General features: G+C 68.9%; 172 protein-coding genes, 2 tRNA genes and 2 riboswitches. Of the genes, 69 read left to right on the top strand and 105 right to left on the bottom strand.

All coding sequences use genetic code 11. From position 1 onward, the window contains the following. The 3 genes from AC1DF3_RS18325 to AC1DF3_RS18315 all read right to left on the bottom strand — a co-directional run. Window positions 1-158: thiolase family protein (locus AC1DF3_RS18325; protein WP_478140402.1), on the bottom strand; the 158-nt coding region annotated here is incomplete at its 3' end. Window positions 159-179: 21 nt separating this feature from the next. Then, window positions 180-833 (bottom strand): 3-oxoacid CoA-transferase subunit B, encoded by a 654-nt coding sequence (locus AC1DF3_RS18320; protein ID WP_286534771.1) that lies wholly within the window; start codon window positions 831-833, stop codon window positions 180-182. Beyond that, entirely contained in the window at window positions 830-1,531 is a 702-nt protein-coding gene (locus tag AC1DF3_RS18315) for a 3-oxoacid CoA-transferase subunit A (protein WP_286534772.1), read from the bottom strand. Before AC1DF3_RS18315 ends, AC1DF3_RS18320 begins: the two co-directional genes overlap by 4 nt. Window positions 1,532-1,657: 126 nt before the next feature. Here AC1DF3_RS18315 and AC1DF3_RS18310 point away from each other — a divergent pair, with 126 nt between their 5' ends. After that, window positions 1,658-2,443 carry an IclR family transcriptional regulator gene (locus AC1DF3_RS18310; RefSeq protein WP_286534773.1) on the top strand — a complete coding sequence of 262 codons (786 nt, stop codon included), beginning with the start codon at window positions 1,658-1,660 and terminating at the stop codon, window positions 2,441-2,443. A 23-nt stretch (window positions 2,444-2,466) separates the two neighbouring features. Here the strand turns inward: AC1DF3_RS18310 and AC1DF3_RS18305 are convergent, their stop codons facing one another. Both AC1DF3_RS18305 and AC1DF3_RS18300 read right to left on the bottom strand, forming a co-directional pair. Continuing rightward, a complete protein-coding gene (locus AC1DF3_RS18305; protein WP_478140398.1) occupies window positions 2,467-3,351 on the bottom strand; it encodes a CsgG/HfaB family protein in 885 nt (294 codons plus the stop codon). Window positions 3,352-3,481: 130 nt separating this feature from the next. Further along, window positions 3,482-4,831 carry a TAXI family TRAP transporter solute-binding subunit gene (locus AC1DF3_RS18300; protein WP_286534775.1) on the bottom strand — a complete coding sequence of 450 codons (1,350 nt, stop codon included), beginning with the start codon at window positions 4,829-4,831 and terminating at the stop codon, window positions 3,482-3,484. A gap of 168 nt (window positions 4,832-4,999) precedes the next feature. Between AC1DF3_RS18300 and AC1DF3_RS18295 the strand changes: the two genes are divergently transcribed. Next, on the top strand, window positions 5,000-6,226 hold the full coding sequence (locus AC1DF3_RS18295; RefSeq protein WP_478140397.1) for an ABC transporter substrate-binding protein: 1,227 nt from the start codon (window positions 5,000-5,002) through the stop codon (window positions 6,224-6,226). A gap of 10 nt (window positions 6,227-6,236) precedes the next feature. Here AC1DF3_RS18295 and AC1DF3_RS18290 read toward each other — a convergent pair whose 3' ends face one another. After that, window positions 6,237-6,884 carry an N-acetyltransferase family protein gene (locus AC1DF3_RS18290; RefSeq protein WP_478140396.1) on the bottom strand — a complete coding sequence of 216 codons (648 nt, stop codon included), beginning with the start codon at window positions 6,882-6,884 and terminating at the stop codon, window positions 6,237-6,239. 196 nt (window positions 6,885-7,080) lie between these two features. Between AC1DF3_RS18290 and AC1DF3_RS18285 the strand changes: the two genes are divergently transcribed. Both AC1DF3_RS18285 and AC1DF3_RS18280 read left to right on the top strand, forming a co-directional pair. Further along, window positions 7,081-8,556: a metallophosphoesterase family protein gene (locus AC1DF3_RS18285; protein ID WP_286534778.1), complete on the top strand. Its 1,476-nt coding sequence runs from the start codon at window positions 7,081-7,083 to the stop codon at window positions 8,554-8,556. Beyond that, window positions 8,553-12,233: an alpha/beta fold hydrolase gene (locus tag AC1DF3_RS18280; protein ID WP_478140395.1), complete on the top strand. Its 3,681-nt coding sequence runs from the start codon at window positions 8,553-8,555 to the stop codon at window positions 12,231-12,233. The genes AC1DF3_RS18285 and AC1DF3_RS18280 overlap by 4 nt, the downstream gene beginning before the upstream one ends. On the opposite strand, the gene AC1DF3_RS18275 is transcribed toward AC1DF3_RS18280, so the two are convergent. The 16 genes from AC1DF3_RS18275 to AC1DF3_RS18200 all read right to left on the bottom strand — a co-directional run bounded on the left by AC1DF3_RS18275 (window position 12,214) and on the right by AC1DF3_RS18200 (window position 29,063). After that, window positions 12,214-14,784, bottom strand: coding sequence for an ATP-binding protein (locus AC1DF3_RS18275; RefSeq protein ID WP_478140394.1), 2,571 nt, complete (start codon window positions 14,782-14,784; stop codon window positions 12,214-12,216). The genes AC1DF3_RS18280 and AC1DF3_RS18275 overlap by 20 nt on opposite strands. 173 nt (window positions 14,785-14,957) lie before the next feature. Beyond that, a complete protein-coding gene (locus AC1DF3_RS18270; RefSeq protein WP_478140393.1) occupies window positions 14,958-15,725 on the bottom strand; it encodes a class I SAM-dependent methyltransferase in 768 nt (255 codons plus the stop codon). Between the two features lie 17 nt (window positions 15,726-15,742). After that, window positions 15,743-16,615, bottom strand: a complete 873-nt coding sequence (locus AC1DF3_RS18265) for an intradiol ring-cleavage dioxygenase (RefSeq protein ID WP_286534782.1) — start codon at window positions 16,613-16,615, stop codon at window positions 15,743-15,745. Further along, window positions 16,599-17,675, bottom strand: coding sequence for a branched-chain amino acid ABC transporter permease (locus AC1DF3_RS18260; protein ID WP_286534783.1), 1,077 nt, complete (start codon window positions 17,673-17,675; stop codon window positions 16,599-16,601). Before AC1DF3_RS18260 ends, AC1DF3_RS18265 begins: the two co-directional genes overlap by 17 nt. Before the next feature lie 7 nt (window positions 17,676-17,682). After that, entirely contained in the window at window positions 17,683-18,690 is a 1,008-nt protein-coding gene (locus AC1DF3_RS18255; protein ID WP_478140392.1) for a Bug family tripartite tricarboxylate transporter substrate binding protein, read from the bottom strand. Beyond that, window positions 18,687-20,288 (bottom strand): alkaline phosphatase family protein, encoded by a 1,602-nt coding sequence (locus AC1DF3_RS18250; RefSeq protein WP_478140391.1) that lies wholly within the window; start codon window positions 20,286-20,288, stop codon window positions 18,687-18,689. Before AC1DF3_RS18250 ends, AC1DF3_RS18255 begins: the two co-directional genes overlap by 4 nt. Window positions 20,289-20,294: 6 nt before the next feature. Further along, a complete protein-coding gene (locus AC1DF3_RS18245; protein ID WP_286534786.1) occupies window positions 20,295-21,155 on the bottom strand; it encodes a branched-chain amino acid ABC transporter permease in 861 nt (286 codons plus the stop codon). Window positions 21,156-21,170: 15 nt separating this feature from the next. After that, window positions 21,171-21,872, bottom strand: a complete 702-nt coding sequence (locus tag AC1DF3_RS18240; RefSeq protein ID WP_478140390.1) for an ABC transporter ATP-binding protein — start codon at window positions 21,870-21,872, stop codon at window positions 21,171-21,173. Window positions 21,873-21,927: 55 nt separating this feature from the next. Beyond that, window positions 21,928-22,647: an ABC transporter ATP-binding protein gene (locus AC1DF3_RS18235; protein ID WP_286534788.1), complete on the bottom strand. Its 720-nt coding sequence runs from the start codon at window positions 22,645-22,647 to the stop codon at window positions 21,928-21,930. Between the two features lie 5 nt (window positions 22,648-22,652). Beyond that, window positions 22,653-23,912, bottom strand: a complete 1,260-nt coding sequence (locus AC1DF3_RS18230) for an ABC transporter substrate-binding protein (RefSeq protein WP_301807070.1) — start codon at window positions 23,910-23,912, stop codon at window positions 22,653-22,655. Between the two features lie 24 nt (window positions 23,913-23,936). Continuing rightward, a complete protein-coding gene (locus AC1DF3_RS18225) occupies window positions 23,937-25,400 on the bottom strand; it encodes an aldehyde dehydrogenase family protein (protein ID WP_478140401.1) in 1,464 nt (487 codons plus the stop codon). A gap of 53 nt (window positions 25,401-25,453) precedes the next feature. Further along, window positions 25,454-25,915 (bottom strand): nuclear transport factor 2 family protein, encoded by a 462-nt coding sequence (locus AC1DF3_RS18220; protein WP_301807068.1) that lies wholly within the window; start codon window positions 25,913-25,915, stop codon window positions 25,454-25,456. A gap of 120 nt (window positions 25,916-26,035) precedes the next feature. Next, on the bottom strand, window positions 26,036-27,043 hold the full coding sequence (locus AC1DF3_RS18215) for a hydroxyquinol 1,2-dioxygenase (protein WP_286534791.1): 1,008 nt from the start codon (window positions 27,041-27,043) through the stop codon (window positions 26,036-26,038). A 19-nt stretch (window positions 27,044-27,062) separates the two neighbouring features. Continuing rightward, on the bottom strand, window positions 27,063-27,572 hold the full coding sequence (locus AC1DF3_RS18210; RefSeq protein ID WP_478140389.1) for a cupin domain-containing protein: 510 nt from the start codon (window positions 27,570-27,572) through the stop codon (window positions 27,063-27,065). Between the two features lie 156 nt (window positions 27,573-27,728). Beyond that, a complete protein-coding gene (locus AC1DF3_RS18205) occupies window positions 27,729-28,100 on the bottom strand; it encodes a hypothetical protein (protein ID WP_286534793.1) in 372 nt (123 codons plus the stop codon). Window positions 28,101-28,112: 12 nt separating this feature from the next. Next, on the bottom strand, window positions 28,113-29,063 hold the full coding sequence (locus AC1DF3_RS18200; protein WP_478140388.1) for a LysR family transcriptional regulator: 951 nt from the start codon (window positions 29,061-29,063) through the stop codon (window positions 28,113-28,115). Window positions 29,064-29,120: 57 nt separating this feature from the next. On the opposite strand from AC1DF3_RS18200, the gene AC1DF3_RS18195 reads away from it, so the two are divergent. Then, complete coding sequence (locus tag AC1DF3_RS18195; RefSeq protein WP_301807062.1) at window positions 29,121-29,555, top strand: DUF1841 family protein; 435 nt, start codon at window positions 29,121-29,123, stop codon at window positions 29,553-29,555. A gap of 147 nt (window positions 29,556-29,702) precedes the next feature. Here the strand turns inward: AC1DF3_RS18195 and AC1DF3_RS18190 are convergent, their stop codons facing one another. Next, complete coding sequence (locus AC1DF3_RS18190) at window positions 29,703-30,380, bottom strand: c-type cytochrome (RefSeq protein WP_286534796.1); 678 nt, start codon at window positions 30,378-30,380, stop codon at window positions 29,703-29,705. A 130-nt stretch (window positions 30,381-30,510) separates the two neighbouring features. Between AC1DF3_RS18190 and AC1DF3_RS18185 the strand changes: the two genes are divergently transcribed. The 8 genes from AC1DF3_RS18185 (at window position 30,511) to AC1DF3_RS18150 (ending at window position 40,810) form a co-directional block, all read left to right on the top strand. Continuing rightward, complete coding sequence (locus AC1DF3_RS18185; RefSeq protein WP_286525473.1) at window positions 30,511-31,353, top strand: AAA family ATPase; 843 nt, start codon at window positions 30,511-30,513, stop codon at window positions 31,351-31,353. Then, window positions 31,350-31,610: a hypothetical protein gene (locus tag AC1DF3_RS18180; RefSeq protein ID WP_286370025.1), complete on the top strand. Its 261-nt coding sequence runs from the start codon at window positions 31,350-31,352 to the stop codon at window positions 31,608-31,610. The genes AC1DF3_RS18185 and AC1DF3_RS18180 overlap by 4 nt, the downstream gene beginning before the upstream one ends. Window positions 31,611-31,612: 2 nt before the next feature. Further along, window positions 31,613-32,233 (top strand): GNAT family N-acetyltransferase, encoded by a 621-nt coding sequence (locus AC1DF3_RS18175; RefSeq protein ID WP_286534799.1) that lies wholly within the window; start codon window positions 31,613-31,615, stop codon window positions 32,231-32,233. Between the two features lie 6 nt (window positions 32,234-32,239). After that, on the top strand, window positions 32,240-33,427 hold the full coding sequence (locus AC1DF3_RS18170) for a vWA domain-containing protein (RefSeq protein ID WP_286534800.1): 1,188 nt from the start codon (window positions 32,240-32,242) through the stop codon (window positions 33,425-33,427). A gap of 60 nt (window positions 33,428-33,487) precedes the next feature. Then, a complete protein-coding gene (locus AC1DF3_RS18165) occupies window positions 33,488-35,374 on the top strand; it encodes an autotransporter assembly complex protein TamA (protein ID WP_478140387.1) in 1,887 nt (628 codons plus the stop codon). Next, entirely contained in the window at window positions 35,375-39,451 is a 4,077-nt protein-coding gene (locus AC1DF3_RS18160; protein WP_478140386.1) for a translocation/assembly module TamB domain-containing protein, read from the top strand. A 27-nt stretch (window positions 39,452-39,478) separates the two neighbouring features. Continuing rightward, a tRNA-Arg gene (locus AC1DF3_RS18155) sits at window positions 39,479-39,553 on the top strand. A 186-nt stretch (window positions 39,554-39,739) separates the two neighbouring features. Beyond that, window positions 39,740-40,810, top strand: coding sequence for an NUDIX domain-containing protein (locus tag AC1DF3_RS18150; protein ID WP_478140385.1), 1,071 nt, complete (start codon window positions 39,740-39,742; stop codon window positions 40,808-40,810). Window positions 40,811-41,066: 256 nt separating this feature from the next. On the opposite strand, the gene AC1DF3_RS18145 is transcribed toward AC1DF3_RS18150, so the two are convergent. Genes AC1DF3_RS18145 through AC1DF3_RS18120 form a run of 6 tightly spaced genes read right to left on the bottom strand, consistent with a single transcriptional unit; the run spans window position 41,067 to window position 45,570 of the window. Beyond that, the gene (locus AC1DF3_RS18145) at window positions 41,067-41,813 is read right to left on the bottom strand and encodes a lysophospholipid acyltransferase family protein (RefSeq protein WP_286534919.1); all 747 of its coding nucleotides are present in this window, start codon (window positions 41,811-41,813) and stop codon (window positions 41,067-41,069) included. After that, window positions 41,810-43,084 carry a dihydroorotase gene (locus AC1DF3_RS18140; RefSeq protein ID WP_286534804.1) on the bottom strand — a complete coding sequence of 425 codons (1,275 nt, stop codon included), beginning with the start codon at window positions 43,082-43,084 and terminating at the stop codon, window positions 41,810-41,812. The genes AC1DF3_RS18145 and AC1DF3_RS18140 overlap by 4 nt, the downstream gene beginning before the upstream one ends. Beyond that, window positions 43,081-44,043, bottom strand: coding sequence for an aspartate carbamoyltransferase catalytic subunit (locus tag AC1DF3_RS18135; protein ID WP_286370034.1), 963 nt, complete (start codon window positions 44,041-44,043; stop codon window positions 43,081-43,083). Before AC1DF3_RS18135 ends, AC1DF3_RS18140 begins: the two co-directional genes overlap by 4 nt. Further along, window positions 44,043-44,540 carry a bifunctional pyr operon transcriptional regulator/uracil phosphoribosyltransferase PyrR gene (gene pyrR / locus AC1DF3_RS18130; protein WP_286534805.1) on the bottom strand — a complete coding sequence of 166 codons (498 nt, stop codon included), beginning with the start codon at window positions 44,538-44,540 and terminating at the stop codon, window positions 44,043-44,045. Before pyrR ends, AC1DF3_RS18135 begins: the two co-directional genes overlap by 1 nt. Then, window positions 44,537-44,974: a Holliday junction resolvase RuvX gene (gene ruvX / locus AC1DF3_RS18125; RefSeq protein ID WP_286534806.1), complete on the bottom strand. Its 438-nt coding sequence runs from the start codon at window positions 44,972-44,974 to the stop codon at window positions 44,537-44,539. The genes pyrR and ruvX overlap by 4 nt, the downstream gene beginning before the upstream one ends. Beyond that, window positions 44,971-45,570, bottom strand: coding sequence for a YqgE/AlgH family protein (locus AC1DF3_RS18120; RefSeq protein ID WP_286525485.1), 600 nt, complete (start codon window positions 45,568-45,570; stop codon window positions 44,971-44,973). Before AC1DF3_RS18120 ends, ruvX begins: the two co-directional genes overlap by 4 nt. On the opposite strand from AC1DF3_RS18120, the gene AC1DF3_RS18115 reads away from it, so the two are divergent. Continuing rightward, window positions 45,569-47,074 (top strand): cryptochrome/photolyase family protein, encoded by a 1,506-nt coding sequence (locus AC1DF3_RS18115; RefSeq protein WP_478140384.1) that lies wholly within the window; start codon window positions 45,569-45,571, stop codon window positions 47,072-47,074. The genes AC1DF3_RS18120 and AC1DF3_RS18115 overlap by 2 nt on opposite strands. Before the next feature lie 21 nt (window positions 47,075-47,095). Here AC1DF3_RS18115 and AC1DF3_RS18110 read toward each other — a convergent pair whose 3' ends face one another. The 6 genes from AC1DF3_RS18110 to AC1DF3_RS18085 all read right to left on the bottom strand — a co-directional run bounded on the left by AC1DF3_RS18110 (window position 47,096) and on the right by AC1DF3_RS18085 (window position 57,122). Further along, entirely contained in the window at window positions 47,096-53,176 is a 6,081-nt protein-coding gene (locus tag AC1DF3_RS18110; RefSeq protein WP_478140383.1) for a hybrid sensor histidine kinase/response regulator, read from the bottom strand. 16 nt (window positions 53,177-53,192) lie between these two features. Then, complete coding sequence (locus AC1DF3_RS18105; RefSeq protein WP_478140400.1) at window positions 53,193-55,334, bottom strand: methyl-accepting chemotaxis protein; 2,142 nt, start codon at window positions 55,332-55,334, stop codon at window positions 53,193-53,195. A gap of 210 nt (window positions 55,335-55,544) precedes the next feature. After that, entirely contained in the window at window positions 55,545-56,078 is a 534-nt protein-coding gene (locus AC1DF3_RS18100) for a chemotaxis protein CheW (protein ID WP_286534810.1), read from the bottom strand. Between the two features lie 32 nt (window positions 56,079-56,110). Next, window positions 56,111-56,476 (bottom strand): response regulator, encoded by a 366-nt coding sequence (locus AC1DF3_RS18095; protein WP_286525490.1) that lies wholly within the window; start codon window positions 56,474-56,476, stop codon window positions 56,111-56,113. Next, the gene (locus AC1DF3_RS18090; protein WP_286534811.1) at window positions 56,476-56,871 is read right to left on the bottom strand and encodes a response regulator; all 396 of its coding nucleotides are present in this window, start codon (window positions 56,869-56,871) and stop codon (window positions 56,476-56,478) included. Before AC1DF3_RS18090 ends, AC1DF3_RS18095 begins: the two co-directional genes overlap by 1 nt. An 80-nt stretch (window positions 56,872-56,951) precedes the next feature. After that, window positions 56,952-57,122 carry a rubredoxin gene (locus AC1DF3_RS18085; protein ID WP_007838397.1) on the bottom strand — a complete coding sequence of 57 codons (171 nt, stop codon included), beginning with the start codon at window positions 57,120-57,122 and terminating at the stop codon, window positions 56,952-56,954. 111 nt (window positions 57,123-57,233) lie between these two features. Between AC1DF3_RS18085 and thiD the strand changes: the two genes are divergently transcribed. The 3 genes from thiD to AC1DF3_RS18070 all read left to right on the top strand — a co-directional run bounded on the left by thiD (window position 57,234) and on the right by AC1DF3_RS18070 (window position 60,106). Then, a complete protein-coding gene (gene thiD, locus AC1DF3_RS18080; protein WP_286534812.1) occupies window positions 57,234-58,193 on the top strand; it encodes a bifunctional hydroxymethylpyrimidine kinase/phosphomethylpyrimidine kinase in 960 nt (319 codons plus the stop codon). A 147-nt stretch (window positions 58,194-58,340) separates the two neighbouring features. Next, on the top strand, window positions 58,341-59,627 hold the full coding sequence (hemL, locus tag AC1DF3_RS18075; protein ID WP_286534813.1) for a glutamate-1-semialdehyde 2,1-aminomutase: 1,287 nt from the start codon (window positions 58,341-58,343) through the stop codon (window positions 59,625-59,627). A gap of 5 nt (window positions 59,628-59,632) precedes the next feature. Next, on the top strand, window positions 59,633-60,106 hold the full coding sequence (locus AC1DF3_RS18070; protein WP_286525493.1) for a hypothetical protein: 474 nt from the start codon (window positions 59,633-59,635) through the stop codon (window positions 60,104-60,106). Here AC1DF3_RS18070 and purH read toward each other — a convergent pair. Genes purH through dusB form a run of 3 tightly spaced genes read right to left on the bottom strand, consistent with a single transcriptional unit; the run spans window position 60,103 to window position 63,010 of the window. Next, window positions 60,103-61,674: a bifunctional phosphoribosylaminoimidazolecarboxamide formyltransferase/IMP cyclohydrolase gene (gene purH, locus AC1DF3_RS18065; RefSeq protein ID WP_286534814.1), complete on the bottom strand. Its 1,572-nt coding sequence runs from the start codon at window positions 61,672-61,674 to the stop codon at window positions 60,103-60,105. The two genes, AC1DF3_RS18070 and purH, sit on opposite strands and share 4 nt — an antisense overlap. A 6-nt stretch (window positions 61,675-61,680) precedes the next feature. Then, window positions 61,681-61,917, bottom strand: coding sequence for a Fis family transcriptional regulator (locus tag AC1DF3_RS18060; protein WP_028249493.1), 237 nt, complete (start codon window positions 61,915-61,917; stop codon window positions 61,681-61,683). A gap of 34 nt (window positions 61,918-61,951) precedes the next feature. Then, entirely contained in the window at window positions 61,952-63,010 is a 1,059-nt protein-coding gene (gene dusB, locus AC1DF3_RS18055; protein WP_286534815.1) for a tRNA dihydrouridine synthase DusB, read from the bottom strand. 171 nt (window positions 63,011-63,181) lie between these two features. On the opposite strand from dusB, the gene AC1DF3_RS18050 reads away from it, so the two are divergent. Continuing rightward, window positions 63,182-63,655 (top strand): YqaA family protein, encoded by a 474-nt coding sequence (locus AC1DF3_RS18050; RefSeq protein WP_286534816.1) that lies wholly within the window; start codon window positions 63,182-63,184, stop codon window positions 63,653-63,655. A 7-nt stretch (window positions 63,656-63,662) separates the two neighbouring features. Here the strand turns inward: AC1DF3_RS18050 and AC1DF3_RS18045 are convergent, their stop codons facing one another. The 3 genes from AC1DF3_RS18045 to AC1DF3_RS18035 all read right to left on the bottom strand — a co-directional run bounded on the left by AC1DF3_RS18045 (window position 63,663) and on the right by AC1DF3_RS18035 (window position 66,389). Next, on the bottom strand, window positions 63,663-64,337 hold the full coding sequence (locus tag AC1DF3_RS18045; RefSeq protein ID WP_478140382.1) for a glutathione S-transferase: 675 nt from the start codon (window positions 64,335-64,337) through the stop codon (window positions 63,663-63,665). Between the two features lie 8 nt (window positions 64,338-64,345). Continuing rightward, a complete protein-coding gene (gene ychF, locus AC1DF3_RS18040) occupies window positions 64,346-65,437 on the bottom strand; it encodes a redox-regulated ATPase YchF (RefSeq protein WP_286534818.1) in 1,092 nt (363 codons plus the stop codon). Between the two features lie 70 nt (window positions 65,438-65,507). Further along, window positions 65,508-66,389: an MOSC domain-containing protein gene (locus tag AC1DF3_RS18035; RefSeq protein ID WP_478140381.1), complete on the bottom strand. Its 882-nt coding sequence runs from the start codon at window positions 66,387-66,389 to the stop codon at window positions 65,508-65,510. A gap of 142 nt (window positions 66,390-66,531) precedes the next feature. Between AC1DF3_RS18035 and AC1DF3_RS18030 the strand changes: the two genes are divergently transcribed. The 4 genes from AC1DF3_RS18030 to AC1DF3_RS18015 all read left to right on the top strand — a co-directional run bounded on the left by AC1DF3_RS18030 (window position 66,532) and on the right by AC1DF3_RS18015 (window position 70,998). Further along, entirely contained in the window at window positions 66,532-67,647 is a 1,116-nt protein-coding gene (locus tag AC1DF3_RS18030; protein WP_478140380.1) for an FAD-dependent monooxygenase, read from the top strand. Between the two features lie 61 nt (window positions 67,648-67,708). Continuing rightward, window positions 67,709-68,386 carry a DsbC family protein gene (locus tag AC1DF3_RS18025; RefSeq protein ID WP_286534920.1) on the top strand — a complete coding sequence of 226 codons (678 nt, stop codon included), beginning with the start codon at window positions 67,709-67,711 and terminating at the stop codon, window positions 68,384-68,386. Further along, window positions 68,386-70,179 carry a M61 family metallopeptidase gene (locus tag AC1DF3_RS18020; protein WP_478140379.1) on the top strand — a complete coding sequence of 598 codons (1,794 nt, stop codon included), beginning with the start codon at window positions 68,386-68,388 and terminating at the stop codon, window positions 70,177-70,179. The genes AC1DF3_RS18025 and AC1DF3_RS18020 overlap by 1 nt, the downstream gene beginning before the upstream one ends. A gap of 39 nt (window positions 70,180-70,218) precedes the next feature. Next, window positions 70,219-70,998 carry an enoyl-CoA hydratase gene (locus tag AC1DF3_RS18015; protein ID WP_286534822.1) on the top strand — a complete coding sequence of 260 codons (780 nt, stop codon included), beginning with the start codon at window positions 70,219-70,221 and terminating at the stop codon, window positions 70,996-70,998. Window positions 70,999-71,001: 3 nt separating this feature from the next. Here AC1DF3_RS18015 and AC1DF3_RS18010 read toward each other — a convergent pair whose 3' ends face one another. Beyond that, window positions 71,002-72,042, bottom strand: coding sequence for a hypothetical protein (locus AC1DF3_RS18010; protein WP_478140378.1), 1,041 nt, complete (start codon window positions 72,040-72,042; stop codon window positions 71,002-71,004). Next, on the bottom strand, window positions 72,039-72,713 hold the full coding sequence (locus AC1DF3_RS18005; RefSeq protein ID WP_478140377.1) for an RNA polymerase sigma factor: 675 nt from the start codon (window positions 72,711-72,713) through the stop codon (window positions 72,039-72,041). The genes AC1DF3_RS18010 and AC1DF3_RS18005 overlap by 4 nt, the downstream gene beginning before the upstream one ends. 107 nt (window positions 72,714-72,820) lie before the next feature. Here AC1DF3_RS18005 and AC1DF3_RS18000 point away from each other — a divergent pair. The 3 genes from AC1DF3_RS18000 to AC1DF3_RS17990 all read left to right on the top strand — a co-directional run bounded on the left by AC1DF3_RS18000 (window position 72,821) and on the right by AC1DF3_RS17990 (window position 73,476). Next, window positions 72,821-72,897 (top strand) — tRNA-Met (locus AC1DF3_RS18000). Between the two features lie 99 nt (window positions 72,898-72,996). Then, window positions 72,997-73,188 carry a type II toxin-antitoxin system RelE/ParE family toxin gene (locus AC1DF3_RS17995; RefSeq protein WP_478140376.1) on the top strand — a complete coding sequence of 64 codons (192 nt, stop codon included), beginning with the start codon at window positions 72,997-72,999 and terminating at the stop codon, window positions 73,186-73,188. Window positions 73,189-73,191: 3 nt separating this feature from the next. After that, on the top strand, window positions 73,192-73,476 hold the full coding sequence (locus AC1DF3_RS17990) for an addiction module antidote protein (RefSeq protein ID WP_478140375.1): 285 nt from the start codon (window positions 73,192-73,194) through the stop codon (window positions 73,474-73,476). A 38-nt stretch (window positions 73,477-73,514) separates the two neighbouring features. Here AC1DF3_RS17990 and AC1DF3_RS17985 read toward each other — a convergent pair whose 3' ends face one another. After that, on the bottom strand, window positions 73,515-74,678 hold the full coding sequence (locus tag AC1DF3_RS17985) for a glycosyltransferase (RefSeq protein WP_478140374.1): 1,164 nt from the start codon (window positions 74,676-74,678) through the stop codon (window positions 73,515-73,517). A gap of 5 nt (window positions 74,679-74,683) precedes the next feature. Continuing rightward, window positions 74,684-75,568: a UDP-2,3-diacylglucosamine diphosphatase gene (locus AC1DF3_RS17980; RefSeq protein ID WP_478140373.1), complete on the bottom strand. Its 885-nt coding sequence runs from the start codon at window positions 75,566-75,568 to the stop codon at window positions 74,684-74,686. 112 nt (window positions 75,569-75,680) lie between these two features. Between AC1DF3_RS17980 and AC1DF3_RS17975 the strand changes: the two genes are divergently transcribed. Beyond that, a complete protein-coding gene (locus AC1DF3_RS17975; RefSeq protein WP_286534828.1) occupies window positions 75,681-77,402 on the top strand; it encodes a lysoplasmalogenase family protein in 1,722 nt (573 codons plus the stop codon). A gap of 12 nt (window positions 77,403-77,414) precedes the next feature. Here the strand turns inward: AC1DF3_RS17975 and ruvB are convergent, their stop codons facing one another. Next, window positions 77,415-78,470, bottom strand: coding sequence for a Holliday junction branch migration DNA helicase RuvB (ruvB, locus tag AC1DF3_RS17970; protein WP_286525515.1), 1,056 nt, complete (start codon window positions 78,468-78,470; stop codon window positions 77,415-77,417). An 87-nt stretch (window positions 78,471-78,557) separates the two neighbouring features. Between ruvB and AC1DF3_RS17965 the strand changes: the two genes are divergently transcribed. Beyond that, window positions 78,558-78,992, top strand: a complete 435-nt coding sequence (locus AC1DF3_RS17965) for a hypothetical protein (protein WP_286534829.1) — start codon at window positions 78,558-78,560, stop codon at window positions 78,990-78,992. A gap of 9 nt (window positions 78,993-79,001) precedes the next feature. Here the strand turns inward: AC1DF3_RS17965 and ruvA are convergent, their stop codons facing one another. Beyond that, window positions 79,002-79,574: a Holliday junction branch migration protein RuvA gene (gene ruvA / locus AC1DF3_RS17960; RefSeq protein ID WP_286525520.1), complete on the bottom strand. Its 573-nt coding sequence runs from the start codon at window positions 79,572-79,574 to the stop codon at window positions 79,002-79,004. A gap of 33 nt (window positions 79,575-79,607) precedes the next feature. On the opposite strand from ruvA, the gene AC1DF3_RS17955 reads away from it, so the two are divergent. After that, complete coding sequence (locus AC1DF3_RS17955; RefSeq protein WP_286534830.1) at window positions 79,608-80,549, top strand: PhoH family protein; 942 nt, start codon at window positions 79,608-79,610, stop codon at window positions 80,547-80,549. 1 nt (window position 80,550) lies between these two features. Further along, window positions 80,551-81,003: an rRNA maturation RNase YbeY gene (gene ybeY / locus AC1DF3_RS17950; RefSeq protein WP_478140372.1), complete on the top strand. Its 453-nt coding sequence runs from the start codon at window positions 80,551-80,553 to the stop codon at window positions 81,001-81,003. A 57-nt stretch (window positions 81,004-81,060) separates the two neighbouring features. Here ybeY and dtd read toward each other — a convergent pair whose 3' ends face one another. Further along, a complete protein-coding gene (dtd, locus tag AC1DF3_RS17945; RefSeq protein ID WP_478140371.1) occupies window positions 81,061-81,504 on the bottom strand; it encodes a D-aminoacyl-tRNA deacylase in 444 nt (147 codons plus the stop codon). After that, complete coding sequence (locus AC1DF3_RS17940; protein WP_301806901.1) at window positions 81,501-82,421, bottom strand: cation diffusion facilitator family transporter; 921 nt, start codon at window positions 82,419-82,421, stop codon at window positions 81,501-81,503. Before AC1DF3_RS17940 ends, dtd begins: the two co-directional genes overlap by 4 nt. Window positions 82,422-82,556: 135 nt before the next feature. On the opposite strand from AC1DF3_RS17940, the gene AC1DF3_RS17935 reads away from it, so the two are divergent. Continuing rightward, on the top strand, window positions 82,557-83,063 hold the full coding sequence (locus AC1DF3_RS17935; protein ID WP_286534834.1) for a FecR family protein: 507 nt from the start codon (window positions 82,557-82,559) through the stop codon (window positions 83,061-83,063). Beyond that, the gene (locus tag AC1DF3_RS17930; RefSeq protein ID WP_478140370.1) at window positions 83,060-83,671 is read left to right on the top strand and encodes an OmpA family protein; all 612 of its coding nucleotides are present in this window, start codon (window positions 83,060-83,062) and stop codon (window positions 83,669-83,671) included. Before AC1DF3_RS17935 ends, AC1DF3_RS17930 begins: the two co-directional genes overlap by 4 nt. A gap of 20 nt (window positions 83,672-83,691) precedes the next feature. Here AC1DF3_RS17930 and tyrS read toward each other — a convergent pair whose 3' ends face one another. Continuing rightward, window positions 83,692-84,924, bottom strand: a complete 1,233-nt coding sequence (gene tyrS, locus AC1DF3_RS17925) for a tyrosine--tRNA ligase (RefSeq protein ID WP_478140369.1) — start codon at window positions 84,922-84,924, stop codon at window positions 83,692-83,694. Window positions 84,925-85,081: 157 nt separating this feature from the next. On the opposite strand from tyrS, the gene AC1DF3_RS17920 reads away from it, so the two are divergent. Together AC1DF3_RS17920 and AC1DF3_RS17915 are read left to right on the top strand one after the other, a co-directional pair. Beyond that, window positions 85,082-86,434, top strand: a complete 1,353-nt coding sequence (locus tag AC1DF3_RS17920) for a M23 family metallopeptidase (RefSeq protein ID WP_286534837.1) — start codon at window positions 85,082-85,084, stop codon at window positions 86,432-86,434. Between the two features lie 39 nt (window positions 86,435-86,473). Then, a complete protein-coding gene (locus tag AC1DF3_RS17915) occupies window positions 86,474-87,583 on the top strand; it encodes an anhydro-N-acetylmuramic acid kinase (protein ID WP_478140368.1) in 1,110 nt (369 codons plus the stop codon). Here the strand turns inward: AC1DF3_RS17915 and mdtD are convergent, their stop codons facing one another. The 6 genes from mdtD to AC1DF3_RS17885 all read right to left on the bottom strand — a co-directional run bounded on the left by mdtD (window position 87,584) and on the right by AC1DF3_RS17885 (window position 92,462). Then, the gene (mdtD, locus tag AC1DF3_RS17910; RefSeq protein WP_478140367.1) at window positions 87,584-89,002 is read right to left on the bottom strand and encodes a multidrug transporter subunit MdtD; all 1,419 of its coding nucleotides are present in this window, start codon (window positions 89,000-89,002) and stop codon (window positions 87,584-87,586) included. It abuts the gene before it with no gap. A 74-nt stretch (window positions 89,003-89,076) separates the two neighbouring features. Next, a complete protein-coding gene (erpA, locus tag AC1DF3_RS17905; RefSeq protein WP_286370102.1) occupies window positions 89,077-89,448 on the bottom strand; it encodes an iron-sulfur cluster insertion protein ErpA in 372 nt (123 codons plus the stop codon). A gap of 116 nt (window positions 89,449-89,564) precedes the next feature. After that, the gene (gene rpsI, locus AC1DF3_RS17900) at window positions 89,565-89,957 is read right to left on the bottom strand and encodes a 30S ribosomal protein S9 (protein ID WP_183027376.1); all 393 of its coding nucleotides are present in this window, start codon (window positions 89,955-89,957) and stop codon (window positions 89,565-89,567) included. A 12-nt stretch (window positions 89,958-89,969) separates the two neighbouring features. Beyond that, window positions 89,970-90,401, bottom strand: a complete 432-nt coding sequence (gene rplM / locus AC1DF3_RS17895) for a 50S ribosomal protein L13 (protein ID WP_286370103.1) — start codon at window positions 90,399-90,401, stop codon at window positions 89,970-89,972. Between the two features lie 181 nt (window positions 90,402-90,582). Next, a complete protein-coding gene (locus tag AC1DF3_RS17890) occupies window positions 90,583-91,830 on the bottom strand; it encodes a S1 family peptidase (RefSeq protein ID WP_478140366.1) in 1,248 nt (415 codons plus the stop codon). Between the two features lie 8 nt (window positions 91,831-91,838). Beyond that, a complete protein-coding gene (locus AC1DF3_RS17885) occupies window positions 91,839-92,462 on the bottom strand; it encodes a hypothetical protein (RefSeq protein ID WP_478140365.1) in 624 nt (207 codons plus the stop codon). A gap of 135 nt (window positions 92,463-92,597) precedes the next feature. On the opposite strand from AC1DF3_RS17885, the gene AC1DF3_RS17880 reads away from it, so the two are divergent. Next, the gene (locus AC1DF3_RS17880) at window positions 92,598-93,524 is read left to right on the top strand and encodes a 23S rRNA (adenine(2030)-N(6))-methyltransferase RlmJ (RefSeq protein ID WP_286534842.1); all 927 of its coding nucleotides are present in this window, start codon (window positions 92,598-92,600) and stop codon (window positions 93,522-93,524) included. Between the two features lie 12 nt (window positions 93,525-93,536). Here the strand turns inward: AC1DF3_RS17880 and AC1DF3_RS17875 are convergent, their stop codons facing one another. The 4 genes from AC1DF3_RS17875 to ahcY form a co-directional block, all read right to left on the bottom strand. Next, complete coding sequence (locus AC1DF3_RS17875; protein WP_286534843.1) at window positions 93,537-94,208, bottom strand: septal ring lytic transglycosylase RlpA family protein; 672 nt, start codon at window positions 94,206-94,208, stop codon at window positions 93,537-93,539. Continuing rightward, a complete protein-coding gene (metF, locus tag AC1DF3_RS17870; RefSeq protein ID WP_286534921.1) occupies window positions 94,205-95,038 on the bottom strand; it encodes a methylenetetrahydrofolate reductase [NAD(P)H] in 834 nt (277 codons plus the stop codon). Before metF ends, AC1DF3_RS17875 begins: the two co-directional genes overlap by 4 nt. Next, complete coding sequence (locus tag AC1DF3_RS17865; RefSeq protein WP_478140364.1) at window positions 95,016-95,837, bottom strand: TlyA family RNA methyltransferase; 822 nt, start codon at window positions 95,835-95,837, stop codon at window positions 95,016-95,018. Before AC1DF3_RS17865 ends, metF begins: the two co-directional genes overlap by 23 nt. Before the next feature lie 96 nt (window positions 95,838-95,933). Beyond that, window positions 95,934-97,373 (bottom strand): adenosylhomocysteinase, encoded by a 1,440-nt coding sequence (gene ahcY, locus AC1DF3_RS17860; RefSeq protein WP_286534845.1) that lies wholly within the window; start codon window positions 97,371-97,373, stop codon window positions 95,934-95,936. 64 nt (window positions 97,374-97,437) lie between these two features. Further along, a riboswitch (S-adenosyl-L-homocysteine riboswitch) is annotated at window positions 97,438-97,507 on the bottom strand. Window positions 97,508-97,581: 74 nt separating this feature from the next. Between ahcY and AC1DF3_RS17855 the strand changes: the two genes are divergently transcribed. The 7 genes from AC1DF3_RS17855 (at window position 97,582) to AC1DF3_RS17825 (ending at window position 102,763) form a co-directional block, all read left to right on the top strand. Then, window positions 97,582-98,280, top strand: coding sequence for a Crp/Fnr family transcriptional regulator (locus AC1DF3_RS17855; RefSeq protein ID WP_478140363.1), 699 nt, complete (start codon window positions 97,582-97,584; stop codon window positions 98,278-98,280). Between the two features lie 182 nt (window positions 98,281-98,462). Continuing rightward, complete coding sequence (locus AC1DF3_RS17850; RefSeq protein WP_478140362.1) at window positions 98,463-98,858, top strand: hypothetical protein; 396 nt, start codon at window positions 98,463-98,465, stop codon at window positions 98,856-98,858. Further along, a complete protein-coding gene (locus tag AC1DF3_RS17845) occupies window positions 98,843-99,199 on the top strand; it encodes a 2OG-Fe(II) oxygenase (protein WP_478140361.1) in 357 nt (118 codons plus the stop codon). Before AC1DF3_RS17850 ends, AC1DF3_RS17845 begins: the two co-directional genes overlap by 16 nt. A 14-nt stretch (window positions 99,200-99,213) precedes the next feature. After that, entirely contained in the window at window positions 99,214-99,918 is a 705-nt protein-coding gene (locus tag AC1DF3_RS17840; protein WP_478140360.1) for an AzlC family ABC transporter permease, read from the top strand. Then, window positions 99,909-100,184 (top strand): hypothetical protein, encoded by a 276-nt coding sequence (locus AC1DF3_RS17835; protein ID WP_478140359.1) that lies wholly within the window; start codon window positions 99,909-99,911, stop codon window positions 100,182-100,184. The genes AC1DF3_RS17840 and AC1DF3_RS17835 overlap by 10 nt, the downstream gene beginning before the upstream one ends. 162 nt (window positions 100,185-100,346) lie before the next feature. After that, window positions 100,347-101,975 carry a peptide chain release factor 3 gene (locus AC1DF3_RS17830; protein WP_286534847.1) on the top strand — a complete coding sequence of 543 codons (1,629 nt, stop codon included), beginning with the start codon at window positions 100,347-100,349 and terminating at the stop codon, window positions 101,973-101,975. Next, complete coding sequence (locus AC1DF3_RS17825) at window positions 101,975-102,763, top strand: HAD-IIB family hydrolase (RefSeq protein WP_286534848.1); 789 nt, start codon at window positions 101,975-101,977, stop codon at window positions 102,761-102,763. Before AC1DF3_RS17830 ends, AC1DF3_RS17825 begins: the two co-directional genes overlap by 1 nt. Here the strand turns inward: AC1DF3_RS17825 and AC1DF3_RS17820 are convergent. Continuing rightward, window positions 102,750-103,607: a DUF4399 domain-containing protein gene (locus AC1DF3_RS17820; protein ID WP_301806850.1), complete on the bottom strand. Its 858-nt coding sequence runs from the start codon at window positions 103,605-103,607 to the stop codon at window positions 102,750-102,752. The genes AC1DF3_RS17825 and AC1DF3_RS17820 overlap by 14 nt on opposite strands. A gap of 87 nt (window positions 103,608-103,694) precedes the next feature. Then, window positions 103,695-103,913: a SlyX family protein gene (locus AC1DF3_RS17815; protein WP_478140358.1), complete on the bottom strand. Its 219-nt coding sequence runs from the start codon at window positions 103,911-103,913 to the stop codon at window positions 103,695-103,697. Window positions 103,914-103,961: 48 nt separating this feature from the next. Here AC1DF3_RS17815 and AC1DF3_RS17810 point away from each other — a divergent pair, with 48 nt between their 5' ends. After that, the gene (locus tag AC1DF3_RS17810) at window positions 103,962-104,804 is read left to right on the top strand and encodes a GNAT family N-acetyltransferase (protein WP_478140357.1); all 843 of its coding nucleotides are present in this window, start codon (window positions 103,962-103,964) and stop codon (window positions 104,802-104,804) included. 6 nt (window positions 104,805-104,810) lie between these two features. On the opposite strand, the gene AC1DF3_RS17805 is transcribed toward AC1DF3_RS17810, so the two are convergent. The 3 genes from AC1DF3_RS17805 to uvrA all read right to left on the bottom strand — a co-directional run bounded on the left by AC1DF3_RS17805 (window position 104,811) and on the right by uvrA (window position 113,233). After that, window positions 104,811-105,767, bottom strand: a complete 957-nt coding sequence (locus AC1DF3_RS17805) for a Bug family tripartite tricarboxylate transporter substrate binding protein (protein ID WP_286534851.1) — start codon at window positions 105,765-105,767, stop codon at window positions 104,811-104,813. 94 nt (window positions 105,768-105,861) lie between these two features. Then, a complete protein-coding gene (locus AC1DF3_RS17800) occupies window positions 105,862-106,908 on the bottom strand; it encodes a histone deacetylase family protein (RefSeq protein WP_478140356.1) in 1,047 nt (348 codons plus the stop codon). A gap of 520 nt (window positions 106,909-107,428) precedes the next feature. Then, window positions 107,429-113,233, bottom strand: a complete 5,805-nt coding sequence (gene uvrA / locus AC1DF3_RS17795) for an excinuclease ABC subunit UvrA (RefSeq protein ID WP_478140355.1) — start codon at window positions 113,231-113,233, stop codon at window positions 107,429-107,431. Window positions 113,234-113,363: 130 nt separating this feature from the next. Between uvrA and AC1DF3_RS17790 the strand changes: the two genes are divergently transcribed. The 10 genes from AC1DF3_RS17790 to AC1DF3_RS17745 all read left to right on the top strand — a co-directional run bounded on the left by AC1DF3_RS17790 (window position 113,364) and on the right by AC1DF3_RS17745 (window position 121,773). After that, complete coding sequence (locus tag AC1DF3_RS17790) at window positions 113,364-114,278, top strand: LysR family transcriptional regulator (RefSeq protein WP_286529557.1); 915 nt, start codon at window positions 113,364-113,366, stop codon at window positions 114,276-114,278. A 144-nt stretch (window positions 114,279-114,422) separates the two neighbouring features. Continuing rightward, window positions 114,423-114,839, top strand: a complete 417-nt coding sequence (gene madL / locus AC1DF3_RS17785) for a malonate transporter subunit MadL (protein WP_286529556.1) — start codon at window positions 114,423-114,425, stop codon at window positions 114,837-114,839. Between the two features lie 4 nt (window positions 114,840-114,843). Then, window positions 114,844-115,608: a malonate transporter subunit MadM gene (madM, locus tag AC1DF3_RS17780; protein ID WP_286529555.1), complete on the top strand. Its 765-nt coding sequence runs from the start codon at window positions 114,844-114,846 to the stop codon at window positions 115,606-115,608. Between the two features lie 9 nt (window positions 115,609-115,617). After that, entirely contained in the window at window positions 115,618-117,300 is a 1,683-nt protein-coding gene (gene mdcA, locus AC1DF3_RS17775) for a malonate decarboxylase subunit alpha (RefSeq protein WP_478140354.1), read from the top strand. 14 nt (window positions 117,301-117,314) lie between these two features. After that, a complete protein-coding gene (mdcC, locus tag AC1DF3_RS17770; RefSeq protein ID WP_286534855.1) occupies window positions 117,315-117,656 on the top strand; it encodes a malonate decarboxylase acyl carrier protein in 342 nt (113 codons plus the stop codon). Next, the gene (locus AC1DF3_RS17765) at window positions 117,653-118,528 is read left to right on the top strand and encodes a biotin-independent malonate decarboxylase subunit beta (RefSeq protein ID WP_286534856.1); all 876 of its coding nucleotides are present in this window, start codon (window positions 117,653-117,655) and stop codon (window positions 118,526-118,528) included. Before mdcC ends, AC1DF3_RS17765 begins: the two co-directional genes overlap by 4 nt. 11 nt (window positions 118,529-118,539) lie before the next feature. Beyond that, window positions 118,540-119,241, top strand: a complete 702-nt coding sequence (locus tag AC1DF3_RS17760) for a biotin-independent malonate decarboxylase subunit gamma (protein ID WP_286534857.1) — start codon at window positions 118,540-118,542, stop codon at window positions 119,239-119,241. Window positions 119,242-119,250: 9 nt separating this feature from the next. Next, window positions 119,251-119,937: a malonate decarboxylase holo-[acyl-carrier-protein] synthase gene (gene mdcG / locus AC1DF3_RS17755; protein WP_478140353.1), complete on the top strand. Its 687-nt coding sequence runs from the start codon at window positions 119,251-119,253 to the stop codon at window positions 119,935-119,937. A gap of 61 nt (window positions 119,938-119,998) precedes the next feature. Continuing rightward, a complete protein-coding gene (gene mdcB / locus AC1DF3_RS17750; RefSeq protein ID WP_478140352.1) occupies window positions 119,999-120,874 on the top strand; it encodes a triphosphoribosyl-dephospho-CoA synthase MdcB in 876 nt (291 codons plus the stop codon). After that, a complete protein-coding gene (locus AC1DF3_RS17745; protein WP_478140351.1) occupies window positions 120,871-121,773 on the top strand; it encodes an acyltransferase domain-containing protein in 903 nt (300 codons plus the stop codon). The genes mdcB and AC1DF3_RS17745 overlap by 4 nt, the downstream gene beginning before the upstream one ends. Window positions 121,774-121,776: 3 nt before the next feature. Here AC1DF3_RS17745 and AC1DF3_RS17740 read toward each other — a convergent pair whose 3' ends face one another. The 14 genes from AC1DF3_RS17740 to AC1DF3_RS17675 all read right to left on the bottom strand — a co-directional run bounded on the left by AC1DF3_RS17740 (window position 121,777) and on the right by AC1DF3_RS17675 (window position 135,914). Then, on the bottom strand, window positions 121,777-121,929 hold the full coding sequence (locus tag AC1DF3_RS17740; RefSeq protein ID WP_286534861.1) for a hypothetical protein: 153 nt from the start codon (window positions 121,927-121,929) through the stop codon (window positions 121,777-121,779). A gap of 123 nt (window positions 121,930-122,052) precedes the next feature. After that, a complete protein-coding gene (locus AC1DF3_RS17735; protein ID WP_286529546.1) occupies window positions 122,053-123,744 on the bottom strand; it encodes an MFS transporter in 1,692 nt (563 codons plus the stop codon). A gap of 144 nt (window positions 123,745-123,888) precedes the next feature. Continuing rightward, a complete protein-coding gene (locus AC1DF3_RS17730; protein ID WP_286534862.1) occupies window positions 123,889-124,533 on the bottom strand; it encodes a 2-hydroxychromene-2-carboxylate isomerase in 645 nt (214 codons plus the stop codon). Further along, window positions 124,530-124,730 carry a DUF1289 domain-containing protein gene (locus AC1DF3_RS17725; protein ID WP_286529562.1) on the bottom strand — a complete coding sequence of 67 codons (201 nt, stop codon included), beginning with the start codon at window positions 124,728-124,730 and terminating at the stop codon, window positions 124,530-124,532. Before AC1DF3_RS17725 ends, AC1DF3_RS17730 begins: the two co-directional genes overlap by 4 nt. Before the next feature lie 50 nt (window positions 124,731-124,780). Beyond that, the gene (locus tag AC1DF3_RS17720; protein ID WP_286529544.1) at window positions 124,781-125,269 is read right to left on the bottom strand and encodes a YbaK/EbsC family protein; all 489 of its coding nucleotides are present in this window, start codon (window positions 125,267-125,269) and stop codon (window positions 124,781-124,783) included. Window positions 125,270-125,358: 89 nt separating this feature from the next. Further along, on the bottom strand, window positions 125,359-126,279 hold the full coding sequence (locus tag AC1DF3_RS17715) for a hydroxymethylglutaryl-CoA lyase (RefSeq protein ID WP_478140350.1): 921 nt from the start codon (window positions 126,277-126,279) through the stop codon (window positions 125,359-125,361). A gap of 136 nt (window positions 126,280-126,415) precedes the next feature. Further along, on the bottom strand, window positions 126,416-127,345 hold the full coding sequence (locus AC1DF3_RS17710; protein WP_286534923.1) for a 2-hydroxyacid dehydrogenase: 930 nt from the start codon (window positions 127,343-127,345) through the stop codon (window positions 126,416-126,418). Window positions 127,346-127,369: 24 nt separating this feature from the next. Then, window positions 127,370-129,451: an acetyl/propionyl/methylcrotonyl-CoA carboxylase subunit alpha gene (locus AC1DF3_RS17705; RefSeq protein ID WP_478140349.1), complete on the bottom strand. Its 2,082-nt coding sequence runs from the start codon at window positions 129,449-129,451 to the stop codon at window positions 127,370-127,372. Then, window positions 129,444-130,115, bottom strand: coding sequence for a DUF4126 domain-containing protein (locus AC1DF3_RS17700; protein ID WP_286534865.1), 672 nt, complete (start codon window positions 130,113-130,115; stop codon window positions 129,444-129,446). Before AC1DF3_RS17700 ends, AC1DF3_RS17705 begins: the two co-directional genes overlap by 8 nt. Further along, complete coding sequence (locus tag AC1DF3_RS17695; RefSeq protein WP_286529540.1) at window positions 130,112-130,906, bottom strand: enoyl-CoA hydratase/isomerase family protein; 795 nt, start codon at window positions 130,904-130,906, stop codon at window positions 130,112-130,114. Before AC1DF3_RS17695 ends, AC1DF3_RS17700 begins: the two co-directional genes overlap by 4 nt. Next, the gene (locus AC1DF3_RS17690; RefSeq protein WP_286534866.1) at window positions 130,903-131,415 is read right to left on the bottom strand and encodes a DinB family protein; all 513 of its coding nucleotides are present in this window, start codon (window positions 131,413-131,415) and stop codon (window positions 130,903-130,905) included. The genes AC1DF3_RS17695 and AC1DF3_RS17690 overlap by 4 nt, the downstream gene beginning before the upstream one ends. 5 nt (window positions 131,416-131,420) lie before the next feature. Beyond that, window positions 131,421-133,031, bottom strand: coding sequence for a carboxyl transferase domain-containing protein (locus AC1DF3_RS17685; RefSeq protein ID WP_286529535.1), 1,611 nt, complete (start codon window positions 133,029-133,031; stop codon window positions 131,421-131,423). Further along, complete coding sequence (locus AC1DF3_RS17680; protein ID WP_478140348.1) at window positions 133,028-134,731, bottom strand: AMP-binding protein; 1,704 nt, start codon at window positions 134,729-134,731, stop codon at window positions 133,028-133,030. The genes AC1DF3_RS17685 and AC1DF3_RS17680 overlap by 4 nt, the downstream gene beginning before the upstream one ends. 10 nt (window positions 134,732-134,741) lie before the next feature. Continuing rightward, a complete protein-coding gene (locus AC1DF3_RS17675) occupies window positions 134,742-135,914 on the bottom strand; it encodes an isovaleryl-CoA dehydrogenase (RefSeq protein ID WP_286370134.1) in 1,173 nt (390 codons plus the stop codon). Between the two features lie 130 nt (window positions 135,915-136,044). Here AC1DF3_RS17675 and AC1DF3_RS17670 point away from each other — a divergent pair, with 130 nt between their 5' ends. Beyond that, window positions 136,045-137,097: an AraC family transcriptional regulator gene (locus AC1DF3_RS17670; protein ID WP_478140347.1), complete on the top strand. Its 1,053-nt coding sequence runs from the start codon at window positions 136,045-136,047 to the stop codon at window positions 137,095-137,097. 74 nt (window positions 137,098-137,171) lie between these two features. Then, a complete protein-coding gene (locus AC1DF3_RS17665) occupies window positions 137,172-137,375 on the top strand; it encodes a hypothetical protein (RefSeq protein WP_286534870.1) in 204 nt (67 codons plus the stop codon). Between the two features lie 3 nt (window positions 137,376-137,378). Here the strand turns inward: AC1DF3_RS17665 and AC1DF3_RS17660 are convergent, their stop codons facing one another. From AC1DF3_RS17660 to AC1DF3_RS17600, 13 genes are all read right to left on the bottom strand, one after another. Continuing rightward, a complete protein-coding gene (locus tag AC1DF3_RS17660; RefSeq protein ID WP_286534871.1) occupies window positions 137,379-138,755 on the bottom strand; it encodes a patatin-like phospholipase family protein in 1,377 nt (458 codons plus the stop codon). A 10-nt stretch (window positions 138,756-138,765) separates the two neighbouring features. Further along, entirely contained in the window at window positions 138,766-139,458 is a 693-nt protein-coding gene (locus AC1DF3_RS17655; protein ID WP_286534872.1) for an HAD family hydrolase, read from the bottom strand. A gap of 42 nt (window positions 139,459-139,500) precedes the next feature. After that, entirely contained in the window at window positions 139,501-141,381 is a 1,881-nt protein-coding gene (thiC, locus tag AC1DF3_RS17650) for a phosphomethylpyrimidine synthase ThiC (protein WP_478140346.1), read from the bottom strand. An 82-nt stretch (window positions 141,382-141,463) separates the two neighbouring features. After that, a riboswitch (TPP riboswitch) is annotated at window positions 141,464-141,569 on the bottom strand. Between the two features lie 27 nt (window positions 141,570-141,596). Continuing rightward, window positions 141,597-142,562, bottom strand: a complete 966-nt coding sequence (locus AC1DF3_RS17645) for a VTT domain-containing protein (RefSeq protein WP_478140345.1) — start codon at window positions 142,560-142,562, stop codon at window positions 141,597-141,599. Between the two features lie 37 nt (window positions 142,563-142,599). After that, on the bottom strand, window positions 142,600-143,451 hold the full coding sequence (locus AC1DF3_RS17640; protein WP_478140344.1) for a DUF3047 domain-containing protein: 852 nt from the start codon (window positions 143,449-143,451) through the stop codon (window positions 142,600-142,602). A gap of 220 nt (window positions 143,452-143,671) precedes the next feature. Continuing rightward, window positions 143,672-144,112 carry a YchJ family protein gene (locus AC1DF3_RS17635; RefSeq protein WP_286534876.1) on the bottom strand — a complete coding sequence of 147 codons (441 nt, stop codon included), beginning with the start codon at window positions 144,110-144,112 and terminating at the stop codon, window positions 143,672-143,674. Between the two features lie 112 nt (window positions 144,113-144,224). After that, window positions 144,225-145,355, bottom strand: coding sequence for an acyl-CoA dehydrogenase family protein (locus tag AC1DF3_RS17630; RefSeq protein WP_478140343.1), 1,131 nt, complete (start codon window positions 145,353-145,355; stop codon window positions 144,225-144,227). 25 nt (window positions 145,356-145,380) lie between these two features. Beyond that, entirely contained in the window at window positions 145,381-146,010 is a 630-nt protein-coding gene (locus tag AC1DF3_RS17625; RefSeq protein ID WP_478140342.1) for a pyridoxamine 5'-phosphate oxidase family protein, read from the bottom strand. 4 nt (window positions 146,011-146,014) lie between these two features. Continuing rightward, window positions 146,015-147,262, bottom strand: coding sequence for a glutamate carboxypeptidase (locus tag AC1DF3_RS17620; RefSeq protein WP_478140341.1), 1,248 nt, complete (start codon window positions 147,260-147,262; stop codon window positions 146,015-146,017). 47 nt (window positions 147,263-147,309) lie between these two features. Next, complete coding sequence (locus tag AC1DF3_RS17615) at window positions 147,310-148,494, bottom strand: acetyl-CoA C-acyltransferase (protein WP_286534878.1); 1,185 nt, start codon at window positions 148,492-148,494, stop codon at window positions 147,310-147,312. A 33-nt stretch (window positions 148,495-148,527) separates the two neighbouring features. Continuing rightward, window positions 148,528-150,339 carry a bifunctional isocitrate dehydrogenase kinase/phosphatase gene (gene aceK, locus AC1DF3_RS17610; RefSeq protein WP_478140340.1) on the bottom strand — a complete coding sequence of 604 codons (1,812 nt, stop codon included), beginning with the start codon at window positions 150,337-150,339 and terminating at the stop codon, window positions 148,528-148,530. A 15-nt stretch (window positions 150,340-150,354) separates the two neighbouring features. After that, window positions 150,355-151,056: a carbonate dehydratase gene (gene can / locus AC1DF3_RS17605; protein ID WP_286534880.1), complete on the bottom strand. Its 702-nt coding sequence runs from the start codon at window positions 151,054-151,056 to the stop codon at window positions 150,355-150,357. Window positions 151,057-151,102: 46 nt separating this feature from the next. Beyond that, a complete protein-coding gene (locus tag AC1DF3_RS17600; protein WP_286534881.1) occupies window positions 151,103-151,498 on the bottom strand; it encodes a MerR family transcriptional regulator in 396 nt (131 codons plus the stop codon). Window positions 151,499-151,594: 96 nt separating this feature from the next. Between AC1DF3_RS17600 and AC1DF3_RS17595 the strand changes: the two genes are divergently transcribed. The 4 genes from AC1DF3_RS17595 (at window position 151,595) to AC1DF3_RS17580 (ending at window position 155,798) form a co-directional block, all read left to right on the top strand. Beyond that, window positions 151,595-152,656, top strand: coding sequence for an MBL fold metallo-hydrolase (locus AC1DF3_RS17595; RefSeq protein ID WP_286534882.1), 1,062 nt, complete (start codon window positions 151,595-151,597; stop codon window positions 152,654-152,656). Window positions 152,657-152,711: 55 nt separating this feature from the next. Then, window positions 152,712-154,028, top strand: coding sequence for a leucine-rich repeat-containing protein kinase family protein (locus tag AC1DF3_RS17590; RefSeq protein ID WP_478140339.1), 1,317 nt, complete (start codon window positions 152,712-152,714; stop codon window positions 154,026-154,028). Between the two features lies 1 nt (window position 154,029). Beyond that, window positions 154,030-154,929 carry a pseudouridine synthase gene (locus AC1DF3_RS17585; RefSeq protein ID WP_478140338.1) on the top strand — a complete coding sequence of 300 codons (900 nt, stop codon included), beginning with the start codon at window positions 154,030-154,032 and terminating at the stop codon, window positions 154,927-154,929. 98 nt (window positions 154,930-155,027) lie between these two features. Continuing rightward, window positions 155,028-155,798 carry an SDR family oxidoreductase gene (locus tag AC1DF3_RS17580; protein ID WP_286534885.1) on the top strand — a complete coding sequence of 257 codons (771 nt, stop codon included), beginning with the start codon at window positions 155,028-155,030 and terminating at the stop codon, window positions 155,796-155,798. Window positions 155,799-155,810: 12 nt separating this feature from the next. On the opposite strand, the gene AC1DF3_RS17575 is transcribed toward AC1DF3_RS17580, so the two are convergent. The 8 genes from AC1DF3_RS17575 to AC1DF3_RS17540 form a co-directional block, all read right to left on the bottom strand. Next, a complete protein-coding gene (locus AC1DF3_RS17575; protein WP_478140337.1) occupies window positions 155,811-156,692 on the bottom strand; it encodes a M48 family metallopeptidase in 882 nt (293 codons plus the stop codon). Between the two features lie 13 nt (window positions 156,693-156,705). Continuing rightward, window positions 156,706-157,473: a lysophospholipid acyltransferase family protein gene (locus AC1DF3_RS17570; RefSeq protein ID WP_286529499.1), complete on the bottom strand. Its 768-nt coding sequence runs from the start codon at window positions 157,471-157,473 to the stop codon at window positions 156,706-156,708. Continuing rightward, on the bottom strand, window positions 157,473-158,048 hold the full coding sequence (gmhB, locus tag AC1DF3_RS17565) for a D-glycero-beta-D-manno-heptose 1,7-bisphosphate 7-phosphatase (RefSeq protein ID WP_286534887.1): 576 nt from the start codon (window positions 158,046-158,048) through the stop codon (window positions 157,473-157,475). The genes AC1DF3_RS17570 and gmhB overlap by 1 nt, the downstream gene beginning before the upstream one ends. Continuing rightward, entirely contained in the window at window positions 158,045-158,587 is a 543-nt protein-coding gene (locus AC1DF3_RS17560) for a DUF6036 family nucleotidyltransferase (protein ID WP_286534888.1), read from the bottom strand. Before AC1DF3_RS17560 ends, gmhB begins: the two co-directional genes overlap by 4 nt. A gap of 3 nt (window positions 158,588-158,590) precedes the next feature. After that, window positions 158,591-158,905: a hypothetical protein gene (locus AC1DF3_RS17555; protein ID WP_286534889.1), complete on the bottom strand. Its 315-nt coding sequence runs from the start codon at window positions 158,903-158,905 to the stop codon at window positions 158,591-158,593. Between the two features lie 31 nt (window positions 158,906-158,936). Next, a complete protein-coding gene (glyS, locus tag AC1DF3_RS17550; RefSeq protein WP_478140336.1) occupies window positions 158,937-161,078 on the bottom strand; it encodes a glycine--tRNA ligase subunit beta in 2,142 nt (713 codons plus the stop codon). Between the two features lie 4 nt (window positions 161,079-161,082). Further along, window positions 161,083-161,988 (bottom strand): glycine--tRNA ligase subunit alpha, encoded by a 906-nt coding sequence (gene glyQ, locus AC1DF3_RS17545; protein ID WP_286534891.1) that lies wholly within the window; start codon window positions 161,986-161,988, stop codon window positions 161,083-161,085. Window positions 161,989-162,066: 78 nt separating this feature from the next. After that, entirely contained in the window at window positions 162,067-163,134 is a 1,068-nt protein-coding gene (locus AC1DF3_RS17540) for an asparaginase (protein ID WP_478140335.1), read from the bottom strand. Window positions 163,135-163,307: 173 nt separating this feature from the next. Here AC1DF3_RS17540 and AC1DF3_RS17535 point away from each other — a divergent pair, with 173 nt between their 5' ends. The 7 genes from AC1DF3_RS17535 to AC1DF3_RS17505 all read left to right on the top strand — a co-directional run bounded on the left by AC1DF3_RS17535 (window position 163,308) and on the right by AC1DF3_RS17505 (window position 169,863). Continuing rightward, complete coding sequence (locus tag AC1DF3_RS17535) at window positions 163,308-163,985, top strand: TetR family transcriptional regulator C-terminal domain-containing protein (protein WP_286534893.1); 678 nt, start codon at window positions 163,308-163,310, stop codon at window positions 163,983-163,985. Between the two features lie 206 nt (window positions 163,986-164,191). Further along, complete coding sequence (locus AC1DF3_RS17530) at window positions 164,192-164,779, top strand: NAD(P)H-dependent oxidoreductase (protein ID WP_286534894.1); 588 nt, start codon at window positions 164,192-164,194, stop codon at window positions 164,777-164,779. 23 nt (window positions 164,780-164,802) lie between these two features. Beyond that, window positions 164,803-165,669, top strand: a complete 867-nt coding sequence (locus tag AC1DF3_RS17525; protein WP_286534895.1) for a creatininase family protein — start codon at window positions 164,803-164,805, stop codon at window positions 165,667-165,669. A gap of 58 nt (window positions 165,670-165,727) precedes the next feature. Next, a complete protein-coding gene (locus AC1DF3_RS17520; protein WP_286529487.1) occupies window positions 165,728-166,717 on the top strand; it encodes an ABC transporter substrate-binding protein in 990 nt (329 codons plus the stop codon). Window positions 166,718-166,757: 40 nt separating this feature from the next. Continuing rightward, entirely contained in the window at window positions 166,758-167,594 is an 837-nt protein-coding gene (locus tag AC1DF3_RS17515; RefSeq protein WP_286534896.1) for an ABC transporter ATP-binding protein, read from the top strand. Window positions 167,595-167,632: 38 nt separating this feature from the next. After that, a complete protein-coding gene (locus AC1DF3_RS17510; protein WP_478140334.1) occupies window positions 167,633-168,499 on the top strand; it encodes an ABC transporter permease in 867 nt (288 codons plus the stop codon). Between the two features lie 5 nt (window positions 168,500-168,504). Next, a complete protein-coding gene (locus tag AC1DF3_RS17505; protein ID WP_478140333.1) occupies window positions 168,505-169,863 on the top strand; it encodes an FAD-binding oxidoreductase in 1,359 nt (452 codons plus the stop codon). Here the strand turns inward: AC1DF3_RS17505 and lnt are convergent. The 4 genes from lnt to AC1DF3_RS17485 all read right to left on the bottom strand — a co-directional run bounded on the left by lnt (window position 169,860) and on the right by AC1DF3_RS17485 (window position 173,688). Beyond that, window positions 169,860-171,371 (bottom strand): apolipoprotein N-acyltransferase, encoded by a 1,512-nt coding sequence (lnt, locus tag AC1DF3_RS17500; RefSeq protein WP_478140399.1) that lies wholly within the window; start codon window positions 171,369-171,371, stop codon window positions 169,860-169,862. The two genes, AC1DF3_RS17505 and lnt, sit on opposite strands and share 4 nt — an antisense overlap. Before the next feature lie 56 nt (window positions 171,372-171,427). Next, window positions 171,428-172,306: an HlyC/CorC family transporter gene (locus AC1DF3_RS17495; RefSeq protein WP_286529482.1), complete on the bottom strand. Its 879-nt coding sequence runs from the start codon at window positions 172,304-172,306 to the stop codon at window positions 171,428-171,430. Window positions 172,307-172,380: 74 nt separating this feature from the next. Next, entirely contained in the window at window positions 172,381-173,106 is a 726-nt protein-coding gene (locus AC1DF3_RS17490) for a GNAT family N-acetyltransferase (protein WP_286534898.1), read from the bottom strand. A gap of 108 nt (window positions 173,107-173,214) precedes the next feature. Further along, complete coding sequence (locus AC1DF3_RS17485) at window positions 173,215-173,688, bottom strand: Lrp/AsnC family transcriptional regulator (protein ID WP_478140332.1); 474 nt, start codon at window positions 173,686-173,688, stop codon at window positions 173,215-173,217. Between the two features lie 142 nt (window positions 173,689-173,830). Between AC1DF3_RS17485 and hppD the strand changes: the two genes are divergently transcribed. After that, window positions 173,831-174,958, top strand: coding sequence for a 4-hydroxyphenylpyruvate dioxygenase (gene hppD, locus AC1DF3_RS17480; RefSeq protein ID WP_286534899.1), 1,128 nt, complete (start codon window positions 173,831-173,833; stop codon window positions 174,956-174,958). Window positions 174,959-174,984: 26 nt separating this feature from the next. Further along, on the top strand, window positions 174,985-175,791 hold the full coding sequence (locus tag AC1DF3_RS17475; protein WP_478140331.1) for a transporter substrate-binding domain-containing protein: 807 nt from the start codon (window positions 174,985-174,987) through the stop codon (window positions 175,789-175,791). Here AC1DF3_RS17475 and AC1DF3_RS17470 read toward each other — a convergent pair. Beyond that, window positions 175,784-176,671: an esterase/lipase family protein gene (locus AC1DF3_RS17470; RefSeq protein ID WP_478140330.1), complete on the bottom strand. Its 888-nt coding sequence runs from the start codon at window positions 176,669-176,671 to the stop codon at window positions 175,784-175,786. The genes AC1DF3_RS17475 and AC1DF3_RS17470 overlap by 8 nt on opposite strands. A gap of 95 nt (window positions 176,672-176,766) precedes the next feature. Here AC1DF3_RS17470 and AC1DF3_RS17465 point away from each other — a divergent pair, with 95 nt between their 5' ends. Continuing rightward, window positions 176,767-178,458, top strand: a complete 1,692-nt coding sequence (locus AC1DF3_RS17465) for an AMP-binding protein (RefSeq protein WP_478140329.1) — start codon at window positions 176,767-176,769, stop codon at window positions 178,456-178,458. Next, on the top strand, window positions 178,455-179,381 hold the full coding sequence (locus AC1DF3_RS17460; protein ID WP_478140328.1) for an MBL fold metallo-hydrolase: 927 nt from the start codon (window positions 178,455-178,457) through the stop codon (window positions 179,379-179,381). The genes AC1DF3_RS17465 and AC1DF3_RS17460 overlap by 4 nt, the downstream gene beginning before the upstream one ends. Window positions 179,382-179,736: the final 355 nt, after the last annotated feature.

The following is a 179,736-nucleotide window of genomic DNA, read 5'->3' as shown; positions in this document are numbered from 1 at the left end:
ACGTCGCTGACCGCTTGCCAGTCGACGTTCTTGTTGCGTTCCATCAGGGCCTTGAGCGGCACCGCGCCGAGGTCGTCGGTGCGCACGCTCGAGAGGGCGCCGCCGTAGCGGCCGAAGGGGGTGCGAACGGCGTCGCAGATGAAGGCTTGCTGGCTCATGGTGATGTCTCCGCAGTGGGTTCAGATGGCGATCGGCAGGCCGACCAGTTGTTCGAGTTCCGCGTGGCCGAGGCCGTCGACCTTGTCGATCAGCTTCAAGCCCGCAGGCGTGCATTCGAGCGTGGCAAGGTCGGAATAGACCCGTTTCACGCAGCCCAGGCCGGTCAGCGGATAGCTGCACTGGGCGACGACCTTGCTCTCGCCCTTCTTGGTGAGCAGGTCCATCATGACCCAAGTCTGGCGGGCGCCGATGGCCAGGTCCATGGCACCGCCGACCGCCGGGATCGCGCCCTCCTCGCCGGTGCTCCAGTTGGCCAGGTCGCCGGTGGCCGAGACCTGGAAGGCGCCGAGCACGCAGATGTCGAGGTGGCCGCCGCGCATCATCGCGAAGCTGTCGGCATGGTGGAAGAAGGCGCCGCCGGCGAGCAGCGTGACCGGCTGCTTGCCGGCGTTGATCAGGTCGTAGTCCTCGGCGCCGGCGGCCGGCGCCGGGCCCATGCCGAGGATGCCGTTCTCGCTGTGCAGGATGACCTCGCGGCCGGCCGGCAGGTGGTTGGCGACCAGGGTCGGCTGGCCGATGCCGAGGTTGACGACGGCGCCGTCGAAGATGTCCTGGGCGACGCGGGCCGCCAGCTGGTCCTTGGTGCGGCGGGTGTAGGTGGTGCTCATGGTCATGCTGCCTTCCTGAAGCCGCCGGCCTCGGTGGCCACGCGGTCGATCTTCACGATCTTGCTGACGAAGATGCCTGGGGTGACGATGTGCTCCGGGTCGAGCGCGCCGAGTTCGACGATCTCGTGCACCGTCGCGATGGTGCGCGCCGCGGCCATCGCCATCACCGGGCCGAAGTTGCGCGCCGCCTTGCGGTAGACCAGGTTGCCCCAGCGGTCGCCCTGCTCGGCCTTGATCAGCGCCACGTCGCCGCGGATCGGGTATTCGAGCACATGGTTCTTGCCGTCGATCACGCGGGTCTCGCGGTCGCCGGCCAGCTGGGTGCCGAAGCCGGTCGGGCAGAAGAAGGCGCCGATGCCCGCGCCGGCGGCCCGGATGCGCTCGGCCAGGTTGCCCTGCGGCACCAATTCGAGCTCGATCTTGCCGGCGCGATAGAGGCCGTCGAACACCTGGCTGTCGGCCTGGCGCGGAAAGCTGCAGATGATCTTGCGCACCCGGCCCGCCTTCAGCAGCGCCGCCAGGCCGGTCTCGCCGTTGCCCGCGTTGTTGTTGACCACCGTGAGGTCGGTGGCGCCCTGCTCGATCAGGCCGTCGATCAGTTCGTTCGGAATGCCGGCGGTGCCGAAGCCGCCGATCAGCACCGTGGCGCCGTCCTGGATGCCGGCCATGGCGTCGGCGACCGAGCGTGCGATCTTGTCGATCATGGAATCTGTCCCCGGAGTGGAAGAAGAAGGACGAACCCGGCCACCGGAATGACTTCGATGGCCGTCAAATTTGTTCGTATGCCGAACATCTGTTCGTATAATGAATTCTAGAGAAATCCACCCCGCATGGCAACACAGCAGCAATCCCCCTCCGTCCCGGCCCCCGGGGACAGCTACGTGCAGTCCTTTGCCCGCGGCCTGCAGGTGATCCGATCGTTCAGCGCCGGCGCGCCGCGGCAGACGCTGAGCGAGGTGGCGGCCGCCACCGGGCTGACCCGGGCCGGCGCGCGCCGCATCCTGCTGACCTTGCAGACGCTCGGCTATGTGACGAGCGACGGCAAGCTCTTCGCGCTGACGCCGCGAATCCTCGATCTCGGATTTGCCTACCTGTCGTCGATGCCGATCTGGAACCGCGCCGAGCCGGTGATGGAGGCGCTGGTGCAGCAGGTGCAGGAATCGTGTTCGGCGGCGGTGCTCGATGCCACCGACATCGTCTACGTGCTGCGGGTGCCGACCCACAAGATCATGCGCATCAGCCTGGGCGTCGGCTCGCGGCTGCCGGCCTTCTGCACCTCGATGGGACGGCTGCTGCTGGCCGACCTCGACGAAGACGAACGACGTGCGCGGCTCGAGGCCTCGCCGCGCGAAGCCTTCACCAAGCACACGGTAACCGATGTGGGCGCGCTGCTCGCCAAGGTGGCGCAGGCACGGCGGCAGGGCTGGTGCCTGGTGAACCAGGAGCTGGAGGAAGGGCTGATCTCGATCGCGGCGCCGATCGTCGATCGCGCCGGCCGCACCGTGGCGGCGCTCAACATCAGCGGCCAGGCCAACCGGACCAGCGCCAAGGTGATGCAGGACAGCATGCTGCCCGCGCTGCTGGCCGCGGCGCGGGAAATCTCGCGCCTGCTCTGAAGCGAGGCCGCGCGGGGCTGCGCCTACTTGTGGCGGCGCCTGGCGCCGGGTGCCGAGGTCTGCGACGGGGCAGCCGCGCCGTCGACGCCCAGCCGGCCGCCGCCGCCCAGGCCCTGTCCCTGCACGGTCTGCGCCTTGTAGTCGCGCAGCGAGACGACCATCTGGTTGAAGGCGTCCATGAAGGCGGCCGCGATCACCTTGCCTTCGGCGGTCCGGGTGTAGCCGCCGAGGCCGCCGGCACCGCTCATGCCGCCGAGGGCACCGAAGCCGCCGAAATCGGTCTTCGATGCGCTGCCTTCGGAGGCCGCGATCTGCACGCCCGAGCGGTTGTCGATCAAGGTCAGCAGGGTGGAGGCTTCCTTGGTCTTCAGGCTGCCGCCGATGGCGCCGATCAAGCCGGAGTAGCGACCGCCGACCAGGCCGCCGATCGCGGCGCCGGCGCCACCGGCATCGTTGTTGTTGAAGATGACCTCGGGTGTCATGCCGTAGTCGGAGGCGACCATCTGGCCCTTGCCGAAATTGCTGCCGCCGCGCATCTCGCCGCCATCCATCAGCGCCCGCTCGCGGCCCATCGCGTTCATGCCGGCGGCGCTGCGCTCGACGACGATGAAGCAGTTCGACTGCTGCACCAGCAGGCGCAGCAGGTTGGCCGTGGGCGGCAGCTTGTATTGGTCGCGCAGGATGGTGTACCAACCGGCCGACTGGTTCTCGACCAGCGAGACCGTGCCCAACGGCGAGTCGCATCGCTCGAGCTGGCTGCTCGCGCCGCTGCTGCTGCCGCCCGCGGCGCTACCGGTGGCCACGGTCTTGGCCGACTGGCTGCCCATCTGCATGTCGGTGGTCTGGCAGCCGGCCAGCGCGAAGAGGGCGGCCATGGCGGCGGCAGGCGGAAGTCGGGTGAGGATCATTGAACTGGAGGAGACGAAATGCAGGGAAGGCTCAGGCCGAGGGCCAGCCTCTGAGGCGCTCGGCAGTCTATGAAGGCAGCCCCTGCAGGTCTGCGAGAAGCGTCCCGATTTTCTCCAGGGCAAGTCCGATTCAGTCCTTCGCGTCCGGCTCGCTCTGCCGCCGCAGCTGCGCCCGCACATAGTCCACGTGCTGGCGCAGCGTGTAGACCCGGTCGGTGAAATCAAGCGGGAACTTGGTCTGGACGACCTCCTCCTCGATCCGGTCGAGTTGCGCCCTTGCCTCGCGCCGCTCCTGGTCGTCGAGCTTTCGCGAGGCCAGGTCCTGCTCGAGGAACTTGAGTTCGCCGTAGCGGCGGTACAGGCGGCTGCGGCGGCGCCAGCCGATCAGCTCCGGCAGCACGCGGACCAGCGGCACCAGGATCGCCGCCAGCGGAACCAGCAGCAGCAGCAGCCGCTGCGCATAGTTCGCGGCCCAGAACGGGAGGTAGTTCTGCAGGAACGGGCGGCCGTTCTTGAAGTAGCGCTCGGCCTGGGTCGAGAGCGGGAAATCGGTGCCGGTCGGGCTCGGGAATTCGCCCGGCCGGCTGATGATGCTGGGTTGCCGGTGCACCTGGCGCGCCGCCTCGAGCAGCAGGTAGGCGAGCGCCGGGTGCAGTTCGTCGCGCACCACCAGGTTGGCGGTGGTGGCGAGCAGCTGGATGTCCTGGGGCGGCAGGTCGCGCTTCGGGTCGACCGAACCGCGCTTCAGGCTCACGGGCTGGAAGAACGGAAAGCGCCGTGCAAGCCCCTGCACATGGTCCAGCGAGGCCAGCCGGACGCTGCTGTCGGCGAGCAGCCGCTGCACCGCGGGCGCCTCCGGCGCGGCGATCATGATGGCCGCGTCGACCTCGCCGCGGGCCAGCAGGTCGGCCGCCGCCATGCCGCCTTCGCTGACGAAGCGGGTGGCGGGCGGGCCGCCGTCGGTCACGCCATAGACCGCCAGCAGCTCGGTCGCGACCTTGAAGTTGCCGCTCCCGGGAACGCCGACCGCGATGCGCTTGCCGGCCAGCGGCCCGAGGCCGCTGGACAGGTCGAGGGCGGTGCTGAAGATCCAGACCGGCTCGAAGGCGACGGTGGCCAGCGATCTCAGCGGCGTCGCCTCGGGCGGTGCGTCGGGGTCCTGCGCCAGCAGGCCGGTGCCGCCCTGCACGAAGCCCACCGACACCTTGCCTTCGTTGAGCCGCTGCAGGTTCTCGACACCGCCGCTCGAGGGCTGCAGCTCGAGCCGGATGCCGTTGGCGCGCAGGATCTCCTGGTAGCGCTCGCCGAAGCGGTGGTAGGCGCCGTCGGGCACGCCGGTGGTCATCGCCAGCGAACGCGGCGGTGCCGGGCTGATGTCGCCCACGATCGCCCAGCCCAGCGCGGTCAGGACGGCGACGCCGAGGAGCCAGTACAGCAGGCGGCGGCCGGTGGGCAGGACGGGCAAGGTGGGGGGCTTCATGCCGGGGCGCTGGGGGTGAAGGTGCCCGATTCTGCCGCCTGGCCGTGCAAAACCGCACGGAATCGCGCCCGGCAACGCATCGCACCCCGGACAAACACGGACCTCCGGCGCCGACCCGGCCCGCACGATGCGCCCGGCCGAATCCACCACAGAACAAAGGACAGAGACATGAAAAACGCCGTCTTCGCACTCGTCTTCGCACTCGCCTCCCTGGCGTTCGCCGCCCCCGCCGGCGCGCAGGCCACGCCGGGCACCACCGGTGCCATCCGCATCGGCGTGATCGGTCCGCTGAGCGGCCCCTCGGCCGATTTCGGCCTGCCGATGCTCAACGGCGTGAAGCTGGCGATCGACGAGATCAACTCCTTCGGGGGCTACCTGGGGCGGCCGCTCGAACTGGTGATCAAGGACGACCAGGCCAACCCGGAACTCGGGCTCAAGCTTTCGCAGGAGCTGGTCCGGGAGAAGGTGATCGCCACCATCGGCTTCTGCAACACCGGCGTGGCGATGAAGTCGATCGACGTCTTCCAGGCCAGCCGGACGCCGCTGATCGTTCCGTGCACCACCGGCACGCCGGTGACGACCCGGTTCCCGCCGGCCGAAAGCTACATCTTCCGCAACGCGCCGCCCGACGCGATCCAGGCGCCCTTCATGGTCGACGAGATCGTGGCCCGCGGCTGGACCCGGGTGGCGGTCTTCGCCGACACCACCGGCTACGGCGAGGGCGGGCTGCAGGACGTGCGCCGTGCGCTGGCGAAGAAGGGGCTGGAGCCGGCCTATGTCGGGCGCTTCGACCTCGGCGTGACCGACGTGACCGAGCAGCTGAAGGAGGCGCGCAAGGCCGGTGCCGACGTGATCTTCATCTACACGATCGCGCCGCAGAACGCGGTGATCGCCAAGGGCCGCCACGCGCTGGGCTGGAAGGTGCCCCAGGTCGGCGCCTGGGCCTTGTCGTTCCCGCTCTTCATCGACGGCGCCAAGGAGGCCGCCGAAGGCTCTCTGATGGCGCTGAGCTTCGTCGCCGAGCCGACCAACGAGCGGCGCGCCACCTTCCTCGCGCGCTATGCGCGCAAGTTCGAAGGGCCGCGCATCCCGGTGCCGATGGCCGCCGCGCAAGCCTACGACGCCACTTACCTGCTGGCCCACGCGGTGCTGAGCCTGCCCGGCGACCGGCTGGACGGGCCCGGCATCAAGGCGGCGCTCGAAGCGCCCAAGCGCCCCTACTACGGCGTCGTGACCACCTACGACAAGCCCTTCGGCAGCCAGGACAAGGAAGCGCTGAGCGCCAACATGCTGGTCGTCGGCACGGTGAAGAACGGGCAGGTCACTTTCGCCCATGCGGAGGACGCGACCCGCAACCGCATCGTGCAGCGCAAGCAGGCAGCCGGTGGGCTGTAGCCCGGGTGCGCTAGGGCCGCGGCACGAACTGGCCGGCCAGCCAGCGGCGCAGGGCGCCCAGCGGGCGCCGCTCCGGCTGCGGCGGCCGCGGCGCCACACCACGCTCCAGGCGAAGCAGGCCGCCGCCGGGTCCCTGGGCGCAGGTCTGGAAGCCCATCCGGTGCAGGAAGCCGATCAGCCCGGTGTGGGACGCCGGCACGTCGCCGTACAGCCGGCGCAGGCCGGCGTCGCGGGCCGCTTCGAGCAGGCAGTCGATCAGGTGGTCGGCCACGCCCTGGCGCTGCCAGGCATCGGCGACGGCGATCGCCAGTTCGGCGCTGCCCGGCGGCTCGCCGACGCAATAGCGGGCCTCGCCGATGAGCGCCTCGCCGTCGACCAGCGGCAAGGTGGCGACCAGGGCCACCTGGCGCACGCCGTCGACGCTGACCAGTTGCTGCAGCGCGGCCGGTTCGCAGTCGCCGATGCCGGCATGGAAGCGGCAACCGCGCGACCCCTCCGACAGCTGGCCGACAAAGGCGCCGAAGCGCTGGGCATCTTCGGTGCGCAGCGGCCGGATCCGTGCCGGCGCGCCGTTGCGCAAGGTCGCGCTGCGCGGATGACCGACCGCGCGCAGCGACGCGGCGATGGCGACGGCGGGAGAGGTGGGCACTTGGCGCATGGCGTTTCGGCGGGGCTGGTGAAAGGGAGTCCCGAGCTTCGCGCCGGCCAGCCCGCCCGTCCTTAAGGCGTCCTGAAGCGTGCTGAATGCGCACGCCTGCCCTTGCGCTCGCGCGGGAGATTCAGGACGCTTCAGGACGGCTTCAGGACGCCGCGCGCGCCAGCAGGCACAGTCGCACATCACCAGGAGCCCCGCCTTGAGCACCCCCCGCTACGTCTGCCTTTCCGACCTGCATCTCGGCGCCGGCTACAGCACCCTCACCTCGACCGACGCCGAAGGCCGTCCCGACCCGACCCGGCCCAGCGCCACGCTGACGGCCCTGGGCCTGGCGCTGCGGCAACTGCTGCCCGCGCTCGGCGACGGGCCGCCGCCGACCCTGGTCCTGCTCGGAGACGTGCTCGACATGGGCCTGTCGCCGATGGGCAGCGTCGCGGCCGCTTTCGACTGTTTCGTCCAGGCCGTGATGCTCGATGGCGACCGGCCGCTGTTCGCGCCGCGGGTGCTGTGCGTGCCCGGCAACCACGACCACCACCTGTGGCGCATCGCCCAGGACCAGCACTTCCAGGACAGCCTGCGCGAGGGCCGCATCGAGAGCGACCTGATCGCCCACACGGCGCTGTTCCAGGATCCCGATGCCAGCGGCATCCCGTCGCCGATGCTGACCGGCCTGATCCACCGCCATCCGGCGCTGAGCGAGACCCGGGTCGAGATCGCCTATCCCAACCTCGGCCTGATCGACGCCGGGCGCCGTCGCTGCGTGGTGCTGCACCACGGCCACTACGTCGACCCGATGTACCGACTGGTCTCCGCGCTCGATGCCCAGGCGCCGGGTCTCCACGGCCGCGGCCCGGCCACGATGGCGCAGCTCGAAGCGCGCAACGGCGCCTGGGTCGATTTCCTCTGGTCGGACCTCGGCAGCGCCGGGCTGACCGGCACGGCGGCCACGACGCTGTACGAGGTCATGCGCGACGGCGGCGCCTCGCAGCGCTTCGCGCAACGCCTGTCGGCCCTGCTGGTGGCCCGGCTCGGCACGCGCTTCGGCCTCAGCGGCAGCATGCCGATGCTGCAGGGCATCACGCTCGACCAGCTGCTGCTCGGCCTGCTCGACGCGACGCTGGGCCGGGGCGCCGAGTCGCAGCGCGACAGCTACCTCGCCCTGATGACCGCCGGCGACGTCGCCGACCTGCGCTGGTTCCTGTCGGGCCCGGTCAAGCTGGAGCTCGAGCGCGCCGGCCTGGAGCCGTCCGGCCTCGATCTCGCCTTCGTCTTCGGACACACCCACAAGCCGTTCCAGGACGAGCTGCCGGTGGCGGGCTTCGGCCAGCCGGTGCGCGTCTTCAACACCGGCGGCTGGGTCATGGACCAGCCGACCATGACCTCGACCCAGGGGGCCGCGGCGGTGTTCATCGACGAGGCCCTGAACCTCGCCTCGCTGCGGCTCTTCAACGATCCGGTCAACGGCCGCATGGCCCCGGTGCAGGCGCAGGGCGTGGGCGGCTTCGGCGACCGCGACAACCCGATGCTGGCCGCACTGGCCGCCGGGATCGAACGAACGGCGCCGGCCTGGCAGGTCTTCTCGCGCTCGGCGCAGACGGCCACCGAGGCGCACGCCGCCCGGCTGCTCGACAAGTTCTTCCACGTTCCCGGCCGCAACCCGGCGACCGCCCCATGATGAAGCGACTCGCCCGACCGCTGTCCCAGCTGGCCTCTCACTACACGGTGGTCGTGGTCGGCTCCGGCTACGGCGCCGGCGTCGCCGCCTCGCGACTGGCGCGCGCGGGCCAGTCGGTCTGCGTGCTCGAACGCGGCCGCGAAATACTGCCCGGCGACTACCCGGACGACATGGCCGGCGCCCGGGCCGACATGCAGGTCGACGGCGCCCGCGGCAAGCTCGGCGCCGCCGACGGCCTCTACAACCTGCACCTCAACGACGACATGCTCGCGATGGTCGGCTGCGGCCTCGGCGGCACTTCGCTGATCAACGCCAACGTCGCGCTCGAGATCGACCCCCGGCTGTTCGAGGCCACGCCCTGGCCGGCGCCGTTCCGCAACGACCCGGCCCTGCTCGACCCCTACATCGCGCGTGCGCGGCGGATGCTCGACCCTTCACCCTACCCCGACGACTACCCGCCGCTGAACAAGCTGCAGGCGCTGGAGAAGTCGGCCCGGGCGATGAAGCGCCCGTTCGAGCGGCCGCCGATCGCGGTCAACTTCGCCGACCAGCTGAACCCCTTCGGCGTCCCGCAGCCGCACTGCACCTTGTGCGGCGACTGCACCAGCGGCTGCAACGTCGGCGCCAAGAACACGACCTTGATGAACTACCTGCCGGATGCGGCGAACCACGGCGCCGAGATCTTCACCGGCGCCCGGGTCAGCCACGTCGAGCGCGAGGGCGAGCGCTGGCGCGTGGTCTTCGACCCGGTGGCGCTGCGCGGCGAGAGCGCGCCGGCGGCGGACGCGCCGCGCAGCGTGACGGCCGACATCGTGATGCTCGGCGCCGGCGCGCTGGGCTCGACCGAGATCCTGCTGCGCTCCAGGGAACGCGGGCTGGCGCTGTCGGACCGCCTCGGCACGCGCTTCTCGGGCAACGGCGACGTGCTGGCGCTGGGCTACGACAACGACTGGCAGGCCAGCACCGACGCCGCCGGCAACACGGTCCGCAGCCCGATCAACGGCGTCGGCACCGGCCGCAACAAGCTGGCCCCCGCCGACCTGCCCGGGCCCTGCATCACCGGCGTGATCGACCTGCGCGATGCGCCCGAGGTCGGCGACGGCCTGGTGATCGAGGAAGGCGTGATCCCCGGCGCCCTGGCGTCGATGCTGACGCCCGCCCTGTTCTTCGCCGACGCCATGACCGGCGGCGAATTCGCCTACGGCGCGGCCCAGGCCAAGTCGCGCCTGCAGGATGCGCAGGCGATGGGCGAGGCGGTGCAGCACCCCGGCGAGCTGGCGGCGGCGGCCTACGGCGGCGCAGTGGCGCGCACCCAGACCTACCTGGTGATGAGCGTGGACGATGCCGGCGGCCGCCTGCACCTGCAGGACGACCGGCTGCGCATCGACTGGCCGGGCGCCGGCACCCGCCCGGTGATCGCCAAGGACCACCAGTGGCTGCGGGCCGCCAACGAGGCGGTCCAGGGCCAGTTCATTCCGAACCCGCTGTGGAGCGAGCCGCTCGGCCACAAGCTGATCACCGTGCATCCGCTGGGCGGCTGCGGCATGGGCGACAGCGCGGCCGACGGCGTGGTCGACCACCAGGGCCGGGTGTTCGCGGGGCGCGACGGGCAGGCGGTGCATGAGGGGCTGCTGGTCTGCGACGGCGCGGTGCTGCCGGGCGCGGCGGGCGTCAATCCGCTGCTGACGATCAGCGCGCTGGCCGAGCGCGCCTGCCAGCTGCTGTGCGACCGGCGCGGCTGGACCCTGGACCTCGGGATGGCGCCGCGCGGACCGATGCCGGCGTCGACCGGCGCCGGGGCGCCGCCATCGGGCCTGCTGCGGCGAGCCATCGACAAGGTCGAGGCCGGCGCCGTCGAACTCGCCAAAGAGGCGATCGGCGCGCTCATCCGCAAGGACCCGGCGCTGCTGAGCCCGAGCTTCCAGTTCACCGAGACCATGCACGGCTGGATCAGTACCGACGCGGTGCTGCCGCGCACCGGCCCGCAGCAGCGGCTGGCGAGCGACTACGAGGTCGCCTGCGCCTGGGGCAAGGCCCGGGGCCAGGCGATGCGCTTCGATCTCACGATCCACACCGCCGACCTCCACCAGATGGTGTCGGACCCGACCCACCCGGCCACCATTTCAGGCAGCGTGACCTGTCCGGCGCTGTGGAGCGAGCCGATGCCGGTGGCCAGCGGCGTGTTCCACCTGCTGCCGGCCGATGCGCAACGGGTCGAGACCTGGACCATGACCTACGAGATGGTGCTGCGGCGCGGCGACTCGCGGCTGCGCTTCAAGGGCCACAAGGTGCTGCACCAGCGGCCCGGCGCATCGCCCTGGACCGACACCACCACCCTGTTCGTGCGGGTCTACGACGGCGACGGCATGGCCGGACGGATGGTGGCCCAGGGCATCCTCACGCTCGACCTCGAGGACCTGCTGTGGCAGGCCTCGACGGTCGAGGTCAAGCCGCCGGCCAGCCTCCCCGGCGTGCTCGAAGCGCATGTACCGGCGGCCGAGCGCGCCATTGCCAGCGCCTACCTCGCCCGCTTCGGCGCCTTCTTCGGCATGACGCTGTTCCGGGCCTACGGCGGGCTGCTGGCCGACCTGCACAACTTCCCGGCGCTCGACCTGGCGCAGCTGCCGCGCCGCGCCCTTCGCGCGCCGGCGCCGGTGGCACACAGCGTCGAGGTCGGCGACGGCTTCAGGATCAGGCTCACGCGCTACGCCGGCGGCACGCTCGGGCCGGTGGTGCTGGCGCCGGGCTTCTCGGTCCGGGCCTCGTCGTTCGCGACCGACACGGTGGACCAGAACCTGGTCGAGGCGCTGTGCGCGCGCGGCTACGACGTCTGGTTGTTCGACTACCGGGCCAGCCCCGATTCCGGCAGCCCGATCGCGCCCTACACGATCGACGACATCGCGCGCACCGACTGGCCGGCCGCGGTGCGCTTCGTCCTGCAGGCCACCGGCGCCGCCGACCTGCAGGCGATCGCCCACTGCGTCGGCTCGATGAGCCTGCTGATGGCGCTGCTGGACGGCATGACCGGCGTGCGCTCGCTGGTGTCCTCGCAGCTCACGCTGCACCCGGTCACGGGCTGGCTCAACGATGCCAAGGCCGACATCGGCCTGGCCCGCGTGCTCGAAAGCTACGCTCCGCTCGACGGCCGCTTCGACAGCGTGCCCGGCAGCACCGAGCTCGACCGCGAGATCGACACCCTGGCCTTCAAGGTGCCGGTGCCGGACGGCGAGCAGTGCAACAACCCGCTGTGCCATCGCGTGTTCTCGATCTTCGGCGCGTCTTATGCGCACGCGCAGCTCAACCACGCCACCCACACCGCGCTGGCGGAGATGTTCGGCAGCGTGGCGCTGCATCCCTTCGAGCACCTGAGCCTGATCATGCAGCGCGCCAAGGCGGTCGACAGCGCGGGCCGGGATGTGTATGTCACGCCGGCCAACGCGCCGCGGCTGGCGCTGCCGATCTGCTTCGTGGCCGGGGCCGACAACCAGTTGTTCTTCCCGGAGGGCAGCCTGCGGACCCAGGCCTGGCTGTCGCGGCTGAACGACCCGTCGCTCTACACCCGCCATGTGTTCGAAGGCTACGCCCACATGGACCTGTTCGTCGGCCGCAACGCCGCGCGCGACGTCTTCCCGACGCTGATCGCGCAGCTCGAAAGTGTCAGCCCGGCAGCGCGCTGAGGCCGGCCGAGGCCAGCCCGATCGCGGCGTCCTCGTCGAGGCCGGCGCCTTCGAGGCGCCACGCCGCCAGCTCGGACGGCGGGTGGACGGCGCCGACCAGCGCCAGCGTGGCCTCGAGCATGCGGGTATCGGCCCGGCTGCGCACCTCGCCGCGGCGGGCCCTCGCCGCGTCGTCGCAGCCGATCAGCAGCGCGGCATCGCGCAGCCGTCCCTGGCGCGCCGCCAACAGCGCCAGCATGCCGGAGAAGTGCCGGATGCCCAGCGTGCGCCGGCACTGCGGCAGGCTCAGCATGACCTGGGCCTGCGCCTCGGCCAGCGAGCCCTGCACCGTGAGGGCATGGGCGTACCAGTTGTGGGCGAAGGCCAGCATCTGGGCATCGGTCAGCGGCGAGCGGCGCAGATGCTCGATCACGGCGCGGAACTGGTCGACCGCCTCATCGATGTGGCCGATCTCCTGGTGCAGCGCCGCCAGGTTGTTGAGCACGTAGAACCGGGTGCGGGCATCGCCGCCGCTGCGCACCAGCGGCAGCGCCTGGGCGAAGGCGGCCAGCGCCTCCTCGGTGCGGCCCTGGTAGCGCCGGACCATGCCGCAGTTGTAGAGCCAGAGGCCGCGGAAGCCGTGCATCGCCGGCGCTTCGATCAGCGCGCGTCCCTGCGCCAGGTGGCGCTCGGCGCTCTCGAAGTCGGCGGTCACGGCCGACACGTAGGCGCTCATGCACAGGGCGATCACCAGCCGGCCGTGGGCCTGCTCCTGCTCGAAGATGGCGCGGGAGCGCTCGAGCAGCTTCTCCCGCTCCTGGGCGTTGACCCCGCCGTGCAGGCCGATCATGGCCAGCCCACCGCAGAAATCCGCCACCACGAAAGGGGCGGTGCGCGCATCGACCAGCGGTTCGGCCATGCGCATCCAGCGCACGCCCTCGCCGTAGCGACCGGCCTGGTACATGAGCACCGCGGCGGTGTTCACCAGCTCGAGCGCCAGCGCCGGGTCGCCGCGCTCGCCGCAAGCCCATTCGATCGCGCTGCGCAGGTTGTCGACCTCGGGGATGCAGGTCATCACCCACTGGTCCATGGTTTCGAAGCCCATGCACCCGGCGCGCTCCGGACGGTCGATCGCCACCCGCATGCAGCGCGCATGCCAGGCCCGCAGGCGCTCCCATTCGCCGGCCGCCTCGAGCTGCTCCCGGGCATAGGCGCGGGCGCTCTCCAGCAGGCGGTAGCGTGGCGTGGCACCGGCCTCCAGCACCACCATCGACTTGTCGATCAGGTTGCCGAGCAGGTCGACCACGGCCCAGGCATCGATGCCGTCGTCGGCCGCCACCTGCTGCGCCAGCTCGAGCCCGAAGCCGCCGACGAAGACACCGAGCCGGCGGAACACCGTGCGCTCGAGCGGGCTCAGCAGCGCATGGCTCCAGTCGAGCGTGGCGCGCAGGGTGCGATGGCGCGACGGTGCGTCGCGGGCGCCGTTGTTGAGGATCCGCAGGCGCTGGCCCAGGTGCTGCCGCACCCCCGGCACGCCCAGCAGCGGCACCCGGGCGGCCGCGAGCTCCAGGGCCAGCGGCATGCCGTCGAGCGCGCGGCAGATGGCCACCACCGCCTCGAGGTTCGAGGCGTCGAGCCGGAAGCCCGGCTGCACCGCAGCGACCCGGGCGGCGAACAGCGCCACCGCGCCGTGCGCCGCGGCGTCCGCCACCTCGGCGTCGGCCGGCACGGCCAGCGTGCCGAGGCGCATCGAGCGCTCGGCCGACAGCCGCAGCGGCTCCTGGCTGGTGACCAGGATGTGCAGCTCGGGCAGCGCCGCCCCCAGCTGGCCGACCAGCGCCGCGACCGGCTCGATCAGGTGTTCGCAGTTGTCCAGCAGCAGCAGTTCGCGCCCGCGCAGGCGTTCGGCCAGCTCGCGCGCCGGGTCGGCGTGGCCGGGCAGGCCGATGCGCAACGCGCGCGCCACCGCGCCCGGTACGGCGCCGGGGTCCGAGACATGGGCCAGCTCGACCATCCAGGCACCATCGCGGAAGCGGTGCGCCAGGTCGCGGGCCAGCGCCAGCGCCAGGCTGGTCTTGCCGATGCCGCCCGCGCCCAGCAGGCTGACCAGCCGATGCTCGCGCACCAGGCCGCGCAGCTGCGCCAGGTCCTGGTCGCGCCCCAGCAACGGCGGCAAGCCGACCGGCAGGTTGCCGAATTCGGAGGGCAGCGCCACGGACGGCGGCGCGACCGCGGCCCGGGCCGCCGTCCGGTCGGCGGCGGGCGCGTCGTCCAGCGCAGCGGCGAAGCGATAGCCGCGGCCCGGCACCGTCACGATGGCCTTGGCGCCGAGCAGCTTGCGCAGCGCGCTGACCTGCACCTGGAGATTGTTTTCCTCGACCACCAGGTTGGGCCAGACGAGGTCGAGCAACTCGTTCTTGGTCAGCATGCGCTCGCGGTGGGTGACCAGCGCCAGCAGCACGTCGAAAGCACGGGCGCCGAGCTGGACCGGCTCGCCGCCGACCCGCAGTTCGCGGCTGGCGGGATTCAGTTCGGCATGGTCGAAGCGATAGACCGACTCAGTGGCCTGCATCCGCCACCCCGGTCACCCCGCCTCCGGTGCCGCGCACCGTGCCCATCCCGATTCCGACTGCCATGTCCGCTCCTGTTCGAGGGCGCGCATGTCCCGCCCGCCAGGCTGGGTTTGTAACTGATTGCGCGATCCTGCACATCATTGTCCGGGCACCTGCGCCCGACGGCGCTGGCTCAAGCCGGCTTGAATGCGCTGTACTCGGAAAAAATGCCGAGTTCGACGTGTCGCTTGACGTCCTGGAAACCGGCGGCGCGCAGCGCGGCCAGCACCGATTCAGGCGCGATGCAGGCCTCGATCGTGTCCCAGTAGTAGCGCCACAGTTCGGCCGTGTCCTGCCCCCGCGCCACCACCTTGGCGATCAGCGGAACCACGCCGCGCATGTAGCCCTTGAGCACGGCCGTTCCGACCCGGCCCGAGGGCTTGGTGATCTCGAGCACCAGCAGCCGCCCGCCGGGGCGCAGCACCCGGAAGAATTCGGCGAAGGCCGCATTGACGTCGGCGATGTGGCGCAGCGCGTAGCCCATGCTGATGAAGTCGCTGCTGGCATCGGGCCGCGGCAGCGCCTCGGCCCGGCCGCGCACCAGCGTCACGCCCGGCAGCGCCACCTGGCCCATCATCCCGGGGCTCGGATCGACACCGACCAGCTGCCCCTGCGCGCCGATCAGCGCCAGCGCCTCGCGCGCCACCAGCCCGGTGCCGATGCCGACGTCGAGCACCTGCGCGCCCGCCGCGAGGCCGCCGCGCTGCAGCGCCGAGCGCCGGTACCAGGGGCCCGAGCCGAAGGCGAGCACCCGTTCGATGCGGTCGTAGTCGGGCGCGGTGTCGTCGAAGATCCGGCGCAGGAACTGCTCGTGCTCCGCCTCGTCGGCGTAGTAGGCCGGCAGCGGCGTGTGCGGCGCGAGCGCCTCGGGCGAAGGGTGCGGCGAGCCAGGACTTTGCATCGGTCCATTATGGCCATTCACCCGGCCACCGCCGCCGGCTCCAGCACGAAATCGAAATTCAGCGTGTGGAACGGCGTCGACAGCACGCTGCCGTCGGGCCCGGCGCCGGCCGGGTGCGAGGCGAAGTCGCCGATCAGGGAGCTGCGCACGCCGAACACGGCATCGCTGTCGAGGTAGCGGTCGCCGTCGCGGAACACGTGCGTGATCAGCGTCTCGTAGCCCGGCGCCTGGATCATGAAGTGGACATGCGCGGGGCGCCACGGATGGCGCTTGGTGGCCCGCAGCATCACGCCGACCGGGCCATCGGTGGGGATCGGATAGGCCACGGGCATCACGCCGCGGAACCACAGCCGGCCCTCGCCATCGGTGCGGAAGACGGCGCGGCCCTGCGGCCGGTCGAGGCCCGTCCGCTGGACGTCGTAGAAGCCTTCGGCGTCGGCCTCCCAGACATCGACCTCGGCATCGGCCACCGGCTCGCCGTCGCGCCCGCGCACCACGGCCCGCACGAACAGCGGCTCGCCGGCGGCGCCGCCCGAGATGTCGCCGCCGAGCGGGAGCCGGGGCGCGCCCTGGACGTGGAAGGGGCCGAACACGGTGGCCTCGGTGGCCTGGGCGCTCTTGGCATGGTTCATGGCCACGGTCAGCATCGACAGGCCCAGCGTGTCGGACAGCAGGATGAACTCCTGCCGCTTGTCATCGCACTTCTGCCCGGTCGCGGTCAGGAACTCGATGCCGGCGGCCCACTCGGCCTCGGTGAGCTTCACCTCGCGGGCGAAGTCGTGCATGTGGCGCACCAGCGCCGACATGATCTCCTTCAGCCGGGGGTTCTCGCAGTCCGCCATGCGCTCGAGCACGGCGGCCGTGATGGTGTGTTCATTGATGTTTCGCATGGGGATGGAGCTCCAGGTCGGTGGGACGTCTGAGGGGCATCGAACGTTTCGGGACCGGCGCATCATGCACTGCCAGCCGCCGCTGGGTCGGGAACAGCGACCAGCCCCAGCGCTGCTGCGCATAGCCCCACAGGCCCTGCTTGAAGAAGATGGTGACGACGATCGCCAGCAGGCCCAGCCCGAGCAGGTACCAGGTGCCGTAGTCGCTCAGGAACTTGTTCAGCGCCCAGAAGATGAGGGCGCCGACCAGCGGCCCCTCGATCCGGCCGATGCCGCCGATCACCACCATGAAGATCGCGAACGCGGTCCAGTTGACGCTGAAGGCGGCATCGGGGCTGATGCGCAGGTTGCCGACGAAATAGAGCGCCCCCGCCAGGCCGGCGCCGAAGGCCGCGACCACGTACACCGCGAGCTTCATGCGCGCCACCGGGATGCCCTGCGACTCGGCCGCGACCTCGTTGTCGCGGATCGCCAGCAGCGCCAGCCCGCGCTTGCTGCGCAGGAACAGGTAGACCAGCGCGATCGCCGCCACCACGCAGGCCAGCGCCATCCAGTAGGTGGTGCTCTCGCGGGTCGCCTTGTCGATGCCGCGCAGCGCGGTGAGCGAGGTTCCCGAGCCGCCGCCCACCGCCGACACGTTGGCGAAGCTGAGCCGGAACACTTCGGCGATCACCCAGGTGCCGATCGCGAAGTAGCCGCCCGAGAGACGGAACGCGACGAAGGACACCGGCACCGCGATCAGTCCCGCCGCCAGCGCGCCGAGCGGAATCGCGACGAACGGATTGAGACCCGCGAAGTTGCCCAGCATCAGCATCACGTAGCCGCCGAAGCCGAAGAAGGCCTGCTGCCCGATGCTCACCATGCCGCCGTAGCCCGCCAGCAGGTTCCACATCATCGCGAAGATGAAGTAGCAGGCGATCTCGACGAACTCGCGCATCCAGCTCGATTCGCCCCAGAACGGCAGGCTCGCGGCGAGCACCGCCAGCACGACGCCGACGACGCCCGCCGTGCGGCTCATCGCCGTGGCGCGCTCGACCGTGAAGGGAAGCGGAGGCGTCATGGCGAGTTCAATCCAGTTGCAGGTTGATGCGTTCGGCCACCTTGGCCCAGCGCTGGCTCTCGGTCTGCAGGCGCTGTGCCGCCTCCTTGGGGGTGTTCGCGAGCGGCTCCAGGTCGAGCGTCGCGAGGCGCTCTCGCACCTCGGGCGCGGCCAGCGCCTTCGCCACCTCGACTTGCAGACGGTCGACCACCGCCGGTGGCGTCGAGCGCGGCATCGCCATCATTTCGGCAAAGCTCGCCTCATAACCCTTGGCGCCGGCCTCGGCGGCGGTGGGCACCGAAGGCTGGCTCGCAAGCCGCTTCGAGCCCGACACGACGATCGGCACCAGCTTGCCGTCCTTGATCAGCGGACCGACCACCGGCGACGCGAGAAAGCCGCAGGGCACCGCGCCGCCAAGCACATCCTGCATTGCGGGGCTCGGCCCGCGATAAGCGACATGCTGCATGCTCGCGCCGGTCGTCGAAAGCAGCATCTCCATCGCCATGTGGCCGGGCACGCCGGGACCACCCGAGGCATAGCTCATCGGCGTCTTCTTCGCGGCGGCGAGCAGTTCGGGCAGCGTCTTCACGCCGACGGAGGGATGACACACCAGCTCCTGGCTGAAGCTCGCGAGCTGCGTCACCGGCGCGAAGTCCTCCTTCGGCTTGAACGTCAGCTTCTTGTAGAGATGGGGGTTGATGGTGAGCATCGTGTCCGGCCCCACGAGCACGGTGTGCATATCGTTCGCGCGCAGCACTTCCTGCATGCCGATGTTGCCGCCGGCGCCGGGCTTGTTGTCGACCACCACGGGTTGGCCCAACGCCTTCTGCAGGCTCGGCTGGATCAGGCGCGAAATGATGTCGCCCGGCGCGCCGGCCGGAAATGCGACCACGAGGCGCACCGGCTTGGTGGGCCACGCCGCATCGGCGGCCGCGGCGCCGAGCGGCAGCATCGCAGCGGCGGCAAGCGCGACGGTCAGGGGTCTGGCAATGAAACGCATGATGTCTCCGTTATGGGTTGTCGTCGCAGCGCTCACCACGCGCCGATCAAGATGCCGGCCTCTCGCTCGCGCCTGTTCCAGGCCTCGATCGCAGCCGGCGCGATGGTGGGAAAACGGTGGCGCGCGCGCAGCCAGGCGAAGAGACGCGCGAGCATCTGCTCGCGCACCGCCGCATGCGCCGGGTCGCGCCCGAGATCGACCAGTTCCTGCGGATCGGACTCCAGGTCGAACAGCATCGGCGGCAGGTCCTCGAAGTGCACGAACTTCCAGCGCCGGTCGCGCAGCATCGTCATGTGGCAGCGGTCGACCGGTTGGCCGATGGGCAGGCGAACCGCGTCGCGGAAGGCGTAGCTGTTCTCGCAGACGACGAAGTCCTTGCCTTTCGCATCTTCATGCGCGTGCACCAGCGGCAGCAGCGATTCGCCTTCGAGCCACTGCGAGGGCCGATCGATGCCCAGCGCTTCGAGCACCGTCGGCACGATGTCGATGCACTCCACCAGCGCATCGCTGACCGTGCCGCGCGTGGCATTGGCCTCCGCGCGCGGATCGGCCACGATCAGCGGCACGCGCACGATCGGCTCGTGGAACAGCTCCTTCTCGCCGAGCCAGTGGTCGCCGAGGTAGTCGCCGTGGTCGCTGGTGAAGACGACCAGCGTCTCGCGGTCCAGGCCCTGCGCGCGCATGAAGGCGAACAGGCGGCCCAGCTGGTCGTCGACCTGTTTCACCAGGCCCATGTAGGTCGGGATCACGGTGCGGCGCACCTCGTCGCGGCTGAAGCTCTCGCTCGCGGTGTCGCGACGGAAGCCTTCGAGGACCGGATGCGCGTTCTGCCGCTCGGCTTCGCTGCGCACGGCGGGCTGCACGTCGTCGGGTCCGAACATCTCGTGATACGGGGCAGGAACGACGTAGGGCCAGTGCGGCTTGATGTACGACAGGTGCAGCACCCACGGCGTATCGCCGGCCTCCTTCATGAAGTCGATCGCGCGGTCGGTCGTGTAGGGCGTCTCGCTGTGCGGCTCCTCGATCGCCGCGGGCTTGTCGGCCCAGCGCATCTGCCAGCCGCTGAGGATCTCGCCGTTCGGCCCCCGGCCCGAGTTCGCGAAGTCGTGCCACGGGTTGTCGGACTCATAGCCGCGCTCGCGCAGCCAGTCGCAGTAGGCGTTGCCGCTGACCTTGAAGCCCGGCGGCCAGATGCCGTCGTCGCGGGCATAGGGCTCGAAGCCGCCTTCCATCGCGAGGCGTCCTTCGCCTTGCGAGACATCGATGCCGAGCCGCTTCGCGCCTTCGAGATCGGCTTCCACATGCGTCTTGCCGACCAGCGCGCACCGCACGCCATGCGGCCGAAGATGCTCGCCGAGCGTCTTCTGTCCGACCGAGAGCGGCACGAAGTTCCACATCGCGCCGTGCGTGCTGACATAGCGCCCGGTGTAGGTCGACATGCGCGACGCGCCGCAGACCGAGCCCTGCACATAGGCGCGATCGAATCGAACCCCGCGCGCCGCGAGCGCGTCGATGTTCGGCGTGTGCAGGCGCGGGTGGCCATAGCACGAGAGGTAGTCCGCGCGGAGCTGGTCGCACATGATGAACAGCACGTTGCGCAGCGGGCGGGAGGAAGAGGAGGAATTTCCGGTCATGTCCGTTCAGCCCACGGTCTTCGGGAAAAGCCCCTGCGGCCGCAACACCAGCACGCCCAGGAACACCAGATGTCCGACCCAGATGCCCCAGCCCGGATCGAGACGGAAGCCGATCTGCTGCGTGATGCCGAGGATCATCGCGCCCGCCAGCGTGCCCCAGAAGGAGCCCATGCCGCCGATGATCACGGCCTCGAACGCGAAAAGCAGCAGCAGTGGGCCGTCGGAAGGCGACACCGTCGTACGCATCCCTTGCAGCGCGCCGGCGATCGCGATGAGCACGAAGGCGATGGCGGTTGCGAGTGCGTAGACCTTCTTCGCGTTGAGACCCATGAGCTCCGCGATCTCGCGGTCGTCCGACACCGCGCGGAACGAACGCCCGAGTGCGGTGTTCGCGAACAGCCATTGCAGGCCGCCGGTCGCCACGATCGCGACCGCGAGCACGATCAGCGGCAGCACGCCGACCGACAGCGATTCGCCCAGGTGCAGGCCCTGCGTGTTGAGCCCTCCCGTCTCGATCGAGCGCGGGTCGGCGGAGAACAGTTCCAGCAGCAGGTTCTGGATCACGATCGACAGCCCGAAAGTCACGACCAGCGAGGGCAGCGGGTCCTTGCCCAGCGTGCCGTTGAGCACGTAGCGCTGCAGCACGTAGCCGAAGCCGAAGGCCACCGGCAGCACCGCGAGCGTGATGAGAAGCGGCGCGTCGCCGAAGAGCGCAGTGCCCGCGATCACCGCGAAGGCGCCGAGGATGATGAAGTCCCCCTGCGCGGTATTGGTCAGCCGCATCACGCCGAACATCAGCGACTGCCCGAGCGCGAACAGCGTGTAGAGGCCGCCGAGCAGCACGCCCTGGACGATGGTTTCAAGCACTTCGATGACTCCCGCTCACAGCCCGAAATAGGCCTGCGAAATCTGCTCGCGCGTGAGCGCATCCGAGCGTCCCTGCAGCGATACGCGTCCTTCCTGCAGGTAGTAGATGCGCTTCGACACGCGCTGCGCCATGGTCACGTCCTGCTCCACGATCACGACGGTCATGCCTTCGCGAACCAGCGTGGGCATCGCGGCGTAGATCTCATGGATCACGATCGGCGCGAGGCCGAGCGAAAGCTCGTCGCACAGCAGCACCTCGGGGTTGCTCATCAGCGCGCGGCCGAGCGCGACCATCTGCTGCTGGCCGCCCGAGAGCGCGGTGCCGGGGTTGTGGCGCTTCTCGGCCAGGATCGGAAACAGCTCGTAGACGCGCTGCATGTTCCACGGTCCCTTGCGCGCGGTGAGTCCGCCCATCTGCAGGTTCTCCTCCACGCTCAGGCTCGGGAACAGGCGGCGGCCTTCCGGCACCATCGCCAGCCCGCGCCGCACGATCTCGCCGGGCGGCAGGCTGCCGATCGCCTCGCCCTTGAAGCGGACCGCCTCGCGCGGCGCGCGCACCAGCCCCGTGAGGCACTTGAGCAAGGTCGACTTGCCCGCGCCGTTCGCGCCGATGACCGCGACCACCTCGCCTTGCGAGAGCGAGAAGTCGACGCCGAAGAGCGCTTGCGCGTCGCCGTAGAACGCCGTGAGGCCCTGCGTGTCAAGAAGCGCCGTCATAGAGAAACCTCCGCGCTGCGCGCTGCGGTATTCGCCTTGGGAGCGGCCCGGCGGCTCATGCTTCCACCCCCATGTACACGCGCCGCACCTCGGGATCGTTCATCACCGCATGCGGCTCGCCTTCCGCGAGCTTCTGTCCGAAGTTGATGACGAAGAGCCGGTCGGCCAGCGAGAGCAAGGCATGCACCACATGCTCGATCCAGATCATGGTCACGCCGCGCGCCTTGATCTGCTTGAGCTCTTCCACGAGCTGCTTCGCCTCGGGCTCGGTGAGACCGCCCGCGATCTCGTCGAGCAGCAGCAGCTTCGGCCGCGTCGCCAGTGCGCGCGCGAGTTCGAGGCGCTTGCGATTCAGCAGCGTGAGCCCGCCAGCCGGCCTGTTCGCGTGCGGCATGAGGCCGGTCTGCGCGAGCACTTCGTGCGCGGTCCCCCACGCGTCCTGCTCACGCTCTTCGGCGCCGAAGCACGCGGCGGTCACGAGGTTCTCGAACACTGTCATGTTGCCGAAGGGCTGCGGGACCTGGTAGCTGCGGCCGATGCCAGCGTGGCAACGCTGGTGCGGCTTGAGCGCGGTCACGTCGCGGCCTTCGTACTCCACGCGGCCGGCATCCACGCGCGCGTCGCCCGAGATCAGGTTGAACAGTGTGGTCTTGCCCGCGCCGTTCGGCCCGAGGATGCCCAGCGTCTCGCCTTCGGTCACCGCGAGCGAGATGTCGTCGGTGACCTTGAGCGCGCCGTAGGACTTGCTCACGGCATGGAGGGACAGCAGCGGCATGGTGCTCAGGTGGGCATGGCGCGCAGCGCGCCGCCCACGGGGATGTTGGGCGCAGCCTCGTTGCTCACGATGGTGAGTTCGTACTTGAACTTCTGGCCCTTGCCCCATTGGCCCAGCACCAGCGGCGTCTTGCTGACGTTCTTGAACGGACCCTGTCCGCCCCACTTCACCGGCCCGACGACGGTGTCGAGCGAGGTCGCGGCCACCGCGTCGCGCACATCCGCGGCCTTCGTCGACTTGGCACGCGAGAGGGAATTGGACGCCACCTCGAACAGCGCATGCGCGAAGCCGATGGGCTGCGTCCACTGTTTCTTCGTGCCGGCCTCGTAGGCCTCGGACAGCGCCTTGGCGCTCTGCTTCGTCAGGCTCGACGTGAAAGGATGCGAGGGGCTCCACCACACCTCGGTCGACAAGCCATCGCCCAGATCGCCCAGCGCCTCGATCGCGCCCGGGAACAGCAGCGCCTTGCCCAGCGTGATGATCTTCGGCCGCAAGCCCTGCTGGCGCGCCTGCGTGAGGAAGGTCTTGGCATCGGGGGGGATCACCACGCCGGTGACGATCTCCACCCCAGCGTTCTTGAAGGCCGCGATCTGGGCGCTGAAGTCCTGCGTGCCGTTCTGGAAGCGGCCCGGATCGACCAGCGTGAAGCCCATCTGCGAGAGCGGCTTCGGAAAGCCGAGCTCCTTGTCGCCCCAGGCATTGCCGTCGCCGTCGTTGGGGAACAGGCCGCCGACCTTCTTGTTGGTCGGCACGGACTTCCAGCCGCTGGTGAAGTTGGCGATGACGTCTTCCAGGCCCCAGAACAGGTGGTAGGTCCAGTTGAAGCCCTTGGCCGGATCGCCCTTGCGGCCGAAGAACCAGGGCTGCCACGGCACCACGCTCGAGATGCAGGGCAGCTCGTTCAGCTCGCAGGCGTCGCTGACCGGGTTGGCCGTCTCGGGGGTGCCGGCGGTCAGCACCAGCGCCACCTTCTCTTTCAGGATCAGGTCGTTGGCGACCTCGCCGGCGCGGTTCGGATTCGACTGGCTGTCCTTCAGCACGATCTGCACCGCGTACTTCCTGCCGCCGACGGCGATGCCGTCCTTGAAGGCGGTCTTCATCTGGTCGATGACCCACTTGTCGGCCTCGCCGAAGGGCGCCAGCGGGCCGGTCTGCGGCGAGACGTAGCCGATCTTCAGCGTGTCGGCCGCGAACACCAGCGGCGTCGCACCGCCGGCGGCCAGGGCGGCCGCGGCCTGCGTGAACTGTCTGCGATTGAGGGTCATGGGAGTCTCCTTCTGTTGTTGTCTTCAGCGCACGAAATGGGGCGGAATCTCGGCATCGACGTTGATCCACACGCTCTTGACCTGCGTGTACTCGCGCATCGCATCGAAGCCCATCTCACGGCCGTAGCCGCTCTGGCCGACGCCGCCGAAGGGCGAGCCCGGATTCACGCGCTTGTAGCTGTTGACCCAGACCATGCCGGCGTGCAGGTCGCGCGCCACGCGATGGGCGCGCTGCAGGTCGCGGGTCCACAGGCCGCTGCCGAGGCCGTAGTCGGTGCCGTTGGCGATCTCCATCGCCTCCTCGTCGCTCTTGAAGGTCAGCACGGTGACGAAGGGGCCGAAGACTTCTTCCTGCGCCACGCGGTCGCGGTACGAGCTCGCACGCACGATGGTCGGCTCGACATAGCAGCCGCGTTGCAGTTCGCCGCCCGGCGCCTTGCCGCCGGCGAGCACTTTGCCGCCCTCGCCCTTTGCCACTTCCACGTAGTTCAACACGCGCTCCTGGTGTTGCGCGCTGGTGAGCGGACCCATCTCCGTCGCATCGTCCAGCGGATTGCCGAGGCGGATCGACTTGGCGAGCGGCAGGAACTTGTCGAGAAATTCGTCGGCGATCTTCTCGTGCAGCATCAGCCGCGAGCCCGCGATGCAGGCCTGCCCCTGGTTGTGGAAGATGGCCCATGCGCTGCCGTTGACCGCGGCGGGCAGGAAGGCGTCCTCGAACACGATGTTCGGTCCCTTGCCGCCGAGCTCGAGCTGCACCTTCTTGAGGTTGCCCGCGCTTGCCGCCACCACGCGCTTGCCGGTCGCGGTGCTGCCGGTGAAGGCGACCTTCGCGATCTCGGGATGCTCGGCGATGTATTGCCCCACCACGTGGCCCAGCCCCGGCACCATGTTGACCACGCCATCGGGCATACCGGCCTCGGCCATCAGCTCGACGATCTTGAGCGAGCTCAGCGGCGTGATCTCGGCCGGCTTCATCACGATGCAGTTGCCGGCCGCCAGCGCCGGTGCCATCTTCCAGCTGGTGAACATCAGCGGGAAATTCCACGGCACGATCTGGCCGACGACGCCGACCGGCTCGCGCAGCGTGTAGTTGAGGAAGCCGGCCTCGACCGGGATCGTCTCGCCCTGGAACTTGTCAGCCATGCCGCCGAAATAGCGGAAGCAGGCGGCGGTGCGCGGCACGTCGAGCTTGCGCGAATCGCGGATCGGATGGCCGGTGTCGAGCGATTCCAGGCGCGCGAGCTCTTCGCCGTGGGCCTCGATCAGGTCGGCCAGCCGGAGCAGGATGCGCCCGCGGTCGGCCGCCGCCATGCGGCTCCAGGCCGGGAAGGCGCGCTTCGCGGCGGCCACGGCGCGGTCGACGTCGGCCTTGCCGGCCAGCGAGACCTCGGCGATGGTCGAGTTGTCGTGCGGATTCAAGGTCGCCAGCGTCTCGCCCGACTCGGCATCGACGAAGCGGCCGTCGATGAAGAGCTGGTGGCGGATCGGCGTCTTCAGGCCGGCGGCCTGCTGGATGTCTGCGAGGGTCATGGAGTGATTCACTTGGTGAGCCAGGGGTAGCGGGCGGTGTCCTTGCCCGCGTAGTCGGGGTCGAGGTAGATGAAGCAGCGCTGGATCAGCCAGTCGCGGATCTCGAAGACGTCGCACCAACGGCCCGCGCCCCATTCGGGCACGCCGGCGCGCCACGGGCCATCCGCGTGCTCGCCGAAGCTGGTGCCTTCGCAGGCGAACAGGTCGCTGCCCGAGAAGATCCAGTTGAAGCCCGCGTAGTCGTGGCGGATCGACTTGCCGCGGCTGCCGACGTCGCCGAACAGCTGGCCGATCTGCGCCTTGCCGGTCGCCAGTCCCCACTTGGGGAAGTACACCTGGGCGTCGTCGGCGAACAGGTCGAGGATCGAACCGCCGCTGGAGGTGACGCCGCCGTTGTCGTAGGCCTTGAGGTATTCGAGGGCCACCGACTTGCGTTGCTCGTCGGTCATGGTTTGACGGGTGAGTGCCATGGTGAGTCTCCTTCTTCGCTGCTGACGTGAGGGCGCACCGGCGCAGCCGGTCGGGGCTGCCGGAATCAGGTCGCTTCGCTCCGAGCGCCGCCCGGTCTCCGCGCGGCCTCGGTATCCGTCCTAGAACTGGACCGGGATTTCCGGGCTCTCGCCCTTCTGGATCTCGTAGACCAGGCTCGGCGAGCCGTTCTCCCAGACCAGCAGCATCGAGCGCTTCGGGCTGAAGCCCTGGTGGCGGCAGTAGGCAGGCATGGCGGCCATGTCGCCGGCCTTCATGATCACGCGGGCCATCGGCCGGCCGGTGTTCTTGTCGCCGCAGTCCCAGTGGATCTCGTCGGTCATCTGGAAGAACCATTCGACCCGGTCATTGCCGTGGATGATCGGCAGGATGTGCTCCTCGGTGGTCGGGCACATGTAGCTGTGCTTGACGACCGAAGTGAAGCTCGGGTTCCAGGTGACCTGCGAGCGGCTCAGGAAGCCGAAGAGATTGAAGGCGTGGACTTCGTTCTCGAAGCCTGGCTCCGGATGCAGTTCGGGCTGACCCTGCGGCACGTCGGCGAAGGCGCGGTTGACCGGCGCGCCGCGCTCGTCGCTGCGCAGGTCGAGGTCGCCCTTGAGGCCGACGCAGCGCGTGGCCAGCTCGCGCGCCCGGGTGATCTTGGCCGTGTTGTTGCCGTTCTTGCGGCCATAGGGCGAGCCGGTTTCCTGCGGCGCGGAGAACGGGTCGAAGCTCTCGTTGGTCCAGTCATCGAGCATGGCCTCGAAGGTGGCGCGGATCTGGGCGGTCGGGAAGTTCTCCAGCAGGTCGATGCCGGCGTCCTTCATGGTGCCGTTGAAGCTGCCGGCGTAGAGGTCGACCGACTGGTAGTGGTTGACCGTGCCGACCACGTCGTCGAAGTTGACCCAGCCGTAGAAGAAGCCCCAGGCGACGTCGCGCATCAGGGCGCGCAGGTAGTTGCCGATGTCCATCGTGTGGCTCATCGGCCGGCCGTCGCGGGTCTTCCAGGTGATGTGGGCGAAGTACTCGTCGCGGCGGAAGCCGAAGCTGCCGAGCGAGAAATCCTTGTAGCCGAGCGTGGCGTCGGGTTGCGACGCGATGACCTTGGCGAGTTCTGCGGGTGCGTTCATGGCGGTGCTCCTCGATGTCTCAGTGCGTCTGGCAGATGTCGGCCCATTTTTCGACCGAGAGATCGCCCTTGCAGGTCTGCAGCACGATCACGCCGGGCTCGCCGACGCTGCGGAACTGGTAGGCGGTGTTCTTCGGCAGCAGACCCTGGTGGCCGCGCGAGAGCTTCATCCAGCCCATCTTCGGGCCCTTCGGTTCGCCCTTGACGAGCACGGCGCCGTTCTTCTCCGCGTCGGCCACGGCCTGGCTCGGATCGAGCTTGACCAGGTGGATCTCGACCTCGCCGTCCATCACCAGCGCGAACTCGTCGTGGGCGCTGGTGTACCAGGGCGAGCTGCCTTCGGCGCGCAGCGTCTCCAGCACGTAGATCTGGTTCTGGCCGAACACCACCTTTTCATAAGGCTTGCTCTTGCTCGCGATGTCGAAGCAGTTCGAGAACGCGTAGTGGCGGACGTCGTCGGCGATCGGCTCGACGTGGCCCTTCTGGTAGTTCTTCAGCGACCCGAAGCGGGTCTGGTAGGCAGCGGTCATGGGTTGTCTCCTCAGGTGCCGGAAGGTGCAGCGGTGGACTGCGGTGTCTGCACTTTAGGAAACGGGGGGCGACTCCGGTAGGCCTCAAATCCGGTCCGCATTGTTCGGCGAATCCGGTCAATCCGCAGGGTTTACCCGGGCCCAGCGGCCCCGGCGTCAGGGCCTGCCCGACAGGACGATCGCCGCCAGCGACACCGAGACCAGCATGCCGCAAACCGAGCCGATGAACCACTTCACGGTGGTCCTGTAGGTCGCTTCGTCGTCATCCTCGACCAGCAGCGCACGGTAGAGCGTGTAGATCTCGGCCGCGATCGGGATCAGCAGCGCCACCAGCGCCACCACGGAGCGCGCCGTCCAGTCGCCCGGCGCCTCGAAGGCCCAGTAGCGCACGAAGGAAAGCGAGAAGCCGATGATCACCGTGATCGCGGTGATGATGCCTTCGCGGTAGCCCGCCGGCAGCGGCGTGCGGGCACGCGGTTCGGGCCGGGGCGTGGCGAAGGGTTCGGGCGGTGTCGGGGTGTCGTTCATGGGCTGGACCTTTCAGGGGTCCGCGATCAGCGTGGCCGGCAGCAGGCCGCGGTCGACCATGGCCGCGTCCCACGGCGGCACCCGCGTGAAGGCGGCGGTGAGGTGCTCGATGAAGAGCCTGAGCTTGAACGCATTGCGCGAGGTGCCGGCGTAGACCGCGTTGAGCGAGAACGACGACAGCTGGTGCTCGGCCAGCACCACCTGCAGGTCGCCGCGCAGGATCGCATCGCCGGCCACCAGCGTCGGCAGGCAGACGATGCCGGCGTGCTCCATCGCGTACTCGCGCAGCAGGTGGACGCTGTTGGTCAGGAGCGCGGCGCTCATGTAGAGCGTGACCTGCTCCCCCGCGTGGTGGAAGGTCCAGCGGTCGCGCGTCGGGTAGCCCGAATAGAGGCCCAGCGTGTGCTTGTGCAGGTCGCGCGGGTCTTCCGGCGTGCCGTGGCTGCGCAGGTACTCGGGCGTGGCGCAGAAAACGCGGCGAACCGGGAACAGCGGGCGCGACACCAGCTCGGTGGATGCCGCCGGGAAGATCTGCAGCGCGCAATCGACGCCGGCCTTGACCGGGTCGACCACCGCGTCGCTGACGATCAGCTCCAGATGGATGTCAGGGAAGCTGACCTGGAAAGCTCGCAGCAGGGTCGCGAAATGGCCCAGCACGAAGCCGGTCAGCGCATGGATGCGCAGGGTCCCGGTCGGCCCGGCCCGGGCGTCGCGCATCTGGTCCATGATGTCGTTGGCCCGCCCGACGAGCTCGGTGCAGTCGCGCAGGAAGGCCTGGCCGACGTCGCTCAGCCGCACCACCCGCGTGCTGCGGTGGAACAGCGGCGCGCCGACGTGGTCTTCCAGCTGCTTCACGCGGCTGGTCACGACCGACTTCGCCACCCGCATCTGGCGCGCGGCCTCGGCGAAGCTCTGGGTCTGGGCGACGCGCACGAAGGTCTCGATGTTTTCCAGGCGGTCCATGGCTTCGCAATGTAGCGGTCCGGGGCCGTGCCGGCGAGGCGGTGCTAATCTTGGCGGATGTTCAATCCCTCCCAAGAGGAAGTGCGCCGCTTCTTTTGCGGCGTCTTCGCCAAGAGCCGCCGCGGCGAGCCGATGGAAGCCCTCGAGATCATCGCCAGCCGCTGGATCGACGAGCACCCCGAATACCATGCCGACCTGGCCGATGCCGATGCCGCGGTGGCCCGCGTCTACGACGGCCAGGACGGGCGCGAGAACCCCTTCCTCCACCTGTCGATGCACCTGTCCGTCAGCGAGCAGTGCTCGATCGACCAGCCGCGCGGCATCCGCCAGGCGGTCGAGCTGCTGGCGGCGCGGCGCGACTCGCTGCTGGACGCGCACCACGAGGCGATGGAATGCCTGGGCCAGATGATGTGGGAGAGCCAGCGCGCCGGCCGCCCGCCTGACGGCGAGGCCTACGTGGCCTGCGTCCAGCGCCGCGCCACCCGGGACTGAAAGCGGCCGCCATCATGCAAAAAGCCCGCGCGAAGCGGGCTTTTTCGTGAGCGTGGGGCTCTCAGGCCGGCGCCGGGCCGCCCCAAGGCGGCCTGCGGCCCCCTCGGGGGGCAGCGACCCACACGAAGTGGGGGAGCGTGGGGGCCTTCAATCAGCGTGGTGGAAACGCGACTCCGGCACCGTCTTCAGTTCGCCCGGCAGCGAGCTGATGTAGGCGGCCAGTTCCTTGATTTCGGTGTTGGAATACTTCTTGGCCTGCCCGCCCATCACGCCGTTGGCGCGGCCCAGGTGGGCGTTCTGCACCTTGTACGACTTCAGGGCGACGTAGAGGTAGTCGGCGTACTGGCCCGCCAGCTTGGGCACGGTGCCGTCGTTGGGGGTGTTGAAATTGGCGCCGTGGCACTTGGTGCAGGCGTTGTCCTTGTCGCGCGAGATCAGCGCGTGGACGGTGTCGCTGGGGGCCTTGGCGGTGGCCGGGGGCGCATCGCCTTCCTTCAGGCCGAGCTGGCTGTAGTAGGCCGCCAGGTCGGCGATGTCCTGCTCGCTCAGCGAGTCGGCGATGGCGCGCATGGTGGGGTGCTTGCGCTCGCCGCCCTTGTACTGCGTGAGCGCCGAGACGATGTAGGTGGCGCTCTGGCCCGCGATCATCGGCACCTTGTGGATCTCGGGGAAGCTGGCCTGGTAGCCGATGATGCCGTGGCAGCCCACGCACATGGCGGTCTTCTTGGCACCGGCCTCGGCGTTCCCCGTGATCTTTTGGGCCTGGGCCGAGACCGTCACGCAGGCGACAGCAAGGGCAAACATCGTGGTCAACAGCTTGTTCATTTTGCGCGCACAATCTCGTGGAGAAACTTGTTTCAAATCAACATTTGATTATATGGGGGCTCTACGCGAGCCCTGCGGACGAAGAATCGATGTTGTGTTCTTTCAACCACCCTCCGCTTCAAGCCCATCCATGAAATTCAAGGGTTCAGACAACTACGTTGCCACTCAGGATCTGATGCTCGCGGTCAACGCGGCCATCACGCTCAAGCGCCCACTGCTGGTCAAGGGCGAGCCCGGCACCGGCAAGACCATGCTGGCCGAGGAAGTGGCCCAGGCGCTCGACCTGCCGCTGCTCCAGTGGCACATCAAGTCGACCACCAAGGCGCAGCAGGGCCTCTACGAATACGACGCCGTGAGCCGGCTGCGCGATTCGCAGCTGGGCGACGAACGCGTCAAGGACATCCACAACTACATCGTCAAGGGTGTGCTCTGGCAGGCCTTCACGGCCGAACAGCCGGTTGCGCTCCTGATCGACGAGATCGACAAGGCCGACATCGAATTCCCGAACGACCTGCTGCGCGAAATCGACCGCATGGAGTTCTACTGCTACGAAACGCGCGAGCTGGTCCGTGCCAAGCACCGGCCGGTGGTGTTCATCACCTCCAACAACGAGAAGGAACTGCCCGACGCCTTCCTGCGCCGCTGCTTCTTCCACTACATCAAGTTCCCCGACGCCGAGACCATGAAGAGCATCGTCGCGGTGCACTTCCCGGGCCTCAAGCAGGAACTGCTCACGGCCGCGATGAAGACCTTCTACGACGTGCGCAACCTGCCCGGCCTCAAGAAGAAGCCGTCGACCTCCGAGCTGCTCGACTGGCTCAAGCTGCTGGTGGCCGAAGACATCCCGCTGGAGGCGCTGCAGAGCAAGGACGACAAGGTCGCGGTGCCGCCGCTGGTCGGCGCGCTGCTCAAGAACGAGCAGGACGTCACCTTGTTCGAGAAGCTCGTGTTCATGCAGCGCAACAACCGATGAGCGCAGCGCCCGGTGGACCCGGCAAGCACCCGACAAGGCAGTTGATGCTGCTCGGCGTGGCGCAGGCGGTGCTGTTCGTCGCCGGCGCACTGCTGGGCCGCTGGGTCGGGCTCCTGCTCGGGCTGGACGCTTTCGGCCCCGGCGGCTACACCAACAACGCGATCTTCGGCATCTTGCTGATCGGCCTCGGCGGCGGCGGGGGCGCCCAGCTCGCTCGGGCCTGGTACATCCGCAAATACGGCAATCCCAGGAGTTGAGGATGGCATTCGTCGAGCCTGTCACGCTGAAGTCGCGCGGCATCGCGCTGGTGCCGCTGTCGCTGCACCATGAGAACGGCCTGCGCGCCGCCGCCGCCGACGGCGAGCTCTGGAACATCCGCGTCACCTCGGTGCCCGAGCCCGAGAACACCCGCAGCTATATCGAGGCGGCCCTGAAGATGCGCGAGGACGGCAACCGCTTCGCCTTCGCCGTCACCGACGAAGCCAGCGGCACCGTGCTCGGCACGACCAGCTTCCACGACATCCTGCCCGCCGTGAAACGGGTCGAGATCGGCTACACCTGGTATGCCCGGCGCTGCCAGCGCACCCACGTGAACACCACCTGCAAACTGCTGATGATGTCGCACGCCTTCGATGCCCTGGGCTGCCACGTGGTGGGCTGGCGCACCGACAACTTCAACCACGCGTCGCAGCAGGCGATCGAGCGGCTGGGCGCCCGCAAGGACGGCGTGATCCGCGGCCATGCGCTGCGCCGCGACGGCACCATCCGCGACACCGTGATGTACAGCCTGCGCTCGGGCGAATGGCCCGAGGTCAAGGCCCAGCTGCTCTACCTGCTGGACAAGCCGCGCCCCCCCGCACCCTCTTCCTCCAAGGAGTGATTCGCGATGCTGATCGACTTCTTCTACACCTTGCGCTCGGCCAAGCTGCCGGTGTCGGTCAAGGAATACCTGACCCTGCTCGAGGCGCTGCAGGCCGACGTGGTCGGCCCCAACTCCGACGGCGCCTACGGCCTCGACGACTTCTACTACCTGTCGCGCACCGCGCTGGTCAAGGACGAGAAGCACTACGACAAGTTCGACCGCGCCTTCGCCGCCTACTTCAAGGGCGTCGAGATGCTGGCCGACTTCACCAAGGAAGTGCCGCTCGACTGGCTGCGCAAGACGCTCGAGCGCGAGTTCACGGCCGAGGAAAAGGCCAAGATCGAGAAGATGGGCTGGGACGAGCTCATGGAGACGCTGAAGAAGCGCTTCGAAGAGCAGAAGGACCGCCACGAAGGCGGCAACAAGTGGATCGGCACTGGCGGCACCTCGCCTTTCGGCCACGGCGGCTACAACCCGCAGGGCGTGCGGATCGGCGGCGCCGGCAAGAACAAGAGCGCGGTCAAGGTCTGGGACCAGCGCGCCTACAAGGACTACGACGACAGCCAGGAACTGGGCACCCGCAACATCAAGATCGCGCTGCGCCGGTTGCGCAAGTTCGCGCGCGAGGGCCACGAGGAAGAGCTGGATCTCGACGACACCATCCACTCGACCGCGGCCAATGCCGGCTACCTCGACATCAAGATGCGGCCCGAGCGCCACAACAACGTCAAGGTGCTGCTGCTGATGGACGTGGGCGGCACGATGGACGAGCACATCCAGCGCGTCGAGGAGCTGTTCTCGGCCGTCAAGACCGAGTTCAAGCACCTCGAGTTCTATTACTTCCACAACTGCGTCTACGACTTCATGTGGAAGAACAACCGGCGCCGCTTCTCCGAGAAGTTCGCGACCTGGGACATCATCCGCAAGTACAACAAGGACTACAAGCTGATCTTCGTCGGCGACGCCACGATGAGCCCGTACGAGATCCTGCAGCCGGGCGGCAGCGTCGAATACAACAACGAGGAGGCCGGCGCCGAGTGGATGCAGCGCCTCACGCACGCGTTCCCGAAGTTCGCCTGGATCAACCCCGAGCCGCAGGGCGTCTGGCAGTACCGCCAGAGCATCGCGGTGATCCAGCAGCTGGTGTCGCACCGGATGTACCCGCTGACTTTGCGCGGCCTCGAAGACGCGATGCGGATGCTCTCGAAGTAGCTCGCCCGCCGGTGCACCCGGCCTCCGGGGGGCCTCTGCGCATGCTGTCAAAATCCCCGCATGCTTAGGGTGGTCCGTCTTCATGCGCCGGCGTGGTGGCCGGCGTTTTTATTTGCAGCCGCTCTTCTACTGTCGGGTTGCAGCCTGTTGCCCCAGAAGGACGCAGCAGAATCGGACGCGACCCCGGGGGCCGTGGCGAGCGCGGGCGGCACTGCCGGCACGGCATTCACGGTCGATGTCCAGGCCGAGCCGGCCGCGGTGCGCGAGTTCCTCGAACGCCACCTCGAGATCCAGCGCTTTCGCGAGCTCGACGACCTCGGCGCGGTCGAGATCTCGCGGCTGATGGTGGCGGCCGAGGCCAATGCGCGCGAACTGCTCAACACCCTGGGCTACTTCACGCCCACCCTGACGCTGGAGCTGCGCGAGACGCCCGGCGGCAAGGCGCCGCGGGAGGTCAGGATCACGGTCGAGCCCGGCCCGCTGACGCGGGTGAGCAGCGTGCAGATCGACTTCAGCGGGCCGATCGCCGAGAACCCCGCCGCCGAGGCGCAGCGCGACGCCATCCGCACCGGCTGGGCGCTGCGCGCCGGCCAGCCCTTCAACCAGCAGGCCTGGGACGCCGCCAAGACCGCGGCGCTGCGCACCCTCACGGCCCGGCGCTATCCGACCGGCAGCATCCTCGCCAGCAAGGCCGAGATCGACGCCGACCGCAGCGAAGCCAGGCTCGGCGCGACCTATGAATCCGGCCCGGCGTACCGCTTCGGGCCGCTGGTGGTGAACGGCAGCCAGCGCTATCCGGTCGACAGCGTGCGCCGGCTGGCGCGGGTGCCGACCGGCGCCGAATACGACCAGCAGCTGCTGCTCGACGCCCAGCAGCGGCTGGCCAGCAGCGGCTACTTCAACTCGGTGTTCCTGACGCTGGACACCACGACCGATCCGCAGGCCGCCCCGGTGGTCGCCCAGCTGACCGAGGCGCCGCTGCAGCGCGTGGTGCTCGGCGTCGGCTTCACCACCGACAGCGGCGCCCGGCTGTCGATCGACCATTCGCACAACGACATGCCGCTGCTCGGCTGGCGCGCGGTGTCCAAGCTCACCATCGACCGCGACCTGCAATCGCTGGGCACCGAATGGACCGCGATCCCCGACGACAGCGGCTGGCGCTCCTTTGCATCGGGCCAGTTGAAGAGCGAAGTCTCGGGCAGCTTCACTGTCGACAGCGGTCGCCTGCGCGGCGGCCGCAGCCAGGGCGGCGACCACATCGACCGAAGCATCTTCCTGCAGTACGACTATGCGGTGAATCGAGGCTTCAACCCGCCGCCATCGGCCTCGGCCCTGTCCCTCAACTGGGGCTGGACCGGCCGCTACTTCGACAACGCGGCGGCGCCGACCCGCGGCCAGGGGGTCGCGCTCGAACTGGCCGGCGGCTACACGCTGTCGGGCGAACAGCTGCCCTTCACCCGGACCTACGTGCGCTGGATCGGCTTCGTCCCGGCCGGCACCGTGAGCAACGACGACGACACGCAGCGGCGCAACGCCCGCATCCAGCTGCGCGCCGAGGCCGGCGTGGTGAGCGCCGCGGACCGGGCCCAGATCCCGTCGACCTTGAACTTCCTCACCGGCGGCGACACCACGGTGCGCGGCTACGGCTACCGCTCGATCGGCGCGATCAAGCCCGACGGCCAGGTCATCGCCGGGCGCTACCTCGGCGTGGCGAGCATCGAATGGCAGCGCCCCTTTGTCTACCAGGGCCAGCTGACCGCCTGGGACAGCACGGTCTTCATCGATGTCGGCGCGGTGGCCGACCGGCCGGCCGACATGAGCGCCAAGGTCGGGGTCGGCGTCGGCGCGCGCTGGGCCAGCCCGATCGGCCCGGTCCAGATGGACCTGGCCTACGGCATCGCCGTCCATGCGTTCCGCTTTCACCTCCGACTCGGATTCACTTTCTAGATGAGCGCCGACCACGCCACCGCCGCCGCAACCGCTGCGCCGCCGCCGCCGCCGCGCTCGCGCGGGCGACGTGCGCTGCGCGCATTCGCGTGGGGCCTGACCGGCCTGGTGGCGCTGGTGCTGCTGCTGGGCGCGGGCGCCTGGTGGTGGCTGGGGTCCGACCACTCTCTGGCCTTCGCGCTGGCGCGCACGGCGCGCTACCTCCCGGCCGGTCAGACCCTGGAGAGCCGCGACGTGAGCGGGTCGCTGCGCGCCGGTGGCCGCATCGGCTGGCTGCGCTGGGAGAGCGAGAGCCTGGCGGTCGAGGTCCGGGATGCCCGCATCGGCTGGCAGCTGGCACCCCTGCTGCGGCGCCGGGTGCAGCTCGGCGAAGTCCACGCTGCGCAGCTGCTGATCGAGCGCCGCGCGCCGGCCGAAAGCAAGCCGGTCGAGCCGCTCGAGCAGCTGGTGCTGCCGGTGGAGATCGAGCTGCCCTTCACCATCGACGACCTGCGCTGGGCCGGGCCGCCGGCGCTGCAGGCGACCGGGCTGGCAGGCAGCTACCGCTATCGTGACGACCACCACCAGCTCGAGATCACCGCGGTCGACATCGCCGACGGCCACTACGGCGCCCAGCTGCGCCTGCAGGGGCCGGCGCCGATGGCGCTCGACGCCACGCTGAACGGCCGGGTGCGCGCGCTGCTGGCGCAGGACCGCAGCCTCGACGTGCGGGCCGAGGCGACCATCCAGGGCCAGCTCGCCGGCCCCGATGCACGCCTCGCGGTGACGGCCGATCTCCATCCGGTCGACGCCAGCGCCGACCAGCCCATGCAGGCGCAGCTGCAGGCCACCCTGGCACCCTGGCAGCCGCAGCCCGTGATCGACGCCAAGGCCGCGCTGCAGAACATCGACCTGGCCACCCTCTGGCCCGAAGCGCCGGCCACCCTGCTGAGCGGCGAGATCGAGGCCGGTCCCGACGCGACGGCCGCGCCCGGCGAGTCACTTTGGCAGGCCAGCGCCCAGGTCCGCAATGCGCTGCCGGGCCCCTGGGACGAGGCCAAGCTGCCGGTCGAGCAGCTGGACGCCCGGGCCCGTTTCGACGGCAGCACCTGGACGCTGCCGCAGCTCAGCGTGCGCGCCGGCGGCGGCCGCATCGACGCCGAGGGCAGCTGGGGCCCCGCGCCGGCGCCCTGGCAAGTCGACGCCACCGTGCGCGGCGTCAGTCCCGGCGCACTCCATACCCGGCTCGATGGTGCGCCGGTCAACGGCCGCCTCCAGGCCGGCCAGACCGGCGATGCCCTGCAGTTCGACGTCGCGCTGCAGGCCGAGGGCGGCGCCGGCGGGACGGGCGAGCTGCAGGGCCTGCGGCTCGAACGGGCGCTCGCCAAGGGCCAGTGGCAGGACCAGGTGCTCGACCTGCGCAGCCTGCGCGTCGAGGCCCGGGGCGCCAGCATCGAAGGCCGGCTGCAGCTGCGGGTCGACGATCAAGCGGCGAGCGGCCGGCTGAACCTGGCCGTTCCCGGCGCCGCGGCGCTGGTCGACGGCCGGATCGCGCCGAACACGGGCGGCGGCGATGTGCAGGCCCGGATCGACGACGCGGCGGCGCTGCAGGGCTGGATCGAAGGCCTGCCCGAACTCGGCCCCCTCTTCGGCGGCACTGCGCTGCAGGGCAGCGCCCGGCTGGACGCCAGCTGGAAGGGCGGCTGGCAAGCGGTCCAGCGCCGGCTGCAGGCCGTCAACGAACCGGCGCCTCGCGGCACCGTCGAACCCACGCTGCAGGCCACGCTGGCCATTCCCAAGCTCGAGGTGAAGCTGCCGCCCTCCGAGGCGGCGGCGCCGAGCCCGATCGTGCTCAACGGCGTGCGTGCCGAACTGGCCGGCAGCCTCGCCCAGGCCACGCTGGCCCTGAAGGGCGAAGCCGTGACGGGCAGCCGCAAGATCACGCTCGACACCCGGGCCAGTGCCGGCATCGAGCGCCGGGACCAGTGGAGCGCGGCGCTCGCCAGCCTGCGCGTGCAGGCGCTCGACAGCGCGCGGCCGGATGTCGCCCCCTGGGTGCTGGAACTCGGCAGCCCCGTCAGCCTGAAGGTGCGCACGGCCTCCGGTGCCAACCCGCGGCTCGACCTCGAAGCCTCCGCCGCGGCCGCGACCCTCAAGGGCCCGGCGCCGGGCACGGTCAGGATCGACTGGCAGCCGCTGCGCTTCAGCCGCACCGGCACCGAGGCGAGGCGGGCCTTCCGGCTGCAGTCCAAGGGCCGGCTGCAGGGCCTGCCGATGGCCTGGGCCGAGCTGCTCGGCAACGGCGAGACGCTGGCCCAGGTCGGCTTCAGCGGCGACCTGCTGTTCAACGGCGACTGGGACATCGACGCCGGCGACACGCTGCGCGCCAAGGCCCGCCTGACGCGCGAAAGCGGCGACCTGCGGGTGCAGGCCGGGGAGGCCGCGCTGGTCACGCGCATCCGCAGCCATGGCACGGGCACCGCCAGCGAACGCACCATGGATGCCGCAGGCCCCGGCGCCAGCACGCCGGCCGGACTGAAGCGCGCCGAGTTCGTCCTCGACGCCGAAGGCGACACGGTGCGCGCCAACCTGGCCTGGGACAGCGAGCGGGCGGGCGAGATCCGGGTCGAGGCCAGCACCCGGGTGCAGCAGCGCCAGGGCGGCTGGCACTGGGCCGACGACGCCCCGCTGGCCGGCCGCGTCACGGCGCGGATGCCGAACCTGGGCGTCTGGTCGATGCTGGCGCCGCCGGGCTGGCGGATGGCCGGCACGCTCGACGCCGATGCCACGCTGGCCGGCAACCGCAGCGAGCCGCGCTGGAACGGCACCTTGGCCGCCGACAAGCTGGCACTGCGGGCGCTGGTCGAAGGGCTGGACCTGCGCGACGGCCGGCTGCGCGCCACCTTGGCGGGCAATCGGGTCGAGATCACCGAATTCACGCTCAAGGGCGGGGCCGGCGCGCAGACGCGCATCCCGGGCCAGAGCGGCAACCTCAGCACCGCGGCCAGCGAGGCGGCGCGCGACGGCGGCACCCTGTCGGCGCGCGGCGAACTGGGCTGGGGCGCGGCACCGGTGGCCGGCGCCGGCAGCGGCATCCGGATGTCGATCCAGGCCGATCTGCGGGCGCTGCGGGTGCTGGTGCGCGCCGATCGACAGCTCACGCTGTCGGGCAACCTGCAGGCCCGGCTCGAAAGCGGCCAGTTCACGGTGCGGGGCGACATCAAGACCGACCGCGCGGTCATCATCCTGCCCGACGAGACCGCGCCCAGCCTGGGCAGCGACGTCGTGGTCCGCTCGGCGGCGATCGATCGCGAAGCCGCCGAGGAGGCGAAGCGCCGGGCCGCCGAAAACCAGAGCGAAGTCGCCCGGGCGGAGACCGCCAAGCCACCGGACATCGCGGTGAGCTTCGACCTCGGCGCCGACTTCGCGGTCCAGGGCCGCGGCATCACGACCCGGCTGGCCGGCAAGCTGGACATCCGCAGCACCGCCCTGAACGCACCGCCGCGCATCACCGGCGAGGTCCGGACCGTCGCCGGCCAGTACCGCGCCTACGGGCAGGCGCTCAACATCGAGACCGGGATCGCGCGCTTCAACGGCCCGTTCGACAACCCGCAGCTCGACATCCTGGCGATCCGTCCCAACATCTCGCAGCGCGCCGGCGTCGCCATCACCGGCACCGCGCTGTCGCCGCGCGTGCGGCTGTATTCGGAGCCGCAGTTGTCGGACCAGGAAACCCTCAGCTGGCTGGTGCTGGGCCGGGCGTCGGCCACCAGCGGCGGCGAATCGGTGCTGCTGCAGCAGGCCGCGCTGGCTCTGCTGGGAGGCCTTGGCGGCAGTGGCGGCGGTGGGCTGGCAAGCCGCTTCGGGCTCGACGAGATCGGCTTCAAGGGTCCGGGCAGCGGCGGCGACGTCCGCGACTCGACAGTCACCGTCGGCAAGCGCATCGCGCGGGACTTCTACGTCACCTACGAGCGCGGCCTGGGCGGCACGCTGGGCACGCTGTTCATCTTCTACGACCTGACCCGGCGGCTGACCTTGCGGGCACAGGCGGGGCAGCAAAGCGCCGTCGACCTGATCTTCACGGTGCAGTTCGACTAGCCGAACTGTTAAAGTTCGGGCGCGCTCGTCCTCGTAGTTCAATGGATAGAACGGGGTCCTCCTAAGACTCAGATACAGGTTCGATTCCTGTCGAGGGCACCAGCCAAGTCACCGCTTCTCAGCCACCGTTCCAGCATGCAGGACCTGATCAACCAAGCGACCGTGCTGGCCTACAGGTTCGCCGGCTATGCGCTGCTGAACCTGGCGGACGATGCCGCCATCCTGGCATTCATGTTCTGTTGACGCGCCGCCGGCCGGGCTGCGCCGTTCCCGATTTCAAGGCCATCTGTGCACACTCGCAATCCATCGGACGCGGACGCCGCGGTCGTCATTGGCCGCTTCCAGCCCTTCCACGACGGCCATCTGTCGCTGGTCGAGCGGGCACTCGAAGCCGCGCCGCGCGTGGTCGTGGTGATCGGCTCGGCGTTCCAGGCCCGCTCGCCCAAGCTTCCCTTCACCTGGCAGGAACGCGCCGAGATGATCCGCCTCGCGCTCCCCGAAGCGCAGCGCCCGCGGCTGCTCTGCGTGCCGGTGCGCGATCGTTTCGACGACACCCGCTGGCTGGCGGACGTGCACCATGCGGTCGCGGATGCGCTGGGGCGCATCGAAGCGGCCCCGGCGCCCGGACTGACGCTGGTCGGCCACGCCCGCGATGCCACCCGCGACTACCTCGACGCGTTCCCGGCGTGGACGCTGCTGCGCGCGGACGAAGTGCCGGTGCGCCGCGCCAGCCGCATGCGCGACGCTTTGTTCGCCTCGCCGGACGAGGCCTTGTCCACGCTCGCAGGCGAACTGCCTCCGGGCACCATCGACTTCCTGCGTGCGTGGACCCACGGGCCGCATTTCGAGGCCCTGGCCCAGGAAGCGGCGCTGTTGAGAGCGTACGAGGCGTCCTGGGCCTCGGCGCCCTACCCTCCGGTCCTCGTGACGGTCGACTGCGTCGTCCGGTGCGCCGGCCACGTGCTCCTGATCCGCCGCGGGCAGGCGCCCGGCAAGGGCCTGCTCGCGGTGCCGGGCGGCTTCCTCGAACAGCGCGAGACCACGCGGCAAGCGGCCCTGCGGGAGCTCGAGGAAGAGACCCATCTGGCGCTGCCCCCGGCGACCCTGCGCGCCTGCCTGAGGGCCACCGACGTGTTCGACCGCCCGGACCGCAGCGCACGCGGCCGCACCATCACCCATGGTCACTTCTTCGACCTGGGAGATCGCGAGCTGCCGGGGCTGCGGGCCGACGACGACGCCGCCGCCGCGCACTGGACGCCGATCGGCGGATTGGCCGCGCTGGAAGACCAGTTCCTGGACGACCACTTCCAGATGCTCGACCACTATCTGGACCTGTTGCCGGCCCCGTCGGCCCTGTAGGCAAGCGCCCACGCGCTCCCATTGCTTTTTCCGGCACCCGATCCGCAGGCGCCGTCCTAAGGTGCAAGCACTGACACCAACTGGAGACCCCTCATGAAAAGCATCGTCCTCTGGCTCTGCGGCGTGCCGCTTGTCGTGATCATCGGATTGAAGGTTTTCGGGGTTCTCTGAACGACGATTCCTCCTCCCGGCGCCCTCGGCGCCGTTGCGCAGCACCCCTCGGGGTGCTGCCTTTTTTTGGGCCGTTCGCCCAGGGCTATCTGAGTTCGCGGCGCAGCGACTGGACGTCGGCATGCAGGGACTTCGCCCACCCCCGGCGATCGCGCCCCATCGATGGCTGGGGCTCGCCGAAATGCACGATCGCCAGCAGCGGCGGCGCCTTCAGCGTGTTCCACAGCGAAGCGAGCAGGTTGTCGTCGTCCACATAGCGCGGCGCATCGCTGTTCTGGCCGCTGGCCGCATCGGCGAAGCGCAGGGCCACCGGCTGCACCGGCGCCCCCGACGAGATCGCCGCCTGCAGCAGGTTGGCATGGAAGGGCAGCAGGCCGTGGCCGTCGCTGGTCGTGCCCTCGGGGAAGACCGCAATGATGTCGCCCGCGCGCAGCGCCTCGGTCATGTGGTGCACCACCCGCACCGCGTCGCGCCGGCGCTCGCGCTCGATGTAGAGCGTGCCGGCGCCGGTCGAAAGGGTGCCGATCACCGGCCAATGCCGGACGCTGGCCTTGGAGACGAAGCGAACGTGGCGCGCGGCGTGGATCGCCACGATGTCGAGCCACGACAGGTGGTTGCACACCACCAGCACCGGCCCGTGCGCGGGCGGCGTGCCGTGCACCGTGAGCCGGACGCCCATGATGTTGAGCAGGCGCTCGGCCCATTGCTCGACGCACTGCGCACGCTCGGCCGGCGACAGCCGCTCGAATCGGAAGCGGATCGTCCACCACCCTGAAAGCATGTGCGCGATCGCACGCAGCAGCCTCCAGCTGGCGGAGAGCGACTGCATCAGCCGTGCACCACCCGGCCGCCGACGAGCGTGAAGCGGGCCCGTCCGCGCATGGCGTAGTCGCCGAAGGGCGTGTGCTTGCCCTGGCTCTTCAGCGCTTCGGGGGTGACCTGCCACTCGTGTGCCGGGTCGACCACGCAGAGGTCGGCGGCACCGCCTGCAGCCAGGCTGCCGACGCCCGGAGCAGCCAGCAGCCGCGCCGGTGCCGCCGTGACGACCTCGATCGCGCGCTGCAATCCGGCGCCGCTCTGCTCGCCCCACTTGAGCGCCAGCGGCAGCAGCAGCTCGAGGCCGGTGGCCCCGGCCTCGCTCTCGGCGAACGGCAGCGTCTTGGCATCGGCCTCGACCGGCGTGTGGTCGGACACCAGCGCGTCGATGGTGCCGTCGGCCAGCCCGGCCGACAGCGCATCGCGGTCGCGTTGCTGGCGCAGCGGCGGGTTGAGGCGGGCGCGGCTGTCGAAGAAGCCGATGTCGGTGTCGGCCAGGTGCAGCGAATTGATGCTGACGTCGCAAGTGAGCGGCAGGCCCTCGGCCTTGGCTGCTCGCACCTGCGCCACCCCGGCCGCGCTCGACAGCCGGCACAGGTGGACCCGCGCGCCGGTGCTTCGCATCAGCTCGACGATGGTGAAGATCGCGATGGTCTCGGCCGCCACCGGCACGCCCGCCAGGCCGAGCCGGGTCGCCAGCGGCCCGCTGGCGGCGACGCCGCGGCCGAGGTCGCGCTCTTGCGGGCGCAGCCAGACGGTGTAGCCGAAGGTGCTGGCGTACAGCAGCGCGCGCTGCAGCACCTGCGTGTTTCCGAGCGGCACCTCGGCCTGGCCGAAGCCGATGCAGCCGGCCTCGGTCAGCTCGGCCATCTCGGTCAGCACCTCGCCGGCCAGCCCGCGCGTCAGCGCGCCGAGCGGGAACAGGCGCGCACGCTGCATCTTCTCGGCCCGGAACTTGAGCATCTCGACCAGGCCGGGCTCGTCGAGCACCGGGTCGGTGTCGGGCGGGCAGACCAGGCTGGTGACGCCGCCGGCCACGGCCGCGCCCATCTCGCTCTCGAGCATGCCCTCGTGCTCGTAGCCGGGCTCGCGCAGCCTTGCGGCGAGGTCGACCAGCCCGGGCACGACGAGGCAGCCTTGCGCATCGAGCGTGCGCTCGGCCCGGAACTCGGGCGAGACCTCGCCGATGGACTGCACCCGGCCGTCGGTGATCGCGATGTCGGCCTGGCGGTCGAGGCCGGAGGCCGGGTCCAGCACCCGGCCGTTGATGATCAGGATGTTGCTCATGCTTCGTTACCTGCGACGATGCTCATGACGGCCATGCGGACCGCGATACCGAAAGTGACCTGCGGCAGGATCACGCTCTGCCGGCCGTCGACCACCGCCGAGTCGATCTCGACGCCGCGGTTGATCGGCCCCGGATGCATCACGATCGCATCCGGCTTGGCGAGCTGCAGCTTCTCGGGCGTGAGGCCGAAGGTCTTGAAGAACTCCTGCGACGACGGCAGCAGTGCGCCGCTCATGCGCTCGTTCTGCAGGCGCAGCATGATGATCACGTCGCAGTCCTTGATGCCCTCTTCGAGCGTGTGGCACACGCGCACGCCCATCTGCGCCATGTCGCTCGGCACCAGCGTCTTGGGGCCGACCACGCGCACTTCGGCGCAGCCCAGCGTGGTGAGCCCGTGGATGTCGGAACGCGCCACGCGCGAATGCAGCACGTCGCCGACGATCGCCACCGTGAGGTTCGAAAAGTCCTTCTTGTAGTGCCGGATCGTGTACATGTCGAGCAGGCCCTGCGTCGGGTGCGCATGCCGGCCGTCGCCCGCGTTCACCACGTGCACGTGGGGCGCCACGTGCTGCGCGATCAGGTAGGGCGCGCCCGACTCGCTGTGGCGCACCACGAACAGGTCGGCCGCCATCGCGCTCAGGTTGGCGATGGTGTCGAGCAGCGACTCGCCCTTGGTGGCCGACGAGCGCGCGATGTCGAGGTTGATGACGTCGGCCGACAGCCGCTTGGCCGCGATCTCGAAGGTGGTGCGGGTGCGGGTCGAGTTCTCGAAGAACAGGTTGAAAACGCTCTTGCCGCGCAGCAGCGGCACCTTCTTGACCTCGCGGTCGCTGACGCTCGTGAAGTTGGCCGCGGTGTCGAGGATGTGGGTGACGATGTCCTTCGGCAGGCCCTCGATCGACAGCAGGTGGATCAGTTCGCCGTTCTTGTTGAGCTGGGGGTTTCGCTTGTAGAGCATCAGGTGTTTTCCTCTACCTTGAAGCTGAAGGCGCCGCTGTCGCTGCGGGCCAGGGCCAGCAGCTGGGTGGCGGGCAGTTCGAGCTTCTGCGCCGCGAAGTCGGCCGCCACCGGCAGCTGGCGGCCGCCGCGGTCGATCATCACCGCCAGCCGCACGCAGGCCGGACGGCCGAAATCGAACAGCTCGTTGAGCACGGCGCGGATGGTGCGGCCGGTGTAGAGCACGTCGTCGAGCAGCAGCACGTCGGCACCGTTGACGTCGAAGGGCAGCGTGGTCTGGGCGCTGGCCGCCAGGCCGCGGCGGGCGAAATCGTCGCGGTGCATGGCCGAGGAGATGATGCCGGGCGCGCCGGCCAGGCCCAGGTCCTTTTGCAGCCGCTCGACCAGCCAGGCGCCGCCCGAGGTGATGCCGACCAGGCGGGTGTCGGGTCGCAGCAGGGATTTCACGCCGCGCAGCAGCTCGATATAGAGCGCTTCGGCGTCGGGGATTGCGTTCACGGGAGACTCCTCAGGAACTGTTCAAGGATGATGCAGGCCGAGGCGGCATCGGCGTCGCGGGCGCCGCCGGCGAGCGCCTCGGTGGTGCTGTAGCGCTCGTCGACCTCGTACACCGGCAGGCGGAAGCGGCCGTGCAGTTGGCGGGCGAAGCGCTGCGCGGCCCGGGTGTTGTCGTGCGGCGCGCCGTCGGGGTGAAAGGGCACGCCGACCACCAGCGCGTCGGGCTGCCACTCGCGGATCCGGGCCTCGACCTGGGCGAAGCGGGCGTCGCCCTCGGCCTTGATGGTGGCCTGCGGCGTGGCGCTGCGCAGCAGCCGGTTGCCGCTGGCGACGCCGGTGCGCTTCTGACCGTAGTCGAAGGCCAGGAAACTTTGAAAATGGGCGGGAACGGGCGGGGAAGGCAGGTTGCGGTCGGGCATCGCCGGATCGCTCATGCATGCCCCGCATCGGGCGACAAGGTCCAGGCCTCCAGGCCCAGCAGCGACAGCGCCTTGTCGTAGCGCTGCTCGACCGGGGTGTCGAAGATCACGGCAGGGTCGGCCCCGACCGTGAGCCAGCTGTTCTCGGCCAGTTCGGATTCGAGCTGGCCCTCGCCCCAGGCCGCGTAGCCGAGCGAGACCAGCACCTTGCGCGGGCCGGCGCCGGTGGCCAGGGCCTCCAGCACGTCCTTGGAGGTGGTCATCTCGAGGCCGCCGGGGATCGTCATGGTCGAGGCGTAGACCGATTCGTTGGGTTTGTCGGCATCGGAGAAGACCGGCTCGTGCAGCACGAAACCGCGCTCGGTCTGCACCGGCCCGCCCTGGAACACCGGCGCGTTGCCGAGTTCGGGACGCGACAGGTGGAGCTCGATCTTCTCGAACAGCACGCCCAGGTTGATTTCGCTGGGCTTGTTGATCACCAGCCCGAGCGCGCCGCGCTCGCTGTGCTCGCACAGGTAGACCACGCTGCGATTGAAGGCCTTGTCTTCCAGACCCGGCATCGCGATCAGAAAATGATGCGTGAGGTTCATCGGTGCAGAATCAAGGGCCATGCCGCCCATTTTACTGGCCGTCGACAAGATCTATCCCAAGGGCCTCATGTGGTTTCGCCGCGACCTGCGGGTGGACGACAACGCGGCCCTCTACCAGGCGCTGCGGGCCTGCCGCCAGGTGGTGTGCGTGTTCGTGTTCGACCGCGCCATTCTCGACCCTTTGCCGCGCGTCGACCGGCGGGTGGAATTCATCCGGGAGTCGCTGGTGGAGCTCGACGCCGAGCTGCGCGCCCTCGGCGGCGGGCTGGTGGTGCGGCATGCCGTCGCCGAAGATGAAATCGCCTTGCTTGCGCGCCAACTCGACGTCCAGGCGGTGTTCGCGAACCGCGACGACGAGCCCGCGGCCCTGGCCCGCGACGCCCGGGTGCTCGGGGCGCTGGCCAATGCCGGAGTGGCCTTCCACAGCTACAAGGACCAGACCATCTTCGAGCGCGACGAGGTGCTGACCCAGACCGGCCAACCCTACAGCGTGTTCACGCCGTACAAGCGCGCCTGGCTGGCCAAGGTCGACGCCTTCTACCTGAAGCCATACCCGGTGCGCCGCCACGCCGATGCGCTGGCGCCGCCACCCGACCCGCTACGGGCGCCGGTGCCGGCGCTGGCCGAGATCGGCTTCGAGAAGAGCAATCTGTCCGAGCTCGACATCCCGACCGGCAGCCAGGGCGGCGCCGCCCTGTTCGACGACTTCTTCCAGCGCATCGACCGCTACGACGCCGCCCGCAACTATCCGTCGGTGCGCGGCCCGAGCTACCTGGGGGTCCACCTGCGCTTCGGCACCGTGTCGATCCGCCAGCTGGCTGGCGTGGCGCATCAGCTGTCGCTGCAAGGGGACGCCGGCGCGGCGACCTGGCTCAGCGAACTGATCTGGCGCGATTTCTATTTCCAGATCCTGGCCCACCACCCGCAGGTGGCCGAAGGCGGCGAGTCACGCAGCTTCAAGCCCGAATACGACCGGATCCAGTGGCACCACGGCAAGCATGCCGACCAGCTGTTCGACGCCTGGTGCCAGGGCAAGACCGGATACCCGCTGGTCGACGCCGCCATGGCGCAGATCAACCAGACCGGCTACATGCACAACCGCCTGCGGATGGTGGTGGCGAGCTTTCTCTGCAAGGACCTGGGGCTGGACTGGCGCCGCGGCGAGCGTTACTTCGCCCTGCACCTCAACGACTTCGAGCTGGCCTCGAACAACGGCGGCTGGCAGTGGGCGAGCTCCAGCGGCTGCGACGCGCAGCCCTACTTCCGGATCTTCAACCCGACCACGCAGAGCGAGCGCTTCGACCCCGAAGGCAAGTTCATCCGGCGCTACCTGCCGCAACTGGCGAAGCTGTCGAATGCGGCGATCCACGCCCCGTGGACCGCCAGCCCGGTGGAGCTGCTGGCGGCCGGCGTCGAGCTCGGGCGGAACTACCCGAAGCCGGTGGTCGACCATGCCGAGGCACGGGAGAGGACGCTGCAGCGCTATGCGGTGGTGAAGGCGCAGGCGCCGCGCGACAAGCGCTGACGCCCTCCTCGGCCGACAAGATCAGGCCGCCAGCACCGCCGGCAGCTCGACCCCCGTATAGCTCCGCACCAGCCGCAGCAGCTCGTCTTCCGAGTACGGCTTGCCCAGGTAGTGGTTGACCCCCAGCGCCCGTGCATGGTCGTGGTGCTTCTCGGCGATGCGCGAGGTGATCATGATGATCGGCAGGTCGGCCAGCGACTGGTCGGCGCGGATGTTGCGCGCCAGGTCGAAGCCGTCCATGCGCGGCATCTCGATGTCGGACAGCACGACCGCCGGGCGCTCCTGCTGCAGCCGCTCGAGCGCCTGCAGGCCGTCGGCCGCCAGCGCCACGCGGTAGCCTTCGCGCTGCAGCAGGCGCTGGGTGACGCGGCGCACCGTGATCGAGTCGTCCACCACCAGCACCAGCGGCACCTGCGGCACCACCGCCGCCTGCACGGCCACCGGCTCGGCACCGCGCAGCGCCGGCTGGCGGCGGGCGGCGGACTGGAATTCGCGCGCCTGCTCGCCATGCACCGCGGCCAGTGCCACCGGGTTGTAGATCAGCGCGACCGCGCCCGAGGCCAGGACCGAGATCGCCGCCATGCCGGGCAGCCGCGACAGCTGAGGCCCGAGGTTCTTGACCACCACTTCCTGGTTGCCCAGCACTTCGTCCACGTGCAGCGCGACACGCTGCGCCGCGCTGCGCACGACCACGATCGTGTTGGCCTTGCCCGGCGCACGCTCGCTGCGCGCCGACGACTGCAGCAGCGCACCGGCCCAGTAGAACGGCACCTGCTCGCCGCCGAAGGGGTAGCGCTGCTCGAGGTAGGCGGATTCGAGGTCCGAGGCGCTGGCGCGCAGCACCAGTTCGACCAAGTTGGAAGGCACGCCGATCGAGGTGCCGCCGGCGCGCAGCATGACCACGTGCGTCACGGCAGTGGTCAGCGGCAGCACCAGCTTGAAGACGGTGCCCTGGCCCGGTTGGCTGTGGGTCTCGATGCGGCCGCCGAGGGCGGCGACTTCGGCCCGCACGACGTCCATGCCGATCCCGCGGCCCGCCAGCTCGGACACCTGTTCCGCGGTCGAGAAGCCCGGCTGGAAGATCAGTTCGGCCGCTTCGGCGGGGCTGAGCGGCTGGCCTTGGGCCACCAGGCCGAGCGCCTGTGCGCGTTCGACGATGCGCGCATGGTTCAGGCCGGCGCCGTCGTCGCGGAAGCTCACCGAGACGTCGTTGCCTTCGTGGTGCAGCTCGATCACGATCAGGCCGCTGGCCTCCTTGCCGGCCCGCTCGCGCGTGGCGGCGTCCTCGATGCCATGCGCCACGCAGTTGCGCAGCAGATGCTCGAAAGCTGGCGTCATGCGGTCGAGCACGCCGCGGTCCATCTCGATCGAGCCGCCGGTGATGTCCAGGCGCACCTGCTTGCCGGTGTCCTTGGACGCCTGGCGCACCACGCGGTAGAGCCGCTCGGAGATGCCTTCGAACTCCACCATGCGCGTGCGCAGCAGGCCGCGCTGCAGTTCGCGCGTCTGGCGCGCCTGGGCGCTGAGGTCGTCTTCGGTCGCCTGAACGGTCTTCTGCAGCGTGCGCTGAACGGTCGCCACGTCGTTGACCGACTCGGCCATCATCCGGGTCAGTTCCTGCACGCGGGTGAAGCGGTCGAACTCGAGCGGATCGAAGCCCTGCTGCGAATCCTTGGCTTGCGCCAGTCTCGACTGCATCTGGCTTTCGGCCTGGACCTCGATGTCGCGCAACTGCTGGCGCAAGCGGTCGAGGTTGCCGGTCAGGTCGCTGAGCGAACTGCGCAGCTGGCCGATCTCGGCTTCGAGCCGCGAGCGGGTGATGATGACTTCGCCGGCCTGCGCCACCAGACGGTCGAGCAGGTGGGTGCGGATGCGCACCGCCTGGCTCGACACGGCGCGCAGCGGCGTCAGGGCCGACGGCGACGGCAGCGCCACCGCGGCGCGGTCGGCCGCGGGTGCGGCCACGGCGGCCGGCGCTTCGGCCACGGCCGCGAGCGGCGGCGGCTCGACCGGCTGGGGCGAGGCCGGCGCGGCCACCGCGCGCTGCACCAGTTCGGTCTGGATCGCATCGTCGGCGGCGCGCAGCCCGTCGAAGGTGGCCTGCAAGGCGTCGAAGCGCACCAGCAGTTTCTCGATCGAGTCCCGCTCGACGCCCACGGAGCCGAGCATTTCGATCTCGGATTCCATGCGGTGCGCACGCTCGCCCAGCCGCATCGCGCCCGCCAGCCGGGCACTGCCCTTGAGCGTGTGAAGGGTGCGCAGCGTCGACGAACGCGGCGCCGTATCCTCGGGGCGCTGCGCCCAGTCGCGCAAGGCGGCGCCGAGCTGCGGCAGCAGTTCGGCAGCTTCTTCCTCGAAGATCGGGAACAGGTCGACGTCGACCGCGTCGGCCACGTCGATGGCGTCCTCGGAATCGTCGAGCGCCACGTCGGCCATGGCGTCGCGCACCAGGTGCGGATAGACCGGACGGGTGGCGAGCGGTTCGGCCGGCAGCACCGAGGCCGCCACCTCGCGCAGCGCGCGCAGCGTGCCTTCGACCGGATCCTTGAGGACGCCGGCGGCGAACTGATGCAGCAGGCGGCGCAGCTCTTCGGCCGCACCGACCAGCACCGCGCCCTGCTGGGGGGTGCCGCGGCCCTGCATCTGCAGATGCTGCAAGGCCGCCTCGAGCAGGCGCGCCATGCCCGACAGGCTCTGGAAGCCGACCGTCGCCGAACTGCCGGCCAGCGAATGCGCGAGGCCGATCGTCGAGTCAGCGACCCGCTGGTGCGACTCGAGCGCCCATTCGCCGACTTCGGTGGCCAGTTGCCGCGACCATTCGTCGGCTTCGTTGAGATAGACGTTGTAGAGCGCGATGCCGATGCGCAGCGGCCCGATGACCTTGACCTGTTCCTCGGCGCTCGGAAGGGCCGGGCGCTCGGGTTCGATCTCGATCGGCGGCGCGGCCACTGGCGCTTCGACCTCGGCCGCCACGGATTGGACGACGGGCTCGGGCTCGGGCTCGGGCTCGGGCTCCGGTTCCGGTTCCGGTTCCGGTTCCGGTTCGGGCTCGACCTCCGTCTCGGCGGCTTGCACCACCGGTGCCAGTGACAGCGGTTCGATCACGGGCTCGACCTCGAGCACCGGCTCGGGTTCCGGCTCCGGCATCGGCTCCGGCGCCGTTTCGACGGCCTGCGGCGGCTCGGCCGGCGCTTCGGGCTCCAGCCTCAATTCGAAGGACAGCGCCGGTTCTGCTTCGGGCTCGGCCGGAACCTGGCGTGCCACGGGCTCGAGCGACGTATGGACGGTCTCCAGGAAATCGACGTCCTCCAGCGTGCCCAGGTCGGGCGGCGCCTCGGGCGCAGGCGTACCGTCGAAATCCAGAAAGTCGGTCGAGGCGAAATCGTCCGGGACCCGCGGCGCATCCTCCTCCTGAGAGGCCTCCTGCAGGCCCGACCAGACGGTGGGCACTTCGGCGTCCGCAGGCTCGGCGGGCGCCTCCGCGACCGGCTGCTCGTCCACGGGCAGGTCGAGCTCGATCGGCCCGAGTTCGAGATCGGGAAGCTCCGGAAGCTCGAGTGCCGGCAGCGGTGCCTCGGGCTCGACAGCGGGCGGCGCGGCCTCGGCCAGCGAATCGGCCGCGATGTGGCGCGCGGCGGCCACCAGCGCGTCGGCATCGGCCACGCGCGCCGTCGGCGCCAGCGGCTCGCCGGAGCGCAGGGCCTCGGCCATGCTGCGGAACGGCGCCGATTGCCAGCCGTGCGGCTGGTTGGCGGCGATGGCCTCGACCCACTTGGCGAAATCGGTCAGCGCGCTGCGCGTGCCGGCAATCAGTTCCGGCGTCGCCGGGCGCTGGTCGGCCAGCCAGGTGTTCAGCACCTGCTCGAACGACCAGGCGGCCTCGCCGAAGTCCATCAGCCCGACCATGCGGGAGCTGCCCTTGAGGGTGTGGAAGGCCCGGCGCAGCACGGTCAGCTCGCCATCGTCGTCCGGGCGCGACGTCAGCGCGGACACCGCGGCCAGGCCGTTGTGCAGCACTTCGCGCGCCTCGTCGAGGAAGATGTTCTGGAGGTCGTCTTCCTCGAGCTCCGTGACTTCGGTGTCGGGCATCAGCCCGTCAAGCGGCGCCGGTCCGGTGATCTTCGCGGTCCAGCTGGCGGTCGCGCGGCTGAACTCCTCGATCGGCGACGGCGCCGGCTTGCTGCGCCCGCCCGGGGCGGCGAGCGCCGCCAGCTTGGCCGCGATCTGCGCGTCCACTTCCTCGACGCTCAGCACGGTGTCGGTCACGGCGACCGGCCCGGTGGCCGAGGCGAAGGACGGCGCCGGCGCCGCGGCCGCGGCCTCCGGCGCGCCGGCTTCGGCGGCTTGCCGGCCCATCAGAGGCTTGAGTTCGCCGAGTTCGGCATCGAACACGAACAGGCGCTTGGCCAATGCCGGCTGGTAGCTCAGCATGTCGATCAGGAAGCCCAGCGCGCCCAGGTTGTTGCCGAGCGAATCGAAAGCGCGGATCTCGTCGGCGGGCGACTCCTCGGCCATCAGCTGGTCGACGTTCTCGCGCATTCGCTGCACGGTCTGCGCGGCCTGGTCGAGGCCGAGCACCGAAAACACGCCGCGCATCTGCAGCAGCTGGTTCGGCACGGTGCGCAGCAGGCCTTTTTCGGTCGGCCGGCGGAAGAACTGGTCGAGCGACTTCTCGAGCTCGCTCAGGTGGCTGCGCAGTTCCCCGACCACGGTGCCCATGGTCTGGCGGTCGCTGACGCGGCGGTAGAGCTCCTCCATCCAGGGCTCGAGCGGCTCCGAACGGCCGCCGTCGCGCGCCCGCTCGATGCGGCCCGCGAGCTGGACGGTGCGCGCCGTGAGCTGGCGATCGTGCGGATCCAGGTCTTCGAAAGCGGCCTCGAGGTAGAGCACCGAGGTCGCGACTTCCATCGCCAGCTCGGTCGCCGGCGGCTGGCCCGAACGCAGCGAAGCCTCGACCGCATTGTTGAGCGCCTGCACCATCGGCGCGCTCGGCGGATGCAGCTTCTGCAGCGATTCACCCAGCTGCACGAAGGTGTCGGCCACCTGCCGCGTGCGGCTCACGTCTCCGCCCGAGAGCGCCGACCACATTTCCTTGGCCGACTCGATGCGCTTGCGCGCCTGCGCCAGCACCAGCGGGTCGAAGCGGCCGAACTGTTCGATCGTGTAGTCGACGGTCTGCTCGTTGGCCACGCCCCAGGCGATGCGCACTGCGCGCAAGGTGGCGGCTTCGTCGCGCGGACCGGGCACGGCCTGGGCGCAGAAGAACAGCAGGTCCTGGCCCAGCCGGTCGGAGACCGTGTTGTCGCCGCGCGCCAGCGTGGCGTACTGCAGCAGCACGCGCGAGGCCGCCCGCTTCACGTGGGCATCGGCCGGAATCAGCGCCAGCGCCAGGGCCTCGAAGAAACCGGCCGCCAGGGTCCAGAAGCTCGCGACCCGCGGCACCGAGGCGCCGCGCCCGAGACCGAGGCACAGCGCCTGCAGCCGGCGGGCTGCGTGATCGTCGCCGCTCTTGACGACCTTGAGCACTTCGCGGTCGAGCTTGGAACGCACCGCCGGGTCATAGACCAGCGCGGTTTGCGTGGGCGCCGGCTTGATCTCGACCCAGCGCCAGGTCATGCTCCAGAGGTCGGCCGGGTGGACCCGCTCGTTGCCGACCAGTTCGAGCACCTCGCGGTACTGCGGGAACAGCGCCACCGACGAGACCACCTTGCCGGCGATCATCGCGTTGAGGAAATCGGCGACCGCGAAGCCGGCGCGGTCGATCTTCTGGACCGCGGCCTCGTTGCAGCGCAAAGGCTCGCTGGCAAAGCTCTGGACCGCGAACTCCATCGCCCCCAGCACCAGGGCCGGCGCCGTGTGGCCCACCATCTGGAGCGCGCCGACTGCCTGGTGCAGTTGCAGGCGGGCCTGGCGCAGCGGCGCGGTGTCGAGCTCGGAACCCGGCAACGCCGTGGCCGCCTCGCGGGCGAAGCGGCGCAGCGTCTTGCCTACCCCGTCGAGCGTCTTCTGGATTTCTCCCAATACCCAGGCCAGCGGCCCAAGATCCTCGGTGGCCGGCGCGTGGCCGGCTGGTTGGGCGGTGGCGGGGCTTTGGATCGACACGTTGGGCGCTCGGCGTTCAGGCAATCTTGAAACGAGACACGGACTGGCGCAACTCTTCGGCCATGTGCGAGAGCTCGCGCACCTGCTGCGCGGTGGTCCGCGTGCCTTCGCCGGTCTGTTCCGTCACGGCGAAGATGTGCTGGATGTTGGCCGCCACCACGTTGGCCGAATCGGCTTCGCGGGAGGCCGACTGCGAAATCTGCTCGATCAGGTCGGCCAGGCGGCGCGACACGCGGTCGATCTCGGACAGCGCAGTGCCGGCGTTGTCGGACAGCTTCGCGCCTTCGACCACGCCCTGGGTCGAGCGCTCCATGGCGCCGACCGCGTCCTGGGTGTCGGTCTGAATCGCCTTCACCAGCGCCGAGATCTGGCGCGTGGCGTCGGCGGAGCGTTCGGCCAGCCGCTGCACTTCTTCCGCCACCACCGAGAACCCGCGACCGGCTTCACCGGCCGACGCGGCCTGGATGGCGGCGTTGAGCGCCAGCACGTTGGTCTGTTCGGTAATGTCCGAGATCAGCTCGGTGATTTCGCCGATCTCCTGGGACGATTCGCCGAGGCGCTTGATCCGCTTGGAGGTTTCCTGGATCTGGTCGCGGATCGAGTTCATGCCGCCGATCGCGTTCTGCACCGCCTGCAGGCCCGACGAAGCGGCTTGCAGCGATTGCCGCGCCACCGTGGCCGATTCCTGTGCCTGCGAGGACACGCCGTTGATGCGCTCGGCCATGGTCAGCACCGACTGGCCGGTTTCGCGGATCTCGCGCAGCTGTTCGGTCGAGGCCGCCAGCAGCTCGGTCGAGGTGCTTTCCACCTGCGAGGTGGTCTGCGCCACGCGGGTCGCCGTGTTCTGCACGTTGCCCACCAGCAGGCGCAGTTCTTCCACCGTGTAGTTCACCGAGTCGGCGATCGCGCCGGTGATGTCCTCGGTCACGGTGGCTTCCTGCGTCAGGTCGCCTTCGGCCACCGTCTGCAGTTCGTTCATCAGGCGAAGAATGGCGGCCTGGTTGGCGGCGTTGACGCGGCTGGCGTCCTCGCTCACGCGCTCGGCTTCGACCCGGTCGCGTTCCGCCGCCGCGGCACGTTCGCGGCCTTCGCGCACCTGCACGAAACCGATCGCGCCGGCCAGTGCCAGGGCGGCCAGCGACAGCACGAACAGCATCACGACCGTGCCGGCGCCCAGGCCGGTGCGGGCCGAGAGCTTGTCCTGCAGGTCGCCGAGCGAGGTGCGCAGCGGTTCGCTGTCGGTCAGGATCGCGGCCTGCGCTTCGCGCGCGGCGACCAGGCCCTGCAGGTTGCCCAGGATGGCGCCGGCCTGCGTGCGGGTCGTTTCGTAGGTCTTCAGGATCGCTTCGAGCTGCTGGCGGGTCTGCGCGTCGCGGGTGCCCGGCAGGCGCTGCTGCGGGCTGCCGTCGAGCAGGCCGCGGGTGATTTCCTGGAAGCTGTTCAGGTCCTTGCCGAGCAGGAACACGGCGTCGGGGCTCACGCCTTCGACCGTCAGGAACTCGTTGGCCGACTTGCCGATGCGCTGGGTCAGCATCACGAGCTGGCCGGCGGCCGAGATCTCGGGGATGGTCGCGTTCTGCTGCATCTTGAGCGACGCCACGGTCTCGGCCATCTCGAGCAGGTCCGACGACTGGCGGTTGATGTCGCGCAGCGCGGTGCCGACCTGCGTCAGGATCTTCTGCTGCGCCAGCACGGCCTTGGCGCTCTTGTCGGCGCGCTCGACCAGCGGGTTGATCTTGCCGAGCTCGGTGTCGTACTGGCTGCCCACGCGCTCCAGCTTGAGCGCGTCGTCGCCGTTCGTCAGGCCCTGCACGCGACGCGTCAGGTCGTCGGCACTGTCGCGCACTTCGGTGAAGGCGCCGACGTTGCCGACCAGCGCCTGCGACACCGACTTGGCGAGCCGCTGCGACTGCATCAGCGACTGGCCGGTGGCGGCCACCTGCTGGGCCAGCCGTTCGGCCCGCAGGATGGCGGAGCCGGCCACCAGCAGCAGCAGCAGCACCACGCCGGCCAGGGCCAGCGCCAGGATCCGCTGCTGGCGCGCCGGGCTGGCGCGCTGCGAGCGCCTGGAGCGCGCGGCCGGCGGTCGCTCGGCACCGGTGCTCTCGACCGGTGCCGCCGCCTCTTCGCTTTGCACCACCGTGTCCTCCAGCTGCATCGGCTCGGGCTCGGGCGCCGCGTCGCGTCGCACGTGCTCGACCCTGTCCTCGGCCGTCTGCACGGTTTCGATGCTGTCCAGCGACAGGGTGGCGGCGCTGTCGCCGCCCACCGCCACCGGGTTGCCGCCCTGCGGCATGAATTTCTTGAACTTGTCGGCGATCGAGCTCACGGTCGGTCCTTCAGGTTGTAAACGTGCACGGCTGGCCGCTCAGGCGCCAATGCTCAGGAACTGGGGTTGCTGGGACAGCGCCTGCAGGTTGATCTCCTGCCAGCGGCCTCCGGCGGCGTCTGTGTACGAATGTCCGAGCCAGGGCGGGGACTCTGCCTGTGGCGCTTCGGAAGCCACGAAGGCATCGACGCCGCGCAGCCCGACCAGGCGGTCGATCAGCAGGGCGCAGTTGACTTCGAGCAGCTCGTTGAGCGCCACCAGCCGGGACTGCGCGCGGGTCGCCTCGTTCAGCACCGGCGGCGCGGCGCCGCCGGTGGCGAAGGTCGACAGCTGCACGACGCCGAACAGGCCGCCGCGCAGGTTGGCCACGCCAAGAAACCAGGGCTCGGTGTAGGGCACGGACTGCGGCGCCACCCAGGGAAAGATCTCGCCCGCATGCCCGAGCGGGAACAGGTACTTCGCTTCGCCGGCCTCGACGGCCAGCCACGAGGCGGAAGCGTCCGAGGTGCGCGCGGCCTGCAGGCGGCTGGCGAGCCGGGACTGGAAAGCACGGAGAGCGTCGCGGTTGGCCATGGGCGGGTTGGATGGACGAGGGTTTCGATCGATCAGGCCAGGGCGCTGATCTTGGCCATCAGCTCGGTGGCATTCACCGGCTTGACGATGTAGTCGCGGGCGCCCTGGCGCATGCCCCAGACGCGGTCCGTTTCCTGGTTCTTGCTGGTGCAGAGAATGATCGGCACCGCAGCGTACTGCGGATTGCGGGCGATGGCACGGGTGAGCTGGAAGCCGTTCTGGCCCGGCATCACGACGTCCATCAGGATCAGGTCGGGCTGTTCTTCCTCGAGCCGGCGCATCGCGTCGTCCGCGTTCTCGGCCGTCTTGACCGAAAAGCCGTTCTTCTGGAGCAGGTCGGTGAGGAACAACAGTTCCGTCTTCGAGTCGTCGACCACGAGCACTTTGCGAATCGCCATTACGAGGTTTCCTGAACGAGGCCGAACTGCTGCACGGCATGGAGCAGCTGGTCCTTGGTGAATGGTTTGGTGAGGTAGTCCTGCGAGCCGACCATGCGGCCGCGCGCCTTGTCGAAGACGCCGTCCTTGGAGGACAGCATGACGACCGGGACGTTGGAGAAGGTCGCGTTGCGCTTGATGATGGCGCAGGTCTGATAGCCGTCGAGGCGCGGCATCAGGATGTCGCAGAAAATCAGGTGGGGCTTGTGGTCGTTGACCTTCGACAGGGCGTCGAAGCCGTCCTCGGCGAGCAGCACTTCATGGCCGCCCTGCTTCAGGAAGATCTCGGCGCTTCGCCGAATGGTGTTGCTGTCGTCGATGACGAGCACCTTGTAGCCGGATCCATTCGCGCTCATTCGCACCGCTCCTGTATGACACCTTGCAGACCGCTGCGCCCCCTCTCAGGATCGCAGGAAGCGCGGCCCTATGCCATGCTTCAGATCTCAACCATCTCGAAATCTTCCTTGCGTGCCCCGCATTCCGGGCAGGTCCAGTTCATCGGAACATCCGCCCATGCCGTGCCGGCCGCAATACCATCCTCTGGCACGCCGACCGCCTCGTCATAGATCCACCCACAAATCAGGCACATCCAGGTTTTCGTATTCATCGCAGCTTAAGGTCCCTGTTCATCAAATGCAACGATCGTATCCAAACGTATCAACAATTCGCGTGACAAGCGTCTCAGTTATGCCACCATCTGTTGAGCCCTGATTTGAGTATGAAAACTTATCTACTACCACCAGAGCACGACCGCAAAGTGAGCGATCTTACCGACCCCTCGGACGACACCGACGCAGACGACGCCGATTTGAATCCACCCTGCGTGCTGGTGTTCAATGCCAGCGACCCGAGCGGGGCCGGCGGCCTGGGCGGCGACGCCCTGGCCATGGCCTCGGTCGGCGCCCACATGCTGGCGGTGGTGACGGGCGCCTACGCGCGCGACACGGCCGAGATCTTCGACCACTTCGCCTTCGAGGAAGAGGCGGTGGCCGAGCAGGCGCGCTCGATCCTCGAGGATGTCGAGGTGCAGTTGATCAAGGTCGGCTTCGTCGGATCGCCCGAAAACCTCAGCACCGTGGCCGAGACCGCGACCGACTACCCCGAAGTGCCGGTGGTCGCCTACATGCCGAACCTCTCGTGGTGGGAAGACGCCCAGATCGAGGCCTACCTCGATGCCTTTCGCGACCTGGTGCTGCCGCAGACCACGGTGCTGGTCGGCAACCACAGCACGCTGTGGCGCTGGCTGCTGCCCGACTGGAGCGGCGAGCGGCCGCCGACGGCGCGCGACATCGCGATGGCGGCCGGGGAATTTGGCGTGCCCTACACACTGGTCACGGGGCTGATGCTGCCGGACCAGTTCATCGACAACGTGCTGGCCTCGCCTCAGGCGGTGCTCGCGAGCGAGAAGTACGAGCGGCTGGACGCCGTGTTCGCCGGCGCCGGCGACACCTTGTCGGCCGCGCTGGCGGCGCTGCTCGCCAGCGGCACCGACCTGGTCGCGGCCACCGCCGAGGCGCTCAGCTACATGGACCGCTGCCTCGACGCCGGCTTCCGCCCCGGCATGGGCCACGTGCTGCCCGACCGCCTGTTCTGGGCCCAGCCCGAGGAGGACGAGGACAATGACGACCTCGCGTCCCCCACGGACTTCGCCCTCCCCCCGCACGACACCCGGCATTAGCTCGCCCCCAGGTCGGGCTCACTGCGTGTAGCCCTCCCACCCCTGCCGGGGGCAACACCAGCGGCCCGGCAAAGCCGGTTCCGCGGTGTTTCACCAACGGGCCTGGCTTCGCCGGCCGCGGCAAGCGACATGAAAGATACTCTGCCAATGCCAAACATGGACCAGAACGAGATCCTCTTCGAGCGCGCCCGCGCCGTCATTCCCGGAGGCGTCAATTCGCCGGTGCGGGCCTTCAAGGCCGTGGGCGGCACGCCGCGCTTCGTGAAGCGCGCGCAGGGCGCCTACTTCTGGGACGCCGATGACAAGCGCTACATCGACTACATCGGCTCGTGGGGCCCGATGATCCTCGGCCATGGACATCCGGCCGTGGTCGAGGCAGTGCAGCGCGCCGTCACCGAAGGTTTCTCGTTCGGCGCCCCGACCGAGCGCGAGATCGAGCTGGCCGAAGCCATCCTGGCGCTGGTGCCGTCGATGGAGATGGTGCGCCTCGTGAGCTCGGGCACCGAGGCCGCGATGAGCGCGCTGCGCCTGGCCCGTGGCGCCACCGGCCGCAAATACATCATCAAGTTCGAAGGCTGCTACCACGGCCATGCCGACGCCCTGCTGGTCAAGGCCGGCTCCGGCCTCGCGACCTTCGGCAACCCGACCTCGGCCGGCGTGCCGCCCGAGGTGGTGCAGCACACGCTGGTGCTCGAGTACAACAACCTGGCCCAGCTCGAGGAAGCCTTCGCGCTGCACGGCCACGAGATCGCCTGCCTGATGATCGAGGCGATCGCCGGCAACATGAATTTCGTCCGCGCCAGCGCGGCCTTCGCCAAGCGCTGCCGCGAACTGTGCACGCAGTACGGTGCACTGTTGGTGTTCGACGAAGTGATGACCGGCTTCCGCGTCGGCCTGCGCGGCGCCCAGGGCGTGCTCGGCGTCACGCCCGACCTCACGGTGCTGGGCAAGGTGATCGGCGGCGGCATGCCGCTGGCGGCCTTCGGCGGACCGCGCGCGATCATGGAACAGCTGGCGCCGATGGGGCCGGTCTACCAGGCCGGCACCCTGTCGGGCAACCCGGTGGCGACCGCCTGCGGACTCGCCACCCTCAAGGAGATCGCCAAGCCGGGCTTCTACGAAGCGCTGTCGACCAAGACACGGTCGCTGGTCGACGGCCTGAAGGCCGCCGCGGCCGCCGAGGGCGTGCCCTTCAGCGCCGACAGCGAAGGCGGCATGTTCGGCTTCTTCCTGCTCGACGCGCTGCCGCAGAACTACACGGCGGTGATGAAGAGCGACGGCACGAAATTCAACACGCTGTTCCACGGCCTGCTGGAGCGCGGCGTCTACATCGCGCCGGCGCTCTACGAGGCCGGCTTCGTGAGCGCCGCGCACAGCGACGACGACATCGCCGCCAGCGTCGAGGCGGCGCGCCAGATCTTCAAGACGCTGTAGGCGCAGTGAAGCTGCCATCGCTCCTGGCAGGCGCGTGCCTGCTGCTGCCCGGCCTTGCGCTGGCCCAGGCCGACATCAGCCAGGTCTGGATCAACCCGGGCTTCTATTCGCTGCATTTCGATCGCAACAAGGGGCTGGAAGACGCCAACCCGGGGATCGGCATCGAGTGGCCGATCGACAAGACCTTCTCGGCCACCGCTGGCCGGTTCCGCAACAGCGACCGCGACTACTCGAACTACATCGGCTTGTACGTGATGCCCTTCGAGTTCCACGGCGTGAAGCTGGGCGCCGTGGTGGGCGGCTTCGACGGCTACCAGATGACCAACAACGGCGGCTGGTTCCCGGCGCTCATCCCGACCGCGGCGATCGAGGGCAAGCACTGGGGATTGAACATCGCGATCATCCCCAGCATCAAGGACAAGCTCTACGGCGCCATCAGCTTCCAGCTGAAGTACCGCTTCTCCGACGGCAGCGATTAATGCCGGAAGTGGCGCACGCCCGATAGCACCATGACCACGCCGCGCTCATCGGCGGCGGCTATCACTTCCTGGTCGCGCATCGAGCCGCCGGGCTGGATCACCGAGGTCGCACCGGCGTCCACCACCACGTCGAGCCCGTCGCGGAACGGGAAGAAGGCATCGCTCGCGACCGCGGTGCCGGCCAGCGACAGGTTCGCGTGCTGGGCCTTGATGCTGGCGATGCGCGCCGAATCGAGACGGCTCATCTGGCCGGCGCCGACGCCCATGGTCATGCCGTCGGCACAGAACACGATCGCGTTGCTCTTGACGAACTTGGCGACTTTCCAGGCGAACAGCAGGTCCTGCAGCTGCTGCGGGGTCGGCTGCTTCTTGCTCACGACCTTGAGCTCGCCGATCGACAGCTCGCGATTGTCGGCGGTCTGCATCAGCAGGCCAGAACCGATGCGCTTGACGTCGACCGCGTTGCGGCCGTTGTCCCAGTCGCTCTTGCCGCCCGGCGGCAGCGCGATCTCGAGGATGCGCACGTTGACCTTGCTCTTGAAGACTTCCAGCGCCTCGGCCGAGTAGCCCGGCGCCATCAGCACTTCGACGAACTGCTTGCTGACCGCTTCGGCCGCGGCCCGGTCCAGCGGCCGGTTGAAGGCGATGATGCCGCCGAAGGCCGAGGTCGGATCGGTCTTGAAGGCCTTGCTGTAGGACTCGAGGGCATCCTTGCCGGTGGCGACGCCGCAGGGGTTGGCGTGCTTGACGATCACGCAGGCCGGCGTGTCGAAGCTCTTCACGCATTCCCATGCCGCGTCGGCATCGGCGATGTTGTTGTAGCTGAGTTCCTTGCCCTGCAGCTGCTTCGCCGTCACCAGCGAACCGGGCGCCGGGTACAGGTCGCGATAGAAAGCGGCCTGCTGGTGCGGGTTCTCGCCATAGCGCAGGTCCTGCAGCTTGACGAAGCGGCCGTTGCTCTGGGCCGGGAACAGCGCGTGGGCGCCGTCTTCCTGGATGCGGGAGAGGTAGTCGCTGATCGCGCCGTCGTACTGGCTGATGCGGTTGAAGGCAGCCACCGAGAAGGCGAACTTGGTCTTGTCGCTGAGCTTGCCGTCGGCCTTGAGTTCGGCCAGCGCCAGCGGGTACTGGGAGGCATCGGTCAGCACGCCGACGTCCTTCCAGTTCTTGGCCGCGCTGCGCACCATCGCCGGACCGCCGATGTCGATGTTCTCGATCGCGTCCTCGAGCGTGCAGCCGGGCTTGGCGACCGTGGCCTCGAAGGGGTAGAGGTTGACCACCAGCAGGTCGATGGTGGCGATGCCGTGTTCCTTCAAGGCAGCCATGTGCGCCGGCACATCGCGCCGCGCCAGCAGGCCGCCGTGCACCTTCGGGTGCAGCGTCTTGACCCGGCCGTCGAGCATCTCGGGAAAGCCGGTGTGGTCGGCCACTTCGGTGACCGGCAGGCCGGCGTCGGCCAGCAGCTTGGCGGTGCCGCCGGTGGACAGCAGATGGATGCCCAGCGCATGCAGCGCCTGGGCGAATTCGAGGATGCCGGTCTTGTCGGATACGGAGATCAGTGCGTTCATCGGGAATTACTTCAAGAGTTTGTGTTCGACCAGCTTCTTGCGCAGCGTGTTTCGGTTGAGGCCGAGCCATTGCGCGGCCTTGGATTGGTTGCCCTCGGCGCGCGTCATCACGACGTCGAGCAAAGGCTTCTCGACCACCCGCACCAGCATCTCGTACATGCCGTCGGGTTCGGTGCCGCGGAGATCGCGGAAATAGCTGTCCAGGCTGCTGCGTACGCAGTCTTCGATGTGTTTCTTGCTCATGGCCTTCTCTTCTTCTCCTCTTGTTCTGCTTTTCTTACGCCAATGCGTCGGCTGCCTGTTCGTCCAGCTGATCGAGTTCGCCCTCGGCTGCGGCAGGAATGCGGTCCATCTGCCCCGCGAGCGTGTCGAAGAACCCGGCCACGGCGCGCCATTGCGCATCGCAATCCTCGATCGCGTTCATCGCAGTGCGGAACGCCTCGCCGCCGGGAAGCGCGCGCACATACCAGCCGATGTGCTTGCGCGCCGTTCGCACGCCGCTGTAGTCGCCGTAGAGGGCGTAGTGCTCCTTCAGGTGGTCCAGCATCAGTCGACGCACTTCGGCCACCAGCGGCGGGGCCCGATGCGTACCTGTATCGAGGAAGTGGGCGATCTCGCGGAAGATCCACGGCCGGCCCTGCGCAGCACGGCCGATCATGATGGCGTCCGCGCCGGTCAGCGCCAGAACGTCGCGCGCTTTCTCTGGTGAAGTGATGTCGCCGTTGGCGACAACCGGAATGCGCACCGCGGCCTTGACCGCCGCGATGGTGTCGTATTCGGCCCGACCCTTGTAGCCCTGCTCGCGCGTGCGGCCGTGCACGGTCAGCATCTGGACGCCGGCCTGCTCGAAGCGGCGCGCCAGTGTCACGGCGTTGCGACTGTCGTCGCTCCAGCCGGTGCGCATCTTGAGCGTGACCGGCACCCCGTGCGGCAGTGCGGCACGGACCACCGCCTCGGCGATCTCGAGCGCCAGCGGCTCGTCGCGCATCAAGGCCGAGCCGGCCCACTTGTTGCAGACCTTCTTGGCCGGGCATCCCATGTTGATGTCGATGATCTGCGCGCCGCGGTCGATGTTGTATTGCGCGGCCTCGAACATCATGTCGGCATCGGTGCCGGCGATCTGCACCGAGATGGGGCCGGGTTCGCCGTCGTGGTTGGCGCGGCGCGAGGTCTTCAGCGTGCCCCAGAGTTCCTTGCGCGAGGTGACCATCTCGCTGACCGCGTAGCCAGCGCCGAGCTCGCGGCACAGCATGCGGAACGGCCGGTCCGTGACGCCCGCCATGGGGGCGACGAACAGGCTGTTTTCCAGCGCGATATGGCCGATCTGCAGGGTCATGGAGGAGGTTGGCGCGCGCTGGGCTGCTGAAAAATGAGGCACGATTGTAGCGGCGCGGCGCTGCTTCGGCTGAAACGATTTGCACCCTCGCCGCGCAGGCGGGGCCCCCAAGATGAGGGTTCTCGCCTACGCCGGGGCCGGCCCGCGCCTTTCTATACTGCGCGCACACCTATGCAAGCATGGCTCGACTCCCTCCTGGCGCTCCTGGCGCTTCCTCAGTACGGGCTCAGTACGGTGTTCATCGCCGCCTTCGTGTCGGCGACCTTGCTGCCGGTGGGATCGGAGCCGGTGCTGTTCGGCCTGCTCAAGCTCAACCCGGACATGTTCTGGGAGGCCATCGCGGTCGCCACAATCGGCAACACCTTGGGCGGCGTCGTCGACTGGTGGATGGGCTACGGCGCCCACAAGGTGGCGGACAAGTATTCGCATTCGAAGCACCACCTGCGGGTGCTGGGCTGGCTGGAGCGGCTCGGCCCCAAGGCCTGCCTGCTGGCCTGGCTGCCGATCGTCGGCGATCCGCTGTGCGCGGTCGCCGGCTGGCTCAAGCTGTCGTTCTGGCCCTGCGTGTTCTATATGGCGGTCGGCAAGTTCGCACGCTACCTCACGATGACCGTGGCGCTGCTCTACATCTGGCCGAACAACTGAGGCGGCGTCAGCTCAACAGCCCGTAGGGGCCGCCGCGCTCCAGCGCCCGCTGGTAGGCCGGGCGCGCATGGATGCGTTCGAGCCAGGCCATCAGCTTCGGCCGCGAGGCGTCGAGGCCGCCGCGGGCCCGCGCGGCCTCGACCGGAAAGCTCATCTGGATGTCGGCGCCGGTGAAGGCGTCGCCGGCGAACCACTCGCTCTTGCCGAGTTCGCCCTCCATGAAGTCGAGGTGGGTCTTGAGGCTCGGCAGGATGAAGGCCGCGCGGGCCTTGTCGGCGATGCCCTTGGCGATCGGCCTGGCGAAGAAAGGCATCTTCGCCTTCTCGACCCTGTCGAACATCAGCTTGAGCAGCAGCGGCGGCATGGCCGAGCCTTCGGCGTAGTGCAGCCAGTAGCGGTAGCGCAGGGCCTCCGGCGTGCCGGCCACGGGCGACAGCCGGCCATCGCCATAGTGCTCGACCAGGGTCTCGATGATGGCGCCCGACTCGGCCAGCGTCATGCCCTCGTCGGTGGTGACCACCGGCGACTTTCCCAGCGGATGAACCTGCTTGAGTTCGGGCGGCGCGAGCATGGTCTTGGCGTCGCGCTGGTAGCGCACCACCTCGTACGGAAGCTCGAGTTCCTCGAGCAGCCAGAGCACGCGTTGCGAGCGCGAATTGTTGAGGTGGTGGACCGTGATCATGCAGGCGCTCAGGAGCTGAACAGGAAGTTCATCACGTCGCCATCCTTGACGACGTAGTCCTTGCCTTCGGCGCGCATCTTGCCCGCGTCCTTGGCGCCCTGTTCGCCCTTGAAGGCGATGAAGTCGTTGAAGGCGATGGTCTGGGCGCGGATGTAGCCCTTCTCGAAATCGGTGTGGATCACGCCGGCCGCCTGCGGGCCGGTGTCGCCGATGTGGATGGTCCAGGCGCGCACTTCCTTGACGCCGGCCGTGAAGTAGGTCTGCAGGCCCAGCAGCGTGTAGGCGGCACGGATCAGGCGGTTCAGGCCCGGCTCCTCCTGGCCGATCTCGGCCAGGAACATCTTGCGGTCCTCGTCGTCCATGTCGGCGAGTTCGGCTTCGATCTTGGCGCAGATGGCCACCACCGGCGCGTTCTGCGCCGCGGCGTACTCGCGCAGTCGGTCGAGGAAGGGGTTGTTCTCGAAGCCGTCCTCGGACACGTTGCCGACGAACATCGCGGGCTTGGCGGTGATCAGCGAGAACTGCTTGACCAGCGGCTTGTCTTCCTTGCTGAACTCGATCGAGCGCACCGGCTTGTTCTCGTTCAGCGCCGCCTGGCACTTCTCGAGCAGCGCCACCAGCTTGATGGCTTCCTTGTCGCCCGAGCGGGCGGTCTTGGTGTGGCGGTGCAGCGCCTTCTCGACCGTCGACAGGTCGGCCAGGCAGAGCTCGGTCTGGATCACCTCGATGTCGGAGATCGGGTCGACCTTGCCGGCCACGTGGATCACGTTGTCGTCCTCGAAGCAGCGCACCACGTTGACGATGGCGTCGGTCTCGCGGATGTGGGCCAGGAACTGGTTGCCCAGGCCTTCGCCCTGGCTGGCACCGGCGACCAGGCCCGCGATGTCGACGAACTCGACGATCGCCGGCACCACGCGCTCGGGCTGGACGATGTCGGCCAGTTGCGCCAGCCGCGGATCGGGCACTTCGACCACGCCCACATTGGGCTCGATGGTGCAGAAGGGGTAGTTCTCGGCCGCGATGCCTGCCTTGGTCAAGGCATTGAAGAGGGTGGACTTGCCGACGTTGGGCAGGCCGACGATGCCGCACTGGAGGCTCATGGCGGGTGCTTTCAGAATTCTGGGGGTAACCGGGTATTTTAGGCGCCCGGCATCAGGCCGGCGCCGGGCGCTATTCGAAGCGCAGGTTGCCGCCGACCGGCTGGCCGACACGCAGCGCATGCTCGAGCCCCTGCAGCACGATCGCATTCATGCCGAAAGTGATCGCGCCATCGACCCGCGGGTCCGAGCGGTAGGTGCGCAGCGTGTCGCCCACTTCGGGGCTGCTGACGGCGGTCCGGGGATCGATGTCGGGGATCGGGCAGCGCGCGCAGGGCTTGACCGGCCGCATCAGCACCTCGCCCTCGGCGGTCGCGATGTGCAGGATCTCGACGCGGTCCTCGTCGTGCGCTTCGACGCCCGCCAGCACGATGTTGGGCCGGAACCGCTCGATGCCGACCGCCGGATGGCCGGCGGCCGCCAGCTTCGCGTTCAACTCCGCCAGTGAGCCCTCGCTTGCGACGAGCAACGGGAAGCCGTCCGCGAACTGGTTCAGGGCCTCGACGCCCTCGGTCCATTTCAGGCTCGACAGGCGCCGCTGCTCGGGGTCGAAGCGCACCATGCGCAGCTTCTGCGGCCGCCCGGGCTCCGACAGGAAGTCAGTGAACCACTGGGCCGCGATGTCGCCCATGTCGTAGGCCGCCACCTCGTCCTTCCAGACCTTGACCCGGACCGGCTGCTCGACCCGGTCGAAGGCAATGTGCAGCGCCAACATGCCGGGGGCGCGCAGCACCATCTCGGAGTGCTTGAGCTGCGGGCGGACCAGCGCCATGCGGGGCAGTTCGCGCTGGCTGACGAATTCGCCCTGTGCGTCCACCACCATCCAGGCGCGGTCGAATTCCAGTCCGGTCTCGATCAGCAGGGCTTCGTCCAGCTCGACCCCGGCGCAAGACTTGACCGGGTAGACGAACAGGCGGGCGATGGTGGCTTGGAGATCGAAATCGGCAGCATTCACGGGTTGGGTCCCTTCTCGGAAGGACTAGATTGTGCGGGAGTCAGGCCGGCGCCGGGCCGCCCCAAGGCGGCCTGCGGCCCCCTCGGGGGGGCAGCGAACCACACGCAGTGGGGAGCGTGGGGGCCACATCTACAATCTCCGAATGGCTCTTCCCCCCGAAGTTTGCATTCGCGGCGCCGGCATCGTCGGCCGGACGCTGGCGCTGCTGCTGGCCCGCGAACGCGTCCGCGTGGCGCTGGTCGTGCCCGCCGTGCCGCCGACCGGCCAGGATGTGCGCGCCTATGCGCTCAACAGCGCCTCGAAGACCCTGCTCGAATCGCTGCGCGCCTGGCCCGCCGCGGCCCATGCCACCCCGGTGCGCGAAATGCAGGTGCATGGCGACGAAGGCGGACGGGTCCAGTTCTCCGCCGCCCGCCAGAAGGTCGATGCGCTGGCCTGGATCGTCGACGTGCCCGCGCTCGAGCAGCAACTGAGCGACGCGGTGCGCTTCCAGCCCCGCGTCGAGGTCGTCGCCGCGCCGGTGGCCGCCCCCCTGACCGTGGTCTGCGAAGGCCGCATCAGCGCCACCCGCGAAGCGCTCGGCGTGGGCTACGAGGTCACGCGCTATCCCCAGCATGCGATCGCCGCCCGGCTCGAAGCCGAGCAGGCGCACGACGGCATCGCGCGCCAGTGGTTCAACGACAAGGGCGAGGTGCTGGCGCTGTTGCCGCTCGGCGACACCGACCGTTCGCTGGCGCTGGTCTGGTCGGTCGACCAGTTCCACGCCCCGACCTTGCTGGCGCAGCCGGCCGATGCCTTCACCGCCGCCCTGCGCGAAGCCAGCCACGACGCGCTCGGCGCGCTCCGGCTCACCAGCGAGCGCAGCGCCTGGCCGCTGCAGCGGGCCATCGCCGATCGCTGGACCGGCGCCTTCGGCGACGGCGGCGCCTGGGCACTGGCCGGCGACGCCGCCCACACGGTGCATCCGCTGGCCGGCCAGGGCCTGAACCTGGGCCTGGGCGATGCCGCCGCGCTGGCCGAGGTGATCCGCACTCGCGACTACTGGCGCAGCGTGGGCGATGCCCGGCTGCTGCGCCGCTACGAGCGCGCACGCCGCACCGACGTGCTGTCGATGAGCCTCGCCACCGACGGCCTGCAGCAACTCTTCGCCCACAGCGCCGACCCCCTGCCGGCGCTGCGCAACTGGGGCATGCGCGGTTTCGACCGCACACGGCTCGTCAAGAACTGGATCGCCCGCCAGGCCATGGGCCTGCAGTGATCCCCGGAACATCACCATGAAGCACCCTGTCCGCCCCCTGTTCGCCGCCCTGGCGGCCCTGATGTTCGGCATGGCGCTGAGCGCCACCGCCGGCGAGGCCGAGATCCGCAAGAACCTCGCCGCGCGGATCCCGCAGTTCGCCAAGATCGACGAGGTCACGAAGGCGCCGATCCCCGGCCTCTACGAGGTGCGGGTCAACGGCTTCGAGATCTTCTACACCGACGAACAGGGCAACTACCTGCTGCAGGGCAACCTGATCGACGTCAAGGAACGCAAGAACCTCACAGAGGAACGCGTCGAGAAGCTCAGCCAGGTGGCCTTCGACAAGCTGCCCGGCAAGGACGCCATCAAGATCGTGCGCGGCAACGGCAAGCGCCGGCTGGCGGTGTTCGCCGACCCGAACTGCGGCTACTGCAAGCAGTTCGAGCGCGACCTGACCAAGGTCGACAACGTCACGATCCAGCTCTTCCTCTACCCGGTGCTCGGACCCGACTCGGTGGTCAAGTCGCGCAACATCTGGTGCGCCAAGGACAAGGCCAAGTCGTGGGACGACTGGATGCAGCGCGGCGTCGCGCCGGCGGCCGCCGAATGCGACACCACGGCCCTCACGCGCAACCGCGAGTTCGGCCAGAAATACAACATCACCGGCACGCCGACCCTGATCTTCAGCGACGGCACGCGCGCACCTGGCGCGATCCCCGCCGCGCAGGTCGAGAAGCAACTCGCCGCGCTCAATTGATGGCCACGCCGGCCGTCCACTGCCGCGTCGAGTGCGCGGATCGCAAGGCGCATCTGTTCGCCGTCACGCTCACCGTCGCCGAGCCGGCCGCACTGCAGCGCCTGGCGCTCGCGGCCTGGATTCCCGGCAGCTACCTGGTGCGCGAGTTCTCGAAGAACCTGCAGCAGCTGCGCGCCCAGCAGGGGCGCCGCAAGCTGGTCGTGCGCCAACTCGACAAGGCCGGCTGGGAAGTCGACTGCGCGCCGGGCAGGCCGCTGGTGCTGCGCTACGAGGTCTGCGCCTACGACAACTCGGTGCGCACCGCCTGGCTGGACGCCGACCGCGCCTTCTTCAACGCCACCAGCGTGTGCCTGCAGGTCGAAGGCCAGGTCGACGCGCCGCATGCGCTCGAGGTGGTGGCGCCGCCCGCCGCCGCCGACGGCGCGCGCTGGTCCTGCGCCACCGCCTTGCAGCCGACCCGCATCGACCGCCAGGGCTTCGGCAGCTACCTGGCCGCGAACTTCGACGAACTGGCCGACAGCCCGGTCGAGATGGGCCCGTTCTGGAGCGCCGAATTCGAGGCCTGCGGCGTGCCGCACCGCTTCGTGGTCGCCGGCGCGCCGGCCTCCTTCGATGGCGAGCGGCTGATTGCCGACACCCAGGCGATCTGCGAGACGCAGATGCGCTTCTGGCATGGCGACAAGGTCGGCAAGCGCGGCGGCCCGAAGCCGCCGCACGACCGCTACGTGTTCATGCTCAACGCCGTCGACGACGGCTACGGCGGTCTGGAGCACCGCCATTCGACGGTGCTGATCTGCACCCGGCGCGACCTGCCGCAGCTCGGCGCCCGCAAGCAGCCCGAGGGCTATACCACCTTGCTCGGCCTGGTCAGCCACGAGTACTTCCACACCTGGAACGTGAAGCGCCTGCGGCCGGTGGAGTTCGCGCGCTACGACTACGGCCGCGAGAACTACACCGAGCTGCTGTGGCTGTTCGAGGGTTTCACCAGCTACTACGACGACCTGCTGCTGCGCCGCGCCGGGCGCATCGACGACGCCACCTATCTGCGCCTCGTCAACAAGACGGTCAACCAGGTCCTGCAGACGCCGGGCCGGCTGGTGCAGTCGGTGGCCCAGGCCAGCTTCGACGCCTGGATCAAGTACTACCGCCAGGACGAGCAGACGCCCAACACCACGGTGAGCTACTACACCAAGGGCGCCCTGGTCGCCATGTGCTTCGACCTCACGCTGCGCGCCGAAGGCAAGGGCACGCTCGACGACGTGATGCGGCTGCTGTGGAAGCAGACCGACGGCGGTCCGATTGCCGAGTCCGACGTCGCCGCCGCGCTGGAAACGGTCGGCGGCCGGTCGTACGCGGCCGAACTCGCGCGCTGGGTCCACACCACCGACGAGCTGCCCCTGGCCGACCTGCTGCGCGCCCATGGCGTGGCCGCGCTCGACGACCCGGCGCAGCGGGCGCAGGAGCTCGGCCTGCGGGTCACCGAGACCGGCGGCAGCATCCAGGTCAAGGTGGTGCTGCGCGGCGGCGCCGCCGAACAGGCCGGCTTCTCGGCCAACGACGAATGGATCGGCATCGAGCTGCCGGCGGCCAAGGGCCGGCCGGCCCAGGGCTGGCGCCTGACGCGGCTCGACGACCTCGCGCTCTACCTCGGGCCGCTGCGCAAGGCGACGGCCCTGGTCGCCCGCGATCGCCGCCTGCTGCGCCTGCCGCTCGCGCTGCCCGCCGGCGTCACGACCTGGCGCCTGTTCGCGCAGGACCCGGCCCGGATGGCCGCCTGGCTGCATCCGCAGTAGCCACCGGCCCCCCAGATTGTTCGTTTCAAGGAGACACCCATGAGCTACGAGAACATCGAGGTGCGCATCGAAGCCGAGAAGGTCGGCATCGTCACGCTGAACCGCCCGAAGGCGCTGAACGCGCTCAACGATGCGCTGATGACCGAGCTGGGCCAGGCGCTGAAGGCCTTCGACGCCGACCCGGCGATCGGCTGCATCATCCTGACCGGCAGCGAGCGCGCCTTCGCGGCCGGTGCCGACATCGCGGCGATGGCCAAGTACAGCTTCCAGGATGTCTACAAGGGCGAGTACATCACGCGCAACTGGGAGACCATCCGCCAGATCCGCAAGCCGGTGATCGCCGCGGTGAGCGGCTTCGCGCTCGGCGGCGGCTGCGAGTTGGCGATGATGTGCGACTTCATCATCGCGGCCGACAACGCGAAGTTCGGCCAGCCCGAGATCAAGATCGGCGTCATTCCCGGGGCCGGCGGCACCCAGCGGCTGCCGCGCGCGGTCGGCAAGTCCAAGGCCATGGACATGGCGCTGACGGCCCGCATGATGGACGCCACCGAGGCCGAGCGTGCCGGACTGGTGAGCCGCATCGTGCCGTACGAGAAGCTGGCCGAGGAGGCCCTCGGCGCGGCCCTGACGATCGCGAGCTTCTCGCAGATCGCGGTGATGGCGGCCAAGGAATCGGTCAACCGGGCCTTCGAGGGCGGGCTGTCCGACGGCGTGATGTTCGAACGCCGGCTGTTCCACGCGCTGTTCGCGACCGCCGACCAGAAGGAAGGCATGGACGCCTTCCTGACCAAGCGCACGCCCGACTTCAAGAACGAATAGCCGTCAGGGATTGCGCGGCGGCTCCGGTGCGGCGGCCGCTTCGGGTGCCGTCACGGCCTCCTGCAGCGCCTGGCGCAGCGCCGCCAGCGCTTGCGGCGATGGCGCCCCCGTGGCCGGCGGCGCCCGGCCTTCGCGCCAGCGCACCTGGCCGCCGGAAATCTCGAACACGGCGAGCGAGTCCGGACCGCGTTCCAGCGTGACCCGCCACTCGGGCGTGCCGGCCAAGGGACGGGGCCCGACGGCCGACAGCGCGGCCGATCCCAACAGCGCATTGAGTTCGCGCGCCTCGGGCCGCGAGAGGCTGCGGCTCTCGCCGCCGCGCCGGCTGATCGTGATGCGGCTCCAGGTCGCCAGCGCGTCGAAGGTCGGGGGGGCGGTCTCGTCGGTGCGGACGGTGGGCGGCGGCTTGCGGGCCGGATCGGGCGGCAGCGCGGCGGCCACGCCCGGTGCGACCTGCGCCGGCGCACGTTCGTCGATCGAAGGAAGGGTTGCGGGGCCGCGCGGGGGTGGCGGCATGGCGACCGGGGGCGCGACCCGGACCGGCGGCGGCGTTCGCAGCGGCGCAGTTGCTGGCGGTGGCGGTGGTGGTGGCGCTGGCGCTGGCGGTGGCGGCATGGGGATCGGCTCCAGCGACGGCAACAGCGAGGCGACCGGCCCGTCTGCAGCTGCAGACGCCGGCGCAGGCGGCTTCGGTGGCGCTGGCCGAAGCGCATCTTTCGCGATCTCGGCATCGAGCTTTGGACCGGTCGGCTGGCGCTGCCAGAGCACGCCCGCGACGAGCGCCGCGAGGGCGATGGCGAAGACCGCGCCCCATCGTTTGCCGCGTCGACCGCGACCTTCCGATTGCCACCACGGGCGGGCGGCACGCTCCAGTTCGGCGGCGTCGGTGGCCGGGTCGGTCGCGCCGACGGCATCGTGGGCGTCGCGCAGGATCGCCTTGCGCAGCCGCCAGTCGGGCGCCGCACTCTGGTCGGGCGCGTGAAGCAGCGCCTTGCGCAGGCGGTCGTCGCGCAGGTCGTCGGGCGCGTCTTTGGCGGCACTCATGCGTGGGGCACCAATACAGAGAGATAGCGCTCCATGCAGCCGCGCAATTTCTTCAAGGCCCGGCCCTGGTGGCCGCGAACGGTCTCGGCGCCGATGTCGAGGGTGGCCGCCATCGCCTCCAGCGTGAAGCCCTCCTCCTGGTGCAGCAGGAAGGCGGCGCGCTGGTCGTCCGGCAGTTCGTCGAGGCAGGCAAGCAGGCGCCGCCCGGCCGCCTGCCAGAAGGCCAGTTCCTCCGGCGACGGCTGCGCGCCATCGTTGGCGGCGGCGGCGCTGCCGTCGCGCAGCAGGCCGCGGCTGAAGAGCTGCGCCGCCTCCAGGCCATCGCCGTCCTCGTCATGGGCGTAGAACGCCACCTCGCGGCCGCTGACCCGCAGCCGCTCGTTCGCCATGCGGTACGCGATCGTGAAGGCCCAGACACGCCAGTTCGACTGCTTGGGCGAAAAACTGTCCCGCGCCGACACGATGCGCGACCAGGTCTCCTCGAACACCTCCCCCACCTCGGCCGCCAGCCGCAGGCCCAGCAGGCGGCGCACGAAGCGGAACAACGCGCTCTCATGGCGCTCGTAGAGCGCGTCGAAGGCGTGGGCGTTGCCGCCGGCGTAGGCCAGCATCAACTGGTCGTCGCTGAGGGCGTCGAAGGGGTCGGGAATCGCGGCGGCGGGCGAAGGCATCGGCGGATTTTGACCTGATGCGCCGCGGCCGGCGAAATCGCCCGCCGCTCATGAAAGTTTGGAGGGCTGGATCGACACGCCGCAGAAAAGGCTATAATCCTGGGCTCGGCTCTTTAGCTCAGTCGGTTAGAGCGATGGAATCATAATCCACAGGTCCGCGGTTCGAGTCCGTGAAGAGCCACCATACAAATCAAGGGGTTACGTGCAAACGTAACCCCTTTTTCTTTCGTCCGCCTTTTGCTGGCAGGCGCTCTGCAGGCGACTTCGTTGGCTGCGGTCGCGCGTGCTGTGCTCGATTCCGAGCCCACCACGCGACGGTCTGTCGGAAATGCGAATCGACGAGGGACCCGGCTACCGGGTGTATTTCATGCGCCGCGGTGCGGTCCTGATTGTTCTGCTGTGTGGCGGCGACAAGGCCACACAGTCTGCCGACATCGACAAGGCCAAGGCGCTGGCCGCCGACTGGAAGGAGTAAGCCATGACCGAACGATTTTCCCGTTACGACACTGCCGACCACCTCAAGACAGAGGAAGAGATCGAGACCTATCTGCAGGCATGCGCCGATGAGAACGACCCCGCCCTGATGGTCGCCGCGCTCGGCGACGTGGCGCGGGCTCGCAACATGATGCAGCTCGCCAAAGACGTAGGCCTGTCGCGTGCGGGGCTGTACAAGGCGCTGTCTGGGGAGAGCAACCCCAGCCATGCCACGGTGCTGAAGGTCGCCAATGCGCTGGGCTACAAGTTCTCGGTGACGCACATTTAGCCTGGCGATGGACGTGCCACCACTCCCAGGAAAGCCTGCTATCCCACCGATAGCAGGCTTTCTTCATTCAGCGCCTCGGCCCGCGCCAGGATGCCCTCCAGGATCCCCGGCAGTTCGAACATCGCCCGGTTGCGCACCTTGCGCGTCGCCGCCTGGTAGCGGCCCAGCTGCCCGGTCAGCGCGTCGACCGCCTGGTCGACCTTGGCGAAGCTGCTGCAGACCAGCCCGACCCCCTGCTCGCGCACCCACTGGGCGTTGTAGCGTTCCTGCGGCAGCGTCCAGCGGTTGCGCACCACGATCACCGGCAATTGCATCTGCACCGCCTCGCTCAGGCAGCCCGGGCCCGGCTTGCCGATGAAGAAATCGGCCAGCCGCATGTAGTGCGCGATGTCGGGCGTGAATTCCAGCACCAGGCGAGGCGCCCGCGCCGGCAGCGCGCGCAGGGCCCGCGCCAGCGCCGCGTTGTGGCCGCAGGCGAGGATGAGCGGGGTCTCGGGCAGGCGTTTCGCGATCCCGAGCATCGCCTTCGAGCCCTGGCCGCCGAACAGCACCATGCCGGTCGGCCGGTCGGCGTCGAGGCCGAGTCGCCCCCGCTCGACCGCGCGGTCGACCCGTGGCGGCTCGTGGAACGCCGCCCGCATCAGCATGCCCGAGCTGGCATGGATCCGCGCGTCCGCATAGCCCGCCGCGCGGGCCTGCTGCACCGCCTTGGCCGAGCCGCACACCAGGTGCTGGTCCAGCCCCTGCTCGATCCAGAAATGCGGCGGATGGTCGGCCAGGTCGGTCAGCACGGTCACGTAGGGAACGCCCGGCAAGGTCGAGCCCAGCGACTCGCACAGCGCGCGATTGAAGTTCGGGATCAGCGACACGACCATGTCGGGCTCGGTCGCCAGCCAGTGCTGCTGCAGCTGCCGCAGCAGCGGCGCGTGGCCCCAGCGGATCATCCCCTGGAGCAGCTTGAGTTCCTGCGCCAGGCCGAGCGTCCAGCCGCGCGCCAGCCGCTTGTTGTAGACGTCCTCGGGGTCCATGCCGGTCAGCTTGCGGAAGCTGTCCTTCGGGTCCAGCACCTCGCGCAGGTTGACCCGCCGCACGGTCCATGGCAGAGCGGCACGCGCGATCGCGGCTTCCAGTGCCAGCGCCGAAGCGCGATGGCCGCCGCCGGCATTGAAGTAGACGAGGTCGACGGTTCGCGCGCCGGACATCGCCGTCATGCGGGAACCGCCGCCGCGCGCCGCGAAGCCGCCGCCCCGAGGCCCGACCGCGTCGGCAACTGGCCGGCCCAGTGCAGGATCTCGAGCGACCCGTCGGCATGCTCGGCCAGCGCCGTCAGGCTCTCGACCCAGTCGCCGTCATTGGCATAGAGGATGCCGTCGATGTCGCGCAGTTCCGCGTGGTGGATGTGGCCGCAGACCACGCCCTGCACGCCGCGCCGGCGGGCCTCTCGCGCCACCGCGCTCTCGAAGTCGCCGACGTAGATGACCGCGCGCTTGACCTTCAGCTTCAGGTACTTCGACAAGGACCAGTAGGGCAGCCCCATGCGCGCGCGCAGCGAGTTGAGGTGCCGGTTCAGCTTCAGCGTGAACTCGTAGAGCGAATCGCCGACATGGGCCAGCCATTTGGCGCACTGGATCACGCCGTCGAACAGGTCGCCATGCATGACCCACAGCTTGCGGCCGTCGGCGGTCTCGTGGATCCACTCCTCCGCCACGTCGATGCCGCCGAAGTTGTGCTGCAGGTACTTGCGCGCGAACTCGTCGTGGTTGCCCGGGATGAAGATCACGCGCGTGCCCTTGCGGGCCTTGCGCAGCAGCTTCTGGATCACGTCGTTGTGCGCCTGCGGCCAATACCAGTGGCGTCGCAGCTGCCAGCCGTCGATGATGTCGCCGACCAGGAACAGCGTCTCGCACTCCGTGTGCTTCAGGAAGTCGAGCAGCGCCCGCGCCTGGCAGCCCGGGGTGCCCAGGTGCAGGTCGGAGATCCAGAGGGTCCGGTAGGTCTGTGGCGGCCGCGTGACTTCTTCGTCGTCGGTGGTGCCACCGGCCGGGCCGGTCGTCTCGCGCCATGCGCGAAGGAAAGCGTCGTCGCGTTGCATGGACGGACACGATCGCAGCCGCCCGTGACGCGCCGGAGGCGCCGCGGTGACGCCCGCATGACAGGGGAAGCCTGGATATGTGACGGTGGCGCTGCACCCGAAAATCCCGCTCATGCGACCCGGCCAGATCATCGTCCTCGCGACACCGTTCTTCTTCCTGCTCATCGGCATCGAGTTCTTCGTCGGCCGGATGCGCGCGCGCCGCGGCATCGGCCAGGACACCTACCGCCTGCCCGACACGCTCAACAGCATCGGCCTCGGCATGCTGAGCCAGATCAGCGCCGCCCTCACCGGGCTGCTGCGCATCGGCATCTACACCGCCATCTGGTCGGCCTTCGCGCTGTTCCCCGACACCGACTTCTGGACCCGCTGGTACGGCTGGCTGCTGGCGCTGGTCTTCTACGACTTCTGCTACTACTGGCTGCACCGTTTCGGCCACGAGAGCGCCGTCCTGTGGGCGGCGCACGTGGTGCATCACCAGAGCCAGCACTACAACCTGTCGACCGCCTTGCGCCAGACCTCCAGCGGCGCGCTGTTCGGCTGGATCTTCTACCTGCCGATGGCGATCGCCGGCGTGCCGCCGCTGGTGTTCGGGGTGGTCGCGCTGGTCGACCTGCTCTACCAGTTCTGGGTCCACACCGAGCAGGTCGGCAAGCTCGGCTGGTTCGACCGCTGGTTCTGCTCGCCGTCGAACCACCGCGTGCACCACGCAGTCAACGACCGCTACGTCGACCGCAACTACGGCGGCGTGCTGATCGTCTGGGACCGCCTCTTCGGCAGCTTCCAGGAAGAAGGCGAGCGCTGCGTGTACGGCACCCGCAGCCCGCTGCGCAGCTGGGACCCGCTGTGGGCCAACGCCGAGGTCTATGCATCGCTGGCGCGCGACAGCTGGCGCACCCGGCACTGGAGCGACAAGCTGCGGCTGTGGTTCAAGCCGCCCGGGTGGCGGCCGGCCGACCTCGCCGCGAACGATCCGAAGCCGCCCTTCGACATCGCCGGCGTGCAGCGCTACGAGCCGCCGGCCTCGCGCGGCGTGCAGGCCCTCGCGGCGCTGCAGTTCATCGCGCTGCTGGGCGGCGCCACCGCCTTCCTGTGGTTCTCGGACACGCTCGCCTTCACCACCTCGCTGGTCTGGCTCGGCGCACTGACCGCCGGGCTCTGGGCCACGGGCGCCGTGCTGCAGGGCCGGCTGCCGGTGATCGGCGTGCTGTTCGTCGATGCCGCCGCGCTGGCGACCGCGAGCGGCGCGCTCGGCATCGCCGGCCTGCATGTCGTCGCCAAGCCGCTGGCGCTCGCGATCCTGATCGTCTTCGCCGGCCTGCGTGCGCGCAGCGACGCCATGCCGGGGCGCTTCGCCCTGCTGCTGCTCGCGGGGCTGGCGGCCTCGCTGGCCGGCGACGTCCTGCTGATGTGGCCGACGCTTTTCATTCCCGGCCTGGTCGCCTTCCTGCTGGCGCACCTGGCCTACATCGCACTGTTCGCCGAAGGCGTGGGGCTCTTTCCGCGCCGACAAGCGCTGGCCGCCACGCTGGCGGTGGGCGTCTCGATGTACGGCTTCCTGTGGTGGGGCGGGCTGCCGGCCGGCCTGCGGATCCCGGTCGGCCTGTACGTGGTGGTGATCGCCTGCATGGCAGCGCAGGCGCTCGGCCGCGCGGCCGTGCTCGGCGATGCCGGGGCGCGGCAGGTGGCGCTGGGCGCCTGCCTGTTCATGCTGAGCGATGCGCTGCTGGCCACCAACCGCTTCGTGCAGCCGCTGCCGGTGGCTTCGCTGTGGGTGCTGGCCAGCTACTACGCGGCGCAGTGGCTGATCGCGGCGAAGGTGCGCGCGCGCTGAATTGGCGCCCGCTCAGCTGCCGAACATGTCCCCGTCGCGCTGCGGCGGCGCCACACCCAGGTGCCGGTAGGCCGCCAGCGTCGCGATTCGCCCGCGCGGCGTGCGCTGCAGGTAGCCCTGCTGGATGAGGTACGGCTCGATCACGTCCTCGATCGTGCCCGACTCCTCGCCGATGCTGGCCGCGATGTTGTCGAGACCGACCGGTCCGCCATCGAAGCGATGGATCACGGCTTCGAGCAGCTTGCGGTCCATCAGGTCGAAGCCCTGCGGGTCGACGTCGAGCATCGCCAGCGCCTTGTGCGCGACGTCGATGGTGATGCGACCGTCGCTCTTCACCTGCGCATAGTCGCGCACCCGTCGCAGCAGGCGGTTGGCGATGCGCGGCGTGCCGCGCGAGCGCTTCGCGATCTCGAGGCCGCCTTCATCGTCCATCGGCACGCCGAGCAGCCCGGCACTGCGCCGCACGATGCGCGCGAGTTCTTCCGCCGTATAGAACTCCAGCCGCGCCACGATGCCGAAGCGGTCGCGCAGCGGATTGGTCAGCATGCCGGCGCGCGTGGTGGCGCCGACCAGCGTGAAGGGCTGCAGGTCGAGCTTGATGCTGCGCGCCGCCGGGCCCTCGCCGATCATGATGTCGATCTGGTAGTCCTCCAGCGCCGGGTAGAGGATTTCCTCGACCACCGGCGACAGCCGGTGGATCTCGTCGATGAAGAGCACGTCGTTGCGCTCGAGGTTGGTCAGCAGGGCGGCCAGGTCCTTGGGCTTCTCGAGCACCGGGCCCGAGGTCTGGCGCAGGTTGACCCCGAGCTCGGCCGCGATGATGTGCGACAGCGTGGTCTTGCCGAGCCCCGGCGGGCCGAACAGCAGCACGTGGTCGAGCGCCTCGGCCCGATGGCGCGCCGCACCGATGAAGATCTCCAGCTGCTCGCGCACCTTGGCCTGGCCGACGTACTCGTCGAGCAGCTTGGGCCGCAGCGCGCGCTCGATGGCTTCCTCGTTGGGCGAAGCGGGTGCGGCCGAGACCACGCGTTGCGGGGCCGGGGCGAAGTCGTCGGTCTGGATGGTCATGGAGCGGATCGGAAGAGGACGCAGTTTAGAGCTTGTTCGGGGCCCCGCTGCGGCAGAATGCGCCAGCGAAAGGAGGCCGATTCACCCATGAACGACAACGACCGCGCGCTCTGTGCCGCCACCGCGGGCCTGCTGCGCGCCAGCGGCGTGATCGCGGTCTGGGGCCTGGCGCTGGCCTTGATCGCCGGCCTGGTGCTGGCCCTGACCGGCCGCTCGCTGCCGGCAGCGTCCTGGGCCACCTTCGCGTTGATCGCGCTGGCCGGCCTGCCGGAGCGCTACCTGGCGCTGCGGCTGCGCGTCGACACCGCCCTGTTCGAGGGCCTGGCCCAGGGCACGATCGCCTCGCTCCCGGTGCTGGACCACACGCTCGAGCAACTGGGCCTGCGGCGCGGCAGCGAGGCCGCGCGGGCACTGGCCGACCGGGTCCTGGGCACGCGGCTGGCCATGCAGCGCCACGGCATCGTGGTGGTGCTGCAGACCGTGGTGTTCGCGCTCGCCCTGGCGCTGCAGGACAGCCGCTGAACCCGGCCGCTACTTCGCCAGCGCCCGCAGCGCCAGCTTGATGCCCTCGCCCACCGCCACGTCCTTCGGCAGTGCCTTGAGCGAGGCGGCCGCTTCCTTGTCGCTGTAGCCCAGCGCCACCAATGCCTGCAGGATGTCGGCCTGCGCGTCGGTCGCGGCATGGGCGGGCAGCGCGATGTCGGCGCCCAGCTTGCCCTTGAGCTCGAGCAGCAGCCGCTCGGCGGTCTTCTTGCCGATGCCGGGAATCTTCACCAGCCGGCCGGCCTCCTGCAGCGTGATCGCCTGCGACAGCTCACCCACGCTCATGCCGCTCAACACGCCCAGGGCGGTGCGCGGCCCGACGCCGGAGATCTTGATCAGCAGCCGGAAGGCGGCCCGTTCCTCGGCGGTGCCGAAGCCGTAGAGGATCTGGGCGTCTTCCCGCACCACGAAGTGCGTCAGTAGCGAAACCCGCTCGCCGGCACCCGGGAGGTTGTAGAAGGTGCTCATCGGCACATCGACCTCGTAGCCGACGCCGTTGCAGTCCACCACCACCTGCGGCGGATTGCGTTCGGCCAGGATGCCGGTGAGTTTGCCTATCATGGGTGCCCTTTTCGCTTTTGAAATGAAACTCGCGTGATTCTGCGACACACCTTCGCCCCGCCCAACAACACGCGCCTGGGCCACCTCTGCGGCCCGCTCGACGCGCACTTGCGGCGCATCGAGGAAGCACTCGACGTCAAGATCGCGCACCGCCACGAGCAGTTCAAGATCGACGGCTCCAAGGTCAACGCCCATCGCGCCATGGAAGTGCTGCAGGCGCTCTACGAGATCGCCCAGCGCGTGATCGACCCGGCGGTGGTGCAGCTCACGCTGGCCAGCGACAGTTCGATGGACGACGAGGACGCCCCGGTGCTCGCCACGCGGCGGCCCGACCTGCGCGCCCGCACCCCGACCCAGGCGCTCTACCTCGAGAACATCGCCAGCCACGACATCACGCTGGGCATCGGCCCCGCGGGCACCGGCAAGACCTACCTGGCGGTGGCCTGCGCGGTCGACGCGCTCGAGCGCAGCGCGGTGCAGCGCATCGTGCTGACGCGGCCCGCGGTCGAGGCCGGCGAGCGGCTCGGCTTCCTGCCCGGCGACCTGACGCAGAAGGTCGACCCCTACTTGCGGCCGCTGTACGACGCCCTCTACGACCTGATGGGCTTCGACCGCGTGCAGAAAGCCTTCGAACGCAATGCGCTCGAGATCGCACCACTGGCCTTCATGCGCGGGCGCACGCTCAACAACGCCTTCGTGATCCTCGACGAGGCGCAGAACACCACGGTCGAGCAGATGAAGATGTTCCTGACCCGGATCGGCTTCGGCGCCAAGGCGGTGGTCACCGGCGACGTCAGCCAGATCGACCTGCCCAAGACCCAGCCCAGCGGGCTGATCGACGCCGAGCGCGTGCTCAAGCGCGTCAACGGGATCGCCATCACGCGCTTCACGAGCGCGGACGTGGTGCGCCATCCGCTGGTGGCGCGGATCGTCGATGCCTACGACAACGCGCGCAAGCGCACCGCGGCGCACTGACATGGCACTCCCGGACCTGTCGCTGTCGCTCCAGTTCGCCCGATTCAAGGGCGTCGAACGCCATCGCGCCGCCCTGCCGCGGCACAGCGTCGCCCGCTGGATCCGGCACGCACTCGATGCCGACGGCGAGATCACGGTGCGGATCGTCGATGCCGACGAAGGCCAGCAGCTCAACCGCGAGTTCCGCGGCAAGGACTACGCCACCAACGTGCTGACCTTCGACTACGCGCAATCCCCGGTCGTGATGGCCGACCTGGTGCTGTGCGCGCCGGTCGTGGCACGCGAGGCTAAGGAGCAGCGCAAGACGCTGGCCGCGCACTACGCCCACCTGCTGGTGCACGGCACCCTGCATGCGCAGGGCTGGGACCACGAGACCGGCGAGGCCGATGCCGAGGAGATGGAGGCGCGCGAGATCGAGATCCTCGCGGGGCTGGGGATACGAAATCCCTATTGAGACCTTGCGGGACAGACCAACAAACTGCGCAGCAGTTTTTGCTCTGTCCTCAACCGATCAGATCCGCATTTCCAACGGAATCGTCACCGGCCCATCGTTCACCAGCCGCACCTGCATGTCGGCGCCGAATTCCCCCGTCGCCACCACCGGATGCGCATCGCGCGCCCGGCCCACGAAGTACTCGTACAGCCGCCGCCCTTCATCGGGCGCCGCCGCCTGCGTGAAGCTCGGCCGGTTGCCGCCGCTGACGTCGGCCGCCAGCGTGAACTGGCTCACCACCAGCAGGCCGCCGCCGACGTCCTGAACGCTGCGGTTCATCTTGCCGGCGTCGTCCGCGAAGATGCGCAGCTTCAGGATCTTCGCCAGCAGCCGGTCGGCCACCGCATCGGTGTCGCCGCGCTCGGCGCACAGCAGCACCAGCAACCCCGCATCGATCGCGCCCACAGTGCGCCCGGCGATGTCGACCCGCGCGCTGCCGACGCGTTGCAGCAGCGCCTTCACAGCGTCTCGGCCCTCGGCGTGGCGCGCGCCTCCATGCCCAGCGGCAGCAGCTGGATGGTTACGCGCAGGCCCGGCAGCGCGTCCATCAGCGCCTGCTCCAGGCCATCGCGCAGTCCGGCGGCGCGCTCCAGCGACCAGGCACCCGGCACGTGCATGTGGAGGTCGGCGAAGCGCCGCTGGCCGGCCCGGCGGGTGACGATGTCGTCGAAGCGCAGCTGCGCTCCCTCCGGCACGCCGGTCGCGAATCGTTCGAGCGTGGCTTGCAGCAAGGCCAGCGACTCGGGCTCGATCGCCTCGTCCATCAGGCCCTGCGACGAGCGCCAGACCAGCGACAGGCCTTCGCGCACGATGTTCAGCGCCACGCCGATGGCCAGCACCGGGTCGAGCCAGAGCCAGCCGGTCAGGTGGACCGCCACGATGCCGACCACCACTGCCGCCGAAGTCCAGACGTCGGTGACCAGGTGGCGCGCGTCGGATTCGAGCGCGATCGAGCGATGCACGCGCGCGGCCTTGAACATCACGAATGCCAGCCACCCATTGAAGGCCGAGCTGATGATCGACAGCCCCAGCCCCCAGCCGAGCTGCTCGAGCGGCTGCGGCGAGAGCAGCCGCAGCACCGCCACCCAGATGATGGCGATCGCCGCGCCGATGATCAGGATCCCTTCGAATCCCGACGAGAAGTACTCGGCCTTGTGGTGGCCATACGGATGCTCGTCGTCCGCCGGGCGGGACGCGACGGTGACCATCGCCAGCGCGAAGGTGGCGCTCGCCAGGTTCACGAACGATTCCATGGCGTCCGAGATCAGCCCCATGGAGTTGGTGATGTAGCCGGCCGCGCCCTTCAGCACGATCGTGACCAGGGCGACCACGATCGAGACGCGCAGCAACTGGGCGGGAGTCAGCGAAGCGAATTTCAAGGGATGAAAGGTAACAACAATGCAAAGTGCGGACAAAGGCGCAATGACCGGGCGGGCCGCGCTGGTGGATTATCGGGGTCGGTCCGCCCCTCGCGTACCATCGACCGCAACGCCCAGAATCGTTGCGGAGGTCCAGTGAACAAGAATTCGAACCAGGTCCTGCGGGGCCTCGTCCTCGCCCTGGCCGGCGTCGGCGCCCAGATCATCCATGTCGGCAACGCCCTCGCGGCCGAGACGTCCAAGCCCTCGGCAGCCGAGGAACGCGCCGGCATCGTCAAGTCGGTCCGCGGCGATGTCCAGCTGCTCAGCGGCAGCGCCAAGGCACGGGCCGCGTTGGCCGGCGACGCCATGGCGCCGATCGACCGCCTGCAGACCGGCGCCGACTCCGGCGCCAGCGTGGTGCTGCGCGACGGCACCACCCTGGTCGTCGGCCCGTCCTCCAGGCTGGACCTCAAGCAGTTCCATTTCGACTCGACCACCCAGGACGGCGGCATGGTGGTCTCGCTGCTGCGCGGCACGCTGCGCATGGTCACCGGCCTGATCGGCAAGACCCATCCCGATGCCGTGCGCGTCGAGACGCAAAGCGCGGTCATCGGCATTCGCGGCACCGACTTCATCGTCGAGACGGATTCGCAGCCGTGACGCCTCGCTCCCACTGCCTGCTTGTCACGCTCCTGGCATCCGCCCTGCTCGCCGCCTGCTCCACGCCGCCGACCACCCGTGTCGTGCTGCTGCCCCAGGCCGACGGCAAACCGTCCGCGGTGGTGGTCAGCACCGAGGACGGCGAGGAAACGCTGTCGCAGCCCTACGAGCGGGCGACGGCCAAGCTGGGCGCCCACGGGGCGCCGAACGTCGACAAGGCCGACCCCGAGCGCGTCAAGCAGCAGAACAAGACGCTGTTCGAGCTGATGCCGCCGCCCGCACAAAGCTTCACCGTCTACTTCGAAGTCGGCGGCACCGTGCTCACTGCCGCCTCGCAAGTCACCATGAACGAGGCCCTGGCGGCGGCCCTGGCGCGCAGCGGCGGCGAGATCGTGGTCACGGGCCACACCGACACGGTCGGCGCGCAGGCACGCAACGACAACCTGTCGCTGACCCGCGCGCTGGAAATCCGGCAGCTCTTCATCGCCCGGGACTTCCCGCCGGTCCGGATCGAGGCCGTGGGCCGCGGCGAGCGCGACCTGGCGGTGCGCACGGCCGACGAGGTCGCCGAGCCCCGCAACCGCCGCGTGACGATTGAAGTGAGATAGCCCGCAGCGGGCCGGGCGGCTCAGCTCAGGGTCACCTTGGCGAACTTGCGCTTGCCCACCTGGACGACGTAGGTGCCCTGGGGCAGCTTCAGCGCCTTGTCGCTGACCACCGCCGAGTCGACCCGGACCCCGCCGCCATCGATCAGGCGGTTGCCTTCGGAGGTCGAGGGCGCCAGGCCGGCCTGCTTGAGCAACTGGGCGATGCCCAGGGGGGCGCCGCCCAGCGCGACTTCCGGAATCTCGTCGGGCACGCCGCCTTTGCTGCGGTTGATGAAGTCCTGCTCGGCCGCCTCGGCCGCCGCGGCGCTGTGGAAGCGCGCGGTGATCTCCTTGGCCAGCGCGACCTTGGCGTCCTTCGGATTGCGCCCGGCCTCGACCTCGGCCTTGAGGGCCGCGATCTCGGCCAGCGACTTGAAGCTCAGCAGGGTGTACCAGCGCCACATCAAGGTGTCGGAGATCGACAGCACCTTGGCGAACATGGTGTTCGGCGCCTCGCTGATGCCGATGTAGTTGTTCTTGCTCTTCGACATCTTCTCGACGCCGTCGAGCCCCTCCAGCAGCGGCATAGTAAGTATGCACTGCGGCTCCTGGCCGTATTCCTGCTGGAGATGCCGGCCGACGAGCAGGTTGAACTTCTGGTCGGTGCCGCCCAGCTCGAGGTCCGACTTGAGCGCCACCGAGTCGTAGCCCTGCATCAGCGGATAGAGGAACTCGTGCACCGAGATCGATTGCCCGGCCTTGAAGCGCTTGCTGAAGTCGTCGCGCTCCATCATCCGTGCCACCGTGTACTTGGCGGCGAGCTGGATCATCCCGCGGGCGCCCAGCGGATCGCTCCACTCGGAGTTGTAACGGATCTCGGTCTTGGACGGGTCGAGTACGAGACTTGCCTGTTTGTAGTAGGTTTGCGCGTTGGCCTCGATCTGCTCGCGGGTCAGGGGCGGCCGGGTGCTGTTGCGCCCCGACGGATCGCCGATGGTGGTGGTGAAGTCGCCGATCAGGAAAATCACCGTATGGCCCAGGTCCTGCAGCTGGCGCATCTTGTTGAGCACCACGGTGTGGCCGATGTGGATGTCCGGCGCGGTCGGGTCGAGGCCCAGCTTGATCCGCAGCGGCGCCCCGGTCGCCTCGGAGCGCTGGAGCTTGCGCACCCACTCGTCCTGGGGGAGCAGCTCGTCAGTCCCACGGAGTGAAATTTCGAGGGCCTGTCCTACAACTTCGGACAGACTTGTGGATGTAACAAAACCGGGGTTCATGGGGCTCTTTGGGTGTTTTCTCTATGGCCGAAGCTATACTCAGCCCGACTTTTCCAAGCGCCGGATTCTAAGCGGCGCTGTGAACGCACCGTCCTGCCGCCCGTCCGACACGGCCCTCGCAGTACGGATTTGCAGAACCTGAGCTGGAATTCGAAGTTTGATCAACGGCATTCTTGCCGCCGAGGAGCTGATTGCTTCGCGCGTGGCTCACACATTTCGGACATACCCGAAGCAGATCACGGCTGCGATCGCCGCGTTGCTGCTGTCCGCTGGTGGCGGTGCCTTCGCTGTCGCCTCTCTAGGCCCCGACGCGGCCGAGATCCCCGTCAAGCAGGTGTTCGAGGCCGTTGCGCCGTCGACCTCCTTCGCCGACCAGATCGAGGCGCTCGACGCCCACAGCTTCACGCTGTTCCGCACCGAAATCACGCGCTCGAGCGACACCGCCGAGGCCCTGCTGCAGCGCCTCGGCCTCTCCGACCCCGCGGCCGCCGCCTTCGTGCGCGGCAACGCCGACGCCCGGGCCGCGCTGTTGAGCCGTCCCGGCCGCACCGTGACCGCCGAGGCGACCCAGGAAAACGCCCTGAAGAAGCTCAGCGCCCGCTGGATTCCCGATGGCGACGGCGGCTTCAAGCGCCTGGTGGTCGAAAAGACCCCGACCGGCTTCCGTGCCCGCACCGAGACCGATGCCCTGACGCCCGGCACCCGGCTGGCAAGCGGCGTCGTGCGGACCTCGCTGTTCGCCGCCACCGACGACGCCCGCATCCCCGATCCGGTCGCCAGCCAGCTGGCCGACATCTTCTCGGGCGATGTCGATTTCCGCTCGCTGCGCAAGGGCGACCGCTTCGCCGTGGTCTACGAGACGCTCGACGCCGATGGCCAGACCCTGCGCACCGGCCGCGTGCTGTCGGCCGAGTTCGAAAGCAACGGCAAGCTCTACCAGGCGCTGTGGTACCAGGAGCCCGGCCAGAAGGGCGGCTACTACCGCCCCAGCGGCGACAGCCTGCGGCGCGCCTACCTGAGCTCGCCGGTCGAGTTCTCGCGCGTGACGAGCGGCTTCGCGATGCGCCTGCACCCGATCCTCAACAGCTGGCGCCAGCACCACGGCATCGACTTCGCCGCCCCCACCGGCACCCCGGTGCGCGCGGTCGGCGACGGCACGGTCGAGTTCGCCGGCACCCAGAACGGCTACGGCAACATCGTCATCCTGAAGCACCACAACAACCAGGAAACCGCCTACGCCCACCTCAGCCGGGTCGATGTCAAGGTCGGCCAGAGCGTCAGCCAGAGCCAGACGCTCGGCGCCGTCGGCTCCACCGGCTGGGCCACCGGCCCGCACCTGCATTTCGAGTTCCGGGTCAATGGCGAGTACCACGACCCGGCCACCATCGCCCAGCAGGACGGCGGCGCGCCCATCACGGCGGCCAACCGCCCCGCCTTCGAGCGGCTGGCGCTCGCCACGCGCACCGAGCTGTCGGCGGCCTTCTCGGTCGTCCAGGCCAGCGCCGACTGACGGCCGGCCGCGCGGCCTCATCCTCCGCCTGACCGCCCCATGGCTGAATTCTTCATCGGCCTGATGTCGGGCACTTCGCTGGACGGCGTCGACGGCGTCCTGGCGGATCTCTCGGACGGCGGCATCGCCGTCCAAGGGTATGCCGCGGCCCCCTTCCCCGTGGGACTGCGGGCCGAGCTGATGGCGCTCAATATCCCGGGCAACAACGAGCTGCACCGCGCCGCCCTGGCCGGCAACGGCTTGGCCCGGGTCTACGCGCAGGTGGCGCAGCAGCTGCTCGAAGACGCCGGCCTGGCGCCCGACGCCATTGCCGCCATCGGCGCCCACGGCCAGACCGTTCGCCACCGGCCGGGCGAGTTCGACGAGGTCGGCTACACGCTGCAGATCAACAACCCATCGCTGCTGGCCGAGCTCACCGGCATCCGGGTGGTGGCCGACTTCCGCAGCCGAGACCTGGCGGCGGGCGGCCAGGGGGCGCCCCTGGTGCCTGGCTTCCACCGGGCCCTGTTCGCCCGCCCCGACGAGGCGGTGGCGGTTCTGAACATCGGAGGCATCTCCAACCTGAGCCTGTTGCCGGCCGGCGAAGGCACCGTGCTGGGCTTCGATTGCGGCCCGGGCAACGCGTTGATCGACCACTGGTGCCAGACCCACATCGGCCAGCCCTTCGACGCCGGCGGCCAGTGGGCCGCCAGCGGCCGGGTGCTGCCGGAGCTGCTGGCCCGGCTGCTCGCCGAACCCTATTTCGCCAAGCAACCGCCGAAGAGCACCGGGCGCGACCTGTTCCATCCGAACTGGCTGGCCTCGCACCTCGGCACCTCCGAGGCGACGCCGGCCGACGTGCAGGCGACCCTGACCGAGCTCACCGCGAGCACCTGCGCGGCGCATCTGCAGCGCCATGGCGCCGCCAGCCGGACCCTGATCGTCTGCGGCGGCGGCGCCCTGAACCAGCACCTGCTGGCCCGGCTGCGCGCCTTGCTGCCCGCGGTCGAAGTGGTGTCGTCCGCCGAGCGCGGACTGCCGCCGCAGCAGGTCGAGGCCGCGGCCTTCGCCTGGCTGGCGCGCGCCACCTTGAACGGTGAAGCCGGCAACCTCGCCAGCGTCACCGGCGCCCGCGGCCCGCGGTCGCTGGGCGGCATCTACCCCGCCTGATCAGCCCTGGCCCGAGACCTCGGGCTGGGCCGGCTGCACCGCCCGGGCTTCGGGCGGCAAATGCCAGAAGATCAGGGCCGAAGCCAGCGTGACCAGCCCCATGCTCGCGAAGGTGGCCTCGAAGGCATGCAGGGTGGCCAGCGGGGTGGCGCTGCCGAACACCTCGGTGTAGCCGCCCAGCACCGCGCTGGCGGCCGCCACGCCCATGCTCATGGCCAGCATCTGGACCATCGACAGCAGCGTGTTGCCGCTGCTGGCCATGCTGCCGTCCAGGTCCTTGAGCGTGATCGTGTTCATGGCCGTGAACTGCAGCGAATTGACGGCGCCGAACACGAGCAGCTGCACGATCTGCAGCCCCGCCGGCTGGTCGGGCGTGGCCAGCCCGAAACTGGCCATCGTCAGGCCCACCAGCGCCGTGTTGACCACCAGCACGCGGCGATAGCCATAACGCAGGATCAGCGGCGTGGCAAAGCGCTTCATCGCCATGCCGGCGAGCGCGATCGGCAGCATCATGAGCCCGGCCTTCAGCGGCGAGTAGTTCATCGACACCTGCAGCAGCAGCGGCACCAGGAAGGGCATGCAGCCGCTGCCCAGGCGCGAGAACAGGTTGCCCAGCAGCCCGATGCTCAGGGTCGGGATGCCGAACAGCGCCGGCTCGAACAGCGGGTCGGGGCGCCGCTGCGCGTGCAGCCAGTAGGCCGTGATGCTGGCGAAGCCGAAGATCATCAGCACCACCACGCCGACGCCGTGCAGCCCGAGGCCCGACACGCCGTCGATCGCCAGCGAGACCGTCACCATGCCGAAGGCCAGCATCGCATAGCCCACGCCGTCGAAGCGCCGCTGCAGCGCGGCCCGCAGGTCGGGCATGAAGTAGAGCGTGGCGACGCAGCCGGCCAGGCCCACCGGCACGTTGATGAGAAAGATCCAGTGCCAGGAGGCGTACTGCACCAGCCAGCCGCCCAGGGTCGGCCCCAAGAGCGGGCCAATGAGGCCCGGGATGGCGACGAAGCTCATCGCCGCCAGGAACTCGGCCCGCGGCACCGAGCGCAGCAGCGCCAGCCGGCCGACCGGCAGCAGCAGCGCCCCGCCCATGCCCTGCACCACCCGCGCCGCGACCAGCTGGCCGATGCCGCGCGACAGCGCGCACAGCACCGAGCCGATCACGAACAGCACGATGGCCGAGAAGAAGACCCGCCGGGTGCCGAAGCGGTCGGCGATCCAGCCCGAGGCGGGGATCAGCATCGCCATCGTGAGCGCATAGGCCACCACCACCGACTGCATCCGCAGCGGGCTCTCGCCGAGGCTGGCGGCCATCGCCGGCAGTGCGGTGTTGATGATGGTGGCATCCAGCGTCTGCATGAAGAAGCCGACGGCCACCAGCCACAGCAGGCTCTTGCGCGGGGATTCGGGGGAAGTCATCGATCAGGGAAATGGGCAGGCAGCAAAAAGCCGCCCGAAGGCGGCTTTTTCACGGGCGGCGATGCGCCGGCACGTCAGGCCGAGAAGCTCGAGCCGCAGCCGCAGGTGCTGGTGGCGTTCGGGTTCTTGATCACGAACTGGGCGCCCTGCAGGTCTTCCTTGTAGTCGATCTCGGCGCCGACCAGGTACTGGTAGCTCATGGCGTCGATCAGCAGCGAGACACCGTTCTTGGTCATGGTGGTGTCGTCTTCGTTGGTGATCTCGTCGAAGGTGAACCCGTACTGGAATCCCGAGCAGCCGCCACCCTGCACGAACACGCGCAGCTTGAGGTCGGGATTGCCTTCTTCGGCGATCAGGTCGGCGACCTTGGCGGCCGCGCTGTCGGTGAAGACGATCGGCTCGGGCATCATGGCCGGGGTCTGGATGGTTTCTGCAACGGCGCTCATTGTGAGGGGACTCCTGTGGGGCCGAACTTTGCGGCCGATCGACGAATGCTACTTCAACCAACAAAAAACCGCCCGAAGGCGGTTTCTTGACATTGCGAGCGGTAAGCCCAAACGCCTTAGCGCTTGGAGAACTGCTTGCGGCGGCGTGCGGAATGCAGGCCGACCTTCTTGCGCTCGACTTCACGCGCATCGCGCGTCACGAAGCCAGCCTGGCTCAGCACCGGCTTCAGCGTCGCGTCGTAGTCGATCAGCGCGCGGGTGATGCCATGGCGCGCCGCGCCGGCCTGACCCGATTCACCGCCGCCGGCGACGTTGATCATGATGTCGAAGGTTTCGACGTTGTTCGTCAGGAACAGCGGCTGCTTCGCGATCATGATGGAGGTTTCCCGGCCGAAATAAGCCTGGATGTCCTTGCCATTGACCGTGATCTTGCCGGTGCCCTTCTTGATGAACACACGGGCGACGCTCGATTTGCGACGGCCGGTGCCATTGTTCCATTCACCAATCATTCTCAAGGCTCCTTACAGTTCCAGCACTTTGGGCTGTTGGGCGGTATGCGGGTGCTCTGCACCACCGTACACCTTGAGTTTCTTGATCATCGCGTAGCCGAGCGGGCCCTTGGGCAGCATGCCCTTGACGGCCTTTTCCAGGGCGCGGCCCGGGTGCTTGGCTTGCATGTCGCGGAAGTTCGTCGCCGTGATACCGCCCGGGTAGCCCGAGTGACGGTAGTACACCTTGTCGATCGGCTTGGCGCCGGTCACGCGGAGTTGCGATGCGTTGATGATGACGATGAAGTCACCGGTGTCGACGTGAGGCGTGTAAATGGCCTTGTGTTTGCCGCGCAAACGGAGAGCAACTTCGCTGGCTACTCGTCCGAGGACCTTGTCGGTCGCGTCAATCACAAACCACTCGTGCGTCACGTCAGCGGGCTTGGCGCTGAACGTTTTGGTCATGAGTTTTCTCTTTTGAAGAGGGTTTGGCGGGCCCTTTTCCACGGTCGGCGTTCCTCTTGCGGGAATCTCTTAGGTGGTGGTTGTCCTCCGCCGCGGGGCCACAAAAGCGCTGCGAAGCCCTCGATTATATGAAGAATCGGGCCTGGAGGGCAAATCCTGCCCTTGGGCCCTGTCTCTGGACTTAGCGGAGCACCCGCACCAGTTCGAGCGCTTCGTTCGAACTGCTCGAGTTGCCGCGCCGGTGCTCGGCCTCGAAACGCACCACCCGGCCCAGGTCACGCGCATACCAGGCGGAGGCCTTGAAGGGCGTGCCGACCGGCGAAGCGCCGGTGCCGTAGGAGGCGTATATCCAGCCCGCGTAGTCGATCTGGACCACGTTCAGGTCCACGCCATCGATGCGCATCGTCCGTTCGGCAACCACCGTGGCGTCGAGTTCATGGCGCCATTTGTCGCCCGTGGCGGCCACGTAGTCCAGGTGCCAGCGCATCCCGGGCTTGAGGTCCTTGCGGCCCCAGCCACCGGGCGGCGACGAGGCGTCGTAGGTGCCGCCGGCCGGCGAGGTGACCGAGACCACCCGGCCGTCGGTCTTCTCGACCCGCCCGCCCATGTTGAAGATCACCTCGTCGCCCGTGACGCGATCGACCCGGTAGACCACGGTCGACCGGTTGCCGGTCAGGCGGTCGACGCGCTGGAATTCGAGCCCGTCGCCGGGCCGCAGCGGCGCCGTGAGGGCGCTCGCCGGCGCGGCGCCGGCCGCGGCGGTTCGGACGTCCCCCCGCGGCCGCTGGGCCAGCGCGGCCTGGGCACGGGCCGGAATCTCGGGCACGAAATCGGCGGGAACGGCGAAACCGGGCGCGCCAGGGTCGCGGCCGGCGGCGCTGGTGATGCCCAGCAGGCGGCCCTCGGCGTCGAACAGGCCGCCGCCGCTAGCTCCCGCGGCGAGCACCGCGGCCAGCTGCAGCTGCCGGTCGTCGCCGTCCTCGCCGCGCAGGCCGGTGAGCATGGTCTCGCCCAGTGTGTTCTCGACGCCGCGCGGACTGCCGACCAGGTAGGCCTTCTGGCCCACCCGCGCCGCCCCGGCCGGCGCCAGCGGCACCGGCGCGGCATTGAAATTGGCGACCCTGATCTGGCACAGGTCGCGTTCGACGTCCGGGTGTTCGAGCGTCGCGCCGTAAGTCACGTTGTCCTGCCGGATCACGAAACTGGCGGCCTTCGCGAGCACGTGGCAGGCCGTCACCAGGCGGCCCGGTGCGATCACCACGGCGCTGCCGGTGCGCAGCGGACGCTCCTGCGCGTCGAGGGTGCGGACGGTCCAGACTGCAGGCGACACCCGCGCGAACAGCACGTCGGGCTCGAGCGCGAAGGCGCCGGAGGCGGCGCAGGCGGCGGCGAGAAAGGCCGCCGTGCGGCCGATGCTTGCGGGGGTCATGGCGCGGCTCACTTCCGGGCCGGCAGCAAGGCGCCGAGATCGTCGAGCGACACGCGTGAGACCGGCTTCGGCGCCGCCGCGGGCGTCGGATCGGGCGGCGGCGCGACTGCCGCGACCACGGGGGCCGGCGGGGGTGCCGTGGGGGCCGGCGCCACGACTTCGGCCACCGCGACCTTCGGCGGCGCGGCAGCAACAGGCACCGATGCAGCCATCCGCGTGACGCCCAGCGCCACGCCGGCGACCGGCTGGTCGCCCTGCTGCACGCTGCGGTCGTAGCTTCGCTCCTCGCCGAACACGAGTTGCATCCAGCTCGGATAGTTGTAGCCGGCGCCGCTGCCGACATCGATCGCGGCGCCGATCACGCCGCCGACCACGATGTTGCCGACCATCCCGGCGTTGACGCGCGATACCGCCTGGCCGGTCGCCGGCGGCAGCCCGGCCTGGGTGCATTCGACCTTCAGGTTGGCGCCGGAACGCCGCACCAGCACGCTCTGGCCGGACTGCATGAGTGCATCGCCCTTGTCGTTCGACAGCCGGCACTCGGCGCCCTCGATGGCCTTGCCGTCGGACGTCAGGGTCTCGACCTTGACCGACTGGGTGGTACCGTGCGTGACCGACGCACAGCCGGTCAAAATAGAGAGGACGCCCGCGCATGCGCACAGGCCCCAGAATCGCCATCCAGCTCCTCGCATCCTCGATCCTTGTAATTTAATGTTACGGCGCGAGAGTCTAGCGTCGTCCCGTTCATCTTCCAGGCACTATTCCTCATGTTCAGTTACCGCCACGCCTTCCATGCCGGCAACCACGCCGACGTGCTCAAGCACACGGTGCTGATTGCCACGCTCGAACACCTGCTCGAGAAAGACACCGCCCTCACGGTGGTCGACACCCACGCCGGCGCCGGCCTCTACCGGCTCGACGGCGACTACGCCGGCACCAGCGGCGAGGCCGCCGACGGCGTGCTGCGGCTGGTCGGCGGCGGCGCCAAGCCGGCGCCCCCGAAGGGCGCCAAGGCCGTACCCGACGCCCCGCTGGCCGACGCCCTCGCCCGCTACCTCGAGGTGGTGGGCGACTTCAATCCCAAGGGCGGCGCCAAGATCTACCCGGGATCGCCGTTCATCGTCCATCACCTGCTGCGCGAGCACGACAAGCTCAAGCTGTTCGAGCTGCACCCGACCGATGCCCGGACGCTCGACGCCAACATCGCCCAACTCGAGGCCGGCCGCCAGATCACCGTGCTGCGCGACGACGGCTTCGGCAGTGCCACCAAGTTCCTGCCGCCGCCCTCGCGGCGGGCACTGGTGCTCTGCGACCCCAGCTACGAGATCAAGAGCGACTACGCCCGGGTGCTCGACTTCGTGGGCGAGGCGCTCAAGCGCTTTGCCACCGGCACTTATGCCGTCTGGTATCCGATCATTCCGCGGCCGGAAGCGCACGACCTGCCGCGCCGGCTCAAGACGATGGCCACCAAGGCCGGCAAGTCCTGGCTGCATGCCACGCTGACCGTCAAGTCGAGCAAGATCACGACCGATGCGACCGGCGCCACGCACCGGCCGGGCCTGCCCGCCAGCGGCATGTTCCTGATCAATCCGCCCTACACGCTGAAGCCGCTGCTGGCGGCGGCCCTGCCGCAGATGGCCGAGCGGCTGGCACAGGACCGCAACGCCACTTTCTCGCTCGACAGCGGCGGCTAGCGGCGGCTTGCGTCAGCGCCGCTTGCGAAGCGGCAGGAGCTTCCGCGCCGGCTTCGGCGCCGGCTCCGGCGCCGCCTGGGCCGGCGTCTCGACCGCGCCGACTTCCTTGCCGCCGCAGCGGTCGGTGTCCTTGTCGGCGATCGACAGCGCCACCGTCTTGATGCCCATGCCGAGCATCCCGATTTCTTCCGCCGCGGCCCGGCTGAGGTCGATGATGCGGCCCGAGGCGTAGGGGCCGCGGTCGTTGACGCGCACCAGCACCTCGCGCCCGTTGACCAGGCTGCGGACGCAGACGCGGGTGTTGAACGGCAGCGTCCGGTGCGCCGCCGTGAAGGCCGTCATGTCGAAGCGCTCGCCGCTGGCGGTCTTGCGCTGGTGGAACTGGATGCCGTACCAGGACGCGCCGCCGCGCTCGAAGATCTCGCGCCCGCCCTCGTCGCCCGGGATGCCGTCGTCGGGCCCGAGCTCGCCCGCGCCCGACACCGCCAGGTCGTAGCGCACCGACGGCACCGCGGAGCGCGGCGGAGCGCCGGGCGGCAAGGCCGGCTGCCTGGCCAGCGGCCGCAGTCGGAACGTTGCACCGCCGGCCTCATCGCCCGGCGCGGTGGGCTGCAGGGAACAGGCCGCAAGCCCGGCCGCAAGCAACGCCATCGACAGCGTCGCGATGCGGCGGCTCAAACTCATTCGGCCCAACCCAGCCGCTGCAGCACGCCGAGCGTGGCCACCGACTGGTTCATCGTGTAGAAATGCAGCGCCGGCGCGCCAGCGGCGCACAGCCGCTCGCACAGGGCCGCGACGACGTCGAGGCCGAAGGCCTTGATCGACGCCGTGTCGTCGCCGAAGCCCTGCAGCCGCAGCCGGATCCAGCGCGGGATCTCGGCGCCGCAGGCGTCCGAGAAGCGCATCAGCTGGGTCGAGCTGGTGATCGGCATGATGCCCGGCACGATCGGCGTGTCGAGCCCCAGGGCACGCGCGTCGTCGACGAAGCGCCAGTAGGCCTCGGGGCTGAAGAAGTACTGCGTGATGGCCGAGTCGGCGCCCGCGCGCACCTTGGCCGCGAAGGCCTGCAGGTCGGCTTCGGGCGAACGGGCCTGCGGATGCACCTCGGGATAGCAGGCCACCTCGATGTGGAAATCGCGGCCGGTCTCCGCGCGGATGAAGGCCACCAGGTCGCTCGCATAGAGGAACTCGCCGCCCACGCCATAGCCGCTCGGCAGGTCGCCGCGCAGCGCGACCAGGCGCTTGACGCCCATCGCCTTGAGTTCGCCCAACTGCTCGCGCACCGTCGCCTTGGTCGCGCCGATGCAGGAGAAGTGGCAGGCCGCGGCCACGCCTTCGGCGAGGATCTCGCGCACCGCGCCGAAGGTGCCGTCGTGGGTCGAGCCACCGGCGCCGTAGGTCACGGAGCAGAACTCGGGCGACTGCGCGTAGAGCTGCTGGCGCACCGCGCGCAGCTTGACCGCGCCCTCGGGCGTCTTGGTCGGAAAAAACTCAAAGCTCAGCGGAAGGCGCACGGCCGGCTCCTGGTTGGCCGTCCGCAGGAACAGCATGGATGAAGAATTCGCGGTTGCCGTCGCCACCCTCGATCGGGCTGTCGAGCCAGCGCACGACGCGCAGCCCGAGCGCCGCGCAGCTGTCGCGCAGGCGTTGCTCGACCAGCGCGTAGAGCGCCGGGTCGCGCACGATGCCGCCCTTGCCGACCTGGCCCGGCTGCAGCTCGAACTGCGGCTTGACCAGCATCAGCAGGTCGCCGCCGGGCGCCAGCAGCGGCACCAGCGCGGGCAGCACCAGCGTCTGCGAGATGAAGGACAGGTCGCCGACGATCAGACCGAAGCTGTCGCCGACCGGCGCCTCGTCGTCCTCGTCGTCCTCGGATTCGGTGGCCCAGGCCTCGGCCGTCAGGGTGCGCGCATTGACGCCCTCGACCGCGGTCACGCGCGCATCGTCGCGGATGCGGGCATGCAGCTGACCATGGCCGACGTCGACGCCGACCACATGCGCAGCACCGCGCTGCAGCAGGCAGTCGGTGAAGCCGCCGGTCGACTGGCCGACGTCGAGACAACGCCGGCCCGTCGGGTCGATGCCGGTGGCGGCCAGCGCGCCCTCCAGCTTGAGGCCGCCGCGCGACACGTAGCGGGCCTCGGCGGCGTCGAGCAGTTCGAGCTCGGCCGCTTCGGGGATTTCGTCGCGGTTCTTGCCCACGACGCGCCAGTCGGCGCCATCACGCCAGCGCAAGCCGCCGGCGATCAGGCGAACCGCCTGCGAACGCGAAGCGGCCAGGCCGCGTTCGACGAGCAACTGATCGGCACGCAAGGCGTGAGCCTCAGGCCGGCGCCGGGCCGCCCCAAGGCGGCCTGCGGCCCCCTCGGGGGGCAGCGACACACAAAGTGAGGAGCGTGGGGGCCATATTCAGTAACGGTAGGTGTCCGGCTTGTACGGACCGTTCTTGTCGACGCCGATGTAGGCCGCCTGGGTGTCGGTCAGCGTGGTCAGCATGGCGCCGACCTTCTTCAGGTGCAGGCGCGCGACCTTCTCGTCGAGGTGCTTGGGCAGCACGTAGACCTTGCCGGCCTGGTAGGCGTCGGGCTTGGTGAAAAGCTCGATCTGGGCGATGGTCTGGTTGGCGAACGAGGACGACATCACGAAGCTCGGGTGGCCGGTGCCGCAGCCCAGGTTCACGAGGCGGCCCTTGGCCAGCAGGATGATCTTCTTGCCGTCGGGGAAGGTGATGTGGTCGACCTGCGGCTTGATCTCTTCCCACTCGTACTTCTCGATCGAGGCGACGTCGATCTCGTTGTCGAAGTGGCCGATGTTGCAGACGATCGCCTGGTCCTTCATGGCGGCCATGTGCTCGTGGCGGATCACGTCGCGGTTGCCGGTGGTGGTGACGAAGATGTCGGCCTTGTCGGCGGCGTATTCCATGGTCACGACCTTGTAGCCTTCCATCGCAGCCTGCAGGGCGTTGATCGGGTCGATCTCGGTCACCCAGACCTGGGCGCTGAGGGCGCGCAGGGCCTGGGCCGAGCCCTTGCCGACGTCGCCGTAGCCGGCCACGCAGGCGACCTTGCCGGCGATCATCACGTCGGTGGCGCGCTTGATGCCGTCGACCAGCGATTCGCGGCAGCCATAGAGGTTGTCGAACTTGCTCTTGGTGACCGAGTCGTTGACGTTGATGGCGCGGAACTGCAGCGTGCCCTTGGCCGACATCTCGTTCAGGCGGTGCACGCCGGTGGTGGTTTCTTCGGTCACGCCGATGATCTGGGCCGACTTGCGGGTGTACCAGGTGGGGTCGACCGCCAGCTTGGCCTTGATCGCGGCGAACAGGATGCGTTCTTCTTCGCTGGTCGGGTTGGCCAGCACGCCGAGGTCCTTCTCGGCCTTCTGGCCCAGGTGCATCAGCATGGTGGCGTCGCCGCCGTCGTCGAGGATCATGTTCGGGCCTTCGTCCTTCGAGCCCTTGGGGCCGAATTCGAAGATGGCGTGGGTGTAGTCCCAGTAGTCGGTCAGCGACTCGCCCTTGATCGCGAACACCGGCGTGCCGGCGGCGGCGATGGCGGCGGCGGCGTGGTCCTGGGTCGAGAAGATGTTGCACGAGGCCCAGCGCACGGTGGCACCGAGGGCCTGCAGCGTCTCGATCAGCACGGCGGTCTGGATCGTCATGTGCAGCGAGCCGGTGATGCGCGCGCCCTTGAGCGCCTGGCCCTTGGCGAATTCCTCGCGGATCGCCATCAGGCCGGGCATCTCGGTTTCGGCGATGCGGATTTCCTTGCGGCCCCAGGCGGCCAGGGACAGGTCGGCGATCGCCTGGTCGGCGGTCGAGACGGGGGTGGTTTTGAGAACAGCGCTCATTGTGGGCTCCAAAGCGGGTTTGACAGTGGCCACTGCATTCGGGGAACGGACTCACCGCGAGAACAGCGGGTGAGCGTGGTTGCGATGATGGTCCGAGCCTCACGCCTGACGGCGCTGCAACGCTCCTCGGAACGGGGGATTTTAGCGCGTCGCCGAGCAGCCGGGCTGCCCGCAGCGTTTGTCACTTCGATCTAGGCAGAATCCAGGAATGCCAGCGAGTTCACAGCGTCCTTTTTCGTATGCCAGTTGGGATGCGTCCGTCTCCCTGTCCGCGCCATGGCTGGAGGCGACGGATTTCGGCGAGGTGTGCCGACTGGTTCCAGGCGAAACCCTCTACGCCGAAGGTGTGGCGCATCCATACTTTTATCTGCTGCGATCAGGTGTCGTTCACTCTACTATCCAGCGCGACAATGGATTTGATTTCATATTGGAGATATTCGGCCCCGGCGCAATTTTCGGTGAAGGGCCGGCCTTCGCAGACCAACCAAGGCCAACCACCGTGCGAACGGTCACGCCAGCGATCGTCAGTCGATACCTTCCGCTTGAAGCAACGCAGGAGTTCAAACGGAATGCTGAGCTAGCGAACTCCATCATCAAGTTGCTTGGGTTCAAGAATCGCATGGTTGTCAGCAAGCTTTCGAATCTGGCCAACACCAGACCGATCCCTCGCATCATCGAACTCTTGGCCCGCCTCGCCCGGCTGTCCTCCTCTCAATCGAACAATCAATGCGGTCCTTGCGCTGTCAACCTCACGCACGAGCAGATCGCCTCCATGACCGCGTTGACTCGGGTCACCGTCACGAGAGCGTTGAAGTCGCTCTCCCATCAAGGCCTCATCGAAACGCGCCCACGACAGATCATCATTCGCGACGCTGTCAGATTGCAACTCCTCCTTGAATCTTCCTGAACACACCCGCCGCAACGAAAAACCGGGCGCGCCAAACGCGAACTAATTTTCTAATTTTGATCGATACGTTTAGTAAAAGACCAGAGATTCAATAAACGCAACGATCCTTGTATCTCCATATACCGTCCATCACCCACACTCTGAAATAGGATTATCTTTTCACAAAGTGCGGAGATGGCGGCATGCTTGGCAGCGGAGAAGGAAAATGGGAAGTCTGCGATTTTTCGGAAATTTCCTCGCACGCATTCGCGAATGAGAATTGCGCTGGCGTGAAGGCAAAGAACTTCTTGAGCCCACAGGAAATAGATCGAACCGTGGAGTCCATCCTGCGCATAGGATTGGAGTACTATGAAGGAGACGACAAAGGGGGAAAGGTCGTGAACAAGGGAAAACTAGGCCCGAACTTCTTTCGATTCAAAGATGATCAATCGGAATACTTCAGACGCACGGCCATCTTCGAGCCAATATTCAAGAACAAGATTCTCTCGGAAGTCGACATAGTCTCTCGCGTCAGAGCCGTCTGCTCGAGCATGTTTCAAAAAAATCCAGCATCGCAACTCATATGGGAAATTCAATGATGAGTTGCACAGTCCGCTCTCTCCAATCGACACCAATACATCGCGACTGGCTTCCTGGCGAAAACGCGTCGTTGGAGTTCAGTAGCAATCTTCAGGAGCAGTTCGCTTGGAATGTTTATCTGAAGATGCCTCGATCCGGCGGTGGGACTACCATCTACAAGGAGCGCGACCCTGCCAAGGTGACGAATCTCACTCATTCGACCAAGGTGACCCCCTCAGAAGGTGATCTTTTAATTTTTCGATCGACACAGGCACACGCCGTCGCAGCTGGATCCGGAGAGCGCCTGACGCTGTCCGGATTCTTCGGAGTCGCAGCCGATCAATTGTTGTTCTGGGTATGAGTTATGAGTCTTCGATGGGTGCAGCGCGCCGAAGGCTTGCAGAGGGCACAATAGCAGCGGTCCCATTTCTTCCCAAGGTGCTAATTTTTGGCCTGATTGTCGGCATAGCGAGCCGCAATGCAGGCTGGGAATTGACGGAGCTTTTCATTGCATCGATTGGCGTGAACGCCGCAACTGCGCAGCTCGCTGTCCTCGAATTCAAAGATGACGCAACCGTCGGTGCAATCGTGGCCCTTACCATCGGACTCAATGGAAAACACTTGTTTTTTTCTGCTTCCTTATGGCCTTACCTGACAGGCCCTGCTCGATGGCGTCGTTGGCTCACAGCATCGATGCTGACGGACAGCAGTTGGGCAGCCTGTCAACTTGCAGCACACAAGGGCACTCTTAGCGTGAACTTCGCTTTGGCGAATACGCTAGTTCTTACTGCGGGTTGGGTATCGGGATGTATGGCCGGCTTTTTTTTCGGTGCAGGTTTGACGCCGGCGCTCCTGTTTTCCTGGGGCATGGACGCGCTGGTTCCATTGTCGATGGCGTTGCTATTGCCCATGGGATTTCGACGCCGTCCAGACCAAATCCTGCCGGTTGCTGGCGCGACGGCGATGGCCTTGGCGTGGTGGGCCTTCACCGACCAACAAGCCGCAGCACTGCTGTTGTCCAGCGCGATTGGAATGACATTTTCTTTGATCCTCTCAAAAAGAAAGAAAAGATGTCTCTGATCACAACCGTGGCAATAACAACGCTGCTCCTACGTTTGAGCGGATTGACAATGGCGCGCTACCTGTCTCGTTGGCCCGCCACGGCAGAAGCGCTGATGGTTGCTGCACCGAGCCTCATGGGAACCTATCTCGCCATCCAGATCATCGCAAATCCCTCACTCTTCACCCCCGTGGCCATCGCGATGTTGGTTGCCTGGTTCACTTCGACGCTCTACCTCTCGTTCGTTTCGGCCTGGCTTCTACTCATTGCATTGCGTCATCTCTGAACGTACCGCTCGCCTGGTTCGACTTGCTGAAGACGACCCAGCGTTGACGAACGCGAACGACGTGCTGCTGCGACGTCGGGCGGAGCAGGTCTGGCGCATGGAGCGTCGTCGATAATTGCGGATTGGCCTATGCTAGGCCTGCTCCCGATTGCCCCAGTCTCGATGACCTTCGCCTCCGAAACCAAACGCCGCCGCACCTTCGCGATCATTTCCCACCCGGACGCCGGCAAGACCACGCTGACCGAGAAGCTGCTGCTGTTCTCGGGCGCGATCCAGATCGCCGGCTCGGTCAAGGCCCGCAAGGCCTCGCGCCATGCCACCTCCGACTGGATGGAGATCGAGAAGCAGCGCGGCATCTCGGTGGCCTCGTCGGTGATGCAGATGGTCTATCGCGACCACGTCATCAACCTGCTCGACACGCCCGGCCACAAGGACTTCTCCGAAGACACCTACCGCGTGCTCACGGCGGTCGACTCGGCGCTGATGGTGATCGACGCCGCCAACGGCGTCGAAGCCCAGACCCGCCGGCTGATCGAGGTCTGCCGCCAGCGCGACACGCCGATCATCACCTTCGTCAACAAGATGGACCGCGAGGTGCGCGAGCCGCTCGAACTGCTCGACGAGATCGAGCGCGAACTCGGCATGCCCTGCGTGCCGATGACCTGGCCGGTGGGCCAGGGCAAGACCTTCGGCGGCATCATCAACCTGCGCACGCAGGCGATGACGGTGTTCGAGTCGGGCCAGGAAAAGCTGCCGCAGGACTTCGAGACGATTCCCCTGACCGACCGCGACGCGCTCCACAAGCGCTTCGGCCGCGAGTTCGACCACGCGATGGAAAGCATGGAGCTCGCCACCGGCGCCTCGCCGAGCTGGGACCGCGAGGCCTTCCTGGCCGGCAAGCAGACGCCGGTGTTCTTCGGCTCGGGCGTCAACAACTTCGGCGTCATGGAAGTGCTCGATGCGCTGGTCGACCTGGCGCCGCAGCCGCAGTCGCGCACCAGCACCACGATGGTCAACCGCCAGCCGGTGGTGAAGGAGATCCAGCCCGAGGACAAGGATTTCGCGGGCGTGGTCTTCAAGGTGCAGGCCAACATGGACGCCAACCACCGCGACCGCATCGCCTTCGTGCGCATGGCCTCCGGGCGTTACACGCCGGGCATGAAGCTGCGCGTGCAGCGCACCGCCAAGGAGCTGCGCCCGACCAGCGTCGTGACCTTCATGAGCCAGCGCCGCGAGGCGGTCGAGGAAGCCTACGCCGGCGACATCGTCGGCTTCACGACCCATGGCGGCGTGCAGCTGGGCGACACCATCACGGACGGCGCCTCGCTGCAGTTCACCGGCCTGCCCTTCTTCGCGCCCGAGCTCTTCATGACCGTGATCCTGAAGAACCCGCTGCGCACCAAGCAGCTGCAGCAGGGCCTGGCGCAGCTGGGCGAGGAAGGCGCGATCCAGGTGTTCCGGCCCGAAGTCGGCGGCCCGATGCTGCTCGGCGCCGTCGGACAGCTGCAGTTCGAAGTGGTGCAGCACCGGCTCAAGACCGAGTACGACGCCGACATCCGGCTCGAGGGCTGCCAGTACACGGGCGCCCGCTGGATCACGGCCGACACGCCGGCCGAGCTGCGCGCCTTCGTCGATGCCTATCCGCAGCGCATGGCGCTCGACGCGGCCAACACGCTGGCCTACCTGTGCACCTCGCCTTACGACGTCCGGCTGGCACAGGAGCGCTTCCCGAAGATCCACTTCCACCCGCTGCGCGAGCACGCCGGCCTGGCGCTGCAGACCGCCTCCTGATGATTCCCCTTGGCGAGTGGCCGCTGGCGGCGCGGCGGGCGCTGGTCGGCGTCTTCACCGACATCGACGACACGCTGACCACCGAAGGCGCGATCAGCGCCGATGCGCTGGCGGCGCTGGCCGACCTGCGCACGGCCGGCCTGCACAGGGTGGCGATCACCGGCCGCCCGGTGGGCTGGAGCGAGCCCTTCGCGAACGTCTGGCCGGTGGACGCGATCGTGGCCGAGAACGGCGCCGTTGCCCTGCTGCCGCTGCCCGGCGGCGGCATCGAGAAGCGCTACCAGCAGGACGCGCCCACGCGCGAACGCAACTTCGCCCGCATGCAGGCCGTGCTCGGCCGCATCGAGCGCGAGATCCCGGGTGCCCGGCGCGCCACCGACTCGGCCGGCCGCGAATGCGACATCGCGATCGACCACAGCGAATTCACGCAGCTCGGCGATGCGCAGATCGCCGCCGTGGTGGCACTGATGCAGAGCGAGGGCATGCACGCGACCGTCAGCAGCATCCACGTCAACGGCTGGTACGGCAGCCACAACAAGCTCGAAGGCGCGCGCTGGATCGTGCGCGAGCTGTGGGGCCGCCGGCTCGACGACGAGATGCCGCGCTGGGCCTACGTCGGCGATTCGACCAACGATGCGCTGATGTTCCAGCACTTCGACAACAGCATCGGCGTCGCGAACGTCCGCCGCTTCGAGGCCGCGCTGTCGCACCTGCCGCGCTATGTCGCCAGCCGGGAGCGCGGCGCCGGCTTCGCCGAAGCGGCGGCGGCGGTGCTCAGGGCACGTTGAAGGCGACCGGCCTGGCCCGCGCGACCACGTTGCCGGCCGCCGTGTTGCTCATCAGTTCGAGCCGCGCGTTGTAGCTGCCCTTGGGCGGATTGAGCCACAGCTCGGTCTGCCCGCCCTCCAGCTCGATGATCTCGGCCTTCTGCCCTGGGCGTTCGAGCACCAGCCGGAAGTGCCCGGTGTCGGGCACCTTGGGGGCGGCGTTCGAGACATTCAGGCCGCTGGCATGGAACTGCACCCGCAGCGGCAATTGCACCGTGCTGCGGTCGGCCGGGCTCAGCAACTCGACGCGCGGCGTCCCCAGCAGGCTGGCCGGCGTGACGCCCTTGTTCTGCTTGCTGACCGTGAACTTGAGCGGCTTGCTGTAGACGAAATACGGGATGTGCCCCTGGTCGGCCAGCACCAGCCGCATCGTGTAGGTGCCCGGCGGCAGGTCGACCACGGTCTCCATCTGGCCCTTGCCGAAGTGGATGTAGTGCTCGGTGAAGGGCAGCGGCTTGGTGAAATCGAGCGGCAGCGGCTGATCGATCAGCAGGTGGTGATGGCCGGCCGAGCCCGCGGTCTTGCCGGCCGGCACGATGCCCCGCATCGAGAGGCCGAAGCGGGCGACGAACGGCGCCTCCGTGGTCGCGCCGTCCTTCAGGTTGGTGAAGTAGGCCTCGGGCGACCAGTTCGGCGGCGGCACCACCCAGGGGTGGACCACGACGTCCGTGCCGTCGGCTGCCGGCGCCGCGGCTGAGGGCGGCGCATCAGCGGCCTGGGCGGCGGCGCCACCCGCCCCCAGCATCAGCGCGGCCACCGCCGCAGCCTCGATCGCCCGCCTCCCCCGACGCTCTGGATGCCGCATGTCTACTCCTTAAGTACTGATCTGATTGTGTATCAATGAGTACCAAACAGTGAACGCGCATGACCGGCGGAAGCGTGAAAAAGGTCGTCAGTAGTGGGGCGGCAACTCGTCGCGCAGGTTGCGGGCGCCGCCGGTGCCCGCATCCGGGCTTTGCTGCCGCAGCAGCGCCACTTGCCGCAGCAGGCTGTCGATTTGTTCCTGCTGCCGGTAGATCGTCAGGTTCAACTGGTCCAGCAGGTCTTCGGTGAAGCTCGCCTTGATCTCGAGCTCGGTCAGGCGGCGGTGCGCGTCTTGCGAGGTGTCCATGCCGCTATTGGACAGGAAGCCGGCGCGGCGCCGGTCCAGAATGCGGAAATGGACCCGACGATTCGAACGCTCGGCCTCGCCGAGATGCCGCTCGTGATCGAGATGGCCGCCCGCGAAGGCTGGAACCCCGGCCTGCACGATGGCGCCTGCTTTCACGCCGCCGACCCCGGCGGCTTCCTGGTCGCCGAGCATCGCGGGGAAGCGATCGGCTGCATCAGCGCGGTCTCGTACGCGGGCCGCTTCGGCTTCATCGGCCTCTACATCGTCGCGCCGGCCTGGCGCGGCAAGGGCGTCGGGCTCAGGCTCTGGCGTGCCGGCATGGCGCGGCTGGCCGGCCATGTGGTGGGACTGGATGGCGTTCCGGCCCAGCAGGACAACTATCGCCGCAGCGGTTTTGCGCTGGCCTGGAACAACGCCCGCTTTGCCGGCGTTGCCCGAGGGGGCGGCAGTGTGCCGCCGCAGATCGTCCCGCTGGCCACTGTCGACCCCCGCTTGCTGGCGGCCGACGATCGCCGCGTGTTCCCGGCACCGCGCGACGCCTTTCTGCGCGCCTGGGTCGGCATGCCCGATGCGACCGGCCTGGCCTGGCTCGAGGACGGGCGACTCGCCGGCTGGGGGCTGGTCCGCCGCTGTCGCGAAGGCCACAAGATCGCGCCGCTGCTGGCCGACGACCCGCAGGTGGCACGCGCGCTGTTCGCCGCATTGTGCGCGGCGGTGCCGGCCGGTGACGCGGTCTGCATCGACGTTCCGCTGCCGAACGCCGAAGCGGTGGCGATGGCGCGGGCCGAAGGGATGCGCAGCGTCTTCGAGACCGCCCGCATGTACGCCGGCGCCGCACCGCCCTGCGAGCTGCAGCGGGTCCATGGGCTCACGAGCTTCGAGCTCGGATAGCCCCGCTCACTGCGGCTTGGCCAGCCCCAGCTTCTCGATCAGCGCCTTCTCGCGGGTGAAGGTGGTCTGCGCGAACTTCGTGTAGTCGGCCGAGCTCATGTAGATCGGCAGCATGTCGTAGCGTCCGAGCGCGGCCAGGTAGCTGGGCTCTTCCATGGCCTGCTTGAAGGCGTCGTGCAGCTTCTTCACGACCTCGGGCGGCGTGCCCTTGGGCGCCCCGATGCCGAAGGGCGAGTTCTGCACGATGTCGAGTCCGAGTTCCTTCAAGGTCGGCGCGTCCGGGAACTTGGCCAGCCGCTTCTCGCCCCAGGTATTGAGCACGCGCAGCTTGCCCGACTCGACCAGCGGCGCGAAGCCGGTCGAATCGGCGATCGCCATCAGGTGGTTGCCGAGCACCGCCTGTGCCAGGTCGGCGCTGCCTTTGTAGGGCACGTGCTGCAGCTGGATGCCGAGCTGCTGGGCGATGAGTTCGGTCGTCAGGTGCGGACTGGTGAGATTGCCGGTCGAGCCGTAGGTGAGCTTGCCTGGATTGGCCTTGGCGTAGGCCACGAAATCATTCCAGGTCTTGAACGGGCTGTCGCCCGGCACCGCGATGCCGAAGGCGTAGCCGGTGACGTTGATGACGTAGCTGATGTCCTTGACCGGGTCCCAGTTGATCTTGGTCGTGTAGGGCAGGCGGAACACGCCGAGCGGAATCTGGCCGATGGTGTAGCCGTCGGGCGGCGCGGTCTGCAGCGCCTGCGCCGGCAGCGTCCCGCCGGCACCCGGCTTGTTGTCGACCACGATCGGCTGGCCGAGGATCTTGGACGCGTTGTCGGCCAGCTGCCGCATCGTGATGTCGGTCGGGCCGCCGGCCGGGAAGGCGATCACCAGCTTGATCGGCCGGGTCGGGAAGGTCTGCGCGTGGACCGCAGTGGCGGCGACGCCGAGCAGCGCGGCGCACAGGAGGGAACGACGAAACATGGGGCAACTCCGCAACGGATTCGAAAGGCAGCATTGGGCCGCAGGGCCATTCAGGGGGCAAGCGGGTATGTCCCCGGGTGGCGTCGCCACCGCGTCAGCCGGACTGCTGCATGAAGCCTTCGAGCACGTTGACCGCGTTGGCGCCGACCTCGGCCACGGCATAGCCGCCCTCGAAGACGAACACGGTCGGCAGGCCGGCCCGGGCGAGGTCTTCGCCGACGCGCAGGTAGTCGTCTGTGGCGAGCGTGAAGCCGGCGATCGGATCGCCCGCGAAGGTGTCGAGCCCGAGCGAGACCACCAGTGCGCCCGGCTTGAATGCGGCGATGCCGCGCAGCGCCGTCGCCAGCGCCTCGCGCCACTGCGCGAAGCCGCTGCCGCGCGCCAGCGGCAGGTTGTGGTTGAAGCCCAGGCCCTCGCCGGCACCGCGCTCGTCGGCGTAGCCGAGGTAGTACGGATACTCGGTGTGCGGATCGCCGTGCAGGCTGGTGAACTGGACGTCGGCGCGTTCGTAGAAGATCGCTTGCGTGCCGTTGCCGTGGTGGTAGTCGATGTCAAGCACCGCGACGCGCTCCACGCCGGCATCGCGCAGCGACTGTGCCGCGATGGCCGCGTTGTTGAGGAAGCAGTAGCCGCCGAAGAAATCGGCGCCCGCATGATGACCGGGCGGGCGCGTGAGCGCGAAGGCCGCACGATCGCCCTGCAGCACGCGCGCCGCGGCGGTCAACGCGCAGCAGGCGCCGGCGCGGGCCGCGGTCCAGGTGCCCGATGTCAGCGGCGTGCCGGCGTCGTACGAGAACAAGCCCATGCGCGCGGGGAAGCTCGCCGGCAGCACGTCGGAGCGGAAGGTGCGGATCGGCCAATAGGAAGGCAGCGCATCGCGTGTGGCGTTGGCCGGGTCCAGGGCGACCCATTCATCCCAGGCGCCAGACAGGAAATCGAGGTAGCGCTGCGCATGGACGCGTGCGATCGCCGCGTCATCGAATGCAGAGGGTTCTTCGATGGGGCCGAGCCTGCGCTGCTGCAATTCCTGGAGGACATAGTCGGCACGGGCAGGGACCTCGAAGCATGGCACGAGTTCGCCGCGGAACATCTCGAGCTTGCCATGGTGCAGCGCGTGGCGGTGGTTGTAGATCGTGAGCATGGCGGTAGGGTAACGCTGAAGGGGCATAGGGCGTGACGGCGATGGCGGGCGGTATGCCCTGGGCCGGCCGACGTCACCGGCCGCTTCGCGGCTGCCCTGCGCTGCTCGCGGTACGCGGGGTCCGCGCAAACTCGCTCCGCTGCGCTCCACTCAAACACGCGCGGCCCTTTTTCCGCGCACCGCTGCGCTGCTCGGCGGTGCCTCAACGGCCGGCCCAGGGCATACCGCCCGCCACCGCTGAGACGTCGGGGTTGCATCGGCGTTGGAGAAGTTTGGATTGTTCGCACACCCCTGCGCCCGGTATGCGGTGCGGGACGGGCGATCCCCTCTGCGCCGCTGAGGAGCGCAGCTTCAGGCGGATAAAGGGCCGCGCGTGTTTGAGCGAAGCGAGTTTCGCGTGGACCCCGCCTGAAGCGAGCACCGCAAGGGAGCCCGAAGGGCCGGCGCAGTGGGGTCGCACGGCCCGCACCGCATGCCGGGCGCCCCCTCCAACGTCAACGAACAAAGATCAAAACAACAGTCAGGCTTCCCTACGGACCTTCACAGAGGACTCCACCGACTCCTGCACCGGCAGCGTCAGCACCACATGCCGCTCCATGGAACGCGCCAAAACCGGCCCAAGCGCCACGCCCGTGTGCGTGCCCAGCTTCACCACCTCTTCCGGCGGCGCCGCAGCCACGACACGCCCGCCCCCGTTGCCGCCTTCCGGCCCGAGGTCGATCAGCCAGTCGGCCTCGGCGATGACATCGAGGTCATGCTCGATCACCACCACGCTGTGGCCGCCGTTGACCAGCCGATGCAGCACGTGGATCAGCTTCTCGACGTCGGCCATGTGCAGGCCCACCGTCGGCTCGTCGAGCACGTAGAGCGTGTGCGGCGCCTTGTTGCCGCGCCGCGTGACGTCGTCGCGCACCTTGCTGAGCTCGGTCACCAGCTTGATGCGCTGCGCCTCGCCGCCGGACAGCGTCGGCGACGGCTGGCCCAGCGTCAGGTAGCCGAGTCCGACGTCCTTCAGCAGCTGCAGCGGATGGCTGATGTTGGGCATCGAGGCGAAGAACTCGACCGCCTCGTCGACCTCCATCTGCAGCACATCGCCGATGCTCTTGCCGCGCCAGCTGACCGCCAGCGTCTCGGGGTTGAAGCGCGCGCCGTGGCAGACCTCGCAAGCCACCTTGACGTCGGGCAGGAAGCTCATCTCGATGGTCCGCACGCCGGCGCCGTCGCAGCCCGGGCAGCGGCCTTCGCCGGTGTTGAAGCTGAAGCGTGCGGGGCCGTAGCCGCGCGCCTTGGCTTCCAGCGTATCGGCGAACAGCTTGCGGATCGTGTCCCAGAAACCGATGTAGGTCGCCGGGCAGCTGCGCGGCGTCTTGCCGATCGGCGTCTGGTCGACCTCGAGCACACGGTCGATGGTCTCGTAGCCCTCGACCGCGCTGCAACCCACCCACTTCGGATGCTTGCCCGCGGCATCTGCATCGCGGCCGGCCTTGGTCATGCGCTGCACCACCACCGCGTACACGTTGGCCAGCAGGACGTCGCGCGCCAGGGTCGACTTGCCCGAGCCGCTGACGCCGGTGACGGCCACCAGGCGATGCAGCGGCAGCGAGACCGCGACATCCTTCAGGTTGTGCAAGTCGGCACCGCTCACGCTGAGCCAGCCCGGGGCACCCGGCTCGGGCGAAGGCACGCCGCGCCGGGGCTGCAGCGGATGCCTGATCGCGTCGCGCAGGTAGCGGCCGGTCTGCGAATCGCCGGCGCCCTCGATGTCCGCCACGCTGCCTTCGGCCACCAGCCGGCCGCCGCGCTTGCCCGCGCTCGGGCCGATGTCGATGATGTGGTCGGCGCGGCGGATCGTGTCCTCGTCGTGCTCGACCACCACCAGCGTGTTGCCCTTGTCGCCGAGCTTGTGCAGCGCGTCGAGCAGGATCTGGTTGTCGCGCGCATGCAGGCCGATGGTCGGCTCGTCGAGCACGTAGCAGACGCCCTGCAGGTTGCTGCCGAGCTGCGCCGCGAGCCGGATCCGCTGCGCCTCGCCGCCGCTCAGGGTCGGCGCGCCGCGGTCGAGCGTGAGATAGCCCAGCCCGACCTCCTCGAGGAACTCGAGCCGGCTCTTGATCTCCGGCACCAGGTCGCGCGCGATCTCGGCCTGGCGGCCGCTCAGCACCACGTTCTCGAACCAGACGCGGATGTCGGTCACGCTCATGCGGGCGAGCTCGGTGATCCCGATGCCGCCGCCCTCGCCGAACAGCACGGCGCGCGCGGTCGCATTGAGCCGCGTGCCTTCGCAGGTCGGGCAGGCCACGTCGCCCACGTCTTCCGCCTCGGGCTCGGCAAAAGTCTGCTCGCGGCCCTTCTGGTCGTCGGCCATCACCGAGTCGTCATAAACCTTGCGCTGCTCCTTCGTGAGCTTGACGCCGGTGCCGACGCAGTCGGGGCACCATCCGTGCTTGCTGTTGTAGGAGAACAGCCGCGGATCGAGCTCCGCATAGCTGGTGCTGCACACCGGGCAGGCGCGCAAGGTCGAGAACACATGGGCGTGGCCGATGCCGAGCGTTGGTGCGCCGGCCATCATCGCGGCGCGCAGGCCCGTGAGGTTGCTCAGCACGTGGACCACGCCCTTGCCGTGCTCGAGCGCCTTGGTCAGCGCCTGGCGCAGCTCGGTCTCCTGCGCCGGCAGCACGTCCAGGCTGGCCACCGGCAGCTCGATGCTGTGCTCCTTGAAGCGGTCGATGCGCGGGAAGCCCGTGGTCGGCAGGAATTCGCCATCGACCCGCAGGTGGGTGAAGCCGCGCGGCCGCGCCCAGTCGGCCAGCTCGGTGTAGACGCCCTTGCGGTTGCTCACCAGCGGCGCCAGCAGGCCGATGTGCTGGCCCTTGAAGTTCTTCAGCAGCTGCGCCGCGATGCTGTCGGGCGTCTGCGGCTGCACCGCCGCGCCGTCATGGATGCAGTGCTGGATGCCGAGCTTGACGTACAGCAGGCGCAGGAAGTGCCAGACCTCGGTGGTGGTGCCCACCGTGCTCTTGCGGCCGCCGCGCGACAGGCGCTGCTCGATCGCGACGGTGGGCGGAATGCCGTAGACCGCATCGACCTCGGGCCGGCCCGCGGGCTGCACGATGCTGCGCGCATAGGCGTTGAGCGATTCGAGGTAGCGCCGCTGCCCTTCGTTGAACAGGATGTCGAAGGCCAGCGTCGACTTGCCCGATCCGCTGACGCCCGTGACCACGCTGAACTTGCCGCGCGGGATGTCGACCGACAGGTTCTTGAGGTTGTGCTCGCGCGCATTGACGATCTGGATCGCGTCGCGCCCCTGCACCGGCTGCACCCGCGCCGCATAGCTTCGCGCCGCGCGCTCGGCCACCTTGTAGGCGCCCGGCCCGACCGCGAGTTCGTAGTCGGCCAGCGCCGCGCCGGTCAGCGAGACCGGGTTCTCGCGCACTTGCTCGGGCGTGCCGACCGCCACCACCTGGCCACCGCCCTCGCCGCCTTCGGGCCCGAGGTCGATGATCCAGTCGCTGGCCCGGATGACGTCGAGGTTGTGCTCGATCACGACCAGCGAATGGCCGGCGTCGAGCAGCTTGCGCAACGCGCGCATCAGGCGCGCGATGTCGTCGAAGTGCAGTCCGGTGGTCGGCTCGTCGAACAGGAACAAGGTGCCCTTGCGCGCCAGCGGCTGCTTGCTGGCGCTGCCGCTCTTGGCCGCCTCGGCCAGGAAGCCCGCGAGCTTGAGGCGCTGCGCCTCGCCGCCCGAGAGCGTGGGCACCGGCTGGCCCAGCTTCACGTAGTCGAGGCCGACGTCGACGATCGGTTGCAGCACGCGCAGCACCTCGCGGTCGGAAGCAAAGGCCGCAGCGGCCTCGGCCACCGTGAGGTCGAGCACGTCGGCGACGTTGAGGTCGCGGCCGGCCCGCTCGATCGTCACCTCGAGGATCTCGGGCCGGTAGCGCTTGCCGTCGCAGTCCGGGCAGCGCAGGTAGACGTCCGACAGGAACTGCATCTCGACATGCTCGAAGCCCGAGCCGCCGCAGGTCGGGCAGCGGCCGTCGCCGCTGTTGAAGCTGAACTTCGAGGCCGTGTAGCCGCGCTGGCGCGACAGCGCCGCGGTGGCGAAGATCTCGCGGATCGCGTCCCAGGCCCCGACATAGCTCGCCGGATTGGAGCGCGCCGTCTTGCCGATCGGCGACTGGTCGACGAAGACCACGTCGCTCAGGTGATCGGCGCCCAGCATGCGGTCGTGCGCGCCCGGGCTTTCGGTCGCCTTGCCGAAGTGCCGCATCAGGGCCGGCGCCAGCACGTCCTGCACCAAGGTCGACTTGCCCGAGCCGCTGACGCCGGTGATGCAGACCAACCGCGACAGCGGCAGCTCGACCGTGATGTCCTGCAGGTTGTGCTCGCGCACGCCTTCGAGGATGAGGCGCGGCGTGTTGTCGCTGACCATGCGGCGGAAGCCCATGCCGATCTGCTTGCGCCCGCCCAGGTACTGGCCGGTCAGCGTCTCGGCATCGCGCAGCGCATCGGTGCTGCCGTCGAAGACGATCTGGCCGCCCCGGATGCCCGGGCCCGGCCCCATGTCGATCACCCGGTCGGCCGCCAGCATCACGGCCGGGTCGTGCTCGACCACCACCAGCGTGTTGCCGGCGTCGCGCAGCCGCAGCATGGCCTCGGTGATGCGGTTCATGTCGCGCGGATGCAGGCCGATGCTGGGCTCGTCGAGCACGAACAGCGTGTTGACCAGCGAGGTGCCGAGCGCGGTCGTGAGGTTGATGCGCTGCACCTCGCCGCCCGACAGCGTGCGGCTCTGGCGATCGAGCGTCAGGTAGCCGATGCCGACGTCGTGCAGGTAGCGCAGGCGGGTCGTGATCTCCTCGAACAGCAGCTTGAGCGCCTGGATGTCGCCCTCGCTCGCGGTGCTGCTGTTGCCGTGGCTTTCGATGCGGTCGAACAAACGGCGCAGGCGCTCGATCGGCAGCAGCATCAGGTCGTGCAGGCACAGGCCCGGCAGGGCCTCGAGCTGCTCGCGCGACCACTTCGCGCCGACCGGCATGAAACGCTTGGACGGCGCCAGCACGGCATCGGCGTCTTCCTTGCTGCCGATGCGCCACAGCAGGCTCTCGAGTTCGAGCCGCGCGCCGGCGCAGGTCGGGCACGGCGTGTAGCTGCGGTACTTCGACAAGAGCACGCGGATGTGCATCTTGTAGGCCTTGCTTTCCAGGTAGGCGAAGAAGCGGCGCACGCCATACCACTGCTGGTTCCACTTGCCCTTCCAGTTCGGCGAGCCCTCGATCACCCAGTGGCGCTGCTCGGCCGTGAGCTTGTTCCATGGCGTGTCGCGCGGAATGCCGGCGTCTTCGGCGTGGCGCATGAGGTCGTCCTGCGCCTCCTTCCAGGCCGGCGTCTGGATGGTCTTGATGGCGCCGGCGCGCAAGGTGAGCTTGTCGTTCGGAATCACCAGCCCGAGGTCGACGCCGATCACGCGGCCGAAGCCGCGGCAGGTCTCGCAGGCGCCCACCGCCGAGTTGAACGAGAACATCGAGGGGATCGGATCGGTGTAGCGGATGTCGCTCTCCGGGCAGTGCAGCCCGGTGGAGAACTTCCAGATATCGGGCTCGACGCCCTCCTCGGCCGCCACCGCGTACACGGTCAGGCGCCCGCTGCCGCGCTTCAGCGCCACCTCGATCGCCTCGACCACGCGCGCCCGCTCGGCGTTGGCCATGCGGAAGCGGTCGGCCACGACGTCGAGCACCTTGCGCGGGCCGGTCGGGGTCGCGACCTCGCGCTCGGCCTGCACCCGCGTGAAGCCGCTGGCCGACAGCCATTGCGTCACCTCGTCGGCCGAGGTGCTGGCCGGCAGCTCGACCGGGAAGGTCAGGACCACCCGCGGATCGCCCGCCGCGGCGGCACGAGACTGCAGTTCGGCGTAGATCGAATCGGGCGAGTCGTGCCGCACCGGCAGGGCGGTCTCGCGGTCGAACAACTGGGCCGCGCGCGCGAACAGCAGTTTCAGATGGTCGTTGAGCTCGGTCATGGTGCCGACGGTCGAGCGCGAGGAGCGCACCGGATTGGTCTGGTCGATCGCGATCGCGGGCGGCACGCCCTCCACCTTGTCGACCGCCGGCTTGTCCATCCGGTCGAGAAACTGGCGCGCGTAGGCCGAGAAGGTCTCGACATAGCGCCGCTGGCCTTCGGCATAGAGGGTGTCGAACACCAGGCTCGACTTGCCCGAGCCGCTCGGCCCGGTGACCACCGTCATCTCGCCGGTGCGGATGTCGAGGTCGAGGTTCTGGAGGTTGTGCTGACGTGCACCGCGAATCCGGATGGAGCCCTGTGTCATGAATGCCTTGCGGGGTGGGGCAGACATTCTAGGAAGCTGCCGCGGCCCGCGCCGGCGTGGGCGTATGGTTGCGCGCTATGCGGGGGCTTCCTCGCCGGACCGTGCACGAAATAATTACACACGGACACATATGACCTTCCTCGTCGACGAAGAAATCACCTTCCGCAAGCTCGAGATCCTGCTTGCCTTCATGGAAACCGGGAACCTCGCGCGCACCGCCGAGCGGCTCGACATCAGCACGGTCAGCGTGCACCGGGCCCTGCATTCGCTGGAAACCGGCACCCGCTGCGCGCTGTTCCGGCTCGAGGGCCGCAACCTGCTGCCCACGGACGCCGCCAAGACGCTGGCCGACGTCGCCCGGGACGTGGTGCGCACGCTGTCGGAAGGCATCCGGGCGACGCGCGAGGTGGCGGGCTATTCGGCCGACCGGATCCGCATCGGGTCGCTCTATTCCCTGACCAGCCGGACCGTGCCCAAGGTCATCATGGGGATGAAGCAGCGCCTGCCCGAACTCCACACCGAGCTGGTGCTCGGCTCGAACGCCGATCTGCTGCAGAAGCTGCGCGACGGCGGCGTCGACGCGGTGCTGATGGCGATCCCCGGCGAGGCGCCCGACGTCGAATCGGAGCCGCTGTTCGAGGACGACATCTTCTTCGCCGCACCGGTCGACTCCCGCTACGCCGGCATGAAGGAGGTCGACCTCGGCGCCTGCGCCGACGAACACTTCGTCAGCCTGTCCGAAGGCTTCGTGACCTACAGCGGCTTCATGGAATCGTTCCGCATCGCCGAGTTCGCACCCCGCGTGGTGATGCAGACGGGCGACATCTTCTCGCTGATGAACCTGGTGAGCGGCGGCGTGGGCTATACCTTGCTGCCCGGACGGGTGCGCGGCGCGCTGCCGCACAACGTCCGGCTGGTTCCGCTGCAGGCGAAGTACCTGGTGCGCCAGACCATCGCGGTGAACTTCCTGCGCACGCGCGAACGCGACCCCAATCTGCTGGCCCTGCTGGCGCTGTGCCGCAGTTCGAAGGCCGACCTCTCCTGAAACTGCCGCCCGGGGTTTACCCGCGACCGTTTCACGCGGCGTAAGCGTCGCCGCCCCCCGTTAATTGATCGGGACGGGGGCCGCCGGTACCGTTCGTCTCCACAGCGCCGCGATTCCGGACGGCGAATCCAAGGAGACAAGCGGATGATCATTTTCGGTACCGCCCTGCTGGCCGTGTGCCACCTGCTGGGCATCTTTCTCGGGGACCTGCTGGGCCAGGCGCTCGGCGTCAAGACCAATGTCGGCGGCGTCGGCATCGCCATGCTGCTGCTGATCTTCGCCCGCATCTACATGCAGCGGCGCAACATGCTGCCGAAGCTGACGGAACTCGGCGTCGAGTACTGGGGCGCGCTCTATATCCCGGTCGTCGTCGCCATGGCGGCGCAGCAGGACATGGTGTCGGCGCTGCGCGGCGGCCCGGTCGCGCTGCTGTCGGCCATCGCCGCGGTGGCGGTCTGTGCCTGCGTGATCGCCGTGATCAATCGGACCGAGCGGCCGCAGGCGCAGACCGATGGCGCACCGATCCTGCACGACAACCCCCTCCTGACCGAAGCGGAGTGACACCATGATCGAAATCCTCGAAAAAGCCGCGATCCAGAACGGCCTCGTGACCGCCTTCGCGGTGGTCGGCCTGATCATCCTGCTGTCGGGCCAGATCTCGCGCCGGCTGACCTTCGGCCGCGTGCACGGCTCGGCCATCGCGATCGTGATCGGGCTGGCGCTGGCCTACTGGGGCGGCACCCAGACCGGCGGCCACAAGGGGCTGGCCGACATGACGCTGTTCGGCGGCATCGGACTGATGGGCGGCGCGATGCTGCGCGATTTCGCCATCGTCGCGACCGCGTTCGAGGTGCAGGCCACCGAGGCGCGCAAGGCCGGGCTGATCGGCGTGGTGTCGCTGCTGCTCGGCACGGTGCTGCCCTTCATCGTCGGCGCCGCCATCGCCTGGAGCTTCGGCTACTCGGACGCGGTGAGCATGACCACCATCGGCGCCGGCGCCGTGACCTACATCGTCGGCCCCGTGACGGGTGCGGCCATCGGCGCCAGCCCGGACGTGATGGCGCTGAGCATCGCCACCGGGCTGGTCAAGGCCATCCTCGTGATGGTGGGCACGCCGATCGCGGCGCGCTTCCTGGGCCTGAAGACGCCGCGCTCGGCGATGGTGTTCGGCGGCCTGGCCGGCACGGTGAGCGGCGTGTCGGCGGGACTGGCCGCCACCGACCGCAAGCTGGTGCCTTACGGCGCGCTGGTCGCCACTTTCCACACCGGCCTCGGCTGCCTGCTCGGCCCGTCGCTGCTGTTTTTCGCCACCAAGGCACTGGTGGGTTGAGGGCACACCATGGAACGCACGAACTGGAACACCAAGGCCGACAACCGGGCCGCGCGCCTCGCGCGGGCGGCCGGCGCACTGGGCACGCAACTCAGCGGCAAACGGGTCGCCACCGAAGCGATCGGCAGGCTGCTCGAAGCCGTGCTGGAGCCGGGCGACCGGGTCTGCCTCGAAGGCAACAACCAGAAGCAGGCCGACTTCCTGGCCAAGGCGCTGGTGCAGGTCGATCCGGCGCGGGTGCACGGCCTGCACATGGTGCAGTCGGTGCTGGCACTGCCTGAACATCTCGACGTGTTCGAGAACGGCGTCGCGGCGCGGCTGGACTTCAGCTTCTCGGGACCGCAGGGCGCGCGGCTGGCTAAGCTGGTGTCGGCGGGGCGCATCGAGATCGGCGCCATCCACACCTACCTCGAACTCTTCGCGCGCTACTTCGTCGACCTCACGCCCCAGGTGGCGCTGGTCGCGGCGCACGCGGCCGATGCCGAGGGCAACCTCTACACCGGTCCCAACACCGAGGACACGCCGGTGATCGTCGAGGCCACGGCGTTCTCGGGCGGCATCGTGATCGCGCAGGTGAACGAACTGGTGGACGGCAGGACCACCACGCTGCCGCGCGTCGACATACCCGCCGGCTGGGTGAACTTCGTCGTCAAGGCGCCGCGGCCGAACTTCATCGAGCCGCTGTTCACGCGCGATCCGGCGCAGATCAGCGAGATCCAGGTGCTGATGGCGATGATGGCGATCAAGGGCATCTACGCCGAGTACGGCGTGCAGCGCCTCAACCACGGCATCGGCTTCGACACCGCGGCGATCGAGCTGCTGCTGCCGACCTACGGCGAATCGCTGGGGCTCAAGGGCAAGATCGGCAGGCACTGGGCATTGAACCCGCATCCGGCGCTGATTCCCGCGATCGAAGCCGGCTGGGTGCAATCGGTGCACTCCTTCGGCTCGGAGCTGGGCATGGAGGACTACATCCGCGCCCGCTCCGATGTGTTCTTTACCGGGCCCGACGGCAGCCTGCGCAGCAACCGCGCCCTGTGCCAGGCCGCGGGCCACTATGCCTGCGACCTGTTCATCGGCTCGACCCTGCAGATCGACCTCGACGGCAACAGCTCGACCGCCACGCTGGGCCGCATCGCGGGCTTCGGCGGCGCGCCCAACATGGGCGCCGACGCGCGCGGCCGGCGTCACGCGAGCCCGGCGTGGCTCAAGGCCGGGCGCGAAGCGCGCGCCGGACGCAGCGGCGCCGCCGGGACACCGCGCGGGCAGAAGCTGGTGGTGCAGATGGTCGAGACTTTCCGCGAGCACATGCAGCCGGCCTTCGTCGACCGGCTCGATGCCTGGACCTTGCAGGAGCAGGCCGGCATGGACCTGCCGCCGATCATGATCTACGGCGACGACGTCACGCACATCCTGACCGAGGAAGGCATCGCCAACCTGCTGCTGTGCCGCACCGACGCGGAGCGCGAGCAGGCGATTCGCGGCGTGGCCGGCTACACGGCGGTCGGCCTCGCGCGCGACCGGCGCGCGGTCGAGAACCTGCGCGACCGCGGCGTCATCCGCCGGCCGGAAGACCTCGGCATCGATCCGCGGCAGGCCACCCGCAACCTGCTGGCCGCACGCAGCATGCGCGACCTGGTGCGGGCCTCGGGCGGCCTCTACCAGCCGCCCAAGCGATTCAGAAACTGGTGACCAGGAGAACGACCATGACCATTCCCGCGGGGCTCGAAGCCCTCGATTTCTCCTTCACCGGCACCCGACCCGCCGGCGCCTTCGCGCCGGTGCTCGTCGGCGTCGTCGGCTCCGGCAACCTGGAGGTGCTGCTCGAAGCGGCCGGCGGCGACGTCTGCACCGTCCGCATCGAGACCTCGGCACGCGGCTTCGGCCCGATCTGGGAAGCCGTGCTCGGCGACTTCCACGATCGGCATCCACTGGCCGGCGTGCGCATCGCCATCAACGACATGGGCGCGACACCCGCGGTCGTCAGCCTGCGGCTGGACCAGGCCGTGGCCGAACTGCCGGCGGCGGCGCAAGGAGCACGGCCATGATCAGCTACGCCGAATGCTCGGCGCGCGAACGGATCGCGCAACTGCTGGACACGGGCAGCTTCCACGAATGGCTGCCGCCGGCCGAGCGCCTGACCAGCCCGCATCTGGCGCAGCTGGGCGTGCCGTCGTCCTTCGACGACGGCGTCGCGATCGGCCGGGCGACGCTGGGCGGGCTGGAGGTCTTCGTCGCCGCCCAGGAAGGCGCCTTCATGGGCGGCGGCGTCGGCGAGGTGCACGGCGCCAAGCTGGTCGGCCTGCTGCGCCGCGCGCTGCGCGACCGCCCGGCGGCGGTGCTGCTGCTGGCGGAGTCCGGCGGCGTGCGGCTGCACGAGGCCAATGCCGGCCTGATCGCGGTGTCGGAGGTCATGCGCGCCGTGCTCGACGTCCGCGCGGCCGGCGTGCCGGTGGTGGTGCTGATCGGCGGCGCGAACGGCTGCTTCGGCGGCATGGGCATCGTCGCGCGCTGCGCGGACCACATCGTGATGAGCGATGTCGGGCGGCTCGCCATGTCCGGGCCGGAAGTCATCGAGGCCTCGCACGGGGTGGAGGAATTCGACTCGCGCGACCGCGCCCTGGTGTGGCGCACCACGGGCGGCAAGCACCGCTGGCTGACCGGCGATTGCGACGCGCTCGTGGAAGACGACGTGGCCGCCTTCCGCGACGCGGCCATCGATGCGATCGGCGCCTCGAAGCCGGTGTCGCTCGCCACGCTCGAAGCCGAGCACGCCCTGCTCTCCGCACGCCTGCGCGACCCGCTGGCGGAGGACGGCGGCGACGACGCCATTGCGCTGTGGACCCACCTGGGCATTGCAGGTGCCGACCGCGTGCCCGATCTGGACGTGGCCGCGGTGCGCGCACTGCGGCCTGCATGAGGAGCGAAGCTATGGACTGGAACCTTCTCGCCACCGGGCTCTTCGGCGCCGGACATGGCATCGTCGCCGACGGCGACTTCCTGCAAGGCACGGCGCACTTCGACGGCCAGCCGATCACGGTGATCGGCACCACGAACCACGCGCCGATCGGCGTCAGGCTGGCCCTGGCCCAGGCGCGGGTGGTGCTCGACACCCTCGCGCAGCACCCGGAGCGGCCGATCCTGCTGCTGGTCGACACCCAGGGCCAGCAGCTGCGGCGGCGCGACGAACTGCTCGGCATCAACCGCGCGATGGCCCACCTCGGCGCCAGCATCGATCTCGCCCGGCGACGCGGCCATCGCGTGATCGGCCTGGTGTACGACCAGGCGCTGTCGGGCGGCTTCATCACCTCGGGCCTGATCGCGGATGCCTGCCATGCGCTGCCCGAGGCCGAGATCCGCGTCATGCGCATCCCCGCGATGGCGCGCGTGACCAAGCTGCCCGAGGACATGCTGACCGCGCTGTCGCAATCGAACCCGGTGTTCGCGCCCGGGGTATCGAACTACGTCGCGATGGGCGGCGTGCGCTCGCTGTGGCGGGGCGATCTCGCGGCGGCCCTGCGCGAGGCGCTGGCGCATTCGCCCCGCGACGACCTGCGCGCGATCGACGGCGCCGAGCGCGGCGGCCGCAAGCTCGCCGCGGCGGTCGCGCAGCGCGTGCTGGATGCGGCCTGAGGACGCGCCATGATGCCGCTGCGACGCCATCGRCTGGCTTGCCTGACGGACGCGGGCTGGGCCGTCGTCCGCGCGCAGGCCTGGGACACCCAGGCGCAGGCTTGCATCGACCACTGGGCCGCGCACCGGCTGCCGCTGGTCGTGACCCGGCAGCCGCCGCACGCCGACCCGGCGCAGGCCCCGATCGCGCTGGGCCTCCCGGCGCCGCTGCAATGGGACCGGCGGCGCCTGGCCATCCAGGCGCCGCGCAGCGCGCTCGCCTGGTTCGACGAGTTCCCGCGCGCCACCGATGTGCTGGGCCTGCTGCCGCGCGGACCCCGCGCCGCGATGCGCGCGCTCGGCCAGTCGCTCGCGGCCTGCCGCGCGCCGGCGCGCGTCTACGGCGGCTACGGCTGGCAGCTGCTGACCGGCCTCGGCTACCTGCGCGAGAGCTCCGACATCGACCTGTGGATCGCCGTCGACGATGCCGAGCATGCGGACGCGGTCGTTCGCCATCTCGAAGGCTTCGCGCCCCGCCAGCCGCGGCTGGATGGCGAGCTGGTGTTCGAAGACGGCACGGCCGTGGCCTGGCGCGAATGGAGCGCCTGGCGCGCAGGCCGGGCCCGTCGCCTGCTCGTGAAGCGGCTGGAGGGCGCGGCGATGGCGGATGCATCGTTCCTGCGCCGCCATGCGCCGGTGCTGGAGATGGAGGCATGAGCCCCCGCCCCGCCGCTCCGAAGGGGGCTCGCACCGCAGTGCGAAGCACGGAGGTTTCCCGATGAACGCCGCCCGTCTGCCGGCTCGACGCGCGGTGCGCCTGAGCGCGGCCGACATCGGACGCGCCGCCACGCTGGCGCTGCACGACGAGCTCGCGCTGGCGCCCAAGCCGGGCCTGGTGTCCTTCGTCGACAGCGGCAGCCACTCGGACATGGATGCCCACACCTTCATGCGCAGCCTGTTCGCATTGCGCCACTACTTCGTGCAGATCTGCGCCCTCGGCGAGGCCCAGGCGCCGTTCGAAGCGCTGGAGCGTTGCGGCATCGCCGCCGAAGCGCGGATGCTGGCGGCCACCGGCGGCATCAACACGCACCGCGGCGCCATCTTCACGCTCGGCCTGCTGTGCGCCGCGGCGGGCGCCCTGCTCCGCGACGGCGCGCCGCTCGACCCGCAGGCGCTTCGCCACGCATTGCGTCGCCATTGGGGCGATGCGCTGGCCGCCCGAACCCGGCGCGTCTCCGCCTTGCCCGGCGGCATGGCCGCGCGCCGGCATGGCCTGCGCAGCGCATCCGAAGAAGCGGCACTGGCCTTCCCGGTGCTGTTCGAAACGGCCGTGCCTGCCCTCGCCTCTGCGCTGCGGCGCGGCCTGGGCGCGCAGCGGGCCCGCATCGACGCCCTGTTCGCCACCATGGCCACGCTCGACGACAGCAACCTCGCGCACCGCGGTGGCATGACCGGACTGCGCCACGCGCAACAGGCGGCGCGCGGCTACCTTGCGCAAGGTGGCGCAGCCAGCGACCACGGCCTCTCCGCCGCCCGGGCCCTGCACCGCGACTTCGTCGCCCGCCGCCTGTCGCCCGGCGGCGCGGCCGACACGCTGGCCGCCGCCTGCTGGATGCGGCGCGTCTGCGAAGACATCCGACCGCCCGCGCCATGAGCTTCGCGCTGATCTTTTCGGGCCAGGGCATGCAGCATCCCGCGATGCTTTCCTGGCTGGCCGACGACGAACTGCTGTCGGGCGTGGCGCGGGTGCTGGGCGCGGACTGGCGCCAGCACCTGCAGGACCGCGATTGGGCCAGCCGTAACGCGCATGCGCAGCTGCTCCTGACCGGACTCGGGCTGGCCGCGTGGACACAGCTCGCGCCCCGGCTGCCGGAACCCGCGGTCGTCACCGGCTACAGCGTCGGCGAAGTCGCGGCCTTCGCGGCGGCCGGCGTCTTCGCGCCGGGCGATGCGATCGAACTGGTGCAGCTTCGTGCCGCGCTGATGGACCGTGATGCCGAGCGATGCCCCGCCGGGCTGCTCGCGGTCAGCGGCCTCGCGGACGAGGCGATGGCCCGGCTCTGCAACGACTTCGGGCTGCTGATCGCCATTCGAAACGACCCTGTCAGCGTGGTGCTCGGCGGCCCCAGGTCATCGCTCGCGCCGGCCGCCGATGCGGCATTGCGCCAGGGCGGCCACGCCACGGCGCTCCCGGTCGGCGTCGCTTCGCACACACGGTGGATGGCCGAAGCCGCGCGGGCCTTCGAAGCGCGGCTGGCGACGCAGCCCTTCGCATCGCCGCGAATCCCGCTGCTCAGCAATGTCGCGGGCCGCGTGCGCGACGCTGCCCAGGCCCGGTCCGCCCTGGCCCGCCAGCTCGACCACACGGTGCGTTGGGACGAGTGCATGGAGGCCATCGCGGCGCGGCGGGTGCGCTGCGTGCTGGAGATCGGCCCGGGCCAGGCCCTGGCGCGGATGTGGAACCAGCGCCACCCAGGCATCCCGGCGCGCTCCGCGGACGAGTTCCGCAGCGCCGGCGGCATCGTCGACTGGATCGGACGCCACGCCGACTGATCGCTACTTCGATTCGCCGGCCGCGGCCGGTGCCGGCGCATGGGTCGCGTCGCCGCCGTGCTTCTCGCCCGACATGTCGACACTGCCGCCCGCCTTGGTGAGCACGTACAGCACGATGGCCGCGAAGACGGCGAAGCCGACGATGATCTTCCACATGATTGAATCTCCTGAAACCTTGCTCTGTCTCAACTGATCAAGCCAAGAAAAAGGCCTCGCGCCGAGCCGGCGCGAAGCCTCTTTGTCGAACCGAGGGCCGAGGCCCTCGTGCCGTCGGGACGCTCAGTCGTTGGCGTAGATGTCGACGTCCTTGGTCTCGCGGATGAAGATCGTGCCGACCACCAGCGTCACCGCGGCGATCACGATCGGATACCAGAGACCGTTGTACATGTTGCCGGTGCTCGCCACGATCGCGAAGGCGGTGGTCGGCAGCAGGCCGCCGAACCAGCCGTTGCCGATGTGATAGGGCAGGCTCATCGAGGTGTAGCGGATGCGGGTCGGGAACATCTCGACCAGCATGGCGGCGATCGGGCCGTAGACCATCGTCACCAGCAGCACCAGCCAGAACAGCAGCGCCACGGTCATGACCTTGTTGATCTGGGCCGGGTCGGCCTTGGTCGGATAGCCCGCCGTCTTGAGCTGCTCGGCGACCGCCTTCTTGAAGGCCGCGATCTCCTTGGCCGAGGCCTCGTCGAACTTGTGGTTGACCACGTTACCCACCGGCGCCGTGATCGCCACCTCGCCGATCTTGACCACCGCCGGCGAACCGGCCGGGCCGTCGGCGCGCTCGTAGCTCACCGAGTTCTGCACCAGGTAGCGCTTGGCGATGTCGCAGGAGCTGCTGAAGTCGATCTCGCGCGCCACCGGATTGCCCTGGAACGAGCAGGAGCGGGGATCGGCCGTCACGACCACGCCGGCCGTCGCCTGGGCGCGGGCCAGTGCGGGGTTGGCGTTCTCGGTCAGCATCTTGAAGACCGGGAAGTAGGTCACCACGGCCAGCAGGCAGCCGGCCATGATGATCGGCTTGCGGCCGATCTTGTCGGACAGGGTGCCGAAGACGACGAAGAAGGGCGTGCCGATCAGGAGGGCGGCGGCGATCATCAGGTTGGCCGTCGTGGCATCGACCTTGAGCTGCTGCGTCAGGAAGAAGAGCGCGTAGAACTGGCCCGAATACCAGACCACGGCCTGGCCGGCGGTCAGGCCGATCAGCGCCAGGATCACGATCTTCAGGTTCTTCCACTCGCCGAAGGACTCGGACAGCGGCGCCTTCGAGGTCTTGCCCTCGGCCTTCATCTTCTGGAAGGCGGGCGACTCCGACAGCGACAGCCGGATCCACACCGAGATGCCGAGCAGCAGGATCGAGACCAGGAAGGGAACGCGCCAGGCCCATTCGGCGAAGGCGGCCTCGCCCACGCCTTCACGCACGCCCAGGATCACCAGCAGGCTCAGGAACAGGCCGAGCGTGGCGGTGGTCTGGATCCACGAGGTGTAGGCGCCGCGCTTGCCGTGCGGTGAATGCTCGGCAACGTAGGTGGCTGCACCGCCGTACTCGCCGCCGAGCGCCAGGCCCTGCAGCATCCGCAGCGCGATCAGGATCACCGGCGCCGCGACGCCGATGGTCGCGTAGCTGGGCAGCAGGCCGACGATGAAGGTCGACAGGCCCATGATCAGGATCGTGACCAGGAAGGTGTACTTGCGGCCGATCATGTCGCCGAGGCGGCCGAACACGATGGCGCCGAACGGGCGCACCAGGAAACCGGCCGCAAAGGCCAGCAGCGCGAAGATGAAGGCGGCGCCGGCATCGAGGCCGCTGAAGAACTGGCGCGCGATCACGGGCGCGAGCGACCCGTAGAGGTAGAAGTCGTACCACTCGAACACGGTCCCCAGCGACGAGGCGAAGATGACCTTCTTCTCCTCCTGGGTCATGGGCCGGGGCGCGTGCGACGCTCCCCGTGAATCTAGTGTGGCTGACATGTCGTCTCCTGTAGAAATTTCCGCCCACGGCGTGGGACGTATCGCATTCTTGGAGGGGCGACTGACCCGAGGCTGTCGCGAAACTGAACGTCGGCTGACGGTTTAAGGTGCAACCCGCGCCAACCGTTTCAGATCATGGAAAAACTACGGTTTGCTGCGCAGCAGCAGGGAAGGACGCTGGTCGGCGGCGTCCCAATCGGGGCCGTCGAACCAGGGCTCGCCGTGCAGGTAGGCGCGCAGCATCGCCAGGCCGTCGAAGCCCCAGAACAGCCGGTCGTCGACCTCGAAGGCCGGCACCCCGAAGACGCCGCGCGCGATCGCCGCGTCGGTATTGGCCTTGAGCTGCGCCTTGACCGCTTCGCCGCCGGCGTCGCGCTGCGGCCGCAGCGTGGCCGCCAGCGCCGCCAGGCGCGCCGGGTCGCCGGGCTCGCCGCCGCTGCGCCAGACTTCGCGGAACAGGGTCTCGGCCACGTAGCGGCTGATCTCACCGTCGGCGCTGGTCGCCAGCGCCAGCCGCAGGTGCGGCAAGGGGTTGTAGGGGTGGGTGGCGGGCATCCGGATCGGGATGCCGTGGGCATGGCCAAGCCACAGCACATGGCGGTAGGTCCAGCTGCGCTTGGCCGGGATCTCGGCCGGGCCGAGCTGGCCGTGGTGCTTGAGCAGTGCCCCGAGCAGCACCGGCCGATACGCCACGCTGTAGCTCAGGCCTTCGAGCGCCTGCGGCAGGTGCTCGAAGGCCAGGTAGGCATAGGGCGAGATGAAATCGAGGTGGCAGGTGAGGTGCTTCATGGCGTGTCTCCGGCGGCGACGCCGAAGCCGGCTTCGGCACGCAGCTCGATCGCGCGCCAGACGCTGCGCTTGCCGGCGTCGTCCATCCGGCTCCAGGCCGCGATCTCGGCGATGGTGCGCAGGCAGCCCTCGCAGAAGCCCGTGGCCGGCACCATCCGGCAGATCGAGATGCAGGGCGACGGCAGGTCACTGGCCATGGCGCGCACAGCCGCGGCGCGCGCCGGCAGGGTCGACAACGAAGCGACGCTCACACCACGTCCGCGACCGGTGCGCCGGTCAGGCCTTCGAGTTCGCGCGGATGCAGCCGAACCACCGCATGCGGATGGCCGGCCGCGGCCCAGATCTCCTCGAAGCGGAACAGCTCGCGGTCGATCAGCATCACCGGCGCCACGGCATGCGCGAACGGCGAGACACCGCCGATCGAGAAGCCGGTCTTCGACTTGACGAACTCGGCATCGGCGCGGCCCAGCTTGCCGACCAGCGCCTCGACCTTCTTCTCGTCGACCCGCTTGTCGCCCGAGGTCACGACCAGCACCGCGGCGTCGTCCGACTTGCGGCGAAAGACGATGCTCTTGGCGATCTGCGCCACCTCGATGCCCAGGGCATCGGCCGCCTGCTGCGCGGTGCGCGCAGCGTCGTCGAGCATCTGCGGCGCGTGGGCATGGCCCTTGTCCTGAAGGAGACGGGCGACGCGCTGCACGCCCTCCGGCAATGAAGTGAGCTCGGCACCGCACATGTCAGTGCCCGCCCGGCCGCCCGAAGGGCACTGAGCGCCCCGTCGGGGGGCAGCGATACGCGAAGCGATGAGCGTGGGGGCATTTCATGTCAGTTGGCCCGCTTGTTGCGGATCGCCTTCGAGGCGCGCGAATTCGGCTCGCGCCCGAGCGCCTCGCTGATGTAGACGCCGGCGTCGATCAGGCGGTCGAGGTCGATGCCGGTCTCGATGCCCATGCCGTGCAGCATGTAGACCACGTCCTCGGTCGCGACGTTGCCGGTCGCGCCCTTGGCATAGGGGCAGCCGCCGAGCCCGGCGGACGAGGTGTCGTACTGCCAGACGCCCATCTCGAGGCTGGCCAGCGTGTTGCCCAGGGCCTGGCCGTAGGTGTCGTGGTAGTGGCCCGAGATGTCGTCGACGCCGTAGTGCTTCCGCGTGGCCTCGATGGCGCGCTGCACCTTCAGCGGCGTGCCGACGCCGATGGTGTCGGCCACGCCCACGTGCTGCACGCCGATCTCCTTCATGAGGCCGGCCAGCATGTCGACGCGCGAGGGCGCGATCTCGCCCTCGTAGGGACAGCCCACGGTGCAGGACATCGCGCCGCGCACGTAGATGCCGTGCTCGCGCGCCGCCGCCACCACCGGCCGGAAGCGCTCGATGCTCTCGGCGATCGAGCAGTTGATGTTGCGCTGGCTGAAGGCCTCGCTGGCGGCGCCGAAGACCACGATCTCGTCGGGCCATTCTTCGCGCGGCGCGGCGATCGCGGCCTCGAAGCCCTTCATGTTCGGCGTCAGCACCGAATAGCGCACGCCCGGCTTGCGACGGATGCCGTGCATCACCTCGGCGTTGTCGGCCATTTGCGGCACCCATTTGGGCGAGACGAAGCTGGTGACCTCGATCTCCTTGAGGCCGGCGTCCTGCAGGCGGTGCACGAGGCCGATCTTGATCTCGGCCGACACCGGCTGCTTCTCGTTCTGGAGGCCGTCGCGCGGGCCGACGTCGACGATCTTGACTTTGGGAGGGAGGTTCATGGGGCGCTCATGGTCGGTGAGGAAGGTGCAGCAGCCATTTTCTCCGCATCCGGATCGGCATGGCGCTCAGTGGGATTTGGGCAGGCTATGGCCTTCTCCGTGGACAGGCGTGGATCATCTGCTGGCCGAGCGATGTTCAATACCCCCGCCCCGCATCCACCACCCCCGCCACCGCCTCCCCTCGCTCCATCGCCCGGATCTTCCCCGCGATCTGCCTGATCGAGATGTCGCGCTCGGTCCGCGCCGAGCCGTGCGGCGTCACCGTGATCTTGGGGTGCGACCAGAACGGATGCCTGGCCGGCAGCGGCTCGACGTTGAAGACGTCGAGCATGGCGCCCGCGAGCTGGCCGCTGTCGAGCAGCGGGATCAGGTCGTCGTCGACCAGATGGGCGCCCCGCGCGACGTTGATCAGGTAGCCGCCGGGGCGGCCGCCGTTCAACTTCGACAGCGTGTCGCGGTTCAGGATGCCGCGCGTCTCGCGGGTCAGCGGCAGCAGGTTCACGAGCACGCGGCTGGCGCCGAGAAAGTCGTCGAACTGGGATTCGCCGGCGAAGCAGCCGACCCCATGGATCTGCTTCGGCGACCGGCTCCAGCCATTGACCGGAAACTCGAACTGCGCCACGGCCTTGGCCACGCGCTCGCCGAGCACGCCGAGACCCATCACGCCGACCGCGAAATCCTGGCGCTCGCGTGGCTTGCGATAGCTCCAGCGGCGGGCTCGCGCTTCGGCCTCGTAGGCATCGAACTCGCGGAAATGCCGGATCAGCGCATGGCAGACATACTCGGCCATCTGCACCGACATGCCGGCATCGTCGAGCCGAACGACCTGGGTCTGCGGCGCGACCTTGAGCTTGAGCAGCGCATCGACACCGGCGCCGATGTTGAACAGCCCGCGCAAGCCCGGTTGCTCGTCGAGGAATCGCTGCGGCGGCGCCCAGACCACGGCATGGTCGGCGGGTGCGGCGCCGGGGGTCCAGTTCTCCACCACGGCTTCGGGCAGGGCGGCGCGCAGGCCCTCGATCCAGGGATCGGGACGGTTGTCCGTCAGGCAGACGGTGATTCGGATCGGGGAGGAAGTCATCCCCGGAGCTTAAACCGCGATGCGCAGCAACTCGGCCCCCTCGGCGACCTGGTCCCCCGGCACGTACAGCAGCTCCTCGACAGTGCCATCCGCCGGCGCCGCGATCGTGTGCTCCATCTTCATCGCCTCCATCACGGCCAGCGGCTGGCCGCGGCTGACCTTGTCACCGGCCTTGACCGCGAAGGAAACGACCTTGCCGGGCATCGGCGCCGTCAGCCGGCCGCCTTCGGCATGGGTCTCGCCCGCGTGCGCGAGGCGGTCGATCGCGAGGATCCGGGTCGCGCCCTCGGCGCCGAAGACATAGGCCGTGTCCTCGTCCTGGTAGACGTTGAGCGTATGGCGCTGGCCGCCGAACTGCAGCTCGAGCTCGCCCGAGGGAAAGCTGCCGATCACCAGCGGGCCGGCCACGTCGCCGACCTGCAGCCACAGCGCACCATCGTGCAGGTAGCGCAGCGTGGCGCTCTGCGGCTCGCCGCGGAACTCGAATTCGAAGGGCCGCGTCGCCACGCCATGCGACTGCCAGCCATCGCGCCGGCTGAACGGATCGCCATTGGCGCTCGCCGCCTCGGCCAGCAGCGTGCGCGCGATCGATGCCGCGGCCGCCAGCGGCAGGCCCAGCGGCTCCTGGTCGAACAGCACCGCGCGCTCGCGCTCGATCAGCGCGGTATCGAGCTTGGCATTGGCGAACGAATCGGTGCGCAGGATGCCGCGCAGGAACTGCACGTTGGTCGACACGCCGACGATGTGCGTCTGCGCCAGCGCGAGGTCCAGCCGCGCCAGCGCCTCTTCGCGGGTCGCACCATGCACGATCAGCTTGGCGATCATCGAATCGTAGAAAGGCGAGATCACGCCGCCTTCGCGCACGCCGTCGTCGATGCGCACGCGGCTGCGCTGGAAGGCGGTCGCCTGTGGCTTGCGGTACACCCGCAAGGTGCCGGTGGCGGGCAGGAAGTTGTTGTCGGGGTTCTCGGCGCAGATGCGCGCCTCGATCGCGTGGCCGTGGATCTGCAGCTGCTCCTGCTTCAACGGCAATGCCTCGCCCGAAGCCACGCGCAGCTGCCATTCGACCAGATCGAGCCCGGTGATCGCCTCGGTCACCGGATGCTCCACCTGCAGCCGCGTATTCATCTCCATGAAGAAGAAAGACATGTTGGCCCCCACGCTCGGCACTGGCGTGTCCTCGCTGCCCCCCGAGGGGGCGCTCGCTTGCTTGGGGCGGCCCGGCGCGGCGCTCGTCCCCGCATCGCCGCGCTGCTCGACGATGAACTCCACCGTGCCGGCGCCAACGTAGTTCACGGCCCGCGCCGCCGCCACCGCCGCCTCGCCCATCTGCCTGCGCATCGCCTCGGTCATGCCGGGCGCGGGCGCTTCCTCGAGCACCTTCTGGTGGCGGCGCTGCACCGAGCAGTCGCGCTCGAACAGGTAGACGTAGTTGCCCTGGGTGTCGCCGAAGACCTGGATCTCGATGTGGCGCGGCCGCTGCACGTACTTCTCGATCAGCACCGCGTCGTCGCCGAAGCTGTTGATCGCCTCGCGTTGGCACGAGGCCAGAGCGCCAGCAAAGTCGCCGGCCTTCTCGACCACCCGCATGCCCTTGCCGCCGCCGCCCGCGCTGGCCTTGATCAGCACCGGGTAGCCGATGCGGTCGGCCTCGCGCTGCAGCAGCGCCGGGTCCTGGTCCCTCCCGTGGTAGCCCGGCACCAGCGGCACACGGGCCTTCTCCATCAGCTGCTTCGACTCCGCCTTGAGGCCCATGGCCTTGATCGCCGACGGCGGCGGGCCGATGAAGACCAGGCCGGCATCGGCGCAGGCCTGCGCGAATTCCTCGTTCTCGCTCAGGAAGCCGTAGCCCGGGTGCACCGCCTCGGCACCCGTGGCCTTGGCGGCCTCGAGGATCTTCTCCCAGCGCAGGTAGCTGTCCTTGGGCGCGCTGCCGCCCAGGTACACCGACTCGTCGCAGGCCCGCACGTGGTTGGCGTGGGCGTCGGCGTCGGAGTACACCGCCACCGTCCGGATGGCCATGCGGCGCGCCGTCGAAGCCACTCGGCAGGCGATCTCGCCACGGTTGGCGATCAGGATCTTCTTAAACATTCGATGAGTCTCCAGGAGGATTTTTCTTGAGCTGGAAGGCGGGCACCACGCCCGGATCGGACCGGCCGCTGAAGATCCGCGCCACACGGCCGAACAAGGACTTGAGGAAGCGCCAGCTCTTGCGGATCAGCCAGACGCTGAGCACCAGCACGGCGATGAACAGCAGCCCGAACACCAGCGGATGCGCCACCGCCAGCCACAGGCCGACCGGCACCGCCGTGTCCTCGACCAGCGAGGCGCCCACATTCGTGAAAGGCTCGGGCGAGGTGTTGATCGCGGCCCGCGTGGTGGCCTTGGCCGCATGCGCGGTGGCCGCGAAGCCGCCGCCGAGCAGGGCCGCCACCAGCGCCATCGCGGCATGGTCGGCACCGAAGACGCCCGCCGCCAGCGCTGCCCCGGCCGGAATGCGGATCGCCGTATGAACCATGTCCCAGATCGAATCGAGGCCCGGGATCTTGTCGGCGAAGAACTCGACGAAGACCATGAAGCCGCTGGCCGCCAGCACCACCGGGTGCGCGAGCAACTGCAGGCCGCTCGGCAACGGAATCCAGCCCAGATAGCCGGCCAGGCCGGTCAGCAGCACCACCAGGTACAGGCGCACGCCGCTGGCCCACCCCAGCGCGGCGGCCAGCGCGAGCAGTTGCGGCATGTCGAGCGAGTTCATGGATTCAACCAGGAAGGCTTGCGCTTCTGCAGGAACGACTGCACGCCCTCGCGCCCCTCGTCGCTGGCGCGGATGTCGGCGATGCCTTCGACCGTCTTCGCGATCAGCGCATCGTCGATCTCCCGGCCGGCGACATCGGCGATCAGCGTCTTGCAGGCCCGCACCGCGGCCGGGCTGGCACCGGTCAGCGCCTTCACTAGCTCGGCCACCTTGGCATCGAGCGCGTCGGCCGCCACCACCTCGTGCACCAGGCCGATGCGGTGCGCCTCGGCGGCCGCGAAGCGCTCGGCCGTGAGGAACCAGCGCTGCGCCGCCCGCGTGCCCATCGCGCGCAGCACGTAGGGGCTGATGGTCGCCGGCACCAGGCCGATCTTGACCTCGCTCAGGCAGTACCAGGCGCTGTCGACGCTGACCGCGATGTCGCAGGCGGCGACCAGGCCCATGCCGCCGGCATAGACGTCGCCCTGCACGCGCGCGATGGTGGGCTTGGGACAGTCGGCGATGGTTCGCAGCATCTCGGCCAGCTTGCCGGCGTCGGCGATGTTCTCGTCGCGCGTGTAGTCGGCCATGCGCCGCATCCAGTTGAGGTTGGCGCCGGCGCAGAAGGCCGGGCCGTTGGCGCCGAGCACGATGGCCCTGACCTGCGGCGCGGCGCCGGCCTCGGTGAAGGCCTGCGTCAGCTCGGCGATCACGATGTCGTCGAAGGCATTGCGCGCCTCGGGCTGGTCGAGCCAGATGCGCGCGACCGCGCCGTCGATCGACAGCTTCAGCTTGGTGAAGGACGTGCTCATGAGGATTTCGCTTCCTGTTGCAGCAGATAGACCCAGTCGAGTTCGGGCCCGGGCCGGGCCATGGCGGTCAGCGCGGCGCTGAGCTGGCCGCGATGGTGGGTCGCGTGGTTGAAGACATGGCCGAGCGCCGGTGCGAATGGAATGCGCACCGCGTCGCCGTTGTTGCGGGTGTAGGCGAGATCGCCGTCGAAGCGCTCGGGCGCCTGCTCCGCCAGCCAGGGGCTCCATCGCTGCACGGCCTGACCCAGCGCCTGGCAGGCCTCGCCGCGGTCCGCATGCAGCTCGGTGTCCAGCGGCAGGCGCAGCGACCGGCCTTCGGCGAAACGAGCGAACCAGATGTCGTCGGTCACCAGAAGATGGTTGACCGTGCGGTGCACCGAGCGAAAGTAGAGGCCGCATTCGCGATGCCAGTCCGCCTCGGACAGGCCCGCCAGGTTCGACCCGATCAGCCGCTCGGTCGCCCACACGTGGTAGCGCGCGAGGCTGGCGAAGTAGTTCGCGAGCGTCATGGCGCTCACATGCGGAAGATGCCGAACTTCGGCTCGGGGATCGGCGCATTGCGCGACGCCGCCAGGCCCAGCGCCAGCACGCGCCGCGTGTCGGCCGGATCGATGATGCCGTCGTCCCACAGCCGCGCGGTCGCGTAGTAGGGATGGCCCTGCACCTCGTACTGCTGGCGGATCGGCGACTTGAAGGCTTCTTCTTCGTCGGCGCTCCACTGCCCGCCCTTGGCCTCGATGCCGTCGCGCTTGACCGTGGCCAGCACGCTCGCGGCCTGCTCGCCGCCCATCACGCTGATGCGCGCGTTGGGCCACATCCAGAGGAAGCGCGGCGAATAGGCGCGCCCGCACATGCCGTAGTTGCCGGCGCCGAAGCTGCCGCCGATGATGATCGTGAACTTGGGCACGTTGGCGGTGGCCACCGCGGTCACCATCTTGGCGCCGTGGCGCGCGATGCCCTCGTTCTCGTACTTGCGCCCGACCATGAAGCCCGTGATGTTCTGCAGGAACACCAGCGGCGTCTTGCGCTGGCAGCACAGCTCGATGAAGTGGGCGCCCTTCTGCGCCGACTCGCTGAAGAGAATGCCGTTGTTGGCGACGATGCCCACCGGCATGCCCTCGATCTCGGCGAAGCCGCAGACCAGCGTGCTGCCGAAGCGCGACTTGAATTCGTGGAACTCGCTGCCGTCGACGATGCGGGCGATGATCTCGCGCACGTCGAAGGGCTTGCGGGTGTCGGTGGGGATGACGCCGTAGAGCTCTTCGACCGGGAAGGCCGGTGCGCGGATCGCAGCCGCCGGGGCCGCCTCGGCAGCCGCCTTGCGAGCGTTCAGGTTGGCCACTGCAGAGCGCGCCAGCGCCAGCGCATGCAGGTCGTTCTGCGCCAGATGGTCGGCCACGCCCGACAGCCGCGTGTGGACGTCGCCGCCGCCCAGGTCTTCTGCGGTGACGACTTCACCGGTGGCCGCCTTCACGAGGGGCGGGCCGCCCAGGAAGATGGTGCCCTGGTTCTTGACGATGATGCTCTCGTCGCTCATCGCCGGCACGTAGGCGCCGCCCGCGGTGCAGGAGCCCATCACGACCGCGATCTGCGCGATGCCCTGCGCGCTCATCTGCGCCTGGTTGTAGAAGATGCGGCCGAAGTGGTCGCGGTCGGGAAAGACCTCGTCCTGGTTCGGCAGGTTGGCGCCGCCGGAGTCGACCAGGTAGATGCAGGGCAGCCGGTTCTGCTCGGCGATCTCCTGCGCCCGCAGGTGCTTCTTGACCGTGACCGGGTAGTAGGTGCCGCCCTTCACTGTCGCGTCGTTGCAGACGATCATGCAGTCGACGCCGCTGACCCGGCCGATGCCCGCGATCAGGCCCGCGCCGGGCGCTGCGCCGTGATACATCGCATGCGCGGCGAGCGGCGCCACTTCGAGAAAGGGCGTGCCCGGGTCCAGCAGCTGGGCCACGCGGTCGCGCGGCAGCAGCTTGCCGCGCGCCGTGTGCTTGCTGCGCGCGGCCTCGCCGCCGCCGGCCTCGACCTTGGCGAACTGCACGTGCAGGTCGTCGACCAATGCGCGCATCGCGGTCGCGTTGGCCTGGAATTCCGCCGAGCGGGCATTGAGTTGGGTCTCGAGCTTCATGCAGTCTTGTCCTCGTCCAGCCCGAGCTGGTGCTTCATTGCTTCGCGAATCTTGAACTTCTGGATCTTGCCCGTGACCGTCATCGGAAACTCGGYCACGAACTCGATGTAGCGCGGCACCTTGTAGTGCGCGATCTGCCCCTTGCAGAACTCGCGCACCTCGTCGGCCGTCACGCTCTGGCCCGGCTTGGCGATGATCCAGGCGCAGAGCTCTTCGCCGTATTTCTTGTCGGGCAGTCCGACCACCTGCACGTCCTGCACCTTCGGATGGCGATACAGGAACTCCTCGATCTCGCGCGGGTAGATGTTCTCGCCGCCGCGGATCACCAGGTCCTTGATGCGGCCGACGATGTTGACGTAGCCCTCGGCGTCCATGGTGGCGAGGTCGCCGGTGTGCATCCAGCCCTCGGCGTCGATCGCCTCGCGCGTCTTCTCGGGGTCTTCCCAGTAGCCGTGCATGACCGAGTAGCCACGGGTGCAAAACTCGCCCGAGCTGCCGCGCGGCACGATGGCGCCGTCGACCGGATCGACGATCTTGATCTCGAGGTGCGGCTGCACCGTGCCGACGGTCGACACCCGCTTCTCGAGCGGCGTGTCGGTCGAGCTCTGGCAGCTCACCGGGCTGGTCTCGGTCATGCCGTAGGCGATCGTGATCTCGCGCAGGTGCATCTGCTCGACCACGCGCTTCATGACCTCGGTCGGGCATGGCGAGCCGGCCATGATGCCGGTGCGCAGGCTGCTGAAGTCGAAGTCCTTGAAGCGCGGATGGTCGAGTTCGGCGATGAACATGGTCGGCACGCCGTGCAGCCCGGTGCACTTCTCGTCCTGCACCGTCTGCATCACGGTGAGCGGATCGAAGCCGTCGTTCGGATAGACGATGGTCGCGCCGTGCGTCAGGCAGGCCAGGTTGCCCAGCACCATGCCGAAGCAATGGTAGAGCGGCACCGGGATGCACAGCCGGTCGACCGGCGTCAGCTTCATGCATTCGCCGATGAAGAAGCCGTTGTTGAGGATGTTGCGGTGGGTCAGCGTGGCGCCCTTGGGGAAGCCGGTGGTGCCGCTGGTGAACTGGATGTTGATCGGATCGCCGGCCTTGAGCGTCCTGGCGATCGCGGCGACCTGCGGGTCATCGGCTCGCCCGCTTTCGTGCAGCGCCGAGAAGCGCAGCAGCCCCGGCAGCTCGCCCTCGTCGCCCGCGGCATCGATCCAGGCCACGGTGCGCAGGTGCGGCAGGCGGGCAGACTTCAAGGCACCGGGTGCCGAGCCGGCCAGCTCGGGCGCCAGCTCGCGCAGCATGCCGACGTAGTCGCTGGTCTTGAAGCGCTTCATCGTGACCAGCGCCTTGCACGCCACCTTGTTGAGCGCGTATTCGAGCTCCGAGGTGCGATAGGCCGGGTTGATGTTGACCAGCACGATGCCGACCTTGGCCGTGGCCAGCTGCATCAGCACCCAGGGCGCGTTGTTGTGCGACCAGATGCCGACCCGGTCGCCCGGCATCAGCCCCAGTCCCAACAAGGCGCTGGCGAGACGGTCGACTTCGCGCCGGAGTTCGCGGTAGCTGTAGCGCTTGCCCTCGTGCACGCTGACCAGCGCTTCGTGGTCGCCCTGCCGGGCCGCCATGTCGTCGAAGAAGTCGCCGATCGTCTGCTCGATCAGCGGCACGTCGGTGGCGCCATGCGCCATGCTCAGCGTCGGGTTCATCGCGCCTCCGTCAGGCGGTCTCGGCGAACAGTTCGCGGCCGATCAGCATGCGCCGGATCTCGCTGGTGCCGGCGCCGATCTCGTAGAGCTTGGCGTCGCGCCAGAGCCGCTCGACCGGGAAGTCCTTGGTGTAGCCCACGCCGCCCAGCGCCTGGATCGCCTCGCCGGCCATCCAGGTCGCCTTCTCGGCCGAGTACAGGATGGCGCCGGCCGCGTCCTTGCGGAAGGTGCGCGCGTGGTCGCTGCGGTCGCAGGCTTTGCCGACCGCGTACACGTAGGCACGCGTGGCCTGCCAGGTCGAGTACATGTCGGCCAGCTTGCCCTGCATCAGCTGGAATTCGCCGATGCTCTGGCCGAACTGCTGGCGCTCGTGCACGAAGGGCAGCACCGCATCCATGCAGGCCGCCATGATGCCCAGGGGGCCACCGGAGAGCACCGCGCGCTCGAAGTCGAGGCCGCTCATCAGCACCTTGGCGCCCATGCCCTCGCCGCCCAGCACGTTTTCTTCAGGCACCTCGCAGTTGTCGAAGTAGAGCGGGAAGGTGTTGGAGCCGCGCATGCCGAGCTTGTCGAGCTTGGTGCCGGCCGAGAAGCCCTTGAAACCCTTCTCGACGATGAAGGCGGTCATGCCGCGGGCGCCCATCTCGGGCTCGGTCTTGGCGTAGATCACCAGCGTGTCAGCGTCGCCGCCGTTGGTGATCCACATCTTGCCGCCGTTGAGCACGTAGCGGTCGCCCTTCTTCTCGGCCCGCAGCTTCATGCTGACCACGTCGGAGCCGGCATTGGGCTCGCTCATGGCCAGCGCACCCACATGCTCGCCGCTCACCAGCTTGGGCAGGTACTTCTTCTTCTGCGCCTCGCTGCCGTTGCGGTGGATCTGGTTCACGCACAGGTTGGAATGCGCGCCGTACGAGAGCCCGACCGAGGCCGAGGCCCGCGAGACTTCTTCCATCGCCACGATGTGCGCCAGGTAGCCGAGCTCGGTGCCGCCGTATTCCTCCTTCACGGTCATGCCGTGCAGGCCGAGGTCGCCGAGCTTCTTCCAGAGGTCGGCCGGGAACAGGTTCTCGCGGTCGATGTCGGCGGCGCGCGGCGTGATCTCGTGGGCGGCGAAGTCCTGGATCGCGTCGCGCAGCGAATCGATGGTGTCGCCCAGGTCGAAGTTCAGGCCGGGATCGTGCATGGGTTTGTCTCCTTGGTCGGTCAGGCCCGCGCCGGAACTTTCCGAGGCGGAAGTTCGCAGCTTACGCCGTGTGTCGGCGCATTTGGCGCCACAATGGTTGCAAATCACGCCAGCTGAACCCCACGGCGACATGTCCTCATCCCCGCTCCAGAGCACCCGCCGCGCAGCCACGCCGATGGCCTTCGTGCGAGCGATCGTTAGTGGCTACGAACGCTATGGCGTCGACCCTTCGGAGGCCCTGGCACAGGCACAGATCACGCCGCGCGAACTGGCCGACCCCCAGGCCCGCGTGACCGCGGCGCAATTCGAGGTCCTGTCGGGCTTCGCGATGCAGGAGCTCGACGACGAGGCGCTGGGCTGGTTCCGGCGCAAGTTGCCGTGGGGCAGCTACGGCATGCTGTGCCGGGCCTCCCTGGGCGCGCCCGACCTGGGGGTGGCGATCAAGCGCTGGTGCCGGCACCTGCGCCTCCTGACCAACGACATCACGCTCGAGCTGTCGCAGGCCGACGGCCTGGCGACCGTGTCGATCAGCGAACACCGGCCACTGGGCGATTTCCGCGAGTTCTGCCTGGTGTCGAACCTGCGATTCCTCCACGGCTATGCCTGCTGGGCGATTGATTCGCGGGTGTCCCTCAGCGCCACCGCTTTTCCGTTCGAGGCACCGCCCCACCGGGAGGCCTATCCGCTGATGTTCGGCGGCAGCCTGCGCTTCGGCGCCGAACGGGCCAGCTACAGCTTCGATCCGCGCTACCTCGCGCTGCCGCTGCGGCGCGACGAGGCGGCGCTGCGCACCATGCTGCGCCGCGCCCTGCCACTCACGGTGCTGCAGTACCGGCGCGACCGCCTGCTGGGCCAGCGGGTGCGCGAGCTGCTGCGCACCCGCGCCGCCGAGGCCACGACCGCCGAGGCCTTGGCGGCCCTGTTGAACCTGTCGACCCGCACCCTGCACCGCCAGCTGATGGAAGAAGGCGTGTCGCTGCAGGCCCTCAAGGACGAGATCCGCCACCGAACGGCGGCCGACCAGCTGCGCCGGACCGACCGGCCGATCAAGCAGATCGCGCTGGCGGTGGGATTCCGCAATGAGAAAAGTTTCTCGCGCGCATTCAGGGCCTGGTCAGGCGCCACGCCGGGCGAAGTGAGGCGCAACGGCCTGCCGCCGGCCAGCGGCACGACGAATCCGTGAAATAGTGCGCTGCCGGGCACCCAATCAGTGCCTGTCCGACGCAACGGGCACTGGCCTCGCCCTACGATCGCCGCATGCAGCAGACTCCTGACACCGACAGCTCGGCCTTCGCCGACCTGATGGACTTCATCGCGACCTCGGGCCGCACCCGCAACGCCGGTTTCGTGACCGAGAACGCCGAGCAGCTGGTGTCGCACATGTGGGCGGACCGGGCCCGGGCGATGGTGGCGTCGCTCACCACGATGGCCACGGCCACGCTGCCGCGCGGCAACGCCTGAGTCTCAATCGGGCGCCGCGCCCAGCGACCGCTTCAAGGCCTGGAAGTCGGGCGAACGCTGCAATACGCTGCGCCCCGCCGCGATCAGCCGCGTCACCTCTTCATCGCTGATCGAGAACGCGGTCGGCACCTGCATCAGCCGCTGCCGCAGCTCGCCGTCGGCGGCATCGCGCAGGTTGACCTGCACCACATGGATCTCGGCGTCGGGCGCGAACGCATCCGAGCCGTCGGCGCTGCGCGACTTGAGGTCATCCCGCCATTGGCGCGCGGTGTCGAGCAGGAACTCCTGGGTCTCGAGAGTGGCGCGCGCGCCGGCACCGAACAGCAGCGTGTCGGCCACCGCGCGGACACCCGGCACCCGGTCGCTCTGGTCGATGTTGTTGGCCGGATCACGGGCCGAGTTGACGCTGATCACGATCAGCTTGCGAACGCTGCCGCGCGGGATGCCGACCTCCTCGAAGCTCTCGCGCAGGCCGCCGCCGACCAGGGCGCGGTCGAGCAGCCGGCGCACCGCCAGGTTGTCGGCCACGCCGCCGTCGACCAGGTGGATGAAGGGGCGGCTCTGCGCATCGAGGTAGCTGTTGGCCTGCATGCGGAACATGCGGGCCCGGTAGTTGCCGCCGCCGCGCACGGCGAGCCGCGGCACGATGCCACGATCGCGGCACTCCTGCGAATAGTTCTTGAGCGTCAGCGGGCTCAGCAGGATCGGCACCGCCGACGAGGCCGCGACCGCGAACGACAGCGGCACGCTCTGCAGGTCCGAGCAGATCAGCTCGAACTGGTCGGCCGTGAATTCGAAGGGCGTGCCCAGCGACATGTCGGTGGCCGCGATCACCAGCTGCGGATGGCGCGGGTTGCGCTCGATGTCGGCGTAGGTCTTGCCCTCGTAGATCTCGTCGAGCCGGCGCGCCAGCAGGTGGCTGCGGCCATACCAGGGCGATGTGAGGTCATGCAGGCTGCCCGGCCGAAGGGCCTGCAGGATCAGGCTGTTCTGGAAGTTCTGGCGCAGGAAGTCGCGCTCGAAGTCAGGCAGCCTGTCGGCACCGAAAGCCGCGTAGTAGGCCGCGAGGATGCTGCCGCCCGAGACCCCGCTGATCACGTCGGTGGCGTCGAGCAGGTCGGAGTGGCGGCCGTTCAGGTCGAACCTGGTGCGGCGCAGTTCCTCCAGCACGCCATAGCCGAAAGCGGCGGCACGCGCGCCGCCGCCGGAGAGCGTCACGGCGACCAGGATCGTGGGGTCGCGGCCCGACGCCGGCGCCATCAGGCTGGAAGTCGGCGGCGCCCGCTCGACCAGCGGCTCGTTGAGCCATGGCCGGATCGACGAACAGCCCGCCAGGCAGGCGGCGATCAGGAGACCACAGAGCGCGCGCAGGCCGGGCATGCGGTGGGTATCAGGCGACGGCGGGGCGCCAGTCGGCCAGCAGTCCGGGCAGCTGCGCCATGTCGGTGAAGATCTGTGCCACGCCGACGGCCCGCAGCGCTTCGGGCCCGCTGTGGCCGAGATCGCTCGGGCTGTAGCCGAACACGGTGGCGCCGGCTGCGACGCCGGCGGTGGCCCCGGTGACCGTGTCCTCGACCACCGCGCAGCGCGCCGGGTCGACGCCGAGCGCCGCCGCCGCCGCCAGGTAGACGTCCGGCGCGGGCTTGGAGCGCGGGGTTTCGTGGCCGCTGAAGATCCTGCCTGCGAAGCAGTCCAGGATGCCGATCTTCTCGAGCTGCAGCTCGACCTTGTGACGATCGGCGCCCGAGGCGCAGGCAATGCGGCCGTCCAGCGCCGCGTGCAGCGCGCGCACCGCCAGGGCGGCGTTGGGAATCGCGAGCAGGTCACGTTCCAGCGCCTCGTTGCGGCGGCCGCGGAAGCCGTGCAGCCACTCGGGCGTGATCGCGAAGCCGGTCCTGGCCTCGATCAGCGCGGCTTCGTCCTTGACCGCCTTGCCGGTGAAGATCCGCATCGATTCCTCGGTGCTGATCGCCCAGCCGAGCTCGCCGAGCATCTCGGCGAGCACGCGGTTGGTGATGGGTTCGGAGTCGACCAGGACGCCGTCGCAGTCGAACAGGACGGCGTCGAAGGGAGGAGCTTTCATGGGAGCGATCGTAACAACGTCGCCCCCCGGAAGCATGACGACTCAGGCTGGTCGGATCGGAATGTAGATCTCGCCGCCGGCGGCCTTGAACTCGGCCGACTTGCCGGCCATGCCGTCCTCGACCGCGTCGGTCGCCTCGATGCCGCGCTGGGCGGCGTATTCGCGCACCTCCTGGGTGATCTTCATCGAGCAGAACTTGGGCCCGCACATCGAGCAGAAATGCGCCACCTTGCTGCTGTCCTTGGGCAGGGTCTCGTCGTGGAACTCGCGCGCGGTGTCGGGGTCGAGGCCGAGGTTGAACTGGTCCTGCCAGCGGAACTCGAAGCGCGCCTTCGACAGCGCGTCGTCGCGCGAACGCGCACCCGGGTGCCCCTTGGCCACGTCGGCCGCGTGCGCCGCGATCTTGTACGCGATGATCCCCTGCTTGACGTCGTCGCGGTCCGGCAGGCCCAAGTGCTCCTTCGGCGTGACGTAGCACAGCATCGCGGTGCCGGCCCAGCCGATCATCGCGGCGCCGATCGCGCTGGCGATGTGGTCGTAGCCCGGCGCGATGTCGATGGTCAGCGGGCCCAGGGTGTAGAACGGCGCCTCGTGGCAGTGCTTCAGCTGCTCGTCCATGTTGGCCTGGATCAGGTGCATCGGCACGTGGCCCGGGCCCTCGATCATGGTCTGGACGTCCTGCTTCCAGGCGATCTGCGTCAGCTCTCCCAGGGTGCGCAGCTCGGCGAACTGGGCTTCGTCGTTGGCGTCCGAGGCGCAGCCCGGGCGCAGGCCGTCGCCGAGCGAGAAGCTCACGTCGTAGGCCTTCATGATGTCGCAGATGTCCTCGAAGTGCGTGTAGAGGAAGCTCTCCTTGTGGTGCGAGATGCACCACTTGGCCATGATCGAGCCGCCGCGCGAGACGATGCCGGTGCGCCGATCCGCCGTGAGATGGATGAAAGGCAGCCGCAGCCCGGCGTGGATGGTGAAGTAGTCGACGCCCTGCTCGGCCTGCTCGATCAGCGTGTCGCGGTAGATTTCCCAGGTCAGGTCCTCGGCCACGCCGCCGACCTTCTCCAGCGCCTGGTAGATCGGCACCGTGCCGATCGGCACCGGGCTGTTGCGCACGATCCAGTCGCGCGTGGTGTGGATGTTGCGGCCGGTCGACAGGTCCATCACGTTGTCGGCGCCCCAGCGGATCGCCCACACCAGTTTCTCGACCTCTTCCTCGATGCTGGAGGTCACGGCGGAGTTGCCGATGTTGGCGTTGATCTTGACCTTGAAGTTGCGCCCGATCGCCATCGGCTCGACTTCCGGGTGGTTGATGTTGGCCGGGATGATGGCGCGGCCGCGCGCCACTTCGTCGCGCACGAACTCGGGCGTGATGATCTTCGGGATGCGGGCGCCCATCGGGTTGCCGGCCAGCCGCTTCTCGCGCGCCTCGTCGGCCATGTACTCGGCCATCCATTCGCGCCGGCCGTTCTCGCGCAGCGCCACATACTCCATCTCGGGCGTCACGATGCCGCGCCGGGCGTAGTGCATCTGCGTGACGTTGGCACCGGCCTTGGCGCGGCGCGGCGTGCGCTGCAGCGCGGCGGCGCCGGCGCGCAGCTCGGCGATGCGCTGGGCATCGCGGTCGGCATGGGTCGCGCCATCGTCCAGCGCGAGATGCAGGCGGCCCTCGTAGCGTTCGGTGTCGTTGCGTTCGGAGATCCACGCATCGCGCACGCCGGGCAGCCCGCGGCGGATGTCGATGTCGGCCGCCGGGTCGGTGTACGGGCCCGAGGTGTCGTAGAGAGACACCCGCTCGCCATTGGTCAGCGCCACTTCGCGCACCGGGACGCGCAAGTCGGGCCGGCTGCCGGCGATGGCGCCCTTGGTCGAGGCCGGGAAGGGCTCGCGCGTGAGCGTGAGCAGGGAAGCGAACTTGTCGCTGGCATTCATGCGGGGCACTCCTGTTCTTGAAAACAAAGGGTGCTCCGCGATGCCTCTGGACGGCATCGCTCCGGAAAAGGGAGTGGGGGTGCCGGGGAGTCGCAGCTCTTCTTACGCTGGTATGAACCAGATCAAGTTCGCGGGTTCGGCGGCTTGGCCATCTCAGCACGCATCTGCGTGCACCCCGGAGCGGGGCCGATTCTAGGTGCCTTGCGGCCCCGCAATCAAGCGGAGTGTGCCGCCGCCAGTGGCGGAACCGTCCGCATCGGCTCGGCGGCATGCAACGCCGCCCAGGCGTCCAGGCCGCCCGCCAGCACGCGCACCCGCGGCAGGCCCGCGCCCATCAGCACGCGCGCCGCCGCGATCGCCGTGGCGTCGTCGGGGCAATCGCAGAAGACGACCACTTCGCGGCCATCGGCAAAAGCCGAGAGCCGCTTCGGCAGCTGCTTCAGGCCGATGCCGATCGCGCCCGGGATCGCCCGAGCGTCGAGCGCGCGGGCCTCGTCCGAGCGGACGTCGATGACTGTCGGGCCGGCGCCCGCCGCCAGGGCCTCGCGCAAGGCTTCGACCTGGATGTGGACGATATCGTCGACCTGCTGCGCCAGCCGGCGTTGCCGCCAGCGCCAGCCGATGAAGGCCGCCAGCGCCAGCACGCCGATCGCCAGCGCGCCCAGGCCGATGTTGGAGATCACCGCGAGGACGTCCTGGATCGCTGCATGGAAGATCCGGCCCACGAACAGGCAAAGCAGGGTCCAGATCAGCGCGGCCACGGTTTCGTAGGCCAGGAACCGCAGGTTCGACATGCCAAGGGCGCCGGCCATCGGCGGCGCCACCACCGAGACACCGGGCACGAACTTGGCTGCGATCAGCGACCACCCGCCCCAGCGCCCGAGGATCGATTCGCTGCGTCGGACGCAGGAGTCGGGCGACAGCGAGATCCGGCACAGCAGCCGCATCACGCGGTAGCCCCAGCGGCGCCCGGCCAGGAACCAGACGCCGTCGCCGAGGATGTTGCCGAGCACCGCCGCCAGCACCACCGCGACCACGGACAGCTGCCCGCCGACCGTCAACCCGCCCGCCACGACCAGGAACGGCACGGCCGGTACCGGCGCCCCGAGGCGCGTCGCGAGCGTGGCGGCGAAGACCAGGGCGGCGCCCTGGCTGGCGAGGAGCGAGACGAAGTCGTTCATGGTTGTAGTGACGTGGAGGCCGGGGCCAGGTGAGCCGCTATTGGCCCTGAGCCGGCCGGTCGGCCGACGCTGGCGCGGGCGAGGCGGCCGCCGCGGCCGCCGGCGAGGGCGGATTGCCGCGGAGGTCGAGATCCGAGAAGTAGGCGATGCCGTGGCCGTGGGTGTTGTCGGCGTCGGCCGAGACCGCCACCGCCGTCACGTCGGGCCGGATGTCGCCGGCCTCTTCGCCGAAGGCACGGCGGTAGTCCGACAGCAGGTTGCGGCGCTCGGAGGTCCAGCTGCCCGGCTTGGCCGCGGCGCCGGATTCGAGCACCACCATGCGGATGCGCTTGGTGAAGGCGTTGTCGAACGCGTTGCCCTTGGCTTCCTTGTTGTCCCAGACGTAGCACAGGGTCTCGGTCGGCACCGCCTCGCCGGTGGCGCGGCGCGCCAGCGACAGACGGGTGCGCTCGCCGACGGACAGCCGGTCGGCCGGGAAATCGAAGAACACGCAGACCTTGGCCGCGCCATCGTCGCCGGAGCGCGTGCGCAGGTCGGCGCCCTCGACGAAAGACTCCACCCGCCAGCGCCAGGCCAGCGTGGCCTGCTCGTTGAGCTCCACTCGGGCGGGATGCACCAAGTTCCCGTAGGAGTTGTCGGCATCGACCTTGAGCACGCGCTGGCCGTCGAGCTGATCGACCTCGAAGCGGGTCGGCGACTTGTTGGGCAAGGTGGTGAAATGCCACGGCGCGGGCGGCTGGGCTCCGGTCGCGCCCGAGAAGGGCGTGAGCAGGTTCTTGTCCTGCGCGCGCGCGTCCGGCGCGGCCAAGAGCAGCGCGGCCACGGCCGGCAGCGCCATCGCGGCGCAAAGCCGCCCCCAATCCAGCGTGCGGTTCGTCCAGCTGCCCATGGTGCACCTCTTGGCCTGCGGCCGGTTGAGCGGATCGTCGCTGCGCCTTCGGCGCAACAATCACAGGGTACGGAGTGTGAGGCAGGAGCGGCGCAAGATAAATAGCCCGGAAGGAATCGCTCTGTCGCCGCAAGGGACACAATCCGTCGGGATTGCTACGAAATCAATAGCATCGATTCGAGTCCGGGTGCGGGCCGACGGACCTTTCCGACCAAATCCGTCAGTGAAGGTCGCCGTCGACGTAATACCAGCGATGGAGCCCCTCGTCATCCTCCTGGCGCACGAAGCGGCTGCGCTCGTGCAGCCGGCTCGCCTCGCCGGCGCCGTTGCGCTGGCGGGCGACGAACTCGACCTCCGCGTGGTCGGCATCCAGCACCGAGCGCGAGCGGACGTCCAGGCCCAGCCATTTCACGGCAGGCTCGAAGTCGATGCTCGCCGGTCGGGTCGAGGCGTGCCATGTGGCCAGCAGGTAGTCGGCGCGTTCGCGCACGAAGGCGGTGTAGCGCGAGCGCATCAGCGATTCGGCATCCGGTGCCGGCGTGTGCGCAAAATCGTCCACGTAGCGGCCGCAGCACTGCGTGTAGGCCAGGGGCAGCTCCCGCCGGTCGCGGCGCCCGCAGGGGCAGGGGACACGGGCGGGGCTGGAGGGGGATGCGGACATGAAAAAGGCGTGGGCGAGGGAAAGTTCCAGGGCGTATTGTGCAGAGCCCACCTGATCCGTTGAGGACAGAGCAAAAATTGCTGCGCAATTTCTTGGTCTGTCCCGCAAGGTCTCAGGCTAGCGCCCGCTGGATCAGCAGCTTCTGGATGTCAGAAGTGCCTTCGTAGATCTGGCACACGCGCACATCCCGGTAGATGCGCTCGAGCGGAAAATCGTTGACGTAGCCGTAGCCGCCCAGCGTCTGAATCGCGGCGCTGCAGACCCGCTCGGCCATCTCGCTGGCGAACAGCTTGGCCATCGCCGCCTCCTTGAGGCAGGGCCGGCCGGCGTCGCGCAGGGCGGCCGCATGCCAGATCAGCTGCCGAGCCGCCTCGAGCTGGGTGGCGCATTCGGCGAGCCGGAAGCCCACCGCCTGCTGGTCGAAGATGCTGCCGCCGAAGGCCTGGCGCTCCTTGGCATAGGCCAGCGCCACCTCGAACGCGCTGCGCGCCATGCCCACGCTCTGGGCGGCGATGCCGATGCGCCCGCCCTCCAGCGCGCCGAGCGCGATCTTGTAGCCCTCGCCTTCCTGGCCGATCAGGTTCTCCAGCGGGATGCGGCAGGCGTCGAAATTGATCTGCGCGGTGTCGCTCGAATGCTGGCCCAGCTTGTCTTCCAGCCGCGCCACGTTGTAGCCGGGCGCGTCGGTCGGCACGATGAAGGCGCTCATGCCGCGCTTGCCAGCGCCCTTGTCGGTGACCGCGATCACGATCGCGACCTGCCCGTTCTTGCCGCTGGTGATGAACTGCTTGACGCCGTCGATCACCCAGCCGTCGCCCTCCTTGCGCGCCGTGGTGCGCAAGGACGAGGCGTCGCTGCCGGCCTGCGGCTCGGTCAGGCAGAAGGCGCCGAGCATGCGGCCCTGCGCCAGCGGCTGCAGCCACTGCTTCTTCTGCTGCGCATTGCCGTAGCGCATCAGGATCGCGTTGACCGGGCAGTTGGTCACGCTGATCGCGGTGCTGGTGCCGCCGTCGCCGGCCGCGATTTCTTCCAGCACCAGCGCCAGCGTCAGGTAGTCGAGCCCGGCGCCGCCGTCTTCCTCGGGCACGCAGATGCCGTAGGCGCCGAGCGCCGCCAGGCCTTCGTGCGCGGCCTTGGGAAAGCTGTGGTCGCGGTCCCATTGCGGCGCGTGGGGCCAGAGCTCGGCTTGGGCGAAGGCGCGCACGGCGTCGCGGATGGCTTCCTGGTCGGGGGTCAGCAGCATGGTGGTGGCATTCGGTGAGAGGGAATCAGGGCGTGGGCTTGCGCTCTTGCGCAATCTGGTCGCGGTAGCGCGCAAGCATGTCGGCGGCGGGTTCGGGCGCCTCTGTGACACGAGTCTGGTCGTGAAGCATCTGGTTCAGGCTCGGCAGCACGCTGCGCGCCGGCCAGCTTGGAGTCTGCCAAAGATCCGAGCGCATGAAGGCCTTGGGACAGTGCAGATACGCTTCCTTCACCTGCACCTCGACGACCAGTCGCGGCCGCTGGCGCTCCTGCGCAAATGCATCGACGAAACCGGGTTCGTCGCGCAGGCGGGCGATGCCGTTGACGCGCAACGTCTCTTCCACGCCGGGGACCATGAAGAGCAGGCCGATTCGCGGGTCGGCCAGCAGGTTCTCAAGCGTGTCGAGCCGGTTGTTGCCGCCGCTGTCCGGCACCCACAGCGTGTTCGGGTCGGCGACCTTCACGAAGCCTGGAAGTCCGCCGCGCGGCGAAGCATCGAGCAATTGGCCCGGCGCACCCGCGCTGGCAATCACGCAGAACGGCGACAGCGCGACGAAACGCTGGCAATGCACGTCGAGTTGCGTGAGTTGCTTGCGCAGCGCCCGCTCGCCGGGCGCTGCATAGAGCGCGCGCAACTCATCGAGGGTGCGGATCATGGGCCTACTTGCCCTGGCCGAGGTCCATGATCAGCTTGCTGGCCATGTACAGCCGGCGCGGGATCGCGCTGCTGTCCACGTACTCGGCCTTGTCGCTGTGGTAGCCGAAGCCCGGCAGGCCCAGGCTTTCGATGACCGGCTTGCCCGCGAGCGCCGCATAGGCGGCGTCGGTGCCGCCGCCGGTGCGCTCGACGATGGCGAGCTCGCCACCGGCTTCCTTGTAGTAGCCCACCGCCTTGTCGACGAGCTTGCGGCCGCCCTCGCCCGCGTTGAAGGCCGGACGGCCGCGCGTGACGAGCACCTTGACCTCGGCCTCCGGCAGCTTCTTCTGCTGCGCCTTGTGCTCGAGCGTCTTCATCGCGGCATCGAAGTCCTCGTTCTTCGCGTAGCGCACGTCGGCATTCAGCGTGGCGCTGGCCGGGATGATGTTGGACACCGCGCCGGCCTTGCCGATGGTCCAGTTGAAGCGCAGGCCCTTGGCCTTGTCGTCGATGTCCATCGTGCGCAGCACCAGGTCGGAAGCTTCGACCAGCGAATTGACGCCGAGCTCCGGCGCCGCGCCGGCATGCGAGGCCCTGCCCGTGATGTTGACCTGGACGTAGGCGATGCCCGAGGTGCCGAGCGAGAGGTCTTCCTTGCCGGCGCCGGTGGGCTCGAACGACAGCACGTAGTCGGCCTTGGCGGCCTCTTCCTGGATCAGGTCGCGCGAGCCGAAGGAGCCCTTTTCCTCGTCGGTGTTGAACAGCACCGTGATCGTGCCGAAGTCCTTGAAGCCGCGGTCCTTGAGCAGCTTGAGCGTGTGCACGACGACCGCGTTGCCGCCCTTGTCGTCGGCGATGCCGGGGCCGTAGGCCTTGTCGCCTTCGACGCGGAACGGCGCCTTGGCGAGGATGCCCTTGAGGTAGACCGTGTCCATGTGCGAGAGCAGCAGCAGGTTCTTGCCGCCCTTGCCCTTCAGCTTGCCGACGATGTTGTCGCCGACCACAATGCCGGTCGATTTGCTGCGCGTGACCGTGAAGCCCAGCGCCTTCAGCTCGGACTCGAGGTAGCTGCCGGCCGAGGCCATGCCCTCGCCGTCACCGGTGCCGGTCTCGATGTTGACCAGCGTCTCGAGCGTCTTGATGACGGCGGGCTTTTCGGCCGTGGCGGCAGCGAACAGGGCCTGGTCGCGGGTCTGGCTCCAGGCGGCGGGTGCGACGAAGGCGGTGGCGAGCAGCGCGGCCAGCGCGCTGCGGGGGAAAACCGAAGGCATCGAAAAGGAACTCCGAAAAAGAAGAAGAGTGATTCTAGGAAGGCGGGTCAGACCAGCTCGATCGCCACCGCCGTGCCTTCGCCGCCGCCGATGCAAAGCGTGGCGACGCCGCGCTTCTTGCCGCGCTGCTGCAGCGCATGGATCAGCGTCACCATGATGCGCGCGCCGCTGGCGCCGATCGGGTGGCCCAGTGCGCAGGCGCCGCCGTGGACGTTGACGATGTCGTGCGACACGCCCAGCTCGTGCATCAGCGCCATCGGCACCACCGCGAAAGCCTCGTTGACCTCCCACAGGTCGACGTCCTTGACGCTCCAGCCGGTCTTCTTGAACAGCTTGGCGACCGCGCCCACCGGGGCGGTGGAGAACCACTCGGGCTGCTGCGCATGCGTGGCGTGGGCGACGATGCGGGCAATCGGCTTGGCGCCGTTCTTCTTGGCGCCGCTGCCGGTCATCATCACCAGCGCCGCTGCGCCGTCGTTGATCGACGAGCTAGACGCCGCGGTGATGGTGCCGCCGTCCTTCTTGAAGGCCGGCTTGAGCGTCGGGATCTTGTCGAGCTTGACCTTGCCCGGGCCTTCGTCGATCTCGATCACGGTGTCGCCGCCGCGGCCCTTGACGGTGACCGCCGCGATCTCGGCCTTGAAGGCGCCGGAGCTGGTCGCCGCCTTGGCGCGCTCGACGCTGGCGATCGCGAAGGCATCCTGCTGCTCGCGCGTGAACTTGTACTTGGCCGCGCAGTCCTCGCCGAAGGTGCCCATCGAGCGGCCCGGCTGGTAGGCGTCTTCCAGGCCGTCGAGCATCATGTGGTCGAAGATGCGGTCGTGGCCCATGCGGTAGCCGCCGCGGCCCTTGAGCATCAGGTAGGGCGCGTTGGTCATGCTTTCCATGCCGCCGGCCACCATCACCTCGTGGGTGCCCGCCAGCAGCATGTCGTGCGCCAGCATCGCGGCCTTCATGGCCGAGCCGCACATCTTGCTGAGCGTGACCGCGCCCGCGCTGTCGGGCAGGCCCCCCTTGTAGGCCGCCTGGCGGGCCGGCGCCTGGCCCTGGCCGGCCATCAGGCAGTTGCCGAACAGCACCTCGCCGACGCTGTCGGCCGGGATGCCGGCGCGCTCGACCGCCGCCTTGATGGCGACGCCGCCGAGGTCATGCGCCGAGAGGGATGAGAAGTCGCCCTGGAAGCCGCCCATCGGGGTGCGGGCGGCGCCGACGATCACGATCGATTCGCTCATGGATTTGCTCCTTCAGTGGTTGTCAGTCAGAAATCAGAAATAGGGGGTGGCGTTGTCGTGCTTGAAGCGCAGCGACTCGTCGTAGGGAAAGACGTCCAGCATCTGCCCGGCCTGGATGCGCTGCTTGTGGCTCTGCCAGAAGGCGGCGTCGAGCAGGTCGGCATGGTGGGCCATGAAGGCCTCGCGCACCGCCGGATTGCCGAGCAGGAAGGGCTCGAAGGTCTCCGGGAAGACGTCCTTCGGGCCGACCGAATACCAGACCTCGCCGCTCATCTCGTCCTCTTCGTTGCGCGGCGCCGGCACCTTGCGGAAATTGCAGTCGGTGAGGTATTCGATCTCGTCATAGTCGTAGAACACCACCTTGCCGCCGCGCGTGAGGCCGAAGTTCTTCCAGAGCATGTCGCCCGGGAAGATGTTGGCCGCCACCATGTCCTTGATCGCATTGCCGTACTCGATCACCGCGTGCTCCAGTTGCTTGCTCGCGCGCCGCGCGTGCTCGGGCTGCGCCAGCAGGTCGAGGGACTCCTGCAGGAAGAGGTTCAGCGGGATCATGCGGCGCTCGATGTAGACGTGCTTGACCACGATCTCCATTTCCCCGTTGCCGTCGCGGTCGCCGATCTCGAGCTGGCTCGGCGCGAACTTGCGGATTTCCTCGATCAGCTCGGGCTCGAAGCGGTCGAACGGAAATCCGACGTCGCTGTACTCCAGCGTATCGGCCATCCGCCCGACGCGGTCGTGCTGCTTCACGAGCAGGTACTTGCGCTTGACCTGCTCGCGCGTGGTGTCCTTCTGCGGCGGGAAGAAGTCCTTGATGACCTTGAACACGTACGGAAACGACGGCAGGTCGAACACCAGCATCACCATGCCCTTGATGCCCGGCGCGATGCGGAACCGGTCGGTGGAATAGTTGAGGTGGTAGAGGAAGTCGCGATAGAACAGCGTCTTGCCCTGCTTGGCCAGGCCGAGCGCGTTGTAGATCTCGGCGCGCGGCTTGCGCGGCATCAGCGAGCGCAGGAACTGCACGTAGGCCGAGGGCACCTCCATGTCCACCATGAAATAGGCCCGCGCGAAGCTGAACAGCATCTGCAGGTCTTCCTCGCCGAACAGCGCGGCGTCGACATGGAACCGGCCCTCCGCGTCGTGCAGGATCGGCAGCGCGAACGGCATCTCGATGAAGCCGTTGTTGATCTTGCCGACCACGTAGGCGCCCTTGTTGCGGTAGAACAGCCCCGACAGCACCTGCAGCTGGAAATTGGCGCGCAGCTTGACCTGGTGGAAGCGTCCGAGGATCGCGGCCGCCACGCATTCGGCGTCGCGGCGGCGGTCGGCATAGCGCCCTTGCAGCGCGTAGTCCTCGAGCATCCGCTCGACCGTGTCGGCCAGCGTGTCGCGTTCGGGGTAGTAGGCGCGGTAGGTCGGCGCGTCGCGCGGCTCGATGTACTCGGTGCTGATCGCCGGCCGCACGAAGATGAAATCGTTCTGAAAATAGGCCCGATGCAGGATCTTGGTCGTGACCGAATTGAAGAAGGTCTCGGCCAGTTCCGGCTGGTGGTGGTCGACCAGCAGGCCGATGAAGTGCAGCTTGATCTGGTGCCAGACCTCCATCGGCTGCTCGCCGGCCTTGAATTCCTTCTCGAGCCGCGCCACCGCCTCGCCCACCCGCAGGTCGTAGAACTCGATCCGCTCGCGCTGGGCCCGCTGCTGGCCGTGCCAGTCGGCGGTCTCGAAGCGGTGCTTTGCGCGCGCCGACTCGGCGCGGAAGAGCCGATAGTGCCGATCGAAGCCGTCGCGCATCGCACGGGCGATGTCATAGGCGAGCGGCGAATCGAGGCGCTGCGGGAACATGGGACCGGTGCCGGACTACTTGATGTATTCGGACGTGCCCGTATCCGCCGGCTTGCTCCACTTGTAGCGGATGCGCTGCACGGCGGCGCGGTACTGGTTCTCCATCGGCTTGGTGCCGTCGACGGTGAGCTCCAGGTCCTGGATGAGGCCGTCGTGCACGCCGAAGGCCCAACCGTGGATCGTGACCGACTGGTTGCGGCTCCAGGCGTCCTGCATGACGGTGCTGACGGCCACGTTGACCACTTGCTCCGCCACGTTCAGCTCGCACAGCGCATTGGCGCGCGCGACCTCGGGCAGGCTGTCGAGCATCACGTGGTGGCGGTCGCGCACGTCCTGGATGTGGCGCAGCCAGTTGTCGGCGATGCCGATGCGCGCGCCTTCGAGCGCCGCCTGCACGCCGGAACAGCCGTAGTGGCCGACCACCATGATGTGCTGGACCTTGAGCCGCTCGACCGCGAACTGGATCGCCGACAGCGCGTTGAGGTCGGAGTGCACCACGATGTTGGCGACGTTGCGGTGCACGAACACCTCGCCCGGCTCGAGGCCGGTGATCTGGTTCGCGGGCACCCGGCTGTCGGAGCAGCCGATCCACATGTACTTGGGGGTCTGCTGCTTCACCAGGCTGGTGAAGAAGCCGGGCCGGTCGCGCTCCATGCGCGACGACCAGGCGCGGTTGTGAGCGAACAGGTCCTCGAGGGAGTCGGGCTTGTTTTCCATGGTCTTTTTCGTGATGAAAGGGTTGGGGGAATGCTATCGGCGGGGCTCAGCGCGCTTTCGGCTTCGATGCGCGCGCCAGCGCCGCCCGGGCCTGCTTTTCCTGGGCCCGGACCTCGTCCAGGTTCGCCTGCAGCTCGGCCAGCTGGGCTTCGAGCTGCTCGCGGTGGGCGCCGAGCACGCCGAGGAAACGCTCCAGCTGCACGGCGGTGTCGCGCGGGCTGTCGTACATGTCGAGTATCTCGCGCGCCTCGGTCAGCTTCAGCCCGAGCCGCTTGGCCCGCAGCGTCAGCGTCAGGCGGGCCCGGTCGCGCGAAGTGTAGATTCGCTGCAGTCCGGCCCGGCGCGGCGCCAGCAGGCCCATGTCCTCGTAGAAGCGGATCGCCCGCGTGGTGAGGTCGAACTCCTTGGCGAGCTCGCCGATGGTGAAGGTCTGCGAAGGCATGAAAAATGGGTCGAAGCGTGGGCGACAGCAAGGTCGGGCGGCACTGCCTACAATGTCGGCTCAAAGCCATGACGTTTACGTTAACGTCAATCGTACATGAACCTTCTCGAACGCGAACTCCATTACCCCCTCGGCGACACCCTGCCGGCGCCCGGCCAGACGGTCGAAGTGGCGCCCGGCATTCGCTGGATCCGCATGGCGCTGCCCTTCGCGCTCGACCACATCAACCTCTGGCTGCTGCGCGACAGCATCGACGGCGTCGAAGGCTGGAGCGTGGTCGACTGCTGCATCTCGCATGACGCGGCCCGCGCGCAATGGGAGCAAATCTTCGAGACGCAGCTCCAGGGGCTGCCGATCCTGCGCGTCATCGTGACCCACATGCACCCCGACCACATCGGCCTGGCGCACTGGCTCTGCGACCGCTGGAAGGCGCCGCTGTGGATCAGCTCGACCGACTACCACGTCGCGCGCGTGCTCACCACCGCCGGCGACACGCTGGCCGGCGGCGACGCGGCGGCCGACTTCTTCGCCTCGCACGGCCTGACCGACCCCGAAGCGGTCGCCAAGATCCGCGCCCGCACCAGCTACTACGCCAACATGGTGCCGTCGGTGCCGGCCAGCTTCGTGCGCATGCTCGACGGCGACGACGTCATGATCGGCGGCCGCGCCTGGCGCTGCATCAGCGGCTACGGCCACGCGCCCGAGCACATCGCGCTCTACTGCGAAGAACTCAACGTGCTGCTCGGCGGCGACATGATGCTGCCGCGGATCTCGACCAACGTGAGCGTGCACGCGGGCGAGCCCGAAGCGAATGCACTGCGCCTGTTCCTCGACAGCATCGAGCGCTTCAAGGCGCTGCCGGTCGACACCCTGGGCCTGCCTTCGCACGGCAAGCCCTTCACCGGCATCCATCGACGCGTCGAGCAGCTGCAGGAGCATCACCGCGACCGCCTGGCCGAACTGCTGGAAGCCTGCCTGGCTCGGCCGCACAGCGCCGCCGAGGGCCTGCCGATCCTGTTCAAGCGGCAGCTCGACCTGCACCAGATGACCTTCGCGATGGGCGAGACCGTGGCCCACCTGCACCTGCTGTGGTTCTCGGGCCAGCTGCGGCGCCGGCTCGGCGACGACGGCATCTACCGCTTCGGCGCTCTGGCATGAGCCGCCGGGCCGCTCCCAAGGCGAATACCGAAGCGCTGCTGCGCGAAGGTGCTCCATGAACGACGCGCTGGGTCGGCTGCGCGCAGGCGAACTGGCCGGGGCCCAGCGGCTCGACCTCAGCTGCGGCCTGACCGAGCTGCCGCCCGAGGTCTTCGCGCTGGCGGACTCGCTCGAGGTGCTCAACCTCTCCGGCAACGCACTGCGCACGCTGCCGCACGACCTGCACCGGCTGCACCGGCTGCGCGTGCTCTTTTGTTCCGACAACCAGTTCACCGAACTGCCCGAAGCCGTCGGCCAGTGCCCCCGGCTCGAGATGGTGGCCTTCAAGGCCAACCAGATCTCGCGGGTGCCGGCGGCGGCGCTGCCGCCCTTGCTGCGCTGGCTGATCCTGACCGACAACCGGATCGACGCCCTGCCGGCCGAACTCGGCGAACGCGCGCGGCTGCAGAAACTCATGCTCGCCGGCAATCGCCTGCAGGCGCTGCCCGAATCGATGGCGGCCTGCCGGGCGCTCGAGCTGGTGCGCATGTCGGCGAACCGCTTCGAGGCCCTGCCGGGCTGGCTGCTCTCGCTGCCGCGCCTGTCGTGGCTGGCCTTCGCGGGCAATCCCTTCGACGAAGCGCCCGAGGCCATGGCGATGGATGCGCAGCCGACCCGGGCCATCGACTGGCCATCGCTCTCGCTGCAGCACAAGCTCGGCGAAGGCGCCTCCGGCGTGATCCACCAGGCCGATTGGCGGCAGCCGGACGGCAGCCTCCGGCCGGTCGCGGTGAAGCTGTTCAAGGGCGCCGTGACCAGCGACGGCTGGCCGCACAGCGAGATGGCGGCCTGCCTGGCGGCGGGGCCCCATCCGGGGCTGATCCCCGTGCTGGGCCGGGTCGCCCACCATCCCGACGCCAGCACCGGCCTGGTGCTCGCGCTTGTCGACCCGAGCTTCCGCAACCTGGCCGGCCCGCCGAGCCTTGAATCGTGCACCCGCGACGTCTATGGCGACGAGGCCCGCTGGTCGGCCGAGACGGCCCTGCGGATGGCGCGCGGCATCGCTTCGGCGATCGCGCGGCTGCATGCGCGCGGCATCCTGCATGGCGATCTCTACGGCCACAACATTCTCTGGAACGGCCGGGGCGACGCCCTGCTCGGCGATTTCGGCGCCGCCTCGTTCCTGCCGCGCGACGATGCGGCGCAATCGCAGGCGCTGCAGCGCACCGAGGCGCGCGCCTTCGGCTGCCTGCTGGAAGAATTGGCCGCGCGCTGCGAGGCGCCCGATGCGGCCACGGGGGCGCTGCCGGCCGGCCTCCAGGCACGCTGCCTCGACGACGATCCCGCCGAGCGGCCGCTGTTCGACGAGATCGCCGCCGCCCTGGGAACCTGACATGGCCGCGCTGCCGCTGCCCGTGCGCGACGGCGTCGGCCCGAGCTGCGTCGCGCTGCCCGCGGGCGACTGGCCGACCATCGCCGAGTTCCTGGTCCAGCGCTTCGCGGCCATCCCGCGCGCCACCTGGGTGGCCCGCATCGAGGCCGGCGACGTCGTCGACGAGCACGGCCAGCGCGTGACGCACGCCCGGCCCTACCAGCCACGGCTGCGCGTCTACTACTACCGCGCGCTCGACGCCGAGCCCGTGATCCCGTTCCAGGAGCAGGTGATCCACCAGGACGCGCACCTGCTGGTGGTCGACAAGCCGCATTTCCTGCCGGTCACGCCGGTCGGCAAGTACGTGCAGCAGAGCCTGCTGGTGCGGCTCAAGCGCACGCTCGGGCTCGACCATCTGGCGCCGCTGCACCGCATCGACCGCGAGACCGCGGGCATCGTGCTGTTCTCGGTGCAGCCGGAAGGGCGCGGCCCCTACAGCGCGCTGTTCGCCGAGCGGGCGGTCCACAAGCGCTACGAGGCGATCGTGCCCTGGCAGGCCGGGCGCGCGCTGCCCGCCGTGCGTCACAGCCGGCTCGCGCCCGACCAGCATTTCATGCGCATGGCCGAGGTCGCCGGCGAGCCCAATGCCGAGACCCACTTCGAGCTGCTGGAGGTACGCGGCGACTGGGCGCGGCTCGGCTTGTCGCCATTCACCGGCCGACGACACCAGCTGCGGGTGCACTGCGCAGCGCTCGGCATGCCGATCCGCAACGACGCGATCTATCCGGTGCTGTTGCCGGAAGGCAGCGACGACTTCGACCATCCGCTGCAGCTGCTGGCGCGCGAGATCTCCTTCGTCGACCCGATGACCGGCGCCGAGCGGCGCTTCACCAGCCTGCGCTCGCTGGACCTGCCGGCCTGAACTGGCGCCAAGGTGACGCCCGCCGACGCCGGGCCGCACTAAGCTCGCGAAAGCCGCATCGTCCGGCACCCGCACCGAACACCCAGGAGACACACCGCATGGACACCACCCAACTCTTCTCGCTCAAGGGCCGCACCGCGCTCATCACCGGCGGCTCGCGCGGCATCGGCCGGATGATCGCCGAGGGCTTCCTGGCCCAGGGCGCCCGGGTCTACATCTCGGCCCGCAAGGCCGCGGCCTGCGACCAGACCGCCAAGGAGCTGTCGGCCTTCGGCCACTGCGTCTCGCTGCCGGCCGACGTGTCGACGCTGCAGGGCGCGCAGGCGCTGGTCGATGCCTACGCGCAGCACGAAGACTCGCTCGACATCCTGGTCAACAACGCCGGCGCGGCCTGGGGCGCGCCCTACGCCGAGTTCCCCGAGAGCGGCTGGGACAAGGTGGTCGACCTGAACCTCAAGACGCCCTTCTTCCTGACCCAGGCACTGACGCCGATGCTCAAGAAGGCGGCCACCGACCACCTGGCCAAGGTCATCAACATCGCCTCGATCGACGGCATCTCGGTCAATCCGCAGGAAACCTATTCGTACGCGGCCAGCAAGGCCGGCCTGATCCAGCTCACGCGCCGCATGGCGCTGCGCCTGGCGCAGGACCGCATCGTGGTCAGCGCGATCGCGCCGGGCGCCTTCGCGTCGGACATGAACAAGGACGCACGCGACCATGGTGAAGAGGTGAAGGCGCGCATTCCGGCCGGCCGCATCGGCGAGCCCGAGGACATGGCAGCGGCCGCGATCTACCTGGCTTCGCGGGCCGGCGACTACGTGATGGGATCGACGCTGGTGGTGGACGGCGGCGTCACCCACGCACGGTAGCCGGCTTGCTTCCTACCAGCGCGGCACCGGCTCGTCCTTGAGCTGCCTGCGCAGCTGCTGGTAGTCGGGCATCACGCTTTCCACCGTGTCCCAGAAGCGCGGGCTGTGGTCCATCACGCGCAGGTGGCTCAGTTCGTGGGCCACCACGTAGTCGATCACCGACATCCTGAAATGCACCAGCCGCCAGTGCAGCCGGATCGCGCCATCGGCGCTGGCGCTGCCCCAGCGGGTCGAGGCGTTCGACAGCGACAGCTTGTTCCAGGTCACGCCCAGGCGCGGCGCGAAATGATCGAGCCGCTCGATGAAGATGCGCCGCGCCTGCCGCATCAGCCAGGCCTGTGCGGCGTCGCGGATCTGCGGCGCGCCGGCATTCTTGGCCAGCGCCAGGCGCAGCACCGGGCCCCCGCCACCCTCCGCCCCGGCGTCGAGCACGCCTCCCACGCCCTCGAAGGCATGGTGCGGATCGAGCGCGACCGTGACTTGCTGGCCGAGGAACGGGAAAGCGACGCCGTCCTGCCATTCGATGCGTGCCGATTCCAGCCGCGCATGGCGCTGCTGGGTCTCGGCCAGCTTGCGCAGGATCCAGTCGCCTTTTTCCCGGACGGCGGCATCGACGTCGCGCAGCGCCACCCAGCGCGGCGCCCGCACCGACAGGCCCTCGGCGCCGACCAGGAAGCCGATGGTGCGCCGCTTGCCGCGGGTGAATTCGTAGGCAACACGGGCATTGCCCAGCGTGACCTCGCGCGTCGCGCGCGGATGCACGAAGCTCGCGGGGCGCACCGCGTCGGCCAGCGTGATGGCCGGCGCGTGCGGCCCGTCGGGCGTCGGCAGCGGCGCCGGTTCGTCGGTCGACGCATCGAACAGGTCGAGCGTGAACTGCAGCAGGCCGCGCATGGTCGTCAGGCCATCAGGCGGTGGTCGACGCCGCGGGCGCGGCCTCCGGCACATAGGCGTCGGGGTCGAGCCGGTGCATCTCGGCCTCGATCCAGGCCTCGACCTCGCGCATCAGCTCGTCGGGCTTGCGGCCGACGCTCGAGATGGCCGGACCGATCGACACATCGACCACGCCCGGGCGCTTGATGAAGGCCTTGCGCGGCCAGACCTTGGCCGAGGTCACGGCAATCGGCACCACCGGCACGCCGGTCTCGCAGGCCAGCCGCGTGCCGCCGCTCTTGTAGTGGCCCTTCTGGCCACGCGGAATCCGCGTGCCTTCGGGAAACATGATGATCCAGATCCCCTGTGCGAGCAGCTTGCGGCCCTGCACCACGACCTTGTTGAAGGCCTGCGTGCGCTGGCTGCGGTCGATGTGGATCATGTCGAGCCGTGCCATCGCCCAGCCGAAGAAGGGCACGTAGATCAGTTCCTTCTTGAACACGAAGGCCAGGGGGTGCGGCATCAGCGTGGGCATGAGGAAAGTCTCGTAGGTCGACTGGTGCTTCACGAGCAGGATGCAGCCGGCCAGCTTGTCGGTCGGCAGGTTCTCCATGCCGGTGACGCGGGTTCGGATGCCCAGCAGCACGCGGGCGCCGCCGATCGCCCAGTTGAGCCATGTCACGGCCATCCAGTACAGCGGGATGCCGCGCTTCCAGAGCGAGTTGACGCACATGATGATCCCCCAGGGGACCACGGTGACGAGCATCCACAAGGCGTGGATCAGGGAACGCAAAAAATCCATCAGACAGCCACTTTCAGCGCCGCGCGCGCTTCGCGCTCCAGCAGGAAATCGACGAAGGCCGCGAGGTCGTCATGCACGCGGGTGTTCGGCGGGTATTCGGGGGGCAGCGGCACGCCGCGGCAGGCCTGGCCCATGCCGGTCAGCAGCAGGTGCGGCTCGCAGCCGGCGGCCGCGCCGGCGAGCAGATCGCGCAGGCTGTCGCCCGCGGTCGGCACATTGGCGAGGTCGACACCGTAGCGCTCGCCGATCTGCAGGAACAGGCCCGGCTTGGGCTTGCGGCAGTCGCAGCCTTCGTCGGGGCTGTGCGGGCAGTAGAAAACCGCATCGACCCGGCCACCCACGGCCGCCAGCATCTTGTGCATCTTGGCGTGCATCGCGTTGAGCGAAGCGACATCGAACAGCCCGCGCCCGAGGCCCGACTGGTTCGATGCGATCACCACGTGCCAGCCCGCATGGTTGAGCCTCGCCACCGCCTCGAGCGCGCCGGGCAGCGGCGTCCACTCGAGGTCGCTCTTGACGAAATCCTCGCGGTGGACGTTGAGGGAGCCGTTGCGGTCGAGGATGACGAGTTTCATGGTGAGGGAATATCCTTCAGGGCTTCCAGCGCACGGCGCTCGGCCCATTCGACCACATGCTGAACGGGGTAGCGGCCGGCGTCCAGCAACCGAATGCGCGCATACAACACGGCTGGATCGATCAGACCGTGCGCCAGAAGCGTACGCACATAGTCAGCATCCTTGTCGCGGCCTGCCACGCACTTGGAGACGGCGAGGTCATGGATCTCTGGGCAGATTGCGGTGAGGTCGCCCAGATAGTGAAGCGTTTGGCGTTGTTGCCAATCCGGCGGCATCACCGCCGTTTCCGGGCCCACACCGTCGGCATGAAAACCGTGCGTGTCGTGGAACATCGACAACGCCCCGATGGCGCCATCGATCAGGTCGGCCTTCTCGGGATGCATGGCGGGATAGAGGTCGAGTTCCGTCGACACCAGCAACGAGGGAGGAATCGTGTCCAGGAGCAACAGGATGGCCTGGCTGCCGACCAGCACGAAAGATTTCTCTTTCGTGATGTCCGCAGCCGCGCGCAGCACATGCTCCAGTTCGGTCAGCTGCATGGTTCAGAGTCCCGAAGCGCGCCGCACTTCCTCGCGCTCTTTGGGCGAGAGGACGAACCCCAGCGGCGACGCATTTCGCAAGGTCGCGGCCCGCTCATCTTCAGCACAAACGGCGCGCTCGACTTCATCCACTCCACCTTCCAGCAACCGCGCCCATTGATCGAGGTAGGCATCCGAACGAGTCTCCCCGCGCTGCTGCCGCCATCTCTGCAACGTGCCGCGCGCTTGCTCGAGCAAGTGCGCGTCCCCTCTCAGGCGCGCGATCGCCTGCCGGTGAAAGGCCAGCGTGAAGCGATCGATCTGTTGTGGAGTCGGCATGGGGAGATGGTGGTGGCGCAGCCCGCGATGGTCAAGCCGCCAGCCGTTCCAGCTGCGCCACCCGGTTCATCGCCGCATGCAGCAGCATCAGCAGCCCGAGCCGGTTCAGTCGCAGGTCGGCCTGCTCGGCATTGACCATCACGCCGTCGAAGAAGGCGTCGACCGGCCCGCGCAGCGCCGCCAGCGTCTGCAGCGAGGCGGTGTAGTCGCCCTTCTCGAACTGGGCGTCGGCCACCGGCACCACCTCGCGCATGGCGGCGTGCAGCGCCTTCTCGGCCGGCTCCTTCAGCAGCAGGTCGCTGACGTGGGCATCGGCCTCGGGCGACTTCTTGAGGATGTTGCCGATGCGCTTGTTGGCGGCGGCCAGCGCCGGTGCTTCCGGCAGCGCGGCAAAGGCGCGCACCGCCGCCAGCAGCTTCGGCACCTCGCCGAGCCGCTGCGGGCGCGAGGCCAGCACGGCATCGACTTCCTGCGCGCTGGCGCCCTGCTCGCGCAGGCTGCCGGACAGCCGGTCGTAGATGAAGGCCTCGAGGGCGTCGGTGGGATCGTTCAGCGCCAGCTCCCCGCCCTTCGGCGCATGGAAGGCGGCGAAGGCACTGCCCAGCACCGCGCGCAGGTCGAGCGGCAGGTGGCGCTCGACCTGCATGCGGATCACGCCCAGCGCATGGCGGCGCAGCGCGAACGGATCGCGGTCGCCGGTCGGCAGGTTGCCGATGCCGAACATGCCGACCAGGGTCTCGAGCTTGTCGGCCAGGGCGACCACGACGCCGACCGGGTTGCGCGGCAGTTCGTCGCCCGCGAAGCGCGGCTTGTAGTGGTCTTCGATGGCGTCGGCCACCGCGGCGTCGAGGCCGTCGTGCAGCGCGTAGTAGCGGCCCATCGTGCCCTGCAGTTCGGGGAATTCGCCGACCATGTCGGTCACCAGGTCGGCCTTGGCGAGCTGCGCGGCCTGCGTGGCCTGGCGCGCCAAGGTGGCGTCGCCGAGCTGCTCGGCCAGCGCGCGCGCGATGCGCATCACGCGCTCGACCCGCTCGCCCTGGGTGCCGAGCTTGTTGTGGTAGACCACCTTGGCCAGCGATTCGACGCGCGAGGCCAGCGACTTCTTGCGGTCCTGGTCGAAGAAGAACTTGGCGTCGGCCAATCGCGGGCGCACCACGCGCTCGTTGCCGCCGATGACCGCGCTGGCGTCATCGGGGCGGATGTTGCTGACCACCAGGAACTTGTTGCTGAGCTTGCCCGAGGCATCGAGCAGCGGGAAGTACTTCTGGTTGGCCTTCATCGTGAGGATCAGGCACTCCTGCGGCACGTCGAGGAACTCGCGCTCGAATTCGCACACCAGCACATTGGGTCGCTCGACCAGCGCCGTGACCTCGTCGAGCAGGGCGTCATCGTCGATCGGCTGCATGCCGCCGCCGACCTTCACGGCCGCTTCGGCCAGCTGCCGCGCGATCTCGAGCCGGCGCGCCTCGAAGCCCGGGATGACCGCGCCCTGCTCGCTCATCTGCCCGGCATAGCTGTTGGCGTCGCGCAGCTCGATCGGATCGACCGCCGCCTCGAAGCGATGGCCGTGCGTCTGCCGGCCGGCCGTGAGGCCGAGCGCGGCGACCGGCACGACCGTGTCGCCGTGGAGCGCCACCAGGCCGTGCGCCGGCCGCACGAAGCTGACGCTGGTCCAGCCCGGAAGTTCGCAGTTCGTCTCGAGCTGGTAGCTCATGACCTTCGGGATCGGCAGCTTGGCGATCGCCTCGGCCAGCGCTTTCTGCAGCCCCTCGGCCAGGGTCGCCCCCTTGGCGGTGCTCTGGAAGAACAGCGCCTCGGCCTTGCCGTCCATGGCGCGTTGCAGCCCCGGCACCGCGCCGGCGTCGGCGCCCAGCGCCGCCAGCCGCTTGAGCAGCGCGGGCGTGGCCTGGCCCGCAGCGTCGAGGCCCACCGTCACCGGCATGAGCTTCTGCGAAACCGCCTTGTCGGCGGCCTGCGCCAGCACGTTCGTCAGGTGCGCGGCCAGCCGCCGCGGCGAGGCATAGGCCGTGAGCACCGAACCGGCATCGGCCAGCCCCTGGGCGATCAGCTGGTCGCGCAGCACCGTGGCGAAAGCGTCGCCGAGCTTCTTCAGCGCCTTGGGCGGCAGTTCCTCGACGAACAGTTCGACGAGCAGGTTGTTGTTCGTGGTCATACGCTCAGGCCGCCTTCTTCGTCATCTGTGCAACCCACTCGCGCGGCGCCATCGGGAAACCGAGCCGCTCGCGGCTCTCGTAGTAGCTCTGCGCGACGCTGCGCGCGAGGTTGCGGATGCGGCCGATGTAGGCGGCGCGCTCGGTCACGCTGATCGCGCCGCGCGCGTCCAGCAGGTTGAAGCTGTGGGCCGCCTTGAGCACCTGCTCGTAGGCCGGCAGCGCGAGCTGCACCTCCATCAGGTGCTTGGCCTGCTTCTCGTGGGCGGCGAAGGCGGTGAAGAGGAACTCGGCGTCGCTGTGCTCGAAGTTGTAGGTCGACTGCTCGACCTCGTTCTGTTTGAAGACGTCGCCGTAGCTCAGGCCCTCGGTCCACTTGAGGTTGTAGACGTTATCGACGCCCTGCAGGTACATCGCCAGGCGTTCCAGCCCGTAGGTGATCTCGCCCGTGATCGGCTTGCAGTCGATGCCGCCGACCTGCTGGAAGTAGGTGAACTGGGTCACCTCCATGCCGTTGAGCCAGACCTCCCAGCCCAGGCCCCAGGCGCCGAGCGTCGGGTTCTCCCAATCGTCCTCGACGAAGCGGATGTCGTTCTTCTTCAAGTCGAAGCCGAGCGCTTCGAGCGAGCCCAGGTAGAGCTCGAGGATGTTGCTCGGCGCCGGCTTCAGCACCACCTGGTACTGGTAGTAGTGCTGCAGCCGGTTCGGGTTCTCGCCGTAGCGGCCATCCTTGGGCCGGCGGCTCGGCTGCACATAGGCCGCCTTCCAGGGCTCGGGGCCGAGCGCGCGCAGGAAGGTGGCGGTGTGCGAGGTGCCGGCGCCGACCTCCATGTCGTAGGGCTGCAGGAGCGCGCAGCCCTGGGCATCCCAGTAGGCTTGGAGCTTGAGAATGATCTGTTGGAAAGTCAGCATGATGGGCCTGGTGGCCGCAGGAGGGCGAAGCGCCCGCCGAGGCGGCGAACCGGCCATTTTACGAGCGGCCGGCCGGGCTCAATACTCCCAGAAAATGCGCTGCAGTTCCTTGGTGTCCTTGGTCTTGGTCAAAGCCACCATCGTCAGGATCCGAGCCTTCTGCGGCCGCAGGTCGTGCGCCACCACCCAGTCGTACTTGTCGTCCGGCTGCTCGGCGTTGCGGATCACGAAACCGTCGGGCACCCGCGAGCTGCGGATCACCAGGATGCCGTCGGCGCGCACCTTCTGCAGCACCGGCACGATCCGGTCCGCCACCGAGCCGTTGCCGGTGCCCGCATGCACCAGCGCCTTGATACCGCTGGCGGCCAGGGCGTTGATGGCCGTGGGGGCGACGCCTTCGTAGCCCAGGGCGATCTCCACCGGAGGCAGCGCGTCGATGCTGTCGATGTCGAACTCCGACTGCATCGTGTGGCGCTTCACGGGCGCGCGGAACCAGTAGTTGCGGCCCTCCACGATCATGCCCAGCGGACCCCACTGGCTCTTGAAGGCCTCGGTCTTGATGTTGACCGTCTTGCTGACGTCGCGGCCGCTCTGGATCTCGTCGTTCATCGTCACCAGCACGCCGCGGCCGCCGGCATCCTTGCTGGCCGCGACGTTGACCGCGTTGAACAGGTTCAGCGCGCCGTCGGCCGACAGCGCGGTGCCCGGACGCATCGAGCCGACCAGGATGATCGGCTTGGCCGTGTGGACCGTCAGCGTCAGGAAGTAGGCGGTTTCTTCCAGCGTGTCGGTGCCGTGGGTGATCACGATGCCGTCGACGTCGGGCTGCTTCGACAAGGCGGAAACGCGCTTGGCCAGGGTCAGGAGGTTGTCGTTGGTGAGGCTTTCGGAGGCGACCTGGAACACCTGCTCGCCGCGCACGTTCGCCACCTTGGACAGTTCGGGCAGGCCCGCGATCAGCTTGTCGACCGGCACCTTGGCGGCCGAGTAGGTCGCGCTGTTGACCGCCGAGGCACCGGCGCCGGCGATGGTGCCGCCGGTGGCCAGGATCACGACATTGGGCAGCGACTGGGCCTGGGCGACGGCGGCGGCGGCCAGCAGCGCGGCGGCGCCCGCCAGACGGCGGAAGCGGGAAGCAAAGTACATGGAGACTCCTTTGGGAGGTGTGGTGCGGAGGGCCGAAAAGATACCGGATCGCGGTCGTTCCGGCGCAGTCTGTCGATGCCGTGCACGCATGCGGTCATGCCGGCCAGCCCGACCTCGTGGCGCAGCAAGTTCCGGGCAAGCGCTACCATCCCCGGCGGCACCCGCCGAAAACGATGACCTCCGAGACCTACTCTTCCGAGTCCCCGGCCGCGCAGCAGATGCCGGCCCCCAGCGGCCCGCTGTCGCGCGCGCGGCCCGGGCGCGAGCGCATCCTGGCCGCGATCCGCAGCGCGGCCATCGCCGAGTTCAGCCTGCACGGCCTCAAGGGCGCCTCGACGCAGGCGATCGCCGCCCGCGCCGGCCTGACCAAGCCCCAGCTGCACTACTACATCCCCGGCAAGGAAGAGCTCTACGAGGAGCTGCTGATGCAGGTGCTGCACGACTGGAAGGTGGTGTTCTCGTTCGAGGACCACGCCGGCGCGCCCGGCGCGGTGCTGGGCGACTACATCCGCAAGAAGCTCGACCACGCCTTCGACAACCCCGAAATCTCGCGGATCTTCACCCGCGAGGTGCTCGACGGCGGCCGCAACCTCGAGCGCTACTGGCCCAACGCCCGGCTCTGGACGCAAAAGAAGGTCGACATCATCAACGGCTGGATCGCGCGCGGCCTGATGCGCCCGCTCGACGCCCGGCTGCTGCTGATGCACATCTGGGCCATGACCCAGAGCTATGCCGACTACGCGCTGCAGACGCGCGTGATGCTCGGCCTGCCGCCCGACGCGCCGATCGACCGCGAGCCGATCGCGCGCGAGTTGGTCGCCTTCGTCCTCGGCGGCTGCGGGATCAAATAGGCCCCCACGCTCCCCCACTGCGTGTGGGTCGCTGCCCCCCGAGGGGGCCGCAGGCCGCCTTGGGGCGGCCCGGCGCCGGCCTGACCTCCCCCTGGCGGAGACAGCGTTGCGCATGACAGAGCGCCCCTCCCGCTTTTGGTGCGGAGGCCCTGGCACGTCGCTTGCATAACCTGACCACTTGCTCTGATTAAGCGGTCAAACACACCATGCGAGTGCTCGTCGTCTATTGCCACCCGGTCGAAACCAGCTTCCATGCGGCGCTGCACCAGGAGGTGCTGCGCAACCTGCGCGCCGCCGGCCATGAGGTCGATGACTGCGACCTCTATGCCGAGGGCTTCGACCCGGTGCTGTCGCGCGAGGAGCGCCTGGGCTACCACGAGGTGCCGAGCAACCAGCTCCCGCTGAAGCGCCATGTCGAGCGGCTGCAGTGGGCCGAGGGCATCGTGTTCTGTTTCCCGACCTGGTGCTTCGGCCTGCCGGCGATGCTGAAGGGCTATTTCGACCGCCTCTTCATGCCCGGCGTCGCCTTCGACCTCAGCGACCCGAAGAACGTCAAGCCGATGCTCACCAACATCCAGCGCATCTCGGCCGTCGTGACCTACGGCCGCCCGCGCTGGGTCGCCTGGTACATGGGCGACCCGCCGCGCAAGATCGTCACGCGCTACATGCTGCGCCTCACCGGCAAGCAGGCGCGAGTCGACTACCACGCCCACTACCACATGAACGTGGCGACCGAGCCGCAGCTCAAGCGCTTCATGCAGCGCGTCGGCAGCGCGATGGCGCGCTTCGCCTGATCCCTTCCCGTCACAGGACTCCCATGCTCCACGGCTATATCCCGCCCCACCGCTTCCTGCCCTACCTGAGCTGGACCGAGATCGACGCGCTGCCCGATCGCGAGAACACCGTCATCGTGCTGCCCTGCGGCGCCATCGAGCAGCACGGCCCGCACCTGCCCTGCTCGGTCGACAGCGTCATCGCCTCGGGCGTGATGGGCAAGGCCCTCGAACGCCTGCCGCCCGAGGTGCGGGCCTTTGCCCTGCCGACCATCACCTACGGCAAGTCGGAAGAGCACCTGCACTTTCCCGGCACCATGACCTTGACCGGCACCACCCTGCTCTCGACCGTGATCGAGATCGGCGAGTCGGTCTACCGCTCGGGCTTTCGCAAGCTGCTGTTCGCCAACGGCCATGGCGGCCAGCCGCAGGTGCTGGAGATGGCGGCCCGCGAGCTGCGGCTGCGCCATGGCGACTACGTGGTCGTGCCGCATGGCGTGTCGCGGCTGCCGAGCGCGGCCAGCAAGCAGGTGAGCGACCAGGAAAAGCGCCTCGCGATGCACGCCGGCCATTCGGAGACGGCGCTGATGCTCGCGCTGGCGCCCGACACGGTGCACATGGAGCGTGCCGCCGCCAATTTCCCGCCGCCGTTTCCGATCAAGCTGCTGTCGCCCGACGGCCGCCCGGCCTGTGCCTGGACCGCGCGCGATTTCGGCCCCAGCGGCGTCATCGGCGATCCGACCAGCGCCACCCGCGAGCAGGGCGAGGAGATCCTCGACAGCCTGGCCGCAAGCTGGGTGCAGGCGTTGACCGAGCTGCACGCCCTGCGCTGGGTGGTGCGCGACGAAGCCACCTGGGGCCGCGGCCACGAACAGGGCTTCATCCAGACCGCCGCCGGCCTCCCCGCCTGAGGCCCGCTCCTTGCATCCGATTCCGCTTCGATCCCAACCCCACAGAGAGGTCCCCACCATGCGCCTTCCCCTCGCCCTCCGTCTCGCCCCCCTGGCCGCGGCCCTCGCGCTGGCCGCCGCCGCGCCGGCCCAGGCCCAGGACAAGTTCACCTACATGACCAACTGGTACGCGCAGGCCGAGCACGGCGGCTTCTACCAGGCGGTCGCCCAGGGCATCTACAAGAAGTACGGCCTCGACGTCACGATCAAGATGGGCGGCCCGCAGGTCAACATCACGCAGATGATGGCTGCCGGACAGGCCGACTGCATCATGGGCTCGAGCGACATCCAGATGATGCAGGTGCGCGAAGGCGGCGTGCCGGTGGTCAACGTGGCGGCCTTCTTCCAGAAGGACCCGCAGGTGCTGATCGCGCATGACGACGTCAAGAAGTTCGAGGACCTCAAGGGCAAGACGATCCTGATCGGCGCCCAGGCCAACCGCGGCTACTGGCCCTGGCTGAAGGCCAAGTTCGGCCTCACCGACGAACAGACGCGCCCCTACACCTTCAACATCCAGCCCTTCGTCGCCGACAAGAACACGGCGCAGCAGGGCTACCTGACCTCCGAGCCCTATGCGATCCAGAAGGCCGGCGTGAAGAGCACCGTGCTGATGTTCAGCGACCACGGCTTCCCGGCCTATGCGACCACGGTCTCGTGCATGGACAAGACCGTGAAGGAGCGCAACAAGCAGGTGGCGGCCTTCGTCAAGGCCTCGGCCGAGGGCTGGAAGAGCTACCTCAATGATCCGGCGCCCGCCAATGCGCTGATCAAGAAGGACAACCCCAACATGACCGACGACCAGCTCGCCTACAGCGTCGCCAAGCTCAAGGAGATGGGCATGGTCACCGGCGGCGACGCGGCCACGCAGGGCATCGGCGTGATCACCGATGCGCGCACCAAGGCCAGCTACGACTTCCTGGTCTCGGCCAAGCTGCTCGACCCGGCCAAGGTCGAGATCGCCAAGACCTACACGACCGAATTCGTGAAGGACGCGAAGGTCCTGCCCTGACACACCGGGCGCCCCGGCGCGCCCTCTCGAAAGGCTTTGCATGAACGACACCGAATCCGCCGCCTACGCGCTGCCGGCGCAGCCCCGCCTCACTGTCCCCGCGGTCGAGGTCCTGTCCGCCGAGAAGACCTATCCGAACGGCACCCAGGCGCTGCTGCCGGTGGACCTCCGGATCGCCGAAGGCGAATTCGTCACCCTGCTCGGCCCCTCGGGCTGCGGCAAGAGCACCTTGCTCAAGATGGTGGCCGGCATGCTCGAGCCGACCGACGGTCGCCTGCTGGTCTGGCGCAAGCCGGTGGCGCAGATCGACGAGAGCGGCCGCCGCATGGCCTTCGTGTTCCAGTCACCGACGCTGATGCCCTGGGCCAGCGTGCGCACCAACGTGCGGCTGCCGCTCGACCTCGCCGGCGTGCCGCGCAAGGAGGCGGAAGACCGCGTCGCCGAGGCGCTCGAACTGGTCGGGCTGGACAAGTTCGCCGGCGCCCTGCCGCGCGCCCTCTCGGGCGGCATGCAGATGCGGGTGTCGATCGCGCGCGGCCTGGTGACGCAGCCCGACCTGCTGCTGATGGACGAGCCCTTCGGCGCGCTCGACGAGATCACGCGCCACAAGCTCGACGCCGAACTGCTGGAGCTGTGGCAGAAGAAGAAGCTCACGGTGATCTTCGTGACCCATTCGATCCACGAGGCGGTGTTCCTGTCGAGCCGCGTCGTGATGATGGCCGCGCGGCCGGGCCGCGTGGTCGAGCAGTTCCGCATCGACGAGCCCTACCCGCGCAGCGCCGACTTCATGGTGTCGCCGCAGTTCAGCCGCTATGCGAAGACGCTGCAGGACAGCCTGCTGCGCGCCAGCAGCGCGCACGACGAGGTGCAGGCATGAGCGCATTGGCACCGACAACCGCCGCGGGAACGACGACGATGACCTCCTCCGCAACGCCAGCCAGGGCGCGCCCGGTGCCGACGCCCACGCTGAAGAAGCAACCGGCCCGCATTCCGCTGCTCCAGCAGCCGCACGTCCAGCGCGTCATGTATCCGCTGCTGGTCGGCGTGGTGCTGATCGGGCTCTGGCAGGGCCTGGTGACGGCGATGGAGCTGCCGCCCTACCTGGTGCCCTCGCCCTACCTGATGATGCAGACGCTGGTCACCGACTGGGTGCCGCTCGGCATGGCCTTGATGGTGACGCTCAAGATCACCGTGCTGTCCTTCGTGGTCGCGACCATCGCCGGCGTGCTGATCTCCTTCCTGTTCGTGCAGAGCAAGCTGATCGAGACCGCGCTGTTCCCCTACGCGGTGCTGCTGCAGGTGACGCCGATCGTCGCGGTGGCGCCGCTGATCATCATCTGGGTCAAGAACCCGACCGCCGCGATGGTGGTCTGCGCCGCGCTGGTGGCGCTGTTCCCGATCATCAGCAACACCACGCTCGGCCTGCGCAGCATCGATCCCGACCTGCAGAGCTACTTCAAGCTCAACCGCGCCACCCGCTGGCAGCAGCTGGTGCGCCTGCGCATCCCGAGCGCGCTGCCCTACTTCTTCGGCGGCCTGCGCATCTCGAGCGGGCTGGCGCTGATCGGCGCCGTGGTGGCCGAGTTCGTCGCCGGCACCGGCGGCTCGGGTGCCGGCCTGGCCTACCAGATCCTGCAGGCCGGCTTCCAGCTCAACATCCCGCGCATGTTCGCGGCCCTGCTGCTGATCTCGCTGACCGGCGTCGCGCTGTTCGTGCTGATGGCCTGGCTCACCAAGCTCGCGCTCGGCTCCTGGCACGCGAGCGAACTCTCCCAAGACTGATTCCGATGAACGCACCCATGACCTCCATCGAGCGCCTGCACCTCGAACTGCCCGAACTCGACTGGATCACCGACCCGAGCCGCATCGCACGGCTGTCGCAGGACTTCGCCTGGTTCAGCCCGGTGCTCGACCGGCAGCTGAAGGACAAGCGCGCCGACGCCGTCGTGCGCCCGCGCACCGAGGACGAGATCCGCGCGCTGGTCGGCGCCTGCGCCCGCCTGGGCGTGCCGATCACGATCCGCGGCAGCGGCACCGGCAACTACGGCCAGACCACGCCGCTGGCCGGCGGCGTGGTGCTCGACATGACCGGCTACAACGCGCTGCTGTGGGTGCGCACCGGCGTCGCCCGGGCGCAAGCCGGCATCCGGCTCGGTGAACTCGAGAAGCACACGCGACCCTCCGGCCAGGAGCTGCGCTGCATTCCGTCGACCTACCGCAGCGCGACGCTCGGCGGCCTGTTCGGCGGCGGCTTCGGCGGTGTCGGATCGATCAACTACGGCCCGCTCGGCGCCCCCGGCAACGTGCTCGGCCTGCGCGCGATGACCATCGAGCCCGAGCCGCAGATCGTCGAGCTGCGCGGCGCCGAGGCGCTGCGCATGCACCACCTGTGGGGCACCAACGGACTGGTGCTCGAGCTCGAAGTGGCGCTGGCGCCGGCCCATCCCTGGCTCGAAAGCCTGCTGGTGTTCGACGCCTTCGCCCCGGCGCTGGCCTTCGCCGACGCGCTGGCGAACGCCCCCGGCATCGTCAAGCGCGAGGTGGCCTTCTTCGCCAGCCCGGTGCCCGATCACCTGGCGCAGCTGGCCGAGCATCTGCCCAAGGGCTGCCACGCGGTGCTGTCGCTGGTGGCGGAGTCCTCCGAAGACCCGATGCGCGCGCTGGCCGATGCGCACGGCGGCCGCATGACCTACCGCAAGACCGCCGAGGAGGTGAAGAAGAGCAACCGCACGCTGATGGAGTTCACCTGGAACCACACGACGCTGCACGCGCTCAAGGTCGACAAGTCGCTGACCTACCTCCAGAGCAGCTTCGTGCCGGGCCGGCACGTGGCGCAGATCACCGAGATGGAGCAGCGCTTCGCCGGCGAGGTCCTGATGCACGTCGAGTTCCTGCGCGGCCTCGACGGCCTCCTCACCTGCAGTGCGCTGCAGCTGGTGCGCTTCACGACCGAGGAACGGCTGGCGGAAATCATCCGCCTGCATCGCGAGCACGGCGTGCGCATCAACAACCCGCACGTCTTCGTCGTCGAGGACGGCAAGGCCGGCGGCGCCTTGCCGCCCGAGATCGTCGAGATGAAGAAGCGCTTCGATCCGCACGGGCTGCTGAACCCGGGCAAGCTGCGCGACTGGCCGGTGAAAGCCTAGGCAGAACGGCGGCGGCGGACGATCGTCGCGGCGACCACGGCCAGCGCCAATCCCCACAGCGGCCAGAGCCCGAGGCGCGACACCCACACCGCATACGGCGTGCGCCCGCCCCGCCCTTCCACCTCGGCCTTCAGCACGCCGCGCGTGAGCCGCGGCAGCGAGTGCGTCACCTGGCCGCGATGGTCGATGACCACCGTGGCGCCTGTGTTGGTGGCACGCACCATCGGCCGCTGGAACTCCAGCGCCCGCATGCGCGAGATCGCCAGGTGCTGGTCGATCGCGATCGAGTCGCCGAACCAGGCGATGTTGCTGACGTTCAGCAGCACCGTCGGCGCCTCCTCGGCGCTGCGGAAGTTGGCACCGATCTCGTCGCCGAACAGATCCTCGTAGCAGATGTTCGGCGCGATGCGCTGGCCCAGCCAGACGAAGGGCGGCTGCGCCAGTCCGCCGCTGCGGAAGTCGCCGAGCGGGATGTTCATCATGTCGGTGAACCAGCGGAACAGGCCCGGGATGAATTCGCCGAAAGGCACCAGGTGGTGCTTCTCGTAGCGATAGGGCGCCGCCTCGCCCGGACGGAAACCCAGCACCGCATTGCTGTAGGAGCGGCCATCGCCCATCGGCAGGCCGACGATGGCGGCCTGGGTGCCGCTCGCATAGCGGGCCGCGATCGCCTCCAGGTAGCCCGGCGGCAATTGCGAGGGCAGCAGGGGCAGGGCCGTCTCCGGCGTGATCACCAGCGGCGCGTCGGCATCCCGCAGCTGCTCGCCGTACCACTGCAGCGCGGTCGCGATGCCGCCGCCCGGAATGAACTTCTCGTCCTGCGGAATGTTGCCCTGCAGCAGTGCGACGGTGATGCGGCCGCGCGAACGGGCCGCATCGTCGGCCGGCACGCCGCGCGCCAGCGCAATCAGGGCCGGAACGCCGAACAGCACCAGCGCCAGCCCGACGGGCAGCGCAAAGGCGCGCCCGCGCGCATGGCGCATGGCCAGCGGCACCAGCGTCGCGATGCCGGCCGCGATCGCACCGATCCCGTAGACGCCGACCCAGGGCGCATAGACCGCCAGCGGCCCTTCGACGTGGGCATAGCCGCCCGCGCCCCATGGAAAGCCCGTGAACCAGCTGCCGCGCAGCAGTTCGGCCAGGGTCCACAGCGCGGCGAAGAAGGCCGCCGCGCGCAGCGGGCTCGCCGGGGCGAAAGCCACGTACAGGGCGCAGCCGAGCGCGTAGTAGAGCGACAGCGCCGCCGCCAGCGCGAACACCGCCACGGCGGCCAGCGGCGCCGGCAAGCCGCCATAGGTGTGCATCGAGATGAACAGCCACCAGAAGGTGCCGCAGAGCCAGGCGGTCGCGAACACCCAGCCGAGCAGCCCCGCAGCGCGCCAGGGCCGGGGTCCGGCGGTCGGCGCAGCGCCGGCGGCGGGACGCAGCGCATCCAGCTGCCAGACCAGCGCCGCCAGCGACAGCAGCTGCAGCCACCACAGCGGCTGGCCGTTCCAGGGCGCGGCCATCGACGCCGCCTGGGCCAGCCCCGCGAGCCCGAAGCCCAGCGCGCGCAACGGGGTTTTCAATCGGCCGAGTCGTCGCCGCGCGCCGGCGAGACCTTGAACCAGCGCACCGCGCCGCCCTTGGTGTGCAGCACGACGAAGTCGAAGGCGCCGAGCGCGTAGTGCTCGCCGCGCTTGGGCACATGGCCCATCTCGTGCGCGATCAGGCCGCCGATGGTGTCGAACTCCTGGCTCAGCGCCTCGTCGTCGAAGGTGATGCCGAAGGCCTCGGCCACCCGCTCGATCGGCGTGTCGCCCGCCACCCGATAGGTGTGGTCGGCCAGGCCGAAGATGTCGCCCTCGTCCTCGGGAATGTCGAACTCGTCCTCGATCTCGCCGACGATCTGCTCGAGCACGTCCTCGATGGTGATCAGGCCGGCGACGCGGCCGAACTCGTCGATCACCACCGCCAGGTGGTTGCGGTTGCCGCGGAACTCGCGCAGCAGGTCGTTCAGGCCCTTGCTCTCGGGCACGAAGGTCGGCGGCCTGAGCAGCGCGCGGATGTTCAGCCCCGGCGCGCGCTGCAGCTTGAGCAGGTCCTTCGCGAGCAGGATGCCGATGATGTTTTCCTTCTCGCCCTCGTAGACCGGAAAGCGCGAGTGGGCGGTGTCGATCACCAGGTGAAGCAGCGCGTCGTAGGGCGCGTCGATGTTGACCAGGTCCATCCGCGGCGCAGCGACCATCACCTCGCCGGCGGTCATGTCGGCCATGCGCAGCACGCCTTCGAGCATCACGCGCGATTCGGCGCCGATCACGTCGTTGTCCTCGGCGTCGGCGAGCGTTTCGATCAGTTCGTCGCGGGAATCGGGCCCGGGATGGATGAATTCGGCGAGCTTCTGAAGAAAGCTGCGCTTGTCTTCGCGTTCGACGGGCGCGCGATCAGGGTGAGGGTCGGCCACTGCAGCAGGGCGGAGTTGGGGAAACGCAAGGATAACCCACCCACGCTATGCGGCTGGAAACCTCTGGGTGAGCGTCAAGCAGCTGATTTGTCTCGCGCGGCGCGCACGCCGCTGCGGATTTCCTGCAGCTCTGCCAGGAACGACCAGAACTGCTTGGCCCGGGTCTTGAGCTGGTAGTCGACCTGCGCAAAGTGCTGCAGCGCGATTTCGCTCATGCGGCTGTCGAAGGTGGCGGCCGGCAGTTCGAGGTGGGCCTCGGACTCGGAGCCGCTGCGCACCACGGTCGCGCCGGCATTGCGCGCGATCTTCAGCATCGCGGCGTTCTCGCTCAGGGCGTGGATGAACAGCATGCCGACGCCTTCGTTGCGCGCCACCACCACGGCGCGCTCGAACAGGCGGGCGCCGTAGCCGCGTCCGCGGGCGTGGACGGCCACGGAAACGCCGAACTCGGCGCAATCCTGCTGCTGGTCGGCAGGGGCGAAGGCCAGGTGGGCCATCGCGATCAATTCGAGCCGGCGGTTGTAGATGCCGAACAGTTCGTCGCGCTCGAAATCGAGCCCGTCGACATAGCGTTGGACTTGTTCATCGGACGCCGCATAGCCGAACCGCAGGTAGCGGTCGTGCTGCGGCAGGGCCAGCAGGTGCTGCGCGATGCGGTCGCGCTCGCGCGGGCCGATCGAACGGATCGGCACCATGACGGGGTGCGGCGCGGCGGCGCGCGGTTGCGCCTCAACCATCGGCGCCTTCAAGAACGAGCCGACGCCGAGTGAGGCTAGAAAGAGGGCCTTGGCGGTAAGCATGCATGGAATATAAGGGTTTTCCCTAGACCTTCAAGCGCACGGGGTCTGCTCCCGGACGATTCGGTGAACAAATTCCGCTCCTGCCTTATCGGCAGCCGACGCACGTTGTTACAGGGGCACGGCCGTGGTCGCCTTGACCCGGTCGAGCACGAAGCTGGTCTTGCAATCCTGGACGCTCGGGTGCTTCAGCAGGGTGTTCATGATGAAACGGCTGTAGTGCGCCATGTCGGCCACGACCACGCGCAGCAGGTAGTCCATCTCGCCCGTCAGCGCCGCGCATTCGACGACCTCGGGCCAAGTTTGCACGCTCGCCCGGAACAAGTCCATCGGGTTGCGCTTGTGGCTTTCAGTGAGCTTCTCGAGGCGCACGTTGAGGTAGGCGGTGAGCCCCAGGCCGACCGCCTCGGGCTTGACCAGGGCGACATAGCGGTCGATCACGCGGCTTTCCTCCAGCCGCTTGACCCGCCGCAGCACGGCGCTGGGCGACAGGCTGACCTGCTCGGCCAGTTGGTCGTAGGTGGCGCGCCCGTCGGCCTGAAGCGTGCGCAGAATTTGCCGATCTATCTTTTCAAGTGCATCCATCGCTGGATTTTTGCACTTTTCCTGCGTCATATGTCGATTCAATGCCCAATAACGCCGAAATCATGAAGGCCCGCGCTTTTACAGTTCCATACCGACACCGCGCCGCCGCGGCCGCACACTGACTTCCCACGGAGATCACACCATGAGCACCACCGACACCGCCGCCTTCACCCCCTGGGAGAACCCGATGGGCACCGACGGCTTCGAATTCATCGAGTACGCGGCACCGGACCCGGCCGCCATGGGCCGCGTCTTCGAGCAGATGGGCTTCCGGCCGATCGCCAGGCACCGCCACAAGAACGTGCTGCTGTACCGCCAGGGCACGATCAACTTCATCATCAACTCCGAGCCCGACTCGTTCGCCCAGCGCTTCGCGCGCCAGCACGGCCCCAGCATCTGCGCCATCGCCTTCCGCGTGCAGGATGCCAAGGCGGCCTACGAGCGCGCGATCGGCCTCGGGGCCTGGGGCTTCGCGCCCGGCGCCGGCCCGGGCGAGCTCAACATCCCGGCGATCAAGGGCATCGGCGACAGCCTGATCTATTTCGTCGACCGCTGGCGCGGCAAGAACGGCGCGGCACCCGGCGACATCGGCAACATCGGCTTCTACGACGTCGACTTCGAGGCGCTGCCGGGCCTCTCGGCGGTCGAGGCGCTGGCGCCCGAGGGCCATGGCCTGACCTACATCGACCACCTGACCCACAACGTGCACCGCGGGCGGCTCAAGGAGTGGGCCGATTTCTACGAGCGCTTGTTCAACTTCCGCGAGATCCGCTACTTCGACATCGAGGGCCAGGTCACGGGCGTCAAGAGCAAGGCCATGACCAGCCCCTGCGGCAAGATCCGCATCCCGATCAACGAGGAAGGCAACGAGAAGGCCGGCCAGATCCAGGAGTACCTCGACAGCTACCGCGGCGAGGGCATCCAGCACATCGCGATGGGCTCGCGCGACCTCTTCCATACGGTGGACGCGCTGCGGGCCGCGGGCGTGAAGCTGCTCGACACCATCGACACCTACTACGAGCTGGTCGACAAGCGCATCCCGGGCCATGGCGAAGACGTGGCGGCGCTCAAGCAGCGCAAGATCCTGGTCGACGGCAAGAAAGGCGCGCTGCTGCTGCAGATCTTCAGCGAGAACCAGCTCGGGCCGATCTTCTTCGAGTTCATCCAGCGCAAGGGCGACGACGGCTTCGGCGAAGGAAACTTCAAGGCGCTGTTCGAAAGCATCGAGCTCGACCAGATTCGCCGCGGGGTGCTGGCCGCCGCACAATAGGCGCCCCCATCCCACCTGGAGCCTCCATGCGCCTGCCGACGTCGTCCCCGCTTCGTTCCCTCCCCTGGATCGCCGCCGCGGCGCTGGTGCTCGGAGGCTGTGCCACGGCGCCGCCCCAGGCGGCGCCCGTGTCCCGCCTGGACGCCGTGCAGAAGGCCGGCGTGCTGCGCATCTGCACGCCGGGCGACTACAAGCCCTTCAGCTTCCAGAAGCCGGACGCGGGCTACGAGGGCATCGACGTCGACCTCATGACGGGCTTCGCCGCCAGCCTCAACGCCCGGCCGGAGTGGGTCAAGACCAGTTGGGCCAACCTGATGCCCGACCTCACGGCCGGCAAATGCGACATGGCGGTCGGCGGCATCTCGGTGACCACCGACCGGCAGAAGCTCGCCTTCTTCAGCAGCGCCTACATGGTCAACGGCAAGACGCCGATCGCGCGCTGCGCCGATGTCGCCAAGTACCAGACGGTGGCCCAGATCGACAAGCCCTCGGTGCGCGTGATCTTCAACCCGGGCGGCAGCAACGAGCGCTTCGCGCGCGCCAACTTCAAGCAGGCCAAGCTGACCCTGCACGGCGAGAACGTCACGATCTTCGACGAGATCCTGGCCAACCGCGCCGACGTCTTCGTCACCGAGTCGGCCGAGGCCATCACGCAGCAGAAACTCAAGCCCGGCCTCTGCGCGATCAATCCCGACAAGCCGCTGCAGTACGGCGAGATGGCCTGGCTGCTGCCGCGCGACGACGTCGCCTTCAAGTCCTATGTCGACCAGTGGCTGCACCTGTCGCAGGCCGGCGGCGAGTTCCAGCGCGTGATGGACCGCTGGCTCAAGTAGCGTCGAGCAGCGCCAGGACCTCGCGCCGGACGGGGGCGTCGAAGGCCAGTTCCACATGGCCGCGGCCGGCGGCGAGCCGGTTGTCGGCGCCCGGCAAGGTGGCCACCGAGGTCGGGAACACGATGTTGTCGCTGTTCGAATACCAGCAGCTGAAGGGCACCTGCTGCACGCTCGTGCGCTCGCCGTCGATGCGTTGCAGCCACTCGCCGCCCATCCGCATCTGGCGGCCGTTGGCCGTGCGTCCGAAGCGCGCCAGCCAGGTGCCGCGATGCGGCGTGCCGAGGGTGGCGATGCGATGCACCCGCGCGCCGTCGGCATCGCGCAGCCAGGCCCGGGCCGCGAGCCCGCCCATGCTGTGGCAGATCAGGAGCGGCGGCTGGCCTGTCGCGGCGGTCACGCGCACGATGGCGGCATCGATGGTCTGCACGTAGCGGTCGATCGAGCCGAAGACCGGCTCGAGGTCGACCGCGACGAAGGCCCGGTCGGCGGCGCGCAGTTCGCGCAGCCAGGGCGTCCAGAACGCGCGATTGCCGACGAAGCCATGCACCAGTACGACGCCCCGCCGCCCTGCCTGCGGCAGGTGGTCCGGAATGGCGCGCCACCGAAAGGGCTGGTACCAGGCGAAGACGCGCGGTGCCGCGATGCTCTCGGCCAGCCAGGCCTTGAAGAACTGCCAGGCGCTGGCACGCGGCAGCGGGTCGCTGTCATCGACGCGCCAGGCCAGCACGAATTCGAACGCGAGGAAGACCGCGTGCGAGCCGCTCAGGACCAGCAGCCCGGCGATCGCCATCGCCGGCGAACGGCTCCACCAGGCGGCGGTCCATGCCACCGCGGCGACCAGCCAGGCCAATACCAACCACCGCTGAGCACGAGCAACCATCCGCCAACTATCGCACGCGCGACCCGCGTCCCTAGGACAAGCCCGCTGGCGTCGGGTGGCGGATGGCTCCGACAATCCGCGCCAAAGGAGATCGAATGCAGACATCAGTGCTTCAGAGTTATCCCGTGGGCGTGCCGCATGAAGTCCATCCCGAGCAGTACGGCTCGCTGGGGCAGTTGTTCGACGAGTCGTTCAAGCGCTACGCCGAGCGCCCGTTCTCGGTCTGCATGGAGCAGTGGATGACCTATGGCGAGGTCGACGTGCTGTCGAAGGCCCTGGGCGCGTGGCTGCAGTCGCTCGGCCTCGAGCCCGGCGCCCGCGTGGCGGTGATGCTGCCCAACGTGCCCCAGTTCGCGGTCACGGTCTGCGGCGTGCTGCGGGCGGGCTACACCTGCGTCAACGTCAATCCGCTCTACACGGCGCGCGAACTCGAACACCAGCTCAGGGATTCGGGCGCCACCGCGATCGTCATCCTCGAGAACTTCGCCACCACGCTCGAGCAGGTGATCGAGCAGACGGCGATCAAGCACGTGGCCGTGACCTCGATGGGCGACCTGCTCGGCGGCATGTACGGCGCCTGGATCACCTTCGCCGTGCGCCATCTCGCGAAGATGGTGCCGCCCTACAAGATCGCGCTGTCCAACGGACGCACCGTCACGCCTTTCAAGGACGCGATCGCAGCCGGTCGCGGCCGCACGCTGGCGGCCGATCCGAGCACCCTCGATTCGATCGCGTTCCTGCAGTACACCGGCGGCACCACCGGACTGTCGAAGGGCGCGGTGCTGACCCATCGCAACATCGTCGCCGCCACCCTGCAGGCCGAGGCCTGGTTCACGCCGGCGCTGGGACGGGCGGGCGACCTGTCCAAGGTCAACAGCATCGCCGCCCTGCCCCTCTATCACATCTTCGCCCTGACGCTGCTCCTGCTCGCGATCCGGCAAGGTTCGCACCTGACGCTGGTGCCCAACCCGCGCGACATCGGCAAGTTCATCGCCGTCCTCAAGAAGCGGCCGTTCCACATGCTTCCCGCAGTGAACACGCTCTTCAATGCCCTGCTGGTCCATCCGGAGTTCAAGAACGTCGACTTCTCGCAGCTGTTCGTCTCGCAGGCCGGCGGCATGGCGGCCTCCGAGGGCACCGCGCGCAAATGGTTCGAGGTCACAGGCTGCCCGATGATCGAAGGCTGGGGCATGAGCGAGACCTGCGCGATCGGCACCAACAACCCGGTCACCAACACCCACTACAGCGGCAACATCGGCCTGCCGCTGCCGGGCATCGAGATCGCCATCAAGGACGACCAGGGCCGCTCGCTGCCGGCGGGCGAGCATGGCGAGCTCTGCATCAAGGGGCCGAACGTGATGGTCGGCTACTACAACCAGCCGGCCGAGACCGCGGCCGCCTTCACGGCCGACGGCTTCATGCGCACCGGCGACATCGCGGTCATGCAGGAAGACGGCTACAGCCGGATCGTCGACCGCAAGAAGGACATGATCATCGTCAGCGGTTTCAACGTCTTCCCGAACGAGCTCGAGAACGTGATCTCCCTGTGCCCCGGGGTGGTCGAGTGCGCCGCCATCGGCGTGCCCGACGAGAAGCAGGGCGAGGCGATCAAGGTCTTCGTGGTCCGCAAGGATCCGGCGCTGACCGAGGAAGCGGTCATGCGCTATTGCCATGACCAGCTCACGGGCTACAAGCGACCGAAGCAGATCGAGTTCCGCGACGCGCTGCCGAAGACCAACGTGGGCAAGATCCTGCGCCGCGAACTGCGCGTGGGCGCGACAGGTTGACATCGGCGACGGAGAGCCTGCCCGCGGGACTTCAGGTCTTCGAGCGCGGCTGGCTGTCGGCCAACAACGTGCTGTTCACCGGCCGCGCGCAGACGGCCGTGGTCGACACCGGCTATGCGACGCATGCGACGCAGACGGTTGCGCTGATCGACGCCGCGCTGGGGCCTCGGCCGCTGGAGCTGCTGCTCAACACCCATCTGCACAGCGATCACTGCGGCGGCAACGCCGCGCTGCAGTCGCGACATCCCGGCGTGCGAACGTTGATCCCGCCCGGCGAAGCTGCTGCCGTGGAGGCCTGGGACGAAGAGGCATTGAGTTTCAAGGCCACCGGCCAACGCTGCGACCGCTTCCGCTTCGATGGGCTGCTCGCCCCGGGCAGCGAGATCGTGCTGGCCGACCTCCCGTGGCAGGTCCATGCCGCCAAGGGACACGATCCGCATTCGGTCATCTTGTTCGAGCCCGTCTCGAGGACCCTGGTCTCGGCCGATGCGCTCTGGGAGAACGGGTTTGGCGTGGTTTTTCCGGAGCTGTTCGGCGAACCCTCCTTCGACGAGGTCGGGGCCACGCTGGACCTGATCGAGTCGCTCGCACCGTCGCACGTGGTTCCCGGTCACGGGCGCGTCCTCCACGATGCGCCCGCGGCCTTGCGGAAGGCTCGCAGCCGGCTCGAGGGCTTCCAGCGGCAGCCGGTCAAGCATGCGCGCCACGCGCTCAAGGTGCTGCTGAAGTTCAAGCTCCTCGAATGGCAGAGCGTCTCGCGCGAAGAATGGGCCGCCTGGCTGGCCGCGACCCCGTATGTCGAGACGGTGCGGGCGCGCTTCTTCCACACCTCGCCATTGGACGACCTTGCCGGGGAAATTCTTGACGAACTCGTGGCCGTCGGTGCGGCGGCCACAGATGGCGCGCGCATTTTCAATCGCTGATTGGCGATTGGCACCCAGCCAATTGAGCCTTGACGCCCGATCCTTTCGCTAGACTTCCGCATCATGCATTTTCATTTCAGACGCGCGGGGGAGGAGGATGCACCAGCCGTGCGCTCGCTGAGCCGAGCTGCGTATGCGAAGTGGGTCCCGGTGATCGGACGCGAGCCTCTCCCGATGAAGGCCAACTATGAAGCGGCTGTTAGGGAACATCTTATATGGGCGCCTCCCGGATCGCAAGAACTCGTGTGTGTGACGCTTTAGGAGGCAGGGCTGCAGTCTTATATCCGGCCTGATGTGCAAGCTGATATGCCTGCCGGCCCTGATGGTTTTCGCTGACGAGGTTCCCATCTGATCA

The organism is Variovorax sp. 10N432, from assembly GCF_056394465.1.
Note: the sequence above shows the minus strand (reverse complement) of the source record. Positions and strands in the feature narration are given on the sequence as shown.

What these genes read in the sequence shown, in the direction of transcription:
- AC1DF3_RS18260 (WP_286534783.1), bottom strand. Translation starts at nt 17,675, where the DNA reads ATGACGCCTCCGCTTCCCTTCACGGTCGAGCGCGCCACGGCGATGAGC.
- AC1DF3_RS17730 (WP_286534862.1), bottom strand. Translation starts at nt 124,533, where the DNA reads ATGAAGCACCTCACCTGCCACCTCGATTTCATCTCGCCCTATGCCTAC.
- AC1DF3_RS17505 (WP_478140333.1), top strand. Translation starts at nt 168,505, where the DNA reads ATGAACGCACCCATGACCTCCATCGAGCGCCTGCACCTCGAACTGCCC.
- AC1DF3_RS18265 (WP_286534782.1), bottom strand. Translation starts at nt 16,615, where the DNA reads ATGCGAAACATCAATGAACACACCATCACGGCCGCCGTGCTCGAGCGC.
- AC1DF3_RS17840 (WP_478140360.1), top strand. Translation starts at nt 99,214, where the DNA reads ATGGGTGCAGCGCGCCGAAGGCTTGCAGAGGGCACAATAGCAGCGGTC.
- AC1DF3_RS17980 (WP_478140373.1), bottom strand. Translation starts at nt 75,568, where the DNA reads ATGCAACGCGACGACGCTTTCCTTCGCGCATGGCGCGAGACGACCGGC.
- AC1DF3_RS18085 (WP_007838397.1), bottom strand. Translation starts at nt 57,122, where the DNA reads ATGAATACGAAAACCTGGATGTGCCTGATTTGTGGGTGGATCTATGAC.
- AC1DF3_RS17890 (WP_478140366.1), bottom strand. Translation starts at nt 91,830, where the DNA reads ATGACCCCCGCAAGCATCGGCCGCACGGCGGCCTTTCTCGCCGCCGCC.
- AC1DF3_RS17515 (WP_286534896.1), top strand. Translation starts at nt 166,758, where the DNA reads ATGAACGACACCGAATCCGCCGCCTACGCGCTGCCGGCGCAGCCCCGC.
- AC1DF3_RS17830 (WP_286534847.1), top strand. Translation starts at nt 100,347, where the DNA reads ATGACCTTCGCCTCCGAAACCAAACGCCGCCGCACCTTCGCGATCATT.
- AC1DF3_RS17530 (WP_286534894.1), top strand. Translation starts at nt 164,192, where the DNA reads ATGCGAGTGCTCGTCGTCTATTGCCACCCGGTCGAAACCAGCTTCCAT.
- AC1DF3_RS18060 (WP_028249493.1), bottom strand. Translation starts at nt 61,917, where the DNA reads ATGAGCAAGAAACACATCGAAGACTGCGTACGCAGCAGCCTGGACAGC.
- AC1DF3_RS18020 (WP_478140379.1), top strand. Translation starts at nt 68,386, where the DNA reads ATGGCCACGCCGGCCGTCCACTGCCGCGTCGAGTGCGCGGATCGCAAG.
- glyS (WP_478140336.1), bottom strand. Translation starts at nt 161,078, where the DNA reads ATGACCACGAACAACAACCTGCTCGTCGAACTGTTCGTCGAGGAACTG.
- madL (WP_286529556.1), top strand. Translation starts at nt 114,423, where the DNA reads ATGATCATTTTCGGTACCGCCCTGCTGGCCGTGTGCCACCTGCTGGGC.
- AC1DF3_RS17705 (WP_478140349.1), bottom strand. Translation starts at nt 129,451, where the DNA reads ATGTTTAAGAAGATCCTGATCGCCAACCGTGGCGAGATCGCCTGCCGA.
- AC1DF3_RS18100 (WP_286534810.1), bottom strand. Translation starts at nt 56,078, where the DNA reads ATGGCCAACCGCGACGCTCTCCGTGCTTTCCAGTCCCGGCTCGCCAGC.
- AC1DF3_RS17635 (WP_286534876.1), bottom strand. Translation starts at nt 144,112, where the DNA reads ATGTCCGCATCCCCCTCCAGCCCCGCCCGTGTCCCCTGCCCCTGCGGG.
- AC1DF3_RS18170 (WP_286534800.1), top strand. Translation starts at nt 32,240, where the DNA reads ATGCTGATCGACTTCTTCTACACCTTGCGCTCGGCCAAGCTGCCGGTG.
- can (WP_286534880.1), bottom strand. Translation starts at nt 151,056, where the DNA reads ATGGAAAACAAGCCCGACTCCCTCGAGGACCTGTTCGCTCACAACCGC.
- AC1DF3_RS17615 (WP_286534878.1), bottom strand. Translation starts at nt 148,494, where the DNA reads ATGAGCGAATCGATCGTGATCGTCGGCGCCGCCCGCACCCCGATGGGC.
- AC1DF3_RS17810 (WP_478140357.1), top strand. Translation starts at nt 103,962, where the DNA reads ATGGACCCGACGATTCGAACGCTCGGCCTCGCCGAGATGCCGCTCGTG.
- uvrA (WP_478140355.1), bottom strand. Translation starts at nt 113,233, where the DNA reads ATGACACAGGGCTCCATCCGGATTCGCGGTGCACGTCAGCACAACCTC.
- AC1DF3_RS18195 (WP_301807062.1), top strand. Translation starts at nt 29,121, where the DNA reads ATGTTCAATCCCTCCCAAGAGGAAGTGCGCCGCTTCTTTTGCGGCGTC.
- AC1DF3_RS17790 (WP_286529557.1), top strand. Translation starts at nt 113,364, where the DNA reads ATGACCTTCCTCGTCGACGAAGAAATCACCTTCCGCAAGCTCGAGATC.
- AC1DF3_RS18115 (WP_478140384.1), top strand. Translation starts at nt 45,569, where the DNA reads ATGCCGCCCATTTTACTGGCCGTCGACAAGATCTATCCCAAGGGCCTC.
- AC1DF3_RS17985 (WP_478140374.1), bottom strand. Translation starts at nt 74,678, where the DNA reads ATGTCCGGCGCGCGAACCGTCGACCTCGTCTACTTCAATGCCGGCGGC.
- AC1DF3_RS18175 (WP_286534799.1), top strand. Translation starts at nt 31,613, where the DNA reads ATGGCATTCGTCGAGCCTGTCACGCTGAAGTCGCGCGGCATCGCGCTG.
- ruvX (WP_286534806.1), bottom strand. Translation starts at nt 44,974, where the DNA reads ATGAGCGATCCGGCGATGCCCGACCGCAACCTGCCTTCCCCGCCCGTT.
- AC1DF3_RS17735 (WP_286529546.1), bottom strand. Translation starts at nt 123,744, where the DNA reads ATGTCAGCCACACTAGATTCACGGGGAGCGTCGCACGCGCCCCGGCCC.
- AC1DF3_RS17570 (WP_286529499.1), bottom strand. Translation starts at nt 157,473, where the DNA reads ATGGATTTTTTGCGTTCCCTGATCCACGCCTTGTGGATGCTCGTCACC.
- AC1DF3_RS17745 (WP_478140351.1), top strand. Translation starts at nt 120,871, where the DNA reads ATGAGCTTCGCGCTGATCTTTTCGGGCCAGGGCATGCAGCATCCCGCG.
- AC1DF3_RS17540 (WP_478140335.1), bottom strand. Translation starts at nt 163,134, where the DNA reads ATGTACTTTGCTTCCCGCTTCCGCCGTCTGGCGGGCGCCGCCGCGCTG.
- tyrS (WP_478140369.1), bottom strand. Translation starts at nt 84,924, where the DNA reads ATGAACCCCGGTTTTGTTACATCCACAAGTCTGTCCGAAGTTGTAGGA.
- AC1DF3_RS18305 (WP_478140398.1), bottom strand. Translation starts at nt 3,351, where the DNA reads ATGATCCTCACCCGACTTCCGCCTGCCGCCGCCATGGCCGCCCTCTTC.
- gmhB (WP_286534887.1), bottom strand. Translation starts at nt 158,048, where the DNA reads ATGAAACTCGTCATCCTCGACCGCAACGGCTCCCTCAACGTCCACCGC.
- AC1DF3_RS17675 (WP_286370134.1), bottom strand. Translation starts at nt 135,914, where the DNA reads ATGCACGATCCCGGCCTGAACTTCGACCTGGGCGACACCATCGATTCG.
- AC1DF3_RS17740 (WP_286534861.1), bottom strand. Translation starts at nt 121,929, where the DNA reads ATGTGGAAGATCATCGTCGGCTTCGCCGTCTTCGCGGCCATCGTGCTG.
- erpA (WP_286370102.1), bottom strand. Translation starts at nt 89,448, where the DNA reads ATGAGCGCCGTTGCAGAAACCATCCAGACCCCGGCCATGATGCCCGAG.
- AC1DF3_RS17720 (WP_286529544.1), bottom strand. Translation starts at nt 125,269, where the DNA reads ATGTGCGGTGCCGAGCTCACTTCATTGCCGGAGGGCGTGCAGCGCGTC.
- AC1DF3_RS18010 (WP_478140378.1), bottom strand. Translation starts at nt 72,042, where the DNA reads ATGAGTGCCGCCAAAGACGCGCCCGACGACCTGCGCGACGACCGCCTG.
- ahcY (WP_286534845.1), bottom strand. Translation starts at nt 97,373, where the DNA reads ATGAGCGCTGTTCTCAAAACCACCCCCGTCTCGACCGCCGACCAGGCG.
- AC1DF3_RS18030 (WP_478140380.1), top strand. Translation starts at nt 66,532, where the DNA reads ATGGCTCTTCCCCCCGAAGTTTGCATTCGCGGCGCCGGCATCGTCGGC.
- ychF (WP_286534818.1), bottom strand. Translation starts at nt 65,437, where the DNA reads ATGAGCCTCCAGTGCGGCATCGTCGGCCTGCCCAACGTCGGCAAGTCC.
- AC1DF3_RS17660 (WP_286534871.1), bottom strand. Translation starts at nt 138,755, where the DNA reads ATGCCCGGCCTGCGCGCGCTCTGTGGTCTCCTGATCGCCGCCTGCCTG.
- ruvA (WP_286525520.1), bottom strand. Translation starts at nt 79,574, where the DNA reads ATGATAGGCAAACTCACCGGCATCCTGGCCGAACGCAATCCGCCGCAG.
- AC1DF3_RS17600 (WP_286534881.1), bottom strand. Translation starts at nt 151,498, where the DNA reads ATGCCTTCGCAGACCTTCACCATCGGCGAGCTCGCCAAGGAGTTCGAC.
- AC1DF3_RS18310 (WP_286534773.1), top strand. Translation starts at nt 1,658, where the DNA reads ATGGCAACACAGCAGCAATCCCCCTCCGTCCCGGCCCCCGGGGACAGC.
- AC1DF3_RS17695 (WP_286529540.1), bottom strand. Translation starts at nt 130,906, where the DNA reads ATGAGCACGTCCTTCACCAAGCTGAAGCTGTCGATCGACGGCGCGGTC.
- mdcA (WP_478140354.1), top strand. Translation starts at nt 115,618, where the DNA reads ATGGAACGCACGAACTGGAACACCAAGGCCGACAACCGGGCCGCGCGC.
- AC1DF3_RS18005 (WP_478140377.1), bottom strand. Translation starts at nt 72,713, where the DNA reads ATGCCTTCGCCCGCCGCCGCGATTCCCGACCCCTTCGACGCCCTCAGC.
- AC1DF3_RS17765 (WP_286534856.1), top strand. Translation starts at nt 117,653, where the DNA reads ATGATCAGCTACGCCGAATGCTCGGCGCGCGAACGGATCGCGCAACTG.
- thiD (WP_286534812.1), top strand. Translation starts at nt 57,234, where the DNA reads ATGAAAACTTATCTACTACCACCAGAGCACGACCGCAAAGTGAGCGAT.
- AC1DF3_RS17760 (WP_286534857.1), top strand. Translation starts at nt 118,540, where the DNA reads ATGGACTGGAACCTTCTCGCCACCGGGCTCTTCGGCGCCGGACATGGC.
- AC1DF3_RS17850 (WP_478140362.1), top strand. Translation starts at nt 98,463, where the DNA reads ATGCTTGGCAGCGGAGAAGGAAAATGGGAAGTCTGCGATTTTTCGGAA.
- AC1DF3_RS17465 (WP_478140329.1), top strand. Translation starts at nt 176,767, where the DNA reads ATGCAGACATCAGTGCTTCAGAGTTATCCCGTGGGCGTGCCGCATGAA.
- hemL (WP_286534813.1), top strand. Translation starts at nt 58,341, where the DNA reads ATGCCAAACATGGACCAGAACGAGATCCTCTTCGAGCGCGCCCGCGCC.
- AC1DF3_RS18105 (WP_478140400.1), bottom strand. Translation starts at nt 55,334, where the DNA reads ATGCAGCTGGAGGACACGGTGGTGCAAAGCGAAGAGGCGGCGGCACCG.
- lnt (WP_478140399.1), bottom strand. Translation starts at nt 171,371, where the DNA reads ATGGCCGCGCCCTGGAACGGCCAGCCGCTGTGGTGGCTGCAGCTGCTG.
- AC1DF3_RS17585 (WP_478140338.1), top strand. Translation starts at nt 154,030, where the DNA reads ATGGCCGCGCTGCCGCTGCCCGTGCGCGACGGCGTCGGCCCGAGCTGC.
- AC1DF3_RS17815 (WP_478140358.1), bottom strand. Translation starts at nt 103,913, where the DNA reads ATGGACACCTCGCAAGACGCGCACCGCCGCCTGACCGAGCTCGAGATC.
- AC1DF3_RS17665 (WP_286534870.1), top strand. Translation starts at nt 137,172, where the DNA reads ATGCAGCAGACTCCTGACACCGACAGCTCGGCCTTCGCCGACCTGATG.
- AC1DF3_RS17965 (WP_286534829.1), top strand. Translation starts at nt 78,558, where the DNA reads ATGAACGACAACGACCGCGCGCTCTGTGCCGCCACCGCGGGCCTGCTG.
- aceK (WP_478140340.1), bottom strand. Translation starts at nt 150,339, where the DNA reads ATGTTCCCGCAGCGCCTCGATTCGCCGCTCGCCTATGACATCGCCCGT.
- mdcC (WP_286534855.1), top strand. Translation starts at nt 117,315, where the DNA reads ATGACCATTCCCGCGGGGCTCGAAGCCCTCGATTTCTCCTTCACCGGC.
- AC1DF3_RS17555 (WP_286534889.1), bottom strand. Translation starts at nt 158,905, where the DNA reads ATGCCGACTCCACAACAGATCGATCGCTTCACGCTGGCCTTTCACCGG.
- AC1DF3_RS18290 (WP_478140396.1), bottom strand. Translation starts at nt 6,884, where the DNA reads ATGCGCCAAGTGCCCACCTCTCCCGCCGTCGCCATCGCCGCGTCGCTG.
- AC1DF3_RS17800 (WP_478140356.1), bottom strand. Translation starts at nt 106,908, where the DNA reads ATGCTCACGATCTACAACCACCGCCACGCGCTGCACCATGGCAAGCTC.
- rplM (WP_286370103.1), bottom strand. Translation starts at nt 90,401, where the DNA reads ATGACCAAAACGTTCAGCGCCAAGCCCGCTGACGTGACGCACGAGTGG.
- AC1DF3_RS17880 (WP_286534842.1), top strand. Translation starts at nt 92,598, where the DNA reads ATGTTCAGTTACCGCCACGCCTTCCATGCCGGCAACCACGCCGACGTG.
- AC1DF3_RS18220 (WP_301807068.1), bottom strand. Translation starts at nt 25,915, where the DNA reads ATGGCACTCACCCGTCAAACCATGACCGACGAGCAACGCAAGTCGGTG.
- AC1DF3_RS18205 (WP_286534793.1), bottom strand. Translation starts at nt 28,100, where the DNA reads ATGAACGACACCCCGACACCGCCCGAACCCTTCGCCACGCCCCGGCCC.
- purH (WP_286534814.1), bottom strand. Translation starts at nt 61,674, where the DNA reads ATGAACGCACTGATCTCCGTATCCGACAAGACCGGCATCCTCGAATTC.
- AC1DF3_RS18160 (WP_478140386.1), top strand. Translation starts at nt 35,375, where the DNA reads ATGAGCGCCGACCACGCCACCGCCGCCGCAACCGCTGCGCCGCCGCCG.
- AC1DF3_RS17690 (WP_286534866.1), bottom strand. Translation starts at nt 131,415, where the DNA reads ATGACGCTCGCGAACTACTTCGCCAGCCTCGCGCGCTACCACGTGTGG.
- AC1DF3_RS17685 (WP_286529535.1), bottom strand. Translation starts at nt 133,031, where the DNA reads ATGAAGCTCGAGACCCAACTCAATGCCCGCTCGGCGGAATTCCAGGCC.
- AC1DF3_RS17470 (WP_478140330.1), bottom strand. Translation starts at nt 176,671, where the DNA reads ATGGTTGCTCGTGCTCAGCGGTGGTTGGTATTGGCCTGGCTGGTCGCC.
- AC1DF3_RS18240 (WP_478140390.1), bottom strand. Translation starts at nt 21,872, where the DNA reads ATGACGGCGCTTCTTGACACGCAGGGCCTCACGGCGTTCTACGGCGAC.
- AC1DF3_RS18045 (WP_478140382.1), bottom strand. Translation starts at nt 64,337, where the DNA reads ATGATCACGGTCCACCACCTCAACAATTCGCGCTCGCAACGCGTGCTC.
- AC1DF3_RS17590 (WP_478140339.1), top strand. Translation starts at nt 152,712, where the DNA reads ATGAACGACGCGCTGGGTCGGCTGCGCGCAGGCGAACTGGCCGGGGCC.
- AC1DF3_RS18200 (WP_478140388.1), bottom strand. Translation starts at nt 29,063, where the DNA reads ATGGACCGCCTGGAAAACATCGAGACCTTCGTGCGCGTCGCCCAGACC.
- AC1DF3_RS17990 (WP_478140375.1), top strand. Translation starts at nt 73,192, where the DNA reads ATGACCGAACGATTTTCCCGTTACGACACTGCCGACCACCTCAAGACA.
- AC1DF3_RS17805 (WP_286534851.1), bottom strand. Translation starts at nt 105,767, where the DNA reads ATGTTTCGTCGTTCCCTCCTGTGCGCCGCGCTGCTCGGCGTCGCCGCC.
- AC1DF3_RS18215 (WP_286534791.1), bottom strand. Translation starts at nt 27,043, where the DNA reads ATGAACGCACCCGCAGAACTCGCCAAGGTCATCGCGTCGCAACCCGAC.
- AC1DF3_RS17575 (WP_478140337.1), bottom strand. Translation starts at nt 156,692, where the DNA reads ATGCGCGGCCTGCTGCAGTTCACGCTCGACCTGTTCGATGCGTCGACC.
- AC1DF3_RS18015 (WP_286534822.1), top strand. Translation starts at nt 70,219, where the DNA reads ATGAGCTACGAGAACATCGAGGTGCGCATCGAAGCCGAGAAGGTCGGC.
- AC1DF3_RS17975 (WP_286534828.1), top strand. Translation starts at nt 75,681, where the DNA reads ATGCGACCCGGCCAGATCATCGTCCTCGCGACACCGTTCTTCTTCCTG.
- AC1DF3_RS17645 (WP_478140345.1), bottom strand. Translation starts at nt 142,562, where the DNA reads ATGAACGACTTCGTCTCGCTCCTCGCCAGCCAGGGCGCCGCCCTGGTC.
- AC1DF3_RS17640 (WP_478140344.1), bottom strand. Translation starts at nt 143,451, where the DNA reads ATGGGCAGCTGGACGAACCGCACGCTGGATTGGGGGCGGCTTTGCGCC.
- AC1DF3_RS18025 (WP_286534920.1), top strand. Translation starts at nt 67,709, where the DNA reads ATGTTCGGCATGGCGCTGAGCGCCACCGCCGGCGAGGCCGAGATCCGC.
- AC1DF3_RS18095 (WP_286525490.1), bottom strand. Translation starts at nt 56,476, where the DNA reads ATGGCGATTCGCAAAGTGCTCGTGGTCGACGACTCGAAGACGGAACTG.
- AC1DF3_RS17620 (WP_478140341.1), bottom strand. Translation starts at nt 147,262, where the DNA reads ATGCCTTCGGTTTTCCCCCGCAGCGCGCTGGCCGCGCTGCTCGCCACC.
- mdcB (WP_478140352.1), top strand. Translation starts at nt 119,999, where the DNA reads ATGAACGCCGCCCGTCTGCCGGCTCGACGCGCGGTGCGCCTGAGCGCG.
- AC1DF3_RS18275 (WP_478140394.1), bottom strand. Translation starts at nt 14,784, where the DNA reads ATGCAGGCCACTGAGTCGGTCTATCGCTTCGACCATGCCGAACTGAAT.
- AC1DF3_RS17655 (WP_286534872.1), bottom strand. Translation starts at nt 139,458, where the DNA reads ATGAAAGCTCCTCCCTTCGACGCCGTCCTGTTCGACTGCGACGGCGTC.
- AC1DF3_RS18270 (WP_478140393.1), bottom strand. Translation starts at nt 15,725, where the DNA reads ATGCAAAGTCCTGGCTCGCCGCACCCTTCGCCCGAGGCGCTCGCGCCG.
- AC1DF3_RS18135 (WP_286370034.1), bottom strand. Translation starts at nt 44,043, where the DNA reads ATGCTCTACAAGCGAAACCCCCAGCTCAACAAGAACGGCGAACTGATC.
- AC1DF3_RS18210 (WP_478140389.1), bottom strand. Translation starts at nt 27,572, where the DNA reads ATGACCGCTGCCTACCAGACCCGCTTCGGGTCGCTGAAGAACTACCAG.
- mdtD (WP_478140367.1), bottom strand. Translation starts at nt 89,002, where the DNA reads ATGACTTCCCCCGAATCCCCGCGCAAGAGCCTGCTGTGGCTGGTGGCC.
- AC1DF3_RS17525 (WP_286534895.1), top strand. Translation starts at nt 164,803, where the DNA reads ATGCTCCACGGCTATATCCCGCCCCACCGCTTCCTGCCCTACCTGAGC.
- AC1DF3_RS17625 (WP_478140342.1), bottom strand. Translation starts at nt 146,010, where the DNA reads ATGATCCGCACCCTCGATGAGTTGCGCGCGCTCTATGCAGCGCCCGGC.
- AC1DF3_RS18295 (WP_478140397.1), top strand. Translation starts at nt 5,000, where the DNA reads ATGAAAAACGCCGTCTTCGCACTCGTCTTCGCACTCGCCTCCCTGGCG.
- AC1DF3_RS18300 (WP_286534775.1), bottom strand. Translation starts at nt 4,831, where the DNA reads ATGAAGCCCCCCACCTTGCCCGTCCTGCCCACCGGCCGCCGCCTGCTG.
- AC1DF3_RS17510 (WP_478140334.1), top strand. Translation starts at nt 167,633, where the DNA reads ATGACCTCCTCCGCAACGCCAGCCAGGGCGCGCCCGGTGCCGACGCCC.
- AC1DF3_RS17520 (WP_286529487.1), top strand. Translation starts at nt 165,728, where the DNA reads ATGCGCCTTCCCCTCGCCCTCCGTCTCGCCCCCCTGGCCGCGGCCCTC.
- AC1DF3_RS17715 (WP_478140350.1), bottom strand. Translation starts at nt 126,279, where the DNA reads ATGAACCTCCCTCCCAAAGTCAAGATCGTCGACGTCGGCCCGCGCGAC.
- AC1DF3_RS17875 (WP_286534843.1), bottom strand. Translation starts at nt 94,208, where the DNA reads ATGAGTTTGAGCCGCCGCATCGCGACGCTGTCGATGGCGTTGCTTGCG.
- AC1DF3_RS18190 (WP_286534796.1), bottom strand. Translation starts at nt 30,380, where the DNA reads ATGAACAAGCTGTTGACCACGATGTTTGCCCTTGCTGTCGCCTGCGTG.
- AC1DF3_RS17535 (WP_286534893.1), top strand. Translation starts at nt 163,308, where the DNA reads ATGACCTCCGAGACCTACTCTTCCGAGTCCCCGGCCGCGCAGCAGATG.
- AC1DF3_RS18180 (WP_286370025.1), top strand. Translation starts at nt 31,350, where the DNA reads ATGAGCGCAGCGCCCGGTGGACCCGGCAAGCACCCGACAAGGCAGTTG.
- AC1DF3_RS17855 (WP_478140363.1), top strand. Translation starts at nt 97,582, where the DNA reads ATGCCAGCGAGTTCACAGCGTCCTTTTTCGTATGCCAGTTGGGATGCG.
- AC1DF3_RS18140 (WP_286534804.1), bottom strand. Translation starts at nt 43,084, where the DNA reads ATGAGCAACATCCTGATCATCAACGGCCGGGTGCTGGACCCGGCCTCC.
- glyQ (WP_286534891.1), bottom strand. Translation starts at nt 161,988, where the DNA reads ATGCTGACTTTCCAACAGATCATTCTCAAGCTCCAAGCCTACTGGGAT.
- AC1DF3_RS17915 (WP_478140368.1), top strand. Translation starts at nt 86,474, where the DNA reads ATGGCTGAATTCTTCATCGGCCTGATGTCGGGCACTTCGCTGGACGGC.
- AC1DF3_RS17825 (WP_286534848.1), top strand. Translation starts at nt 101,975, where the DNA reads ATGATTCCCCTTGGCGAGTGGCCGCTGGCGGCGCGGCGGGCGCTGGTC.
- AC1DF3_RS18230 (WP_301807070.1), bottom strand. Translation starts at nt 23,912, where the DNA reads ATGACCCTCAATCGCAGACAGTTCACGCAGGCCGCGGCCGCCCTGGCC.
- AC1DF3_RS18235 (WP_286534788.1), bottom strand. Translation starts at nt 22,647, where the DNA reads ATGCCGCTGCTGTCCCTCCATGCCGTGAGCAAGTCCTACGGCGCGCTC.
- AC1DF3_RS17595 (WP_286534882.1), top strand. Translation starts at nt 151,595, where the DNA reads ATGAACCTTCTCGAACGCGAACTCCATTACCCCCTCGGCGACACCCTG.
- AC1DF3_RS18050 (WP_286534816.1), top strand. Translation starts at nt 63,182, where the DNA reads ATGCAAGCATGGCTCGACTCCCTCCTGGCGCTCCTGGCGCTTCCTCAG.
- AC1DF3_RS17560 (WP_286534888.1), bottom strand. Translation starts at nt 158,587, where the DNA reads ATGCAGCTGACCGAACTGGAGCATGTGCTGCGCGCGGCTGCGGACATC.
- AC1DF3_RS18120 (WP_286525485.1), bottom strand. Translation starts at nt 45,570, where the DNA reads ATGGCCCTTGATTCTGCACCGATGAACCTCACGCATCATTTTCTGATC.
- AC1DF3_RS17670 (WP_478140347.1), top strand. Translation starts at nt 136,045, where the DNA reads ATGTCCTCATCCCCGCTCCAGAGCACCCGCCGCGCAGCCACGCCGATG.
- AC1DF3_RS17725 (WP_286529562.1), bottom strand. Translation starts at nt 124,730, where the DNA reads ATGGCCAGTGACCTGCCGTCGCCCTGCATCTCGATCTGCCGGATGGTG.
- AC1DF3_RS18315 (WP_286534772.1), bottom strand. Translation starts at nt 1,531, where the DNA reads ATGATCGACAAGATCGCACGCTCGGTCGCCGACGCCATGGCCGGCATC.
- AC1DF3_RS18185 (WP_286525473.1), top strand. Translation starts at nt 30,511, where the DNA reads ATGAAATTCAAGGGTTCAGACAACTACGTTGCCACTCAGGATCTGATG.
- AC1DF3_RS17700 (WP_286534865.1), bottom strand. Translation starts at nt 130,115, where the DNA reads ATGAACTCGCTCGACATGCCGCAACTGCTCGCGCTGGCCGCCGCGCTG.
- AC1DF3_RS17485 (WP_478140332.1), bottom strand. Translation starts at nt 173,688, where the DNA reads ATGGATGCACTTGAAAAGATAGATCGGCAAATTCTGCGCACGCTTCAG.
- AC1DF3_RS17580 (WP_286534885.1), top strand. Translation starts at nt 155,028, where the DNA reads ATGGACACCACCCAACTCTTCTCGCTCAAGGGCCGCACCGCGCTCATC.
- AC1DF3_RS18165 (WP_478140387.1), top strand. Translation starts at nt 33,488, where the DNA reads ATGCTTAGGGTGGTCCGTCTTCATGCGCCGGCGTGGTGGCCGGCGTTT.
- AC1DF3_RS18250 (WP_478140391.1), bottom strand. Translation starts at nt 20,288, where the DNA reads ATGACCGGAAATTCCTCCTCTTCCTCCCGCCCGCTGCGCAACGTGCTG.
- AC1DF3_RS17835 (WP_478140359.1), top strand. Translation starts at nt 99,909, where the DNA reads ATGTCTCTGATCACAACCGTGGCAATAACAACGCTGCTCCTACGTTTG.
- AC1DF3_RS18320 (WP_286534771.1), bottom strand. Translation starts at nt 833, where the DNA reads ATGACCATGAGCACCACCTACACCCGCCGCACCAAGGACCAGCTGGCG.
- rpsI (WP_183027376.1), bottom strand. Translation starts at nt 89,957, where the DNA reads ATGATTGGTGAATGGAACAATGGCACCGGCCGTCGCAAATCGAGCGTC.
- madM (WP_286529555.1), top strand. Translation starts at nt 114,844, where the DNA reads ATGATCGAAATCCTCGAAAAAGCCGCGATCCAGAACGGCCTCGTGACC.
- AC1DF3_RS17845 (WP_478140361.1), top strand. Translation starts at nt 98,843, where the DNA reads ATGGGAAATTCAATGATGAGTTGCACAGTCCGCTCTCTCCAATCGACA.
- AC1DF3_RS17490 (WP_286534898.1), bottom strand. Translation starts at nt 173,106, where the DNA reads ATGCTTACCGCCAAGGCCCTCTTTCTAGCCTCACTCGGCGTCGGCTCG.
- AC1DF3_RS18090 (WP_286534811.1), bottom strand. Translation starts at nt 56,871, where the DNA reads ATGAGCGCGAATGGATCCGGCTACAAGGTGCTCGTCATCGACGACAGC.
- ybeY (WP_478140372.1), top strand. Translation starts at nt 80,551, where the DNA reads ATGGCACTCCCGGACCTGTCGCTGTCGCTCCAGTTCGCCCGATTCAAG.
- thiC (WP_478140346.1), bottom strand. Translation starts at nt 141,381, where the DNA reads ATGAATGCCAGCGACAAGTTCGCTTCCCTGCTCACGCTCACGCGCGAG.
- AC1DF3_RS18280 (WP_478140395.1), top strand. Translation starts at nt 8,553, where the DNA reads ATGATGAAGCGACTCGCCCGACCGCTGTCCCAGCTGGCCTCTCACTAC.
- AC1DF3_RS17630 (WP_478140343.1), bottom strand. Translation starts at nt 145,355, where the DNA reads ATGCTGCTGACCCCCGACCAGGAAGCCATCCGCGACGCCGTGCGCGCC.
- hppD (WP_286534899.1), top strand. Translation starts at nt 173,831, where the DNA reads ATGAGCACCACCGACACCGCCGCCTTCACCCCCTGGGAGAACCCGATG.
- ruvB (WP_286525515.1), bottom strand. Translation starts at nt 78,470, where the DNA reads ATGACCATCCAGACCGACGACTTCGCCCCGGCCCCGCAACGCGTGGTC.
- AC1DF3_RS17475 (WP_478140331.1), top strand. Translation starts at nt 174,985, where the DNA reads ATGCGCCTGCCGACGTCGTCCCCGCTTCGTTCCCTCCCCTGGATCGCC.
- AC1DF3_RS17820 (WP_301806850.1), bottom strand. Translation starts at nt 103,607, where the DNA reads ATGCGGCATCCAGAGCGTCGGGGGAGGCGGGCGATCGAGGCTGCGGCG.
- dusB (WP_286534815.1), bottom strand. Translation starts at nt 63,010, where the DNA reads ATGACCCTGCAGATCGGCCATATCGCGCTGGAAAACAGCCTGTTCGTC.